The sequence below is a fragment of the Streptomyces sp. NPDC005302 genome (genome assembly GCF_040607345.1).
Lineage (GTDB): Bacteria > Actinomycetota > Actinomycetes > Streptomycetales > Streptomycetaceae > Streptomyces.
On sequence record NZ_JBEXGN010000018.1, the window covers coordinates 1 to 165,281 of the forward strand.

149 protein-coding genes, 2 tRNA genes and 2 pseudogenes are annotated in these 165,281 nt (G+C 71.3%); 98 read left to right on the forward strand and 55 right to left on the reverse strand.

The genetic code is table 11. The features are described from left to right. Positions 1-154 precede the first annotated feature (154 nt). The gene (locus tag ABZT74_RS24500; protein ID WP_356438097.1) at positions 155-1,117 is read right to left on the reverse strand and encodes a right-handed parallel beta-helix repeat-containing protein; all 963 of its coding nucleotides are present in this window, start codon (positions 1,115-1,117) and stop codon (positions 155-157) included. Positions 1,118-1,416: 299 nt separating this feature from the next. Here ABZT74_RS24500 and ABZT74_RS24505 point away from each other — a divergent pair, with 299 nt between their 5' ends. From ABZT74_RS24505 to ABZT74_RS24520, 4 genes are all read left to right on the forward strand, one after another. Beyond that, the gene (locus ABZT74_RS24505; protein ID WP_356438332.1) at positions 1,417-2,943 is read left to right on the forward strand and encodes an FAD-dependent oxidoreductase; all 1,527 of its coding nucleotides are present in this window, start codon (positions 1,417-1,419) and stop codon (positions 2,941-2,943) included. Between the two features lie 196 nt (positions 2,944-3,139). Further along, entirely contained in the window at positions 3,140-4,078 is a 939-nt protein-coding gene (locus ABZT74_RS24510) for a PAC2 family protein (RefSeq protein WP_355869868.1), read from the forward strand. A 90-nt stretch (positions 4,079-4,168) separates the two neighbouring features. Beyond that, entirely contained in the window at positions 4,169-4,777 is a 609-nt protein-coding gene (gene coaE, locus ABZT74_RS24515) for a dephospho-CoA kinase (RefSeq protein WP_356438100.1), read from the forward strand. A gap of 50 nt (positions 4,778-4,827) precedes the next feature. Beyond that, on the forward strand, positions 4,828-5,208 hold the full coding sequence (locus ABZT74_RS24520) for a tetratricopeptide repeat protein (RefSeq protein WP_355869862.1): 381 nt from the start codon (positions 4,828-4,830) through the stop codon (positions 5,206-5,208). A gap of 63 nt (positions 5,209-5,271) precedes the next feature. On the opposite strand, the gene ABZT74_RS24525 is transcribed toward ABZT74_RS24520, so the two are convergent. Beyond that, positions 5,272-5,598 (reverse strand): DUF6343 family protein, encoded by a 327-nt coding sequence (locus tag ABZT74_RS24525; RefSeq protein WP_356176626.1) that lies wholly within the window; start codon positions 5,596-5,598, stop codon positions 5,272-5,274. A 94-nt stretch (positions 5,599-5,692) separates the two neighbouring features. On the opposite strand from ABZT74_RS24525, the gene ABZT74_RS24530 reads away from it, so the two are divergent. The 3 genes from ABZT74_RS24530 (at position 5,693) to ABZT74_RS24540 (ending at position 8,342) form a co-directional block, all read left to right on the forward strand. Then, positions 5,693-6,679: an acyltransferase domain-containing protein gene (locus ABZT74_RS24530; protein ID WP_356438103.1), complete on the forward strand. Its 987-nt coding sequence runs from the start codon at positions 5,693-5,695 to the stop codon at positions 6,677-6,679. Between the two features lie 197 nt (positions 6,680-6,876). Further along, on the forward strand, positions 6,877-7,566 hold the full coding sequence (locus ABZT74_RS24535; RefSeq protein ID WP_356176630.1) for a class I SAM-dependent methyltransferase: 690 nt from the start codon (positions 6,877-6,879) through the stop codon (positions 7,564-7,566). A 326-nt stretch (positions 7,567-7,892) separates the two neighbouring features. Continuing rightward, positions 7,893-8,342 carry a DoxX family protein gene (locus ABZT74_RS24540; protein WP_355869850.1) on the forward strand — a complete coding sequence of 150 codons (450 nt, stop codon included), beginning with the start codon at positions 7,893-7,895 and terminating at the stop codon, positions 8,340-8,342. 574 nt (positions 8,343-8,916) lie between these two features. Here ABZT74_RS24540 and ABZT74_RS24545 read toward each other — a convergent pair. Beyond that, positions 8,917-9,480 carry an RNA-binding S4 domain-containing protein gene (locus ABZT74_RS24545; protein ID WP_356176724.1) on the reverse strand — a complete coding sequence of 188 codons (564 nt, stop codon included), beginning with the start codon at positions 9,478-9,480 and terminating at the stop codon, positions 8,917-8,919. Between the two features lie 449 nt (positions 9,481-9,929). Between ABZT74_RS24545 and ABZT74_RS24550 the strand changes: the two genes are divergently transcribed. The 4 genes from ABZT74_RS24550 (at position 9,930) to pip (ending at position 14,688) form a co-directional block, all read left to right on the forward strand. Continuing rightward, positions 9,930-11,282, forward strand: a complete 1,353-nt coding sequence (locus ABZT74_RS24550) for a M20/M25/M40 family metallo-hydrolase (protein ID WP_356438107.1) — start codon at positions 9,930-9,932, stop codon at positions 11,280-11,282. 70 nt (positions 11,283-11,352) lie between these two features. Continuing rightward, entirely contained in the window at positions 11,353-12,885 is a 1,533-nt protein-coding gene (locus ABZT74_RS24555; RefSeq protein ID WP_356438110.1) for a YfcC family protein, read from the forward strand. Positions 12,886-12,945: 60 nt separating this feature from the next. Further along, the gene (locus ABZT74_RS24560) at positions 12,946-13,716 is read left to right on the forward strand and encodes a uracil-DNA glycosylase (protein ID WP_356438113.1); all 771 of its coding nucleotides are present in this window, start codon (positions 12,946-12,948) and stop codon (positions 13,714-13,716) included. 9 nt (positions 13,717-13,725) lie between these two features. Beyond that, positions 13,726-14,688: a prolyl aminopeptidase gene (pip, locus tag ABZT74_RS24565; RefSeq protein WP_356438117.1), complete on the forward strand. Its 963-nt coding sequence runs from the start codon at positions 13,726-13,728 to the stop codon at positions 14,686-14,688. Positions 14,689-14,746: 58 nt separating this feature from the next. Here the strand turns inward: pip and ABZT74_RS24570 are convergent, their stop codons facing one another. Beyond that, positions 14,747-15,478 (reverse strand): GntR family transcriptional regulator, encoded by a 732-nt coding sequence (locus ABZT74_RS24570; protein WP_356176641.1) that lies wholly within the window; start codon positions 15,476-15,478, stop codon positions 14,747-14,749. 169 nt (positions 15,479-15,647) lie between these two features. On the opposite strand from ABZT74_RS24570, the gene ABZT74_RS24575 reads away from it, so the two are divergent. The 3 genes from ABZT74_RS24575 (at position 15,648) to ABZT74_RS24585 (ending at position 19,000) form a co-directional block, all read left to right on the forward strand. Then, positions 15,648-17,132 (forward strand): NCS1 family nucleobase:cation symporter-1, encoded by a 1,485-nt coding sequence (locus ABZT74_RS24575; protein ID WP_356438120.1) that lies wholly within the window; start codon positions 15,648-15,650, stop codon positions 17,130-17,132. Positions 17,133-17,134: 2 nt separating this feature from the next. Next, entirely contained in the window at positions 17,135-17,872 is a 738-nt protein-coding gene (locus ABZT74_RS24580; RefSeq protein ID WP_356438123.1) for an aspartate/glutamate racemase family protein, read from the forward strand. Between the two features lie 126 nt (positions 17,873-17,998). Further along, the gene (locus ABZT74_RS24585) at positions 17,999-19,000 is read left to right on the forward strand and encodes a glycoside hydrolase family 6 protein (protein WP_356438126.1); all 1,002 of its coding nucleotides are present in this window, start codon (positions 17,999-18,001) and stop codon (positions 18,998-19,000) included. 5 nt (positions 19,001-19,005) lie between these two features. On the opposite strand, the gene ABZT74_RS24590 is transcribed toward ABZT74_RS24585, so the two are convergent. After that, positions 19,006-19,413 (reverse strand): RidA family protein, encoded by a 408-nt coding sequence (locus ABZT74_RS24590; protein WP_355869825.1) that lies wholly within the window; start codon positions 19,411-19,413, stop codon positions 19,006-19,008. A 244-nt stretch (positions 19,414-19,657) separates the two neighbouring features. Here ABZT74_RS24590 and ABZT74_RS24595 point away from each other — a divergent pair, with 244 nt between their 5' ends. The 6 genes from ABZT74_RS24595 to ABZT74_RS24620 all read left to right on the forward strand — a co-directional run bounded on the left by ABZT74_RS24595 (position 19,658) and on the right by ABZT74_RS24620 (position 24,952). Next, on the forward strand, positions 19,658-20,476 hold the full coding sequence (locus tag ABZT74_RS24595) for a nucleotidyltransferase domain-containing protein (RefSeq protein ID WP_356438335.1): 819 nt from the start codon (positions 19,658-19,660) through the stop codon (positions 20,474-20,476). A 41-nt stretch (positions 20,477-20,517) separates the two neighbouring features. Beyond that, on the forward strand, positions 20,518-21,255 hold the full coding sequence (locus ABZT74_RS24600; RefSeq protein ID WP_356438129.1) for a hypothetical protein: 738 nt from the start codon (positions 20,518-20,520) through the stop codon (positions 21,253-21,255). A 144-nt stretch (positions 21,256-21,399) separates the two neighbouring features. Further along, a tRNA-Leu gene (locus ABZT74_RS24605) sits at positions 21,400-21,539 on the forward strand. 331 nt (positions 21,540-21,870) lie between these two features. Then, on the forward strand, positions 21,871-23,781 hold the full coding sequence (locus tag ABZT74_RS24610) for an FUSC family protein (RefSeq protein WP_356438132.1): 1,911 nt from the start codon (positions 21,871-21,873) through the stop codon (positions 23,779-23,781). Positions 23,782-23,895: 114 nt separating this feature from the next. Beyond that, the gene (locus ABZT74_RS24615; protein WP_356176651.1) at positions 23,896-24,582 is read left to right on the forward strand and encodes a DUF899 domain-containing protein; all 687 of its coding nucleotides are present in this window, start codon (positions 23,896-23,898) and stop codon (positions 24,580-24,582) included. A 196-nt stretch (positions 24,583-24,778) separates the two neighbouring features. Then, positions 24,779-24,952 (forward strand): hypothetical protein, encoded by a 174-nt coding sequence (locus ABZT74_RS24620; RefSeq protein ID WP_203661877.1) that lies wholly within the window; start codon positions 24,779-24,781, stop codon positions 24,950-24,952. Positions 24,953-25,018: 66 nt separating this feature from the next. Here the strand turns inward: ABZT74_RS24620 and ABZT74_RS24625 are convergent. The 3 genes and pseudogenes from ABZT74_RS24625 to ABZT74_RS24635 all read right to left on the reverse strand — a co-directional run bounded on the left by ABZT74_RS24625 (position 25,019) and on the right by ABZT74_RS24635 (position 28,563). Then, positions 25,019-26,881, reverse strand: a pseudogene (locus ABZT74_RS24625) (ABC transporter ATP-binding protein). Positions 26,882-27,220: 339 nt separating this feature from the next. Further along, complete coding sequence (locus ABZT74_RS24630; protein WP_356176728.1) at positions 27,221-27,628, reverse strand: hypothetical protein; 408 nt, start codon at positions 27,626-27,628, stop codon at positions 27,221-27,223. A 35-nt stretch (positions 27,629-27,663) separates the two neighbouring features. Further along, positions 27,664-28,563 carry an ATP-binding protein gene (locus ABZT74_RS24635; RefSeq protein ID WP_356438135.1) on the reverse strand — a complete coding sequence of 300 codons (900 nt, stop codon included), beginning with the start codon at positions 28,561-28,563 and terminating at the stop codon, positions 27,664-27,666. 187 nt (positions 28,564-28,750) lie between these two features. On the opposite strand from ABZT74_RS24635, the gene ABZT74_RS24640 reads away from it, so the two are divergent. After that, a complete protein-coding gene (locus ABZT74_RS24640) occupies positions 28,751-29,611 on the forward strand; it encodes a helix-turn-helix transcriptional regulator (protein WP_355869810.1) in 861 nt (286 codons plus the stop codon). Further along, the gene (locus tag ABZT74_RS24645; RefSeq protein ID WP_355869807.1) at positions 29,612-29,890 is read left to right on the forward strand and encodes a DUF397 domain-containing protein; all 279 of its coding nucleotides are present in this window, start codon (positions 29,612-29,614) and stop codon (positions 29,888-29,890) included. It begins immediately after the preceding gene. A gap of 142 nt (positions 29,891-30,032) precedes the next feature. Here ABZT74_RS24645 and ABZT74_RS24650 read toward each other — a convergent pair whose 3' ends face one another. After that, positions 30,033-31,490 carry a PLP-dependent aminotransferase family protein gene (locus ABZT74_RS24650; RefSeq protein WP_356438138.1) on the reverse strand — a complete coding sequence of 486 codons (1,458 nt, stop codon included), beginning with the start codon at positions 31,488-31,490 and terminating at the stop codon, positions 30,033-30,035. A gap of 41 nt (positions 31,491-31,531) precedes the next feature. Here ABZT74_RS24650 and ABZT74_RS24655 point away from each other — a divergent pair, with 41 nt between their 5' ends. Beyond that, positions 31,532-32,068 (forward strand): carboxymuconolactone decarboxylase family protein, encoded by a 537-nt coding sequence (locus ABZT74_RS24655; RefSeq protein WP_356438141.1) that lies wholly within the window; start codon positions 31,532-31,534, stop codon positions 32,066-32,068. A 75-nt stretch (positions 32,069-32,143) separates the two neighbouring features. Here the strand turns inward: ABZT74_RS24655 and ABZT74_RS24660 are convergent, their stop codons facing one another. The 3 genes from ABZT74_RS24660 to ABZT74_RS24670 form a co-directional block, all read right to left on the reverse strand. Further along, on the reverse strand, positions 32,144-33,637 hold the full coding sequence (locus ABZT74_RS24660; protein WP_356176663.1) for a glutamate synthase subunit beta: 1,494 nt from the start codon (positions 33,635-33,637) through the stop codon (positions 32,144-32,146). Between the two features lie 189 nt (positions 33,638-33,826). Then, on the reverse strand, positions 33,827-34,306 hold the full coding sequence (locus tag ABZT74_RS24665) for an anthrone oxygenase family protein (protein WP_356176665.1): 480 nt from the start codon (positions 34,304-34,306) through the stop codon (positions 33,827-33,829). A 391-nt stretch (positions 34,307-34,697) separates the two neighbouring features. Continuing rightward, a complete protein-coding gene (locus tag ABZT74_RS24670) occupies positions 34,698-35,399 on the reverse strand; it encodes a DUF2293 domain-containing protein (RefSeq protein WP_356438144.1) in 702 nt (233 codons plus the stop codon). 89 nt (positions 35,400-35,488) lie between these two features. Between ABZT74_RS24670 and ABZT74_RS24675 the strand changes: the two genes are divergently transcribed. Together ABZT74_RS24675 and ABZT74_RS24680 are read left to right on the forward strand one after the other, a co-directional pair. Further along, positions 35,489-36,130 (forward strand): uridine kinase, encoded by a 642-nt coding sequence (locus tag ABZT74_RS24675; RefSeq protein ID WP_356438147.1) that lies wholly within the window; start codon positions 35,489-35,491, stop codon positions 36,128-36,130. Positions 36,131-36,310: 180 nt separating this feature from the next. Beyond that, the gene (locus ABZT74_RS24680; protein ID WP_355869786.1) at positions 36,311-36,739 is read left to right on the forward strand and encodes a CBS domain-containing protein; all 429 of its coding nucleotides are present in this window, start codon (positions 36,311-36,313) and stop codon (positions 36,737-36,739) included. Positions 36,740-36,814: 75 nt separating this feature from the next. Here the strand turns inward: ABZT74_RS24680 and ABZT74_RS24685 are convergent, their stop codons facing one another. After that, positions 36,815-37,942 carry a magnesium and cobalt transport protein CorA gene (locus ABZT74_RS24685; RefSeq protein WP_356438150.1) on the reverse strand — a complete coding sequence of 376 codons (1,128 nt, stop codon included), beginning with the start codon at positions 37,940-37,942 and terminating at the stop codon, positions 36,815-36,817. 185 nt (positions 37,943-38,127) lie between these two features. Here ABZT74_RS24685 and ABZT74_RS24690 point away from each other — a divergent pair, with 185 nt between their 5' ends. Beyond that, complete coding sequence (locus tag ABZT74_RS24690) at positions 38,128-38,922, forward strand: methyltransferase domain-containing protein (RefSeq protein ID WP_356176673.1); 795 nt, start codon at positions 38,128-38,130, stop codon at positions 38,920-38,922. A 105-nt stretch (positions 38,923-39,027) separates the two neighbouring features. Here the strand turns inward: ABZT74_RS24690 and ABZT74_RS24695 are convergent, their stop codons facing one another. The 3 genes from ABZT74_RS24695 to fdhA all read right to left on the reverse strand — a co-directional run bounded on the left by ABZT74_RS24695 (position 39,028) and on the right by fdhA (position 42,341). Further along, positions 39,028-39,954 (reverse strand): sugar kinase, encoded by a 927-nt coding sequence (locus ABZT74_RS24695; RefSeq protein ID WP_356438338.1) that lies wholly within the window; start codon positions 39,952-39,954, stop codon positions 39,028-39,030. A gap of 59 nt (positions 39,955-40,013) precedes the next feature. Beyond that, on the reverse strand, positions 40,014-40,919 hold the full coding sequence (locus tag ABZT74_RS24700) for a pseudouridine-5'-phosphate glycosidase (protein WP_356438153.1): 906 nt from the start codon (positions 40,917-40,919) through the stop codon (positions 40,014-40,016). Positions 40,920-41,108: 189 nt separating this feature from the next. Continuing rightward, positions 41,109-42,341: a formaldehyde dehydrogenase, glutathione-independent gene (gene fdhA, locus ABZT74_RS24705; protein ID WP_356176677.1), complete on the reverse strand. Its 1,233-nt coding sequence runs from the start codon at positions 42,339-42,341 to the stop codon at positions 41,109-41,111. 215 nt (positions 42,342-42,556) lie between these two features. On the opposite strand from fdhA, the gene ABZT74_RS24710 reads away from it, so the two are divergent. Continuing rightward, on the forward strand, positions 42,557-42,919 hold the full coding sequence (locus ABZT74_RS24710; RefSeq protein WP_356176678.1) for a cupin domain-containing protein: 363 nt from the start codon (positions 42,557-42,559) through the stop codon (positions 42,917-42,919). A gap of 90 nt (positions 42,920-43,009) precedes the next feature. Here ABZT74_RS24710 and ABZT74_RS24715 read toward each other — a convergent pair whose 3' ends face one another. Both ABZT74_RS24715 and ABZT74_RS24720 read right to left on the reverse strand, forming a co-directional pair. Next, positions 43,010-43,564: a methylated-DNA--[protein]-cysteine S-methyltransferase gene (locus ABZT74_RS24715; protein WP_356438156.1), complete on the reverse strand. Its 555-nt coding sequence runs from the start codon at positions 43,562-43,564 to the stop codon at positions 43,010-43,012. Between the two features lie 98 nt (positions 43,565-43,662). Continuing rightward, a complete protein-coding gene (locus ABZT74_RS24720) occupies positions 43,663-44,556 on the reverse strand; it encodes a glycerophosphodiester phosphodiesterase family protein (RefSeq protein ID WP_356438159.1) in 894 nt (297 codons plus the stop codon). 276 nt (positions 44,557-44,832) lie between these two features. On the opposite strand from ABZT74_RS24720, the gene ABZT74_RS24725 reads away from it, so the two are divergent. The 6 genes from ABZT74_RS24725 to ABZT74_RS24750 all read left to right on the forward strand — a co-directional run bounded on the left by ABZT74_RS24725 (position 44,833) and on the right by ABZT74_RS24750 (position 53,278). Next, the gene (locus ABZT74_RS24725) at positions 44,833-45,702 is read left to right on the forward strand and encodes an MHYT domain-containing protein (RefSeq protein WP_356438162.1); all 870 of its coding nucleotides are present in this window, start codon (positions 44,833-44,835) and stop codon (positions 45,700-45,702) included. Positions 45,703-45,742: 40 nt separating this feature from the next. After that, complete coding sequence (uvrB, locus tag ABZT74_RS24730; protein ID WP_356438165.1) at positions 45,743-47,884, forward strand: excinuclease ABC subunit UvrB; 2,142 nt, start codon at positions 45,743-45,745, stop codon at positions 47,882-47,884. Positions 47,885-48,045: 161 nt separating this feature from the next. Then, positions 48,046-48,624, forward strand: a complete 579-nt coding sequence (locus ABZT74_RS24735) for a TerD family protein (protein WP_351548001.1) — start codon at positions 48,046-48,048, stop codon at positions 48,622-48,624. 44 nt (positions 48,625-48,668) lie between these two features. Next, positions 48,669-50,693, forward strand: a complete 2,025-nt coding sequence (locus ABZT74_RS24740; protein WP_356438169.1) for a TerD family protein — start codon at positions 48,669-48,671, stop codon at positions 50,691-50,693. A gap of 296 nt (positions 50,694-50,989) precedes the next feature. Further along, positions 50,990-51,976: a TerC/Alx family metal homeostasis membrane protein gene (locus tag ABZT74_RS24745; protein WP_356438172.1), complete on the forward strand. Its 987-nt coding sequence runs from the start codon at positions 50,990-50,992 to the stop codon at positions 51,974-51,976. A gap of 201 nt (positions 51,977-52,177) precedes the next feature. Further along, entirely contained in the window at positions 52,178-53,278 is a 1,101-nt protein-coding gene (locus ABZT74_RS24750; protein ID WP_355869751.1) for an ionic transporter y4hA, read from the forward strand. A 7-nt stretch (positions 53,279-53,285) separates the two neighbouring features. On the opposite strand, the gene ABZT74_RS24755 is transcribed toward ABZT74_RS24750, so the two are convergent. Both ABZT74_RS24755 and ABZT74_RS24760 read right to left on the reverse strand, forming a co-directional pair. Next, positions 53,286-54,554, reverse strand: a complete 1,269-nt coding sequence (locus ABZT74_RS24755) for an MFS transporter (protein ID WP_356176690.1) — start codon at positions 54,552-54,554, stop codon at positions 53,286-53,288. Positions 54,555-54,648: 94 nt separating this feature from the next. Next, a pseudogene (locus ABZT74_RS24760) lies at positions 54,649-55,694 on the reverse strand (S66 peptidase family protein). A gap of 101 nt (positions 55,695-55,795) precedes the next feature. Here ABZT74_RS24760 and aroQ point away from each other — a divergent pair. Continuing rightward, the gene (gene aroQ / locus ABZT74_RS24765; RefSeq protein WP_356438175.1) at positions 55,796-56,269 is read left to right on the forward strand and encodes a type II 3-dehydroquinate dehydratase; all 474 of its coding nucleotides are present in this window, start codon (positions 55,796-55,798) and stop codon (positions 56,267-56,269) included. A gap of 3 nt (positions 56,270-56,272) precedes the next feature. Here the strand turns inward: aroQ and ABZT74_RS24770 are convergent, their stop codons facing one another. The 5 genes from ABZT74_RS24770 to ABZT74_RS24790 all read right to left on the reverse strand — a co-directional run bounded on the left by ABZT74_RS24770 (position 56,273) and on the right by ABZT74_RS24790 (position 60,330). Continuing rightward, positions 56,273-57,040, reverse strand: a complete 768-nt coding sequence (locus ABZT74_RS24770) for an amino acid ABC transporter ATP-binding protein (protein ID WP_356438178.1) — start codon at positions 57,038-57,040, stop codon at positions 56,273-56,275. Beyond that, complete coding sequence (locus ABZT74_RS24775) at positions 57,037-57,948, reverse strand: amino acid ABC transporter permease (protein WP_356438182.1); 912 nt, start codon at positions 57,946-57,948, stop codon at positions 57,037-57,039. Before ABZT74_RS24775 ends, ABZT74_RS24770 begins: the two co-directional genes overlap by 4 nt. Then, positions 57,945-58,829, reverse strand: coding sequence for an ABC transporter substrate-binding protein (locus tag ABZT74_RS24780; RefSeq protein WP_356438185.1), 885 nt, complete (start codon positions 58,827-58,829; stop codon positions 57,945-57,947). Before ABZT74_RS24780 ends, ABZT74_RS24775 begins: the two co-directional genes overlap by 4 nt. A 145-nt stretch (positions 58,830-58,974) precedes the next feature. Beyond that, positions 58,975-59,631, reverse strand: coding sequence for an MBL fold metallo-hydrolase (locus tag ABZT74_RS24785; protein WP_356438188.1), 657 nt, complete (start codon positions 59,629-59,631; stop codon positions 58,975-58,977). 9 nt (positions 59,632-59,640) lie between these two features. Beyond that, a complete protein-coding gene (locus ABZT74_RS24790; protein WP_356438191.1) occupies positions 59,641-60,330 on the reverse strand; it encodes a maleylpyruvate isomerase family mycothiol-dependent enzyme in 690 nt (229 codons plus the stop codon). A gap of 224 nt (positions 60,331-60,554) precedes the next feature. Between ABZT74_RS24790 and uvrA the strand changes: the two genes are divergently transcribed. Further along, entirely contained in the window at positions 60,555-63,602 is a 3,048-nt protein-coding gene (uvrA, locus tag ABZT74_RS24795) for an excinuclease ABC subunit UvrA (RefSeq protein ID WP_355869724.1), read from the forward strand. 110 nt (positions 63,603-63,712) lie between these two features. Here uvrA and ABZT74_RS24800 read toward each other — a convergent pair whose 3' ends face one another. Continuing rightward, positions 63,713-64,624: a carbohydrate kinase gene (locus ABZT74_RS24800; RefSeq protein WP_356438194.1), complete on the reverse strand. Its 912-nt coding sequence runs from the start codon at positions 64,622-64,624 to the stop codon at positions 63,713-63,715. Further along, on the reverse strand, positions 64,621-65,688 hold the full coding sequence (locus ABZT74_RS24805; protein WP_356438197.1) for a LacI family DNA-binding transcriptional regulator: 1,068 nt from the start codon (positions 65,686-65,688) through the stop codon (positions 64,621-64,623). Before ABZT74_RS24805 ends, ABZT74_RS24800 begins: the two co-directional genes overlap by 4 nt. A gap of 345 nt (positions 65,689-66,033) precedes the next feature. On the opposite strand from ABZT74_RS24805, the gene ABZT74_RS24810 reads away from it, so the two are divergent. Further along, a complete protein-coding gene (locus ABZT74_RS24810) occupies positions 66,034-66,459 on the forward strand; it encodes a Rieske (2Fe-2S) protein (protein WP_355869715.1) in 426 nt (141 codons plus the stop codon). 120 nt (positions 66,460-66,579) lie between these two features. Here the strand turns inward: ABZT74_RS24810 and ABZT74_RS24815 are convergent, their stop codons facing one another. Then, the gene (locus ABZT74_RS24815; protein ID WP_355869712.1) at positions 66,580-67,527 is read right to left on the reverse strand and encodes a hypothetical protein; all 948 of its coding nucleotides are present in this window, start codon (positions 67,525-67,527) and stop codon (positions 66,580-66,582) included. A gap of 135 nt (positions 67,528-67,662) precedes the next feature. Between ABZT74_RS24815 and ABZT74_RS24820 the strand changes: the two genes are divergently transcribed. The 13 genes from ABZT74_RS24820 (at position 67,663) to pgi (ending at position 83,954) form a co-directional block, all read left to right on the forward strand. After that, complete coding sequence (locus tag ABZT74_RS24820; RefSeq protein WP_356438200.1) at positions 67,663-68,133, forward strand: hypothetical protein; 471 nt, start codon at positions 67,663-67,665, stop codon at positions 68,131-68,133. A gap of 113 nt (positions 68,134-68,246) precedes the next feature. Continuing rightward, the gene (uvrC, locus tag ABZT74_RS24825) at positions 68,247-70,382 is read left to right on the forward strand and encodes an excinuclease ABC subunit UvrC (protein ID WP_356176714.1); all 2,136 of its coding nucleotides are present in this window, start codon (positions 68,247-68,249) and stop codon (positions 70,380-70,382) included. After that, entirely contained in the window at positions 70,379-71,398 is a 1,020-nt protein-coding gene (rapZ, locus tag ABZT74_RS24830; protein WP_356176716.1) for an RNase adapter RapZ, read from the forward strand. The genes uvrC and rapZ overlap by 4 nt, the downstream gene beginning before the upstream one ends. Next, complete coding sequence (gene yvcK / locus ABZT74_RS24835) at positions 71,395-72,465, forward strand: uridine diphosphate-N-acetylglucosamine-binding protein YvcK (protein WP_081223787.1); 1,071 nt, start codon at positions 71,395-71,397, stop codon at positions 72,463-72,465. Before rapZ ends, yvcK begins: the two co-directional genes overlap by 4 nt. After that, positions 72,456-73,448, forward strand: a complete 993-nt coding sequence (whiA, locus tag ABZT74_RS24840; RefSeq protein WP_355869699.1) for a DNA-binding protein WhiA — start codon at positions 72,456-72,458, stop codon at positions 73,446-73,448. Before yvcK ends, whiA begins: the two co-directional genes overlap by 10 nt. Before the next feature lie 151 nt (positions 73,449-73,599). Next, a complete protein-coding gene (locus ABZT74_RS24845) occupies positions 73,600-76,557 on the forward strand; it encodes a M14 family zinc carboxypeptidase (RefSeq protein ID WP_356438203.1) in 2,958 nt (985 codons plus the stop codon). A gap of 193 nt (positions 76,558-76,750) precedes the next feature. Continuing rightward, the gene (gene gap / locus ABZT74_RS24850) at positions 76,751-77,761 is read left to right on the forward strand and encodes a type I glyceraldehyde-3-phosphate dehydrogenase (RefSeq protein ID WP_164375492.1); all 1,011 of its coding nucleotides are present in this window, start codon (positions 76,751-76,753) and stop codon (positions 77,759-77,761) included. Between the two features lie 127 nt (positions 77,762-77,888). Then, positions 77,889-79,100, forward strand: a complete 1,212-nt coding sequence (locus ABZT74_RS24855) for a phosphoglycerate kinase (protein ID WP_356438206.1) — start codon at positions 77,889-77,891, stop codon at positions 79,098-79,100. A 5-nt stretch (positions 79,101-79,105) separates the two neighbouring features. Then, positions 79,106-79,882 carry a triose-phosphate isomerase gene (tpiA, locus tag ABZT74_RS24860; RefSeq protein ID WP_355869689.1) on the forward strand — a complete coding sequence of 259 codons (777 nt, stop codon included), beginning with the start codon at positions 79,106-79,108 and terminating at the stop codon, positions 79,880-79,882. Positions 79,883-79,980: 98 nt separating this feature from the next. Then, a complete protein-coding gene (gene secG, locus ABZT74_RS24865) occupies positions 79,981-80,217 on the forward strand; it encodes a preprotein translocase subunit SecG (protein WP_107482916.1) in 237 nt (78 codons plus the stop codon). 235 nt (positions 80,218-80,452) lie between these two features. Then, positions 80,453-80,788 (forward strand): RNA polymerase-binding protein RbpA, encoded by a 336-nt coding sequence (locus ABZT74_RS24870; RefSeq protein WP_003957010.1) that lies wholly within the window; start codon positions 80,453-80,455, stop codon positions 80,786-80,788. A 187-nt stretch (positions 80,789-80,975) separates the two neighbouring features. Then, positions 80,976-82,229: an MFS transporter gene (locus ABZT74_RS24875; RefSeq protein WP_356438341.1), complete on the forward strand. Its 1,254-nt coding sequence runs from the start codon at positions 80,976-80,978 to the stop codon at positions 82,227-82,229. Between the two features lie 72 nt (positions 82,230-82,301). Beyond that, on the forward strand, positions 82,302-83,954 hold the full coding sequence (gene pgi / locus ABZT74_RS24880) for a glucose-6-phosphate isomerase (RefSeq protein ID WP_356438209.1): 1,653 nt from the start codon (positions 82,302-82,304) through the stop codon (positions 83,952-83,954). Between the two features lie 189 nt (positions 83,955-84,143). On the opposite strand, the gene pgl is transcribed toward pgi, so the two are convergent. The 5 genes from pgl to tkt are packed head-to-tail and all read right to left on the reverse strand — an operon-like array spanning position 84,144 to position 90,809. Beyond that, positions 84,144-84,926 (reverse strand): 6-phosphogluconolactonase, encoded by a 783-nt coding sequence (gene pgl / locus ABZT74_RS24885; protein ID WP_356438213.1) that lies wholly within the window; start codon positions 84,924-84,926, stop codon positions 84,144-84,146. Beyond that, positions 84,923-86,044: a glucose-6-phosphate dehydrogenase assembly protein OpcA gene (opcA, locus tag ABZT74_RS24890; protein ID WP_355876358.1), complete on the reverse strand. Its 1,122-nt coding sequence runs from the start codon at positions 86,042-86,044 to the stop codon at positions 84,923-84,925. The genes pgl and opcA overlap by 4 nt, the downstream gene beginning before the upstream one ends. Beyond that, the gene (zwf, locus tag ABZT74_RS24895) at positions 86,041-87,564 is read right to left on the reverse strand and encodes a glucose-6-phosphate dehydrogenase (RefSeq protein WP_356178031.1); all 1,524 of its coding nucleotides are present in this window, start codon (positions 87,562-87,564) and stop codon (positions 86,041-86,043) included. Before zwf ends, opcA begins: the two co-directional genes overlap by 4 nt. A 4-nt stretch (positions 87,565-87,568) precedes the next feature. Then, positions 87,569-88,687: a transaldolase gene (tal, locus tag ABZT74_RS24900; RefSeq protein ID WP_356178030.1), complete on the reverse strand. Its 1,119-nt coding sequence runs from the start codon at positions 88,685-88,687 to the stop codon at positions 87,569-87,571. A 34-nt stretch (positions 88,688-88,721) separates the two neighbouring features. Continuing rightward, the gene (gene tkt, locus ABZT74_RS24905; RefSeq protein ID WP_356438218.1) at positions 88,722-90,809 is read right to left on the reverse strand and encodes a transketolase; all 2,088 of its coding nucleotides are present in this window, start codon (positions 90,807-90,809) and stop codon (positions 88,722-88,724) included. A gap of 356 nt (positions 90,810-91,165) precedes the next feature. Between tkt and ABZT74_RS24910 the strand changes: the two genes are divergently transcribed. The 4 genes from ABZT74_RS24910 (at position 91,166) to ABZT74_RS24925 (ending at position 94,645) form a co-directional block, all read left to right on the forward strand. Continuing rightward, positions 91,166-92,119 carry a heme o synthase gene (locus ABZT74_RS24910; protein WP_355876756.1) on the forward strand — a complete coding sequence of 318 codons (954 nt, stop codon included), beginning with the start codon at positions 91,166-91,168 and terminating at the stop codon, positions 92,117-92,119. Between the two features lie 93 nt (positions 92,120-92,212). Beyond that, entirely contained in the window at positions 92,213-92,569 is a 357-nt protein-coding gene (locus ABZT74_RS24915) for a hypothetical protein (RefSeq protein ID WP_355876370.1), read from the forward strand. 127 nt (positions 92,570-92,696) lie between these two features. Beyond that, positions 92,697-93,803, forward strand: a complete 1,107-nt coding sequence (locus ABZT74_RS24920; RefSeq protein ID WP_355876373.1) for an amidohydrolase family protein — start codon at positions 92,697-92,699, stop codon at positions 93,801-93,803. A 77-nt stretch (positions 93,804-93,880) separates the two neighbouring features. Next, positions 93,881-94,645 (forward strand): nucleotidyltransferase domain-containing protein, encoded by a 765-nt coding sequence (locus ABZT74_RS24925; protein WP_356438222.1) that lies wholly within the window; start codon positions 93,881-93,883, stop codon positions 94,643-94,645. Here ABZT74_RS24925 and ABZT74_RS24930 read toward each other — a convergent pair. From ABZT74_RS24930 to ABZT74_RS24945, 4 genes are read right to left on the reverse strand one after another with little or no spacing between them, the layout of a single operon-like run. Next, positions 94,632-95,639, reverse strand: a complete 1,008-nt coding sequence (locus ABZT74_RS24930) for a COX15/CtaA family protein (protein WP_356438225.1) — start codon at positions 95,637-95,639, stop codon at positions 94,632-94,634. The two genes, ABZT74_RS24925 and ABZT74_RS24930, sit on opposite strands and share 14 nt — an antisense overlap. Positions 95,640-95,697: 58 nt before the next feature. Continuing rightward, complete coding sequence (locus tag ABZT74_RS24935) at positions 95,698-96,468, reverse strand: ABC transporter permease (RefSeq protein WP_356438228.1); 771 nt, start codon at positions 96,466-96,468, stop codon at positions 95,698-95,700. Then, entirely contained in the window at positions 96,465-97,388 is a 924-nt protein-coding gene (locus ABZT74_RS24940; RefSeq protein WP_356178019.1) for an ABC transporter ATP-binding protein, read from the reverse strand. The genes ABZT74_RS24935 and ABZT74_RS24940 overlap by 4 nt, the downstream gene beginning before the upstream one ends. An 11-nt stretch (positions 97,389-97,399) precedes the next feature. Next, entirely contained in the window at positions 97,400-98,242 is an 843-nt protein-coding gene (locus tag ABZT74_RS24945) for an AAC(3) family N-acetyltransferase (protein ID WP_356438231.1), read from the reverse strand. A gap of 161 nt (positions 98,243-98,403) precedes the next feature. Here ABZT74_RS24945 and ABZT74_RS24950 point away from each other — a divergent pair, with 161 nt between their 5' ends. From ABZT74_RS24950 to ABZT74_RS24985, 8 genes are read left to right on the forward strand one after another with little or no spacing between them, the layout of a single operon-like run. Continuing rightward, positions 98,404-99,147: a metalloregulator ArsR/SmtB family transcription factor gene (locus tag ABZT74_RS24950; RefSeq protein ID WP_164370424.1), complete on the forward strand. Its 744-nt coding sequence runs from the start codon at positions 98,404-98,406 to the stop codon at positions 99,145-99,147. Continuing rightward, positions 99,144-100,565: a Fe-S cluster assembly protein SufB gene (sufB, locus tag ABZT74_RS24955; RefSeq protein ID WP_355876391.1), complete on the forward strand. Its 1,422-nt coding sequence runs from the start codon at positions 99,144-99,146 to the stop codon at positions 100,563-100,565. The genes ABZT74_RS24950 and sufB overlap by 4 nt, the downstream gene beginning before the upstream one ends. Positions 100,566-100,624: 59 nt before the next feature. Further along, positions 100,625-101,806 carry a Fe-S cluster assembly protein SufD gene (gene sufD / locus ABZT74_RS24960; RefSeq protein ID WP_356178015.1) on the forward strand — a complete coding sequence of 394 codons (1,182 nt, stop codon included), beginning with the start codon at positions 100,625-100,627 and terminating at the stop codon, positions 101,804-101,806. Then, a complete protein-coding gene (locus tag ABZT74_RS24965; protein WP_355876397.1) occupies positions 101,806-102,129 on the forward strand; it encodes a bifunctional 3-phenylpropionate/cinnamic acid dioxygenase ferredoxin subunit in 324 nt (107 codons plus the stop codon). Before sufD ends, ABZT74_RS24965 begins: the two co-directional genes overlap by 1 nt. A 7-nt stretch (positions 102,130-102,136) precedes the next feature. Further along, a complete protein-coding gene (gene sufC / locus ABZT74_RS24970) occupies positions 102,137-102,922 on the forward strand; it encodes a Fe-S cluster assembly ATPase SufC (protein ID WP_355876400.1) in 786 nt (261 codons plus the stop codon). Continuing rightward, positions 102,919-104,175 (forward strand): cysteine desulfurase, encoded by a 1,257-nt coding sequence (locus ABZT74_RS24975; protein ID WP_355876403.1) that lies wholly within the window; start codon positions 102,919-102,921, stop codon positions 104,173-104,175. The genes sufC and ABZT74_RS24975 overlap by 4 nt, the downstream gene beginning before the upstream one ends. Positions 104,176-104,191: 16 nt before the next feature. Beyond that, on the forward strand, positions 104,192-104,665 hold the full coding sequence (gene sufU, locus ABZT74_RS24980) for a Fe-S cluster assembly sulfur transfer protein SufU (protein WP_081223760.1): 474 nt from the start codon (positions 104,192-104,194) through the stop codon (positions 104,663-104,665). Further along, positions 104,662-105,015, forward strand: a complete 354-nt coding sequence (locus tag ABZT74_RS24985) for a metal-sulfur cluster assembly factor (protein WP_081223759.1) — start codon at positions 104,662-104,664, stop codon at positions 105,013-105,015. The genes sufU and ABZT74_RS24985 overlap by 4 nt, the downstream gene beginning before the upstream one ends. Before the next feature lie 106 nt (positions 105,016-105,121). Here ABZT74_RS24985 and ABZT74_RS24990 read toward each other — a convergent pair whose 3' ends face one another. Then, the gene (locus ABZT74_RS24990) at positions 105,122-106,108 is read right to left on the reverse strand and encodes a hypothetical protein (protein WP_356438236.1); all 987 of its coding nucleotides are present in this window, start codon (positions 106,106-106,108) and stop codon (positions 105,122-105,124) included. 252 nt (positions 106,109-106,360) lie between these two features. On the opposite strand from ABZT74_RS24990, the gene ABZT74_RS24995 reads away from it, so the two are divergent. The 3 genes from ABZT74_RS24995 to dapD all read left to right on the forward strand — a co-directional run bounded on the left by ABZT74_RS24995 (position 106,361) and on the right by dapD (position 108,415). Next, positions 106,361-106,681: a multidrug efflux SMR transporter gene (locus ABZT74_RS24995; protein ID WP_356178011.1), complete on the forward strand. Its 321-nt coding sequence runs from the start codon at positions 106,361-106,363 to the stop codon at positions 106,679-106,681. 34 nt (positions 106,682-106,715) lie between these two features. Continuing rightward, the gene (locus tag ABZT74_RS25000; protein ID WP_356438239.1) at positions 106,716-107,252 is read left to right on the forward strand and encodes a TetR family transcriptional regulator; all 537 of its coding nucleotides are present in this window, start codon (positions 106,716-106,718) and stop codon (positions 107,250-107,252) included. A gap of 173 nt (positions 107,253-107,425) precedes the next feature. Next, complete coding sequence (gene dapD / locus ABZT74_RS25005; protein WP_355876416.1) at positions 107,426-108,415, forward strand: 2,3,4,5-tetrahydropyridine-2,6-dicarboxylate N-succinyltransferase; 990 nt, start codon at positions 107,426-107,428, stop codon at positions 108,413-108,415. 462 nt (positions 108,416-108,877) lie between these two features. Here dapD and ABZT74_RS25010 read toward each other — a convergent pair whose 3' ends face one another. Next, on the reverse strand, positions 108,878-109,276 hold the full coding sequence (locus ABZT74_RS25010; protein WP_356438243.1) for a hypothetical protein: 399 nt from the start codon (positions 109,274-109,276) through the stop codon (positions 108,878-108,880). Between the two features lie 312 nt (positions 109,277-109,588). On the opposite strand from ABZT74_RS25010, the gene ABZT74_RS25015 reads away from it, so the two are divergent. Both ABZT74_RS25015 and ABZT74_RS25020 read left to right on the forward strand, forming a co-directional pair. Then, positions 109,589-110,347, forward strand: coding sequence for a hypothetical protein (locus ABZT74_RS25015; protein ID WP_356438246.1), 759 nt, complete (start codon positions 109,589-109,591; stop codon positions 110,345-110,347). A 543-nt stretch (positions 110,348-110,890) separates the two neighbouring features. Then, complete coding sequence (locus ABZT74_RS25020; RefSeq protein ID WP_356438249.1) at positions 110,891-111,172, forward strand: hypothetical protein; 282 nt, start codon at positions 110,891-110,893, stop codon at positions 111,170-111,172. A gap of 32 nt (positions 111,173-111,204) precedes the next feature. Here ABZT74_RS25020 and ABZT74_RS25025 read toward each other — a convergent pair whose 3' ends face one another. Continuing rightward, positions 111,205-111,597 (reverse strand): hypothetical protein, encoded by a 393-nt coding sequence (locus ABZT74_RS25025; protein ID WP_356438252.1) that lies wholly within the window; start codon positions 111,595-111,597, stop codon positions 111,205-111,207. 353 nt (positions 111,598-111,950) lie between these two features. Here ABZT74_RS25025 and ABZT74_RS25030 point away from each other — a divergent pair, with 353 nt between their 5' ends. Next, positions 111,951-112,217, forward strand: coding sequence for a hypothetical protein (locus tag ABZT74_RS25030; protein ID WP_356438255.1), 267 nt, complete (start codon positions 111,951-111,953; stop codon positions 112,215-112,217). Between the two features lie 310 nt (positions 112,218-112,527). On the opposite strand, the gene ABZT74_RS25035 is transcribed toward ABZT74_RS25030, so the two are convergent. Beyond that, entirely contained in the window at positions 112,528-113,037 is a 510-nt protein-coding gene (locus ABZT74_RS25035) for a hypothetical protein (RefSeq protein ID WP_356438258.1), read from the reverse strand. A gap of 196 nt (positions 113,038-113,233) precedes the next feature. On the opposite strand from ABZT74_RS25035, the gene ABZT74_RS25040 reads away from it, so the two are divergent. Beyond that, positions 113,234-113,791, forward strand: a complete 558-nt coding sequence (locus ABZT74_RS25040) for a SigE family RNA polymerase sigma factor (protein ID WP_355876421.1) — start codon at positions 113,234-113,236, stop codon at positions 113,789-113,791. Continuing rightward, the gene (locus ABZT74_RS25045; RefSeq protein WP_356438261.1) at positions 113,788-115,008 is read left to right on the forward strand and encodes a WD40 repeat domain-containing protein; all 1,221 of its coding nucleotides are present in this window, start codon (positions 113,788-113,790) and stop codon (positions 115,006-115,008) included. The genes ABZT74_RS25040 and ABZT74_RS25045 overlap by 4 nt, the downstream gene beginning before the upstream one ends. Here the strand turns inward: ABZT74_RS25045 and dapA are convergent. Next, the gene (gene dapA, locus ABZT74_RS25050; protein WP_356173921.1) at positions 114,995-115,951 is read right to left on the reverse strand and encodes a 4-hydroxy-tetrahydrodipicolinate synthase; all 957 of its coding nucleotides are present in this window, start codon (positions 115,949-115,951) and stop codon (positions 114,995-114,997) included. The genes ABZT74_RS25045 and dapA overlap by 14 nt on opposite strands. Positions 115,952-116,111: 160 nt before the next feature. Here dapA and ABZT74_RS25055 point away from each other — a divergent pair, with 160 nt between their 5' ends. The 3 genes from ABZT74_RS25055 to ABZT74_RS25065 all read left to right on the forward strand — a co-directional run bounded on the left by ABZT74_RS25055 (position 116,112) and on the right by ABZT74_RS25065 (position 118,065). Beyond that, positions 116,112-116,285, forward strand: a complete 174-nt coding sequence (locus ABZT74_RS25055; RefSeq protein ID WP_356173924.1) for a hypothetical protein — start codon at positions 116,112-116,114, stop codon at positions 116,283-116,285. Next, complete coding sequence (locus tag ABZT74_RS25060; protein WP_356173926.1) at positions 116,282-116,944, forward strand: hypothetical protein; 663 nt, start codon at positions 116,282-116,284, stop codon at positions 116,942-116,944. The genes ABZT74_RS25055 and ABZT74_RS25060 overlap by 4 nt, the downstream gene beginning before the upstream one ends. Before the next feature lie 503 nt (positions 116,945-117,447). Then, complete coding sequence (locus ABZT74_RS25065; RefSeq protein ID WP_356173929.1) at positions 117,448-118,065, forward strand: DUF3618 domain-containing protein; 618 nt, start codon at positions 117,448-117,450, stop codon at positions 118,063-118,065. Between the two features lie 295 nt (positions 118,066-118,360). Here ABZT74_RS25065 and ABZT74_RS25070 read toward each other — a convergent pair whose 3' ends face one another. Next, complete coding sequence (locus tag ABZT74_RS25070; protein WP_356173932.1) at positions 118,361-119,503, reverse strand: YihY/virulence factor BrkB family protein; 1,143 nt, start codon at positions 119,501-119,503, stop codon at positions 118,361-118,363. A gap of 211 nt (positions 119,504-119,714) precedes the next feature. Here ABZT74_RS25070 and ABZT74_RS25075 point away from each other — a divergent pair, with 211 nt between their 5' ends. Beyond that, positions 119,715-120,425, forward strand: coding sequence for a winged helix-turn-helix domain-containing protein (locus ABZT74_RS25075; protein ID WP_356173935.1), 711 nt, complete (start codon positions 119,715-119,717; stop codon positions 120,423-120,425). Between the two features lie 19 nt (positions 120,426-120,444). Further along, positions 120,445-121,176, forward strand: a complete 732-nt coding sequence (locus ABZT74_RS25080; protein WP_356173938.1) for an SRPBCC domain-containing protein — start codon at positions 120,445-120,447, stop codon at positions 121,174-121,176. Between the two features lie 129 nt (positions 121,177-121,305). Here the strand turns inward: ABZT74_RS25080 and ABZT74_RS25085 are convergent, their stop codons facing one another. Next, positions 121,306-123,132: an endonuclease/exonuclease/phosphatase family protein gene (locus ABZT74_RS25085; protein WP_356173940.1), complete on the reverse strand. Its 1,827-nt coding sequence runs from the start codon at positions 123,130-123,132 to the stop codon at positions 121,306-121,308. A gap of 410 nt (positions 123,133-123,542) precedes the next feature. Here ABZT74_RS25085 and ABZT74_RS25090 point away from each other — a divergent pair, with 410 nt between their 5' ends. The 4 genes from ABZT74_RS25090 (at position 123,543) to ABZT74_RS25105 (ending at position 129,347) form a co-directional block, all read left to right on the forward strand. Continuing rightward, positions 123,543-124,967 carry a hypothetical protein gene (locus tag ABZT74_RS25090; RefSeq protein ID WP_356438264.1) on the forward strand — a complete coding sequence of 475 codons (1,425 nt, stop codon included), beginning with the start codon at positions 123,543-123,545 and terminating at the stop codon, positions 124,965-124,967. An 830-nt stretch (positions 124,968-125,797) separates the two neighbouring features. Then, positions 125,798-127,261, forward strand: coding sequence for an alkaline phosphatase PhoX (locus ABZT74_RS25095; RefSeq protein WP_356438267.1), 1,464 nt, complete (start codon positions 125,798-125,800; stop codon positions 127,259-127,261). Positions 127,262-127,329: 68 nt separating this feature from the next. Then, positions 127,330-127,399 (forward strand) — tRNA-Met (locus ABZT74_RS25100). 361 nt (positions 127,400-127,760) lie between these two features. Continuing rightward, positions 127,761-129,347 carry a TROVE domain-containing protein gene (locus ABZT74_RS25105; protein WP_356438270.1) on the forward strand — a complete coding sequence of 529 codons (1,587 nt, stop codon included), beginning with the start codon at positions 127,761-127,763 and terminating at the stop codon, positions 129,345-129,347. Between the two features lie 431 nt (positions 129,348-129,778). Here the strand turns inward: ABZT74_RS25105 and ABZT74_RS25110 are convergent, their stop codons facing one another. From ABZT74_RS25110 to ABZT74_RS25140, 7 genes are all read right to left on the reverse strand, one after another. After that, a complete protein-coding gene (locus ABZT74_RS25110) occupies positions 129,779-130,984 on the reverse strand; it encodes a TerD family protein (RefSeq protein WP_356438344.1) in 1,206 nt (401 codons plus the stop codon). 105 nt (positions 130,985-131,089) lie between these two features. Continuing rightward, positions 131,090-132,079: a zinc-dependent alcohol dehydrogenase family protein gene (locus ABZT74_RS25115; protein WP_356438273.1), complete on the reverse strand. Its 990-nt coding sequence runs from the start codon at positions 132,077-132,079 to the stop codon at positions 131,090-131,092. After that, positions 132,076-132,927: a carbohydrate ABC transporter permease gene (locus ABZT74_RS25120; protein WP_356438276.1), complete on the reverse strand. Its 852-nt coding sequence runs from the start codon at positions 132,925-132,927 to the stop codon at positions 132,076-132,078. The genes ABZT74_RS25115 and ABZT74_RS25120 overlap by 4 nt, the downstream gene beginning before the upstream one ends. Further along, a complete protein-coding gene (locus ABZT74_RS25125; RefSeq protein ID WP_355876469.1) occupies positions 132,927-133,862 on the reverse strand; it encodes a sugar ABC transporter permease in 936 nt (311 codons plus the stop codon). The genes ABZT74_RS25120 and ABZT74_RS25125 overlap by 1 nt, the downstream gene beginning before the upstream one ends. Then, positions 133,859-135,229 (reverse strand): sugar ABC transporter substrate-binding protein, encoded by a 1,371-nt coding sequence (locus ABZT74_RS25130; protein ID WP_356438280.1) that lies wholly within the window; start codon positions 135,227-135,229, stop codon positions 133,859-133,861. The genes ABZT74_RS25125 and ABZT74_RS25130 overlap by 4 nt, the downstream gene beginning before the upstream one ends. Before the next feature lie 91 nt (positions 135,230-135,320). After that, on the reverse strand, positions 135,321-136,091 hold the full coding sequence (locus ABZT74_RS25135; RefSeq protein WP_356438283.1) for a DeoR/GlpR family DNA-binding transcription regulator: 771 nt from the start codon (positions 136,089-136,091) through the stop codon (positions 135,321-135,323). Positions 136,092-136,354: 263 nt separating this feature from the next. Then, on the reverse strand, positions 136,355-137,164 hold the full coding sequence (locus ABZT74_RS25140) for an NAD(P)-dependent oxidoreductase (protein WP_356438286.1): 810 nt from the start codon (positions 137,162-137,164) through the stop codon (positions 136,355-136,357). Between the two features lie 289 nt (positions 137,165-137,453). Here ABZT74_RS25140 and ABZT74_RS25145 point away from each other — a divergent pair, with 289 nt between their 5' ends. Together ABZT74_RS25145 and ABZT74_RS25150 are read left to right on the forward strand one after the other, a co-directional pair. Further along, positions 137,454-138,392 carry a 5-dehydro-4-deoxyglucarate dehydratase gene (locus tag ABZT74_RS25145; protein ID WP_356173961.1) on the forward strand — a complete coding sequence of 313 codons (939 nt, stop codon included), beginning with the start codon at positions 137,454-137,456 and terminating at the stop codon, positions 138,390-138,392. Then, entirely contained in the window at positions 138,389-139,558 is a 1,170-nt protein-coding gene (locus tag ABZT74_RS25150) for a hypothetical protein (RefSeq protein WP_356438290.1), read from the forward strand. The genes ABZT74_RS25145 and ABZT74_RS25150 overlap by 4 nt, the downstream gene beginning before the upstream one ends. A gap of 85 nt (positions 139,559-139,643) precedes the next feature. Here the strand turns inward: ABZT74_RS25150 and ABZT74_RS25155 are convergent, their stop codons facing one another. Beyond that, positions 139,644-140,846, reverse strand: a complete 1,203-nt coding sequence (locus tag ABZT74_RS25155; RefSeq protein ID WP_356438293.1) for an MFS transporter — start codon at positions 140,844-140,846, stop codon at positions 139,644-139,646. Positions 140,847-140,919: 73 nt separating this feature from the next. Beyond that, entirely contained in the window at positions 140,920-142,107 is a 1,188-nt protein-coding gene (locus ABZT74_RS25160; protein ID WP_356438296.1) for a serine hydrolase domain-containing protein, read from the reverse strand. Positions 142,108-142,388: 281 nt separating this feature from the next. On the opposite strand from ABZT74_RS25160, the gene ABZT74_RS25165 reads away from it, so the two are divergent. The 13 genes from ABZT74_RS25165 (at position 142,389) to ABZT74_RS25225 (ending at position 157,808) form a co-directional block, all read left to right on the forward strand. Next, on the forward strand, positions 142,389-142,976 hold the full coding sequence (locus tag ABZT74_RS25165; protein ID WP_356438299.1) for a TIGR03086 family metal-binding protein: 588 nt from the start codon (positions 142,389-142,391) through the stop codon (positions 142,974-142,976). A 131-nt stretch (positions 142,977-143,107) separates the two neighbouring features. Continuing rightward, positions 143,108-143,770 (forward strand): GntR family transcriptional regulator, encoded by a 663-nt coding sequence (locus ABZT74_RS25170; protein WP_356173975.1) that lies wholly within the window; start codon positions 143,108-143,110, stop codon positions 143,768-143,770. After that, complete coding sequence (locus ABZT74_RS25175; protein ID WP_356438302.1) at positions 143,767-144,675, forward strand: dihydrodipicolinate synthase family protein; 909 nt, start codon at positions 143,767-143,769, stop codon at positions 144,673-144,675. Before ABZT74_RS25170 ends, ABZT74_RS25175 begins: the two co-directional genes overlap by 4 nt. Continuing rightward, on the forward strand, positions 144,663-146,393 hold the full coding sequence (gene araD / locus ABZT74_RS25180; RefSeq protein ID WP_356438305.1) for an L-arabinonate dehydratase: 1,731 nt from the start codon (positions 144,663-144,665) through the stop codon (positions 146,391-146,393). The genes ABZT74_RS25175 and araD overlap by 13 nt, the downstream gene beginning before the upstream one ends. A 154-nt stretch (positions 146,394-146,547) precedes the next feature. Continuing rightward, positions 146,548-147,483, forward strand: a complete 936-nt coding sequence (locus ABZT74_RS25185) for a sugar ABC transporter permease (RefSeq protein WP_355876506.1) — start codon at positions 146,548-146,550, stop codon at positions 147,481-147,483. Beyond that, a complete protein-coding gene (locus tag ABZT74_RS25190) occupies positions 147,480-148,385 on the forward strand; it encodes a carbohydrate ABC transporter permease (protein WP_355876509.1) in 906 nt (301 codons plus the stop codon). Before ABZT74_RS25185 ends, ABZT74_RS25190 begins: the two co-directional genes overlap by 4 nt. Continuing rightward, a complete protein-coding gene (locus ABZT74_RS25195) occupies positions 148,382-149,617 on the forward strand; it encodes a Gfo/Idh/MocA family oxidoreductase (RefSeq protein ID WP_356438308.1) in 1,236 nt (411 codons plus the stop codon). The genes ABZT74_RS25190 and ABZT74_RS25195 overlap by 4 nt, the downstream gene beginning before the upstream one ends. Next, on the forward strand, positions 149,614-150,456 hold the full coding sequence (locus ABZT74_RS25200) for a PmoA family protein (RefSeq protein WP_356438311.1): 843 nt from the start codon (positions 149,614-149,616) through the stop codon (positions 150,454-150,456). Before ABZT74_RS25195 ends, ABZT74_RS25200 begins: the two co-directional genes overlap by 4 nt. Next, a complete protein-coding gene (locus ABZT74_RS25205) occupies positions 150,456-152,117 on the forward strand; it encodes a family 43 glycosylhydrolase (protein WP_356438314.1) in 1,662 nt (553 codons plus the stop codon). Before ABZT74_RS25200 ends, ABZT74_RS25205 begins: the two co-directional genes overlap by 1 nt. Before the next feature lie 178 nt (positions 152,118-152,295). Then, the gene (locus tag ABZT74_RS25210) at positions 152,296-153,669 is read left to right on the forward strand and encodes a sugar ABC transporter substrate-binding protein (RefSeq protein WP_356438317.1); all 1,374 of its coding nucleotides are present in this window, start codon (positions 152,296-152,298) and stop codon (positions 153,667-153,669) included. A 175-nt stretch (positions 153,670-153,844) separates the two neighbouring features. After that, positions 153,845-155,173 (forward strand): pectate lyase, encoded by a 1,329-nt coding sequence (locus ABZT74_RS25215; protein ID WP_356438320.1) that lies wholly within the window; start codon positions 153,845-153,847, stop codon positions 155,171-155,173. Between the two features lie 159 nt (positions 155,174-155,332). Then, entirely contained in the window at positions 155,333-156,127 is a 795-nt protein-coding gene (locus ABZT74_RS25220) for an HAD family acid phosphatase (protein ID WP_355876525.1), read from the forward strand. 229 nt (positions 156,128-156,356) lie between these two features. Continuing rightward, positions 156,357-157,808: an NCS2 family permease gene (locus ABZT74_RS25225; protein ID WP_356173999.1), complete on the forward strand. Its 1,452-nt coding sequence runs from the start codon at positions 156,357-156,359 to the stop codon at positions 157,806-157,808. Between the two features lie 135 nt (positions 157,809-157,943). Here ABZT74_RS25225 and ABZT74_RS25230 read toward each other — a convergent pair whose 3' ends face one another. Next, a complete protein-coding gene (locus ABZT74_RS25230) occupies positions 157,944-159,395 on the reverse strand; it encodes a penicillin-binding transpeptidase domain-containing protein (RefSeq protein WP_356438323.1) in 1,452 nt (483 codons plus the stop codon). Positions 159,396-159,491: 96 nt separating this feature from the next. Then, the gene (locus tag ABZT74_RS25235) at positions 159,492-160,265 is read right to left on the reverse strand and encodes an IclR family transcriptional regulator (protein ID WP_081223720.1); all 774 of its coding nucleotides are present in this window, start codon (positions 160,263-160,265) and stop codon (positions 159,492-159,494) included. Positions 160,266-160,397: 132 nt separating this feature from the next. Between ABZT74_RS25235 and ABZT74_RS25240 the strand changes: the two genes are divergently transcribed. From ABZT74_RS25240 to ABZT74_RS25260, 5 genes are all read left to right on the forward strand, one after another. Next, positions 160,398-161,927, forward strand: a complete 1,530-nt coding sequence (locus ABZT74_RS25240) for an aldehyde dehydrogenase (NADP(+)) (RefSeq protein ID WP_356438326.1) — start codon at positions 160,398-160,400, stop codon at positions 161,925-161,927. Between the two features lie 100 nt (positions 161,928-162,027). After that, positions 162,028-162,636: a DUF1349 domain-containing protein gene (locus tag ABZT74_RS25245; RefSeq protein ID WP_355876538.1), complete on the forward strand. Its 609-nt coding sequence runs from the start codon at positions 162,028-162,030 to the stop codon at positions 162,634-162,636. A 111-nt stretch (positions 162,637-162,747) separates the two neighbouring features. Continuing rightward, positions 162,748-163,218, forward strand: a complete 471-nt coding sequence (locus ABZT74_RS25250; RefSeq protein WP_356438347.1) for a GNAT family N-acetyltransferase — start codon at positions 162,748-162,750, stop codon at positions 163,216-163,218. 78 nt (positions 163,219-163,296) lie between these two features. After that, positions 163,297-164,019: a DsbA family oxidoreductase gene (locus tag ABZT74_RS25255; RefSeq protein ID WP_355876540.1), complete on the forward strand. Its 723-nt coding sequence runs from the start codon at positions 163,297-163,299 to the stop codon at positions 164,017-164,019. 96 nt (positions 164,020-164,115) lie between these two features. Further along, the gene (locus ABZT74_RS25260; protein WP_356438329.1) at positions 164,116-165,165 is read left to right on the forward strand and encodes an aminotransferase class V-fold PLP-dependent enzyme; all 1,050 of its coding nucleotides are present in this window, start codon (positions 164,116-164,118) and stop codon (positions 165,163-165,165) included. Positions 165,166-165,281: the final 116 nt, after the last annotated feature.

Sequence of the window (165,281 nt, forward strand, 5' to 3'; positions counted from 1 at the left end):
CGCTTCACGGGCAGGCGTAATGGCAGCCGGATGGTGTACCACCGTGCCCGGCAAGGTCACCCAGGTCGGGCCGGCCAGGTCGGCGAGGTGTGGGGCCGCCAGAGCACCAGGTAGTCGGCGAGGAACATGGCCCAGTGTCCTGTTCTCCGGCAGGTCAGGGCGTCACTGCGATGTTGCTGAGTCCCTTGCCGCCCGTCACCGTGTTCGACGCGTAGACGGTGGTCCTGCACGAGGCGCTGTAGTTCGTGACGTTGACCGCGAGCTGCTTGTCGCCGGTGGCACCCCGCAGGTCCGAGGTGTTCCCGCGGAACACCGTGCCGCAGCCCCAGCCGGACTGCTGGGTGTGGGTCTCGTAGCCGTCGTTCGTGGTGGCGGTCCCCTTGTTGTTCTCCACGAGGACGTCGTTGCCCTTCACGTCGACCCAGGAGTCGTCGAAGTTGGCACCGGTCAGTCCGCTGCCGTCGAAGGTGTTGCCGGTGATGCGCGCACCCGTCGTGCCCTCCTTGATGTCGACGTTCTCGCCGCCCACGTCCGGGCCGATCGTGTTGCCGCTGATCTCGACGCGGTCGCTCTTGTCCGAAGTCCCGCCGGCCGTGCCGACGTAGACGCCCTCGCCCATGCCGCGGCCGTCGTTGCCGGTGTCGTAGATCTTCGAGTTCCTGATCGCGCCGTCCGTGCTGGAGTTGCGGAAGTGGACGCCCTCCATGTCGAGCCCGTGGACGGTGACCGTGTCGACGACGACGCCCTTCGCCGAGTCGATCATGATGCCCTTCTGGCCGCCGGTGACGGTGATGCCCCGGACCGTCCAGTACGAGGCCCCGTTGAGGTGCAGTCCGTAGCCGCCGCCCGCCGTGAGGACGGCCTTCGCGGAGCCGGTGAGGGTGATGCGGGAGCCGGAGGTCGCGGCCGTCGTCGTCTTGAAGTTGCCGGTGTACGTGCCGTCCGCGAGGTGGATCGTGTCGCCGGGCGCGGCCGAGGTGAGCGCCGACTTCAGCTGGGTGGCCGTGGTGACCTCGATGGTCTGGGCCGCGCTCGCGGTGGGGGCGGAGGCCGGCACCCCGCCCGAGGCCAGTGCCGCGCCGAGCAGGGGGAGGAGAAGCGTGTGCCGGATACGCATGTGGGGGTGACCTTCCCGTCGGTTCGCAAGAAGACTGTTCTTGTACGTGAACTTTGGGCGCCCATATGAACGTAAGGGTGCCCCGGGTCCGCGTCAAGGTCCGTACCAGCCCGGTGTGCGGGGAGGGAAACGTGGCGGATACACGAGTAACTGCAGCCCTGTAACCGGCCGTTGCCAGGATCCCCGGGTCATCCAAGATCGAGAGGGGAGCCGAAGGCATGGCAGCACAGGAGCGATCGAGTGCGTCGAGCCGGCGCGCATTCTTGCGCACCGTCGGTCTGACCGGCGGTGCGGGCGCGATGTTCGCCACCATGGGAGCCCTCGGCCTCGCGCCCACCGCGCAGGCCGCCCAGCGTGAACAGCCTTACCGCGCACCGAAGTCGGGCGATTTCACCCTCACCGGGAGAGGCGCCGCAAAGGTCGTGATCGTCGGCGGAGGCATCGCCGGACTCGCCTCCGCCTACGAGCTCGGCAAGGCGGGCTACGACTGCACGATCCTGGAGGCCAGGGACCGCACCGGCGGCCGCAACTTCACCGTGCGCGGCGGGGACACGACCACGGACCTGTACGGCAACACCCAGACGGCGCGCTTCAGCAACGGCCAGTACATGAACGCCGGACCGGCCCGCATCCCGCAGTGGATGATCACCCTCGACTACTGCCGCGAACTCGGCGTCCCCGTCGAGGTGTTCACGAACACGAACGCGGATGCGTACATGTACAACGAGTCGTCCGGCATGACCAAGCCGGTGCGCCACCGCACCGCGAAGGCCGACGTGTACGGCTACGTCTCCGAACTGCTCGCCAAGGCCACCGACAAGGGCGCCCTCGACAGGGAACTGACCGCCACCGACCAGGACCGGCTCGTCGAGTTCCTCAAGGACTTCGGCGAACTCGGCGACAAGCTCGCCTACGAGGGCGGACCGCGCCGCGGCTACACCACCGTCCCCGCCGCCGCCGGAACCCCGGGCGTCCTCCTCGGCGACGTCCCGGCCGCCTCAGAGGTCTTCGCCAGCGGCGTCGGCCGCTACTTCTCCTTCGAGTTCGAGTTCGACCAGGCCATGCTGATGTTCCAGCCGGTCGGCGGCATGGACCAGATACCGAAGGCCCTCACCCGTGCCGTCGGAGCGCACCGCGTCCGTACCGGAGCCGCGGTCACCCGGATCACCGACAAGGGCCACGGCGTCACCGTCACGTACACCCAGGGCGGCCGCACGAAGTCCGTCGACGCCGACTTCTGTATCGGCGCCCTGCCGCCCAACATCCTCGCCAAGGTCCCGCACAACCTCGGCTCCGGCGTCCAGAGCGCCCTGGAGGCGATCACCCCCCAGTCCGCGGGCAAGATCGGCCTCGAATACCGCTCACGCTGGTGGGAGCTCGACCACCGCATCTACGGCGGCATCACCGAGACCGACCAGGACGTCACCCACATCTGGCACCCCTCCTACGGCTACAGCGGCCGGCGCGGCGTCATGATCGGCTACTACAACTACGGCTCCGACGCCGACTCGTACGCCAGGCTCGGCCCCAAGGACCGCGAGAAGCGCGCGGTGGCCGCGGGCGTCAAGATCTACGGCGAGAAGTACCGGACCGAACTCGACTCGTCCTTCTCCCACCACTGGCGCCAGACACCGCATCTCGAAGCCGCCTGGCACGACACCCCCGGCGGACCCGACGACCCCCGTTACACACCCCTGAACCGGCCCACCGGACGCGTCTACTTCGCCGGCGACTGGCTCAGCTACACCGACGCCTGGCAGCACGGCGCCCTCACCTCCGCCCGCAACGCCGTCAGCGCGCTCCACGCGCGCGTGCTGTCGTCGTGACCCTCCACGCGCGCGTGCCGTCCTCGTAACACGCGTGTGCTGTGCTCGTGGCGTCCCCGTGGTTCCCGTCACCGCGGGGACCCGGGCCGCTCGTGGCGGACGGGAGAACGCGACGAGGGCGCTGCGGAGCGCGGAACGGGAATGTCCGTGCTCCGCACCATGTTGTGCAGTACGAACACGAGGAGGAGCGGTCACAGTGCTTGATCCGCAGGGTTTGTACGCATGGGAGCCGAAGGGGCTGGCCGTGGTCGACATGGCACTCGCCCAGGAGTCGGCCGGTCTTGTCATGCTCTACCACTTCGACGGATACATCGACGCGGGTGAGACGGGCGACCAGATCGTCGACCGCGCCCTCGACTCGCTGCCCCACCAGGTCGTGGCCCGCTTCGACCACGACCGGCTCGTGGACTATCGGGCCCGCCGCCCGCTGCTCACGTTCAAGCGCGACCGCTGGACGGAGTACGAGGAGCCGACGCTCGACGTCCGCCTCGTCCAGGACGCCACCGGTGCGCCCTTCCTGCTGCTCTCCGGCCCCGAGCCGGACGTCGAGTGGGAGCGCTTCGCCGCCGCCGTGCAGCAGATCGTGGAGCGGCTCGGCGTCCGCCTCTCGGTGAACTTCCACGGCATCCCCATGGGCGTCCCGCACACCCGCCCGGTCGGCCTCACCCCGCACGGCAACCGCACCGACCTGGTGCCCGGCCACCGCAGCCCCTTCGACGAGGCGCAGGTCCCCGGAAGCGCCGAGTCCCTCGTCGAGTACCGCCTCATGGAGGCCGGACACGACGTGCTCGGTGTCGCCGCGCACGTGCCCCACTACATCGCGCGGTCGCCGTACCCCGACGCGGCGCTGACCGTGCTGGAGTCCATCACGGCCGCGACCGGCCTGGTGCTTCCCGGGATGGCGCACGCCCTGCGGACCGAGGCGCACCGCACCCAGACCGAGATCGACCGGCAGATCCAGGAGGGCGACGAGGAACTCGTCGCGCTCGTCCAGGGTCTCGAGCACCAGTACGACGCCTCGGCGGGCGCCGAGACCCGCGGGAACATGCTCGCGGAACCGGTGGACATTCCCTCGGCGGACGAGATCGGCCTGGAGTTCGAGCGCTTCCTGGCGGAGCGCGAGGGCGACTCCTGACGACGACGCCCGGCCGCAGGAGCCCGTGTCCCCGGACCGCGGGCGTCCCGGGCCGGTGCGCTGTCGGTGCCAGGCCCTAAGCTGCCGGACATGCTGAAAGTGGGCCTGACCGGCGGTATCGGCGCCGGCAAGAGCGAAGTGTCCCGGCTCCTCGTCGAGCACGGGGCGGTCCTGATCGACGCGGACCGCATCGCCCGCGAGGTCGTCGAGCCCGGAACTCCCGGGCTGGCGGCGGTCGTCGACGCCTTCGGCGAGGACGTGCTCACGGCCGACGGCACACTGGACCGGCCGCGGCTCGGCTCGATCGTCTTCGCCGACCCCGAGCGCCTCGCCACACTGAACGCGATCGTGCACCCCCTCGTCGGCACCCGCTCGCGCGCTCTGGAGGACGCCGCCCCGGCGGACGCCGTCGTCGTGCACGACGTGCCCCTGCTCGCCGAGAACGGCCTCGCCCCGCTGTACGACCTGGTGATCGTCGTGGACGCCCGTCCGGAGACCCAGCTCGACCGGCTCGTCCGGCTGCGCGGTATGACCGAGAAGGACGCCCGCGCCCGCATGGCAGCGCAGGCCCCGCGCGAGAAGAGGCTGGCGGTCGCGGACATCGTCATCGACAACGACGTACCGCTCGCGGATCTGGAGCGCCGCGTGGCCGACGTATGGGGTGATCTCGCGCGCAGGGCCCGACAGCCCCAGGAATAGCATCCCGCGCGAGGGGCGTTGAACGGTTGCAGCGAGGGAAGGACTCTGCCGTGCCCGAGATCAGCGGACCGACCGGACGCACTCCGGAGACGCATGTCATCGACTTCCGCGCCGCCGAGCAGCTGCTCGGCGCGCGTGACCCGCAGGGCGCGGTGAAGCTCCTCGACCCTGTCATCGCCGCGCATCCCGAGAACACGGCGGCCCGGCTGCTGCGCGCGCGTGCCTTCTTCGCGGCGGCGCAACTGCGCCCCGCCGAGCTGGAGTTCACGATCGTCCTGGAGCGTGAACCGGACAACGCGTTCGCGCACTTCGCGCTCGCCCGGACCTATGAGCGCCAGCGACGCCCCGAGCAGGCGAAGCGCCACTTCAGACTGGCGGCCGCGCTCGACCCGAAGCCGCAGTACCTGGAAGCGGCGCGGTTCGACTCCTAGAACGAATCCCCGCACGCGCCGCCCGCCCCGTGGACCCGGCTTCGGGACGACGAGCGGGCCGCGTCAGGGATGCGAGGGCTTCGAGGGGTGCTGCGTCGGCGGACGCGGAGGGCGGGGCGGACGGGGAACCGGCCGCTCCTCGACCGGTTCGTACGGCGGGACGTCACGGCCCGGCTGGTAGTGCGGCCCCTGCCGGATGTGCCGGACGATCATCACCATGTCCACGCTGACGAGCAGCCACAGCACCGCGCAGGCCGCCGCCCAGCCCGGCCGTCCCGCCAGCACGAAGGCCACGGTTCCGGCGACGGCCCAGATCAGCCCCCACGCGCTCAGCCAGAACCGCAGCCGCAGAGCACTGCGCGCTGTCACCGGTTCACTGCCCGTACGCATCAGGATCACCGTTCCTATGGGGAAACGTACTCTTCGTGGTGCACGTTCACCAAAGGAGAGCGGCCCCGATGGCGGCCGCCGGGGGGAGGCGACAGTGCTGCTGAAGGAGCTGCGGGCGGACGCGAGGCTGGCCGAGTGGCTGAAGGACCTGGAGCGCGAGGGGCCGCCCCGGGAGGCGGTGTGGATCCCGGACGCGGACGAGCTGCCCGACGTCCTGCTCGACCTGTCCGTGCCGCACGAGCACATCAACGAACTCGTCTCCCTGCGCGGGCGGTTGGCCGCCGATCCGGAGGCCGTGACGCTCCTCGCGCGGTGCGTCACCCGTTTCGTCCGCGACATGGGGGAGGTCGGCACGGCCTGGGAGCCGCCTGTTCTCCCCGCGTCGACCGGGGCCCTCGGCCGCTGCTTCCCCCTCTTCGTCTTCGTCGCGGCCCTCCCGTACGTCCGCGCCCACCACCAGGAACGCGGCATCCCGGAAGACGTGTCCCGGCGCACCCTCGCCGACCTGGGCCGGCACGTCTCGGTGCACCACCGGCGCGCGGGCGGCCCCGGACTGCTCTTCCCCTGGTGGATAGCCCTGCACTTCCACGGCGAGCTGTTCCAGCTGGGCCGTCTCCAGCTCCAGCGGGCGGTACTGGGACAGCGCACGGGCCGTGCCGTCGCCGCGGCGGGCCTCGGAGCGGGGCCGGGCGACCCCTGCCTCAGCCTGCACATCACCGACTTCCGCGGCCCGCTCTCCCCGGCCGCCTGCGACCGTTCGCTCGCTCTGGCCCGCGCGTTCTTCGCCCGCCACTACCCCGACGAGCGCCACGAGATCGCCTACTGCCACTCCTGGCTGCTCGACCCGCAGCTCAAGCGGTACCTGGCGGCCGACTCCAACATCATCCGCTTCCAGGACCGCTTCGCCGTCGAGTCCGAGGAGACCGGCCCGGACGACGGGGTGCCGGTCGGGTTCGTCTTCGGCGACCCGGATCTGCCGGTCGACGGGCTGCCGCGACGCAGCAGCGTCGAGCGCGCGGTGGGGGACCACCTGCGCGCCGGCGGCCACTGGTACGGAGGAAGCGGCTGGTTCGCGCTGTAGGACACGAGTTCCCGTCCGCGGGGCACCCGCGCGGCCCCCGCGTCGGCTCCGCGTCGGCTCCGCGTCGGCTCCGCGTCGGCTCCGCGCAAGCCTCCTGTGCCTGCCGACAGGCTCCTCCTCCTCGCGGGGAACGAGGGTGACCCGAACGAGTGACAGGGGAGGGGAACGGCCGTACGCATGCCGTCCGTTGGACGGATATGAGGATCGAGAAGCGTCAGGGATACGAGGGCACGGGACCCGGAGCCATCACTCCGGACGGCTGCGCGGTCGAGCTGTACGCCAGGCTGCCCGTCGGGAGCGAGCCGGACATCATCACCGCCGCGGTGCCGCCGGCCGCGCACATCCTCGAACTGGGCTGTGGCGTCGGGCGGATGACCCACCCGCTGCTGGACCGCGGGTTCGCCGTCACGGCGGTGGACGAGTCCGCCGAGATGCTGGAGCACGTCCGCGGGGCGCGTACCGTGCGCAGCGCCATCGAGGACCTCGACCTCGGCGAGACGTTCGACGTGGTGATGCTGGCGTCGTTCCTCGTCCACGCCGGGGACATCCGCGTGCGGCGGGCCCTGCTGGACACCTGCGCGCGCCATGTCGCCGCCGAGGGATGCGTGTTGATCCAGCGCGAGGGCCTGGACTGGCACAGCGACGTCCCCCGCGAGCGGGCGGACCCGACCGGCTTCGTCGCCCGCATCCTGTCCGCGGACCCGGTCGGTGACGGGGTGAACTCGGTGCGCGCGGAGTACACGTTCCCGGACGCCACCTGGACCCAGACCTTCCTCTCCCGGCCGTTGACCCCGGCCGCGTTCGAGGAGGCGCTGGGCGAGTCCGGCCTGAGAGTGGACCGGTACCTGACGGACGACGGGATGTGGGTGAGGGCAGTGAAGGGGTGAGGCCGGTGAGAGCGGCGGAACGGTGAGAGGCGCGGGAGGGGAGCAATCGGTGTAAGGGCGCGAGCGTGGGAAGGGAGCAGGCGGAGGAAGAGTGCGAGGCGCGGGGGAGCAAGTGATGTGGGGGTGCGAGGGGAGCAGGCGGAGGAGGGGTGCGATGCGTGGAGAGGGCCAGAGCGGTGAAGGCGTCAGTGGGGGTGCGGTGACGCGTGGTCCGGGGCCTGTGGTGGGGCCGGAAACAGATCCTCGCTCGCACCGATGAGTTCCGGGTATCCCCACGGTCTATCTCCTCGAAAGCAGCAACCACCGCTTCCACACAGGAGACCACCGTGTCCGAGACCACCCTCCCCGCCGCCACCTCCGCCCCGGCCGCCGCCACCACGCGCTCCCGTCGTGCCCGGATCGCCCTGACCGCCCTGCAGGTCGTCCTCGGTCTCTTCTTCGCCATCGCCAGCGCCGTGCCCAAGCTGATCGCCCACCCCTCGGCGGTCGAGTCGTTCGACAAGCTCGGCTGGGGCCACACGGGGATGTACATCATCGGGGCGCTCGAACTCGCCGGTGGGATCGCCCTGATGATCCCGCTCCTGGACTCGGTGGCGGCGGTGGCCCTCATGGCGCTGATGGTCGGCGCCTTCATCGTGAACGTCGTCATCGACGGCCCGTACCCGGCGACCCCGCTCATCCTGATGCTGCCGCTCGCCCTGATCGCCTGGGCCCGGCGCGGCCACACGACCGAACTGCTCGACCTGGTCCGACGACGGGTGGGACAGCGCGCGTGACGAAGGTCCGCGGACGCAGGGCTCCCCCTGAGCGGGGGAGCCCTCGTCGACGTGCGGTGGCAGGAGCAGGAGCAGGAGCAGGGGCAGGGGCACGGGCTAGGCGGCAGGCGGCGGGGGGTCGGAGCTTGGCGGCCCGGGACTGGTGGGAGCGCTGACGACGGCGGAATCCGGGCAGCCGACGACGCGGGCTGACGAAGGAGCCGGTCCGGCAGCCCCGATCATCGGCCCGAGCCGGCTTGCCGGAGTTGCCGATGTGTCCGAGCCAACTCCGCCGCAGTTTCGATGTCCCCGAGTCGCCTCGCCGCAGTTGCCTTTCCGAGCCGGCTTGCCGGAGCTGCCGGGCGTGTCCGAGCCGGCCTAGCCGCAGTTGCGGATGTCCCCGAGTCGCCTCGGTCGCCTCGCCTGAGTCGCCTTTCCGAGCCGGCTTGCCGGAGCTGCCGGGCGTGGCCGAGCCGGGGGTGCCCGAAACAGGCCGCCGGAGTTTGCCCGGGCCGCGCAGCCGCAGCCTGCGGCCCGAACGAGGCTGCCGGGCCGGGCTGTGGGTCTCCGGGCCGCGGGTCTCCGGGCTCCGGTACTACGAGCCGGAGGAGCGGCGGCCGGGGGAGCGGCGGGACGGTTCGGAACCCGTGGGGCCACCCGTTCGCCCGGAGCCCGGGGCGGGCCCGGCTGACTTGACGGGGCCGGACGAGCCGGCCTCCATGCCGCGCAGGCGTTCCATGTCGCGGCGGTCCCGCTTGGTCGGGCGGCCCGCTCCCCGGTCCCTGATGCCGGCCGGGGCCACGGCCTCGCGGGGCGGGGGCGGCGGGCTGTTGTCGACGAAGCACTCGACGGCGACGGGCGGACCGACCCGCTTGCGGATCACCCGCTTCACGATGACGACCCGCTCACGGCCCTCGTGGCGCAGCCGGACCTCATCGCCGACGCGCACGCCGTACGCGGGCTTGACGCGTTCACCATTGACCCGCACATGGCCGCCGCGGCAGGCGGTGGCGGCCACCGCGCGCGTCTTGACGAGACGGACGGACCAGATCCAGGCGTCGATCCGCACGCTCTGGCCCGCGGCGGGACCGGCACCCGCGGCGGCGATCACGGCGGCGGCTTTCGCGGCGGCAGCGGAGTCGGCAGGGGGGTCGGTCAGGGAACCGGCCGGGGAACCGGCGTCGGAATCCGCCCCGGCGGTGTCCCCGTCACGTACGGCGTCGCCCGTGGTGCGCACGCCTGCCCCGCCCGCCGCTGTCGCACCGGGTGCGCCCGCGCCGCGTGCGGACCGCCCACCCGTTCTCCGGGCGTCGCCACCGCCGGCGCCCCGGCCGTCGCCGTGGGCTCCGCGCGCGGCGCGGTCACCGGCGCCGCGGCCCCCGCCGCCGTCCGCGCCCGAGTCGGCGGCGACCCCACGTCCTGTTCGCGTGGCGGCCGCGCCGTCCATCTCCCCGTCAGCGTCCTGAGAAGCCATGTCCCGACTCTAACCCCCGTCGTCCGGGACCCCGCACGGCTTTTCCGTCGCACGGACCACCCCGGATGCGGCGCCCCCGGAGTGCGCCGAGGCTGGCGGGTGAGGCCGTCCGGAGAACGACAGAGGGGACCGCGGTGGACACAGCAGCGAAGGTCGACGCGTTGATGGACGGCCTCCGCGCCGATCTGGAACGGCTCGCGGCCATCCCCTCCGTCGCCTTCCCCGGATTTCCCGCCGAGCCGGTGCGGGAGGCCCACGACCTCCTCGTGGGGATGCTGCACGACGTCGGGGTGGAACGCGTCGAACGGATCGACCTGCCCGACACCGCCCCCGTGATCTTCGGGGAGATCCCGCCGCCCAGCCCGGACGCGCCGACGGTCCTCCTCTACTCGCACTACGACGTGCAGCCGCCCGGCGACGAGAAGCTGTGGTTGTCACCGCCCTTCGAGCCGACCCCCGTCGAGGGCGGCCTGCGGGCGCGCGGCATCGCCGACGACAAGTCCAACGTGATCGCGCACCTGGGCATGCTGCGGGCCTACGAGGGGCGGCCACCGGTCGGCGTGAAGATCGTCTTCGAGGGTCAGGAGGAGTACGGCAGCCCCTTCGACGACTATCCGCCGAGCGATCCCGAACGGTTCGCGTGCGATGCGATGGTCATCGCCGACCTGGGCAATCTCCGCCCCGGCACCCCCACCCTCACCACCGGTCTGCGCGGTGCGTCCGAGGTGGTCGTCGAGGTCCGCACCCTCCAGGAGCCCCGGCACAGCGGCGAGTTCGGAGGAGCGGCACCGGACGCCCTGCTCGTGCTGCTGAACGCGCTGTCCACGCTGCACGACGTGCACGGCGACGTGGCGGTGGCGGGGCTGCGGCGCGAGGAATGGAGCGGGACGACGTACACCGAGGACGAGTTCCGCGATCTCGCGGGGGTGTGCGACGGTGTGCCGCTGACCGGCAGCGGGAGCCTCGGGGAGCGGTTGTGGAGCGGCCCCGCGATCACGGTGATCGGACTGGACGCGCCGAGTGTCGAACACGCGGCGTCGGCCGTCGTGCCGTATGCCCGCGCCAAGCTCAACCTCCGCTTCCACCCGCGCCAGGACGCGAAGGAGGCGCGAGGGCTCCTCGTCGATCATCTGCGCGCGCTGCGCCCGTTCGGCGTCCCGCTCACCGTCACGCCGGGCGACACCGGGCCGGGCTACGAGGCGTCGACCGGCGGTCCCGCCTACCGGGCGGCGCTCACCGCGCTGCGCGAGGCATGGGGCGAGGACGCGTCGTACGTGGCGACCGGCGGGTCCATCCCGCTGGTCAACGGACTCGCGCGGGCCGCTCCCGACGCCGAGGTGCTGCTGTTCGGCGCGCAGGACAGCATGTGCAACCTGCACGCCCCCAACGAACGCGTCCTCTTCTCGGAGCTGCGCAACACGGTGGTCGCGATGTGCGCGTTCGTACGCGAGTACGCGGCCGGTTTCCGGCCGGGAGCCGCCTCATGACCGCCGGCGCGCCCCGCTCGGCCACGGACGGACCCACCGTCACCGCAGCCCCCGGGGAGGCCGCAGCGCGATGAGCACTCCCACCGAGACGAAGCCGTCGGACACCGAAGAGCCGCCGCACAGACGCAAGTTCACGTTCCCGAGCGCGCTGACCGTCCTCGCGATCGTCACGATCGCCGTGTGGGCGCTGGCGTTCCTGATCCCCGCCGGGCAGTACGACCGTACGCCCGAGGGCAGGCCGATCCAGGGCACCTACCACCGCGTCGACTCCGGCGAGAGCTTCGTCGACCGCCTCAACGACCTGTTCCTGTCACCCGTCAACGGCCTCTACGGCATCCTGGACGAGAAGACGGCCCAGGTCGGACCCGACTTCGCCGGTGAACTGTACGGCAGCGCGGGCGTGTTCCTGTTCGTGCTCGCCATCGGAGCGTTCATCACCGTGGTGTTCGCGACCGGCGCGCTCGACCGGGGCATCGGTCTGCTCGCGCACCGGCTGCGGGCACGGGGGGCGTTGCTCATCGCGGGCATCATGGTGGTGTTCTCGGTTCTCGGCACGGTCGAGGGATTCGCCGAGGAGACCCTCGGGTTCTACGGCCTGATCGTGCCGTTGATGCTGGCGCTCGGCTACGACCGGATGGTGGCGGTCGGCACGATCATCCTCGGCGCCGGCATCGGGGTGCTGTGCTCGACGGTGAACCCCTTCGCGACGGGCGTGGCCTCGTCCGCCGCCGACATCTCGCTCGGCGACGGCATCGTGCTCCGGTTCGTGATGTGGGTCGTGCTGACGGCGGTCACCGTCGCGTACGTGATCCGGTACGCGCGGCGGGTGCAGAAGCGGCCGGAGCGGTCGATCACCGGTTTCCTGCCGGGGGACCGCGAGCACGCGCGGGACGCGGCCGGTGAGGTGCCCGAACTGACCGGCCTGCACAAGGCGGTGCTCGCCACCACGGTCCTGGTCTTCGCCTTCATGATCTTCTCCGTCGTCCCGTGGTCCAGCGCGCTCACCGGCAAGGCGGACGCGCGGCCCTACGGATTCGAGCTCGGCTGGTCCTTCCCCGAGCTGGCCGCGCTGTTCCTGTGCGCGGCGGTGCTGGTCGGGGTGGTGGCCCGGATGGGCGAGCAGAAGCTGAGCGCGACGATCATCCAGGGCGCCGCGGACTTCATCTCGCCCGCGCTGGTGATCGTGTTGGCCCGCGGGGTCACCGTGATCATGAACAACTCGAAGATCACGGACACCGTGCTGCACTCCATCGAGGGTGTCGTGCAGGGCACCTCCTCCAGCCTGTTCGCGATCATCGTCTTCGTCGTGAACCTGCCGCTCGCCTTCCTCATCCCCTCGACCTCGGGCCACGCGACCCTCGCCATGCCGATCCTCGCCCCGCTCGCCGACTTCGCGGGCGTCTCCCGGGCCGTCGTCGTCACCGCCTGGCAGTCCGCCAGCGGCTGGATGAACCTCTGGGTCCCCACCACCGCCGTCACCATCGGCGGCGTCGCCCTCGCCAAGGTCGGCTACGACAAGTACCTCCGCTTCGTGTGGCCCCTCCTCGCCATCCTCTTCCTGCTGATCTGCGGCTTCCTCGCCGTCGGGGCGGCGATGAGCTAGGTGCCGGAGCGGCGATGACCCAGGTGCCGGCAAGGCCCGGTGCGGTCGTACGGTGGAGGCATGGTGATCGGTGATCCCGGGCCGGACCGGCCGGACCTGGCGGACGGGCTGGAGCGGCTGGACGCGCGGATCGCCGGCTGCCGGGCCTGTCCGAGGCTCGTCGCCTGGCGCGAGGAGGTGGCCGCGACCAAGCGGGCCGCCTTCGCCGACGAGACGTACTGGGGGCGCCCGGTGCCCGGCTTCGGACCGGCCGACGCCTCCCTCCTCGTCATCGGACTCGCGCCCGCGGCACACGGCGGGAACCGCACCGGCCGGATGTTCACGGGGGACCGGTCGGGCGACGTGCTCTACGCGGCACTGCACGAGGTCGGCCTGGCCTCGCAGGCCACCGCGGTCCGTGCGGACGACGGCCTGGAGCTGTACGGCGTCCGCATCACCTCACCCGTGCACTGCGCACCGCCGGCCAACAAGCCGACGCCCGAGGAGCGCGACACCTGCCGCCCCTGGCTCGTCCAGGAGCTGGAGCTGATGCGGCCCACACTGCGTGCCGTGGTCGTCCTCGGCGCCTTCGGCTGGCAGGCGGCGCTGCCCGCGTTCGCCGCGTCCGGGTGGGAAGTCCCGCGTCCCCGGCCGGTGTTCGGCCACGGGGCACATGTGACGCTGGACCGGCCGCGGGACCCGGACGGCGCCGGCCCCCTCGAACTCTTCGGGTGCTTCCACGTGAGCCAGCGGAACACCTTCACCGGAAAGCTCACCCCCGTGATGCTCCGGGAGGTGCTCCGCAGGGCGGCCCGCACCGCGGGGCTGCCGACCCTGCCCGAACGGGGTTAGCCTCGCGCGATGGCCCTGTATCCGGAGACCGAACCGTACGACCACGGCATGCTCGACGTCGGGGACGGCAACCGCGTGTACTGGGAGGTCTGCGGCAATCCCGACGGCAAGCCCGCCCTCATGCTGCACGGCGGCCCGGGGTCGGGATGCACCCCGCACTTCCGGCGCTGGTGCGACCCGGCGAAGTACCGCGTCGTTCTGCTGGACCAGCGCGGCAGCGGCCGCTCCACCCCGCACGCGAGCCACCCCGCCACCGACATGGGCGTCAACACGACGGCCCACGTGATCGGCGACCTGGAGGCGCTGCGCGCCCACCTCGGCGTCGACCGCTGGCTGGTGTGGGGTGTGTCGTGGGGGTCGGTGCTGGGACTGCGGTACGCGCAGACCCATCCGCACGCCGTGTCCGAGCTGGTGCTGACCGGTGTGGCGACCGGCTCCGACGCCGAAGTGGCCCTGCTGACCAGGGGACTGGGACGGATTTTCCCCGAGGATTTCGACCGGTTCCTCGGCGGGCTGCCCGAGCACGAACGCGCCGGGAACCTCGCGGCCGCGTACAACCGGCTGATGGGTTCGCCCGACCCGGAGACCCGGGAGCGGGCGGCCCGGGCCTGGACCGACTGGGAGACGGCCACCGTTCCCGCGCCGCCCCGCTGGGTCGAGCGCTTCGAGGACCCCGTCTTCCGGATGGGCTTCGCCCGCACGGTCACGCACTACTGGGGTAACGGCCACTTCCTCGGGGACGGCGACGACGAGGGCGCCGTCCTGCGGGACGCGCCCCTGCTCGACGGCATTCCCGGCACCCTGGTCCAGGGCAGCCTCGACTTCGGGAACCTGCTCGGCATCGTGTGGCGGCTCCATCAGGCGTGGCCCGGCAGCGAGTTGGTGGTCGTCGACGACGCCGGACACGACACCGGCGCCCTCGGAATGGCGGAGGCACTGATCGAGGCCACGGACCGGTACGCGGCAGGATGACGCCGGGCCGCGCGGACACGTGCGGGGCAAGCCGGGTCAGCGGGTGTGCGCCACCCCGTCAGGCCTCGCCGAACAGATGGCGCACCGTCGAGCGGTAGTTGGCCTGGACGTGGGTGAGGGCCTGGGCGCGGGCCCGCTCGGGGTCGCCGGACGCCACGGCCTCGTACAGCTCGCGGTGTTCGGTGAGGAGTTGAGGCCACTCCTCGTTCTGCCTGGTGAGCCAGCGGAGCCGGCCGTCGACCGGTTCCATGACGGAGATCAGGAGGCTGTTGCCGGCCATCGCGAGAATCCGGTCGTGGAACGCGGTGTTGATGTCGGTGATGGCCTCCGCGTCGTCGGCACCGGTCGCGACGGCCGCGCGGTCGAGCAGGGCGGCGAGTTCGGCCAGCGCATCGGGGGTGGCCCGTGACGCGGCGAGTCCGGCCGCGTAGACCTCCAACGCCTCGCGCAGTTCGAAGAGTTCGGCGACGTCCGTCGGGGTGAGCCGGCGTACGACGGTCCGGCGGGGGGTCTCGAAGAGGACGAAGCCCTCGGCGACCAGCGCGCGGATCGCCTCGCGGACCGGAACCCGGGAGACCCCGAACCGCTCGGCCAGCTCGCGCTCGACCAGCCGGTCGCCGGGGCGCAGCCGTCCGGCCATGATCTCCTGCCGCAGGGTCGCCAGGACCCGCTCGCGCACGGCTCCGAGGGGCTCCCGCTCCCCGCCCGCGGGCACCCGCTCCGCGTCGGGACGCCGGGGCGCTCCGCCGGAGCGTTCCGGGCCCGCGCCCAGGGGGTCGATCTTCGTCATGGGCCCATCTTCGCCGACGCCGGAGGTGTTTTACGGAGCCGTAACCGCAAGGACATCGGTCGGAACGGTTGACGGCGGGACCATGTCGGCAGTTTGGTATACCAAACACGCCTCGCTCGGATGCCCGCACCGCACCGCCGCCCTCCGTCCCCTCGTCCATGGAGGCCCCGTGTCCCTCGCCGATCGCGCCGAAGCCACCGGTGCACCAGCGTTCGTCCCCGACCCCCGGCTCACCAACGAAGACCTCGCCCCCGCCGAGAAGCGGAACTGGAAGGTCTTCGACCTCTTCGCCATGTGGATGTCCGACGTCCACAACCTCGGCAACTACACGTTCGCGGCCGGCCTGTTGGTCCTCGGCATGAACGTCTGGCAGATCTTCACCTCCCTGCTCGTCGGCTTCGTGATCATCTATGCCGGGATGAACCTGATGGGCCGCGTCGGACAGCGCACCGGGGTCCCCTTCCCGGTCGTCAGCCGCATCAGCTTCGGCGTCTGGGGCGCGAACATCCCCGCGCTGATCAGGGCCGTCATCGCCATCATGTGGTACGGCATCCAGACCTACCTGGCGTCCGTCGCCGTCAACGTCATGCTGCTCGCGGCCTGGCCCGGTCTGGAGTCGTGGACCCACCACTCCTTCGTCGGCCTGGACGCCCTCGGCTGGACGTCCTTCGTCTCCCTCTGGCTGGTCCAGGCGCTGATCATCAGTCGGGGCATGGAGTCGGTGCGCAAGTTCCAGGATTTCTGCGGACCGGCCATCTGGCTCGTGATGATCGCGCTCGCGATCTGGGTCCTGGCGAAGGCCGGCTGGAGCATCTCGCTCACCGCGACCCCGCACCCGGTGCCGGTCGGCGAACAGTGGCGGCAGTGGTTCGGCGCCGTCGGGCTGATCCTCGCCACCTACGGCACGCTGATGCTCAACTTCTGCGACTTCTCGCGCTTCGCGCCCAGCTACAAGACCGTGCGGCGCGGCAACTTCTGGGGCCTGCCCATCAACTCCACGGCCTTCGTGATCGTGTCCGTCATCGTCACGGCCGGCTCCATCGAGGCGTTCGGCGAGGCCATCACCGACCCGGCGCTCCTCGTCGCCAAGGTCGGCAACACCTGGGTCCTCGTCCTCGGCGCCCTGACCTTCGCCATCGCCACGATGGGCGTCAACATCGTCGCCAACTTCGTCTCCCCGGCCTACGACCTCGCCAACGTCTGGCCGCAGAAGATCACGTTCAAGGTCGGCGGCATGATCAGCACCGTCGCCGCACTGGTCGTGACCCCCTGGAACCTCTTCTCCAACCCCACCGTCGTCAACTACTTCCTCGGCGGCCTCGGCGCTTTCCTGGGACCGCTGTTCGGCGTGATCATGCTCGACTACTACTGGGTCAAGCGCGGCCACGTCGACGTGGAGCAGCTCTTCAACGCCCAGCCGGGCTCCCGCTACTACTACCGCCGAGGCTTCAACCCCAAGGCGCTGTGGGCGTTCCTGCCCTCGGCGGCGGTCGCCGCGGTCCTCGCCCTGGTGAAGGACTTCAGCGACGTGGCCCCGTACTCCTGGTTCATCGGCACGGCGATGGCGGCCGGACTCTACGCGCTGCTGTGCCGCTCCGAGCGGGCCGCGGCCGAACCGGCTCCCGCCCACGACACCGTTCCCGTGGAGGGCTGAGCGTGCGGATCGTCGTCACCAACTGCAACACGACGCAGGAGATGACCGAGGAGATCGTACGAGGTGCCCGGGCCGCAGCAGGCCCGGGCACCACCGTGCTCGGGCTCACCCCCGCCTGGGGACCCGAGTCCGCCGAGGGCTGGCTCGACAGCTACCTCTCGGCGGCGGCCGTCCTCGACACCCTGCGCACCTACGAGGGCCCGTACGACGCCGTCGTGCTGGCCGGCTTCGGAGAGCACGGCCGGGAGGGCGCACGGGAACTCCTCGACGTCCCGGTCGTGGACATCACGGAGGCCGCGGCACACCTCGCCTGTCTCCTCGGCCGCCGCTACGGCGTCGTCACCACCCTGGAACGCTCCCGCGGCCAGATCGAGGACAGCCTGCACGCCGCCGGAGTCGCCCAGAACTGCGCCGCCGTCGTCGGCACCGGCCTCGGCGTCCTCGACCTGGGCGACACCGTTCGCACCCAGGACGCCTTCGTGGCCGCGGCGGAACGGGCCCGGGAGGCCGGCGCCGAGGTCCTCGTCCTCGGCTGCGCCGGGATGACCGGCCTGCAACGGGCGGTCGGCGAGAAGCTCGGGATCCCCGTGGTCGACGGCGTCGCCGCGGCGGTCAAACTCGCCGAGTCGCTGGTGTCCCTCGGGCTGACCACGAGCAGGGCGGGCGGCTACGCGCGACCGCTCCCCAAACGCCGCACCTGGGGCCGCCCGGCGCCCGGACACCCCCCTCCGACGGGGTGATCCCTCGGCGACCCGGGCGATGCCGGACCGTCGGCCGCCCCTGCCGGCCCCAGACTCCCCGGAGAGCGGACACAGGTCCGGCCGCCGGGCCGGTGGACGGCACCGGCACAGAGAACGGAGCGGTTCGTGCCACTGAGGAGAGCGCTGGTCGCCGCCGTGCTGGCCGGGATCTGGGCCACCGGCACGGCCTGCACCCCCGGTACCGTCACCGGCCACGACGCGGCGGGTCCTAGTGGCCGGCGCGGTGCCGCCGACGAGTCCTTCTTCGTGGAACCCGGGTCGCCCGCCGCACGCCAGGCGGTCGCATGGCGCGCCGCGGGGCTCACGGCCGACGCCCACCTGATGGACCGCATCGCCGCTCGCCCCCAGGCGGAGTGGCTCACCGGTCCGAACCCCGAGGCGGCCGTCCGGGACCGCACGACGGCCGCCGCGCAGCAGAAGCGCATCGCCGTCCTCGTCGCCTACTACATCCCGCACCGCGACTGCGGTGCTCACTCCGCCGGGGGAGCCCCGAGCGCGGCGGCCTACCGTTCCTGGATCGACGCCTTCGCGGCGGGCCTCGGCGACCGGAGCGCTTACGTCGTCGTCGAACCGGACGCCGTGCCGCACACCGTGGCCGGCTGCGCCCGGGCCGACGCGGCGCAGCGGTACGCGCTGCTGGCGTACGCCGTCGACCGCCTCGGACGGCAGCGCGGCACCCGCGTCTACCTCGACGCGGGCAACCCCGGCTGGATCCCGGACCCCGCCCAACTCGTCGGCCCGCTGCGGGCCTCGGGCGTGGCGCGCGCCGACGGAGTCGCCCTGAACGTCTCCAACTTCCATTCGGACAGGTCCACTTCGGCGTACGGGAAGCGGCTCTCGGGCCTGCTCGGCGGCACGCACCTTCTCATCGACACCAGCCGCAACGGCAACGGCACCTACCTCGGACCCGGGGCCGACCTCTGGTGCAACCCGCCGGGCCGTGCCCTCGGCCGGGCACCGACCCGGCACACCGGAGACCCGCTGATCGACGCCTACCTGTGGATCAAACGACCGGGCGAGTCCGACGGCACCTGCCGAGGCGGCCCCGCCGCGGGCCGGTGGTGGCCGTCCTACGCGCTGGAACTGGCCGCGAACGCGCGCGGCTGACCTCGCTACGGGGTGTCCGGTACGACCGCGGTCGCCGTGATCTCCACCAGCTGTCCGGTGTACCCGAGGCAGGCGACGCCCAGCAGGGTCGAGGAGTGCGGGCCGGCGCTGAGCCCGGATTCCTCGACGACCTCCCAGACGGCGGACAGCACCGCCGGCTCGGCGCTGACGACGTAGACGTCCGTCGACACGACATGCGCCATGTCGCTTCCGACGGCGCGCAGTTGCTCGTCGAGGTTGGCCAGTACCTGCACGGCCTGCCGCACGGGATCGTCCGGCCCGACCAGCTTCCCGTCGACGTCGAGCGGCACGGACCCGGCGAGGAAGGCCAGCCGCGTCCCGGCCTCGACGACGGAGGCGTGGGCGTAGACGGGCGGCGCGAAGAGGCTGGGCACGGTGACACGCTGGATCATGGGAGCTCCGGTCGGGGAGGGGATGGCGACGGACGGACGCACAGACGGACAGATTGACGGACAGACAGACAGACAGACAGGCAGACGGATGGACGGACGGACAGGCGGGCGGACGCGGGGTCCGGTGGGGGCGACCCGCCGATGATGCGCCGCGGACCGGGGGTCCCGCAGCCGGTTTCCCCGGGAAAACCACTCGACGCCGAGGCCGTCCGCGACCATCCTCGACGCCGTGGACCTCGATGCCATGAACACCGAGAACGGGAGGCCGGTTCGGTTGACCGCGGATGACGACGCGTTCCTCGAACAGGTCGCCGACCGGCTCCTCGCTCTGCCGGGCGTGCGATCCGTGGCGCTCGGGGGGTCGCGCGCGCAGGGCACGCATCGGCCGGACAGCGACTGGGACCTCGCGGTCTACTATCGGGGCGCGTTCGACCCCGAGGACCTCAGGGCCGTGGGCTGGCCGGGGGAGGTCTCCGAGATCGGCGGCTGGGGCGGCGGGGTGTTCAACGGCGGCGCCTGGCTGACCGTCGACGGACGCCGGGTCGACGTCCACTACCGGGATCTCGACGTCGTGGAAAGCGAGTTGACGCGGGCGCGGGCCGGCCGGTTCGCGATCGAGCCGCTCCTCTTCCACCTCGCGGGCATCCCCACGTACCTGATCGTCGCCGAACTCGCCGTCAACCGCGTCCTGCGCGGTGACGACATCCCGCGCCCGCACGGCTACCCGCCCGAACTCCGCGCGCACGCCTCGGCGCGCTGGTTCGGCAGCGCGCGCGCCAACCTCTCCTACGCGCTGGCCAACCACGCCCCCGCCGGCCGCGTCACGGAGGCCCTGGGCGCGCTGGCGACGGCCGCCGTCCAGACCGGCCACGGGGTGCTCGCGGCGCGCGGCGAGTGGGTGACGAACGAGAAGCGGCTGCTGGAACGGGCCGGGCTCCGAGGCGTCGACGAACTGGCCGAGCGCGCCGGCCGCGATCCCGAGTCGCTGGCCGCCGTCCTCACCGCCGCGGAGCGGCTGTTCGCCGCCGTCGAACAGGCCGCGCCGCATCCTCCGTACGAATAATGCCTCGAACAAGCCCTGTTGGCGCTGCTACGGTCACCGACGTGGCGAAACTCAATCAGATCATCGCAGTCGAGAAGGGCATCAAGTCCAAGTCCCACCAGGACCTGACGGCTGCTCATCACGGGCTCCAGAAGCCGGCGTTGCTCGCCGGCATCTCGCGGACCTACCAGCCGAAGGACGAGGAGGGCGAGCAGCTCCCGCCCGAGTCCACCCGGGTGCAGGTGCAGGCCGAGGACGTACTGCGGGACACCGCGGCGACCCTGACCCGGCTGTTCGACGTGACCGCCACCAAGGACTGGGCCAACTGCTCCGCGCGGGCGGACGTGAAGGTCGACGGACGCGTCCTCGTCCCCGGTGTACCGGTGTCGTACCTGCTCTTCCTGGAGAAGCAGCTCACCGACCTCAACACGTTCGTGCGCAAGCTGCCCGTCCTCGACGCCTCGGAGTCCTGGGTGCGGGACCCGTCCACCGACGCCTGGAAGACCGAGCCGGTGCGGACCCTGCGCACGAAGAAGGTCCCCCGCAACCACGTCAAGGCCGAGGCCACCGAGAACCACCCGGCCCAGGTCGAGGTGTACTACGAGGACATCCCCGTCGGCTACTGGACGACCGTCAAGTTCTCCGGCGCCCTGCCCGCCCGCCGCGTGAACCAACTCCTCGACCGCGTCGAGAAGTTGCAGCAGGCCGTCAAGTTCGCCCGCGAGGAGGCCAACGGCGAGGACGTCGTCGACCAGCGGGTGGGGGACGCGGTGTTCGGCTACCTGTTCGCACAGGAGTAGCCTCTGAAACTCCCCGGCCACATCATCACGGCCGGGGTGCGCGAGGAGCGCAAGCTGAACCTGAAGCTTGTCGTGAATGCACGGTTCCAGTGGAGGTTCGAGTCCTCCCCGCGGCACCAGCGGCACTCCACCGAGTGCCCACGAGCCGCGGTAGCCCAATCGGCAGAGGCAGACCGTGATCAATCTCAGACTCTTGCTCCAGACTCAGCATTCGCCGCCGATCGCCGGATCGACCGGGCCCAGGCCCCAGACGTCGAAATGCTGGTTCAAGTCCAGCCCGCGCAGCTCGATGCGTGGTGGTCCAAAGGCAGGACGCGGCGACATAACGACTGACCTGGGTCCTCAAGCGTGCCGGTGTGCGACATGGCGGCACTTCCAGGGTCCGGGGGCCGGCTACGCCCTCGGACCCGCTCCTCCTCACGTCGTGCTCTCCCGCTTCGAGGAGACGGGCATCCCACGTCTTGATCGCGTGCACAGAGAATCCGGTCCTCCCGTGAACCGTCACACCGTGGACATGTACGCGATCACGTTCCACCGGCAACGCGCAGTACCGTAGGACCGCACCAGCCCGGCCGACGTCGCCCGAAGGCACCCGCCTCGTCCGACAGGAGCCCCGTGCGCCCCACCCGCGTCGCCGTACCGCCCTGGCTCGCCCACGCCCTGCGCAGACAGCGCGGACCTGTCCCCTGGAACGCGGTCGTGCGCGGTGCGCTCGCCGCCGGGCCGCTGTTGCTCGCGGCCGTCCTGAGCGGCCGTACCTCTCTCGGAGTCGTCGCCGCCCTCGGCGCCATGTTCGCCGGGATCAACGACCGGCCGGGCAGCCGGCGCGTCGCCGTCGAACGGCTCGGCGTGCCCGCCCTCGCCGGAGCCGCCGGGCTGCTCGTCGGCTCGTACACCGGACAGCACGCCGGCGCCGTCACCCTCACCCTCGTCCTGACCGCGCTCGGGCTGCTCGCCGGCGCCGTCAGCGCGATCGGACCCGTCGCCTCCGGTGCCGGGACCCAGCTCCTCGTCGCCTCGGCCATCGGCGCGGGCATGCCGCTGCCCGAACCGGGATGGCAGCGCGCGCTCCTCTTCCTCGGCGGCGCGGCCTGGCTCCTCGGCCTGCGCCTCGTCCTGCCGACGACCGCCGTGACCGCGGGCGACTACCGCTTCGACGGCGAGCGGCACGCCGTCGCGGGGGTGTACGACGCCGTCGCCCGGCTGCTGCTCGCGGCCGGGGGACCGGACGCGCCCCGGGCCCGCGTCGCGCTCACCGCCGCACTCGACCAGGCACAGGACGCCCTCACCGGACCCCGGCTGCGGCGATACGCGAGCTCCGCGGCCGAACGGCGGCTGCGCGCGCAGTATGCCGCCGCACTGCCCCTCGCCGAAGCCGCCACCGCCCTCGCCTGGGCGGGCGAACCCCTGCCCGGACGGGCCGCGGAAGGACCCCGGCGGCTCGCCCACGCCGTCCGAACCGGCGCCCCCACCGGGCCGCTGCCCGCACCCGCCGTCCCCGGCAGCCGCACCCGCCCGCCGCACGACACCTCCGGCGCTCCCGCGCTGCGCGCCCTCCATGACGCGCTGCTGCACGCCGCCGACACCTTCGACCGGGGCTCCGGGGACGCCCTGCACGCCCGCCGCCGTACCGCCGTCTCCCACCTGCGCACCGCCCTCGGCTCCGGCGGACGCGAGTACGGGATCCGCGTCGCCCTCAGCTTCGGGACCGCCGTCGCCGTCGCCCAGGTGCTGCACCACGCACGCTGGTACGGCAACCACCCCCACTGGTACTGGCTCCCCGCGACCGCCGTCTTCCTCGTCAAGCCGGACCTCGGACCGCTCGCCTCCCGCGTGCTGTGCCGGGCGGCGGGCACCGTGCTCGGCGCCGTCGCGTTCGCCGGCCTCGCGGCCGTGCTGCCCCGGCCGGAAGGGCTCGTCGCCCTCGTCGCGCTCAGCGGCGCCCTCATCCCCGTCGCCACCCGGCACTTCGCCGCCCAGACCGCCGTCGTCACCGTCCTGGTCCTCGCCCTCGTGATGGTCGGCGGCGAACCGCAGGCCTCCTGGAACCGCCTCGGCGAGACCCTGCTGGCCTGCGCGATCGTGCTGGTCGTCGGGCACCTGCCGACGCTCGGGCAGCGCGGCGGCACCGTACGGGCCCGGCTCACCCGGGCCACCCAGGCAGCCGACGACTACCTCGCCCACGTCCTCGACGACGGAACGGCCGACGACCGCCCCGGCCGCTGGGTGCTGCGCCGGGAGGCCTACCGCTCCCTGGCCGAGGCTCGGGCGGCCATCGAACTGGCCGCCGCCGAACTCCCCGCCCTGGCACGGCACTCCGCTGGTACGGACGACGTCGCCGTCACCCTGGAACGCCTCGTCGACACCGCCACCGCGTGCGCCGTGCAGCTCGACGACGCCGGCCGGCTCGCCCCCCAGCACACCGAGCGCGTCACCCAGCTCCTCGGCGAACTGGCCGAGCACCGCGAGCGCGTGGGCCTGACGCCCGCCCCGGTGCGGCCGGCGACAGCGACCACCGGAGGCTGACCGCCGCGGACAACGGCCTCTCGCGGCCGCGAAAAAAGAAATCCCGGAACTCCGATGAGTTCCGCTCCTCCCGCCGGTCAGCACAGAGCAGGCACCGTTTCGTTGGAGGGGCACATGACGCTTCCGGAGATCGTCTCGCGCGAGGAGTGGCGCGCCGCACGCGAAGAACTGCTGGTCAGGGAGAAGGCGGCGACCCGCGCCCGGGACGCCCTCAACGCGGCGAGGCGCGGCCTGCCGATGGTCGAGATCGACAAGGAGTACGTCTTCGAGAGCGGCGACGGCAAGGCGACCCTGCTCGACCTCTTCCGCGGACGGGACCAACTCGTCGTCCAGCACTTCATGTTCGCCCCCGAATGGGACGCCGGCTGCCGCAGCTGCTCGGGATTCCTCGACCAGATCGGACACCTCGCCCATCTGCGGGCCCGCGGCACCGAGTTCGCCGTCGTGTCCCGGACGCCGTACACGAAGATCCTGCCGTTCAAGGCGCGGATGGGCTGGACGGTGCCGTGGTACTCGTCGTACGACAGCGACTTCAACCACGACTTCCAGGTCTCGTCCGGCGGCGACGAGCCCGCCGAGCGGCCGGGTGTGAGCTGCTTCCTGCGGGACCGGGACCGTGTCTTCCACACGTACTCCACGTACGAGCGCGGCCTCGACGGGCTCGGCTCCACGACCTCCCTGCTCGACCTCACCGCGCTGGGGCGACAGGAGGAGTGGGAGGAGCCCCGGGGGCGCGCGTCCGCACTGGGGGCGCCCGCAGGGAGTGAACGCATCCGGTACCACGACGAGTACGACGACTGAAGCCATCCCGCCGCCTCGCGGACGGGACCGCTCCAGGCCGCTGACCTGCGATGTTCTCTCTTTCTCTGGTGTGTCGCGCGCCACATCGGGCTCCGTGACCCGGTGTCGGCTTCGTCTCAGTACTGTCACTTCCCGAGTCGTTCACCCCCTGGCAGGCGTTTAACTCTTGAAGAGCAGCGCGACATGGAGGTACAGGGTGAACGGGCGAATGGTGCTGGAGCGCTTTCCGGCCGGCGGACCGCGCGGGTCGTGGCCCGCGGAGGAGTTCGCGCAGGCGCGCCGCAAGGAGGGCCAGACCGTCGAGGTCGTCATGGACCTCACCTCCGACACGTTTCTCGTCGTGGTCGGCGGGAGTGACCTGGGCGAGTGAGGCGCAACGCCGTGAGTGACGCGAGCGGAGCGGGGAACGCGCGCCGCCGGGCCGGCACCGTACGGCTCAGCCGCCCTTGGGGGCGGGCACCTTCGCCGTGAACTGGTCGGCCTGCAGCGCGTACAGCTCCGCGTAGACCCCGCCCGTGGCCAGCAGCTCGTCCGGGGTCCCGGACTCCACGAGCCGGCCCTGGTCCAGGACGTGCACGAGATCGGCATGGCGCACGGACGCCAGGCGGTGAGTGATGAGAACGACCGTCTGCCCCGTCCCCGCCAGGGCCCTGATCTTCTCGAAGACCTCCAGCTCGGCCCGGGCGTCGAGCGCCGCCGTCGGCTCGTCCACGATCAGGATGCGGCCGCGCCGGTACGCGGCCCGGGCGATGCCGAGCCGCTGCCACTGCCCGCCCGACAGCTCGTGTCCGCCGCTGAAGCCGCGGGCCAGCAGGGTGTCCAGGCCGCGGGGCAGGTCCGCGACCACATCCTCCGCGCCCGCCTCCGCCACCGACTACGCGAGCCGCTCCTCCGTCAGGGGAGCGGACGTACGTCCCACCGCCACGTTGACGCGGGCCGTGAACGGCCACCGCTTGAAGTCCTGCGCCACCATCGCGATGCGGCCCGCGAGTTGCCGCCGGTCCGCCGTCGCCGCGTCGACACCGTCCCACAGGATCCGGCCGCCGTCCGGCTTGTAGAGCCCGGCGAGCAGCTTCACCAGGGTCGTCTTCCCCGAACCGTTCTCCCCGACGAGAGCCACGATCCTGCCCAGCGGCAGACTCAGCGTGACGTCCGCGAGCGCCGGCCGGCTCGCCTCGCCCGGATAGCTGAAGGTGACGTTCTCGAAGCGGACCTCGCTCGGATCGTCGGGCAGCGGGTCGCCGCCCGTGGGGATGGCCCGCTCCGCCGCCTCGGCGTACAGCCGGTGCAGATCGCCCACGAACAGGGCCTCCTCGTGCAGGGAGTTGATCTCCAGGACGAGGGTGTCGAGGCTGGCCGAGCCCGTGCGGATGGCGATCACGGCCGTACCGGCGACGGAGAGTGCCATCGCCCCGGCGAGCAGCAGACCGCCGAGCGTGGCGTACGTCCCCACCGTGGCGAGCCCGGTCCAGGCGGCCGCGATCAGTCCCGTACGGGCCGAGAGCCGCGCGAGCCGCGCCTGTTCCGCCTCCGCCGTCTCCGACATCTCATGGAAGTGCCGCAGCAGGAACGGCCCGACGTCGTGCACCCGGATCTCCGGCGCCGCCGCGGGCTCCGTCAGCAGGTTGCCGATCAGATGTCCGGCGCGGGCGTGCTGCACCCAGGTGTGGAACGACTCGTAGCGGCGGCGGGCGATGGTCAGCGCGCTCCAGGCGCTCGGCAGCGTCATCGTCACGAGAAGCGGCAGCAGGGCGGGATGCAGCACGGTGAGGACACCGGCCGCCGCGCAGAGCGAGATCAGCGCGTTGACCACCCGGGTGGCGACACTGATCATGCGGCGGGCGGACTGGGCCCCGTACTGCGCGGTGTCCAGCAGCTTGTGGAACGCGTCGTCCTCGATCGCCGACAGCTCGACCGCCGCCGCCCGCTCCAGATACAGCTCGGTCGCCACCCGCTCGACCTTCGGCTCCAGGCGGCCGGTGGCGTACGTCGAGGCCGCCCGCAGCAGTGTGCCCACCACCATCACGGCCGCCATCGTGATCAGTGCCGGGAGTGCTCCCCGCAGTCGGTCGTCGACCGGGCCGCTCGCCATCAGCCGCCCCAGCGCGCTGTTGACGGCGAGCAGGCCGACGGCCTGGGTCCCGCCCCGCGCCACCTCGGCCGTCACCACCACCCGGGCCGCGCGCGGATCCGCCGTCCAGGCGAGGCGGAAGCTGGACGCGAGCAGCGACGGCAGTCGTGCCACCATCGCGCGGAGGTTCAACTCCAGGAAGGCGTCCGCGTGTTGGGACCAGCCCATGTCGTAGCGGAGCGGTCCGCCGAACAGCAACCGCTCGGAGTCCGACGACGGAGGACCCTCGTCATCACGCTTCCGTTTCCGCGGGGACCTCTTCCTCCGCGTGCTGCGCTGGGGTGCGGGATTCTCCACGAGCGGCCTCCCCGGGGGCTGCGGACACAGCCCCTCCCGGGCCGGCCCGCACGGACCCTTCCCCGGGAACGTGACGCTCCATCGGCGCGGCCGGTGGCGTTCGCCGGCGATCGGCGCACTCCGGGCGCACCCGCGACACCGGCGGGCGGTCCCCGCGAGCCCCCGGGACCGTCGGGCGGACGGCATGACCGAGGGGCCTTGCGAGGTGGCTCAGGCGCTGATCGGACGCGACCAGACGGGTGTCGTGCCCGTCACCCGGCACACGGCCAGATACAGGGGGATCGGCGGGGTGTACGGAAGCGTTCCATCCGGTTTGTGGATGAGCCCGGGAATCTGCGGGGCGTCCGGCACGACGGCCCCCGTGGCGTAGTGGGCGGGCGCGGGCCATTCCAGGGCGACATCGGAGTCGGAAGGAACGATCCACCACCAGTGCGCCGGGTCCGCGTAGACGCAGCCCACGCGGGGCAGCCGCGACAGCAGCAGTGGGCCGAGGCGGGCGGGCACCGATACCGCGTCACAGCCCAGCGGCACCGTCATATCGTCGGGGACGGGGAGACGTCTCGACGGCTCGGGCGTGCGTTGCCCGCGCTTCATCCGGACCAGCGTGTCCAGGCTCATGGCCCGCGTCGCGAGTCCCGCCGTCGGCGTACGCCTCACAGACTCCTCCGATCCCGATCCCGATCCCGATCCCGATCCCGATCCTGATGCCGGCTGTGGGCGGAGGGGTCCCGGGGAACCCCCACGGTTCCTGTCCTCCAGGACCCCTCCGCCCCCTCCGCCCCGGTCCCCCGACCGTCGTTCGGCGGCTTCTTCGCGCTCCAGCCCAGATCGGCCCGCGGGCGGGTGTCCGCGTCAGGCGAGCCGTCCTCCGGGCGGGTGTGGTCCGGCCGGGCCTGGTCCGGAATCGCCTGGTCCGGTCCCGCGTGGCCCTGCCCCGAGTCACGGGGCACGGTGGGCGGTGCCGCCGGTGCGGAACCGGCCCCGAAAACGGCTTCGAGCCGGTCCAGGTCGTCCAGGCCGACGGGTTCCGGCACCGCTTCCACGCCGTCGTCGTTCTTGTGGGCCCGGCCTGCCGAGCGCGCGAGCTCCGCCCACACCAGCAGGCCGGGCCCGGTGTCCTGGGCCCCCCAGGCCCTGGACACTGCCGCGACGAGAAGCAATCCCCTCCCGTGCTCCTCGTCCGGCCGTTCCGACGAGGGGCGCGGTTCACCCGGCGCACATCCCTCGTCACACACGGCTATACGCACCAGGTCGTCGACGTCGTGCAGTTCGCACACGACGCGCTGCCCGGCGGCGTGCACGATCGCGTTGGTGACCAGCTCGGAGACCACGAGGGCCGCCGTGTCGCAGGTGTCCTCGCACACCGACCAGCCGGACAGGCGGGACCGGGTCAGGCGTCTCGCCCGGGCCACGGAGCCGGGGTGTGCGGCCAGCTCGAAGCGGAACCGCCGTTCGGCTGCCGCGCCGGGGCGATGCCCTCGGGCGGCGCGGAGACCGGACCGGTCTTCGGCGGTGTCTGTTCCTAACGGCGCGGACGGAATCACGCTTGCCACTATCGCCCCGCCGTGAACACTTGGCAAGTGTCACTCTGAAAAATGCAGAGTGCTGTATGACGCCGTGGAGGCGCGTGGCACACTGCTTGCAACAGCATCCCGAGCGGCGCCAGTTGGGATCGTCGAGGAAGACGAGGAAGAACCCGAACGGCGCTGCCCGGGCTGTCCGGATTCAGTGGAGGTGGACGTGAGCGAACCGCGGTCCGCGCCGACGGTCGGCCAGGTCGTCCTCGGCCGGCGACTGCTGGACCTGCGGGAACGCGCGGGTCTCAAGCGTGAAGAGGCCGCACGCATCCTGCGTGTCGCCCCGGCCACGGTCCGCCGGATGGAGATGGCGGAGGTCTCCCTCAAAATTCCGTACCTCCAGCTGCTGCTGAAGTCGTACGGCGTCAGCGACGAGGAGGCGGAGGCCTTCGTCCAACTGGCGGAGGACGCCAACAAGCCCGGCTGGTGGCAGCGGTTCCACGACATCCTGCCGGACTGGTTCTCCATGCACGTCAGCCTGGAGGGCGCGGCGGCCCTTCTGCGCTCCTACGAACCCCACTTCGTGCCGGGCCTGATGCAGACCGAGGACTACGCCCGCGGCGTCATGAAGGCGGGTGCCATCGGGCAGACCCGCCCCGAGGACATCGAGCGCCATGTGGCCCTGCGCATGCAGCGCCAGGCCCTCCTCACGCGGGAGGACGCGCCCCGGATCTGGGCCGTGATGGACGAGACGGCCCTACGCCGCGCCATCGGCGGTCCCGAGGTCATGCGCGCGCAGATCGACAGACTGCTGGAGGTCACGGAGCTGCCCAACGTGACGTTGCAGGTGATGCCGTTCTCCAACGGCCCGCATCCCGGCACGTACGGGCCGTTCGTACTGTTCCGGTTCGCCGTGCCGGAACTCCCGGACATGGTCTACAGCGAGTACCTGACCGGCGCCGTCTACCTGGACGCGCGTTCCGAGGTGGCGACCCACCTGGAGGTCATGGACCGCATGGCGGCGCAGGCCGCCACGGCACATCGCACGAAGGAGATCCTCCGGGATCTCCGCAAGGAGCTGTGAATGGAACGCATCAAGCCGGAACGCATGCACACGCGGACAGGCCAGTTGCGCATCTACAACGGAATGCCCGCCCGTGAACTCGGCAGCGAGGGCTGGCACAAGCCGTGGAGCGGCGGGAACGGCGGGAACTGCCTGGAGGCGATGAAGCTCGCCGACGGCCGGATCGCCGTACGCCAGTCGGCGGACCCGGACGGTCCCGCCCTCATCTACACGCCGGGTGAGATGACGGCGTTCATCCAGGGTGCGAAGGCGGGAGAGGCGGACTTCCTTCTCTCCTGAACCACTTGAGTGCCCTTTTCTCCGAACTTCCTGAATGTGATGCCGACATGATCCGTCACCGAGGCGCGGGCCCCTGGAGAGTCCGCGGCGAACACACCCAGTAACAGCAGGAGTTGCGCGCCCGCCCCACGTGTGGGCGCGCTCACCTCGGCGGCAGTGCGCCGCACAGAGCCTCCAGCGCCGCCCCGTACGCGTGTTCCGCGGGTGTCGCGTACCCGACCACCAGCCCGTCCGGTGCGGACATCACCGCCTCCGGGTGCCGGAAGCCGGCCAGCCCGTCGAGCGCGACTCCCCGCCGGGCCGCCGCCTCCACCGCCTGCCCCTCCGTTCCCGGCGGCAGCCGCAGCACCGCGTGCAGTCCCGCCGCGATCCCCGTGACCTCGACGTGCGGAGCCCGTTCGGTGAGCGCGGTGACGAGCCGGTCGCGCCGCCCCCGATACCGCTGCCGCATCCGCCGCACATGCCGGTCGTAGGAACCCGAGTCGATGAAGTCGGCGAGGGCCAGCTGCTCCAGCACGCCCGCCCACGCCTCCCGTTCCCCCTTGACGTCCAGAACGGCGTCCACGTACCGCTCCGGCAGGACCATCCAGCCGAGCCGCAGCGCCGGTGACAGGCTCTTGCTGACCGAGCCGATGTGCACGACCCGCTCCGGGTCCAGCCCCTGCAACGCGCCCACCGGCCGCCGGTCGTAGCGGAACTCCCCGTCGTAGTCGTCCTCCAGGATCACCCCGTCCCGCGCGCGGGCCCAGTCGATCACCGCCGCGCGCCGCTCGGCGTGCAGCGGTCCTCCCGTGGGGAACTGGTGTGCGGGAGTGAGCAGTACGGCCCGCTCCCGCCCCAACTCCCCGACCTGGGCACCGTCCTCGTCGAGCGGCAGCGGCACGGTCCGCACGGAAGCGTCGGCCAGCAGCGCACGGTGGAAGCCGAGCCCGTACGACTCGACGGCCAGCGGGCCCCGCAGGACCCGGGGGAAGAGCAGCCGCAGGGCGTGCGCGAACCCGGAGCAGATCACGATCCGTCCGGGCTCCGCGCGCACCCCGCGCGCGCGTGCCAGGTACTCGGCGAGCGCCTCCCGCAGCTCGACGCGTCCGGCCGGATCGCCGGGCCCGAAGGCCTCGTTGGGCGCCTGCTGCAGGGCCCGGCGGTAGGACGCCAGCCAGGCGGCGCGCGGGAACGACGACGCGTCCGGTGTGCCCTGCCGCAGGTCGTGCGGGGAGCCCGACGCGTGGGACGCGGTGTGCCGGGAGCCCGGCGCGTGGGACGCGGCCTTCTCCGCTACGGGTGTGGCAACGTCCCGGCGTCGCCTGCCGGGCGGGGGAGTGACCCCGGCCGCGACCCGGGTGCCCGAGCCCTGCCGGGCGGTCAGCCAGCCCTCGGCGACGAGTTCGGCGTACGCGTCGGCGACCGTGTTGCGCGCGATCCCGAGGTCCGCGGCGAGCGAGCGGTACGGCGGCAGCCGGGTGTCCGGAGCGAGCCGCCCACTGCGTACGGCCTCGCGCAGCGCACGGGTCAGCGCGGCTCTGCGTCCGCCCGGACCCGACAGCTCAAGGTGCAGGTCGGCGCCGATCCGCTCCGCGGAATTGACCCATGAATCCGTCATGAAAATGCACCCTACCGGCGGTCTTTCGGCCGCGTAGATTCATGGTCATGACGACGAACACGAACACCGCGGCGACGACCGGCACGACCACCACGGAGGCCACCACAGCCGGGGCCGGCGCCGGCGGGACCGGGCGGATCGACTTCGCGAAGGCGGCGCCGAAGGTCTTCCGTGCGCTCATCGGCTTCGACGCGGCGGCCCGGGAAGGGCTCGACCCGGCCCTCGTCGAACTGATCCAGATCCGTGCCTCGCATCTCAACCACTGCGCCTACTGCCTCCACATGCACACGAACGACGCCCGCAAGGCCGGGGAGAGCGAGGACCGGCTGCACATGGTCGCGGTGTGGCGCGAGGCCCGTCACTTCTTCACGCCGAGGGAGCAGGCCGCGCTCGCCCTGACGGAGGCGGTGACGCGGGTCGCCGACGCGGGCGTTCCCGATGACGTCTACGCCGAGGCCGCCGCCCACTTCGACGACGCCGAACTGGGCCATGTCCTCGCCCTGATCCTCACCATCAACACCTGGAACCGGGTCGCCCTGTCGACGGGCAAGGTGGCCGGAACCGACGAGCGCCGCTGAAGCGTGGTGTGGCATGGCATGGCGTGGCGTGGTCATGGCCGTGACCGTGGAGGACGACGGCCCGGCCTCCGGCGCTCAGGCGGTCATCGGGCGGTCGTACGGGCCGATCGGGGCCGGCAGGCGCAGGCGGTCCGACCCGCTGAGCGCACGGTCCACGGCCGCGGCGACCGCCCTGCCCTCGGCGATCGCCCACACGACGAGCGACTGGCCGCGTGCCGCGTCACCGGCGGCGTACACACGGGGGACGTTCGTGGCGAAGTCGGGGCCCCGCGTGATCGTGCCGCGCGGCTCAAGTGCCAGGCCCAGCTGGTCGATCAGGCCGTCGTGCCGGTCGGGCCCGGAGAAGCCGAGCGCGAGCAGGACGAGGTCGGCGGGCAGCGTCCGGTCGGAACCGGGGACCGGTCGGCGCCGCGCGTCGACCTCGACGAGGTGCAGCGAGCCGACCCGGCCGTGCTCGTCCCCGGTGAAGCGGAGCGTGGACGCGGCGAAGAGCCGAGCGTCCGCGTGCGCGGCGGGCGCCGTCCCCAGCGCGCCGGCCTCCTCGTGCGCGCCGGAGAGCCGGTAGATCTTCGGATACGTCGGCCACGGCTCGACGCCCTCGTCGCGTGCCGCCTCCGGCTGCGCGTAGATGTCGAGCTGCGTGACCGACGCGGCACCCTCGCGCACCGCCGTCCCCAGACAGTCCGCCCCCGTGTCACCGCCACCCACGATCACCACGTGCCGGCCCGCCGCCGACAGCGGGGAGACCTCCAAGTCCCCCTCGCACACCCGGTCGGCCAGCGGCAGATACTCCATCGCCTGGTGGATGCCGGACAACTCCCGCCCCGGCACGTCCAGATCACGCCATGCGGTGGCACCCGTCGCGAGAATCACGGCGTCGTAGCGGGACGTGAGGTCCCGCGCCCCGAGATCGACGCCGATGACCGTCGACGTACGGAACTTGGTCCCCTCCGCCCGCATCTGGGCCAGCCGCCGGTTCAGCTGCCGCTTCTCCATCTTGAACGCCGGGATCCCGTACCGCAGCAGGCCGCCGATCCGGTCCGAACGTTCGTACACGGCGACGGTGTGTCCGGCCCGCGTGAGCTGCTGCGCCGCGGCGAGCCCGGTGGGCCCCGAACCGACGATCGCCACGGTCCGGCCCGAGAGCCGGTCCGGCGGCCGCGGCGGTGTGAGCCCGTCCTCCCAGGCGCGGTCGGCGATGGCGACCTCGACGTTCTTGATGGTCACCGCGGGCTGGTTGATCGCCAGGACGCAGCCCGCCTCGCACGGCGCGGGGCACAACCGCCCGGTGAACTCGGGGAAGTTGTTCGTGGCGTGCAGACGGTCGCTCGCCGCCCGCCAGTCGTCACGGGAGACCAGGTCGTTCCACTCGGGGATCAGATTTCCCAGCGGGCACGCCTCGTGGCAGAAGGGGACGCCGCAGTCCATGCACCGGTCGGCCTGCCGGCTGACGATGGGCAGCAGGGCCCCGGGGACGTACACCTCGTTCCAGTCCCGCACACGCTCTTCGACGGGCCGGCGCGGATACTCCTCGCGCGGTGTGGTCATGAACCCCTTGGGATCGGCCATGGCCGTCTCCCTCGCGTACGCGGACCGGTACGGGACCGCACGACCGCAGGGCGTCATCGACCACACAATCCGGGCGGCACTCCTCTGTTCCACGGTACGTCCCCTCCGCGCACCTCGCCGCCTCACCCGGGTACGGCGACGAGGTGCGCGGAGGGAGACGCAGGCGGACGGCGACGGGCCGGTTCGGGTTCAGGTGAGGGCGAGGGCGTAGGACACCGCCGCGGCGGCCGAGGCGATCGTGCGCACGTGGTTCCACATCGTCCACTCGCGCACGTACGTGGGCCACAGCGCTGTCGCCTCGGGCGTCCCGGGGTCCAGCTTCATCAGCGCTTCGTTGCGCGGGACGTTCGCCGCGATCGTCACCCCGAACGAACCGAACAGATACAGCGCGCTGCCGAGCAGCAACTCCACCGTCGCCCCGCCGGGCCACACCACGAACGTCACCACGGCGAGCACCGCGCACAGCACCGCCGACCCGACGAACACGAGCATGAACGGCGGCCGCACCGCAGCGACGTTGATCGCGTTCATCGCGGCGACCCCCTGCGCCGGGGGCAGCTGGGCGAGCGCCCGCATCACGAACGTGGAGAACCCGCAGAACACCCCCGCCACGAGTCCGCAGCCGAGCACACCCAGCAGCGTCAGCACGAAATACGGTCCGTCGATCATGTCCACTCCCCGTCACCCCGTCGATCCCTCGTCACCCGTCACCCGTCACCCGTGACCGGTGACCCGTGACCCGTCACCGGTCACCGGTCACCGGTCACGTGTCACCTGTCGACACCGCGCACGCCCGGGTCGACCCGTGCCGCAGATCCGGCGCGGCCACGCGCGGGTCGACGCGCGCCCCAGGTCCTGCACGGCCGGCGCTTCCGCCGAGCCGTCGCCGCGGCGGTTGAGGCCGAGCCAGTGATCCTGCACAGCGTGAGCCGACACCACAAGTGAAATCCGCCCGCACGACCGCGACCATGGCCGAGTGCCGCGCACCCATGCGCGAGCCTCCAGAACCTCCGCCCCGCTCCCTCGCAGGACACCGTTCGAGCCTTTCCTCCGCGGCCTCTCACGCCCCCTCCGCCCTCTCGGCACGCCACTCCTGGAGCCGCGCGTCCACCACGGACGCGATCCGGCGGCGCGCCTGGTACCGCGGCACCCCGTTCATCAGCAACTCGTCGTACGGGGTCTCCGTGTGCCGGACGGACGCCCGGACCGCCGCGGTCACCGCCGCCTCGGACAACGCACGGCCCGCCGCACTGCGCCCGACCCGACCGCTGCCGCGCACCGAGGCGTGCGCGGCGATCGCGTACGCCCGGTCGCCGGGACAGCACGGGAACAACCTGCCTATCTCCCGTGCGAACGCGTCGGTGAACCGCACGTCCTCCGCCTCCCGGCGCCGCGCGTCCCGGGCCCGGCGACGCCGTCGCGCCTCGGCGTCCGCGAGACACCGCTCCTCGGCCCGGACGAGCGCGGCCTCCTCGACCAGCAGGCCCTGCCGTTCGTACCGGCCCCGCCGCCGGTCGAACCGCACCACCACGGCACACAGACCGCTGTCCTCCCGCGCTCTGCGGGTCAGCGCCGTGTCGCCGCGCGGCAGGAACACGAGGTGACCGAGATCCGCGCAGTCCAGACAGCGCGGCTCGCCCTCCTCGACCACCAGCAGGGCGAGCGGACCGCTCCTGCACTCGGCGCAGTGCCGCTTCCTGAGCGGCTGGACGACGAGAAGCGCACCGCTGGTCCGGTGCGGGGGAGGGGCGGACGGTGCCATGAGTGGTTCCTTCCCCGCATCGTGCCGCCGTCCACGGGGCGGCCCCTGGTGGCTCCCCGCGCCCCGCCCTCCCCGGTGACCGATGCATCATGGGCCCTGTGCGACTCGAAGCGATCACCTGGGACCGGCTCGGCGACCTCCTCGCCGACCGGCTGCTCGACCTGAAGCCCGCCGACGGCGCTCCCTGGCCCCGCGTCGCGTTCGACGGAGCCCCGGCAGCCCTCCCCGGTGACCTCGCCCGACGGGTCTCCGAGGCGCTGCGCGTCCGCGGCCGTCCGTCTCTCGTCGTCGGCACGGAGGGCTTCCTGCGGCCCGGCTCGCTCCGGTTCGAATACGGGCACCAGGACGTCGACGCCTTCTACGACGGATGGTTCGACACCGGCGCCCTGTGGCGCGAGGTCTTCGGCCCCCTCGAAACCGGCGGCGACGGCAGGATCCTGCCCGATCTCTGGGACCCTCTCACCGACCGCGCGACCCGGAGTGCGTACGTCCAACTCCCGCCCGGTGGAATCCTGTTGCTGCACGGCCCCCTCCTCCTGCGCCACTGGTTCCCGTTCGACCTCAGCGTTCATGTGCTCCTCTCCCCGGGCGCCCTCCGCCGCCGTACCCCCGAGGCGGAACACTGGACCCTGCCCGCCTTCGCCCGGTACGAGGACGACGTGGATCCGGCCCGCACGGCCGACGTCCTGGTACGCGCCGACGACCCCCGCCACCCCGCCTGGAACGGCTGACCCGAGCGCGGCCCCGGCCCGCTTCCTGGAGCCCGCCGCACCGGAGCGGTCCCGCCGCTCACCCACCCGGGCCTGCCGATCTCCAGGTGCGCAGCCCCTGAAGCGCGGCGAGAATATAGGGCGCCGGGACTAGCGGTGTGTTCGGCGCCGCGCCGGCCGTCCGGCACCGGGAGGTACTTCATGACCACCGCCGGAGACATCATGCACCGTGGTGCCCAGTGGATCCCCGCTCACGAGACCCTGGACCGCGCCGCCCAGCTCATGCGCGAGCTGAACGTGGGCGCGCTGCCCATCAGCGACGAGAACGAACGCCTCTGCGGCATCCTCACCGACCGCGACATCGTCGTCGGCTGTGTGGCCATGGGCCACGATCCCGCTCAGGTCACCGCGGGCGACATGGCCCACGGCACGCCTCGCTGGATCGAGTCCGAAGCCGACGTCGGCGACGTGCTCACGGAGATGAAGGGCAATCAGATCCGGCGGCTTCCCGTGATCGAGAACAAGCGGCTCGTCGGCATGATCAGCGAAGCCGACCTCGCCCAGCATCTCAGCGACGAACAGCTGGCCGCCTGGGTGGAGAGCGTCTACGCGAGGAGCGCGACGGGCTGAGCCGTCACGCCCACGCACATCCGTCCTCCGCGGCGCGCACTCTCGTCCGGCCGGCCGTGCCGGACGAGAGGTGTGTCAGAGCCAGCCGTTGCGCCGGAACCCCCGGTAGAGGATGAGACAGCCGACGGATATGACGCCGATGACGATGGGGTAGCCGAACCTCCAGTGCAGCTCGGGCATGTTGTCGAAGTTCATGCCGTACACCCCGCAGACCATCGTCGGCACGGCGATGACCGCGGCCCACGCCGTGATCTTCCGCATGTCCTCGTTCTGCGCGACCGTCACCTGCGCCAGATGCGCCTGCAAGATCGAGTTGAGCAGTTCGTCGAAGGCGGCTATCTGTTCGGTGGCCCGCAGCAGATGGTCCGAGACGTCCCGGAAGTACGCCTGTATCTCCGGGTCGATCACACGGATCGGCCGAGTCGCCAGCTCCTGGACCGGGCGGGCGAGCGGCACCGCGGCCCGCTTCAGTTCGAGGAGTTCGCGCTTGAGCTGGTAGATACGGCCCGCGTCCGTGCGGGCGCCGTCCTCGGCGAACACGTCGGCCTCGACCTGGTCGATGTCCGCCTGGACCGAGTCCGTGACGCTCACGTAGTCGTCGACGACGTGGTCCGCGATCGCGTGCAGGACGGCGGCCGGCCCCTTCGACAACTGCGCCGGATCCGATTCCAGTTCCTCCCGCAGCGGGCCCAGCGAGCCGTGCCGTCCGTGGCGCACGGTGATGACGAAGTCCGGCCCGACGAACACCATGATCTCGCCGGTGTCCACCACCTCACTGGTCGCCGTCAGCTCCGTGTGCTCCAGGTAGCAGACCGTCTTGAACACGGCGAAGAGCGTGTCGCCGTACCGCTCCAGTTTCGGACGCTGGTGGGCCTCCACCGCGTCCTCGACGGCCAGCGGGTGCAGGTCGAAGAGCTCGGCGATGCCCGCGAACTCCTGCTCCGTCGGCTCGTGCAGCCCGAGCCAGACGAACCCCTCGTCCCGCTTGCGGATCCGCTCCACGGTGTCGACCAGGTCCCGTCCCTCCGGGACCCGGGTGCCTCCTTGGTAGGTCACGCAGTTCACCACCGCGGAGCCCAGCGGTGACCGGGCGTGGTGACTGAGGTCGACACGGGGCCGCCGCCGCGTCAGCCGCGCCACCTTGCGGAGGCCGCCGACGGCACCCAGCGCCGTCACCTTCCGCAAATTCCCTGCCATGGACATGGGATCTCCTCGCGTGGATCTCCTCGGGCCGCGATCTGCGCCTGGCGAGCCAGTCTGCCAGTCCTGCTCCGACACCGGAAAAGCCTGTGGGAATGGAGGATTCCGTTCCGCCGTGCGGGGTGGCCGACCCCTCCGCCCCGCGTGATGGGCGGCCCGACAAGCCGGTCAACTGGGATGATCTCGCCATGACGCGAACCGACGGGTATCTCCTCGACAACCAGCAGGACGAGGCGGGACAGCGCTTCCAGGCCTTCGCCACCCTCTTCGACCCCACGACGTTCCGGCACATGGAGCGCTTCGGCATCGGATCCGGCTGGCGCTGCTGGGAGGTCGGGGCGGGCGGCACGTCGGTGGTGTCCTGGCTCGCGAAGAAGGTCGGCCCCACCGGCAAGGTCGTCGCGACCGACATCGACACCTCGTGGGCGGCCTCGGCGGCCCGCCCTCCGGTTCAGGTCCGCGTCCACGACGTGGGCACCGAGGAGCCGCCCGGTGAGGGTTTCGACCTCGTGCACGCCCGGCTCGTCCTCGTCCATGTGCCGGACCGGGAGCGGGCGTTGCGGTCGATGATCAAGTCCCTGCGGCCCGGTGGCCGGCTCCTCGTCGAGGACGCCGACCCGGCACTCCAGCCCCTCCTCTGCCCCGACGAGTACGGCCCCGAACAGCAGCTCGCGAACCGGCTGCGCCAGGGCTTCCGCAAGCTCCTCGCCGACCGGGGCGCCGACCTCGCCTACGGCCGCAAGCTCCCGCGCCTGCTCCGTGAGGCGGGACTGCGCGGCGTCGAGGCCGACGCGTACTTCCCCGTCACCTCCCCCGCATGCACCGTCCTGGAAGCGGCGACGGTCCGTCAGATCCGCGACCAGCTCGTCACGGCGGGCCTCGCGACCCACGAGGAGATCGACCAGCACCTGGCGAACGTCGCCGCCGGATCCATGGACCTGGCGACGGCGCCGATGATCTCGGCCTGGGGGCGCAAGAGCTGAACGACCGACGGCGCCGGGCAGCCACAGCCGTGGCGATCCGTCCCGGCGGGGAGCCGACGGACGGGGCCGCGCCGCCGTACGACGCGCCGACTCCCCCCCCGGCCGTCAACAGTCCGCCTCCGCCGATGGCCTCCCCCCGACCCGTTCCACCGCCTTCGCTCCCGCCGCGCACCCCGCGACCGCGGCGACCTCCGGCGCGGTTCCCGCGAGCAGCGCGGCGAGGAACGCGCCGGTGAAGGCGTCGCCTGCGCCCGTCGTGTCCCGGGGCGTCGCCGACCGTGCCGGGACCTCGGCCCGGACGGTCCCGGACCGGGCCACCAGGGCGCCCGCACCGCCCTGCTTGACGACGACCAGCGGGAACTGACGGCTCAACTTGGCCGCCGCGTCCGCCGGATCGGGCAGCCCCGTCAGCAGACAGGCCTCGTCCCGGCTGGGCAGCAGCACGTCCACCCCCGCGGAGAGCTCCAGGAAGCGGTCCACCCCCAGCGCGCCGAGGAAACCGGCCGAAGCGGGGTCGACGCTCACCGGCACGCCGGCCGCGCGGGCCGACTCCAGCACCACCGAAACCAGCGCCCGGCACGGCTCGGAGAAGAACAGATACCCCGACAGGTGCAGCCGCCCGACCCCGTCGAGCAGTCCCGGCGACCAGTCCTCCGGGGCGAGCCGCAGCGACGCCCCGCTGTCCGTGAGGAACGTACGCTCCGCCGACGCCCCGGAGTCCACCAGACAGATGACCGTCCCCGTGGGCGCCTCCGGATCGGTGACCAGCAACGGCCGCACGCCGCTCGCCCGCAGTGCACGCCCGTGCCACTCCGCCGCGTCGGCACCGACCCGGCCGAGCAGCCGTACGTCGGCACAGCCCTCGAAGGCGGCCCAGCAGGCGACGTTGGCGCCCGCCCCGCCCGGCACGGTGCGGATGGCGGCGGCCGTGTCCGTGCCGGACGCGAGGGGTCCGCGATGCCGCGCCACGACATCCGTGACCACGTCCCCGACGACGAGCAGGGCACCGCGAGCGGGACGCGAACCCCCGATGGGGTCAACGCCCTCCGCGCCGGCCGGAGCGCGTTCCAGGGCGTCCCGCCCCGCGCCGCTCACGCGCTCGCCCAGGCCGCCGCGATCCGTCCCGCGAGGCGAACGTTGCCCCGTACCGCCGCCAGATTGGCGCTGAGCGAAGCTCCGTCGGTGTGCCGGACCAGATAGCCGAGCAGGAACGGTGTCACCGCCTGCCCGCTGATCCCCTCCGCCTCGCACGCCCGCAGTGCGTCGGCGAGCACGCGCGCGTGCAGGGACGGATCGAGCTGCTGCTCCCGCGGAACGGGGTTCGCCACGATCAGCGACGACTCGGGGGAGTCCAACCCGTCCTGAGCGCGCATCACCTCGGCCACCTGCTCCGGGGAGTCCAGCGTCCACTCGACGGGGTGTCCCGAGTCGGACAGATAGAAGCCGGGGAACCGGTCCGTGCCGTACCCGGCCACCGCCACCCCCAGCGTCTCCAGACGTTGCAGCGTCGCCGGCACGTCCAGGATCGACTTGACGCCCGCGCACACCACCGTGATCCGGGTGCGCGCCAGCAACCCCAGATCGGCGGACTCGTCCTGGGTCACCGTCCATTCACGGTGCACCCCGCCGAGCCCTCCCGTCGCGAACACCCGTACCCCGGCGCGCGCCGCGAGCAGGGCCGTCGCGGACACCGTCGTCGCCCCGCTCGCCCCCGAGGCCACGGCGAGCGGCAGATCACGGTGGCCCAGCTTGCGGATGCCGTCCTCGTTCGCGACCCGCTCCACCTGCTTGTCGTCCAGGCCGACGTGAGGCCGGCCGTCGAGCACGGCGATCGTCGCGGGTACGGCACCCTCCTCGCGGACGACCTCCTCCAGTTCGAGCGCGACCTGGAGATTGCGCGGACGGGGGAGCCCGTGCGCGATGATCGTCGACTCCAGGGCCACCACCGGCCGGCGCGCGTCGAGCGCCTCCCGTACCTCTTCGGACACCACGATCACGCGTCTGTCTCCTGTCGGTCGAGGTTCCCCGTCCCTGGATCTCTGGCGGGCGACGCGTCCTCCCAAACCACCAGGGCCCACGGCGTACGACAGCCGGGGCGCCGACAGCAGGTTCCGGCGCCGCCGACGAGAGCGGGGCAGGGGAAGGGGTGCTCCCACGCGCGGGAGCACCCCTTCCCCCTGACGAGGTCAGACGGGCCGTACGCCCGCGAGCGCCCCATGAGGGTCGATGACGTACTTGCGGCTGGCCCCTTGGTCGAACTCGGCGTAGCCGCGCGGTGCGTCGTCCAGGCTGATCACGGTCGCGTTGACCGCCTTGGCGATGTGCACGCGCTCGTGCAGGATCGCCTTCATCAGCCCCCGGTGGTACCGCATCACCGGGCACTGACCCGTGGTGAACCGGTGGCTCTTGGCCCAGCCCAGACCGAGGCGCACCTTCAGCGTCCCGGTCCGCGCGTCCTGGTCGATCCCTCCCGGGTCGTCCGTCACATAGAGGCCCGGAATGCCCAGGGACCCGCCCGCGCGCGTGACACCCATCAGCGAGTTGAGGACGGTCGCGGGCGCCTCCTCGGCGTCCCTGCCGTGTCCCCGGGCCTCGAAGCCCACCGCGTCGACCGCCGCGTCGACCTCGGGTTCACCCAGGATCTGTGCGATCTGGTCCTCCACGCCGCCCTGCGAGACGTCGACGGTCTCACAGCCGAAACTCCGCGCCTGGGCGAGGCGTTCGGCGTTGAGGTCCCCGACGATGACGACCGCGGCGCCCAGCAGCTGCGCCGACGCCGCCGCGGCCAGCCCGACCGGACCCGCGCCGGCGACGTACACCGTCGAGCCCACTCCGGCGCCCGCGGTGACCGCACCGTGGAATCCGGTCGGGAAGATGTCCGACAGCATCGTCAGGTCCAGGAGCTTTTCGCGCGCCTCGTCGCGATCGGGGAACTTCAGCAGGTTGAAGTCCGCGTACGGGATCATGGCGTACTCGGCCTGGCCACCGACCCAGCCGCCCATGTCGACATAGCCGTAGGCCGCCCCCGGCCGCGCCGGGTTGACGTTCAGGCAGATGCCGGTGTTGCGCTCCTTGCAGTTGCGACACCGGCCGCAGGCGATGTTGAACGGCACCGAGACGATGTCCCCGACCTCGATGAACTCGACGTCCGGGCCGCGTTCCACCACCTCTCCGGTGATCTCGTGTCCGAGGACCAGCCCTTCCGGCGCGGTCGTACGGCCCCGCACCATGTGCTGGTCGCTGCCGCAGATGTTGCTGGCGAGCACCTTGAGAACGACTCCATGCCGGCACATGCGGCCGACGTTGTCGGCAGCCACCCCCGGCCCGTCCTGCAGTTCAAGCGTCGGATGGTCGATGGTCCTGACCTCGACCGCACCCGGCTTGAGATACGCGACTGCCCTGTTTCCGCTTCCGCTCATGCTTGTTCGCCGTCCCTTCGGCTCCGTGACGTCGGACGCCAGCGGCTGTGCGCAGGGCGGAGTCTGCTACCGGCCGGGCCTCCCGGCCGCGCCTCCGCGTCGGGACTTTCCCGAACGGAGGCGCGACCGCCCCGGGGAGGAGGGAGACCCTCTGCGTCGCGGCGAGGAGACCCTCCTCCCTCCGGCGGGCGGGCATGCCCTTAGGGTGTGCGCTCATGACCACGAACTCCCAGGCCACCCCGTCCTTCGCCGTACACATTCCCGACGCCGAACTCGAGCCCGAGCCGTTGGACCCGGCCCAGATCGTCTCCGGCGACCCCGCCGTGACGGGCAAGGTGCTGTGGGAGTCCGCCGACGGCAAGCAGCTGCGCGGCATCTGGCAGATCACGCCCGGCGTGGTGACCGACACCGAGGCGAACGAGCTCTTCGTCGTCGTCAGCGGACGCGCCACCATCGAGGTCGAGGGCGGTGACGTCATCGAGGTGGGACCCGGCGACGCGGCGGTCCTGCGTGAGGGCGACCGCACGACGTGGACCGTCCACGAGACGCTCCGCAAGGCGTACCACATCAGCCTCTGAGGACCACGGGACCTCGCGTGGCGGGACGGCTCGCGGACCGGGGCCGCGGGCGCCGCGCGGTCCGTCGCGCCAGCCGCGGGGACGGCGACCTCAGAACAGCGGCTCGGGCAGGACGCCTTCCAGCGCCAGCAGCTTCCGCTTGGTCTCCAGGCCGCCCCCGAACCCGCCGATCCCGCCGTCGCGCTCGACGACCCGGTGACAGGGCACCACGACCGGCAGCGGATTCGAGCCCATCGCCACCCCGACGGCCTGCGCCGCGCCCGGCTGGCCGACCCGGCCGGCCAGGTCGCCGTAGCCCACGACGGAACCGAACGGAACACCCGAGTTCAGCTCTCGCAGTACCTGGCGGTTGAACCCGGAGATCAGCGACCAGTCGAGCGGCAGGTCGAAGTCGCGGCGCGCTCCGGCGAAGTACGCCTCGACCTGGCGTATCGCCTCGGTGATCAGCGGGGAGTCCGGTGCCTCGACGGGCGTGCCGCCCAGACGGGACGCGAGCCGGTCGAGCGCCTTGTCACGCACCGCGTCCGAGGCGTGGAAGACGACGTTCACCAGGCCGTCGCGGGTCGCCGCGAGGAGCAGCGGACCGATGTCCGTGCCGACGACCGCCCACACGACCTGCTGCCCGTCGGGCCCATGGCTGTTCATGCGCTCCACGGTACGGCCCGCCACTGACAACGCCCGTGGCGTGGCCGGAGGCACCGGTCCACGCCACGGGCGTTGTGCTCCGGGGGTCTGCCTCCGGCTCAGCCCTGACCGCGCGGCCGGCGCGGTACGTCCAGGGTCCTGCTGACCACGTCGGGCACGTTGGTGATGACGCCGTCCACCCCGAAGCCCGCCACGCGGCGCGCGGCGGCCGGGTCGTCCACGGTCCAGGCGAACACCTTCATCCGCCCGTGCGGCCCGTGCAGCGCGTGGACCGCGGACACGTAGTCGGCCGAGAGCGAGGTGTGGTCCGGGTTGATCTGGTCGGCGAACCGGGCGTACCGGGGCAGCCGTGCGACGGCAGGGGTGCCCAGGAGCGCCGTGGTGATGCCCGGCCGCAGGTCGTGCACGATGCGTACGCTGTCGGCGCTGAAGCTCTGCACGATCAGCCGGTCCCTCAGGTGCACCGGGTCGAGCCAGCCCTCGTTGCTCAGGAGTTTGAGGGTCTGCCGCTCGATGCCCGGATACAGCTCGGGGTTCTTGATCTCCAGGACGAGCTTCTGGTGGTTGTGCGCGACACGCTCCATGTACTCCTTCAGCGTCGGCACCCGCACGCCCGCGAACCGGGCGCCGAACCAGCTCCCGGCGTCCAGGTGGGCGATCTCCTCCGCGGTGAAGTCCTTGACCTTCCAGGGGCCGCGGCCGGGATAGACCTCCTCCACATCGGTCGTGCGTGCCAGCGAGTCGTCGTGCAGGACGACCAGTTGCCCGTCCTTCGTGCGCTGGACGTCGTTCTCGACCCAGTCGAATCCCAGCTCGGCCGCGTGGTCGATGGCGGCCAGGGTGTTCTCGGGCGCGTAGGCCGAGGCACCTCGGTGGGCGACGACCAGCGGGGCCGTGGTCCGGTCGCCGGCCTTGGCGTGCGGGCTGGGCAGTATCAAAACGGCTCCCCCAAGAAGCGCGGCGGTCGTGGCGGCGGCAACGCGCGCAAGCATGCGTACTCCTTGTGTCGAGAGATAACGGACAGCAACAGAGTGACAGCAGAGAGTCAACGAATGCGGTTAGCGGGATGGCCGTGAATTGAATGGAGTTGCCCAAGTCCGCTCACTTGCGCCGCACAGGTGGGGGGAGGTCGTGTTTCTTTGCCGGAAAATCGTTCGACCATTCCGGTGGGGGTCATACTCTCTGCCTCAGCCCGGTCCGCTCCCGCGGTCCCGAGGGTGGGGGCATTTCGGAGACTTCACGGAGCGACAGCGGAAGGGCAGCCGCGCATGCAGGGCACGGTCGACGGCTTCAGTTACGGACTCGTCACACCGTTGGTGGCGTACTTCATGGCCTGTTTGGGCGGGGCACTGGGGCTCCGCTGCACCACCCGGTCGATACTCGTCGCCGGTCCGTGGCGGGCCGGCTGGCTCGCGCTCGGCTCGGTCGCGATCGCGTCGGGCATATGGACGATGCACTTCATCGCGATGATGGGGTTCACCGTCGACGAGACCCCCGTCCACTACGACCGGCCGACGACGTTCGCGAGTCTGGGCGTCGCCATCGTGATGGTCGGCATCGGGATCTTCATCGTCGGCTACCAGGGCGCCAGCGGGACGGCCCTGTTCACCGGAGGGACCATCACCGGTCTCGGCGTGGCCTCCATGCACTACCTGGGCATGGCCGGGATGCGGCTCAACGGGAACCTCGAGTACAACACCTTCACCGTGTCCGCCTCGGTCGTGATCGCCGTGGTGGCCGCCACCGCGGCTCTCTGGGCGGCCGGACAGGTGCGGGGATTCCTCTGGAGCGTGGGGGCGAGCCTCGTCATGGGCCTCGCCGTCAGCGGGATGCACTACATGGGAATGGCCGCTCTCAGCGTCCATCTGCACGGCGCGGCCGGCGCCAGTCCGGCCGGCGACTCGGCGGCCTCCCTGCTCGCGCCCATGATGATCGGCCCCCTGGCCTTCCTCTGCCTGGCCGGCGTCGTCGTCCTGTTCGACCCGCTCATGGTCATGGGCCGGGCCGACTGGAGCCCCGCGGAGAGCCGGCGGCCCGGAATCCCGGCCCATCCGGTCACCGCGCGCCCGGCCCGCCGGACGGCCGTCCGCTCCGGACCGGACCGCGGACGCCGCTCCAGGGCCCCCCAGAGCCGCTGATCAGACCCGGTTGTCAGTGCGGGGTCGTACGGTGGATTCCATGCGGCCCGTATCCAAGATCGAACGTTCGGTGGCGCCCTTCGAGGTCGTCAGCTCCTTCCAGCCCGGTGGTGACCAGCCCACGGCCATCGCCGACCTGGAGAAGCGCATTCGCGCAGGTGAAAAGGATGTCGTGCTCCTGGGCGCGACCGGTACCGGCAAGTCCGCCACCACCGCGTGGATGATCGAGAAGCTCCAGCGCCCCACGCTCGTCATGGCCCCGAACAAAACCCTGGCGGCCCAGCTGGCCAACGAGTTCCGCGAGCTGCTGCCGAACAACGCCGTCGAGTACTTCGTCTCGTACTACGACTACTACCAGCCCGAGGCCTACGTCCCGCAGTCGGACACCTACATCGAGAAGGACTCCTCGATCAACGAGGAGGTGGAGCGGCTGCGTCACTCCGCGACCAACTCGCTGCTGACCCGCCGCGACGTCGTCGTGGTCGCCTCGGTCTCCTGCATCTACGGCCTCGGCACGCCGCAGGAGTACGTGGACCGCATGGTCAACCTCAAGGTGGGCGACTCGATCGACCGGGACGACCTGCTGCGCCGCTTCGTCGACATCCAGTACACGCGCAACGACGTGGCCTTCGCCCGCGGCACCTTCCGCGTCCGCGGCGACACGATCGAGATCTTCCCGGTCTACGAGGAGCTCGCCGTCCGCATCGAGATGTTCGGCGACGAGATCGAGGCCCTCTCCACACTCCACCCGCTCACCGGCGAGGTCATCAGCGACGACCAGCAGATCTACGTCTTCCCCGCCTCGCACTACGTGGCCGGTCCCGAGCGCATGGAGCGCGCGGTGAACGACATCGAGAAGGAGCTGGAGGGGCGCCTCGCCGAGCTGGACAAGCAGGGCAAGCTCCTGGAGGCCCAGCGCCTGCGCATGCGGACGACGTACGACATCGAGATGCTCCGCCAGATCGGCTCCTGCTCCGGCGTGGAGAACTACTCGATGCACTTCGACGGCCGCGAGCCCGGCTCCCCGCCGAACACCCTCATCGACTACTTCCCGGACGACTTCCTGCTCGTCATCGACGAGTCGCACGTCACGGTCCCGCAGATCGGCGCGATGTACGAGGGGGACGCCTCCCGCAAGCGCACCCTCGTCGACCACGGCTTCCGGCTGCCCTCCGCCCTGGACAACCGCCCCCTGAAGTGGGAGGAGTTCCAGAAGCGCATCGGCCAGACCGTCTACCTCTCGGCGACCCCCGGACAGTACGAGCTGTCCCGTTCGGACGGCCACGTCGAGCAGATCATCCGCCCCACCGGCCTCATCGACCCCGAGGTCGTCGTGAAGTCCACCGAGGGCCAGATCGACGACCTGGTGCACGAGATCCGCAAGCGCACGGAGAAGGACGAGCGCGTCCTGGTCACCACGCTCACCAAGAAGATGGCCGAGGACCTCACCGACTACTTCCTGGAGCTGGGCATCCAGGTCCGCTATCTGCACAGCGACGTCGACACCCTGCGCCGCGTCGAGCTGCTGCGGGAGCTGCGCGCGGGAGAGTTCGACGTCCTGGTCGGCATCAACCTCCTGCGGGAGGGACTCGACCTTCCCGAGGTCTCCCTGGTGGCGATCCTCGACGCCGACAAGGAGGGCTTCCTGCGCTCCGGCACCTCCCTGATCCAGACCATCGGCCGCGCGGCGCGCAACGTCTCCGGTCAGGTCCACATGTACGCGGACAGGATCACCCCGGCGATGGCGAAGGCCATCGACGAGACCAACCGGCGCCGTGAGAAGCAGGTCGCGTACAACAAGGAGAGGGACATCGACCCGCAGCCCCTCCGCAAGAAGATCAACGACATCGTGGCGCAGATCGCCCGCGAGGACGTCGACACCGAGCAGCTCCTCGGCTCCGGGTACCGCAAGTCGAAGGACGGCAAGGGTGCCAAGGCTCCCGTGCCCGCGCTCGGCGGCAAGGCCGCGAAGTCCGGCAAGGCGGCCAAGTCCGCGAAGAACGCGGGCGCCGTGCCGACCGACCGCCCGGCGGCCGAACTGGCCGGGCAGATCGAGGAGCTGACGGAGCGCATGCGCGCGGCCGCCGCCGACCTCCACTTCGAGATCGCGGCCCGTCTGCGTGACGAGGTCTCCGAAATGAAGAAGGAACTGCGGCAGATGAGGGAAGCGGGCATGGCCTGACGGCCACGCCGACGGGCGCCGGACCTCGGCGGATGCGCTCTGTGTTGCAAGACCGACACAAAGTACGTCCCGGGCTTCGGCGCCGTCACCGCCGCTGCGTAGGGTTCTGCTCATCCGCGGAGTCCGCGGCAACAGGGGACGGTTCGAGAGGGGAACAGCGCGTGACGGTCAACATGACCAAGGGTCAGGCCATCAGTCTGCAGAAGAACGACGGGGGCACGCTGACCGCGGTCCGCATGGGTCTCGGCTGGCAGGCGGCTCCCCGGCGCGGCCTGTTCGGCTCGCGCACCCGGGAGATCGACCTGGACGCCTCCGCCGTGCTGTTCGCGGACAAGCAGCCCGTCGACGTGGTGTTCTTCCGACACCTCGTCAGCGACGACGGCTCGGTGCGGCACACCGGTGACAACCTGGTCGGCGGCGTCGGCCAGGGCGGCGACGACGAGGCCATCCTCGTCGACCTGCAGCGCATCCCGGTCCACATCGACCAGATCATCTTCACCGTGAACTCCTTCACCGGCCAGACCTTCCAGGAAGTGCAGAACGCGTTCTGCCGCCTGGTCGACGAGACCAACGGCCAGGAGCTCGCCCGCTACACCCTGGCGGGCGGCGGCCAGTACACGGCGCAGATCATGGCGAAGGTGCACCGCGCGGGCACCGGCTGGCAGATGACGGCCCTCGGCACGCCGGCCAACGGCCGCACGTTCCAGGACCTGATGCCCGCGATACTGCCGCACCTGTAGGCCGGTCGGCGCGCCACGCACGAAGCGACGTAGGGGGACAGGCGATGACGGCCGAGCTGGTCCGGGGGCAGAACCATCCGCTCTCCCAGGTCCGACTCGAGGTCCGGGTCTCGGCCGGGAAACCGGTCGTGGCGGGGGCCACGCTCAGCGACGAGCAGGGCAGGGTCCGCGGTGTCGAGTGGGTGGCCCACCCGGGCGCGCCCACGCTGCCCGGGCTCGAGGTCTCCCAGCAGGCGGCGGCCGACCACCGTCTCGCCTTCGACCTGGACGCCCTGCCGCCGGCCGTGCACCGGGTGAGCGTGCTGCTCGCACTGCCCACCGGGACCGGCGGCCCCGTCCGGTTCGGGGCCGTCGCCGCCCCCTTCGTCGCGGTCACCGGCCTCGACGGTGCCGAGATCGCCAGCTACACCCTCACGGGCCTCGACGCCGAATCCGCCGTCGTGGCCCTGGAGCTCTACCGCAGGCAGGACGCGTGGAAGGTCCGGGCGATCGGCCAGGGCTACGCGGGCGGCCTCGCCGAGCTCCTCGGCGACCAGGGCCTTCCCGAGGCCCGACAGCTCGCCGGGACCATCAACGAAGCGGTGGCCCAGGGCCTGGCCCGTTCGGTGGCGGCACCTCCGCCGCGTACACCGGACGGCGACCGCTCCCGGCAGGCGGCCACCTCCGCGTCCGGCCCCGACCCGTCCCGCACGGGGCCGGGACCGCAGGCCGCCCCCGGCACGACACCGCCCCAGTCCCCGTACGACCTGCCCGGACCGGGAAGCGTCACCCCCGCCCCGGCCGGCTGTGCGGGCGGCTCGGCGCAGACCGACCCCTCCACCGTCACCCAGCCGTCCTCAGCGGCCGGCGGTCCGGTCGACTACAGCCACCCCGGCCGCCGGACCTCCGCTCCGCCACCGCCCCCGCCGACCGCGCCGCCGGCCGAGCCGGGTCGGCCCGCCCAGCCCGTCGCGGGGGACGCGACCGGCTGGTCCATGGACGAGCGCCTGTACAACCAGGTGTGGGGCATGTTCGAGGACCTGGCCCGGACCGTCGCCGCCTATCGCAGCGCCGTCGACTTCGCCGACTCGCGCATGGAGAAGGAGCTCGACCACGCCCTGTCCGACCCGCGCAGCCGGATCGGCGGCCAGGGTGACGCAGCCCGTGACGCCGCCCGTGCCAAGCACGCGGATCTCGTCGACCAGGCCCGCGCGGCCCTGGACCGGGACCTCGCCCAGCTGACCGCGGAGGCGGAGGTCGTGGAGCCCGCGCTGCCCACCGCCTACGCGAGCTGGGACAACCCGGTCTGGCACGGGTACCGGCCGCCCATGGAGATCCCGATGGCGGTCCGCATCGGTGACCTCTCCCTCCCCGAGAGCGGCACGCTGAGCATTCCGATGCTGATGCGGCTGCCGCTGGAGCGCGGCCTGTGGATCGACAGCGGTCGCGCCGCGCTCGACGGCACGCTCGCCGACTCCGACCAGCTGCGCCGCCTCGCCATGGACACGGCCGTGGCGCATGCCGCCCGGCTGCTCGCGGTCTATCCCGCGGGCGAGTTCACCGTCCATGTCATCGACGCGGCCGGCGCCGGAGCCCCCTCGCTCGCCCCGCTCGTCCGGTCCGGGGTGCTCCCGGGTCCACCGGCGGTCGGTGCCGCAGGCGTCACGGACGTGCTGGCACGGCTGACCCAGCGCGTCGATCTGGTGCAGATGGCGTTGCGCGGAGGAGCGGCCGACTCGCTGCCGCCCGGCCTCGACACCGCCGAGCAACTGCTGATCGTCAACGACTTCCCGCACGGCTTCGACGACCGCGCCGTGACCCAGCTCCGCTATCTGGCGGACGAGGGCCCGTCCGTCGGCGTGCACCTGATGATGGTGGCCGACCGGGAGGACGCGGCCGCCTACGGACCACTGCTCGACCCGCTGTGGCGGTCGCTGCTGCGGATCACCCCGGTTCCCGACGACCATCTCGCCGACCCCTGGGTCGGGCACGCGTGGACCTTCGAGCCGTCACTGATCCCCGCCGGCAGCCAGGTGCTCGAGCGCGTCCTCGCGCAGGTGGCGGCGGCCGGCCGCCGCTGGGACCGCTGACCCCGAACCACCCGTCAAGACGCTTTACCAAGCATCGGTAAAGTGCCTTGACCTGCGCTTTTGGTCTTTCTTTTACTCGGCCCTTTACCTTTCCTTGGTGATTCGGGTATTGTCTTTTCCTACGGAGGGGAGTACTCCCTACCTGCTGCGGCGTACCCGTCAATACGGATCAGGCCAGATCCCGGGACGTCGGCCCGCGGGCTCCGGGCGCACCCAGCGCCCCGGCGGCCCCGGGTGGAAGAGACCTCCGGTGGCGACGACGCTGAAATCTGCCGTTACGTACTGCCGGAGGCGCAGTGAATGTTTCCCTGACCCTGTGGGTCCTGACCATCGTGGGGCTTGCCGCACTCATCGCGGTCGACTTCTTCATCGGTCGAAAGCCGCACGACGTATCGATCAAGGAAGCCGGAATCTGGACGGTCGTCTGGATCGCCCTCGCCGGGCTGTTCGGACTCGGCCTGCTCCTCTTCTCGGGCGGTCAGCCCGCCGGAGAGTTCTTCGCGGGCTTCATCACCGAGAAGTCGCTGAGCGTCGACAACCTCTTCGTCTTCGTCCTGATCATGGCCAAGTTCGCCGTGCCCTCGAAGTACCAGCAGCGGGTGCTCCTCGTCGGAGTCCTCATAGCCCTGGTCCTGCGCGCGATCTTCATCGCCGCGGGCGCCGCGATCATCGCCAACTTCGCGTGGGTCTTCTACATCTTCGGCGCGTTCCTCATCTACACCGCCTGGAAGCTGATCCAGGAGGCGCGGGCGGACGAGGAGGACGAGGAGTTCGAGGAGAACAAGCTGCTCAAGGCGGCCGAGCGCCGCTTCGGCGTCGCCGACCGCTACCACGGCACCAAGCTGTGGATCCGGGAGAACGGCAAGCGCGTCATGACGCCGATGCTGGTCGTCATGCTGGCGATCGGCACCACCGACGTCCTCTTCGCGCTCGACTCGATCCCCGCGATCTTCGGCCTGACCCAGGACCCGTACATCGTCTTCACGGCCAACGCGTTCGCGCTGATGGGTCTGCGACAGCTGTACTTCCTCATCGGCGGCCTGCTCAGGAAGCTGGTCCACCTGAGCTACGGCCTGTCGGTCATCCTCGGATTCATCGGCATCAAGCTGGTCCTGCACGCGCTGCACGAGTCCGGTGTCCATGTCCCCGAGATCTCCATCCCGGTCTCGCTCGGCGTGATCTGCGCGGTCCTCGTGGTCACCACGATCACCAGCCTGATCGCCACCACGAAGCAGGCGCGCGTGGAGGCCGAGCAGGCGGAGAAGGACAGCATCGACGCCTGACCTCGCCGGCCGACCGCAGGAACCACCAGTTCGGGAGCAGTACACCGTGAACTGCCGTCCACCGTCCCCGGCGTCCGCCGCCCGGATATCGAGTACCTCCTTCTTGGAGGTTCCCGGCCCGGGCGGTGGGGCCCGCCGGCCCGGTCCCGGGCGGCACGCCGCCGGAGTGCGGGGCACGCTCCCGACTGGGACGATCACGGCATGATCGTTCGGCTCCGGTCACTTCTCACGCAGTGGACCGCCGTGGTGCCCGTCGTCGCGGTGGTGCTGCTGGCCTTCACGTGGGGGCGCGACCTGCCCGCCGCGGTCGTGGCCCTGGTGACGTTGGTCCTCGCCGGCGCCGTGCTCGCCGCGGTCCACCACGCCGAGGTGATCGCGCACCGGGTGGGCGAACCCTTCGGATCGCTCGTCCTCGCCGTCGCGGTCACGATCATCGAAGTCGCCCTCATCGTGACCCTGATGGCGGACGGCGGGGACAAGAGCTCGACACTGGCCCGCGACACGGTGTTCGCCGCCGTGATGATCACGTGCAACGGCATCGTCGGCGTGTGCCTGCTCGTCGCCTCACTCCGCCACGGACTGGCCGTCTTCAACGCGGAGGGCACCGGAGCGGCCCTCGCGACCGTCGCCACACTGGCCACGCTCAGCCTCGTGTTCCCGACCTTCACCACCAGCAAGCCCGGTCCCGAGTTCTCGACAGCCCAGCTCACCTTCGCCGCGGTCGCCTCCCTGGTCCTCTACGGCCTCTTCGTGGCGACCCAGACCGTCCGGCACCGCGACTACTTCCTGCCGATCACCCGGCAGGGGCAGGTCATCGACGCGGACGACCACGCCGACGCCCCGTCCGCCCGTACGACCCGGATCAGCCTGGGGCTGCTCGGACTCGCGCTCGTCGGTGTGGTCGGTCTCGCCAAGGGCGTGTCACCCACCATCGAGTCCGGGGTCGAGGCGGCCGGTATGCCGCACTCCGTGGTCGGTGTGATCATCGCGCTGCTCGTGCTGCTCCCCGAGACGATCGCCGCCCTGCGGGCCGCCCGCCGGGACCGGGTGCAGACGAGCCTGAACCTCGCCCTCGGCTCCGCCATGGCCAGCATCGGCCTGACCATCCCGGCCGTCGCCCTCGCGTCGGTCTGGCTCTCGGGCCCGCTCGTCCTCGGCCTCGGTCCCACCGAGATGGTGCTGCTGACGCTGACCGTGGTGGTGAGTTCGCTGACCGTCGTTCCCGGACGGGCCACCCCCCTCCAGGGAGGGGTCCATCTGGTGATCTTCGCCGCCTATCTGGAACTCGCGGTCAACCCCTGACCTGTTCTCACTCGGTGGCACGCACGACCCTCAGGCGTGGCACCGGCCGGGTCTCCGGCAGCAGGGCGAAACAGCCGAGGCTCAGCAGCGCGACCGCCGTCAGATAGCCGGCGACCCCCCACGGCACGCGCTCTCCGCTCGCCACCGCCGTCGCCACGACCGGGGTGAGCGCGCCCCCGAGGACGCCGCCCAGGTTGTAGCCGACGGCCGCGCCCGTGCACCGCACCCGGGGTTCGTACAGTTCCGGCAGGTACGCGGCGATCACCGCGAACACCGCGACGAACGCCATGAGCGCCACCAGGAATCCGAAGAACATCAGCAGGGGCTCGCCGGTCGACAGCAGCCCGATCATCGGGAACATCCACAGTGCGGCACCCGCGCAGCCCGCCAGGCACAGCGGCCGTCGCCCGTACCGGTCGCCCAGCACGGCCACCAGCGGTGTCAGGGCTCCCTGCACCACCACGGCGGCCATGACGCAGGTCAGCATGACCGTCCGGCTCACCCCGAGCCGGTCGACGCCGTACGCGAGCGCCCAGGTCGTCACCGTGTAGAACACGGCGTAGCCGACGGCGAGACCGCCGGCCGTCAGCAGGACGAGCCGCCAGTGGTCGCGTGCCACCTCGACGAGCGGCACGCGCGCGTGGTCCCCCACCTCCAGGAACCGCGGGCTCTCCGTGAGCGAGGAGCGCAGCCACAGCCCGGCCAGGGCGAGGACCCCGGCGGCCCAGAACGGCACCCGCCAGCCCCAGGCCGCGAACTGCGCGTCGGACAGCGTCGCGGACAGCAGCAGCATCACGCCGTTGGCGAGCAGGAACCCGACCGACGGCCCGATCTGCGGGAAGCTCGACCACAGTCCGCGCCGCCCCGCCGGTGCGTGCTCGGCCGTCAGCAGCACGGCCCCGCCCCACTCACCACCGAGCCCGAGTCCTTGAAGGAACCGCAGGACGAGCAGCAGAACCGGGGCCGCCACGCCGATCCTGTCGTACGCCGGGACACACCCGACCGCGACGGTCGCGGCCCCCGTCAGCAGCAGGGAGGCGACCAGGACGGGCCGTCGCCCGCGCCGGTCTCCGATGTGCCCGAAGAGCATCGAACCCAGCGGCCGGGAGACGAACCCGACGGCGAACGTCCCGAAGGCCGCCAGCGTCCCCGCCAGCGGCGAGAACGTCGGGAAGAACAGTGGCCCGAGCACCAGGGCCGCGGCCGTCCCGTAGACGAAGAAGTCGTAGAACTCGATGGCCGTCCCGGCGAGGGAGGCGGCCGCGAGTCGCAGCATGGAAGGGGCCCTTACGGAGCGTACGTCGCGCATGCCGCGTCAACTACCCACAGTGACGGCGGGTTACGGGGGCGTGCGGGAGCGCGGGCGCGGGTCAGTAGGTGACGGTGATGCGCCGGGCCGGACCGTCGACGCGGACCGTCCCGCCGTACGGGATGACGACCTGCGGATCGGTGTGTCCGAGGTCCACGTCGAACACGACCATCATGTCCGGGGCGTAGCGGTCGACCGCGCGGAGGACAGCTTCCCGCTGGTCGCGCACATAGCGGGCCCGGTCCGCGGCGGCGAGCGGCCGATCGAACGACCAGGCCTTCGGGCGCCCCATGAGCAGGGCCGGGAAGCGTCCCAGCAGGCCTCGTTCGCCCATGCTGCGCAAGATCCAGTGGACGTCGTCGGCGCGGGGCATGTCCTCCGAGGTCTCCAGGAACAGCACCTGACCGTCGTACACGGAGAGGTCGCGGGGGATCTCGCGGTCGGCCATGAGCAGCCAGGACAGGATCTCCAGGTTGCCGCCCCAGGAGCGGCCCTCGACCACCCGGTCCGGACGCACCCATGTCCAGCCCGCCCCGGCTGCGTCAGCGGCTCGCGGGCGAAACTCTCCGGATCGTCCCAGGGCAGGTCGACCTCGCGGAACCGGTCGGCGGGCCGCAGCTCGTAGGGCCCGGACGTTAACAGGGCGGCCCGCACGGACTCGGCGGTCAGCGGGTCCATGGCACCGGGCCGGCCGAACTCGCACATCACCGTGGCGCCGTGGTATCCGACGATTCCCGCGTTCCACAGATGGGCGAGGACGTCGGTGTTGTCGCTGCAGCCGAAGAACGGCTTGGGGTTCGCGCGGATCAACTCCCGGTCCAGCAGCGGCAGCACGGTGATCTGGTCGGAACCCCCGATGGACGCGACGATCGCCCCGACCGTCGGATCGGCGAACGCCGCGTGGAGGTCGTCGGCCCGTTCCCGCGCCGAGGAGCCCATCTTCCGGGTCGTCGGGTACTCGACCGGTTCCAGCCCGAACGTCCCGCGCAGCCGCTCCAGGCCCAGCTCGTACGGCAGGGGGAGGAGTTCCGGCAGGCCGCTGGACGGCGAGAGGACGGCGATCCGGTCGCCGGGCACGGGCTTGGGCGGGTACACGGGCGGGATCATGGCGAGATGGTACGAGCGGTCACCCGTCCGGGGCACCGTGATAAACCGGGTGCGAGCAGCGGTCCTCGACGGGCCGGCCGACCCGAAGGACCGGAGGAACCGTGCCCCGCACCCTCGCCAACGCCCCGATCATGATTCTCAACGGGCCCAACCTGAACCTCCTCGGGCAGCGCCAGCCGGAGATCTACGGCCACGACACGCTCGCGGACGTGGAGGCGCTGTGCGCCGAGGCGGCGTCGGCGCACGGGGGCACGGTGGACTTCCGGCAGTCCAACCACGAGGGCGAACTGGTCGACTGGATCCAGGAGGCCCGCCTGAACCACGCGGGGATCGTGATCAACCCGGCCGCCTACTCGCACACCTCCGTCGCCATCCTGGACGCGCTGAACACCTGCGACGGACTGCCCGTGGTCGAGGTCCACATCTCCAACATCCACCAGCGCGAGGAGTTCCGGCACCACTCGTACGTCTCGCTGCGGGCCGACGGGGTCATCGCGGGCTGCGGCGTGCAGGGGTACGCGTTCGCCGTGGAGCGTGTGGCGGCACTGGCCGGTGCCGGACTGGCCGCCGCCTGAGCCTCACAGCCGCCCAGCGTCCACGATCCGCTTGAGGAAGCGCCGGGTGCGCTCCTCGCGGGGGTCGCCGAAGACCTCTTCGGGCGTGCCGCGTTCCAGGATCACCCCGCCGTCCAGGAAGCACACCTGGTCCGCCACCTCACGGGCGAAGCCCATCTCGTGCGTGGCGAGGACCATGGTCATGCCGTCCTCCTTGAGGTCCCGGACGACGCCCAGGACCTCGCCGACGAGTTCGGGGTCGAGGGCGGCGGTGATCTCGTCGAGGAGCAGCAGCTTGGGGCGTACGGCCAACGCGCGGACGATCGCCGCCCGTTGCTGCTGGCCGCCGCTCAGCCGGTCCGGATACTCGCCCGCCTTGGCACCGAGCCCGAGCCGTTCGAGCAGTTCACGCGCGTGTGCCTCCGCCGCGGCCCGTCCCGTGCCGTGCACCCGGCGCGGGGCGAGGGTGATGTTCTCCAGGACGGTCATGTGCGGAAAGAGGTTGTACGCCTGGAAGACCACGCCGATCCGGCGGCGCACCGCGTCCTGGTCGGCGCGCGGGTCGGTGATCTCCTCGCCGTCCAGCCAGATCGCCCCGTCGTCGACCTCCTCCAGGAGGTTGGCGCAGCGCAGCAGCGTGGACTTGCCGGAGCCGGAGGCCCCGATCAGCGTGGTCACGGTGTGCGGGGCGACCTCCAGGTCGACGTCCCGCAGGACGACCGCGTCGCCGAACGTCTTGCGGACGGACTCCATCCGCAGCATCGGACCGCCGGGGCCGGGTGCCGTGCTCATACGATGCCTCCCTGGCCGCGGCGCCGGTCCATACGGGCGGTGACCCAGTCGGTGAAGCGCGTCATGGGGATGGTCAGGGCCACGAAGAGGAGCGCGGCGACGATGTACGCCGTGTAGTTGAGGCTCCGGCCCACGATGATGTCCGCCGAGCGCATCGCCTCGACCGCGCCGCCGATGGAGACGAGGCTGGTGTCCTTCTGCAGGGACACCATGTCGTTGAGGAGCGGCGGGACCTGGCGCCGTACCGCCTGTGGCAGCACCACATGGCGCAGCGTCTGCCGGTTCGTCAGGCCCAGGGAGCGGGCCGCGGCCCGTTGCGAGGGGTGTACGGACTCGATGCCGGCGCGGACGACCTCGGCTACGTACGCCGCGTACGTCAGCACCAGGCCCGCGCCGCCGAGCAGGACCGGGTCGTCGGTGACCCCCTGCAACTGGAGGGCGGGGACGCCGAACACGACGATCGACAGGCAGATGATCAGCGGCAGGCCACGGAAGAAGTCGGTGTAGGCCGTGGCGAGGGCGCGCAGCGGCCAGTACATCGGGCCACGCAGGGTGCGCGCCACGGCTATGAGGGTGCCCAGCACCAGCACCAAGGCCCCGCACACGACGAACAGCCGGAGGTTCAGCCACAGGCCTTCGAGGACCTTCGGGAAGGCCTCCCGCGCGAAGGACGCGTCGAAGAACGTCTCCTTGGTGCGCGGCCAGCCCGGCGCGCCGACGACGACGAAGTACAGCACCACGGCGACGACGAGCGTGGACAGCGCGGCGACGGCGGCCGAACGGCGGGCCTGGGCACGCCGGTGCCGCTCGCGCTCGATCCGCCGCGGCGACGGGACGTACGGATCGGCGTCGCCGGGCATGTCGCCCTCGGCGGCGTCCCCTCCCGACTCCTCCTTCACTGCGGTCACTTGAGCACCGGGGCGTCGACGGCCTCGGACAGCCACTGCTTCTCGATCTTCGCGAGGGTGCCGTCCGCGCGCAGGGCGTCCACGGCCCTGGTCACGCAGCTGGTCAGCGCGCTGCCCTTGTCGAGGACGAGCCCGAACTGCTCGGGTGTGCCGCCCTGGTTCTCGAACTGGCCGACGATCTTCGCGTCGGTCACTTCGGCGGCGGTGATGTAGAAGGCGGTCGGCAGGTCGGTGACGATCGCGTCGACCTGGCCGTTCTTCAGGGCGGACTTGGCCTGGTCGTTCTTCGCGTACGCCGCGGGAGACCCGGTGGGCTTCACCACGTCGTCGATGTAGTCCAGGCTCGTGGTGCCGACCTGCGCGCCGAGCTTGAGGCCCTTGAGGTCCGCGAGCCCCGTCGCCTTCGCGGCCTTGGAGCCCTTCAGCGCGATGACGGCCTGCCGTACGTCGTAGTAGCCGGACGAGAAGTCCACGGCCTTCTTGCGTTCGTCGCTGATCGACACCTGGTTGATGTCGAAGTCGAAGCTCTTCCGGCCGGGCGCGAACGCCTTGTTGAAGGGCACGCTCTGCCAGACGACGTCGCCGTCCGCGTAACCGAGCTGCTTGGCCACGGCGTACGCGACCGCCGACTCGAAGCCCTTGCCATTGGCGGGCTTGTCGTCCTTGAACCACGGTTCGTACGCGGGCTCGTCGGTCGCGACGGTGAGCTTGCCGGCGGTCCGCGTGCTCAGCGAGCCCTTGGCGCAGGACGCGCCGCTGCTCCCGGAGGCCTTGCCGGACGCCTTCTCCTCCGGCTGCGGCGCGCAGCCCACGGCGAGGGCGAGCAGGGCGACGGTGCCGGCGGACGCGGCGCGGGTCAGGGCGCGTTGAGCGAGATGCATGGCGGGAGAGTGACAGCGAACCGTGCCGTCTGTCGAGGTCGCAACGGTAAATGTCCGCATGGTGGGAACGGGTGTTGCGATCGCGTCAACACTTCGCGCGGGCCCGCCCCCGCGCCGAGGCGGGGGCGGGGGCACGCGCCCGGTTTCACCAGCCCCGTGCGCGCCACTCCGGCAGGTGGGGGCGCTCGGTGCCCAGCGAGGTGTCGTTGCCGTGGCCCGGGTAGACCCAGGTCTCGTCCGGCAGTACGTCGAAGATCCTCGTCTGGACGTCGTGCAGGAGACTCGCGAACGCCTTCGGGTCCTTGTGGGTGTTGCCCACCCCGCCGGGGAAGAGGCAGTCGCCCGTGAAGACGTGGGGGTGACCGTGCGGGTCGTCGTAGACGAGGGCGACCGAGCCCGGTGTGTGGCCGACCAGGTGGCGCGCGGTGAGGCGCACGTTCCCCACGAGGACGGTGTCGCCGTCCTCCAGGAGGACGTCGGTCGGTACGGGGATGCCGTCGGCGTCCTCCCGGCCCGCGTACGTCCGCGCCCCGGTGGCCGCCACGACCTCCGCCAGCGCCTGCCAGTGGTCGCCGTGCTGATGGGTGGTCACGACGGAGGTGATGCCGTCGTCGCCGATCAGGGTGAGCAGGGTCGAGGCGTCGCTCGCCGCGTCGATCAGGAGCTGTTCGTCGGTGGCCCGGCAGCGCAGCAGATAGGCGTTGTTGTTCATCGGGCCGACCGCGACCTTGGAGATCATCAGGTTCTGCAGCTCGTGCACGTCGGCAGGGCCGCCGACCTTCACCGCTCCGCTGTACGTCATGGCGGCAGCCTATAGCGGGGGCAGGGCCGGCAGGGGCCCGCCGTCGACGGTCAGCGCCGAGCCGTCGCGGCGTCCGCAGAGCCAGCCGAGCAGGTCGGCCGCCGTGCCCCGGACCGCGACGGGGCCGCCCGCGGCGCCTCCGCCCGTGGTCCACGTGCCGCCGTCGTCCGAGGAGAGACCGGTCGACGGCACGTCCGGGTGGCCGGCGAACCGTTCCGCGAGGAAGTCGATCTCCCTGACCGTGAACTCCTCCGGCAGGTCCTCGAGCTCGTACCCGGTCCCGAGGTCCACGTGGTGCAGCTCGGCCTCGACCCACCGCCGGAACGGCACCCGGGCCGCGGCGTCGGTGACGCCGTTGCGCAGTTCCACCGTGCGCGACCAGTCGGCGGGCGCGGCCCCCGTCTCCTGGAAGCGGACCGCGCTCTCGCGGACGTCGGCGAGCTGTGCGTCGAGGGGGCGCGGGGCGTCCCGCTCGATGTCCGCGTCCCGCGCGGTCGCGGAGGCGTACATGGGGCGGCCCTCCAGGACGTTCACGAGGGCGTCCGCGTTGCGGGCGACGTGGGCGAGCACGTGACCACGGCTCCAGCCCGGAAGCCGTGACGGTTCCGTCACAGAGGCGTTGTCCAGTCCGGCGGCTGCGGTGAGCAGCCGGTCCGTCGCGGCACGTACAGATGCCAGGTCGCGCACATGATCCATCATGGGGCCGACCCTAGTCCCGCCACACGTTCGGGTGAAGGTGGTCGGCCGCCCCCGTAAATCGAATGCACGTGCTATACGCTCGTGGGCGGCGTCGGGCATGCTGGACGGTCCGGGATTGTTGTGAACCATCGAAAGCAACCGGCGCTGTCAGTGGCTCGCCCTAGTCTGGGAAAGACGGGGGCCCGCGGCCCCTGTCACCACTCTCAAGAAAGGTGCGGACCGGCGTGGCCGACCGTCTCATCGTCCGTGGAGCGCGCGAGCACAACCTGAAGAATGTCTCGCTCGACCTCCCGCGCGACTCGCTCATCGTCTTCACGGGCCTGTCGGGGTCGGGCAAGTCCTCCCTCGCCTTCGACACGATCTTCGCCGAGGGCCAGCGGCGTTACGTGGAGTCCCTCTCCTCGTACGCACGGCAGTTCCTCGGCCAGATGGACAAGCCGGACGTGGACTTCATCGAAGGCCTCTCCCCGGCGGTCTCCATCGACCAGAAGTCGACCTCGCGCAACCCGCGCTCGACGGTCGGCACCATCACCGAGGTCTACGACTACCTGCGGCTGCTCTTCGCCCGCATCGGCAAGCCGCACTGCCCCGAGTGCGGCCGTCCCATCTCCCGGCAGTCCCCGCAGGCCATCGTCGACAAGGTGCTGGAGCTGCCCGAGGGCAGCCGTTTCCAGGTGCTGTCGCCGCTGGTCCGCGAGCGCAAGGGCGAGTTCGTCGACCTCTTCGCCGATCTCCAGACCAAGGGGTACAGCCGTGCCCGGGTCGACGGCGAGACCATCCAGCTGACCGAGCCGCCCACGCTGAAGAAGCAGGAGAAGCACACCATCGAGGTGGTCATCGACCGCCTCACGGTGAAGGACTCCGCCAAGCGCCGGCTCACCGACTCCGTGGAGACCGCGCTCGGCCTGTCCGGCGGCATGGTGGTGCTCGACTTCGTCGACCTCCCCGAGGACGACCCCGACCGCGAGCGCATGTACTCGGAGCACCTGTACTGCACGTACGACGACCTGTCCTTCGAGGAGCTGGAGCCCCGCTCCTTCTCCTTCAACTCGCCCTTCGGCGCCTGCCCGGACTGCACCGGCATCGGCACGCGCATGGAGGTCGACCCCGAGCTGATCGTCCCGGACGAGGAGAAGTCCCTCGACGAGGGCGCCATCCACGCCTGGTCGCACGGGCACACCAAGGACTACTTCGGCCGGCTGATCGGCGCCCTCGCGGACGCGCTGGGATTCCGCACCGACATCCCCTTCGCGGGCCTGCCGCAGCGCGCCAAGAAGGCCCTGCTCTACGGCCACAAGACGCAGATCGAGGTCCGCTACCGCAACCGGTACGGCCGCGAGCGCGTGTACACCACGCCCTTCGAAGGGGCCGTCCCCTTCGTCAAGCGGCGCCACAGCGAGTCCGAGAGCGACGCCAGCCGCGAGCGCTTCGAGGGCTACATGCGCGAGGTGCCCTGCCCCACCTGCCAGGGCACGCGCCTGAAGCCGCTCGTCCTCGCGGTGACCGTCATGGAGAAGTCGATCGCCGAGGTCGCCGCCATGTCGATCAGCGACTGCGCGGACTTCCTGGGCCGGATGAAGCTCAACGCCCGCGACAAGAAGATCGCCGAGCGCGTCCTGAAGGAGGTCAACGAAAGACTGCGCTTCCTGGTCGACGTCGGCCTCGACTACCTGTCGCTGAACCGCGCGGCGGGCACCCTCTCCGGCGGCGAGGCCCAGCGCATCCGGCTGGCCACCCAGATCGGCTCCGGACTCGTCGGCGTCCTCTACGTCCTCGACGAGCCGTCCATCGGCCTGCACCAGCGGGACAACCACCGGCTGATCGAGACCCTCGTCCGCCTCCGCGACATGGGCAACACCCTCATCGTCGTCGAGCACGACGAGGACACCATCAAGGTCGCCGACTGGGTCGTCGACATCGGCCCCGGCGCGGGTGAGCACGGTGGCAAGGTCGTGCACAGCGGTCCCTTGAAGGAACTGCTCGCCAACACCGAGTCGGTGACCGGGCAGTACCTCTCGCGGAAGAGGGAGATCCCGACCCCCGACGTGCGCCGCCCCACCGACCCGAGCCGCAGGCTCACGGTCCACGGCGCCCGGGAGAACAACCTCCGGGACATCGACGTGTCGTTCCCGCTGGGCGTCCTGACGGCCGTCACCGGTGTGTCGGGCTCCGGCAAGTCGACCCTGGTCAACGACATCCTGTACACGCACCTGGCCCGCGAGCTGAACGGCGCGAGGAACGTGCCGGGCCGCCACACGCGCGTGGCGGGCGACGACCTCGTCGACAAGGTCGTGCACGTCGACCAGTCGCCGATCGGCCGCACCCCGCGCTCGAACCCGGCGACGTACACCGGCGTCTTCGACCACGTCCGCCGGCTGTTCGCCGAGACGACCGAGGCGAAGGTGCGGGGCTATCTGCCCGGCCGCTTCTCCTTCAACGTCAAGGGCGGCCGCTGCGAGAACTGCTCCGGCGACGGCACCATCAAGATCGAGATGAACTTCCTGCCCGACGTGTACGTCCCCTGCGAGGTCTGCCACGGGGCGCGCTACAACCGGGAGACCCTGGAGGTCCACTACAAGGGCAAGTCCATCGCCGAGGTGCTGGACATGCCGATCGAGGAGGCGCTCGACTTCTTCGAGGCGGTCCCGGCGATCGCCCGCCACCTGAGGACGCTGAACGACGTCGGCCTCGGATACGTCAGGCTCGGCCAGTCCGCGCCGACCCTGTCCGGCGGTGAGGCCCAGCGCGTCAAGCTCGCCAGCGAGCTCCAGAAGCGCTCCACCGGCCGCACCGTGTACGTGCTCGACGAGCCGACCACCGGTCTGCACTTCGAGGACATCAGCAAGCTCATCACGGTGCTGTCCGGCCTGGTCGACAAGGGCAACACGGTCGTCGTCATCGAGCACAACCTCGATGTCATCAAGACCGCGGACTGGGTCATCGACATGGGCCCCGAGGGAGGCAACGGCGGTGGTCTCGTGATCGCCGAGGGCACACCCGAGGAGGTCGCGAGCGTCCCGGCCAGCCACACCGGCAAGTTCCTGCGCGAGGTCCTCGGCGCGGACCGGATCAGCGACGCCGCCCCGGTGAAGGCGCCGCGCAAGGCGGCCGCCAAGAGGACCGTCGCGGCCAAGGCGCCCGCCAAGAAGACGGCCACGAAGACCGTCACCGGCACGGCCACCAAGGCCGCCGCCAAGAAGACCGCCGCGAAGTCGACGGCGGCCAAGAAGGCGGCACCCGCGAAGAAGACCACGCGGGCACGCAAGGCCTGATCGGACGCCCGGCCGGGCGGACGGCGACTCGTCGAAGGCGGCGCCCCGCGGATCCCTCCGCGGGGCGCCGCCTTCTCGTGCCGGACCGGACGGACAGGTGCCGCCCGGTGTCAGGGACCGCCTATTTCGGCGGCGTACGGCGGTTCCGCCCCGGCGCGCGAGCAGGTGATCGCCGCCGCACGGGCCGCGAAGCGCAGGAGGTCGGTCCAGCCCCGCGGGCCCAGCTCTGCCGCCGCCACCGGGGACAGGGCGTCCCGGGCCGCCAGGCCGTGCAGCAGCGCCGCGTTCACCGTGTCACCGGCGCCGATGGTGTCCACGACGTCCACCGCCTCGCCGGGCACGGAGTGCACCGAGCCGTCCCGGGTGAAGGCGGTGAGACCCTCGCCGCCCCGGGTGACCACCACGGCCGCCGGCCCCGCGGCCAGCCACTCCTGGGGCGTGCCGCCGAGCCAGGCCGCGTCCTCCTCGGACAGCTTCAGCAGGGACACCGACGGCAGCCAGCTCAGGAACCGGGCACGGTAGGCGTCCGGATCAGGGATCAGACCGGCGCGGATGTTCGGGTCGAGCGCGGTGAACACGCCCTGTGCGGCGGCCTTGCGCATCAGCTCCTCGTAGGCGCTCGCGCCCGGTTCCAGCACGAGGGAACAGGTGCCGAAGGACACGGCCCGGGTGGCGTCGGGGAGCGCGGCGGGGGCGGAGAAGAGCCGGTCCGCCGTGCCCTCGACGTAGAAGGAGTAGGCGGCCGAGCCGTCCGGCCCGACCGTGGCGGCGGCCAGCGTCGTCGGTTCGGCGCCGCGCTGCACGCTCGACACGTCGACGCCCGCTCCGGTCAGCCCGTCCAGGAGCGCCTCGCCGAACGCGTCGCGCGAGACGCGGGAGCAGAAGGCGGTGGGGGAGCCGAGGCGGCCGAGCGCCACGGCCGTGTTGTAGGGGCCGCCGCCGAGGCGCGGCAGCAGACCCGCCAGGGCGCCCGCGCCCTGCGGCACCAGATCGATCAGGGCCTCACCGGCGACGACGATCACGACTCGGTTCCTTTCCTGGGGGCCTCATGGCCTGCGGGGAGCGTGGAGCTGTCGGGACAGCCGCACGAGGTGCGGTGGACGAAGGCGGCGGGCAGCCGCACGGTGCGGCTCTCACGGCCCGGCTCCGCCAGCCGCTCCAGCAGCAACTGGACGGCGCGGGCGCCGATCTCCTTGCTGGGCTGGGCGATCGCGGTGAGCCGGGGGGTGAACAGATCCGCCCAGGAGAAGTCGTCGAAACAGCAGAGCGCCAGGTCCTTCGGCACGGACAGGCCCCGTTCCCGCAACGCCCGCAGCGCCCCGATGGTCATCGCGTTGTTGGCGGTGACGAGGGCGGTCGGCCGCGCGGTGAGGGACAGCAGCCGGTGGGTGGCGTGCTCGGCCGTGTCGGCCCGGGACTCGCCGTGGACGACGAGCCGTTCGTCGAAGGGGAGTCCGGCGTGCGCGAGGCCGTGCCGGTACCCCGCCATCCGCTCGGACGTGGTGCTGAGGCCCGGCAGCCCGGCGACGAGCCCGATGTGCCGGTGCCCCCGGCCCGCGAGGTGGGTGACGAGGGTGGTCATCGGCGCGGTGTTCTCGGTCCCCACCTGGTCGTGGCGGAAGTCGCTCCCGGCGGGGGAGCGCACCAGCCGGTCCAGGAACACGGTGGGTACGGCGTGCTGCCCGAGATAGCGCAGCAACGCGTCCGGGGTCGCCGAAGGGGCGATGATCATGCCGTCCACGCGCCGTTCGTGCAGCAGCTGGACGATCTTCCGCTCGTGTTCCGGGTCGTCGTGCGGGTCGGCGATGAGCAGGCTGTAGCCAGCCTCCAGGGCACGGGCCTCCACGCCCTGCAGGATCTCCGTGAAGTACGGGTTGCTGATCGCCGAGACGGCGAGCCCGATGGACCGGGTGCGCGAGGTGACGAGCGAACGGGCCAGACCGTTGGGCGTGTAGCCCAGTTCGTCGATCGCGTCGAGGACGGCCTGGCGCGTCTGCGGCAGCACCGGGCGGGTGTCGTTCAGGACGTGCGACACCGTCGCGATGGACACGCCCGCACGCCGGGCCACGTCGACCATCGTCGCCATGGCGCTCCCTCCCCGGGACCCTGGTGGCTCGCTCCGGGGACGTCGTCGTCCCCGTGCCGACGGGGTGCCGTTCTGCTCGCGACCCAAGGGGCGCGGGGGCGTACGGAGCCTGCCGTCCGCCCGCGAAGGTATCCCATCCGACGGCACACGTAAACGCTTACGCGGAGGGTGCGTGTGCACGCCCCGGCCCGGGAGCGAGCCGTTGCGCGGGTGCGTCCCTACCGGGGTCACCCGGCGTCCGGCGGAACGATCTGTACCGGTATCGTCGCCCTGCGGCCGCCCGTGTCACACCGGGCGGAGCCTCCGCGCAGTCACCGAAGAACCGCCCAGACCAGGGGAGATGCCATGCCGGGCCGCCCGTCCGCGAGCCGTCGCACCGTCCTGAGGGGAGCGGCGCTGACTCCGGTCGCCGGACTCGGCCTCGCCGCGTGCTCCGGGGGCGGCGGTGGGGGAGCCCCCGCGACACCGACCGCCCCGGTCGTGCTGGGCGCGGAGAGCGAGGTCGCCAAGGGCGGTGCCGAGCTGTACCAGGACCAGAAGGTCGTGGTCAGCCGTGCCGAGGACGGTTCGCTCAAGGCGTTCAGCTCGATCTGCACGCACGCCGGGTGCGCCATCAACAAGCTGGACGGCACGACACTCGTCTGCCCGTGCCACGGAAGCGAGTTCGACGCGCGGACGGGCAAGGTGCTGCGGGCGCCGGCCACCGAGCCGCTCAACCCGCTGTCCGTGGAGGCGAAGAACGGCAAGATCGTCGCCGGTCCGGAGGCCTGAGCGCCGGTCCGGAGGCCAGCACGGTGGGCGGGTCCTGCGAGCCGCCGTCCAGGGGCCCGTGCCGCGGCTCACGCCCCGGGCAGCTCACGCCCCGCGGCTAACGCCCGAGCGCGCGAACGCTCACTCCCAGTCCCACCCGATCCCCACGATCCCCGACCGTACGCGCGGCTCGACCAGGTGCACCGAGTGATGGCGGCCGCTCAGCGTCAGCTCCTGACGGCCGCTGCGCGGCGCGGCCGCGGAGTGCTGGGTGAAGCGATGGCAGCGCACAGGAAGCGCGTCCTCGGCGAAGTGCACCTGGAGCGCGTACTGGCCGCCGGCGAAGCCGAACCCGCGGACGTACTCGCTGGACACTCCGGCTGTGCCGTCCTCGAAGCCGTAGCGGAAGAGAAACGTATCGCCTGCTCGGAGGCGCATGTCGAAGAGGAGTTCGGCCACGAGGATCCCCGTGTCGTGGTGCCAGCGCACCCGGCCGGTGCGGCAGTTCTCCAGGGCGCGGACCGCCGTGCTCTCCGGGGCGCATCCCGGGTCGCCGTGGTGGACGGCCACATAGCGGTCGACGCCGTCCTTGTGGGCGCGCACGATGTGCTGCGACTCCCGGCCGAGCAGTTCACGGCGGGCGCCGATGCGGACCCGTTCGTGATGGCCGATGGTGTGCAGACCGCCGTCGAGAGGCGACTCCAGCTCGGCGAGCAGCCGCTCCAGGACGCCGGACGCCTCCACCAGGGAACGGTAGGAGCGGCCGGTGGGACGCTCCGGGTCGGCGCGCTCCTCGGCCTTGGCGAGCAGGCGTATCAGGGACTCGTCGGGGAGCTGGAGTATCTCCTCCAAGGCGCGGACGGCACGCAGCGACTCGGGGCGCTGCGGGCGCCGGGCGCCCTGCTGCCAGTAACTGAGGCTCGTCACTCCGACCTTGACCCCGTAGCGCGACAGATGGTGCTGGACGCGTTGCAGCGGCAGTCCGCGGGCGGCGATCGCGGCACGCAGCGCGATATGGAACGGGCCACCGCGCAGGGCCGTGTCCAGTTCCGCCGTGCCGACGTCCGCGTGCTGTGTGCCGTGCCGCATGCAGGGGCCTTTCTGTGAATGTTCACTACGGCTGACCAGGCCGTTCGTGCGACGGTCGGGCCGCCTGGCGGGCGCGCGGGGACCGTTCACACGCGGGTTGCGCCGTTCACGCCCCAAGTTCCCCCGCATTGAAGCGTGTTGACCAAGTCCCGACAACACCTGATGCTCAACATGGCCGACCTCGGCCCCCGTAGGCGCTCCTTCCCCCTCGACCCCAGCGGGAGCAACGCGATGCGCTCCGTACGACGACTCGCCGTCCTCGCCGCGATGCTGGCCGCCGTCGGCGCCGCCCCGGTGGCCCACGCGGAGGAGCGCGCGGACGTCCGCCGCGACGCGCCGGCGTACGCGGGACGTGCCTACGGTCACTCGGGCCCGGGCGAGTCGGCCGGAGGCACCGCCGACAGGACCGGCCTCGGGCGGCACGTGGCAGGCGACGGACCGAGGCGGGATGCAAGGACCGGGGGCCCGAGCCCGCGCGGGGGCCGAAGCGGGCGGACCGAGCGGACCGACCCCTTCGTCGTGGTGGCGTCGGCGGCGGCCGGAGCGGGAGCGCTCGTCGCGCTCTTCCTGAGCGTCTCGCGGGCCCTGCGTCGTCGTCGCGGCTGACGGGTCCGCGGCCACCCCGGGAGGGTGGGCGGCGCCCGGGAACCGCACCCCCGCACGGTGCCGCAGGCCGGGAGCCCGCCGCGCTGTCGGTGCACGCCAGTAGGGTGTGTGACATGGCCGACCCCTCCAGCTACCGCCCCAAGCCGGGACAGATCCCGGACACTCCCGGGGTGTACAAATTCCGCGACGAGCACCGCCGGGTGATCTACGTCGGAAAGGCGAAAAGCCTGCGCCAGCGCCTCGCGAGCTACTTCCAGGACCTGGCGAACCTGCACCCACGCACCCGCACCATGGTCACCACCGCGGCGTCCGTGGAGTGGACGGTCGTGTCCACGGAGGTCGAGGCCCTCCAGCTGGAGTACTCCTGGATCAAGGAGTACGACCCCCGGTTCAACGTCAAGTACCGCGACGACAAGAGCTACCCCTACCTCGCGGTGACGATGAACGAGGAGTTCCCGCGCGTGCAGGTGATGCGCGGCCACAAGAAGAAGGGCGTGCGCTACTTCGGCCCCTACGGGCATGCGTGGGCCATCCGCGACACCGTGGACCTGCTGCTGCGCGTCTTCCCGGTCCGCACCTGCTCCGCCGGCGTCTTCAAGAACGCCGCCCGCACCGGACGCCCCTGCCTCCTCGGCTACATCGGCAAGTGCTCGGCCCCCTGTGTCGGACGGGTCTCGCCCGAGGAACACCGCGCGCTGGCCGAGGAGTTCTGCGACTTCATGGCCGGCCGCACCGGGACGTACATCCGCCGCCAGGAACAGCAGATGGCGGAGGCCGCCGAGGAGATGGAGTACGAGCGCGCGGCCCGGCTGCGCGACGACATCGAGGCCCTGAAGAAGGCCATGGAGAAGAGCGCGGTGGTGCTCGCCGACGCGACCGACGCGGACCTCATCGCCGTCGCCGAGGACGAGCTGGAAGCCGCCGTGCAGATCTTCCACGTACGCGGCGGACGTGTACGCGGCCAGCGCGGCTGGGTCACGGACAAGGTCGAGGCCGTCACCACCGGTGACCTCGTCGAACACGCGACCCAGCAGCTCTACGGCGAGGAAACCGGCGACTCCGTCCCCAAGGAGGTGCTCGTCCCGGCCCTGCCCGATCCGGTGGAACCGGTCCAGGAGTGGCTCACCGCGCGCCGGGGTTCGAACGTGTCGCTCCGTATCCCGCAGCGCGGCGACAAGAAGGCCCTCATGGAGACCGTGCAGCGCAACGCGCTCCAGGCCCTCGCCCTGCACAAGACCAAGCGCGCCTCCGACCTCACCACCCGCTCGCGGGCCCTGGAGGAGATCGCCGAGGCGCTCGACCTGGACAGCGCGCCCCTGCGGATCGAGTGCTACGACATCTCGCACCTCCAGGGCGACGACGTGGTGGCGTCCATGGTCGTCTTCGAGGACGGCCTCCAGCGCAAGAGCGAGTACCGGCGCTTCCAGATCAAGGGCTTCGCCGGTCAGGACGACGTCCGGTCGATGCACGAGGTGATCACCCGGCGCTTCCGGCGCTACCTCGTCGAGAAGGAGAAGACGGGGGAGTGGACGGACGGCGAGGACATCTCCGCCGGGACCCCGTCCTCCGTCGCCGCGGGCTCCGAGCCCGGTACCGACGCCGCCGGGACGCCCGCGGGCGAGGTCCCCGAGATCACCTTCACCGAGGACGACGGCCGCCCCAAGCGCTTCGCCTACCCGCCGCAGCTCGTCGTCGTGGACGGCGGCCGGCCCCAGGTCGCCGCCGCCAAGAGGGCCCTCGACGAACTCGGCATCGACGACATCGCCGTCTGCGGACTGGCCAAGCGCCTGGAGGAGGTGTGGCTGCCGGACGACGACGACCCGGTGGTCCTGCCGCGCAGCAGCGAGGGCCTGTACCTCCTCCAGCGGGTCCGGGACGAGGCCCACCGCTTCGCGATCACCTACCAGCGCGCCAAGCGGGCCAAGCGCTTCAGGTCCAGCCCCCTGGACGACGTGCCCGGCCTCGGTGAGTCGCGCAAACAGGCACTGATCAAACACTTCGGCTCGGTGAAGAAGCTGCGTTCCGCGACGATCGACCAGATCTGCGAGGTTCCCGGCATAGGCCGAAAGACGGCGGAGACCATCGCCGTGGCCCTCGCCCAGGCGGCTCCGGCCGCACCCGCCGTGAACACGGCGACTGGAGAGATCATGGAAGACGACGAAGACGCGGCGCCCGCGACGACGGCGGGCCCCGTGGAGGAGCCCGTGACCGCGGGCGCCTCGGACGAACGACGGGGGCAGGAGACATGACCGAGAACGACGCGCGCGAAGAGGAACGCCCGGCGCAGACCCAGGAGGACCACGGCGCGCCGGCCGAGGACCGAACAGAGCACGAAGCACCACCGGAAGACGGAGCACACGTGGGTACGGGCACCGAGACGGCCGCGACCGCGGTCCCGGACGCGGTCATCCCCGAGCTGGTGATCATCTCCGGCATGTCCGGCGCCGGCCGGTCCACCGCCGCCAAATGTCTGGAGGACCTCGGCTGGTTCGTCGTCGACAACCTGCCGCCCGCGCTGATCCCCACCATGGTGGAGCTCGGCGCCCGCTCCCAGGGCAACGTCGCCCGGATCGCCGTCGTCGTCGACGTGCGCGGCCGCCGCTTCTTCGACAACCTGCGCGAATCCCTCGCCGACCTGGAGTCGAAGCACGTCACCCGGCGCATCGTCTTCCTGGAGTCCTCCGACGAGGCACTGGTGCGCCGCTTCGAGTCCGTGCGGCGGCCGCACCCCCTCCAGGGCGACGGCCGCATCGTGGACGGCATCGCCGCCGAACGCGAACTGCTGCGCGAGCTGCGCGGCGACGCCGACCTGGTCATCGACACCTCCAGCCTGAACGTGCACGAACTGCGCGCCAAGATGGACGCCCAGTTCGCGGGCGACGAGGAGCCCGAGCTGCGGGCCACCGTCATGTCCTTCGGCTTCAAGTACGGCCTGCCGGTCGACGCCGACCTGGTCGTGGACATGCGCTTCCTGCCCAATCCGCACTGGGTCCCGGAGCTGCGCCCCTTCACCGGCCTGAACGAAGAGGTCTCGGCGTACGTCTTCAACCAGCCCGGCGCCAAGGAGTTCCTCGACCGGTACACCGAGCTGCTGCAGCTCATCGCCGCCGGGTACCGGCGCGAGGGCAAGCGCTACGTGACCATCGCCGTCGGCTGCACCGGCGGCAAGCACCGCTCCGTGGCGACCTCGGAGAAGCTCGCGGCGCGGCTCGCCTCCCAGGGCGTGGAGACCGTCATCGTGCATCGGGACATGGGGCGCGAGTGACCGAACGTGCTGTCTCCCGGCTGTACCGGCTGCGCCGGGAGACCCCCGGTGAACGCGCCGGCCGGCCGGTCGTGGCGCGCGGCGCCAAGCCGCGCCGCCGTGGCGCCCAGCCCAAGGTCGTCGCCCTCGGCGGCGGCATGGGCCTGTCCGCCTCGCTCGCCGCGCTGCGCAGGATCACCGGCGACCTCACCGCCGTCGTCACCGTGGCCGACGACGGCGGCTCCAGCGGGCGCCTGCGCGACGAGCTGGGCGTCCTGCCCCCCGGCGACCTCCGCAAGGCGCTGGCGGCCCTGTGCGGTGACGACGACTGGGGCCAGACCTGGGCCCGCGTCATCCAGCACCGCTTCCAGTCCAAGGGCGACCTGCACGAACACGCGGTCGGCAACCTGCTGATCGTGGCCCTGTGGGAGCAGCTCGGTGACCATGTCCAGGCCCTCGACCTGGTCGGCAGGCTGCTGGGCGCGCACGGCCGGGTGCTGCCCATGTCCGCCGTGCCCCTGGAGCTCCAGGCCCTGGTCAGGGGGCACGACCCGGACCGGCCCGAGGACGTCGACACCGTCCGTGGCCAGGCGACCGTGGCGCTCACCCCGGGCGAGGTCCAGTCCGTGCAGGTCGTGCCGCACGACCCGCCGGCCGTGCCCGAGGCCGTCGCCGCCGTCCTGGACGCCGACTGGGTGGTCCTCGGCCCGGGCTCCTGGTTCTCCTCCGTGATCCCGCACCTGCTGGTGCCCGAACTCCTCGACGCCCTCATCCAGACGAAGGCGCGCCGGGTACTCTCCCTGAACCTCGCGCCGCAACCCGGAGAAACCGAAGGCTTCTCCCCGCAGCGTCATTTGGAGGTTTTGGGACGACACGCCCCTAAACTCGCCCTGGACGTGGTGCTGGCCGACGAGGCCGCCGTGCCCGACCGCGACTCTCTCGCCGACGCCGCCAAGCGGCTCGGCGCCGCGGTCGAGCTGGCGCCGGTGGCCCGGACCGACGGATCTCCGCGGCACGACCCGGAGCTGTTGGCCGCCGCGTACGACCGTATTTTTCGGATGCATGGAAGGATCGGCCCATGGCGATGACGGCAGCGGTGAAGGATGAGATTTCCCGGCTTCCCGTCACCCGGACCTGCTGCAGAAAGGCGGAGGTCTCCGCCATTCTGCGGTTCGCCGGCGGCCTTCACCTGGTGAGCGGCCGGATCGTGATCGAGGCGGAGCTGGACACCGCCATGGCGGCGCGCCGCCTGAAGCGGGACATTCTCGAGATCTTCGGCCACAGCTCCGAACTGATCGTGATGGCGCCCGGCGGGCTGCGCCGCGGCTCGCGCTACGTGGTGCGCGTCGTGGCCGGAGGCGACCAGCTGGCCCGCCAGACCGGACTCGTGGACGGCCGCGGCCGTCCTATCCGCGGTCTGCCGCCGCAGGTGGTCTCGGGGGCCACCTGCGACGCGGAGGCGGCCTGGCGCGGGGCGTTCCTGGCGCACGGCTCCCTGACTGAGCCCGGCCGCTCCTCCTCCCTGGAGGTGACCTGCCCGGGCCCGGAGGCCGCGCTCGCGCTGGTCGGCGCCGCCCGCCGGCTGTCCATCGCGGCGAAGGCCCGTGAGGTGCGCGGCGTGGACCGCGTCGTCGTCCGTGACGGTGACGCGATCGGAGCCCTGCTGACCCGCCTCGGCGCACACGAGTCGGTGCTGGCCTGGGAGGAGCGCCGGATGCGCCGCGAGGTGCGCGCCACGGCGAACCGGCTGGCCAACTTCGACGACGCCAACCTGCGCCGCTCGGCCCGTGCCGCCGTCGCCGCGGGGGCCCGCGTGCAGCGCGCCCTGGAGATCCTCGCCGACGAGGTGCCGGAGCACCTCGCCGCCGCCGGACGGCTGCGCATGGAGCACAAGCAGGCATCCCTGGAGGAGCTGGGCGCTCTCGCCGACCCGCCGCTCACCAAGGACGCCGTCGCGGGCCGGATCCGCCGCCTGCTGGCCATGGCCGACAAGCGGGCGCAGGACCTCGGGATCCCCGGGACCGAGTCGAACCTCTCCGAGGACGAGATGGCCGACAACCTCGCCGTATGACCTGACGGAAGCTCAACACGCCGGTGCCGACGCCCACTTGGGACGTCGGCGCCGGCGTTTGGCCACTTTTGATGCGCTCTTGACTTGACCATGAACTGTCATGAGTCTGGCGTCTGTTCGCTGCTGTGGCGGACCAGTGCAAGGGGGGCTCATGAGACGAAGAGCGAGCGCGATCCTCGCTACCGGCGCGCTCCTGCTGGGCGGTGCGGCCGTGGCGCCGATCGCCCAGGCGCAGAACGGCAGTTCGCCCGGGCCCGACGCGAACGCCGTCAAGGTTTTCCGGGCGGAGGTCACGAAGCAGCAGGTACCCCTGCTGCTCGCGGCCGGCCAGGACGGACACGAACTCGGCGACGCCACCTGGAAGAACGGGAAGAGCACGGTCGAGGTCTACGTCACCGACCGGCAGGCCGAGAAGCTGGAGAAACAGGGCGTCGAACTCACCGAACACACGCTCTCCGCCAAGGCCGAGAACCGCGTCGCCGACGCCGCGCAGGGGGTGTTCCGCCCGTACAGCGGGAAGGGCAACCTCCAGGAGGAGATCATCAGGACGGGTGAGGCCAACCCCGGCCTCACCAAGGTCGTCTCCATCGGCAAGACCCTCAAGGGCCAGGACATCCTCGCGCTCAAACTGACCAAGGGCGCGAAGAAGACCAAGGACGGCGCCAAGCCGTCGGTTCTGTACATGTCCAACCAGCACGCGCGCGAGTGGATCACCCCCGAGATGACCCGGCGGCTGATGCACTACTACCTCGACAACTACGCGACCGACCGGCGCGTCAGGAAGATCGTCGACTCGACCGAACTGTGGTTCGTGCTGTCCGCCAACCCCGACGGCTACGACTACACCTTCCAGGACGAGGACACCCGCCAGTGGCGCAAGAACCTGCGGGACGTCAACGGCGACGGTGTCATCGCCACCGGTGACGGGGTCGACCTCAACCGCAACTTCGCCTACAAGTGGGGCTACGACGACGAGGGGTCGTCCCCGAACCCCACCAGCGAGACCTACCGCGGCGCGAGCCCCGGTTCCGAGCCCGAGACGAAGGCCCTCGACGCCTTCGAGAAGCGCGTCGGCTTCACGTACGGCATCAACTACCACTCCGCCGCCGAACTGCTCCTCTACGGAGTCGGCTGGCAGGTGGCGACGCCGACCCCGGACGACGTGCTCTACAAGGCGCTCGCCGGAACCCCCGAGAACTCGGCGATCCCCGGCTACCACCCGCAGGTCTCCTCGGAGCTGTACACCACCAACGGCGAGGCGGACGGGCACGCCGGCAACGTCAACGGCACGGCGATGTTCACCCCCGAGATGTCGACCTGCCAGACCGCGTCGGACCTCGACCCGGACGACGCCTGGAACGCGGCCGACTGCGCCTCCGTCTTCACCTTCCCGGACGACGAGAAACTGATCCGGCAGGAGTTCGAGAAGAACGTCCCGTTCGCGCTCTCCGTGGCCGAGACCGCGGCCCACCCCGACCGGCCGTCCTCCTCGGTCGGCCTCGACGCGCCCGACTTCACCCCCGCCGCCTTCTCCACGTCGTACTCCCGCGGCGCCGACCAGGAGGTCTCCGTCGTCGTCCGCAGGTCGGTGCGCGACAAGGAGCTGAAGTACCGCGTCAACGGCGGTCGCACCGAGGACATGGCGCTCAAGCCCTGGAAGGGCGGGGAGACGTACGGCGGCGCCGACAACCTCTACTTCGACGAGTACCGGGCCAAGGTCAAGGACGGCGACCGCGGCGACAAGGTCGAGGTCTGGTTCACCGGCGAGACCCGGAGCGGCAAGCCCACCTCCGGCCCGCACTTCACCTACACCGTCGCCGACCGGCCCCGCGCCGACGTCCTCGTCGTCGCTGAGGAGGGCGCCACCGCGACCCAGGCCCAGACGTACGTCGACGCGCTGAAGGCCAACGGCAGGAAGGCGCTCGTCTGGGACGTCGCCACCCAGGGCGCGCCCGACGCGCTCGGCGTCCTCGGCCACTTCGGCACCGTCGTCCACTACACCGGCGCCCCGCGTCCCGGCAACGCCACCCAGCTCCAGCTCCGCGCCTACCTCAACGAGGGCGGCAAGCTGGTCGAGGCGGGCGAGCAGGCCGGCGGCAGCGTCGACCTCGGCGGCGGCACCCTCTCGAACGACTTCAGCCAGTACTACCTGGGCGCCTACTCCCGCACGTCCACCCCGGGCGCCAACGGCTTCACCGGATCGGGCCGGCTCGCCGGCGCCACCGGAGCCCTCGGCGAGGCCCCCGGCAACCCGCTGAACGCGGCGGGTACCTACGGCGTCACCTCGGACTCGCTGTCCGCCGCGCAGTACCCGCAGTTCGCCTCCAGCGCGGGAGCGGGCCAGTTCGCCGGGACCGTCAACCCGTACGGGCCCTACGCGGGCTCCTCCATGGCCGCCGCCGTCCACACCGACGACGCCTACAAGCGCCTCACCCGCACCGTCGACCTCACCGGTGTGACCGCGGCCGACCGGCCGACGCTGCGCTCCCAGCTCCTGTGGGACACGGAGCCCGGCTACGACCACGCGATCGTCGAGGTCCACACGACCGGCGCCGACGACTGGACCACGCTCCCGGAGGCGGGCGGCGCCACCTCGGCCACCGTCCCCGCCGAGTGCGAGGCCGGATTCCTCGCACGGGAACACCCGTGGATCCGGCACTACCTCACCGTGGACGCGTCCGGCTGCACCGCCACCGGCACCAGCGGGGCCTGGAACAGCCTCACCGGAGCCTCCAGCGGCTGGCAGCAGGTCTCCTTCGACCTGAGCGCGTACGCGGGCCGGTCGATCGAGGTGTCGTTCAGCTACATCAGTGACCCGAGCGCGGGCGGCCACGGCCTCCTCGTCGACGACGCCTCCCTCGTCGTCGCGGGCACCGCCACCGCCACGGAGGGCTTCGAGTCCTCCTTCGGCCCCTGGGCCGTCGCCGGACCGCCCCCGGGCAGCCCGGCCGTCCTGCGGGACTGGACGCGCACCGGAGAGCTCTTCAAGACGTACGGGGCGGTCACCACCCGCGACACCGTGCTCCTCGGCTTCGGCCTGGAGCACGTCACCGCGGCGGCCGACCGTGCGGCCCTGATCGGAAAGGCCCTCTCCGCACTGCGGCGCTGACTCTGCGTGACAAACGCGTGAACAGCGCGGGTGGTCCGTACCCCTACTGACGGGTACGGACCGCCCTGCCGTGTATGGCCCTACTCGATGTCACTCCGTGCGCCTCAGGGAGGTAGGGTCGTAGGCGGTCGGGGACATCCCATACAACTCGCCGACGTCCGCGTCGGCGCGTACCTAACGAGGAGATCGGTTCGTGACGATCCGCGTAGGCATCAACGGCTTTGGCCGCATCGGTCGTAACTACTTCCGCGCGCTGCTGGAGCAGGGTGCTGACATCGAGATCGTGGCTGTCAACGACCTGGGTGACACCGCGACCACCGCTCACCTGCTCAAGTACGACACCATCCTGGGCCGACTCAAGGCCGAGGTGTCGCACACCGCCGACACGATCACCGTCGACGGCCACACCATCAAGGTCCTGTCCGAGCGCAACCCCTCGGACATCCCGTGGGGCGACCTCGGTGTCGACATCGTCATCGAGTCGACGGGCATCTTCACGAAGAAGGCCGACGCCGAGAAGCACATCGCCGGCGGCGCCAAGAAGGTCCTCATCTCGGCTCCGGCCAAGGACGAGGACATCACCATCGTGATGGGCGTCAACCAGGACAAGTACGACGCGTCGAAGCACAACATCATCTCCAACGCCTCCTGCACCACCAACTGTGTGGCGCCGATGGCCAAGGTTCTGGACGAGAACTTCGGCATCGTCAAGGGCCTGATGACGACGGTCCACGCGTACACGAACGACCAGCGGATCCTGGACTTCCCGCACTCGGACCTGCGCCGCGCCCGCGCCGCCGCCGAGAACATCATCCCGACCACGACCGGTGCCGCGAAGGCCACCGCTCTGGTCCTCCCGCAGCTCAAGGGCAAGCTGGACGGCATCGCCATGCGCGTCCCGGTCCCGACCGGCTCGGCCACCGACCTCGTCGTGACCCTCCAGCGCGAGGTCACCAAGGACGAGGTCAACGCCGCGTTCAAGAAGGCCTCCGAGGACGGCGACCTCAAGGGCTACCTGGCGTACACCGAGGACCCGATCGTCTCCTCGGACATCGTCGGCGACCCGGCCTCCTGCACCTTCGACTCCTCCCTGACCATGGTCCAGGAGGGCAACTCGGTGAAGATCCTCGGCTGGTACGACAACGAGTGGGGCTACTCCAACCGCCTCGTCGACCTCACGGTCTTCGTCGGCGGCCAGCTCTAAGTCCCGGAGCAGGCACCTCGATGTGAGACAGGGCCCGGGCAGCGCAGAGCCGCGCTGTCCGGGCCCTGTGCCACGTACTGATCGATCCGCCCTCCCGGATCCGAAGAGCCTTCCTAGGAGACCTTTCATGAAGACGATCGACGAACTTCTGGCCGAGGGCGTGGACGGAAAGCGGGTCTTCGTCCGCGCCGACCTCAACGTGCCGCTGGCCGACGGAGTCATCACCGACGACGGCCGCATCCGCGCCGTCCTCCCCACCGTCAAGGCGCTCGCCGACGCGGGCGCCAAGGTGATCGTGGCCTCGCACCTGGGCCGCCCCAAGGGCGCCCCGGACCCGGCGTTCTCCCTGCTGCAGCCCGCCGAGCGCCTCGGTGAACTGCTCGGCGCGCCCGTCGCGTTCGCGCAGGACACGGTCGGCCCCGCCGCCCACGACGCCGTGAACGGCCTGGAGCCCGGTCAGGTCGCGGTCATCGAGAACCTCCGCTTCAACCCCGGCGAGACGTCCAAGGACGACACCGAGCGAGGCGAGTTCGCCGACCGGCTCGCGGCCCTGGTCGACGTCTACGTGGGTGACGGCTTCGGCGCCGTGCACCGCAAGCACGCCTCCGTGTACGACCTCCCGGCCCGCCTGCCGCACTACGCCGGCTACCTCATCGCCACCGAGGTCGGCGTCCTGAAGAAGCTCACCGAGGACGTCGCGCGGCCGTACGTCGTCGCGCTCGGAGGCTCCAAGGTCTCCGACAAGCTCGCCGTCATCGACCAGCTCCTCGGCAAGGCCGACCGCATCCTGATCGGCGGCGGCATGGCCTTCACCTTCCTCAAGGCCAAGGGCTACGAGGTCGGCACCTCCCTGCTGCAGGAGGACCAGATCCCGGCCGTCACCGAGTACATGGAGCGCGCCGAGAAGACGGGCGTCGAGCTGGTGCTCCCGGTCGACGTCGTCGTCACCCCCGGATTCCCGGACCTCAAGGCCAAGGCGTCCACCGAGCACACCGCCGTCGACGCGGACAAGATGCCCGCGGGTCAGCTCGGCTTGGACATCGGCCCGAAGACCGGTGCCCTCTACGCAGCCAAGCTCGCCGACGCCGAGACCGTGTTCTGGAACGGCCCCATGGGCGTCTTCGAGCACCCCGACTACGCCGAGGGCACCAAGGCGGTCGCCCAGGCCCTCGTCGACTCCAAGGGCTTCACCGTCGTCGGCGGCGGAGACTCCGCCGCCGCGGTGCGCACCCTCGGCTTCGACGAAAACGCATTCGGCCACATCTCGACCGGTGGCGGCGCCTCCCTCGAATACCTCGAGGGCAAGACGCTCCCCGGCCTCGCCGCACTGGAGGACTGACCTACATGAGCACGCGCACGCCGCTGATGGCGGGCAACTGGAAGATGAACCTCAACCACCTCGAGGCCATCGCGCACGTCCAGAAGCTCGCCTTCGCCCTGGCGGACAAGGACTACGAGGCCTGCGAGGTCGCCGTTCTGCCGCCCTTCACCGACCTGCGCTCCGTGCAGACCCTGGTCGACGGCGACAAGCTCAAGATCAAGTACGGCGCCCAGGACATCTCGGCGCACGACTCCGGTGCCTACACCGGCGAGATCTCCGGCTCGATGCTGGCCAAGCTGAAGTGCACGTACGTGGCCATCGGCCACTCCGAGCGCCGCCAGTACCACGCCGAGACCGACGAGCTCGTCAACGCCAAGGTCAAGGCCGCGTACAAGCACGGTCTGACCCCGATCCTGTGCGTCGGCGAGGAGCTGGACGTCCGCGAGGCGGGCAACCACGTCGCCCACACGCTGGCGCAGGTCGAGGGCGGTCTCAAGGACCTCCCGGCCGAGCAGGCCGAGTCCGTCGTGATCGCGTACGAGCCCGTCTGGGCCATCGGCACCGGCAAGGTCTGCGGCGCCGACGACGCCCAGGAGGTCTGCGCCGCGATCCGCGCCAAGCTGGCCGAGCTGTACTCCCAGGAGCTGGCCGACAAGGTCCGCATCCAGTACGGCGGCTCGGTGAAGTCCGGGAACGTCGCCGAGATCATGGCGAAGCCCGACATCGACGGCGCTCTGGTCGGTGGCGCGTCGCTCGACGCCGACGAGTTCGTCAAGATCGCCCGGTTCCGCGACCAGTAAGTATGCGGTAGCGGCGATTCGTCGTACCCTTGCGGGGGTCTGGTGCCCTGGCACCGGGCCCCCGTCGTCCATCCAGTTCCGAGGAAGTTGGTCCAGCCGTGGTTTTGGGGTTCTCGATCGCCCTGATCGTCTTCAGCCTGCTGCTGATGCTGCTCGTGCTGATGCACAAGGGAAAGGGCGGCGGCCTCTCCGACATGTTCGGTGGCGGCATGCAGTCGTCCGTCGGTGGTTCCTCGGTCGCCGAGCGCAACCTCGACCGCATCACCGTGGTGCTCGGCGTGCTCTGGTTCGCGTGCATCGTCGTGCTCGGCGTCCTCATGAAGATCAACAACTGATCGCCCGCCGACATCGGTACGCAGCACAACTGCACATAACGCAAGCACATTCCGCACGTAAGGCCCCATGTCCGGTACGCGCCCCCAAGCGCCGCCTATCATGGGGCTTGCGTCTAGGGGTGGGGATGTAACGCCAATCACTGGACGCGCGTTGGGCCTTACGTAGACTGAGGCGCTCGCAGCGAAGCGTCACGCCGACTCGCTTCGCGGCACCATCACGCAGGGAGTTACGACCGTGGCAAGTGGCAACGCGATCCGAGGAAGCCGGGTCGGGGCGGGGCCGATGGGCGAGGCCGAGCGCGGCGAGTCCGCGCCACGGCTGCGCATCTCCTTCTGGTGCTCCAACGGGCACGAGACGCAGCCCAGCTTCGCCAGCGACGCGCAGGTCCCCGACACCTGGGACTGCCCGCGCTGCGGCTTCCCCGCAGGACAGGACCGGGACAACCCGCCGGACCCGCCGCGCACCGAGCCGTACAAGACGCACCTCGCGTACGTACGGGAGCGGCGCAGCGACGCGGACGGCGAGGCGATCCTCGCCGAGGCGCTCGCCAAACTGCGGGGCGAGATCTAGGAGTTCAGAACCGGCCGGGCACCCAGGTGCCTGGCCGGAGCCGTTTCCGACGGCTCGCCGGCCGGGGCCCCGCCCCGTCGCCGGCCCTCGGCATGCCCGAATCCCCAGGTGGGACCCGGTTGTCAGTGCCGCCCCCTACGGTTCGTGAAGTGGCCGGACCAAAGGGGGCGTTGTGACGGCGGCGGAGATGACGGGGGTGGGGGCACCCGCGTGGCGCGGGGGCTTCGGGCGGCTGTGGAGCGCGGCCGTGGTGTCGCGCTTCGGGGACGCCCTGCGCACGGCCGCCCTGCCGCTGATCGCGGTCGGGCTCAGTGACGATCCGTTCGTCATCGCCTCCGTCACGGCCTGCGGCTATCTGCCGTGGCTGCTGTTCGGGCTGCTCGGCGGGGCGCTCGCCGACCGGGTGGACCAGCGGCGCGCCATGTGGGCCGTGGACACCGTGCGCGCAGTGCTGGTCGCCGCTTTCGCCCTGGCCGTCGGATTCGGGCACGCGTCGATCGGGCTGCTCATCGCCCTCGCCTTCACCCTGACGACCCTCCAGACCCTCTTCGACAACGCGTCCACCGCTCTGCTCCCGTCCCTGGTCGACCGCGCCGCGCTCGGCAGCGCCAACGCACGGCTGATGACCGGGCAGCAGCTCGCCGGCGGCCTGATCGCGAGCCCCCTGGTGCCGCTGCTGCTGACCGCCGGAGCAGCCCTGCCGTTCGCGGCCGACGCCGCCTCCTACCTGCTCGCGGCAGCGCTGGTCGCCTCCCTGCGCGTCCAGGGGCCGAAGCGCGCGCCGCGCCCGGGCGGCAGCACGCTGCGCAAGGAGGTGGGCGAGGGCCTGCGCACCCTGTGGGGAGACCGGGTCCTCCGGGCGACCTGCACGGCCACCCTGCTGTGCAACATCGGCATGGGCGCGCTCATCGGCACCCTGGTCCTGCACGTGACGCGCTGGCTGCACGCGGGGAACGCGGGATACGCGGCGGCGATGACGGCGTACTCGGCGGGCAGTCTCTGCGGCGGTCTCGTCGCCCAGCGTCTCGCCCGCCGGTTCGGGCGGGTCCGCGCCCTGCTGCTGGGCGGAACCGTGCAGACGGCCTCGCTCATGGTCATGGGCACGGTCCGTGAGCTGGGTGCCCTCGTCGTGGCCATGGCGCTGCTCGGCCTGATGAACATGGTGTGGAACGTCAACCAGGTCACGCTGATGCAGCAGCGCAGCCCCGCCGACATGGTGGGGCGCGTCAGCTCGGCGTTCCGCACCGCCTCGACCTCGGGCGCCCCGCTCGGTGCCCTGCTCGGCGGCGCCGCCGCGACCGTCTGCGGACTGAACGGACCGGCGCTGTTCGCGGCCGCTCTCTTCGCTCTCGCCGTCGTCTCGCTGATACCCGCGGTCCAGCGGGACGTATCTGTTGTTGAGCCGGAGGACGGCGTGACGACAGCTCACGTCCAGTCCTGATCAATTAGGTTGGAACCGGCAGCGGGGCAAGGCAGGCAAGCGCACACGCAGGAAAGAAGGCGGAAGTCCCAGATGAACGCAGACAGCCGTTCCCGGCTCAACCAGACACCCGAGTGGACCGCTCTCGCCAAACACCGCGAGGACCTCGCGGGCACCCACCTGCGGGACCTGTTCGCCGCGGACCCCGGTCGCGGCTCCGGCTACACGCTCCGGGTCGGCGACCTGCACATCGACTACTCCAAGCATCTGGTCGACGACCGGACGCTGGACCTGCTGCGCGAGCTGGCCGCCGCGACCGATGTGTTCGGGCTGCGGGACGCGATGTTCCGGGGCGAGAGGATCAACACGACGGAGGACCGGGCGGTGCTGCACACCGCGTTGCGGGCGCCGGCGGACGCGGTCGTGGAGGTCGACGGGGAGAACGTCGTCCCCCGCGTGCACGCGGTCCTGGACAAGATGGCCGGGTTCGCGGGGCGGGTGCGGTCGGGTGAGTGGACCGGACACACCGGCCGGCGGATCAAGAACATCGTGAACATCGGCATCGGCGGTTCGGACCTGGGTCCGGCGATGGCGTACGAGGTGCTGCGTCCGTTCACGGACCGGTCCTTGACGGTGCGGTTCGTGTCGAACGTGGACGGCGCGGACCTGCACGAGGCGCTGCAGGGTCTGGATCCGGCGGAGACGCTGTTCGTCATCGCGTCGAAGACGTTCACGACGATCGAGACGATCACGAACGCGACGTCGGCGCGGGAGTGGCTGCTGGAGGGCCTGAAGGCGGGTCAGGAAGCGGTCGCCCGGCACTTCGTGGCGTTGTCGACGAACGGCGGCAAGGTCGCCGACTTCGGTATCGACACGGACAACATGTTCGAGTTCTGGGACTGGGTGGGGGGCCGGTACTCGTTCGACTCGGCGATCGGCCTGTCGTTGATGATCGCGATCGGTGCGGACCGGTTCCGGGAGATGCTGGACGGTTTCCATCTGGTCGACGAGCACTTCCGTAATGCTCCGGCCGAGGCCAACGCGCCGCTTCTGATGGGCCTGTTGGGGATCTGGTACGGGAACTTCCACGACGCGCAGTCGCACGCGGTGCTGCCGTACTCGCACTACCTCTCCCGGTTCACGGCGTATCTGCAGCAGTTGGACATGGAGTCCAACGGCAAGTCGGTGGACCGTGAGGGCCGGCCGGTGGACTGGCAGACGGGTCCGGTGGTGTGGGGGACGCCGGGGACGAACGGTCAGCACGCGTACTACCAGTTGATCCATCAGGGCACGAAGCTGATCCCGGCGGACTTCATCGGGTTCGCGAACCCGGTGGGTGAGCTGAGCGAGACGCTCAAGGGGCAGCACGACCTGTTGATGGCGAACTTCTTCGCGCAGACCCAGGCGCTGGCATTCGGCAAGACGCCCGAGGAGGTCCGTGCGGAAGGGGTGCCGGAGGAACTGGTCGCGCACAAGACGTTCCGCGGCGACCACCCCACCACCACGATCCTCGCCGCCGAGCTGACGCCGTCCGTGCTGGGCCAGTTGATCGCCCTGTACGAGCACAAGGTGTTCGTCCAGGGAGCGGTCTGGAACATCGACTCCTTCGACCAGTGGGGCGTCGAACTCGGCAAGGTCCTCGCCAAGCGCATCGAACCCGCCCTCACGGAGGGCGCCGAGGTGCCGGGACTCGACGAGTCGACGACGGCCCTGGTCGCCACGTACCGGGAGCTGCGCGGGCGTTGAGCCCGCCGGCTGCCACAGGACGCGGGAAGCGGGCGGTGGGAGTCCGCCCGCTGCCCGTGCGCCCCTGCCTGTACGAGGGTGATCGTCCGGGACCCGACCGGGGCTGCTCCGCCGCCCCCGGACGCCGGAATGCCGAACGCCGGAGAAGCCTGGAATCTCGGCTTCTCCGGCGTTCGGCGTTCGTACCGGTCAGGCGGAGGCCGGCGGGTACAGGGAGCGCGGCAGCTGGGAGGCCGCCGCCGAGTCCAGCAGCCACAGGGTGCGGGAACGGCCCTGGGCGCCCGCAGCCGGGGCCTGGATCTCACCCGCGCCGGACAGGGCGATGGCGGCCGCCTCCGCCTTGTCCTCACCCGCCGCGAGCAGCCACACCTCGCGGGCGGAGCGGATCGCGGGCAGGGTCAGCGAGATCCGGGTCGGCGGCGGCTTGGGCGCGCCGTGCACACCGACCACCGTCCGCTCCGTCTCCCGCACCGCGGGCAGCTCGGGGAAGAGCGAGGCGACGTGGGTGTCCGGGCCGACACCGAGCATCAGGACGTCGAACTCCGGCACCGTGCCGTGGTTCTCCGGTCCTGCCGCCTTGGCCAGCTCGGCCGCGTACGCCTCCGCCGCCGCCTCGACGTCGTCGCCGTGCGGACCGTCGGACGTGGGCATCGGGTGGACCCGTGCCGCGTCCAGCGGAACCGCGTCGAGGAGGGCCGCGCGCGCCTGCGTGTCATTGCGCTCGGGGTCGCCCTCGGGGAGATAGCGCTCGTCGCCCCACCACAGGTCGAGGCGTCCCCAGTCGACGGCGTCGCGGGCCGGCTGGGAGGCGAGCGCGGCGAGGAGGCCGTTGCCGTTGCGTCCGCCGGTGAGCACGATCGAGGCGTAGCCGCGCGAGGCCTGCGCGTCCACGATCTTCGTGATCAGCCGGGCCGCCGCGGCCTGGGCCATCAGTTCCTTGGTGCGGTGGACGACGAGCTGCGGAGTGTTCACTCGGCGGCCGCCTTCTTCGCCGGAGCCTTCTTGGCGGGGGACTTCTTCGCAGTGGAGCCCGACGTCGCCTTCTTGGCCGCGGACGACGAGGTGGCCTTCTTCGCCGGAGCCGCGGCGGACTTCTTGGCGGCCGGAGCCGTCTTCGTGGCCGTGCCCGTCCCGCCCGAGGAGTTCTCCTCGGCGGCCTCGGCCTCCGCGTTGAGCCGGTCCACGCCGTAGCGCAGCGCCGAGGCGTAGGTGTCGTCCGGGTCGAGGCGGCGCAGTTCCTCCGCCATCAGCTCGGCCGTCTCGCGGCGCTTGAGCGCCACCGCACGGTCGGGCTGGCCCTCGATGGAGAGGGTGGCGAGGGAGCCGTCCGCGCGGTCCAGGACGATCGGGCCGCAGCTCGTCTCCATCCGCACCGCGGTGAGGCCCGGGCCGGCGGACAGCGAGCGCTTGACCGGGACGTCGAGCCGGTCCGCGAGCCACATCGCCAGCAGCTCGCAGCTCGGGTTGAACTCCTCGCCCTCCACCTCGACCGCGGCCACGTCGCACACGACCTGGTCCAGGGCCGCGGCCAGCATCGAACGCCAGGGCGTGATGCGGGTCCACGACAGGTCGGTGTCGCCGGGGGCGTAGGCGTCGGCGCGGGCGTTGAGCTCGCGGACCGGGGCCTCGGCGGCGTAGGTGTCGGTCACGCGGCGCTGGGCGAGCGCGCCGAGCGGGTCCTTCGCCGGGTCGAGCGGCGCGTTCACCGGCCACCAGACGACGACGGGCGCGTCCGGCAGCAGCAGCGGCAGGACGACCGACTGGGCGTGGTTGATCACCTCGCCGTAGAGGCGCAGCACCACCGTCTCGCCGGTGCCCGCCTCGGCGCCGAGCCGCACCTCGGCGTCGAGCCGGGACTTCGTGCGGTCGCGGGGCGAGCGGGAGACACGCTTGATGACCACGAGGGTGCGCGAGGGGTGCTCGCGCGAGGCCTCGTTGGCGGCCCTCAGGGCGTCGTAGGCGTTCTCCTCGTCGGTGACGATGACGAGGGTGAGCACCATGCCGACGGCCGGGGTGCCGATGGCGCGGCGGCCGAGCACCAGCGCCTTGTTGACCTTGCTGGCCGTGGTGTCGGTGAGATCGGTCTTCATGGGCGACGCCAGCTCCGTCCGTCTCGCTCGAGCATTTCGTCCGCCTCGACGGGCCCCCAGGTGCCCGACGCGTACTGCGCGGGCTTGCCGTGCTTGTCCCAGTACTGCTCGATCGGGTCGAGGATCTTCCAGGACAGCTCGACCTCCTCGGTGCGCGGGAAGAGGTTCGAGTCGCCGAGCAGGACGTCGAGGATCAGCCGTTCGTACGCCTCCGGGCTGGACTCGGTGAACGACTCGCCGTAGGCGAAGTCCATCGAGACGTCCCGGATCTCCATGGAGGTGCCGGGCACCTTGGAGCCGAAGCGGACCGTGACGCCCTCGTCGGGCTGGACGCGGAAGACGATCGCGTTCTGGCCCAGTTCCTCGGTCGCCGTGTGGTCGAAGGGGGAGTGCGGGGCGCGCTGGAAGACGACCGCGATCTCGGTGACGCGGCGGCCGAGACGCTTGCCGGTGCGCAGGTAGAAGGGGACGCCCGCCCAGCGGCGGTTGTCCACCTCGACCTTGATCGCGGCGAAGGTGTCGGTCTTCGACTTGGGGTCGATCCCGTCTTCCTGGAGGTAGCCGACGACCTTCTCGCCACCCTGCCAGCCGGCCGCGTACTGGCCGCGGACCGTGTCCTTGCCCAGGTCCTTGGGCAGCTTGGCGGCGCCGAGCACCTTGGTCTTCTCCGCGGCGAGCGCGTCCGCGTCGAAGGAGGCGGGCTCCTCCATGGCGGTCAGCGCCATCAGCTGGAGGAGGTGGTTCTGGATGACGTCACGGGCGGCGCCGATGCCGTCGTAGTACCCGGCCCGGCCGCCGATGCCGATGTCCTCGGCCATGGTGATCTGCACGTGGTCGACGAAGGACCGGTTCCAGATCGGTTCGAACATGGTGTTGGCGAAGCGGAGCGCCAGGATGTTCTGGACGGTCTCCTTGCCGAGGTAGTGGTCGATACGGAAGACCTGGTCCGGCGCGAAGACCTCGTGCACGATCGCGTTGAGTTCCTCGGCCGACTTCAGGTCGTGGCCGAAGGGCTTCTCGATGACCGCGCGGCGCCAGGAGCCGTTCGACTGCTCGGCCAGCTTGTGCTTCTTCAGCTGCTTGATGACCACCGGGAACGCGGACGGCGGCACCGACAGGTAGAAGGCGAAGTTGCCGCCCGTGCCCTGTGCCTTGTCCAGCTCGTCGATGGTGGAGCGCAGCCGGTCGAAGGCCTCGTCGTCGTCGAAGGTGCCCTGGACGAAGCGCATGCCCTGCACGAGCTGCTGCCAGACCTCCTCGCGGAACGGCGTACGCGCGTGCTCCTTGACCGCGTCGTGGACCTCCTGCGCGAAGTCCTCGTTGGCCCACTCGCGCCGGGCGAAGCCGACGAGGGAGAAGCCCGGCGGCAGCAGACCCCGGTTGGCGAGGTCATAGACCGCGGGCATCAGCTTTTTACGTGACAAATCGCCCGTGACGCCGAAGATGACCAGGCCCGACGGCCCCGCGATACGCGGGAGCCGTCGGTCTGCGGGGTCACGCAGCGGGTTGCTGCTCGACAAGGTTTCAGCCCTCCGAAGGGGCGAGGCGCTTGAGTTCCGCCTCGGTCGACTTGAGCAGGTCGTTCCAGGCCGCCTCGAACTTCTCGACGCCCTCGTCCTCGAGGAGCTGGACCACGTCGTCGTAGGCGATGCCGAGCTTCTCGACCGCCTCGATCTCGGCGCGGGACTGGTCGTACGTGCCGGCGACGGTGTTGCCGGTGATCTGCCCGTGGTCGTCGGTGGCCTCCAGGGTGGCCTCCGGCATGGTGTTCACGGTGTTCGGCGCGACCAGGTCGTCGACGTACAGGGTGTCCTTGTACGCCGGGTCCTTGACGCCGGTCGAGGCCCACAGCGGACGCTGCTTGTTGGCCTGCGCCTTGTCCAGGGCGGACCAGCGGTCCGAGGAGAAGACCTCCTCGTACGCCTCGTAGGCGAGCCGGGCGTTCGCCAGGCCCGCCTTGCCGCGGGCGGCCTTCGCCTCGGGGGTGCCGAGGGCGTCGAGCCGCTTGTCGATCTCGGTGTCCACGCGGGACACGAAGAAGGACGCCACGGAGTGGATCTTCGAGAGGTCGAGCCCGCGCTCCTTGGCCTTCTCCAGGCCGGCGAGGTAGGCGTCCATGACCTCGCGGTAGCGCGCCAGCGAGAAGATCAGCGTCACGTTGACGCTGATACCGAGGCCGATGACCTCGGTGATCGCCGGCAGACCCGCCCGGGTGGCCGGGATCTTGATGAGCGTGTTGGGGCGGTCCACCAGCCAGGCCAGCTGCTTGGCCTCGGCGACGGTCGCGTGCGTGTTGTGCGCCAGGCGCGGGTCGACCTCGATCGAGACCCGGCCGTCCTGGCCGCCCGTCGCGTCGAAGACGGGCCGCAGGATGTCGGCGGCGTCGCGGACGTCCGCCGTCGTGATCATGCGGATGGCTTCCTCGACGGTGACCTTGCGGGCCGCGAGGTCGGACAGCTGCTGGTCGTAGCCGTCGCCCTGGGAGATCGCCTTCTGGAAGATCGACGGGTTGGTGGTGACGCCCACGACGTGCTGCTGGTCGATCAGTTCCGCGAGGTTGCCGGACGTGATCCGCTTGCGGGACAGGTCGTCCAGCCAGATCGCGACGCCTTCCTCGGAGAGGCGCTTGAGTGCGTCTGTCATGGAAATTGCATCTCCTACGTGTCGTATGTCGGCGTCAGCGCTGGGCTGCTGCGATCGATTCACGGGCGGCGTCGGCGACGTGCTCGGCAGTGAAGCCGAACTCGGCGAACAGCGTCTTGGCGTCGGCCGAAGCGCCGAAGTGCTCCAGCGAAACAATCCGTCCGGCGTCCCCGACGAAGCGGTGCCAGGTGAGACCGATACCGGCCTCCACCGAGACGCGCGCCTTCACCGACGGCGGCAGGACGCTGTCCCGGTACCCCTGGTCCTGCTCGTCGAACCACTCCACGCACGGCATGGACACGACCCGCGTGGGGATGCCCGCGGCCTGGAGCCGCTCACGCGCCTCGACGGCCACGTGCACCTCGGAGCCGGTGCCGATGAGGATGACCTCCGGCGTGCCGCCCTCGGCCTCGAACAGCACGTATCCGCCCTTGGCGGCGTCCTCGTTCGCGTCATACGTCGGCACGCCCTGACGGGTCAGCGCCAGACCGTGCGGGGCACCCTTGCCGTACACCTTCGTGTACCGCTTCAGGATCTCGCGCCAGGCGATCGTCGTCTCGTTCGCGTCCGCGGGACGGACGACGTTCAGGCCCGGGATGGCGCGCAGCGAGGCGAGGTGCTCGACCGGCTGGTGCGTCGGGCCGTCCTCACCGAGGCCGATCGAGTCGTGCGTCCACACGTACGTCACCGGCAGGTGCATGAGGGCCGACAGGCGGACCGAGTTGCGCATGTAGTCGGAGAACACCAGGAAGGTGCCGCCGTAGACACGCGTGTTGCCGTGCAGCGTGATGCCGTTCATCTCCGCGGCCATGGAGTGCTCGCGGATGCCGAAGTGGATCGTGCGGCCGTACGGGTCGGCCTCCGGGAGCGGGTTGTCCGCCGGGAGGAACGAGCTGTTCTTGTCGATCGTGGTGTTGTTCGAGCCGGCCAGGTCGGCGGAGCCGCCCCACAGCTCGGGGATGACCGGGCCGAGGGCCTGGAGCACCTTGCCGGACGCGGCACGGGTGGCGACGCTCTTGCCCGTCTCGAACGTGGGGAGGTGCTCCTGCCAGCCGGCGGGCAGCTCGGTCGCGGCGATGCGGTCGTACTCGGCGGCGCGCTCCGGGCTGGCGGTGCGCCAGGCGGCGTAGCCCTTCTCCCACTCGGCACGGGCCTCGCGGCCGCGGTCGAGCGCCTGGCGCGTGTGCGCGAGGACCTCGTCGGCGACGTCGAAGGACTTCTCCGGGTCGAAGCCGAGGACGCGCTTGGTGGCCGCGACCTCGTCGTCGCCGAGCGCCGAGCCGTGCGCGGCCTCGGTGTTCTGCGCGTTCGGCGCGGGCCAGGCGATGATCGAGCGCATCGCGATGAACGACGGCCGGTCCGTCACCTTCTTCGCGGCCTCGATGGCGTCGTAGAGGGCGTTCGGGTCGAGGTCGCCGTCCGGCTTCGGGGCGACCCGCTGGACGTGCCAGCCGTACGCCTCGTAGCGCTTGACGGTGTCCTCGGAGACCGCGGTCTCCGTGTCGCCCTCGATCGAGATGTGGTTGTCGTCCCACAGCAGGATCAGATTGCCGAGCTGCTGGTGCCCCGCCATGGAGGACGCCTCCGCGGAGATGCCCTCCTGGAGGCAGCCGTCACCGGCGATGGCGTAGATGAAGTGGTCGAACGGTGACTCGCCCTGCGCGGTCTCCGGGTCGAACAGGCCGCGCTCGTAGCGGGAGGCCATCGCCATGCCCACGGCGTTGGCCACACCCTGGCCGAGGGGACCGGTCGTGGTCTCCACCCCGGGGGTGTGCCCGTACTCCGGGTGACCGGGCGTCCTGCTGCCCCAGGTCCGGAAGGCCTCGAGGTCCGCCAGCTCCAGGCCGAACCCGGCGAGGTAGAGCTGGGTGTAGAGGGTCAGCGACGAGTGGCCCGCGGACAGCACGAAGCGGTCGCGCCCCACCCAGTCGGGGTCCGCCGGGTCATGCCGCATCACCTTCTGGAAGAGGGTGTACGCGACGGGCGCGAGGCTCATGGCCGTACCGGGATGGCCGTTTCCGACCTTCTGTACGGCATCGGCGGCCAGGACGCGGGCGGTGTCGACAGCCCGCTGGTCCAATGCGGTCCACTCGAGGTCTGTGGTGGTCGGCTTGGTGCTCACCCTGGGTCAGGGCTCCTCTCCACATGTCACACATGTCGAATTGCCGGTGCACTGGGCGCCCCGGCCGTTGTCGAGCCTACCCCCGTAAGTACGTGCGTTTTTTCGAGTCATTCCAGACTGCCGGGACTCTTCGGGATCCGCCTCCCGACTGGGCCGTTCCGTGTTCGACACGTGAATACGGAGCCGCTCGTCCGAGTGCTCAATCGAGTGGCGGCGGGCTCTTCCAGCGGCACCTCCCAAACACGAGCCCACCCCCGCGAATGCCGGGGTCTGGGCAACGTCTACAGTGGCGTGGTACGCGCGAGCCTTTACGGGGAGTTCACACCCGGGGGCTTGCTGGGATGTCTCTGTCAGGGGTGTGCGTGACGGCCGTCGAATCCCGTCCACCGGGTGTTCTCGGGACGAGCAGCAGCCGGGGTCAGCGGCCATTCGGGGCCCGTGTCAAGGCGTTCGTGGCGCTGACCAAGCCGCGGATCATCGAACTGCTGCTGATCACCACCGTTCCAGTGATGTTCTTGGCCCAGCAGGGTGTACCCGACCTGAAGCTGGTGCTCCTCACCTGCCTCGGCGGCTACCTCTCCGCGGGCGGCGCCAACGCGCTCAACATGTACATCGACCGCGACATCGACGCGCTCATGGAGCGGACCTCGCAGCGCCCGCTGGTCACCGGCATGGTGAGCCCCCGCGAGTGCCTGGCCTTCGGCCTTTCGCTGGCCGTCGTCTCGACGCTGCTGTTCGGCCTGACCGTCAACTGGCTGTCCGCCTGGCTGTCGCTCGGAGCGCTCCTCTTCTACGTCGTCGTCTACACGATGATCCTCAAGCGCCGTACGTCGCAGAACATCGTGTGGGGCGGCATCGCCGGCTGCCTGCCGGTGCTCATCGGCTGGTCGTCGGTCACCGACTCCCTGTCCTGGGCGCCGGTCATCCTCTTCCTCGTCATGTTCTTCTGGACGCCGCCGCACTACTGGCCGCTGTCCATGAAGGTGAAGGACGACTACGCGCGCGTGGGCGTCCCGATGCTGCCGGTCGTCGCCAGCAACAAGGTCGTCGCCCGCCAGATCGTCATCTACAGCTGGGTGATGGTCGCGGTCTCGCTGCTGCTCACCCCGCTCGGCTACACCGGCTGGTTCTACACCGTCGTCGCCCTCGGCGCGGGCGGGTTCTGGCTGTGGGAGGCCCACGGTCTGCAGAACCGGGCCAAGGCCGAGGTCGCGGGCGGCAAGCTCAAGGAGATGCGGCTCTTCCACTGGTCGATCACCTATGTGTCGATCCTCTTCGTCGCCGTCGCGGTGGACCCCTTCCTCCGCTAGACGCCTTCTTCGTCCGACGGGCGGGGTGCCCGTGGCCAAGGCCACGCACCCCGCCCGTCGCCGTTTGATCTACCCGTCGGTAGCATCCTGCTCATGGCAGACACCGAGCAGATCGACGAGACCCCCGGCACCGCCCAGGACCGCAAGGCCGAGCGGGTGGCCACCCGGCTCGGACGCGAGATCGACGCCTTCGCCAAGGCGCACGGCGGGACCGAGGCGCAGATCGCGTACATCGGCGAGCGCGGCGCCCGCATCGTGCTCGTCGGCGAGGACGGCGGCTGGGGCGACCTCGTGGCGCCGAGCGTCGCCGTCGCCGAGGACGCCGTGAAGAAGGCCGGCGTCACCGTGCACGAGACGTTCGACGGGGAGTTCGCGGCCAAGGTGAGGACCGGCCCGTACGAGTGGAAGCGCATGGCCGGCATCCAGCTCGGCGGACCCTCCAACGGCTGACCCGTCACCCGTCGCACGGACGGCCGACAGACGTCGGCTGTTCGCACGGGGTGTGCGCGGCCAACACCTGACACCCGCTTCACCCGTTAGGACCTGAAAAGGAACGGTCCAGTCGCGGGGAGTCCGGATGATCGAAACGCCGTCCCTGGTGGACCAGTACTGCCACGGCGTACTGCGGACGGAGCTGGGCCTCGGCACGTTCGAGGCCCACCTCGCCAGAACCGAGGGGCCCCCGGCCCCCGGCACCACCTTCTTCGACACCCAGACCGGCTTCGCCGTACGCCGCTGGTGCCCGCCCCTGCTCGGTCTGGAGCCGCACTGCACGCCCGCCCGCTATCTGGCGCGGCGTCGCGAACTCGGTGTGCTCGAATCGGGCCGCAGACTGCTGCGCGGCAGCGGCATCACCACGTATCTCGTCGACACCGGACTGCCCGGCGACCTGACCGGCCCGGGCGAGATGGCCTCCACCGGAGCGGCCGGGGCGCACGAGATCGTTCGCCTCGAGCTGCTCGCCGAACAGGTCGCCGACACGTCCGGAACCGTCGAGTCCTTCCTCGCCAACCTCGCCGAGTCAGTCCACGGAGCCGCCGCCAACGCCGTCGCCTTCACCTCGGTCGCCGGGGTGCGGCACGGTCTGGCGCTCGCGCCCGAACCACCGGGGCCCGGCGAGGTCCGGGGGGCGGCGGGCCGCTGGCTGGCCGGCCGCCGGGTGGGCGGCCCGCTCTCCGATCCCGTCCTGCTGCGGCATCTGCTGTGGATCGCGGTCGCCTCGGGCCTGCCGCTGCAACTGCACGCCGGGCTCGGCGAGCCCGGCCTGCGCATCGACCGCACCGACCCCGTCCTGCTCACCGACTTCGCCCGCGCCACCGCGGGACTCGGCACCGACCTGGTCCTGCTGCACGGTTACCCGTACCACCGGCACGCGGCGCACCTCGCCGGGGTCTTCCCGCACGTCTACGCCGATCTGGGCGCCGCCCTGGTCCGCACCGGAGCGCGGGCGGCGGCGGTCCTCGCCGAGATCCTGGAGCTGGCCCCCTTCGGCAAGCTGCTCTTCTCCAGCGGAGCCCACGGCCTGCCCGAACTCCACGTCATCGGCGCCCGCCTCTTCCGCGAGGCACTCGCCCGGGTCCTCGGCACCTGGGTCGCGGAGGGGGCCTGGTCGCTGGCCGACGCCCAGCGCGTCGCGGGCCTGATCGCGGCGGGGAACGCCCGGCGGGTGTACGCGGTGGAGTGACCCAGAAGCCCGGAAGCAGCGGTACTCCGGTGAAGGGCGCCCTTCACCGGAGTACCGCCCGGGCCCAGACTGTGCGGATGACCGATGACGCCACGGCCCGGCTGCTCGACCGTTTCCTCGACGGGCTGGGGGCCCTGGCCCCGGTCGCCGTCTGGGCGCACGGCTCACTGGCCGGCGGCGACTACCGCGAGGGGCGCAGCGACCTCGATCTCATCGCCGTACTGGCGGAGGACCCCTTCCGGCTGCCCACCGCCCGCGCACTGGTCGGACTGCACCGCCGGCTCCGGGCGGAGCCACTGGCCCGCAAACTGCACTGCAGCTATCTGACACCCGCGACGGCGGCCGATGCCGAGCGGTCGCACCTGACCTGGGCGCACGACGGCCCGATGAGGCGGCCGGTCACGCCGGTCACCCGCTGCGAGCTGCATACCTTCGGCCGCGTCCTGCACGGCGCGCCGCCGGAGGGACTGCTGCCGCCCGTTTCCGGGCGCGAGCTGCGGGCCTTCGTCGTCGGGGACCAGAAGGAGTTCTGGCGTCCCGCCGTGGACAAGGCCCGGCTGTGGCGGCAGGACGTGTGGGTCGACCTGGGCACGATCACGCACGCGCGGGCGACGGCCACGCTGCGGGAGGGGCGGCTGATCACCAAGCGGGAAGCACTCGACCTGCTCCCCGGACTCGGGGCGCCGCGCGACCTCGTCGACGACATCACGGCACGCCGCTACGGGGAGCCCGCGCCGACCACCCCGGCCTGGACGCGCCGCCGGGCCGAACGCACGAGAAGCTACCTGGGGCCCGCGATCGACTCGCTGGTGGCGGCCTACGACACCGCTACGCGCGCGTGAGGGCCGATTCCGTCGCCGGACCCGGGACGTCCGCCACGATCTCCGGGCGTTCGCGCAGGGCCAGCAGGACACGCATGACCCCGATCCACACCAGGCAGGAGCCGAGCATGTGGAGGGCGACCAGGGCCTCGGGCAGATCGGTGAAGTACTGCACGTAGCCGATGATCCCCTGGGAGAGCAGGATCAGGAACAGGTCCCGGGTGCGGTGCAGGGGGCCGCTGGGCGCGTCGACCGCCTTGAGGACGAACCAGAGCGCGAACGTCAGGGTCACCACGATCCACGCCAGCACGGAGTGCAGCTTGGCGACGTTCTCCCAGGTCACGTGCATCCGGTCGACCTCGCTGGAGTCGCCCGCGTGCGGGCCCGCACCGGTGACGACCGTGCCGACCGCGATCAGCAGGACGGCCGCGACGACCAGGAACCACACGAGCTGCTGCACCGACTTGCCGACCAGCGGACGGGGTTCCCCGTCGCCCTCGCGGGTGCGCTGCCACATGAGCGCGGCGACGGTGATCAGCGCGGTGGACAGCAGGAAGTGGGCGGCGACCGTGTAGGGGTTCAGGCCGACCAGGACGACGATGCCGCCGAGCACCGCGTTGCTCATGACGATCCAGAACTGTGCCCAGCCGAGCCGGGTCAGGCCGCGCCGCCACGGCTTCTGCGAACGGGCGGCGATGATCGCCCACCCGACGGCCGCGCACAGCACGTACGTCAGCATGCGGTTGCCGAACTCGATGGCGCCGTGAAAGCCCATCGCACTGGTCGCCGTGAGCGAGTCGTCGGTGCACTTGGGCCAGGTCGGGCAGCCGAGGCCGGAGCCGGTGAGCCGGACGGCACCGCCGGTGACCACGATGACGACCGACATCACGAGCGCGGCGAGCGCCGCGCGCCGCACCGTGCGGGTCGTCGGGGTCCAGCGGTCGGCGATGAGGGCGAGCGGGTTGCGCACCGCGCTGAGGGCGTCGGCTCGGGTCAGGTTCGGCACGCGCACCATCGTAGGGGGCCGCTTGTGCACGCTTTCACGAGGGTCCGGTTCACCGGAGTCCACCCGATTACTCCCAGCGGAAGAACTTCCCGGCCGCGCCGAGCCCCACGACTCCCCACACGGCGAGGATCCCGAGGTCGGCCCAGGGCATCGAGGCACCGTGCTGGAGCACGTCCCGCAGCCCGTCGGACAGGGCCGAGATGGGCAGCAGGCCCAGTACGTCCTGGACGCCGGCCGGGAACTTGTCCATCGGCACGATCACCCCGCCGCCCACCAGGAACAGCAGGAACACCAGGTTGGCCGCGGCGAGCGTCGCCTCGGCCCTGAGGGTGCCCGCCATCAGCAGCCCGAGGCCCGAGAAGGCCGCCGTGCCGAGGACCAGCAGGAGGAGCACGGCGAGCGGGTTGCCGTGCGGTGACCAGCCCAGCGCGAAGGCGATCACGGTCAGCAGGATCACCTGGAGGATCTCCGTGACCAGTACCGCAGCCGTCTTCGCGGTCATCAGGCCCCAGCGGGGGAGCGGGGAGGCCGCCAGCCGCTTCAGCACGCCGTAGCGCCGCTCGAAGCCCGTGGCGATCGCCTGTCCGGTGAACGCGGTGGACATCACGGCGAGCGCCAGGATGCCGGGGGTGAGGAAGTCGACCGCCTCGCCCGCGCCGGTGTCGACGATGTCGACCGTGCTGAACAGCACGAGCAGCAGGGTCGGGATGACGACCGTCAGGAGGAGCTGCTCGCCGTTGCGCAGCAGCATCTTCGTCTCCAGCGCGGCCTGCGCGCCGATCATCCGGGGCAGCGGTGAGGCCCCCGGCTTCGGGGTGTACGTCCCGGCGGTGGTCATGAGCGCAGCTCCTTGCCGGTCATCTCCAGGAAGACGTCTTCCAGGGTGTGGCGTTCGACGGAGATCTTCTCCGGCATCACGCCGTGCTGGGCGCACCAGGACGTCACCGTCGCCAGCAGCTGGGGGTCGACCTTGCCGCCGATCCGGTAGGCGCCCGGGGTCAGCTCGGCCGCCGTGCAGTCCGCCGGGAGGGCCTTGAGCAGGGAGCCCACGTCGAGTCCGGGCCGGCCGCTGAAGCGCAGGGTGTTCTCGGCGCCGCCGCGGCACAGCGCCTCGGGCGAGCCCTGGGCGATGACCTTGCCGGCGTCGATGATCGCGACGTCGTCGGCGAGCTGCTCGGCCTCGTCCATGTAGTGCGTGGTGAGGATGACGGAGACGCCGTCCGACCGCAGGTCGCGCACGAGGTCCCAGGTGGCGCGGCGGGCCTGCGGGTCGAGGCCCGCGGTGGGCTCGTCGAGGAAGACCAGCTCGGGCCGCCCCACGACCGCCATGGCGAGGGCGAGGCGCTGCTGCTGGCCGCCCGACAGCCGCCGGTACGTCGTCCGCCCGCAGCCCTCCAGGCCGAGTCGCTCGATGAGCGCGTCCACGTCCAGCGGGTGGGCGTGCAGTTTCGCGACGTGGCGGAGCATCTCGTCGGCGCGGGCGCCCGAGTAGACGCCGCCGGACTGGAGCATCACGCCGATGCGGGTGTGCAGCTGCCCGGACTGCCGGACCGGGTCGAGGCCGAGGACGCGTACCGTGCCGGAGTCCGGCTTCCGGTACCCCTCGCAGGTCTCGACCGTGGTCGTCTTGCCGGCGCCGTTGGGTCCGAGTACGGCGGTGACGCCCGCCGTGGCCACCAGGTCGAGGCCGTCCACCGCGGTCTTCGTTCCGTACCGCTTCACCAGGGCCTGGACCTGGACCACGGGCTCGCTTCGCATGAGGCGCAAGTCTAGGGACGCCGCCGCGACCCGGAACCGCCGGGGGCGGAGCCCACCTCGACGTACAGGTCCCGGGGCCGGTGCAGCGGGAGCCACCGCTCCGCGTACGCCACCGCGTCGGCCACCGGGAACAGCCGTGCGGTGGCCGCGCCCACGGCGCCCCGGACGACCGGACGGTCGCGTTCGAAGTCGGCGCCCAGCTCCGCGAAGAGCTCGGAGGTGATCGACACCTCGCGCACGGTCCGCCAGCCCTCGGCCGACGGGCGTCCGATCTCGACGACGGGGGAGGGCACCCGGTACTCGGCCAGGTGGAAGGTGGTGCACGTGTCGTAGCCCGCGCCGAGAAGGAGGACGCGGGCGCCGCAGGCCTCCAGCCGCGCCAGCGGGCTGCGCTCGCCGAGCCGGCAGTCGGTGGCGTGCCCCTCGACGATCCGCGCCGCGCCCGGGCCCAATGCCGCGAACGAGGTCTCGGGGTGGGCGCTGCGCAGGGCGCCGGGCCAGGTCCGGACGGTCTCGGGGATCACCCCGACGCCGCGGGAGGGCGTCACCCGGGGGTCGTAGGCGGGCATGGTCGCCCGGATGGTGGGCCACCAGTCCTCGGGAACCGGCGGATTGCTCCACAGGGCCGGGTCCGAGAGGTCGCCGGACTGCGTCGGCACCACCAGAGTCCCGTCCGGACCGAGCGCGTCGAGCAGTCCCTGGACGAGGGTGACGGGCCCGCCGTTGACCCATCCGAGCGAACTCAGCGAGGAGTGCACGAGCAGCGTCTCGCCCGCCTGTACGCCGAGGGTGCGCAGGTCCGCGGCCATGCTGTCCCGGGTGACGAGTGGGCCGGTCGGAGGGGGTGTCGACATGGTTCCGGAGTCTCCCCGAGAGGCGGTCACGGCGCCACCGAATTGATCGATCAAAGATCGTTCACGCAGGTCACCTTAGGTATACCTAAGTGATGCAGCGCACCGTCCCCCGCGCAGGGGGCGGGTTGTCAGGCTCTGAGGAATTACGCAACAATGGTGTTGTGAAATACGTTGGCGAGGCTCGGGAGACCCCCACGGGGGCCCCGCAGGAGGAGCTCGCGACCGGAGAGCGCTCGACGCGCAACCGGGTCGCGCGGTCCATCCTGGACCACGGCCCGTCGACGGTGACCGATCTCGCGGGCAGGCTGGGGCTGACCCCGGCCGCCGTGCGCCGTCACCTCGACGCGCTCGTCGCCGACGATGTCGTGCAACCGCGCGAGCAGCGGGTCTACGGAGCGCGTACGCGCGGCCGGCCCGCCAAGGTGTTCGCCCTGACCGACTGCGGCCGGGACGCCTTCGACCAGTCCTACGACAAGCTCGCCGAGGACGCCCTGCGCTGGATCGCCGAGCGCGAGGGCGGGGACGAGGCCATCCTGTCCTTCGCCCGCGCCCGGATCGCCGCGCAGGCCGAGGTCTACCGCGAGGTCATCGAGGCCGCGCCGCCCGAGGAGCGCACCGAAGCCCTGGCCAGGGCCCTGAGCGCCGACGGGTACGCTGCTACGGCGCGCAGCGCACCGGTCGGGGAGCAGCTCTGCCAGCACCACTGCCCGGTCGCTCATGTCGCCGAGCGGTTCCCGCAGCTGTGCGAGGCGGAGACGGAGTTCTTCTCCCAGCTGCTCGGCACACACGTGCAGCGGCTGGCCACCATCGCTCACGGCGACGGGGTGTGCACGACGTTCATCCCCAAGATTTCCCACACAGCTCACAACGCATCTGCAAGCACGGCCGGGAGGAACCCCGCATGACGCTCCCTACGGAGACTGCTCACCCCGAACTCGAGGGCCTGGGCAAGTACGAATACGGCTGGGCCGACTCCGACACGGCCGGCGCCTCTGCCAAGCGCGGCATCAACGAGGACGTCGTCCGTGACATCTCCGGGAAGAAGAGCGAGCCGGAGTGGATGACCAAGCTCCGCCTCAAGGGCCTGCGCCTGTTCGACAAGAAGCCCATGCCCAACTGGGGCTCGGACCTGTCGGGCATCGACTTCGACAACATCAAGTACTTCGTGCGCTCCACGGAGAAGCAGGCGGAGTCCTGGGAGGACCTGCCCGAGGACATCAAGAACACGTACGACAGGCTCGGCATCCCCGAGGCGGAGAAGCAGCGCCTCGTCGCCGGTGTCGCCGCGCAGTACGAGTCCGAGGTCGTCTACCACCAGATCCGCGAGGACCTGGAGGAGCAGGGCGTCATCTTCCTGGACACCGACACCGCTCTCAAGGAGCACCCGGAGCTCTTCAAGGAGTACTTCGGCACGGTCATCCCGGTCGGTGACAACAAGTTCGCCTCGCTGAACACGGCCGTGTGGTCCGGCGGCTCCTTCATCTACGTGCCGAAGGGCGTGCACGTCGAGATCCCGCTCCAGGCCTACTTCCGTATCAACACGGAGAACATGGGCCAGTTCGAGCGGACGCTGATCATCGTCGACGAGGACGCCTACGTCCACTACGTCGAGGGCTGCACGGCGCCGATCTACAAGTCGGACTCCCTGCACTCCGCGGTGGTCGAGATCATCGTGAAGAAGGGCGCCCGCTGCCGTTACACGACCATCCAGAACTGGTCGAACAACGTCTACAACCTGGTCACCAAGCGCGCCGTGGCGTACGAGGGCGCGACCATGGAGTGGATCGACGGCAACATCGGCTCCAAGGTCACCATGAAGTACCCGGCCGTCTACCTGATGGGCGAGCACGCCAAGGGCGAGACCCTGTCCATCGCCTTCGCGGGCGAGGGCCAGCACCAGGACGCCGGCTCGAAGATGGTCCACATGGCGCCGAACACGTCGTCGAACATCGTGTCGAAGTCGGTGGCGCGCGGTGGCGGCCGTACGTCCTACCGCGGTCTCGTCGAGATCGGTGAGGGCGCTCACGGCTCCAAGTCGAACGTGCTGTGCGACGCGCTGCTCGTCGACACCATCTCCCGTTCGGACACCTACCCCTACGTGGACGTCCGCGAGGACGACGTGTCCATGGGCCACGAGGCGACCGTCTCCAAGGTCTCCGAGGACCAGCTCTTCTACCTGATGAGCCGTGGTCTGACGGAGTTCGAGGCGATGGCGATGATCGTGCGCGGCTTCGTCGAGCCGATCGCCAAGGAGCTCCCCATGGAGTACGCCCTGGAACTCAACCGGCTGATCGAGCTGCAGATGGAGGGCTCGGTCGGCTAGACCGCCCGCCCATCAGCAGCCAGCGAAACCCGACGTAGGAAGAGAGCAGACCGACAGCCATGGCTGAGGCCCTTAACATCCCGGTGGGATCCACCACCGCCGGTCAGATCGCGGTGGCCGCCGAGTCGACCGTCGCCACGCGCATGAGCGCGCCCCCGTCCTTCGACGTGGCGGACTTCCCCGTCCCCCACGGCCGCGAGGAGGAGTGGCGGTTCACTCCGCTGGAGCGCCTGCGCGGGCTGCACGACGGCACCGCGGTCGCCACCGACGGTGCCGTCAAGGTCGCCATCGGCACCCCCGACGGCGTCACCGTGGAGACCGTCGGCCGTGACGACGAGCGGCTCGGCAGGGCGGGCACGCCCGTGGACCGGGTGGCCGCGCAGGCCTACGCGTCCTTCGACAAGGCCTCCGTCGTGACCGTCCCCAAGGAGACGGTCCTCACCGAGCCGATCCGCATCGTCGTGCACGGTGAGGGCGGCACCGCCTACGGCCACCAGGTCGTCGAGCTGGGAGCCTTCGCCGAGGCCGTCGTCGTCATCGACCACACCGGTGACGCGGTGCTCGCCGCCAACGTCGAGTACATCCTCGGCGACGGTGCCAAGCTGACGGTCGTCTCCGTCCAGGACTGGGACGACCGTGCCGTGCACGTGGGCCAGCACAACGCCCTCATCGGCCGGGACGCGACCTTCAAGTCCTTCGTGCTCACCTTCGGCGGCGACCTGGTCCGGCTCCACCCGCGGATCTCCTACGCCGGCACCGGCGGCGAGGCCGAGCTGTTCGGCCTCTACTTCACCGACGCCGGCCAGCACCAGGAGCACCGCCTCCTGGTCGACCACAACACCCCGCACTGCAAGTCCAACGTCATGTACAAGGGCGCGCTGCAGGGCGAGGGTGCCCACGCGGTGTGGATCGGCGATGTCCTCATCGAGGCCAAGGCCGAGGGCACGGACACGTACGAGATGAACCGCAACCTGGTTCTGACCGACGGCGCCCGGGTCGACTCCGTGCCGAACCTGGAGATCGAGACCGGTGAGATCGTCGGCGCCGGCCACGCCTCCGCGACCGGCCGCTTCGACGACGAGCAGCTCTTCTACCTGATGGCCCGCGGCATCCCGGCCGACGAGGCCCGCCGTCTGGTGGTCCGCGGCTTCTTCGCCGAACTGGTCCAGCAGATCGGTGTCGACGACATCGAAGAGCGCCTTCTCGCGAAGATCGACGAGGAGCTGGAGGCGTCGCTCTGATGCCCGGCACCTTCGTTCGCGCCTGTGGGCTGAGCGAGCTGGAGGAGGACACCCCGAAGCGGGTGGAACTCGACGGCACGCCGGTCTCGGTCGTGAAGACCGAGGGGGAGGTGTTCGCGATCAACGACATCTGCTCGCACGCGAACGTCTCGCTCTCCGAGGGCGAGGTGGAGGACTGTCAGATCGAGTGCTGGCTGCACGGCTCCGCCTTCGACCTCCGCACCGGCAAGCCGTCCGGCCTTCCCGCGACGCGCCCCGTCCCCGTATACCCCGTACAGATCGAAGGGGACGACGTGCTCGTCTCCCTCAACCAGGAGTCCTGAGGAACCCATGGCAACGCTTGAAATCCACGACCTGCACGTCACCGTCGAGGCCGACAACGCCACGAAGGAGATCCTCAAGGGCGTCGACCTGACCGTGAAGCAGGGCGAGACGCACGCCATCATGGGCCCCAACGGCTCGGGCAAGTCGACCCTCGCCTACTCGCTCGCGGGTCACCCCAAGTACACGATCACCGGCGGCACCGTCACGCTCGACGGCGAGGACGTCCTGGAGATGTCCGTCGACGAGCGCGCCCGCGCCGGCCTGTTCCTGGCGATGCAGTACCCGGTCGAGATCCCCGGCGTCTCCGTCTCCAACTTCCTGCGCACCTCCGCCACCGCCGTCCGCGGCGAGGCCCCCAAGCTGCGGACGTGGGTGAAGGAGGTCAAGGAGACCATGGAGCGTCTCTCCATGGACCCGGCCTTCGCCGAGCGCAACGTCAACGAGGGCTTCTCCGGCGGCGAGAAGAAGCGCCACGAGATCCTTCAGCTGGAGCTGCTCAAGCCGAAGATCGCGATCCTCGACGAGACCGACTCCGGCCTCGACGTCGACGCCCTGCGCGTCGTCTCCGAGGGCGTCAACCGCGTGCGCGAGTCCGGCGAGGTGGGCACGCTGCTCATCACCCACTACACGCGCATCCTGCGCTACATCAAGCCCGACTTCGTCCACGTCTTCTCCGGCGGCCGCATCGTCGAGTCCGGCGGCGCCGAGCTCGCGGACAAGCTGGAGAACGAGGGCTACGAGTCCTACGCGAAGCAGGACGCAGCCGACGCGAAGGGTGGCGTATCCGCGTGACACAGCTGCCGGGCCTCCTCGACACCGAGGCGATCCGCAAGGACTTCCCCATCCTGGACCGACAGGTCCACGACGGCAGGAAGCTCGTGTACCTGGACAACGCGGCGACCTCGCAGAAGCCGCGCCAGGTACTGGACGCCCTGAACGAGTACTACGAGCGCTACAACGCCAACGTCCACCGCGGTGTGCATGTGCTCGCCGAGGAGGCCACGGCGCTGTACGAGGGCGCGCGCGACAAGGTCGCCGCGTTCATCAACGCTCCGAGCCGCGACGAGGTGATCTTCACCAAGAACGCCTCCGAGTCGCTCAACCTCGTGGCCAACATGCTGGGCTGGGCCGACGAGCCCTACCGCGTCGACCACGAGACCGAGATCGTCATCACGGAGATGGAGCACCACTCCAACATCGTTCCGTGGCAGCTGCTCTCGCAGCGCACCGGCGCGAAGCTGAAGTGGTTCGGCCTCACCGACGACGGCCGTCTCGACCTGTCGAACATCGACGAGGTCATCACCGAGAAGACGAAGATCGTCTCCTTCGTGCTGGTGTCGAACATCCTGGGCACCGTGAACCCGGTCGAGGCGATAGTGCGCCGCGCCCAGGAGGTCGGCGCGCTGGTCCTGATCGACGCGTCGCAGGCCGCCCCGCACATGCCGCTCGACGTGCAGGCCCTCCAGGCCGACTTCGTGGCCTTCACCGGCCACAAGATGTGCGGCCCGACCGGCATCGGCGTCCTGTGGGGACGCCAGGAACTCCTCGAGGACCTCCCGCCGTTCCTCGGCGGCGGCGAGATGATCGAGACCGTGTCGATGCACTCGTCGACGTACGCGCCGGCGCCGCACAAGTTCGAGGCGGGCACCCCGCCGATCGCGCAGGCGGTCGGTCTCGGCGCGGCGATCGACTACCTCTCGTCGATCGGCATGGACAAGATCCTCGCCCACGAGCACGCCCTCACCGAGTACGCGGTGAAGCGGCTCGCGGACGTCCCCGGTCTGCGGATCATCGGCCCCACCACGGCCGAGGACCGCGGCGCGGCGATCTCGTTCACGCTGGGCGACATCCACCCGCACGACGTGGGCCAGGTTCTCGACGAGCAGGGCATCGCGGTCCGGGTGGGTCACCACTGCGCCCGTCCGGTCTGCCTGCGGTACGGAATTCCTGCGACCACGCGAGCGTCGTTCTACCTGTACTCCACGCCGGCCGAGATCGACGCTCTGGTCGACGGGCTGGAGCACGTACGGAACTTCTTCGGCTGAGGGGCTGGCTGAGAACGTGAAGCTGGATTCGATGTACCAGGAAGTCATCCTGGACCACTACAAGCACCCGCACGGGCGCGGTCTCCGGGACGGCGACGCCGAGGTGCACCACGTCAATCCCACCTGCGGTGACGAGATCACGCTGCGGGTGAAGTACGACGGCGAGCGGATCGAGGACATCTCGTACGAGGGTCAGGGCTGCTCGATCAGTCAGGCCTCGGCCTCCGTACTGAACGACCTCCTCGTCGGCAAGGACGTCACCGACGCGCAGAAGATCCAGGAGACCTTCCTGGAACTGATGCAGTCCAAGGGCCGGATCGAGCCCGACGACGCCATGGAGGAGGTGCTGGAGGACGCGGTCGCGTTCGCCGGTGTCTCCAAGTACCCGGCTCGGGTCAAGTGCGCCCTCCTGAGCTGGATGGCGTGGAAGGACGCGACGGCCCAGGCGCTGGGCGACGAGCCCGAGAAGGCTGTGAGGAAGACCGCATGAGCGAGAACACTGTGACATCGGGCGAGAGCCTGACGACGAAGCCGGCCTCGGAGGAGGAAGTCCGCGAGGCGCTGTACGACGTCGTCGACCCCGAGCTGGGCATCGACGTCGTCAACCTCGGCCTCATCTACGGCATCCACATCGACGACGCGAACATCGCGACGATCGACATGACCCTGACGTCTGCGGCCTGTCCGCTCACCGACGTCATCGAGGACCAGGCCAAGTCCGCCACGGACGGCCTCGTCAACGAACTGCGCATCAACTGGGTCTGGATGCCGCCGTGGGGCCCGGACAAGATCACGGACGACGGCCGCGAACAGCTCCGGGCGCTCGGCTTCAACGTCTGAGACTCCGGCACTCCGCGCGTCCCGTACTCCGGTACGCCGCAGGGGGCGACACCTTCGGGTGTCGCCCCCTCGCGTGTTTCCGGGGCCGGGTGGTCACGCTGGCTGCTCAGGCCGGGGGCGTGCCGGGCGCGGCGGCCACGCGCGCCAGGATGTCCGCGAGACCCTCCCTGCGGATGCGCCGGTCGATGTAGAGCAGGGTCGTCACCAGCGGCTGGAACACGGCCGACAAGAGCTGGGTGAGGAACGTCGTGGCCAGGGTGACCGCCAGATAGGGCAGCAGGTCGGGCAGCACGTCGTCGAACAGCTCCGCGGCGTCCGCCGGAGGCGCCGCCGCGGGGTCGTACGAGGAGAAGACCGGCATCGTGAACATGAACGGCATCCGCACCAGCGAGGCCAGCGTCGTCACGATGACCAGGCCGAGCAGCGAGACGCCGAACGTGCGCCACCAGGCGCCGCGCACCAGCCGCACGGACCGCCGCATCGCCGTCACGGGCGAGGCGTCCTCCAGGACGGCGGCAGCGGGGGCGAACGAGAACAGCACGTACAGCCACACCGCCGCCGCCGCGGAGACGGGCGCGAACAGGAGGAAGACCACGACGGGCAGCGACGGGCCGGATGACAGGGCGAGCGTGACGACGAAGAGCACCACGCCCACGACGAGGGGGAGCAGCACGGCCAGGCCCGACAGGACCGTCACGCCGAGCACCGACGGGGTCCGCCGGAGCGTGCGCCGCCACACCGCGGCGACCCGGGCGCGCCGGCCGAGCACCGCCTCGTGCAGGGTCGCCACGCAGGCGGCCTGCACCACGGCGTTGGCCGGCGGCATCGTCACCAGAGCGAGCGCCCAGACGAGGCCGAACGCCACCAGCAGGGGCCGGACGTCCGACCAGTGCGCCGTGCCGTGCGACTCGGTGAGCCGGTGCACGTGGTCCGCCACCGCGCTGTACGCGAAGGTTCCGGCGCCGGCCAGGACGATCCCGAGCCCCAGGTAGACCAGGCCGGCCACCCCGAACAACGGCTTCGCGTAGCGGCCCATCGTGGCGAAGGCGCCGTTCAGGACCTTGTCCACCCCCAGCGGAGCCAGCGGTATCACGCCCGGTTTGGGCGGCGGCGGTGGTGGCGTCCAGCCCCAGCCGCCCGGCGCACCGGAGTACGGCCCCTGCGGCCCTTGAGGTCCCCACCCGGATCTGTCCGACATACCTCGTGCGCTCCATCGTCCCGGGAGTCCGTGCGACTCCGCCCCCACTGTGATCGCGAACGATATCCGCTGGTGCGCACGGTGCCCATGGGATTGATGGACCTGACATGTGTACGGGTGTACGCATCGATGTGTACCCTCGTACACATGGGATACGTACTGCTCGCGGGAGCCATCGCGGCGGAGGTCGGCGCGACCACCGCGATGAAGTACACGGAGGGCTTCAGCAGGCTCTGGCCCTCACTGCTGACCGTCCTCGGGTACGTCGTCGCCTTCGCGCTGCTGGCCCAGACCCTGAAGACCATCTCGGTCGGCACGGCCTACGCGATCTGGGCCGGCGTCGGCACCGCCGCCATCGCCGCGATCGGCGCGCTCTTCCTCGGCGAGGGGCTCACGGCCGCGAAGGCCGCCGGCATCGTGCTGATCATCGGCGGGGTCGTCCTGCTCAACCTGGGCGGGGCGCACTGATGGCGGCCCGCCGGGCCGCGGACGGCGGCCACTGATGGCGCGGCGGTACGACCCGGAACGACGGCAGCGGATCATCGACGCGGCGATCCGCGTCGTCGGGGCCAAGGGCATCGCGGGGCTCAGCCACCGCTCGGCCGCCCGGGAGGCCGATGTGCCGCTCGGCTCCACCACCTACCACTTCAAGACCCTCGACGAACTCCTCGTCGCCGCGCTGCGCCAGGCGAACGAGGGCTTCGCCAAGGTGCTCGCGGCGCGCGGCGCTCTGGAGGACACCCGCACCGACCTGGCCGCCGAACTCGCCGGGCTGATCGGCGAGTGGCTGGCGGGCGACCGCACGGGCGTGGAGCTGGAGTACGAGCTGTACCTCGCCGCCCTGCGTCGGCCCGCCCTGCGCCCGGTCGCCGCCGAGTGGATCGACAGCCTCGTCGAACCGCTGTCCCGCCGCACGGATCCGGTGACCGCGCGCGCCCTCGTCGCCCTGCTGGACGGCATCTGCCTCCAGGTCCTGCTGACCGGCACGGCGTACGACGAGGGGTACGCGCGGAAGGTGCTGGCGCGGGTCCTGCCGTGAGCGGAGGCGGGCCGAACGGCCCCAGACCGGGGGGACTCCCGCCGGGCAGGCAGGCTGCCGGCCGGCGGGTGCTCGGCACCGGATGCGGTCGTGGTGCCTGTGGGGCGCCCGGTACCTGAGACGCCCCGCGCACCGGTTCGCCCGGGCGGGCCGCGCCACGTTAGGTTTCACCCATGACCGACACGACTGCTTCTCGTACCACCGGCGCCGTCGCCGCCGGGCTCGCCACCCTCACCGCCGACGGCACCGTTCTCGACACCTGGTTCCCCGCGCCCGGACTGTCCGCCGAGCCCGGCCCGGCAGGCACCGAGCGGCTGTCCGCCGAGCGGGCCGTCGAACTGCTCGGCGAGGGCGCCGCCCAGGCGATCGGCCCGGACGCCCGTCGCGGCGTCGAGGTGGTCGCGGTCCGCACGGTCATCGCGTCCCTCGACGACAAGCCGCTCGACGCGCACGACGCCTACCTGCGCCTGCACCTCCTCTCGCACCGCTTGGTCAAGCCGCACGGCCAGAACCTGGACGGCCTGTTCGGCCTGCTCGCCAACGTCGCGTGGACCTCGCTCGGCCCCGTCGCCGTCGACGACATCGAGAAGGTCCGGCTGAACGCCCGCGCCGGCGGCCTGCACCTCCAGGTGACCTCCATCGACAAGTTCCCGCGCATGACGGACTACGTCGCGCCGAAGGGCGTCCGGATCGCCGACGCCGACCGGGTCCGCCTCGGCGCGCACCTCGCCGAAGGCACGACGGTCATGCACGAGGGCTTCGTGAACTTCAACGCGGGCACGCTCGGCACCTCCATGGTCGAGGGCCGCATCTCCGCCGGCGTCGTGGTCGGCAACGGCTCGGACATCGGCGGCGGCGCGTCCACCATGGGCACCCTGTCCGGCGGCGGCAATGTCCGCATCACCATCGGCGAGCGCTGCCTCGTCGGTGCGGAGGCGGGAGTCGGCATCGCTCTCGGCGACGAGTGCGTCGTCGAGGCCGGGCTGTACGTCACGGCCGGCACGCGCGTGACGATGCCCGACGGTGAGATCGTCAAGGCCCGCGAACTGTCCGGCGCCTCGAACATCCTGTTCCGCCGCAACTCGGTCACCGGCAAGGTCGAGGCCCGCCCGAACAACGCGGTGTGGGGCGGCCTGAACGAGGTCCTGCACAGCCACAACTGATCACCGGCGGCCGTGACCTGCGGCTGTCTACTCGATCACTGCTCTGAACTGCGGCTCAGCTGTCGCCAGTTGTCAGCGCTGGTCACCAACGAGCGCCCTTCCACGGCCCGAGGACGGCCGGGAGGGCGCTCGTGCGTTGGGGGCGACAGCCGTCTTGTAAGGGCGGACGTGGTCGGCGGTGGAGTTCCCCAGGTCACCTCCGGCCGCAGTTGCTGCCCAGGCGAACAGCGCATCTCGACTGTGGCGAGCCATCGTTGACCGGGGTTGCCCGCACGATGTGGCACTGCTGTGGCACGGGGACCCCTTCGTCCCGGAGCAACTTGGGCGGGTTGCTGACCTTGGGCCACTGCTCATCTGACCTGCTGGGCTGGTCCGTAGGTGTCCGTGGCTGTACGCCGCCGTCCGCCCGCGTTGTCACGCAGCTAGATACTCAACGCTGCGACCCATGTCTGGTGCTGAGGCTCAGTTGGACTCGTGCAGCGCAGCGAGTTCCTTCAGGTCGTTCGCGACCAGGACCTGAGCAAGGCGCCCGGCGACGGCAACGACCTTTGGCCAAGAAGGCGACTGTAGATACTCCTCGTCCGTGTCGTTGGGCGCCTGGGCCGCTGCGGCGTTGAGCACGATGCCCAACTCACGCATGAGAGCGACCTCTTCCACAGTTCTCAGACTGATGCCGAGAAATCTCTCGGGCTCGTCGGCGTCGCAGAAGTCGTCAAAGAGCGTGTGGAAGACGTGGTCCAGGCTCTCGAACGCCGATGGGTCGAGCCAGACGTCTCGCTGCCAGGGTGGATTGGCCAGAGCCAGGACCGCGGGTACGACGTGGACTCGGTGGTTCACTATGAGGCGGGCGTCTTCGCTCACGGCGCCGAGCCTATCGACGGCACCCTGAGGGCGTGTCGGCATTTCCGGGAAGCCCCCCTGGTGCGAAACACCCCATCTTGCCTGACGGCCACCCCTCGGGGGAAAGCCGTTCAGCCCGGAGGCCGTGACCTGGCCCTTTCCCTCTCCTCGCTCGAAGCTGATCTGTCACTGGCGGTCGCCATGGGTCATTGCCGAGCGCCCTCGCACGGCCCAGGGACGGCCCGGGAGAGTACTCGGTCCGCCCCTCCCGACGATGTCAGTGCCGGTGGCTAGGGTGCGACAACCATCGAGGCGAGTCATCGGGGAGGAACTATGGGAGCCAAGACGGGACTGCTCATCTATGCCGACGGCGAGGTGCCGGACCTGCTGCGACAGGTGAAGGCTGCGGACCTGCCGCGGACGTGCGAAATGATGCAGCGCCTCTACCCGGGCTGGGAGATCGAGCAGCGCGCGGGCTCGGAACTGGGCGACGGTGTGTACCCACCGAAGGGCAGGGCGTATGCCGCGAGCTGGCCGGACGTGGAGATCGTCTGCGACCAGCGGGTGATGATCGACTACCCGTCCCAGCTTCCCGACTACCTCGTCGCGGCCAGCGCCGGCCGACGACTCGTCCTGCACGCCATGCACAGCGTCGTGGACTGGCTCGCGTTCGCCGTGTGGGAAGACGGGCTGCTGGTCCGCTCCCTGAGCCTGTCCCCCGACAGCGGCATCATCGAGAACATCGGCGATCCGCTCCCCTTCGAGCGGCCCTACTGGGCCGGGGACCGTTCCGCGGACATCGTCCACTGGCCCGACGAGGACGAAGAGCCGTACCCGCTGCCCTTCCACCCGTTGGACTTGGGCGAAGAGGCCCTGCGCGCGCTCTGCGGCTTCGCCCAGGAGGGCCGCCCCGAGCCTGACGACATCGACGCCTACGGCATCGGCCTCCACGGATTCCATGTGCGAGACCCCCACGGGCCTGACCCCGCAGAGGAAAAAGAGACGCTGCGGAAGATCACGGAAACCATGGGGCCGCCTCGCTTCTACGAGCTGGGCCCCCACGGATCGCTGGTCGAGCGCGACGGCCGCTAGGCCATGACCTCTTTGTCCCGAAGCAACCTGGGCAGGGGCAGGGGCTGGGCCTTGAGCCGGTGGGCCTTGGACCTGCTCTGAGGTCCGCAGACGTTCGTGGGCGTCCGCCGTGGTGCGTCTGCGTTGTCACGCAGTTGGACACTCACCCGCTCAACGGTCCCTCGCCGACAGGTGCGTTGTCAGTGGCTGCGCCTATGGTCTCAAGCGCGCGGTCGGGCTTCCGGGGGTTCCAGCTCTGAAGGGATGGCTTCATCCCCGGCCTGTCTGGGGGCGGCTCGGAGTCTCGTCCGGGACCTAACCGACGGCCGGGCTTCGTCGATGGCCACGAGATGACCTGCCAGCGTCGGCCGCGCACTCCCTATCGCGGGGGCGGAAGCACGCCTTCCAAGTTTGTTGGTCCGGCCCGGGACTCTGTCCCGCCTCGTTCACCTGCGTTCGGCTGCGTTCGGCTGCGTTCGATCGACGGGCGGCCTATCGCTTCTGACCTCTCCCGAACGTGCCTGACAGTCGCTGGATGAGACGGAAAATGAGACGGTGCTCCCCATGAGTGAGACCCCAGACCCCGGCAACCCGAACGGCATCCAGGTGGGCGACATCTACGAGGACTGCTCGTTCCATCCGGTGCTGTGCACTGCGGTTGATGAGGTGGCGGGCATCGTACTCAGCGGTGTCTCCCTCATCGACGGCAGCTTTCCCCGCTCCTGCGATGCCCTGCACTGCGGGCCTATCCGGATTCGCGTCGAGGACGTCATGACCATCAAGCAGGACCTGGAGGGCTACACCCTCCGGCGGAAGGAAGAGCTACGGGCCAGGGACAACACCTGATCCGTAGCTCCAGCCGATTCGGTCAGCGACGGTCATTCCGGTCGCTTCGAGGCCCCTGAGGGGCGGTAGCGGACAGAGGTAGCCGCTGGGGTTGCGGTGCCGCGCTGCTGCAGGCGCTTCGCTGCCGTATTCCGGGCGTGAGCTTCGCGTGGTAGTCGGCGTTCATAGTCGGCGACCTGACGGGTCACGGGGATGCCGGTACCTAGTCGGATCAACCGCTCGTTGTCACGGTCCATCAGGAATGGGCCGTTGCCTCCCAATCGAGGACGCTGTCCGCTCCTACCGTCCCAGACTGCCCCCCAATAGAAGATCCACCCGAAGGGCAAGGCTTCCACGCGCAGGATCTGGAGGTCGTACTCGACGGTGCCCCGCATATCGTCGATCTGGGCAAGCACCAGTTGGCGCGCGTCCTCCTCGGTCAGCATCGTCCGATAATGGCATGGCGCCTTCACATGCCGAGATGCTTTGCGCCTCGCGTAGACCCGCTTGAGGAGCGAGGTTGGGCGACCATCGGTGCGACCTGGGAATGCCGGTCTTGGGCAGCGTGGGGCAGCGCGCGCCCCGGCGCCGGTGCAGCCGGCTACGGTTCATCCGCCGACGAGGGCAACTACCGAGCCCTCGTGTCCTGAGCGCCCCCTTCGCTTCTGAGTACGTGTACTCATGCGCGGCGCGGACCGGGCCAGCATGCTGGGCTGCGATTGATCGGCCGCCTGGCGACTGCGAACAACCGGGGTGGGCATTGCAACGCAGGAGTACGCCGTATGTCGGCGCGCAGGTGATGATCGGCATCCTGCTGCTCGCCATAGACCTGGTGTACATGGTCGGGCTCTGGTACTGGTGTGGGCTCGCGGGATCGATCGACGACGGCATCGTTGCGCCCGAAGTGCAGATGCTCGCGCAACGGATGATGTGGTACTTAACCTGTGGCGCCGTAGTCACGGGCGGTGGCCTTCTGGCCTTGCGATGGCGCATCCCCGGCACGGTGCAGCTCGTCGTCCTGGGGATCGGAGCACTTGAGTTCCACGCCCTGGCCACTCGTCACTAGCGGTGCCCGGCTCTTCGAGCCGGCGACTACCGGGCAGACGACGACGACCCGGTCGACGGCCCGGAGATGCCGCCGGGTCGCCCCGGAGGGACCCGCTTAGGTGATCCTCGGCATCCTCGTAGGGCGGGGCGCCACCAAACGGTGACTAACCCCGAGCCGTGTCCAACTTTGAGGTCTGGCCTCATCCTTGGCAGGTCACCCGGGCCGCCGTGGATCGGGGTCTTCCCGGAACCCGGGTGACATCGACGACGGTCCCGACACGGGCCCCTGAGGCGACATGAGCCCGCGTCCGGGTTCCGCGTCCGCTTTCCTACGGCTCGGTGTCCAGGGTGGCGGCGAAATGCCTCAGGGCGTCGAAGTCGTCCTCGCGCAGGCCCAGTCGGGGGCTCACGTGGCGCAGCAGGGCGGGTGCGGGATGGCGGGCGGACACGAACTCCTCGTCCGCCGGGCTCTGTTCGTCGTCCACCCAGGCGAAGGGCCGGCCGGCCGCGTACTCCACGATGCGTTCCGTCTTCCAGTGGACGCCGTCGGGGCGCTCGACGAACAGGGCGCCCGTGAAGTCGACGTAGGGGAGTTCGGGGAGGCCGACGACGGGGGCGATCCAGCGGTTGGCGGCGTCCATCCACGTGGTCGCCCAGCACAGGTCGTAGCCGAGGCCGAGGAGCGCACTGCCGTGACCGGGGTGCAGCCAGACCCGCAGCGGCCGGCCCGGCTCCAGGGCCGCCCGGATCGTCGTGTACCCCTCGGGCCGGCGCTCCTTCTGGGCCGCGTACGGGTTGAGGGGACCGTCGACGTCGAGGAACAGCAGGGGGCGGCTCACCTCGACAAGGTACGACAGGGACGTCGCCCGCCCCCGGGAATTTCACGCCGCCCGCCGCCGCGGTCCCACCGGAAAGCCCCACGGCCGAGGGGATCCGGAAAAACTCGCTCGGCACAGGCATAGTGACGGGCGGCCACGCGCGTCACAGGGAGCACAGGGGACGGGTGCAGCGCCCGCCGGGGAAGAGAAGGTGACGATGGATGCCGCAGCGCAGGAGAGTTTCAAGGAGTTCGTGGCGAGCCGGTCGTCCGCGCTGCTGAAGACGGCCGTGCTCCTCAGCGGCGGCGACCGGCACACCGCCGAGGATCTGCTGCAGAACGCGCTGATCAAGGTGGCGGGCCACTGGAACCGGATCGAGGAACCGGAGGCGTACGTACGCCGGGTCCTCTACCGGCAGCAGATCAGCCGCTGGCGGCTGAAGTGGCCGCGCCGCGAACTGAGTGTCGCCGAGACGCCCGAGGCGAGTACCGGAGCGGACGCGGCGTCCGTCGCCGAACTGCGCCTCGTGATGCGGGGGGCGCTGGCCCGGCTGACCGCGCGGCAGCGCACCGTGCTCGTCCTGCGCTATTTCGAGGACCTTCCGGAGGCCGACGTGGCCCGGATCCTGGGGTGCTCCGTGGGGACCGTACGGTCCACGACGCACCGCTCACTGGCTCGGCTGCGCACCCTCGCGCCCGAACTCGCGGCGCTGGGCCCGGCCGGGGCAGAGCAGCAGCCGTCCCGCCACAACTCGCCCGTGGAGGTGCGTCCGTGAACGTCGATGAACTGGTGTCCGCCGCCTTCCGCGAGCAGGCCGCGGACAGCGTGCCCGCACCTCCCTACTTCGCCGAACGCGTCCTGGCCGTCCGGCGCCGCCGCCGCACCCGCAGGATCGCGTCGGTCGCCGTGGCCACCGTCGCCGCGATCGCCGTCGCGGCGGGCGTACCCCGCCTCACCGGGGGAGGGGACGACGTACGGCCGGCGAGCGAGATGAACCGGAGCGACATCATCGGCCACCCGGACCAGTCGCCGCCGAAGACCCTGATCGCGGCAGGGAACACGGTGCTGTCCGCCTTCTACATCACCAAGTCCGTTCACCAGCCGAATGGTGACACCGTCCTCGCGCGCCGGTACGGGCTCCTCGATCAGAAGACGGGCACCTACAAGAAGGCCAAGTGGGCCTTCCTGGATGTCGCGCCCGGCTCCCGCACCGCCGCGGTGCTCGAGGGCGAACTACCGGCCAAGCGCGTCGGGTTGCTCGACCTGATCACCGGGAAGGTCGACCGATGGATCGCGGTGGACCGGGGTGTGGCCGGCGTCGCCTTCTCGCCCGACGGCAGGAAGCTCGTGGCGACGGCCTACGCGAAGAACCCCGACCGCGGTTTCGCGGACCATCGGCAGAACGTGAACGGCAAGGAGATCCCCGGGCCCGTGCCGAGCCGTACCGGATTCACGGTCGTGGACGTGGAGTCGGGCAAGGCGGCCTGGCACGAAGCGCCGTACGAGACGGACGAGATGGGGTGGCCGGGGAACTCCCGCGAGGACTTCGACTGGAGCCACGACGGCACACTCGTCTACACGAACACTCCGGTGAAGCCCTTCCGTCAGTACTACGGCCTGAACGGCGAGAAGGCCGCCTGGCCCGCGGACGAGAAGGTCTCCGTCTCCGTGGAGGCCGGCCTCTCGCCCGACGGGAAGCTCGCTGCGGGTGACTTCGCCGGCCACGGCTCGGTCGTCGCCGCCGCGATAGTGGACCCGCGCACCGGCAGGCAGGTGGACACCGTGCCCGTACAGCAACTCCTGTCCTGGGCCGACGACAAGCGACTCATCGCCTGGGGATGCGACCCCAAGCGATGCTCCGGAAAGGGGGAGTTCCACAACCAGCTGCTGCTGGTCACCATCGGCACGGACAAGGTCGTGCCGCTGAGCGACTTCCGCAAGGCGAGTGCCGACTATCCGGGGCGCTGGACCCCTGTCTTCAGCACGCGCTGACCAGTTGCTGATACGTCGCGAGCAGTTCGTCGGCCGTCTGGCGGTCGGCGGCACGCAGGGGAGCGCGGAGGGGGCCGGCGGGCAGGCCGAGGCGGTCGAGGAGCGACTTCGCCGTGACCGCGCCCGGCAGGCCCGCCGCCATCATGCGGTCGATGAGCGGGAGCAGCCGCCGCTGGAGACGGGCCGCGCCGCCGGTGTCACCGGCGTCGAACAGGTCGACCAACGAACGGAACTGACGCGGCACCACGTTCGCGACGGTGCTGACGTACCCGGCCGCACCGAGCGCGTAGAGGGCGAGCACCTGCTCGTCGCAGCCCGCGTAGTACGCCAACTCCGTGCGGGCCAGCACCTTCTGGGTGCCGAGGAGGTCGTACGCGCAGTCCTTGACCGCCACGATCCTCGGGTGACCGGCCAGCCGGATCATCGTCTCCGGTTCGATCCGGGTGCCGGTGCGCCCCGGGATGTCGTACAGCACGAGAGGCAGGCCCGATGCGTCCGCGATCTCCCGGAAGTGCTCCGCGACCGCGTCCTGCGGGGGCCTGCTGTAGTAGGGCGCGACCACCAACAGGCCGTCCGCGCCCGCCTTCTCGGCCGCCAGTGCCAGTTCCACCGTGTGCCGGGTGTCGGCGGTCCCCACCCCCGCGACGATCGACGCCCGGCCGCCGACGGCCTCCCGCACCGCGCGCACGAGCGTGGCCTTCTCGGCGTCCGTGGTGGTCGGCGACTCTCCCGTCGTCCCGGAGAGGACAAGGCCCTCGCAGCCTCCGGCCACCAGGTGCTCGGCGAGCCGCTGCGCGCCCTGGACGTCCAGGGCGCCCGCGGGGGTGAAGGGCGTGACCATCGCGCAGAGGGCCCGCCCGAAGGGGGTGTCCGGCCGGGGCGACGGGAGGGGCGGGGGGAGAGGGGTGGCGGGGGTCGGGGGAGTGGTCGTCGGATCGTTCATGGAAGGAGTGTCGGACGCTCGATGGTGAAGCTCCACTTAATTTTTCTACGAGGTATCGGCAATGAATGCTAATCAGTGGGGAGGGTGATGCGGGTGAGGCCTCGGGGCCGTTCCCGCGGCGCCCAGGCCCTGGTGCCAAACCGGGGTGCCATCGGTCACCATGACGAGGACGGCAGTCGTCGGCACAGCGGGAGGCGTCATGAGGCTCGGCAAGGCACTCGCCACCGGAGTCGCGCAGGAGCAGGTCCACACGCACGAGGACGAGATCGAACTACCCGAGAACGGAACGGAGTTCGAGGCATCCGTGCCCGAAGAGGCCCCGGCCGGACGATGAGACTGCGGCTCCCCGAGGAACACCCGACGGAGCCGCCGACCGGATACAAGATCGCCCACCCGGTGCTGTCCCAGGACGGCACCCGGGCCGGGTTCACCGGAGTATCCCTGGGCGGGGCGCTGCCGTACGGCGTGCTGGACGAGGCGCGCTGTGTCTACGGACGGCGACACCGGGCGCCGCACCGCCGCTGCGACTGCGGCTTCCACTGCGTGCACACGTCGGCCGCCGCGGAGGCGATGCTGTGCACCGCCGAGTACCGGGCGGCCGTCCTCCTCGAAGTCTCCGTGCTCGGCGCCTACATCCGCTTCGAGAAGGGGTTCCGCTACGCGCGCCAGCGGGTGCGCACGGCCACCGTGGGCCCCTGCGCCTGCGGCGCCGTGGCCGGCGCCCTGGCCGACGCGGGCTGGGGGCGACCGGGCCGGCGCGCCCTGACGGCCGCCTGCGCGGGATGCGTACGCGGCCGTACGGCGCTGTCGCTCGCGTCCTTCGCGCGGCTGGCCGGCGAAGGGCTGCGGGTCCGGGCGACCGGGGGTCCCGTCACCGCCGCGGCCGACCTCGGCGTGTCCGAGCTGGTCGCGGAGGCCGCTCTGCTCCAGGCCCGACTCGACTGGTTCCAGGGTCAGTTGGCCCGACTCGAAGATCGGGGTCCGCAGGGGTAGCGCGGCCCGCTCCGGGTACCCGGCCCTCCGCGAGCGAGAGGAGGCGGGACGACCGTGGGCAGAACCCTGGACCGGAACCACGTGCCGGGCAGGCACGCGAAGCCGTCCGTGGACGGACCCACGGGCCGGACCGCCCAGGTCCTCCGCACGCCGATACGGCAGGAAGTGGGCCCCGCCGCGCGCGAGTCGGCGGAGCATCCCCGACGTGCCGGGCGCGGCGGCGGGCCGCTCGGCGCCGTGGACGGCGACGGCCCTGCCGGGTCGCCGACCGGGTCCGCGGCGGGAGCCGCCGCGCCCTCTCCTGCACCCCGCGCATGGACGCAGCAGCCCCCTGAGCGGACCAGGCCGACACCCGTGGGGTCGCCGGCCGAGCCCGCCCGGGAGAAGCCGACGCCGCGGTGGGCGAGGGCCGTTGACGTCACGGCGGTCGCCGCCGGTCCGCTCGGCATGCCTGCCCGGCGGTGTCAGGACCCCAAGGACCAGTTCGAGGAAAGGGCACACCGATGACGGAGAACGACGGGAAGGGCGCGGTCACCGGCCCCGACGCCGTGCGGACCCCGGACACGGGGACGGCCGACGGCGTGGGGAGGTCCGCCGACCCGGCCGGCACCATCGGCCCGGCCGGCGCCACGGGCGCCGACGGCCCGGAGGAACTGCGACGCCAGATCGAACGGACCAGGAGCCGGCTCGACGCCGAGGTGAAGGAGCCGGAGGCCGGGAAGGACATCACCTCCGGCGCCCGGGACCACGCGGCCGAACTCGAGGAGCGGGCCGACACGGTCACGGTCCGGATGAAGGATACGGCGGCCGAGGCCGGCCAGGCCGTCCAGGACAGTGCTCTGGAAGCCGGACACGCGGTGCAGGACAAGGCGGTCCACGCGGGGCACGTCGTCCAGGACAAGGCGGCCCGAGCGGGTCAGGCGGTCCAGGAGAAGGCTGCCGAGGCGGGTCGCGTGGTCCAGGACAGTGTCCCGGAGTCGCTGCGCACAGCGGCCACTTCGGTCGTCGAGGCCGGGCGCCGCACCCCCCGCCCGGCACTTCTCGCGAGCGCGGGCGCCGGTGCGGTGCTCGCCGTGAGCCTGCTCCGCAGGCGGCGCAACGGTCGTCGAGGGCGCCGTTGACCACCGCCTGAGGGGCTGGAGGGGAGCGATGCGGCGGCGAACCGGAGTCCGGTTCGCCGCCGCATCACGTCTGCCCCGCATCACGTCTGCCCCGCTCTCTGTCGTGTCTGCCCCGGGCGCCTGTCCGGGTGTCGCGGCCGGAGGCCGGCGAGTGACGGGTGACGAGTGACGGGCGGCCGGTGGGCGGATGCGGCTCCACCGACCGCCTGCGGACCCGCCGGCCCCTCGGGCGCATGGATCCGCGGGCCGGCGTGGTGCCGACCCGCGGCTGTGCGTCCCGAGTACCCCGCGGCCGTCACGCCCTCCCGGCGGCGTCCCGTCCCGGGCCGCCCTCGGCGAGCGGGACGACGCCCGTGTCCACCTTCTCCCGGGCGGCCCGCAGGGCCCGCAGACGCGGGGGCCACTTGCGGGTGTCGCGCGGTTCGACGTAGGGCTCCTCGGTGGGGAGCCGGCCGTCGCTGCCGATGGCCCGCTGGCGGGCGAGCTCCGCGTCGAACTCCAGGCCCAGCAGGATGGCCAGATTGGTGAGCCACAGCCACACCAGGAAGATGATGGCGCCCGCGAGAGCCCCGTACGTCTTGTTGTACGAGGCGAAGCCGGCGGCGTAGACGGCGAAGCCCGCGGACGCGGCCAGCCAGATCAGGGTGGCGATGATGCTGCCCGGACTGAACCAACGGAAGCCGCGGCCATGGACGTTGGGGGCGGCCCAGTACAGCAGCGCGATCATCAGCTGGACGAACACCAGCAGGACGGGCCACTTGGCGACCGACCACACCGTGATCGCCGCGTCGCCGACCCCGATGGCGGTGCCGGCGCGCTCGGCCAGGGGGCCGGTGAACACGACGATGACCGCGCTCGCGCTGAGCAGCAGCATCAGCGTGACGGTCAGAGCCAGCCGCAGGGGCGTGACCTTCCAGACCGGGCGGCCCTCCGGCAGGTCGTACACCGCGTTGGAGGTGCGGATGAAGGCGCCGACGTAGCCGGACGCGGACCACAGCGCCGCGCACAGTCCGACGATCGCGAGCACGCTGCCCGTACCGCCGCTGTCACCCAGCTGCGTCACCGCGTCCTGCAGGATCTGGCGGACGGGGCCGGGAGCCAGGTCGCCGATGTTGTCGAGGAGCCGGTTGGTGACGCGCTGGCCCATCACGCCCAGCAGGGACACCAGAACCAGCAGGGCGGGGAACAGGGACAGGACGCCGTAGTACGTCAACGCGGCTGCCCGGTCCGAGAGTTCGTCGTCCTGGAACTCCTTCGCCGTGCGCCACGAAACGGCCCACCACGATCGTGCGGTCAGTCTGGCGGGGCCGTCCTTGCCGGCCCGTTCCGCCGTGTCCGTCCCGGGGTCCGGGCGTGGATCCGTACGGGTGTCCCTGCCCGCGTCCGCCCCCGTGTCCGGAAGAGCTCGCTGCTTCGATTCCGGTCGCTTCTCGTCCATGTCCGGCGGGTTGCCCGAATCCCGCCGCTGAAGCCACCCGGGAGCCCACTGAAGCCGGCGAAGACCCCAGAGGAGCCGCTCGGAGAGACCGGGGACGGGTTCCCGGGCCAACCACGCGGGATTCCTGGGCCAATCTCGCGGGGTTCCCGCGGCAACCACCGACCATTTCGGCCGTCTGGACAAAAAAAGTGTTCGGTGGGAGGGTGGAGTCATGTTGGACGTGACCGTGATCGAGGACGCCGAGGCCGCCGCCGTGTCGCTGGACCCCATCAGGGCCCGGCTGCTGGCCGAGCTGGCCGCCGGACCCGCGTCGGCCGCCATGCTGGCCGGCAAGGTCGGACTGCCCCGGCAGAAGGTGAACTACCACCTCAAGACGCTGGAGCGGCACGGTCTGGTCGAGCTGGCGGGCGAGCGCCGCAAGGGCAACGTCACCGAAAGGCTGATGCGCGCGACCGCCGCGTCGTACGTCATCTCGCCGCTCGCGCTCGCCGCCGTGCAGCCCGACCCGGACCGTTTCCGCGACCAGTTGTCGGCACGCTGGCTGCTCGCGCTCGGGGCCCGGCTCGTCCGGGACGTCGGCACGCTGATCACCGGCGCCGACAAGGCCCGCAAACGACTGGCCACCTACGCGCTGGACGGCGAGGTGACCTTCGCTTCGGCCGCCGAACGAGCCGCGTTCATCGAGGAGTTGACGGCCGGCGTCGGTGCGCTGATCAGCAAGTACCACGACGGCGACGCGACGGGCGGGCGTCCGCACCGGATCGTCGTCGCCGTCCACCCCACGGTCCGTCCCGAAACGGCGGCCGGCCCCGTGGCCGCGGACGGAACCGAGGCCCTCACCGGGCCCGACCCCGTGACCGGACCCCACGCCGTGACCGCACCCGACGCCGAAGGCCCCGCGGGGCCCGAGACCGCCCGCTGACCACACAGGAGCCACCACCATGTCCCAGGAATTCGAGATCGCCCGCGAGTACGAGGTGGACGCCACGCCCGAGCAGGTGTGGGAGGCGATCACCGACGGCAGCGGCGGCTGGCTCTGGCCGGTGGAGTACGAGGCCCGCGAGGGGGGTGCGGGCCCCTTCGGCAGCACGATCACGGCCTGGGACCCGCCGCACCGGCTGACTGCGCGCACCGAGGACGTCGGGTCCCCGGCGCAGAGCCTCAACCAGATCGACCACACCATCGAGCCCCGGAACGACGGCCGCGGCTCCTGGGTGCGCTACGTACACAGCGGCATCTTCACCGACGACTGGGACAACCAGTACGACGGAGCCGGCAAGCACACCGACTTCTACCTGCACACGCTGCGCGAGTACGTGACCCGCTTCGCGGGCCGTCCCGTCGCCTTCGCCACCTTCGACGGGCCCGGCGCGTCCACGGCGGACGGCTCCTTCGCCGCCGTGGGGCGAGCGCTCGGCCTCACGGACGACACCACCGCGGGCACCCCGGTGCGCGCCCAGGGGCCGGGCGGAGAGGCCTTCGACGCCGTGGTCGACTACCGCAACCCGTACTTCATCGGCCTGCGCACCGACGACGCCCTCATCCGCTTCTTCGGACGCGACCACTGGGGCGCGCCGGTCGGCATCAGCGTCCACGACTTCGCGCCCGGCGCCGACGCCAAGGCCGACGAGCACGCCTGGAAGGGCTGGCTGGACGGCGTCTTCACCGCCTGATCCGCTGACGGCCGAACGACCGGCCGGGCCGCCCGCCGCCTCCGGCCTCGGCCTCGCGCGCACGGCCCGCGGACGGCTAAGAGCCCGGCCCCCCGGACGACGGGGCCGGGCTCTCGCGTATCCGGGCGACTACGGGCGGAACCGCAGCACCTGCGGGTCGTGGTCGCTGATCTGGTCGGAGAACTCCGAGTTGATGTGGACGCTGTCGTACTTCAGGTCGCAGCCCTTGCGGATCGCGGGGCTGACCAGGATCTGGTCGAGGACCTGGGCGTTGCCCTGGTAGTCGTAGGTGTAACGCTCGCTCTTGGGCAGCGACTTGATCGCCGACCAGAGTTCGCCGTCGCCCTCGAGGATCTTGGCCGTGTCGGAGAACTCGAAGTCGTTGATGTCGCCGAGCGCGATGACGTCGGCGTTCTTCTGCGCCTTCAGGATCTCCTGGACGAAGCCGTTCACCGCGGTCGCCTGGGCGTGCCGCTGCACCTCCGAGCTGCGCGTCGGGGGCTGGTACTGCGCGGTCAGCCCCTGGTCACCGCCCTTGGAGTTCAGGTGGTTGGCTATCACGAACACCGTCCGGCCACGGAAGACGAACTCGCCCGCGAGCGGCTTGCGGCTGCTCGCCCAGGCCGTGTTGGCCGGGTCGACGCGGCCCGGGGACGCGGTGAGCTGCGCCGCGCCGTGCGTCTTCGTGACACCGACGGCGGTCGTCGAGTCGCCGCCCGCACGGTCGGTGAAGGAGACCCGCTCGGGGTTGAAGAGGAAGACCTGGCGGATGTTGCCGCCGGGCTCGCCGCCGTCCTGGTCGTTCACCGGGTCGATGGAGCGCCAGTCGTACTTCGGGCCGCCCGCCGCGACGATCGCGTTGATCAGCTTGTTCACCGTCTGGTCGGCGGCGACCGTGCCGTCGTCCGTCGCGCCGTTGTTGTCCTGGATCTCCTCCAGCGACACGATGTCGGGCGACTGGAGGTTGTTCACGATCGCGGCCGCGTGCGCGTCGAACGTGGCGTCGGCCGGGTCCAGGTTCTCGACGTTGTACGTCGCCACCGCCAGCTCGCCGCGCGCCTGCTTGTGCGTGGTCTCGCGCTCAAGGCCGCCCTTCTTCAGGGTCCCGAGCTGGTTCGCGACGAGGGTGTAGCCGCCGAACTGGTTGTAGTCGAGCGGTCCCGCCGTGGTGCCGGTGAGCTTGTCGCCGACGTTCGCGGTCGGGAAGTCGGCCGTCGCACCGAGCGACTGGATCTGGAGCCGCCCCGTGTTCTGGGAGCCGTACGAGCCGTACAGCGAGCCACCGCGGCGGGTGTCGTTCTCGTGCGGCTTCACCGTGACCCACAGCTCCGTGTACGGGTCGGTGGCGGTGATCACGCGGGCGTCGGCGACCTGGACGGCCATGCCCTCGAGGGACTCGTAGTAGTCCAGGGCGTACTTCTTCGGCTCCAGGGTGAGGCCGTTGACCGAGCCGGCCGCCGCGGTGTCCCCGGCGGGGGTGTACGCGTTCGGTACGGAGCGGGCGTCGACGACCGTCGCGGCCGGGACGGCGTTGCCGCTGGAGACCACGGTGACCGTCGCCTTGGTGATCTCCGTCACCGACTGGCCGCCGGTGGAGGCGCCGCCCGGGACGTACTCCGAGACGGTGCCCGTCACGGTGACGGCGTCGCCGACCGCGACCTTCGGGGTCGAGCTGGTGAAGACGAAGACGCCCTCACTGGTGGCCGGGTTGTCGTCCGCGTCGGGGTCCTGGAACCAGAAACCCTTGGACGAACCGTAGGTCCGCACGCCGGTGACGACGCCGGACACGTCCGTGACCGCCTTGCCCGCCAGCGGGGAGGTCCGGGTGGTGCCCTGGATGTCGTGGATGCGGACGGAGTCCGCGTGGGCCGGAGTGGTGAGCACCACGGCGGAAAGGGTGGAACAGACGGCGGCAACGGTCAGCGCGCCGATGCGCGACGTTCTCTTGCTCGGCAAGGGAGTCCTCCGGGGGCGTTCTTGGGCGCCGGGACGAGGGTGGGCTGTGCTGGGACGGAGCGCGGCCCGATTCCGGGCCGGTGACGCGCGTAGAAGTCGCCGGTCCGCACGGCCGTTGAACTTCTACGCGCGTCAATCTCGTGTGTGGCGTGGGGAGTTGTCAAGGTTTCAGCGGTGTCCTGGAGGTGTCAGGGACATGAACCGGGCGGCATGGGTGGAAATCCGTCTAGGCTGAGCTGTCGGCACGGACGTCCCCGGCGGACTTCGGATCCTCGGGTCCGGGAACGCCCGGCGAGGTCCGGTGCTGCCGCGGCCGACGCCGGCCCGCCACCGCGGATGCGCCCTGGGGCGGCAGCCCGCCTGAACCGCTTGCCCTGCTCGTCGTGGTTGTTCGGAGGAGAACCCAGCCGATGTCAGACAGCTCCTTGCCGCCGGTGCGGCTGCTCTCCGAGGCCCAGCTGGCGCGGGACGCGCTCGCGGCGCCCCTGCTCTCCCGTGCCGCGCGGCTGGCCCGCTGGGCCGGCCCCGGCACCCGGGTCGGAGCCGGCGGCGAACTCGTCGAGGAGCAGCTCCCCGAGGCCGCCGAGGTCCTCGCCCTCACCGGCGACGACGCGGCCGCCTTCGCCAGTGAGGCCTGGCGGGTCGCCGTCGACACCGGCCTCGTCGAGATCGTCGACGAGGAGGAGGGAACCGTCGGCGCCGGCGCGGACCTCGCCGTACTCACCTCCGGAGCCCCGCAGGACATCCTCGGCGTGTGGCTCGGCGCCCTCGACACCGTCCTCGCCGACGCGAGCGTGCCCGACCTGGACGACCTCGTCGACGCCATGGACGAGAGCGGCGAGATCGACCTCTCCTCCCTGGACTGGGATCCCGAGGCGGAGGCCGAGTTCCTCGACGGGGTGCTCGGCAACCTGTACCTGCTCACCGTCGGCGAGGACACGGCCGGCGAGGTCCCGGTGCCGCTGCCCGCGCTCGCCGCCTCCATGATCGTGCCCGACGACATGGGGGAGCCCACCGACGACGTCCTGGAGCAGGTCTCGGACGCCATGATGCGGCTCGACGACCAGTTCCGGCTGCTGGAGCCCATCGGACTCGTCGACTTCCAGCCCGTCGACGAGGCGCTCATGGCCGACGCCGACGAGGAGCCGGCCGCCCCCGTCGACGACACCGACATCGCGCGCTACGGCGTCGTCCGGCTCACCCCCCTCGGCCTCTACGGACTGCGCGCGCGACTGGCCGAGGCCGGCTTCGACGCCCCCGCCGTCGGCGACCTCGCGGACAAGGGCGCCGACACGCTCCTCGACGGCACGGCCGGTTTCCCGCCGGCCGCCGCGCAGGCCGAGATCGAGCAGTGGCTCTCCCGCCGCGACGTACTGCCCGCCGCCGAGGAACTGCTGTCCGCCGCGCGCGGCGCCGACGCGGGCGCGCCGCTGCGCCGCCTGCACTGCCAGCAGGCGCTCTCCCTGGTCGGCGCGGAGGCCGAGCCCGCGCTGCGCGCCGTGCTCGAGGACCCCGAACTGGGGGGCCTCGCCCGCGTCTGGCTCTCCGAGAACGGTGCCACCGACGTCCCCCCGCCGTCCGAGGACCTCGTCTTCTGGCTCACCATCGACACGGTCGCGGCCCAGCTCGCCGCCGAGGGGAACTCCGACGAGCTCCAGGCGCTCGTGGAAGGCTTGGCGCAGCAGCACAGCGGCTTCTTCGACACCGCCTGGCGCGTCGGCCACCCGGCCACCCCGGACGTCCTCGAAGCGATGGGGCGCCTGCACCCCGACAAGAAGATCGCCAAGGAAGCCCGCAAGGCGGCGTTCAAGGCACGCTCGCAGCAAGCGGGATGACGACCGGGTCCGGGTGCCCGCCCCTGGCGGGCGGGCACCCGGAACCGGTCCGCCCGCACCACGGGGGTGCGCCCCTATTGGCCGGGCATCGCGACGGGGGCGAGGCCCGGTGCCCCCCCGCGTCGGACCCGTGGCTGCCCGGCAGATGCGCAATCGCAGCACGCGGTGGCCCCCTGTGCCGTGAGGGCTCCCGGCCCCGGCCGCTACCCCGGCCCGGGTGGTGTGGCCTGCGGCCGCATGGTCCGCGGGCGGAGCCGACCCTCGGGGCACCCGCGGAGCCGCTGCCCACCCGGACCACCGGCACCGATCCCTACGCCATCAGCCCCGACAGGCACGAGCGTGCCCCCGATGAGCGCTGCCCGGGGCCCGGGGCGTGTCCGCACGTCACGTCGGTCAGGCGATGCCCTCGCGAGCCACACCGGCCTGCCGGCAACGCCCCAGCCGGGCCGTGACGGTGGCGTCCGTGGCACGCCGGGACTCGCCCTCCGGGCCGAGGGCGGGCTGCCGCTGACGCGCGGCCGCACACCTCCGGGCCGCGGGCGACAGCGCCTGTACGAGGCCCTCGTCCCGGTGAGGACCCGGGGCCTCGGACGACGAGCCGAGCGGCCGGATCGCGGCGGGTGGGTGTGTGGGAGCCCCCCTTCCGGGGCGGGCCCGGCACGGAGCTGGGTGTTCCGGATGCGCCGGGTGGGTGGATTCATGGAAGCGGGACCCCTGAAGTCGGCGCGCGTTCAACTCGCGTTCAGGCGGGGGCGGGACGGTGTGGCCGCGTACGAGGTCGCCACCCGCCCCCCACGGCAGCCCGAGTCCACCGTCACAGGAGACATCACATGTCGCTCACCCGCAGGGACTTCGCCAGACAGTCCGCGATCACCGGTGCAGGCGTGGCCCTGGTCGGCAGCGTAGGCGCTCTCGCCACCGCTCCCAACGCGCTCGCGGCCACCGAGACGGACACGCAGGCCACGGAATCCGAGGAGGACCGGCACGGGCACGGACACGGCGGCGTCGGCTACGGGCCGCTCGTCACCGACCCCGAGGGCCTTCTCTCGCTGCCCGCCGGGTTCACCTACCGCGTGATCACGCACAGCGGAAAGACCAAGCTGGAGTCGGGCGAGTTCACCCCCTCCAACCACGACGGCACGTCCACCTTCAGCGGCCCGCGCGGCGCCACCCTCCTCGTCAACAACCATGAACTGGCCGGCCCGCGCGCCAACTGGCCCCACCCCGTGCCGCTCACCGAGGGGCTCGTCTACGACCCCGCGGCCGCGGGCGGCTGCACGGTCGTCGAGGTACGCCGGGACAAGGTGGCCGAGTGGGTCGGCATCGCCGGCACCGCCACCAACTGCGCGGGTGGCAACACCCCGTGGGGCACCTGGCTCACCTGCGAGGAGACCGAGGACAAGGCCGGCACCAACGGGTTCACCAAGGACCACGGCTACGTCTTCGAGGTCGACCCCGAGGACCGCCGCCGCAACCGCGACCCCAAGCCGGTCAAGGCGCTCGGCCGCTACGCGCACGAGGCCGTCGTCGTCGACCCCAAGCGCGGCCGTCTCTACCTCACCGAGGACGCGTCCGGCCCCAACGGCCTGCTGTACCGCTGGACGCCCCCGCAGGGCTTCGAGCACGGCCACGGGAAGCTTCGTACGCTCGGCGACACCGACGGCTCGCTCCAGGCCTTCAAGTGCTTCGACTCCGGCGGCCGTTACGTCGACGACCTCTCCCGCGCCACGAAGATCGGCACGGTGTACGGCGTGGACTGGGTCGACGTCCCCGACCGTGACGCCAGGACGGTGTCCGTCCGCAAGCAGTTCACCGACGGCCAGGTCACCCGCGCCCGCAAGCTCGAAGGCATGTGGTGGGGCGACGGCGGGGTCTACATCGTCTCCTCCTACGCCCGCACCGAGAGCCCGGGCCTGGCCCACGACGGCGCCGTCTGGTTCTACGACCCCAAGCGCCGCACCCTGACGCTGAAGGTCCTCATCGGCGTGAACCCGGACCCGTCCGTGGACGGAAACTTCGACGGGCCCGACAACATCACCGTCTCCCCGTACGGCGGCCTCGTCATCGCCGAGGACGGCGAAGGCGTCCAGCACCTCTTCGGCGCCACCGAGAGCGGCCGGACGTACCCGATCGCCCGCAACGAACTCAACATCGGCACCGCCGAGGACCCCGAGTACAGCGAGTTCACCGGCGTCACCTTCTCACCCGACGGCCGGACCCTCTACGCCAACATCCAGGTGCCGGGCATCATGCTCGCCATCACGGGGCCCTGGAAGCGGCAGAAGCGCGGCTGAACTCCCGCCGTATTCACCGGCGTTTAATTCGCTCGCCCGACTCGCGGCCGCCTGCCTAAAGTGATGAACGTCCAGGTGCGAAGGCAGGACCTACTTCCACTCATAATGGGGCGGCCGCGGGTTCGAGTCCCGTCACCGGCACAACGCGCCGGTGTAGCTCAGGGGTAAGAGCACCTACGTCGGTTCCGCCGACCTGAACTCTGGACACCACAACTTCATGCACCTCCCGGTGCGCGGGCCGCGGCTACTTCTCTTCCAAAGAATCCACGCCGCAGCCGACTTGATCTCGGGAGGCGCAGTTCATGGTGGGTGCCCGGTGCGCAGGCAACGGTTCCTTCTGGATCGGACGGTTGCGGGTTCGAATCCCGTCATCGACTTCGGGTCGGTGTAGCTCAAACGGTAGAGCATCTGGCAATTTCCGTCGCCGACTCCTGATCTCGGGCACCCTCCATTTGCTGTGCCTCCCTCCGAAACTCTTCTGAATTCGGGGGAATTCACCATGGCACGCTTCAACATCCGCACCGCGAAGGCGCAGCCCACCTCGCGCGTGACCTCCACCGGCCGCATCCTGCGCACCCACCAGGGCGGCCGGGGACACGAGCGCGACGCCCGCTCCGAGCTCTTCCTGCACGCGATCGGCAACTTCGTGTCGCAGCAGACCTTCCACGAGACCGGCTCCGCCCGCGACGACCGGTTCGCCACGCTCGTACGGGAGCTGGCCGTCTCCGACCCGTCCTGGACGGCGGCCCTGCTCGGCTGGCTGCGCGCCGACGGCAACCTCCGCACGGCTTCGATCGTCGGCGCCGCCGAGTACGTCAAGGCGCGTCTCGACGCGGGCGTCACCGACGGCCCCGCCAACCGGCAGGTCGTCGACTCCGTGCTGCGCCGCCCCGACGAGCCGGGCGAGCTGCTCGCCTACTGGACGTCCCGGTACGGCCGCAACGTGCCCAAGCCCGTGAAGCGGGGCGTCGCCGACGCCGTCCGCCGTCTCTACGGCACCAAGTCCCTGCTGAAGTACGACACCGCGTCCAAGGGCTACCGCTTCGGTGACATCCTCAACCTCGTGCACGCGGCGCCCGATCCGGCGAAGCCGTGGCAGGGCGACCTGTTCCGGTACGCGCTGGACCGGCGCCACAACCCGGAGCGGGCCGAGGTCCCCACGTCCCTGTCCGCGCTCGTCGCCCACCGCGAGCTGATGGCGCTGCCGTCCGCCGAGCGGCGCGCGGTGGTCACCGGTCCGGACGGCGCGCGGCGGCTCGCCGACGCGGGCGTGACCTGGGAGGCGCTGGCCGGCTGGCTCCAGGGGCCCATGGACAAGGCGGCCTGGGAGGCCGTCATCCCCTCCATGGGGGCGATGGCACTGGTCCGCAATCTGCGGAACTTCGACGAGGCGGGTGTGAGCGACGAGGTGGCGGCGCGGGTCGCCGCGAAGATCAGCGACCCGGTTGAGGTCGCCCGCTCGCGGCAGTTCCCGTTCCGGTACCTCGCCGCGTACCAGCACGCGCCGTCGCTGCGCTGGGCGTATCCCTTGGAGCAGGCGCTCGGGCACTCGCTGGCCAACGTGCCGGCGCTGCCGGGGCGGACGCTGGTGCTCGTCGACCGGTCGGGTTCGATGTTCTACTCGCGGCTGTCCGACCGCTCCGAGCTCAACCGGGCCGACGCGGCGGCGATCTTCGGTACGGCGCTGGCCCTGCGGGCGGCGGACGCGGACCTCGTCGAGTTCGGCACGAGCAACAAGCGGGTGCGGTTCCGGGCGGGGGAGTCGGTGCTGAAGGTACTCGAGCGGTTCGGGGACCTCGGGGGTACGAACACGAGTGAGGCGGTGCGGGCGCACTACCGGTCGCACGACCGGGTGCTCATCGTCACCGACGAGCAGGCCGCGCACAGCTCGTTCGGTGACCCGACCGAGCAGGTGCCGGCGGATGTGCCGGTCTACACCTGGAACCTCGCGGGGTACCGCGCGGGGCACGGTCCCTCGGGGAAGGGGAACCGGCACACGTTCGGCGGTCTCTCGGACGCGGCCTTCCGGCTGGTGCCGCTGCTGGAGTCGGCGCGGGACGCGGACTGGCCGTGGGCGGTGGCGTGAGGGCGGCTGCGCGCCGGGCGTTCCGGGTGCCTCCGGCCTCGGTATCGGCTCCGGCCTGGGCTTCGGCTCCGGTCCGGTGGGTGGGTCGGGGCCGTGCCGGTACATCCGCCCGTCGCCGCTGAATCAGACGGTGGTCGAGAGGCGGGAGCTGCTCGATCCGGGCGTAAGCGACGGGCATGTGATGTACCGGCACGGCCCCTCCCGCCGGACGCCGAATGCGGGCCGTGCGTGGCCGGGGTGCGTCCCTTTCGCCGGGTGCCGGGTGCGGGCGTGAATTTCAGCCCCTCCGGCGTTTGAGGAGCGGGGTCTGGGGCGGAGCCCCGGGGACGGGTCGGGTAGGGGCGGAGGGGGCGAGAGACGGTTGGGGTGTGTCGCCGGGACCCCGGGGGCGGGAGATGAGTCCCGCCTCCGGGGTCGACACGTTGCCCGGGTCAGAGGGACTGGGCTGCCGGCTTGACCATGCCGCGGACCGTGCGGCCCTTGACGAACTCGCCCATGGCGGTCATCTCCCACTCCCCGGAGAACTGCTTGATCAGCTTCGCCATCATCACGCCCGTCTGCGCCTCGGCGTTGGTGAGGTCGAAGCGGACGAGCTCCTCGCCGGTGGCGGCGTCGATGAGGCGGCAGTACGCCTTGGCGACCTCGGTGAACTTCTGGCCCGAGAAGGAGTTGACCGTGAAGACGAGGCCGGTGACCTCCTGGGGGAGGCGGCCGAGGTCGACGGTGATCACCTCGTCGTCCCCGCCGCCCTCACCGGTGAGATTGTCCCCGGAGTGCTTGATCGCGCCGTTCACGATCGACAGCTTGCCGAAGTAGCAGCTGTCGATGTGGTTGCGCTGCGGGCCGTACGCGATGACCGAGGCGTCCAGGTCGATGTCCTTGCCGCGGTACGCGGGCTCCCAGCCGAGTCCCATCTGGACCTGGGCGAGGAAGGGACGGCCGCCCTTGACCAGGGACACCGTCTGGTTCTTCTGGAGGCTGACCCGGCCCTTGTCGAGGTTGATCTTGCCGGCGCCCGGTGCCGCGGCGGGGGGCGCCGGGGGCGTGGCCGGGGCGGGCGGGGCGGAGAGGCGGGGGTCCGCGGCCGGTGCCGGGGGCGTCACGGGCGCCTGCGGTGCGGGGGCCGGCTGCGCGGCCGGAGCGGGCTCCTCCACGCTCACGCCGAAGTCCGTGGCGATGCCCGCAAGGCCGTTCGCGTACCCCTGGCCGACGGCGCGGGCCTTCCACGCGCCGTTGCGGAGGTAGACCTCGACGATCACCAGGGCCGTCTCGGTGCCCAGCTGGGGCGGGGTGAAGGTGGCCAGCACCGTGTTGTCGTCCGCGTTGCGGATGGTGGCGGTGGGCTCGACGCCCTGGAAGGACTGGCCCGCGGCGTCCGGGCTCGCGGTGACGACGATCTTCTCGATGCCCGGGGGGACCGCGGCGGTGTCGACGGTGATCGCGTCCGGCGCCGTGCCGCCGCCGGAGCGGTAGGTCACACCGGGGCCGGTGGGCTGGTTGTAGAAGATGAAGTCCTCGTCGGAGCGCACCTTGCCGTCGGCGGTGAGCAGCAGGCTCGACACGTCGAGCCGCACCGGGGCGGTGACGTCCACCGTCACACGCGAGACGGGGAGAGGGATGTTCGAGCCGGGGGTCATAGCTGTCATGACTGGGGTAACGAGCGGAGGCGCTTTACCGTTCCCTTACCAAAGAGTGAGTTACGGGGGCGCCCCCGAAGACGCCCCCGCCGCTCGGATCCGGGGTCAGGGCACGACGACGATCTTCCGTCCGACGCCCGAGGCGAACTGCTCCAGGGCCTCGGGATAGCTGGTCAGGGGGAGGCGGTCGCTGATGAAGACCGACGGGTCGAGGACTCCGGTGGCGAAGAGCTCCGCCGCGCGCTCGAAGCTGTGCAGCACGGCCATCGAGCCGGTGATGGTGATCTCCTGGTTGTAGATGCGGTACGGGTCGATGGTCACCCGGGTGGCGTAGTCGGCCACGCCGAACTGGAGGAAGGTGCCGGCCTTGGCGACCCGGTCCAGGCCGTCCTGGATCGCGGCGGCGTTCCCGGTCGCGTCGATGACCAGGTCCCAGCCCTGCGGCCGGTCCAGCTCGTCGGGGTTCGGCGCCGACCCGGAGACGCCCAGTCGCCGGGCGGTGGCGAGGCGCTCCGCGTTGAGGTCGACGACGTCGACGCTGGCGGCGCCGGTGCGCTTGGCGAGCTCCAGCATCATCAGGCCCATGGTTCCGGAGCCGTAGATGAGGACGTGGGCGCCGAGCCGGGACTGCAGGACGTCGTAGCCGCGCACGGCGCAGGAGAGCGGTTCGACGAGGGCGGCGTCCTGGGTGCGGACGTGCTCGGGGAGCTTCACGCAGTTCGCGACGGGAGCGGTCGCGTACTGGGCGGCGCCGCCCGCGGTGGTCACGCCGATCGCGGCCCAGCGTTCGCAGAGGTTGTTGTGGCCCGTACGGCAGTAGCGGCACTCGTGGCAGTACAGGGACGGGTCGACCGCCACCCGGTCGCCGACGGAGAGTTCGGTGACCTGGGTGCCGACGCCGACGATCTCGCCCGCGAACTCGTGGCCGGGCACGATCGGCAGCTTGGGCGCGAACTCGCCCTGGAGGATGTGCAGATCGGTGCCGCACAGGCCGCAGGCGGCGACCTCGACCACGACCTCGCGGGGGCCGGGGGTCGGGTCCGGGACCTCGGCGACGACGGCACGGCCGACGGACTCGATGACTGCGGCCTTCATTTCACGGCTCCCAACGACAGGCCCTGGACCAGTTTGTCCTGGGCGGCGAACCCCGCGGCGAGCACCGGCAGGGAGACGACGAGCGACGCGGCGCACACCTTGGCCAGGAACAGGCCCTGGCTGGTGATGAATCCGGTGAGGAAGACGGGGGCGGTCTCGGCGACCACGCCCGTGAGCACCCGGGCGAAGAGCAGCTCGTTCCAGCTGAAGATGAAGCAGATCAGGGCGGTCGCGGCGATGCCCGGCAGGGCGATGGGGGCGACCACGCGGGCGAGGACGGTCGGCAGCCGGGCCCCGTCGATCTGCGCCGCCTCGATCACCGCGACGGGGACCTCGGCGAGGAAGGACTGCATCATCCACACCGCGATCGGCAGGTTCATGGAGGTGTAGAGGATGACCAGCAGCCAGATGTTGTCCAGCATGCCGGTGTTCTTGGCGAAGAGGTAGATCGGCAGGAGGCCCGCCACGACGGGGAGCATCTTGGTCGACAGGAAGAAGAACAGGACGTCGGTCCACTTCCTCACCGGGCGGATGGAGAGCGCGTACGCCGCCGGGAGGGCGAGGAGCAGGACGCACAGGGTGGAGACGACCGACGCCACCGTGGAGTTGATGAGCGCGGGCCAGGGGCTCGCGCCGCCGCCCGTCCCGAAGAAGTCCCGGTAGCCGTCGAGGGTGAGCGCGGCGCCGAACGCGGGCGGGTTCTTGGCCGCGTCGGACTCGGAGTGGAAGGACGTCAGCGCCATCCAGGCGATGGGCAGGAAGAACACGATGCCGAGCGCCCAGGCCGCCAGGCCCAGGCCGGCTCCCCTGGTGCGGCGGGGGCGGGCGTTCGTCGCGGTGGTACTCATCAGCGGGACGCCTCCTCGCGGAACAGGGACGACACGACGCGCAGGGCGAAGGTCGCGATGATGATCGAGCCGATGACGACCAGGACGCCGGCGGCCGAGGCGAGGCCGTTCTCGTGGGCCTGGTAGAAGCTCTGGTAGACGGTGTACGGCAGGTTCGCGGTGCCGAGTCCGCCGGAGGTGAGGGTGAACACCGCGTCGAAGTTCTGGACGATGTAGATCGAGCCGAGGAGCGCGCCCAGTTCGAGGTAGCGGCGCAGGTGCGGCAGGGTCAGATAGCGGAAGACCTGCCAGGGGCTCGCCCCGTCGACCTGGGCCGCCTCCATCTGCTGGTGGTCGCGGCTCTGGAGGCCGGCGAGCAGGATGAGCATCATGAACGGCGTCCACTGCCAGACCAGCGATGCCTCGACCGCGATCAGCGGGGTGCCCGAGATCCAGTCGGGCTGCGGCCCGCCCACGTAGTGCAACAGCCCGTTGAGCAGGCCGTATTCGGGGTTGTAGAGCACGTGCTTCCACAGCAGGGCCGCCGCGACCGGGACGACCAGGAACGGGGCGATCAGCAGCGTACGGACGATGCCGCGGCCCCGGAACCTGCGGTCCAGGAGCAGGGCGAGGGCCAGACCGAGGACGAGGCTGACGAGGACGACGGTGACGGTCAGCAGGACCGTCGTCCAGACGGAGTGCCGCAGGTCGGCGTCGGTCAGGACGTCCGAGTAGTTGCCGAAGCCGGTGAAGTGGCGGGCCTTCGGGTAGAGGGCGTTCCAGTCGAAGAACGAGATCACCAGGGTGGCGACGAAGGGGAGTTGGGTCACCACGATCATGAAGATCAGGGCCGGGAGCAGCGGTCCGCGTCTGGCCCAGGCGCGCAGCCGGGCCGACGGTTGTCCGAGGGTGCGTACGGGTGGAGCGGCCACGCGGGCCGTTGTCGTGGCGGTCATCGTCCCTCGTACTCCTTGGAGATCTTCTCGGCGAGTTTCTGGGACTTGCTCAGGGCCGCGTCGACGGACTGGCGTCCGGCGATGGCCGCGCTGATCTCCTGCGAGACCTTGGTGCCGAGGTCGGTGAACTCGGGGATGCCGACGAACTGGATGCCGGGAGCGGGGCGCGGCTGGACGCCGGGGTCCTTGGGCCGGGCGCCCTCGATGGCCGCGCGGGTCGTGTCCTGGAAGGCCGCGGCCTCCTTGCGGTAGGCGGCGTTGGTGTAGGTGGAGGCGCGTTTGCCCGCCGGTACGTCGGACCAGCCGGCGGTGTCCCCGACCAGTTGCTCGTACTGCTTGCCGGAGGCCCAGGAGATGAACTTCCAGGCCTTGTCCGAGTTGTGCGAGGCCCTCTGCATGCCCCAGGCCCAGGTGTAGAGCCAGCCGGACGAGTCGGTCTTCTCGACCGGCGCGGGTACGTAGCCGAGCTTGCCCTTGACCGGGGAGTCCTTGGCCTCCAGGAGGCCCGCGGCGGAGGTGGCGTCGTACCACATGGCGGTCTTGCCCTGCGTCATGTTGTTGAGGCACTCGGCGAAGCCGGCCTGGGCGGCGCCGGACTCGCCGTGCTCGCGGACGAGGTTCACGTAGAACTTGGTGGCCTTCTCGAACTCGGGGGAGTTCAGGCGTGCTTGCCAGTTCTTGTCGAACCAGGTGCCGCCGAAGGTGTTCACGACGGTGGTGAGCGGCGCCATGATCTCGCCCCAGCCGGGCAGGCCGCGCAGGCAGATGCCCTTCATTCCGGACTCGGCGCCGTCCGCCCGGGCCGCGAGGTCGCCGACCTGCTGCCAGGTGGGGTGCGCGGGCATCTTCAGGCCCTTCGCGGCGAACACGTCCTTGCGGTACATGAGGAAGGACGACTCGCCGTAGAACGGCTGCCCGTAGAGCTTGCCGTCGTCGGCGGTCAGCGACTGCCGCATGGGCTTGAGGATGTCCTGCTCGTCGTACGCGCCGTCCTTGGCGACGTAGGAGTCCATCTCGTGCAGCCAGCCGTTGCGGGCGTAGATGGGTATCTCGTAGTTGGACAGCGTGGCGACGTCGTACTGGCCGGCCTGGTTGGCGAAGTCCTGGCTGATCTTGTCGCGGACGTCGTTCTCCGGCAGGACGGTGAAGTTCACCTTGATGCCGGTGTCCTTGGTGAAGTGGGCCTTGGTGAGCTTCTGCAGCTCGACCATCTGCGGGTTGTTCACCATCAGGACGTTGATGGAGTTCCCGCCGGAGCCCGCCCCGCCCGCTCCGGCCCAGCAGCCGGAGAGGAGCGGGGTGAGCAGCGTCCCTGCGGCGGCCGCGGCGAGCAGTGCGCGCGGCCTCCGTCGGCTCGGGGTTCGCATGGATCACTCCTGGAGGAATGGGGAGACAACGGGCGGTGCGGGGCATGGGGGTGCCCCGGGGGGATGGATGTGCGGCGCGGTGGTTCGGTTGTCAGACGCGCAGGACCTGCGGTCCCTGTAGCGAGTAGCGGTGCGCCTCGGACGCCGGGAGCAGCGTGCTCGTGACGATCGCCTCCAGGGCGCTGATGTCGGCGAACCGGCAGAAGCTGACGGCGCCGAACTTGGTGTGCACCCCGGCGAAGACGGTGCGCCGGGATGCCCTGATCGCCTGCGCCTTGACCTCGCTGACGGCCGGGTCGGGGGTGGTGAGGCCGTGTTCGCGGGAGATGCCGTTGGCGCCGATGAAGGCCAGGTCGATGACGAAGCCGGCGAGCATCTTCGTCGTCCAGTGGTCGACGGTGGCGAGGGTGCCGGGCCGGACCCGGCCGCCGAGCAGCAGGACGCTCGTGTTCTCGGCCTCGGCGAGCGCGCCCGCCGTGGCGAGGGAGGCGGTGACGACGGTCAGCTGCCGGTCGCGGGGGAGCGCCTCGGCGATGAGCTGCGGGGTGAACCCCTCGTCGACGAAGACGGTCTCGGCGTCCCCGAGCAGTTCGGCCGCCGCGGCTGCGATCCGGCGCTTCTCGGGCACGTGGCTCGTGGTGCGGAAGGCGAGGGTGGTCTCGAAGCCGGCGCTCTCCACGGGGTAGGCGCCGCCGTGCGTGCGGCGTACCAGGCCGTGGTCCTCCAGGGTGCGCAGGTCGCGCCGTACGGTCTCCTTCGCGACGCCCAGGGTGCCGGCGAGTTCGGTGACGTCGACCGAGCCCGTGCGGCGCGCGACCCGGACGATCTCCCGCTGCCGTTCTTCCGCCGTCATGGCTCTCACCCGCTCCCTCGCGCTCCGTCGCGCACTGCCCGTTCGGGCCCGGTGAAGCCCTTGAGGGAAGTTCTACAGCGGGTGTCGGCCACTGACCAGGTCTGTTGCCTGCCCGATCCTGCCCGGCTGTGCCCGTTCGGCCTCGCCGTCGTCGGCGGTCGACCTGGGGCGGAGCGTGTGCGGGGGTGTGATCGGGCAGGGTCCGTGCCCGAACAGGGAGGCGGGCGGGCCCGTTCGGTGCCCGCCCGCCGTCTCACCCCCCGGCTGCCGTGTCAGTACGGCCAGATTGGCGGGTGCGTGGTGAAGTGGCCGCCCAGGTGGGCGTGGTCCGGGTTGTCCGGGTCGAGGTCGCCCTGCTCGGCGATGAGCTTCTCGGCGTACGGTTCGGAGTCGTCGCGCGGTTCGTAGCCGAGGGCCCGGGCGGTCGAGAGGTCCCACCACAGGCGGGTGTTGGCGGAGGAGCCGTAGACGACGGTGTGCCCCACGTCCTCGGCGGTGAGGGCGGCGTGGAAGAGCCGGGCGCCGTCCTCGGGGCTCATCCAGACGGACAGCATGCGCACGCTGCTGGGCTCGGCGAAACAGGAGCCGATGCGCACCGAGACGGTCTCCAGGGCGTGCTTGTCCCAGTAGAGCTGGGCGAGGTCCTCGCCGAACGACTTGGACAGGCCGTAGAAGGTGTCCGGGCGGCGCGGGGTGTCGACCGGGATCAGCGGATCGTCGCCCTGGGGGCGTGGGGTGAAGCCCACCGCGTGGTTGGAGGAGGCGAAGACGATCCGGCGTACGCCCTCCTCGCGCGCGGCCTCGTACAGGTTGTAGGTCCCCTCGATGTTGGCCCGGAGGATCTTGTCGAAGGAGGCCTCCAGGGAGATCCCCGCGAGGTGGACGATCGCGTCGACACCCCGTACGGCCTCGCGCAGTGCCGCCCGGTCGGCGAGGTCGGCGGTGATCGCGCCGGGTTCGCCCTCGACGGGGAGCATGTCGAGCAGCCGGAGCTCGTAGCCGTACCGAGGCAGCAGTCCGCGCATCAGGGTGCCGAGTCCGCCGGCGGCGCCGGTGAGCAGAACGGTGCGGGGAGCGGGCATGCGGGGGTCTCCTCGGTGCGGGCCGGTGTGCCGGGGCGGGGGCTCCGTCGGGCGGTCGGCGGGGCGTCCGCCAGGCGGCCGTATTCGTGTACGAGATTCACATCCGTGGACACGCTAAGGATCGTTGACGTGCTGCGTCAAGTGTCGCGCGGACGGGGGAAATCCGCCTCCGTGTTGCGCGTTTGCGCGCTTGACCGGCCCGGAGGTGGCGGCTTAGCGTGGGCGCGTTCAGAAATATAGACGTGGATCAGAAGCGTGCACTCGGTGGGCACCTTTTTAGGGAGAGTCCGTGACGTCAGCCCCTCTCGCCGCCCGGCTGAAAATCCCCAGCGGGCCGCTGTTCTTCCCCGTCACCGCGTACGGTCCCGACGGCGCCGTCGATCTCGGCGTCTACCGGGAGCACGTGCGGCGCGGCGTCGAGGCCGGAGCCGCGGCGGTCTTCGCGGCCTGCGGCACGGGCGAGTTCCACGCGCTCACGCCCGAGGAGTTCGAGGCGTGCGTGCGGGCCGCCGTCGAGGCGACCGCGGGACGGGTGCCGGTGATCGCGGGCGCCGGCTACGGCACCGCCCTCGCCGTCCGCTACGCACGCCTCGCCGAAGCCGCCGGGGCCGACGGGCTGCTCGCCATGCCGCCCTACCTCGTGGTCGCCGGGCAGGAGGGCCTGCTGCGCCACTACCGGGAGGTCGCCGCCGCCACCTCGCTGGACGTCATCGTCTACCAGCGCGACAACGCCGTCTTCACCCCCGAGAGCGTGGTCGAACTCGCCCGCACCGACGGGATCATCGGCTTCAAGGACGGCCTCGGCGACCTGGACCTGATCCAGCGGACCGTGAGCGCCGTCCGCGCCGAGGTGCCCGGCGAGTTCCTCTACTTCAACGGCCTGCCGACCGCCGAACTGACCGGACTCGCCTACCGGGGCGTGGGCATCACGCTCTACTCCTCGGCGGTCTTCTGCTTCGCCCCCGAGATCGCCCTGGCCTTCCACCGGGCGCTGAACTCCGGGGACGACACGACGGTGAACCGGCTGCTGGACGGCTTCTACCGGCCCTTCGTCGACCTGCGGGCGCAGGGCCGCGGTTACGCGGTCGCCCTCGTCAAGGCAGGGGTCCGGCTGCGCGGCCTCGACGTCGGCGAGGTACGGCCCCCGTTGCACGAGCCGACCGAGGACCACGTGAAGCAGCTCGCCCAGCTCACCGACCGCGGGTACGCGCTGCTGGAGGAGATGTGAGGGCGTCCGCGTTCCTGTACCCGTGGGACGTCAACGGAGACCCGGAGGCCGCGGCGAGGACCGCCGCGCTCGGCGTACGACAGGTGACGCTGGCCTCCGCCTACCACTCCACCCGCGCGCTGACCCCGCGCCACCCCCGGCACCGCGTCGTCACCGCCGAACACGCCGCCGTGCTCTACCCGTTGGACGAGGCCCGCTGGGCGGAACGCGCCCTGCGCCCCGAGCCGGCCGGGGACTGGGCGCCCGGTGACGCGTACGGCGAGGCCGCGGACGCGCTCGCCGGCGCCGGACTCGACGTGCACACCTGGGTCGTCCTCGCGCACAACTCCCGTATGGGACAGGAACATCCGTCGACCTCGGTCGTCAACGCCTACGGGGACCGCTACCCGTGGGCCCCCTGCATCGCCCAGCCCGGCACCCGCGCCTACCTGACCGGCCTGGCGAAGGAGGCCGCGGTCCGCCCCGGCGCCGCCGGTACGGAACTGGAGTCGCTCGGCTGGTACGGACTCGCCCATCTGCACGCCCACGACAAGACCGGGGGCGTCCCGCTCGGGGACTCCGGCCACTACCTCATGTCGCTCTGCTTCTGTGCCGCGTGCGCCGACGGGTACGACCGGCACGGCCTGGACGCCGAGGCGCTGGCGTCCTTCGTGCGCGGCGCGCTGGACCCGGTGTGGCGTGGCGCCCCGTCCGACGGAGGCTGGGCCGGAGTGGAGAAGCTCCTCGGGGCGGAGACGGCCGCGGCCACCCGCGCCTGGCGGGACGCGGTGGCACGCTCGCTCCAGGAGGAGACGGTCAGGGCCGTACGCTCCGTCGCGCCCCCGGGCTTCCGGATCCTGCTGCACGCCGACCCCGTCTCCTTCCACTGCGGGGCCAACGCCGGTGTCGATCCGCGGCACATCCTCTCCGTGGCGGACGGCGTGGTCGTGCCGTGCGCCGGAGGCACCGGCCTGCTCGCCCCGTTCGCGCAGACGGCCGCGCCCGGACAGGTCATCGCCGCCAACTTCACCGTGGTGTCCGGAATGGGCGGTCACCCCGACACCCTCGGCACCGACGCGGCCCGCGCGGCCGAAGAGGGCGCCACCGAACTGCGCCTGTATCACGCGGGTCTGGCATCGGACCAGGACCTGGAGAGGGTGAGCCAGGCGCTGGCGGGCCTCGCGTGAACGCCTCGGGCGTCCGCGGAACGGGTCCGGGGCTCAGATCCGGGGGACGGGGCGCGGGCGGAGAGGGTGGAACACCGCCGTTTGCTCACCCCCGCACCGGCGCGCGGACACCCCGGAGGAGAGGCCCGAGCGTCACGAGCCGGGCCACCCCCAGCACGGGCAGCAGAACCCGGTAGTCGACGAGTTCGACGAGCCCCGCGCCGAGGGCGAGCCCGACGGCGTTGGGCGCGTACAGCAGGGTGTTCAGGGAGGCGGACGCCCGCCCCAGCAGCTCCGCCGGGGTCTCGCGCTGCACCGCCGTGAACGCGGCGACCAGCACACACGGCAGTCCGAGCCCCACCCCCGCACTGCAGGCGAGCGCCACCGCGTCGAGCGGAACGGCCCGCAGGACGACCGCGACGGCGGTGAGCGCGATCCCGCAGGCGGCGAACCGCCGTTCGCCGAGCCTGCGCAGCAACGTCCCGGACAGCAGCCCGACGGTCACGGACCCGGCACCCTGGGCGACGTACAGCAGCCCGACGAAGGCGGGGGAGTGACCGAGGCCCTCGGCCACCGCGTACACCGTGGCGCCGTTGATCCCGGCGAAGAGCATGGTCGTCCCCCCGGCGAGGACCAGCGGCCACAGGCGGGGGTGCCGGCGCAGATGGCGGACGCCCTCCGCGGTCCGTGCCCGCAGGCTCTCGGCGGGCCCCGGGTCCCTCGACGGCGGCGTCTCGCGCACCCGCAGCAGGGCGTACACCCCCGCCGCCAGCGCGAACGTCACCGCGTCCAGCAGGGCGACGCGGGGCCCGCCGTACGCCGCGTAGAGGCCCGCCCCGACGAGCGGGGCCAGCAGCTTCATGCCCTCGTTGGCCGTCATGCGCAGGCCGTTGAAGTCCCCGAGGAGGCCCCCGTCGAGCGCCGTCGCCAGCAGGGCGGACTCGGCGGCGTCCTGGACGACGCCGACGGCGCCGTAGACCAGGAGCACTCCGAACAGGATCCACAGGGTGCCCGGGCCGTCCACGGCGTACAGCACCAGCAGCAGGGCGGCCAGCAGGAGGTTCGTGCCGAGGAGCAGCGGGCGGCGGCGGGTGTGGTCGGCGAGGGTGCCGAGCGCGGGGCCGGCCAGCGTGGGGGCCCAGAGGGCGAAGACGCAGAGCGCGGCCAGCCCGTCCGAGCCCGTCAGGTCCTTCACCCAGACGCCCGCGACCAGCCACATCGCCGACGTCCCGAACCCGGAGACGACGACCGCGGCCAGATACAGCCCGGCGTCGCGGTCACCCAGAACACGCGCTCCTGTCCATGTCATGGCAGGTGATCGTGGTCATAAGGCGACCGCGACGGGATCGGGCAACTGCCCTATCCCGAGGGCCGGAGAACTCTCAGTCGCGCAGCAGCGAGCAGACGAAGTTCTCCTCGACCGTGCGCAGCTTCGCCAGCAGTTCCGGCTTGGTCTCCTTGTTCACCTGGGTGGTGAGGGAGAACGTGAGCGACCGCCGGCCGTCGGGCGTCGCCGCGATCAGCTGGGTGTAGCCGGGGAAGTTGCCGGTGTGGCCGAGGACCACGCCGCAGCGGGTGGTGTAGCGGAAGATCGCCTCGCCCGCGGCATTCCTGCCGGGGCCCGCGGGCTCCGAGGCGCCGTCGACCCACCGGCGCTGCTCGCGCAGGGTGGCGGGGGAGACGAGGGACCCGCTCGCATAGCCGCGGACGAACCGCGTCATGTCCGCCGGGGTCGAGACGATGCCGCCCGACGCCCACACGCCCGAGGCGCTGAGCACCTCGCTGACGTCCTCCGGAGGGTTGGGAGGCTCGACGTCGTAGCCGTGCATGTACGGCTCGGGCAGCCGGTAGCCCTGCGGAAGGCTCGTGTCGCGCAGGCCGAGAGGCCGGTAGACGAGGCCGCGCAGCAGATCCTCGTAGCGCTTGCCGGTCACCGCCTCGGCCATCAGCGCGACGGCGATGTTGTCGGAGTTCGAGTACGCGTACCGCGATCCCGGACGGAACAGCAGGGGTTCGCCGGCCACGTAGTCGAGGAGCCGCCGCGAGTCGAAGCGGTGATGCGGATCGGCGGTGAGGATCTTGATGAACTCGGGGCTCCGCGTGTAGTCGGGCAGCCCGCTGGTGTGGTTCAGCAACTGGCGCAGGGTGACCGCGTGCCACTTCTTCGGCAGCGACGGCAGCCTGCGCCCGATGGTGTCGTCGAGCCGGAGCGCGCCCTTGTCGACGAGACGCAGTGCGACGGCGCCGCTGAACGCCTTCGCCGTACTGGCGATCCGCATGTGGTCGTCGGGAGAGACGGGGCGGCCGCTTTCGAGGTCCGCCACACCGGCACGCACGACGCGGGTGTCGCCGTCACGGCGCAGCACGGCGATGACACCGGGCGGGCCGCCGGGGCTGCGCACCAGGCCGTCGAGCTGCTCGCGCAGCGCGCGGTCGTGGTCACGGCCGGCGGGTGCGGCGGCGTCCGCGCCGGCGGGTGCGGACACCACGCCGGTCAGACAGGCGGCGGCGAGCAGCGCGCCGAGCGGCACGCGCAATCGGGGGCGGCGGGACAGGGGTGACGAAGGCATGGGGGTTCTCCCGAGTCGGACGGAGGCCGGAGCACGCTCGGGCCGGGTCGCACGGAGGCCGGAGCACGCTCAGCTTCGATCCCGTCTCCGCCGTCCGCCCGCGCCGCTGCTGCATACGGCGGAGCGGCCCGTCGGCGCTGGGCCGTCCGGCCGACACCCCGGAGGTCCGGGCGGGGGCCGCCGTCGGGGAACCGATGAGTTCCGCGTGCGAACGGGGTCCACATCAGGAGTGGACCCACGTCCCCGGAGACCCCGGGAACGTACATGCCAAGGAGAAGCGGATGACCGGCCAGACCTTCGACCTCGGGCCGCAGGCCCTGATCGTGGCGCGTCTCGCGGAGGGCGTCACGGACGCCCACCTCGACGGTGCCACCCCGTGCCCGGACTACGCGGTGCACCACCTCCTGGGACACCTGACGGGCCTGTCCGTCGCCTTCCGCGACGCCGCGCGGAAGGACCTGGGCGCGTCGACCGACACCGCCCCGGACTCCGCGCTGCCCGACATCGGGCCCGACTGGCGCGAGGCCCTGCCGAAGGCGCTCGACGAACTCGCCGACGCCTGGCGGGACCCGGAGGCCTGGACCGGCACGACCCGGGCGGGAGGAGTGAGCCTGCCGGGCCCGGTGGCGGCTGCCGTGGTCGCCGACGAACTGGTCGTGCACGGCTGGGACCTCGCCCGCGCCACCGGCCGGAGTTACGTCCCCGACGAGGCGGCCCTGCAGGCCGCGCACACCTTCCTCGCCGCCGTGGCCGAGGACCCGACGGGCGGCGGAGGCATCTTCGGCCCCGTGGTCCCGGTGCCCGACGGCGCGCCCTTCCTGGACCGCGTGATCGGTCTCAGCGGCCGCGACCCCGGCTGGACCCCCTAGGACCGTTCCGGAACCCCCAACCGGTTTTCCTGTCAGAAGTGTTGACGGGGCCGGGTGCCTCTCCTACCTTCAACGCGTCGTACTTCGTACGTCATATATGAGACGCGATATGTGAGATACGAGAGGCGCGCATGACGGCTGTGCCCACGCCCACCCCGATCCCGTCCCGCACCCAGGTCGTGCTGGACGGGATCAAACACCGCATCCTCACAGGGCAGTTGCCCCCGGGGGCGGCCCTGGTCGAGACCGACCTCGCCGCACAGTTCGGTGTCTCGAAGACACCCGTGCGCGAGGCGCTCAAGACCCTGGCCGGCACCGGGCTCGTGGTGATGAACCAGTACAAGGGCGTCACGGTGCGCATGGTCGACGCGGACATGGCGCGCGAGGTGTACGACGTGCGGCTGCTCCTCGAACCCGAGGCACTGCGCCGGTCGGTGCGCCTCGGTGCCACCCTCGACGCCGCCCGCGACGCGCTGACCCGCGCCGACGGCGCCACCGATACCGCGGAACGCTCCCTCGCCAACCGGGAGTTCCACCGCGCCCTGTACGTGCCCTGCGGCAATCCGCTGCTCGGCCGGATGCTCGACGAGGTCCGCGACCAGGCGGCACTCGTCTCGGCGGTCGCCTGGGCGGCCGACCCGTCCTGGGACCGGGAGGCGAGCGAGCACCGGGAGATCCTGCGGCTCGCGCTCGACGGCGACGCCGACGGTGCGGCCGGAGCGCTGCACTCCCACATCGCGTCGTTCGTGCGACGGGCCTTCCCGCAGGGCCGGGCGGAGGACGGACAGGAATGACAGCGACGTTCGAGACCCAGCGGTCGGCCCTCGCCGAGGTCGTGGCGATCCCCGTGACGCCGTTCGCCGAGGACGGCACGATCGACCGCGACACCCACCGGGCCCTGCTGCGCCGGCTGATCGACGGCGGGGTCCGCACCCTCACCCCCAACGGCAACACCGGCGAGTTCTACGCCCTCACGCCCGAGGAGCGCCGGACCGTCATGGAGCTGACGGCCGAGGAGGCCGGTGACCGAGCGGCCGTGCTGGCCGGTGTCGGCCACGACGTGCCGACCGCCGTCGCCTCCGCCCGGCATGCCGCCGCCCTCGGTGCCGGGATGGTGATGGTCCACCAACCCGTCCATCCCTACGTCTCCGAGGGCGGCTGGGTCGACTACCACCGGGCCGTCGCCGAGTCCGTGCCCGCCCTGGGCGTCGTGCCGTACATCCGCAACCCGCTGCTCCCGGGCGAGCGGCTCGCCGAACTCGCCGACGCCTGCCCGAACGTCATCGGAGTCAAGTACGCCGTCCCCGACGCCGCCCGCTTCGCCGCCTTCGCGCGGGACGCCGGGCTGGAACGGTTCGTCTGGGTGGCCGGACTCGCCGAGCCGTACGCGCCCGGTTACTTCTCGGCCGGAGCCACCGGCTTCACCTCGGGCCTGGTCAACGTCGCCCCGACCCTCTCGCTGAACATGATCGAAGCACTGCGGTCCGGCGACTACCCGGCCGCGATGAAGGTCTGGGAGCAGATCCGCCGCTTCGAGGAGCTGCGCGGGGCGAACGCCTCCGCGAACAACGTGACCGTGGTCAAGGAGGCTCTGGCCTCGCTCGGTCTGTGCCGCCGCGACGTGCGCCCGCCGAGCCGGCCGCTGGCCGAGAGCGAGCGCTCCGAGGTCGCCGCCATAGCCGCCGGATGGCCCCTGTGAAGCGGCCCGAGGACCTCCGCAGCCATCAGTGGTACGGCACCGAGGGGCTCCGCTCGTTCAGCCACCGGGCCCGGACCCGCCAGCTCGGCTACCTGCCGGAGGAACACCTCGGCAAGCCGGTGATCGCGATCCTCAACACCTGGTCCGACATCAACCCCTGCCACGTCCACCTGCGCGAGCGCGCGCAGGCCGTGAAGCGGGGCGTGTGGCAGGCCGGGGGGTTCCCGCTGGAATTCCCCGTGTCCACGCTCAGCGAGACCTTCCAGAAGCCGACCCCGATGCTCTACCGCAACCTCCTCGCCATGGAGACGGAGGAGTTGCTGCGGTCGTACCCGGTCGACGGGGCGGTCCTGATGGGCGGCTGCGACAAGTCGACTCCGGCGCTGCTCATGGGGGCGGCCTCGGTCGACCTGCCGACGGTCTTCGTGCCGGCCGGACCGATGCTCCCGGGCCACTGGCGCAACGAAGTCCTGGGCTCCGGAACCGACATGTGGAAGTACTGGGACGACCGGCGTGCCGGACTCATCGGCGACTGCGAGATGGCCGAGCTGGAGAGCGGGCTCGCGCGGTCACCCGGACACTGCATGACGATGGGCACGGCGTCCACCCTGACGGCCGCGGCGGAGGCCCTCGGCGTCACCGTGCCGGGCGCGTCGAGCATCCCCGCCGTCGACTCGGGGCACGAGCGGATGGCCGCCGCGGCCGGACTCCGGATCGTCGAACTCGTCCACCGGGACCGCCGGTTGAGCGAGATCCTCACCGCCGATGCCTTCGAGGACGCCGTGACCACGGTGCTCGGCCTGGGCGGTTCGACGAACGCCGTGATCCATCTGATCGCCATGGCCGGACGCGCCGGTGTCACCCTCACACTCGACGACTTCGACCGGATCGCCCGGACAGTGCCGGTCCTCGCCAACGTGCGGCCCGGCGGACGGACGTACCTCATGGAGGACTTCCACTTCGCCGGCGGGCTGCCCGGGTTCCTGTCGCGGATCACCGATCTGCTGCACCTGGACCGGCCCACGGTGTCCCACGACAGCCTGCGCGAGCAACTGGCGAACGCGCGGGTGCACGACGACGACGTCATCCGCACCCGGGACGACCCGGTCGCGGCCGAGGGAGGGGTGGCCGTCCTGCGCGGCAACCTCTGCCCGGACGGCGCCGTCATCAAGCACATCGCCGCCGAGCCGCACCTGCTCCGGCACACCGGTCCCGCGGTCGTCTTCGACGACTACCGCACCATGCAGCGGACCATCGACGACCCGTCGCTCGGCATCACCGCGGACACCGTGCTGGTGCTGCGGGGCGCGGGGCCCAAGGGCGGCCCGGGCATGCCCGAGTACGGGATGCTGCCCATCCCCGAGCACCTGCTCAAGCAGGGCGTCCGGGACATGGTGCGGATCTCCGACGCCCGGATGAGCGGCACGAGTTACGGCACGTGCGTGCTGCACGTGGCACCCGAGTCGTACGTCGGCGGCCCGCTCGCCCTCGTGCGGACCGGCGACACGATCAGCCTCGACGTCGAGGCGCGGTCACTCCGGCTGGACGTGGACGACACGGAGCTGGAGCGCAGGCGGGCGGAGTGGACGCCGCCCCCCGCCCGGTACGAACGCGGCTACGGCGCGCTCTACACCGAGCAGATCACCCAGGCCGACACCGGCTGCGACTTCGCGTTCCTGGCCCGGCCGGGCACGGTGCGGGACCCGTACGCGGGCTGAGGCCCCGCACTCGCACCAGCACCAACACCCGCACTCGCACCAGCACCAGCACCAGCACCCGCACGTGGAAGTGCTCGACCCATGGGGTCGTAGCAAGCGCTTCCTGCACCCGTTGTACTCGCCCGACTCGCCCCACTGCGAACGGAGAACAGTCATGGCCCAAGCCGCAGCCGTGGCGAAACCGCCCGCGCCACCCCGGCGGCGCCGTGCCTCCGCGACCCCGCGCAGGCTCCCGTATCTGCTGATCGCCCCGGCGGCGCTGCTGATGCTGGGCTTCATCGCCTACCCCGTCATCAGCGTCTTCTACTACAGCCTGCAGAACTACAACCCCACCAAACCCTGGCGCAACGGATACGCCGGCTTCGACAACTTCGTGCACGCCTTCACCGCGGACCCGCAGTTCTGGGACACCCTCACCTTCAGCGCGAAGTGGGTCGTCGTCGAGGTGGGGCTCCAACTGCTGTTCGGCCTGGCGCTCGCGCTGATCGTCAACCAGACCTTCGTCGGACGGGCCGTCGGGCGCGCGCTGGTCTTCTCGCCGTGGGCCGTCTCCGGGGTGCTGACCTCGGCGATCTGGGTGCTGCTCTACAACTCCCAGACGGGCATCACCCGTTACCTCGCCGACGCGGGCATCGGCTCCTACGGCACCAGCTGGCTCTCGGACACCTCCACCGTCTTCCCGGCGGCGGTGGTCGCCGACCTGTGGCGCGGTGTCCCCTTCTTCGCGATCCTGATCCTCGCCGACCTCCAGTCCGTCTCCAAGGACCTGTACGAGGCCGCCGAGGTCGACGGGGCGAGCCGGGTCCGGCAGTTCCTGCACATCACCCTGCCGCACCTCAAGGACGCGATCATCCTGTCCACGCTGCTGCGCGCGGTGTGGGAGTTCAACAACGTCGACCTGCTCTACACGCTGACCGGCGGCGGACCCGCGGGGGAGACGACGACCCTGCCGCTCTACATCGCCAACACCAGCGTCGACGCCCACAACTTCGGCTACGCCTCGGCCCTGACCGCCGTCGCGTTCGTGATTCTGCTGTTCTGCTCGATCGTCTATCTGCGGCTGAGCAAGTTCGGAGGCGGGGACAAGTGATCACCAAGGACGCCGGGACGATCGCCCCGGCCGCACCCGCCCCGCCGGCGGAGGAGCCGCCCCGCCCCCAGGCGCGGACCAGGCATCGCGCGTGGGACGAGGTCCCCCGGTGGCACATCTACGTCCCCCTGGGCATCTACCTGCTCTTCACCCTGATCCCCTTCTACTGGATCCTGCTCTTCGCGCTGCGCCCCGCCGGGTCGACCTCGCTCGTGCCCTGGCCCATGACCTTCGACCACTTCGACAAGGTCTGGACCGAACGCAGCTTCGGGACCTACTTCCAGAACAGCGTGCTCATCGCCGTCGCCACCCTGGTGATGACGACCCTCGTCGCGCTCGCCGGCGGCTACGCGCTCGCCCGGTTCGATTTCAGGATCAAGCGCGGCTTCCTGCTGGCGCTGCTCTGCTCCCAGTTCGTACCGGGCGCCCTGCTCCTGGTCCCGCTCTTCCAGATCTTCGCCAAGCTCCAGATGATCAACTCGCTGGCCAGCGTGGTCATCGCCGAGACCGTCTTCCAGCTGCCGCTGTCGATGATCCTGATCAGCGGCTTCATCCGGAACGTGCCGTACTCCCTGGAGGAGGCCGCCTGGGTGGACGGCTGCAACCGCTTCGACGCCTTTCGCATCGTCGTCCTGCCGCTGCTGCGGCCCGGGCTGATCGCCGTCGGCTCGTTCGCCTTCGTGCACGCCTGGAACCACTTCCTGTTCGCCCTGATGTTCCTCAGCGACCAGAGCAAGCAGACCATCCCGGTGGGCCTCAACACCCTGATGAGCTCCGACAGCGTCGACCTGGGAGCGCTCGCAGCGGGCGGCATCATCGCCGCCGTCCCCGTGGTCGTCGTCTTCGCGTTCATCCAGAAGTGGCTGATCACCGGGTTCAGCGCGGGCGCGGTGAAGGGATGACGTCCGCGGCGCGGCCCGGCCGGACCGGGCAGGTGGACGGGGGAACCGAGCGGCGCACGCCCGCGGACGGCCCGGCACCCCGGCGGGCCACCGGACTCCCGCTCCCCGTCGTCCTCGCCGGTGCCCGCGGCCACGGCCACCGGCATCTGGACAACATCCGCCGGCTCCAGCGCGAGGGTCTCGTACGCCTGGCCGGCGTGTGCGAACTGACCCCGCTCGGCCCGGAGGAACTCGACGGGCAGCACGTCGAGCAGTCCACCGACCTGGGCGCCCTGCTCGACGCCACCGGCGCCGTGATCGCGGTGATCTGCACCCCCATCCCCACCCACACCGGCCTGGCGCTGACCGCCGCGCGCCGCGGTGTCCACCTGCTCCTGGAGAAGCCGCCCGCGCCGTCCTACGCCGAGTTCCTGCGGATGGCCGACGGCGTCGCCGCCGCGGGCGTCGCCTGCCAGATCGGCTTCCAGTCGCTCGGCTCGCACGCCGTCCCCGCCGTCCGGGAGCTGATCGCCCAAGGCGCGCTCGGCCGGGTGACCGGCATCGGCGCTGCGGGGGCCTGGGCCCGGGACGAGGCGTACTACCGGCGCGCGCCGTGGGCGGGCAGGCGGCGGCTCGACGGTGCGGACGTGGTCGACGGTGTGCTCACGAACCCGCTGGCCCACGCCGTCGCCACCGCCCTCGCCCTGGACGGCTCGACCCGGGCCGAGGACGTCACCGGCATCGAGATGGAGCTGCTGCGCGCCAACGACATCGAGTCCGACGACACCTCGTGCGTACGGGTGACGACCGCCGGGCGCGCCATCACCGTCGCGGCCACGCTCTGCGCCGAGAACCCGGGCGAACCGTACGTCGTCGTGCACGGCACGGGGGGCCGGATCACCTTCTGGTACAAGCAGGACCGGGTCCTGCTGCAGCGGTCGGGGCACGGCCCGGAGGAGACCGGGTACGGCCGCACCGACCTGCTGGAGAACCTCGTCGGACATCTGACGGACGGCGTCCAACTCCTGGTCCCGCCCGCGTCGACGGGCGCGTTCATGAAGGTCCTGGAAGCGGTCCGGCGGGCTCCCGAGCCCGTCGCCCTGCCGCCGGAAGCCTGGGACCTGCTGCCCGCCGAGAACCGCCGTGCCGTACGCGGCATCGACGCGCTCGTCGCGTCGGCCGCCGACACCCTCGCCCTCTACTCCGAACTGGGCGCCCCCTGGGCGCTCCCGAAAGAGGTGAGCACCGGATGAACGACACCGCGCTCGTCCTGAGCGCCGCGGGCCGCCCCGTCGGCCGGTACGTCACCCGGCCCGAACTGCCCGCCCGGCTCTCCCCGCGCCCCTACCTCCACCCGGTCACGACCCTGGCCGGCGCGCTCGTCACCGAGCTGAGTCCCACCGACCACGCGCACCACCTCGGCGCCGGTGTCGCGGTCCCCGACGTCGAGGGGCACAACTTCTGGGGCGGTCGCACCTACGTCCGCGACCAGGGGCCCACCGAACTCGGCAACCACGGCGCCCAGCGGCACACCACCTTCCGGGAGAGCGGTCCCGGCGGCTTCGTGGAGGAACTGCGCTGGACGGCCGCCGGTACCGAGCTGCTGAGCGAACGCCGTACGGTCCTGGCGGGCGAACTCACCGACTCGGCCTGGGCGCTGGACCTCACCTTCGCGCTCACGAACGTCACGGCGCGGACGCTCTCCCTCGGCAGCCCGGCCACCAACGGACGGCCGGGCGCGGGATACGGCGGCTTCTTCTGGCGGGCCCGCAAGGAGCCGCACGCCCCGCGCGTGTTCACCGCCGACACCGAGGGCGAGGAATCGGTGCACGCCCGCCCCGCGGACTGGCTCGCGCTCGCCGGCGCCGGCTGGACACTCGTCTTCGCCGGGGCGACGGAACGGACGCGCCGCGACCCGTGGTTCGTGCGCACCGCCCAGTACCCGGGCGTCGGTTCCTCCCTGGCCCACCGGAGCCGGCTCACCGTCGCGGCCGGTGACACGCTCGTACGCCGGATCGTCACGGTCGTCGCCGACGGCACGCCCGACCGGGCCGCAGTCGCGGCCCTGGTGCGCAAGGCGGTGAGCACCTGATGGCCCTGCCCTCCGCCGACCTGGGTGACGGCACCTACCGCAACCCCGTGCTCGACGCCGACTGGTCCGACCCCGACGTGCTCCGCGTGGGCGACGACTTCTACCTCACCGCGTCCAGCTTCGGCCGCGCGCCGGGGCTGCCTCTGCTGCACTCGCGCGACCTGGTCAACTGGACGCTCGTCGGCCACGCCCTCCAACGCCTGGAGCCGGCCGCCGAGTTCGGCCGTCCCCGGCACGACCGCGGGGTCTGGGCGCCCTCCCTGCGTCACCACGACGACCGCTTCTGGATCTTCTGGGGCGACCCGGACCACGGCATCTTCCAGATCAACGCCCCCGCGATCAGGGGCCCTTGGACTCCGCCGCACCTGGTGAAGGAGGGCAAGGGGCTCATCGACGCCTGCCCCCTGTGGGACGCGGAGAGCGGCGAGGCGTATCTCGTGCACGCCTGGGCCGCGTCCCGCGCGGGCGTGAAGAACCGGCTCACCGGACACCGGATGCGTCCGGACGGCAGCGGGCTGCTCGACGAGGGCAAGGTGATCGTCGACGCCGACCGCATCCCCGGCTGGTTCACCCTCGAAGGCCCCAAGGCCTACCGGCACGACGGCTGGTTCTGGATCTTCGCGCCGGCCGGGGGAGTCGAGACCGGCTGGCAGGGCGTCCTCCGTTCGCGCGGCTTCTTCGGGCCCTACGAGGAGAGGGTGGTGCTGGAGCAGGGGGACACCCCGGTCAACGGCCCGCACCAGGGCGGCTGGGTGCGCACGGCGACGGGCGAGGACTGGTTCCTGCACTTCCAGCAGCGCGGCGCCCACGGACGAGTGGTCCACCTCCAGCCGATGCGCTGGGCCGGTGATGGCGCCGACGGCGGGAACTGGCCGGTCCTCGGTGACGCGGGCGTCCCCGTCGCCGCCCACCGGAAGCCGGACCTGCCGTCCCAGCCGCCGTCCGCGCCCGCGACCGACGACGACTTCCCCGGCGGCCGCTTCGGACGTCAGTGGCAGTGGACCGCCAACCCGCAGGACGGCTGGGCGCCCCAGCACTCCGGCGACGGGCTCCGGCTCAGCTGCGTCCGCGCACGCGACCCGCGCGCCCCCTACGACCCGCACGCCCCCTACGACCCGCACGCCCCCTACGACCCGCACGCTCCGTGCGACGTACGCGACCCCTACGACCTGCGCACGCTTCCCCACGTCCTCACCCAGCGGCTCCCCGGCGCGTCCGCCGCCGTCGAGGTCGCACTGCGTCTCGACAGCGAGGAGCCGGGTGCCCGCGCCGGGCTCACCGTGCTCGGAGACGCCTACAGCTGGATCGGGCTGCAGCGGGAGTCCGACGGATCGGTGCGGCTCGTGCACCGGTTCGCCGAGCCGGTCGCCCCCGGGGCGACCGCCGCGCCCGTGGAGCGGCGCACCGCCGAGCGGGACGCCGCCCCGGCGCGCGAGGCGCCGGACGGCCGGGCCCGGCTGTGGATCGAGATCGGGGCCGGCGCCCGCTGCCGCTTCTCCTGCGACGTCGGCGGCGGCCGGCAGCCCTCGGGGCAGGTCTTCGCCGCGACGCCCTGGCGCTGGGTCGGCGCCCTGCTCGGGCTCTTCGCCCTCGCGCCGGACGGCGGAGGGCACGCCGGCGCCGCCACGTTCACCCGGTTCCGGGTCACCGCGACCCGCTGAGAGTCACTTCCTGTCGTCCGTCCGCCTGTTGGGAGCCGCAATGACGCACCTCCGTAGCAAGCGCTTGCCGGATGCGGAGGGAAGGGCACGCCCCTTCCGGAAGCAGCCGTGTGCCGACCGTCCAGAGCAACTCATCCACCGCACAGCCCTGTTGGAACCGGAAGAAGAGAGCCGACCGATGAAGACCAGCTCCCTGAGGAACAGCACACCGAGGACCGGCCGGTCGTGGACCGGCGGCCGGCGTACGGCCGTGGCGGTCGCGCTCGGGTCGGTGCTCGCGCTGACCGCCACCGCCTGCGGCGACGACGGCAGCGGCAGCGCGGGGGACAAGGGCACCGAGGGTTCCGGCAAGGGCGAGATCACCTTCTGGGACAACAACGGCGGTGTCCGTACGGACATCTGGAAGCAGATCATCGCCGACTTCGAGAAGAAGAACCCGGACATCAAGGTCAAGTACGTCGGCATCCCGGCGGCCAGTGCCCAGTCCAAGTACGACACCGCGATCCAGGGCGGCGGGCTGCCCGACGTCGGCGGCGTGGGCACCGCGATGCTCGCCGAGGTCGCCGTCCAGGGCGCGCTGGAGCCGCTGGACGGCCGGCTCGGGAAGAGCCCGCTGAAGGGGAAGCTGAGCGAGAACCTCGTCGACGTGAGCCGGGCCGCGGGCGGCGGAGACACGCTCTACCAGGTGCCGACCTCCGCCAACAACGGCACGCTCTGGTACCGCACCGACCTGTTCAAGGCGGCAGGGCTGGCCGCGCCGACCACCTGGTCGAAGTTCTACGACGCCGCCGGAAAGCTCAGCGACAAGGGGAAGAACAAGTTCGGCTTCACCATCCGCGGCGGTGAGGGATCCATCGCGCCGGCGCTGGACGCCGCGTACGGACAGTCCGGCATCACCTCGTTCTGGAACGGCGACAAGACCACCGTCAACGACCCCAGGAACGTGGCGGCCCTGGCGAAGTACGTCGCCCTCTACAAGAAGGTCACGCCCTCCGCCGACGTCAACAACGACTTCACCAAGATGGTCGCGCAGTGGGACAGCGGCACCATCGGCATGCTGAGCCACAACCTCGGCTCCTACCAGGACCACCTGAAGGCGCTGGGCGCGGGCGCGTTCCGCGGCATCCCGAACCCCACCCAGGACGACGGCACGCGCGTGCAGGTCTCCAACCCGGTCGACGGTCTGAGCCTCTTCAAGTCCGGCAAGAACAAGGCGGCCGCCTGGAAGTTCATCGAGTTCGCCCTCTCGGCGGCGGAGAACTCCAAGTTCAACGAGTCCGCGGGGCAGGTGCCGGCGAACACCGACGCCGCCAAGGACCAGTGGATCCAGCGGGCCGAGCCGACCCGGCTGGCCGCGGAGGCACTGAACGGCGGCAGCACCAAGATCGTGCAGCTGCCCTACTACCTGCCCGACTGGAACACCATCTCCAAGGCCGACAACGAGCCCAACTTCCAGAAGGTGCTCCTCGGCAAGATGAGCGCGAAGGACTTCCTGGACACCCTGGCGGACCAGCTGAACACGGCGCAGGCCGACTGGAAGGCCCACCAGTAGGGCACTGCCGGGAGGCGGCCGGCCCCGTCGACCGCCTCCCGCACCTCCCGCACCTCCCGCACCTCCCGCACCTCCCGCACCTCCCGCACCTCCCGCGGAGCGGCCCCACCGCGCCGCTCCCGTCCCGTCCCGTCCCGTCCGATCCACCGAGCCGAAGGAAAGCGAGAGCCGCATCATGAACACTCCTGTATGGCATGCACATGGCAGACATTGGCGCACGGCCACCCTGCGGCGGACAGCCGCACTGATCGGCTGCACCGCTCTCGTCTGCGCCGTCACCGGCACCACCGCCCAGGCCCGGCCCCGCGACCCCGCCCGGCAGGCGCTCGCCGCCCGGGACGGCTGGGCAGCTCAGGGGACCGGCACCACCGGCGGCTCTGCGGCCGCTCCGGCGCAGGTCCGCACCGTCAGGACGTGGGCACAGTTCGAGGCCGCGCTCGCGGCGGACGGCAGCGCGCCGAAGATCATCAAGGTGCGAGGCACGATTGACGCCAACGCCGACGGCTGCGACACCTTCGCCGCGCCGGGCTACGACTTCGCCCGGTACCTCGCCGACTACGACCCGGCGGTCTGGGGCTACGACCAGGTGGTCAGCGGGGAACAGGAGGATCTGCGGGCCGCCTCGGCCGCCCGTCAGGACACCGCCATCAAGGCGTACGTCCCCGCGAACACCACCATCGTCGGTGTCGGGCGCGACGCGGGGCTCAAGGGGGTGAGCCTGCAGATCAAGGGCGTCGACAACGTCATCGTCCGCAACCTCACCTTCGAGAGCCCCCTCGACTGCTTCCCCCAGTGGGACCCGACCGACGGCGACACCGGGAACTGGAACTCCGAGTACGACAGCGCCGTCGTCCACGGGGCCACGCATGTCTGGCTCGACCACAACACGTTCACCGACGGCGCCCACCCGGACAGCTCGCTGCCGACGTACTTCGGACGGATCTACGAACAGCACGACGGCGAGCTGGACATTGTCCAGGGCGCCGACTACGTGACCGCGTCCTGGAACGTGTTCGCGGACCACGACAAGACGATCCTGGTCGGCAACAGCGACAGCGCGGCGACCGCGGCCGTGGACCGGGGCCACCTGAAGGTCACCTTCCACCACAACCTGTTCACCGGTCTCGTCGAGCGCGCGCCGCGGGTCCGCTTCGGTCAGGTCGACTCCTACAACAACCACTTCGTGGCCGAGGCCGGCTACGCCTACAGCTACGGCATCGGCATGGAGTCCCAACTCGTCGCCGAGCACAACGCGTTCACCCTGGCGGACGGCATCGGCACCGGGACCGTCCTGAAGAAGTGGAAGGACGCGCCGCTGACCGCCGCCGACAACTTCGTCAACGGCGTCCGCACCGACCTGATCGCCGTGCACAACGCGGAGATCCCCGCCGAGACGCTTCGGTCCGGCGCCGGCTGGACACCCGTCCTGCGGACGAGGGTCGATCGCCCGCAGGCCGTCCCCGGCATCGTCGACCACGGCGCGGGCGCCGGAGGAGTCCACTGACACCGCCGAACTCCCCTCTGCGTATGGGGTGTTCGTCGTGGCGGGTGCGGAAGCCGACGCGGCTCCCCGCGCCCGCCGCGACGCATGTCACCTGTGGAGTGTGTATCGATCGGGCAACGGACCTCGCATCCACAGGGGTGACGCGCGTAGAAACTTGTCATGCATAAGCCACTGCGTATCGCGGCCGTCGCCGCCACCTGTGCCGTCGCCGGTGCCGCCCTGTTCGGGTCCGGTGCCGCCACCGCCCATCAGTCGACGGCCAACTCGACGCACGAGCCCTACAACATCGGGCTCCTGGTCAAGGACATCGACACCTACTACGGTGCCGCGCTCGACAGCGACGGGGTGTACCAGGCGTCCCCGAGCAGTCCGTACGCCAAGGACCTCGCGCGCGTCGACGCCGCCGCCAGGAGGGACATCGACAAGGCGGCCCACAAGGCCCACCACCGGGGACAGAAGCCCGCCGTCGTCTTCGACATCGACGACACGCTGCTGCTCTCCTTCGACTACGAGCGGAAGACCAACTACACGTACAACTCGACGACCTGGGCCGACTATGTCGCCCGGGCGGACCGTCCCGCCGTGTTCGGCAGCCCCGAACTCGTCGAGTACGCCGCGTCCAAGGGTGTCGAGGTGTTCTACAACTCGGGCCTGAAGGAGTCGCAGCGGGCCTCCGCGGTCGAGAACCTGAAGAAGGTCGGCGTCGACGTCAACCTCGACTCCGCCCACATGTTCCTCAAGGACGCCGTCAACCCGCCCGCCTACCTCAGCGGTTGCGCCACCGCCGCCGCCTGGAACTGCACGACCGTGCAGTACAAGGCCGGCACCCGCAAGCACATCGAGGACCTCGGCTACGACATCGTCGGCAACTTCGGCGACCAGTACTCGGACCTCGACGGCGGCTACGCCGACAAGACGTACAAGCTCCCGAACCCGACGTACTTCGTGAGCTGATCCGCCACCGCGCAAGAACGCCCCCGCCGGTCGTCACCGGCGGGGGCGTTGTGCTGCCGGTCGCGAGGGGGGCTCAGGCCGGCAGGTCCACACCGTGAAGGACGTCGAAAACGAACAAGTGGTTGTTTCCCGGGTTCCGTAACACAGCGAAAACCTGAAAGTGGTTGATGAAGGGAACAATCCAGCCAGCATCCGCACACCAGGCCCGCAGGTACCGAGGAGTATCGTCATGTCCGAAGCGCAGAAGGTCGACGACCGGCCAAGTGCCGCACCACCGGCGGCAGGCGGGGTCGACGGGTTCTTCAAGATATCCGCGAGGGGCTCCACCCTCGGCCGCGAGATACGCGGCGGATTCGCCACGTTCTTCACGATGGCCTACATCCTCGTCCTGAACCCGATCATCCTCGGCAGCGCCAAGGACAAGTTCGGCCACCAGCTCGACGCCGTCCAACTCACCACCGCCACCGCCCTGGTGGCCGCGGTCATGACCATCATCATGGGCATCGGCGGCAACCTCCCGCTCGCGCTCGCCGCGGGCCTCGGCCTCAACGCGGTCGTCGCCTTCCAGATCGCCCCGCTGATGAGCTGGGACGACGCGATGGGCCTGATCGTCCTGGAGGGCCTGCTCATCTGCGTCCTGGTCGTGACCGGTCTGCGCGAGGCCGTCATGCACGCGATACCCCAGGCGATGAAACAGGCGATCAGCGTCGGCATCGGCCTGTTCATCGCCTTCATCGGCTTCGTGGACGCAGGCTTCGCCACCCGCATCCCGGACGCCGCGAACACCACCGTGCCGGTCCAGCTCGGCGGCACCGGCGCGCTCACCGGGTGGCCGATTCTCGTCTTCTGCCTCGGCGTCCTGCTGACCATCGGACTGCTCGCCCGCAAGGTCAAGGGCGCGATCCTGATCAGTATCGTCACCATGACGGTCGTCGCCGTCGTCATCAACGCGGCGGCCGACATCAAGAGCTGGGGTCTGACCACCCCGAAGGTGCCCGACGACATCGTGGCCTCACCGGACTTCGGACTGCTCGGCCACTTCAGCCTGTTCGGCGCGTTCGGCGAGACCAGCGCCATCACCGTCGTCCTGCTGGTCTTCACCCTCATCCTGTCTGACTTCTTCGACACGATGGGCACGGTCGTCGGCATCAGCGCCGAGGCCGGTCTGCTCGACGAGGAGGGCAAGGTGCCCAACCTCGGGCGGGTGCTGCTCATCGACGGCGCCGCCGCGGTCGCCGGCGGCGCGGCCTCCGCCTCCTCCTCGACGTCGTACATCGAGTCGGCGGCAGGCGTCGGCGAGGGCGCGCGCACCGGCTTCGCCAACCTGATCACCGGCGGCATGTTCGCGCTCGCGCTCTTCCTGACGCCGATCCTCACGATCGTCCCGCTCCAGGCCGCCGCGCCCGCGCTCGTCGCCGTCGGCTTCCTGATGATGACCCAGGTCAAGCACATCGACTGGGACAAGTACGAGATCGCCATCCCCGCGTTCCTGACCATCGCCGTGATGCCGTTCACGTACTCGATCACCAACGGCATCGGCGCGGGCTTCCTGGCGTACGTGCTGATCAAGACGGTGCTCGGCAAGGCCAAGGAGGTCCACTGGCTGCTGTGGGCGGCCTCCGCGCTGTTCCTCGTCTACTTCGCGATCGACCCGATCGAGCAGCTGCTCGGGGTGAAGTGACCGCACCGCACGGTACGACGCCCGCCGGGACGCCCCGACGACAGGACGCCCCCGACGGCAGGACGGCCCCGCACCGAGGAGGTGCGGGGCCGTCCCCCGTACGGAGCGGGTCGCGCGCCGGCCGTGGCCGGCGGCTCAGTTCTTCAGGGCCGCCCGCATCATCGCCTTGGCGACCGGGGCCGCCAGGCCGTTGCCGCTGACCTCGGATCGGGCCGCGTCCGACTGCTCGACCATCACCGCGACGGCGACCTGCTTGCCGGTGGAGTCGGACGTGCCGTACGACGTGAACCAGGCGTACGGCGTCTTGCTGTTCTTCTCGCCGTGCTGGGCCGTACCCGTCTTGCCGCCCACGGTCACGCCGGGGATCCGGGCGTTCGTGCCCGTGCCCTGCTCGATGACCGTCTGCATCGCCGACCGGAGCTGGCGGGCGGTGTCCGAGCCGACGATCCGCTTGCTCTGCGTGGCGTCGTCGTAGTCCTTCAGCACGTCGCCGTCGGCGTCACTGGTCTGCGACACCATGTGCGGCGAGACGAGCTTGCCGTCGTTGGCGATCGCGGCCGACACCATCGCCATCTGGAGCGGGGTCGCGGTGACGTCGTACTGGCCGATGCCGGTCAGCGCCGTCGACGACTTGTCCATGTCCGAGGGGTACACGCTGGTGTACGCCCGCACCGGCACGTCCTGCTTCGTGTCGTTGAACCCGAACTTCTCCGCCATCGCCTTCACCTTGTCCTGCCCGAGGTCGACGGCCATCTTGCCGAAGACGTTGTTGCAGGAGTACTGGAGGGCGACCCGGATCGAGGCGTTCTCGCACGGGGCGGACGCGCTCTCGTTCTTCAGGGGGGTGTGCGTGTTCGGCAGGGTGTATGGATTCGGGCTGTCCGTCTTCGTGTCCACGTCGTCGTACAGGCCGCTCTCCAGCGCGGCGGACGCCACGACCAGCTTGAACGTCGAACCCGGCGGCAACGGCTGCCGCAGCGCGCGGTTGACCAGCGGCTTGTCGGGGTCCTTGGTCAGCTTCTCCCAGACACTGCCGTTGCCCGCGCTGATCGACGTCGGGTCGTACGACGGGGTGGAGACGACGCCGAGGATCCTGCCCGTCTTCGGGTCGATCGCGACGGCCGCGCCCTTCTTGTCCCCGAGCGCCTCGAACCCGGCCTTCTGCACCGCGGGGTCGATCGTCGTGACCACGTCACCGGGGTCGGCGCGCTTGTTGGTCAGACTGTCCAGGGGGTTCTTCAGCTGGATGTCCGAGCCGTCCAGGAGGTCCTGGTAGATGCCCTCCAGCTGGGTCGCCCCGTACACCTGCGAGCTGTAGCCGGTGACCGCCGCGTACAGGCTGCCGTCCTTGTACGTCCGCTTGTACTTGAGGTCGCTGCCTTTCGTCTGCGCGGAACCGGTGATCGCGTCGCCGGCCACGATGATGTTCCCGAGCGGGTTCGCGTACAGAGAGATCGCGTTCCGTCGGTTGTCCTTGCCGTCCGCCAGTGCCTTGCCGTCGTAGAACTGCACCCAGGTCGCCCTCACCAGGAGTGAGAGGACGAGCAGCAGTGTGAAGACGGCGGCACGCCTGATCGTCTTGTTCATGCCGCACGGAAAGACGAGCGGAAGGGCGTGATTCGTTCCCGTCCGCACGCATTTCTCATGTGCCCTTCATCGAACGGGCACCCGCGCGGGGAGCCGTCAGAGCCGGCGCGTGGCCAGGGTGAGCCGGTCACGGGCGTCGAACAGCGCGTCCTTGACCATCTGCTCGTGCGCGGGTGTGAGCCGTGCCACCGGCACCGAGCAGCTGATCGCGTCACGGGCGGGCGTGCGGTACGGGATCGCCACGCCGAAGCAGCGCAGACCCAGCGTGTTCTCCTCGCGGTCCACGGCGAAGCCCTGCTCACGCACCTGGCGCAGCTCCTCGATGAGCTTCTCCCGGTCGGTGATCGTGTGCTCGGTCAGCGCGGGCAGTGTCTCGGGCAGCATCTTGCGGACCTGCTCGTCGGTGTGCGTGGCCAGCAGCGCCTTGCCGAGCGAGGTGGAGTGCGCGGGGAGCCTGCGGCCGACCCGGGTGAAGGGGCGCAGGTAGTGCTGCGACTGGCGGGTGGCGAGGTAGACGACGTTCGTGCCGTCCAGGCGCGCGAGGTGGATGGTCTCCGTGGTGTCGTCGGAGAGGCGGTCGAGGGTGGGGCGGGCCGCGGCGACCACCTCGTCGCCGTCGATGTACGAGGTGCCGACCAGCAGGGCCCGTACGCCGATGCCGTACCGCGTGCCCGTCGCGTCCGTCTCGACCCAGCCGAGCTCGACGAGCGTGCGGAGCAACATGTACAGGCTGGACTTGGGGTAGCCGACGGCCTCCTGGACCGCGGCGAGGGAGTGCATTCCGGGGCGGCCGGCGAAGTACTCCAGCAATTCCACGGTCCGTACCGCGGACTTGACCTGTGCCCCGCCGCCTGTCTCGCCTGCCGACATCGCCCTTGACCCCTTCGTTGGACGGGAAATAGTCTCCAACCGCATATTCACCATCAGAGACAGCGTTCAGCATATCGAACGCCCCTGGTGAGTGACACAAGAAGTGCGGCATCACATCTGGAGGGACCCGCGGTGGCAGCAGCACCAGTCTGGAGTGTCGACCCCCGTACCGGGAAGCAGCGGGAACAGGTTGCGGTGGAGGCCACAGCCCAGGAGGTGGACGAGGCCGTCCGCGCCGCCCACGCCGCGCGCCCCGCCCTCGCCGACCGCACCGTCCGCGCCGCGTTCCTGCGCACCGCCGCCGACCTGCTCGAAAGCTCCAAGGAGCACCTCGTCGAGGTCGCCGACGCGGAGTCCGCGCTCGGCCCCGTCCGGCTGAACGGCGAACTCGCGCGCACCTGCTACCAGTTGCGCGCCTTCGCCGGGATCGTCGACGAGGGCGCCTTCCTCGACGTCGTCATCGACCACCCCGACGCCACGGCGACCCCGCCGATCCCGGACCTGCGCCGCTACAAGGTGTCCCTGGGCGTCGTGGCCGTGTACTCGGCCTCCAACTTCCCCTTCGCGTTCTCCGTCGCGGGCGGCGACACCGCGAGCGCGCTGGCCGCGGGCTGCCCCGTCGTCGTCAAGGCGCACCCCGACCACCCCGGCCTGTCGGAGCTGGTCGCCTCCGTGCTGCGCCGGGCCGCCGCCCGGCACGACATCCCCGCCGGGGCCGTCGGCCTCGTCCACGGCTTCGAGGCGGGCGTCGAACTGGTCCGGCACCCGCTGATCGCGGCGGCCGGGTTCACCGGTTCGGTCCGGGGCGGCCGGGCCCTGTTCGACGCGGCGGCCCGGCGTCCGGTGCCGATCCCGTTCCACGGCGAGCTGGGCTCCCTCAACCCCGTCGTCGTGACCGAGGCCGCGGCCGCCGAACGCGCCGAGGAGATCGGCGCGGGCCTCGCCGGCTCGATGACCCTGGGCGTCGGCCAGTTCTGCGTGAAGCCGGGCCTGGTGCTCGCACCGGCCGGCGCGGCGGGCGACCGGTTCCTGAAGTCCCTGACCGACGCGGTGAGCGACACCGACGCCGGGGTCCTGCTGGACCACCGGATGCGCGACAACTTCATCGCCGGGGTCGCCGAGCGGGCCGCTCTGCCGGACGTGGAGTCGCCCGTGACGCCGGGCGCGGGCGGTGAGCACACGGTGAGCCCCGGCTTCCTGACCGTGCCCGCGGAGCGCCTCACGGCGGAGGGCGAGCACGACCTGCTCCTGGAGGAGTGCTTCGGACCGCTCACGGTCGTGGCGCGCTACACCGACGCGACCGAGGCGGGCGCCGTGCTGGCCCGGCTGCCCGGCAACCTCACGGCCACGGTGCAGCTCTCCGCCGAGGAGGCCGCCGGTGAGGGCCGCGGCGCCGAGATCCTCGCCGAGCTGACGCCGCTCGCGGGCCGGGTGCTGGTCAACGGCTGGCCGACCGGCGTCGCCGTCGCCCCCGCCCAGCACCACGGCGGCCCCTACCCCGCGACGACCTCGACGTCGACGTCCGTCGGCGGCACCGCCATCGAGCGGTGGATGCGGCCGGTGGCCTACCAGGGCGTGCCCGAGGCGCTGCTGCCGCCTGAGCTGCGCGACGACAACCCGCTGGGCCTGCCCCGGCGCTACGACGGACGCCTGGAGCGCTGAGAACCACGCGGGGACGGGCGCGCGCCCGTCCCCGCACCTCCGCACGCCCCTACCCGCCACCCCTTCCCCGGCGCCGCGGCCCACCTGAGAGACTCGGGCCATGGACGTCTCACTCCCCGAACTGCCCTTCCCCCTGCGCACGTACGGCCCCGACGGCCACTGGTCGTACGAGGACGACGTGCTCACCGGCTGGGCCGGCCCGCGGCAGGACCGCTTCGTTCCGCCCACCGGCGAAGGGCTCGACCCGGCGTCCGACGCACCCCGGCTGCTCGGCTCCCCGGAGGGCGACTTCCAGCTCATCGCCCGCGTGACCGTCGGCTTCGGGGCCTCGTTCGACGCGGGCGTGCTCTACGTGCACGTCGGCGAGCGGGCCTGGGCGAAGCTGTGCCTGGAGTACTCCCCTGACGTGGCCACCGTCTGCACGGTCGTCACCCGCGGCCACTCCGACGACGCCAACTCCTTCACCGTGGACGGCAGTTCCGTGTGGCTCCGGGTGAGCCGCACGGGCCGCGCCTTCGCCTTCCACGCCTCACGCGACGGCAAGCGCTGGACGTTCATCCGCCTCTTCACGCTGGCCGACGAGAAGGAAAGCGGGGCGGCACTGGTGGGCTTCATGACGCAGTCCCCGATGGGGGAGGGCTGTGTGGTCACGTACGACGACATCGAGTTCCGCCCGACCTGGCCGCGCGACCTGCGGGACGGCAGCTGAGGGACCGGGCCCGCGCGCCGGCCGTTCCCGGTCCGGCCGGTGCGGAACCGCCTCGTCCGCGGTCGCGTCCTCGGCTGTGTGATCGAGGACCGGGTGAACCCCGCGCGACGGATGATCAGGACCGCGCTGCCTGCCGAGGCGGCCGTCGTCGCCGGGCTGCACGCTCGGGCCCGGGCGACGTACGACCCCGACGGCGTGTCCGAGGACGGCACGGACTGGCTCGCGGCCTGGCGGACTGCGATCGAGCGGCCCCGGGGGCACGTCCTGTGTCTCGTGCTGGACGGCCGGATCGTCGGCGTCGCGGCGTTCCGCACGGCCGAGGGCGCACCCTCCGACACCGTCAGGCTCTTCCAGTTCCACGTCGAGCCCGACCGGTGGCGGGCCGGCCTCGGCTCGGCCCTGCACGCGGCCTGCGTGGAGGAGTGGCAGGCGGACGGGAAGCGCACGGCGACGCTCGACGTCCACGGTGACAACCTGCGCGCCCGGGCCTTCTACGCCCGCCTCGGCTGGAGCCCGGAGCCGGAGGGACCGCCCGCCGAGGACGATCACCACCTGTCGCTGCGGTACGCCGTCGGGGAATGAAGCCCGCCGATTGAACGTTCACACACCGACGACCCCGGAGGGTGTCCCGTATCCGCACGACCTGGAGAGAGCCGAAGAATGCGCGTCGAGATCTGGTCCGACATCGCCTGCCCGTGGTGCTACGTCGGGAAGGCCCGCTTCGAGAAGGCGCTCGACGCCTTTCCGCACCGTGACGAGGTCGAGGTCGTGCACCGCTCGTTCGAGCTGGACCCCGGCCGCGCCAAGGGCGACATCCAGCCCGTGCTCACCATGCTGACCAAGAAGTACGGCATGAGCGAGGCGCAGGCCCAGGCGGGCGAGGAGAACCTCGGCACGCAGGCCACCGCCGAGGGCCTGGACTACCGCACCCGGGACCGCGACCACGGCAACACCTTCGACATGCACCGCCTGCTGCACCTCGCCAAGGAGAAGGGCCGCCAGGACGAGCTGATCGGCCTGTTCTACCGGGCCAACTTCGCCGAGGAGCGCAGCGTCTTCGGTGACGACGAGCGGCTCGTCGAACTGGCCGTCGCCGCCGGGCTCGACGCGGACGACGCCCGCCGCGTCCTCGCCGACCCGTCCGCCTACGCCGACGAGGTCCGCGCCGACGAGCGCGAGGCCGCCGAGCTGGGCGCGAACGGCGTCCCCTTCTTCGTCCTCGACCGCACCTACGGCGTGTCCGGCGCCCAGCCCGCCGAGGTCTTCGCCCAGGCGCTGACCCAGGCCTGGGGCGAGCGGCCGCAGCTCACCCTGATCCAGGACGCTGGGAGCGGAGAGGCCGAGGCCTGCGGCCCGGACGGCTGCGCGGTACCCCAGAACTGAAAGACGCAGGTCGGGGGCGATCCATAAGCGCTTCTTGGGTGAACCACGCAGAAATCAGCAATGGACCTGGACATCCTCCGGGCCCAGAGTGGTCCCATGGAGACCTTCGAGACCCTCGTCCGTGCCGAGTTCGCCGCGAAGAACACCTATCTGAACACCGCGAGCACCGGTCTGCTGCCGGCCCGCACGGTGACCGCGATGCGGGCCGCCGTTGACTCCGTGGCGGCGGGGCGGCCCGCCGACATGTTCGCCGACGTCGAGGCGGCCCGCGCGTCGTTCGCGCGGCTCGTCGCAGTGCCCGGGCGCCGGGTCGCGGCGGGCGCCTCGGTCGCTGTGTACAGCGGACTGATCGCGGCCTCACTGCCGCCGGGCGCCGAAGTCCTCACCGCCGAGGCCGAGTTCAGTTCGGTCGTGACCCCCTTCCACGTCCGCGGTGACCTCAAGGTCCGGGCCGTACCGCTGGAGCGGATGGCCGAGTCCGTGCACGCCGGCACGGCGCTCGTCGCCGTCAGCGCCGCCCAGTCCGCCGACGGCCGGACCGCCGACCTGGACGCGATCCGGGAGGCCGCGCGGGAACACGGCGCCCGGACGTACGTGGACGCCTCCCAGGCGGCCGGATGGCTGCCGCTGCGCGCCGGCGCCTACGACTTCGTCTCCTCCGTCGCCTTCAAGTGGCTCGTCTGCCCGCGCGGCGTCGCCTTCCTCGTCGTCCCGGAGGACTTCGGCGGGCTGATCCCCGTGTTCGCCGGCTGGGTGGCGGGCGAGGCCCCCTGGGACAGCTGCTACGGCCCGGTCGAGGAACTGGCCCACTCCGCACGGCGGTTCGACGAGAGCCCCGGTCTGTTCGCGTACGCCGGAGCCCGCTGCTCGCTGGAACTCCTCGAGGAGCTGGGAGTGGAGCGGATCCACGACCACGACCTCGCGCTCGCCGACCGGTTCCGCGCCGGACTGCGGGAGCGCGGACACACGCCGGTCCCCGCGCCGGACTCCCCGATCGTCTCCGTGCCGGGACTCGGCGGTCTCCAGGGCGAGTTGAGCCGCGCCGGGGTCGAGGTCTCCGACCGCGCGGGCAACCTGCGGGCCGCGTTCCACCTGTACAACACCCCGGCCGACGTCGACCGGCTCCTCGACGTCCTGCCCCGCTGACCCCGCACGAGGCGAGGGCCGGGGCCCCTCCTGGAACGTGAATCTCGGCGGCGGCACCAAGGCGTATCTGTGGCCCACGGTCCTGGTCGGCGCCGGTGTCGCCCTGGTGTGGCGCC

What these genes read in the sequence shown, in the direction of transcription:
- ABZT74_RS24500 (WP_356438097.1), bottom strand. Translation starts at nt 1,117, where the DNA reads ATGCGTATCCGGCACACGCTTCTCCTCCCCCTGCTCGGCGCGGCACTG.
- ABZT74_RS24505 (WP_356438332.1), top strand. Translation starts at nt 1,417, where the DNA reads ATGTTCGCCACCATGGGAGCCCTCGGCCTCGCGCCCACCGCGCAGGCC.
- coaE (WP_356438100.1), top strand. Translation starts at nt 4,169, where the DNA reads ATGCTGAAAGTGGGCCTGACCGGCGGTATCGGCGCCGGCAAGAGCGAA.
- ABZT74_RS24525 (WP_356176626.1), bottom strand. Translation starts at nt 5,598, where the DNA reads ATGCGTACGGGCAGTGAACCGGTGACAGCGCGCAGTGCTCTGCGGCTG.
- ABZT74_RS24535 (WP_356176630.1), top strand. Translation starts at nt 6,877, where the DNA reads ATGAGGATCGAGAAGCGTCAGGGATACGAGGGCACGGGACCCGGAGCC.
- ABZT74_RS24555 (WP_356438110.1), top strand. Translation starts at nt 11,353, where the DNA reads ATGAGCACTCCCACCGAGACGAAGCCGTCGGACACCGAAGAGCCGCCG.
- ABZT74_RS24560 (WP_356438113.1), top strand. Translation starts at nt 12,946, where the DNA reads ATGGTGATCGGTGATCCCGGGCCGGACCGGCCGGACCTGGCGGACGGG.
- pip (WP_356438117.1), top strand. Translation starts at nt 13,726, where the DNA reads ATGGCCCTGTATCCGGAGACCGAACCGTACGACCACGGCATGCTCGAC.
- ABZT74_RS24570 (WP_356176641.1), bottom strand. Translation starts at nt 15,478, where the DNA reads ATGACGAAGATCGACCCCCTGGGCGCGGGCCCGGAACGCTCCGGCGGA.
- ABZT74_RS24590 (WP_355869825.1), bottom strand. Translation starts at nt 19,413, where the DNA reads ATGATCCAGCGTGTCACCGTGCCCAGCCTCTTCGCGCCGCCCGTCTAC.
- ABZT74_RS24595 (WP_356438335.1), top strand. Translation starts at nt 19,658, where the DNA reads ATGAACACCGAGAACGGGAGGCCGGTTCGGTTGACCGCGGATGACGAC.
- ABZT74_RS24615 (WP_356176651.1), top strand. Translation starts at nt 23,896, where the DNA reads ATGACGCTTCCGGAGATCGTCTCGCGCGAGGAGTGGCGCGCCGCACGC.
- ABZT74_RS24630 (WP_356176728.1), bottom strand. Translation starts at nt 27,628, where the DNA reads ATGAGCCTGGACACGCTGGTCCGGATGAAGCGCGGGCAACGCACGCCC.
- ABZT74_RS24645 (WP_355869807.1), top strand. Translation starts at nt 29,612, where the DNA reads ATGGAACGCATCAAGCCGGAACGCATGCACACGCGGACAGGCCAGTTG.
- ABZT74_RS24650 (WP_356438138.1), bottom strand. Translation starts at nt 31,490, where the DNA reads ATGACGGATTCATGGGTCAATTCCGCGGAGCGGATCGGCGCCGACCTG.
- ABZT74_RS24655 (WP_356438141.1), top strand. Translation starts at nt 31,532, where the DNA reads ATGGTCATGACGACGAACACGAACACCGCGGCGACGACCGGCACGACC.
- ABZT74_RS24660 (WP_356176663.1), bottom strand. Translation starts at nt 33,637, where the DNA reads ATGGCCGATCCCAAGGGGTTCATGACCACACCGCGCGAGGAGTATCCG.
- ABZT74_RS24665 (WP_356176665.1), bottom strand. Translation starts at nt 34,306, where the DNA reads ATGATCGACGGACCGTATTTCGTGCTGACGCTGCTGGGTGTGCTCGGC.
- ABZT74_RS24670 (WP_356438144.1), bottom strand. Translation starts at nt 35,399, where the DNA reads ATGGCACCGTCCGCCCCTCCCCCGCACCGGACCAGCGGTGCGCTTCTC.
- ABZT74_RS24675 (WP_356438147.1), top strand. Translation starts at nt 35,489, where the DNA reads ATGGGCCCTGTGCGACTCGAAGCGATCACCTGGGACCGGCTCGGCGAC.
- ABZT74_RS24680 (WP_355869786.1), top strand. Translation starts at nt 36,311, where the DNA reads ATGACCACCGCCGGAGACATCATGCACCGTGGTGCCCAGTGGATCCCC.
- ABZT74_RS24685 (WP_356438150.1), bottom strand. Translation starts at nt 37,942, where the DNA reads ATGTCCATGGCAGGGAATTTGCGGAAGGTGACGGCGCTGGGTGCCGTC.
- ABZT74_RS24690 (WP_356176673.1), top strand. Translation starts at nt 38,128, where the DNA reads ATGACGCGAACCGACGGGTATCTCCTCGACAACCAGCAGGACGAGGCG.
- fdhA (WP_356176677.1), bottom strand. Translation starts at nt 42,341, where the DNA reads ATGAGCGGAAGCGGAAACAGGGCAGTCGCGTATCTCAAGCCGGGTGCG.
- ABZT74_RS24710 (WP_356176678.1), top strand. Translation starts at nt 42,557, where the DNA reads ATGACCACGAACTCCCAGGCCACCCCGTCCTTCGCCGTACACATTCCC.
- ABZT74_RS24715 (WP_356438156.1), bottom strand. Translation starts at nt 43,564, where the DNA reads ATGAACAGCCATGGGCCCGACGGGCAGCAGGTCGTGTGGGCGGTCGTC.
- ABZT74_RS24720 (WP_356438159.1), bottom strand. Translation starts at nt 44,556, where the DNA reads ATGCTTGCGCGCGTTGCCGCCGCCACGACCGCCGCGCTTCTTGGGGGA.
- ABZT74_RS24725 (WP_356438162.1), top strand. Translation starts at nt 44,833, where the DNA reads ATGCAGGGCACGGTCGACGGCTTCAGTTACGGACTCGTCACACCGTTG.
- uvrB (WP_356438165.1), top strand. Translation starts at nt 45,743, where the DNA reads ATGCGGCCCGTATCCAAGATCGAACGTTCGGTGGCGCCCTTCGAGGTC.
- ABZT74_RS24740 (WP_356438169.1), top strand. Translation starts at nt 48,669, where the DNA reads ATGACGGCCGAGCTGGTCCGGGGGCAGAACCATCCGCTCTCCCAGGTC.
- ABZT74_RS24750 (WP_355869751.1), top strand. Translation starts at nt 52,178, where the DNA reads ATGATCGTTCGGCTCCGGTCACTTCTCACGCAGTGGACCGCCGTGGTG.
- ABZT74_RS24755 (WP_356176690.1), bottom strand. Translation starts at nt 54,554, where the DNA reads ATGCTGCGACTCGCGGCCGCCTCCCTCGCCGGGACGGCCATCGAGTTC.
- ABZT74_RS24770 (WP_356438178.1), bottom strand. Translation starts at nt 57,040, where the DNA reads ATGAGCACGGCACCCGGCCCCGGCGGTCCGATGCTGCGGATGGAGTCC.
- ABZT74_RS24780 (WP_356438185.1), bottom strand. Translation starts at nt 58,829, where the DNA reads ATGCATCTCGCTCAACGCGCCCTGACCCGCGCCGCGTCCGCCGGCACC.
- ABZT74_RS24785 (WP_356438188.1), bottom strand. Translation starts at nt 59,631, where the DNA reads ATGACGTACAGCGGAGCGGTGAAGGTCGGCGGCCCTGCCGACGTGCAC.
- ABZT74_RS24790 (WP_356438191.1), bottom strand. Translation starts at nt 60,330, where the DNA reads ATGATGGATCATGTGCGCGACCTGGCATCTGTACGTGCCGCGACGGAC.
- ABZT74_RS24805 (WP_356438197.1), bottom strand. Translation starts at nt 65,688, where the DNA reads ATGGCGACGATGGTCGACGTGGCCCGGCGTGCGGGCGTGTCCATCGCG.
- ABZT74_RS24810 (WP_355869715.1), top strand. Translation starts at nt 66,034, where the DNA reads ATGCCGGGCCGCCCGTCCGCGAGCCGTCGCACCGTCCTGAGGGGAGCG.
- ABZT74_RS24815 (WP_355869712.1), bottom strand. Translation starts at nt 67,527, where the DNA reads ATGCGGCACGGCACACAGCACGCGGACGTCGGCACGGCGGAACTGGAC.
- uvrC (WP_356176714.1), top strand. Translation starts at nt 68,247, where the DNA reads ATGGCCGACCCCTCCAGCTACCGCCCCAAGCCGGGACAGATCCCGGAC.
- rapZ (WP_356176716.1), top strand. Translation starts at nt 70,379, where the DNA reads ATGACCGAGAACGACGCGCGCGAAGAGGAACGCCCGGCGCAGACCCAG.
- whiA (WP_355869699.1), top strand. Translation starts at nt 72,456, where the DNA reads ATGGCGATGACGGCAGCGGTGAAGGATGAGATTTCCCGGCTTCCCGTC.
- ABZT74_RS24845 (WP_356438203.1), top strand. Translation starts at nt 73,600, where the DNA reads ATGAGACGAAGAGCGAGCGCGATCCTCGCTACCGGCGCGCTCCTGCTG.
- ABZT74_RS24855 (WP_356438206.1), top strand. Translation starts at nt 77,889, where the DNA reads ATGAAGACGATCGACGAACTTCTGGCCGAGGGCGTGGACGGAAAGCGG.
- tpiA (WP_355869689.1), top strand. Translation starts at nt 79,106, where the DNA reads ATGAGCACGCGCACGCCGCTGATGGCGGGCAACTGGAAGATGAACCTC.
- ABZT74_RS24875 (WP_356438341.1), top strand. Translation starts at nt 80,976, where the DNA reads ATGACGGGGGTGGGGGCACCCGCGTGGCGCGGGGGCTTCGGGCGGCTG.
- pgi (WP_356438209.1), top strand. Translation starts at nt 82,302, where the DNA reads ATGAACGCAGACAGCCGTTCCCGGCTCAACCAGACACCCGAGTGGACC.
- opcA (WP_355876358.1), bottom strand. Translation starts at nt 86,044, where the DNA reads ATGAAGACCGATCTCACCGACACCACGGCCAGCAAGGTCAACAAGGCG.
- tal (WP_356178030.1), bottom strand. Translation starts at nt 88,687, where the DNA reads ATGACAGACGCACTCAAGCGCCTCTCCGAGGAAGGCGTCGCGATCTGG.
- ABZT74_RS24915 (WP_355876370.1), top strand. Translation starts at nt 92,213, where the DNA reads ATGGCAGACACCGAGCAGATCGACGAGACCCCCGGCACCGCCCAGGAC.
- ABZT74_RS24920 (WP_355876373.1), top strand. Translation starts at nt 92,697, where the DNA reads ATGATCGAAACGCCGTCCCTGGTGGACCAGTACTGCCACGGCGTACTG.
- ABZT74_RS24925 (WP_356438222.1), top strand. Translation starts at nt 93,881, where the DNA reads ATGACCGATGACGCCACGGCCCGGCTGCTCGACCGTTTCCTCGACGGG.
- ABZT74_RS24930 (WP_356438225.1), bottom strand. Translation starts at nt 95,639, where the DNA reads ATGGTGCGCGTGCCGAACCTGACCCGAGCCGACGCCCTCAGCGCGGTG.
- ABZT74_RS24935 (WP_356438228.1), bottom strand. Translation starts at nt 96,468, where the DNA reads ATGACCACCGCCGGGACGTACACCCCGAAGCCGGGGGCCTCACCGCTG.
- ABZT74_RS24940 (WP_356178019.1), bottom strand. Translation starts at nt 97,388, where the DNA reads ATGCGAAGCGAGCCCGTGGTCCAGGTCCAGGCCCTGGTGAAGCGGTAC.
- ABZT74_RS24945 (WP_356438231.1), bottom strand. Translation starts at nt 98,242, where the DNA reads ATGTCGACACCCCCTCCGACCGGCCCACTCGTCACCCGGGACAGCATG.
- sufB (WP_355876391.1), top strand. Translation starts at nt 99,144, where the DNA reads ATGACGCTCCCTACGGAGACTGCTCACCCCGAACTCGAGGGCCTGGGC.
- sufD (WP_356178015.1), top strand. Translation starts at nt 100,625, where the DNA reads ATGGCTGAGGCCCTTAACATCCCGGTGGGATCCACCACCGCCGGTCAG.
- ABZT74_RS24965 (WP_355876397.1), top strand. Translation starts at nt 101,806, where the DNA reads ATGCCCGGCACCTTCGTTCGCGCCTGTGGGCTGAGCGAGCTGGAGGAG.
- sufC (WP_355876400.1), top strand. Translation starts at nt 102,137, where the DNA reads ATGGCAACGCTTGAAATCCACGACCTGCACGTCACCGTCGAGGCCGAC.
- ABZT74_RS24985 (WP_081223759.1), top strand. Translation starts at nt 104,662, where the DNA reads ATGAGCGAGAACACTGTGACATCGGGCGAGAGCCTGACGACGAAGCCG.
- ABZT74_RS24995 (WP_356178011.1), top strand. Translation starts at nt 106,361, where the DNA reads ATGGGATACGTACTGCTCGCGGGAGCCATCGCGGCGGAGGTCGGCGCG.
- ABZT74_RS25000 (WP_356438239.1), top strand. Translation starts at nt 106,716, where the DNA reads ATGGCGCGGCGGTACGACCCGGAACGACGGCAGCGGATCATCGACGCG.
- dapD (WP_355876416.1), top strand. Translation starts at nt 107,426, where the DNA reads ATGACCGACACGACTGCTTCTCGTACCACCGGCGCCGTCGCCGCCGGG.
- ABZT74_RS25015 (WP_356438246.1), top strand. Translation starts at nt 109,589, where the DNA reads ATGGGAGCCAAGACGGGACTGCTCATCTATGCCGACGGCGAGGTGCCG.
- ABZT74_RS25020 (WP_356438249.1), top strand. Translation starts at nt 110,891, where the DNA reads ATGAGTGAGACCCCAGACCCCGGCAACCCGAACGGCATCCAGGTGGGC.
- ABZT74_RS25025 (WP_356438252.1), bottom strand. Translation starts at nt 111,597, where the DNA reads ATGCTGACCGAGGAGGACGCGCGCCAACTGGTGCTTGCCCAGATCGAC.
- ABZT74_RS25030 (WP_356438255.1), top strand. Translation starts at nt 111,951, where the DNA reads ATGATCGGCATCCTGCTGCTCGCCATAGACCTGGTGTACATGGTCGGG.
- ABZT74_RS25040 (WP_355876421.1), top strand. Translation starts at nt 113,234, where the DNA reads ATGGATGCCGCAGCGCAGGAGAGTTTCAAGGAGTTCGTGGCGAGCCGG.
- dapA (WP_356173921.1), bottom strand. Translation starts at nt 115,951, where the DNA reads ATGAACGATCCGACGACCACTCCCCCGACCCCCGCCACCCCTCTCCCC.
- ABZT74_RS25055 (WP_356173924.1), top strand. Translation starts at nt 116,112, where the DNA reads ATGACGAGGACGGCAGTCGTCGGCACAGCGGGAGGCGTCATGAGGCTC.
- ABZT74_RS25060 (WP_356173926.1), top strand. Translation starts at nt 116,282, where the DNA reads ATGAGACTGCGGCTCCCCGAGGAACACCCGACGGAGCCGCCGACCGGA.
- ABZT74_RS25065 (WP_356173929.1), top strand. Translation starts at nt 117,448, where the DNA reads ATGACGGAGAACGACGGGAAGGGCGCGGTCACCGGCCCCGACGCCGTG.
- ABZT74_RS25070 (WP_356173932.1), bottom strand. Translation starts at nt 119,503, where the DNA reads ATGGACGAGAAGCGACCGGAATCGAAGCAGCGAGCTCTTCCGGACACG.
- ABZT74_RS25075 (WP_356173935.1), top strand. Translation starts at nt 119,715, where the DNA reads ATGTTGGACGTGACCGTGATCGAGGACGCCGAGGCCGCCGCCGTGTCG.
- ABZT74_RS25080 (WP_356173938.1), top strand. Translation starts at nt 120,445, where the DNA reads ATGTCCCAGGAATTCGAGATCGCCCGCGAGTACGAGGTGGACGCCACG.
- ABZT74_RS25090 (WP_356438264.1), top strand. Translation starts at nt 123,543, where the DNA reads ATGTCAGACAGCTCCTTGCCGCCGGTGCGGCTGCTCTCCGAGGCCCAG.
- ABZT74_RS25095 (WP_356438267.1), top strand. Translation starts at nt 125,798, where the DNA reads ATGTCGCTCACCCGCAGGGACTTCGCCAGACAGTCCGCGATCACCGGT.
- ABZT74_RS25105 (WP_356438270.1), top strand. Translation starts at nt 127,761, where the DNA reads ATGGCACGCTTCAACATCCGCACCGCGAAGGCGCAGCCCACCTCGCGC.
- ABZT74_RS25110 (WP_356438344.1), bottom strand. Translation starts at nt 130,984, where the DNA reads ATGACCCCCGGCTCGAACATCCCTCTCCCCGTCTCGCGTGTGACGGTG.
- ABZT74_RS25115 (WP_356438273.1), bottom strand. Translation starts at nt 132,079, where the DNA reads ATGAAGGCCGCAGTCATCGAGTCCGTCGGCCGTGCCGTCGTCGCCGAG.
- ABZT74_RS25120 (WP_356438276.1), bottom strand. Translation starts at nt 132,927, where the DNA reads ATGAGTACCACCGCGACGAACGCCCGCCCCCGCCGCACCAGGGGAGCC.
- ABZT74_RS25125 (WP_355876469.1), bottom strand. Translation starts at nt 133,862, where the DNA reads ATGACCGCCACGACAACGGCCCGCGTGGCCGCTCCACCCGTACGCACC.
- ABZT74_RS25130 (WP_356438280.1), bottom strand. Translation starts at nt 135,229, where the DNA reads ATGCGAACCCCGAGCCGACGGAGGCCGCGCGCACTGCTCGCCGCGGCC.
- ABZT74_RS25140 (WP_356438286.1), bottom strand. Translation starts at nt 137,164, where the DNA reads ATGCCCGCTCCCCGCACCGTTCTGCTCACCGGCGCCGCCGGCGGACTC.
- ABZT74_RS25155 (WP_356438293.1), bottom strand. Translation starts at nt 140,846, where the DNA reads ATGACATGGACAGGAGCGCGTGTTCTGGGTGACCGCGACGCCGGGCTG.
- ABZT74_RS25160 (WP_356438296.1), bottom strand. Translation starts at nt 142,107, where the DNA reads ATGCCTTCGTCACCCCTGTCCCGCCGCCCCCGATTGCGCGTGCCGCTC.
- ABZT74_RS25165 (WP_356438299.1), top strand. Translation starts at nt 142,389, where the DNA reads ATGACCGGCCAGACCTTCGACCTCGGGCCGCAGGCCCTGATCGTGGCG.
- ABZT74_RS25170 (WP_356173975.1), top strand. Translation starts at nt 143,108, where the DNA reads ATGACGGCTGTGCCCACGCCCACCCCGATCCCGTCCCGCACCCAGGTC.
- ABZT74_RS25175 (WP_356438302.1), top strand. Translation starts at nt 143,767, where the DNA reads ATGACAGCGACGTTCGAGACCCAGCGGTCGGCCCTCGCCGAGGTCGTG.
- araD (WP_356438305.1), top strand. Translation starts at nt 144,663, where the DNA reads ATGGCCCCTGTGAAGCGGCCCGAGGACCTCCGCAGCCATCAGTGGTAC.
- ABZT74_RS25185 (WP_355876506.1), top strand. Translation starts at nt 146,548, where the DNA reads ATGGCCCAAGCCGCAGCCGTGGCGAAACCGCCCGCGCCACCCCGGCGG.
- ABZT74_RS25195 (WP_356438308.1), top strand. Translation starts at nt 148,382, where the DNA reads ATGACGTCCGCGGCGCGGCCCGGCCGGACCGGGCAGGTGGACGGGGGA.
- ABZT74_RS25200 (WP_356438311.1), top strand. Translation starts at nt 149,614, where the DNA reads ATGAACGACACCGCGCTCGTCCTGAGCGCCGCGGGCCGCCCCGTCGGC.
- ABZT74_RS25205 (WP_356438314.1), top strand. Translation starts at nt 150,456, where the DNA reads ATGGCCCTGCCCTCCGCCGACCTGGGTGACGGCACCTACCGCAACCCC.
- ABZT74_RS25210 (WP_356438317.1), top strand. Translation starts at nt 152,296, where the DNA reads ATGAAGACCAGCTCCCTGAGGAACAGCACACCGAGGACCGGCCGGTCG.
- ABZT74_RS25215 (WP_356438320.1), top strand. Translation starts at nt 153,845, where the DNA reads ATGAACACTCCTGTATGGCATGCACATGGCAGACATTGGCGCACGGCC.
- ABZT74_RS25220 (WP_355876525.1), top strand. Translation starts at nt 155,333, where the DNA reads ATGCATAAGCCACTGCGTATCGCGGCCGTCGCCGCCACCTGTGCCGTC.
- ABZT74_RS25225 (WP_356173999.1), top strand. Translation starts at nt 156,357, where the DNA reads ATGTCCGAAGCGCAGAAGGTCGACGACCGGCCAAGTGCCGCACCACCG.
- ABZT74_RS25230 (WP_356438323.1), bottom strand. Translation starts at nt 159,395, where the DNA reads ATGAACAAGACGATCAGGCGTGCCGCCGTCTTCACACTGCTGCTCGTC.
- ABZT74_RS25235 (WP_081223720.1), bottom strand. Translation starts at nt 160,265, where the DNA reads ATGTCGGCAGGCGAGACAGGCGGCGGGGCACAGGTCAAGTCCGCGGTA.
- ABZT74_RS25245 (WP_355876538.1), top strand. Translation starts at nt 162,028, where the DNA reads ATGGACGTCTCACTCCCCGAACTGCCCTTCCCCCTGCGCACGTACGGC.
- ABZT74_RS25250 (WP_356438347.1), top strand. Translation starts at nt 162,748, where the DNA reads ATGATCAGGACCGCGCTGCCTGCCGAGGCGGCCGTCGTCGCCGGGCTG.
- ABZT74_RS25255 (WP_355876540.1), top strand. Translation starts at nt 163,297, where the DNA reads ATGCGCGTCGAGATCTGGTCCGACATCGCCTGCCCGTGGTGCTACGTC.
- ABZT74_RS25260 (WP_356438329.1), top strand. Translation starts at nt 164,116, where the DNA reads ATGGAGACCTTCGAGACCCTCGTCCGTGCCGAGTTCGCCGCGAAGAAC.